The 230,686-nt window shown below is 65.7% G+C and carries 186 protein-coding genes and 8 pseudogenes (1 of these 194 cut by a window edge); 106 read left to right on the forward strand and 88 right to left on the reverse strand.

Going from position 1 to position 230,686, the window contains the following annotated elements; genetic code table 11:
- Positions 1-79: 79 nt before the first annotated feature.
- The 6 genes from ACYVAN_RS11755 (at position 80) to ACYVAN_RS11780 (ending at position 7,533) form a co-directional block, all read left to right on the forward strand.
- Positions 80-1,312 (forward strand): sarcosine oxidase subunit beta family protein, encoded by a 1,233-nt coding sequence (locus ACYVAN_RS11755; RefSeq protein ID WP_460958735.1) that lies wholly within the window; start codon positions 80-82, stop codon positions 1,310-1,312.
- A gap of 40 nt (positions 1,313-1,352) precedes the next feature.
- Entirely contained in the window at positions 1,353-1,631 is a 279-nt protein-coding gene (locus ACYVAN_RS11760; protein ID WP_460958737.1) for a sarcosine oxidase subunit delta, read from the forward strand.
- Entirely contained in the window at positions 1,628-4,480 is a 2,853-nt protein-coding gene (locus ACYVAN_RS11765; protein WP_460958739.1) for a sarcosine oxidase subunit alpha family protein, read from the forward strand. The genes ACYVAN_RS11760 and ACYVAN_RS11765 overlap by 4 nt, the downstream gene beginning before the upstream one ends.
- A complete protein-coding gene (locus tag ACYVAN_RS11770; RefSeq protein WP_460958741.1) occupies positions 4,473-5,075 on the forward strand; it encodes a sarcosine oxidase subunit gamma in 603 nt (200 codons plus the stop codon). Before ACYVAN_RS11765 ends, ACYVAN_RS11770 begins: the two co-directional genes overlap by 8 nt.
- Positions 5,024-6,427 carry an L-serine ammonia-lyase gene (locus ACYVAN_RS11775; RefSeq protein WP_460958743.1) on the forward strand — a complete coding sequence of 468 codons (1,404 nt, stop codon included), beginning with the start codon at positions 5,024-5,026 and terminating at the stop codon, positions 6,425-6,427. Before ACYVAN_RS11770 ends, ACYVAN_RS11775 begins: the two co-directional genes overlap by 52 nt.
- A gap of 434 nt (positions 6,428-6,861) precedes the next feature.
- Complete coding sequence (locus ACYVAN_RS11780; RefSeq protein WP_460958745.1) at positions 6,862-7,533, forward strand: GntR family transcriptional regulator; 672 nt, start codon at positions 6,862-6,864, stop codon at positions 7,531-7,533.
- Between the two features lie 597 nt (positions 7,534-8,130).
- Here the strand turns inward: ACYVAN_RS11780 and ACYVAN_RS11785 are convergent.
- Positions 8,131-9,600: an NAD-binding protein gene (locus ACYVAN_RS11785; RefSeq protein ID WP_460958747.1), complete on the reverse strand. Its 1,470-nt coding sequence runs from the start codon at positions 9,598-9,600 to the stop codon at positions 8,131-8,133.
- Positions 9,601-10,215: 615 nt separating this feature from the next.
- On the opposite strand from ACYVAN_RS11785, the gene ACYVAN_RS11790 reads away from it, so the two are divergent.
- On the forward strand, positions 10,216-11,688 hold the full coding sequence (locus ACYVAN_RS11790; protein WP_460958749.1) for an amino acid permease: 1,473 nt from the start codon (positions 10,216-10,218) through the stop codon (positions 11,686-11,688).
- A 436-nt stretch (positions 11,689-12,124) separates the two neighbouring features.
- A complete protein-coding gene (locus tag ACYVAN_RS11795; RefSeq protein ID WP_460958751.1) occupies positions 12,125-15,253 on the forward strand; it encodes an NAD-glutamate dehydrogenase domain-containing protein in 3,129 nt (1,042 codons plus the stop codon).
- A gap of 270 nt (positions 15,254-15,523) precedes the next feature.
- Here ACYVAN_RS11795 and ACYVAN_RS11800 read toward each other — a convergent pair whose 3' ends face one another.
- Complete coding sequence (locus ACYVAN_RS11800; RefSeq protein ID WP_460958753.1) at positions 15,524-16,462, reverse strand: LysR family transcriptional regulator; 939 nt, start codon at positions 16,460-16,462, stop codon at positions 15,524-15,526.
- A 175-nt stretch (positions 16,463-16,637) separates the two neighbouring features.
- Here ACYVAN_RS11800 and ACYVAN_RS11805 point away from each other — a divergent pair, with 175 nt between their 5' ends.
- The 6 genes from ACYVAN_RS11805 to ACYVAN_RS11830 all read left to right on the forward strand — a co-directional run bounded on the left by ACYVAN_RS11805 (position 16,638) and on the right by ACYVAN_RS11830 (position 26,548).
- A complete protein-coding gene (locus tag ACYVAN_RS11805; protein ID WP_460958755.1) occupies positions 16,638-17,813 on the forward strand; it encodes an NAD(P)/FAD-dependent oxidoreductase in 1,176 nt (391 codons plus the stop codon).
- Between the two features lie 69 nt (positions 17,814-17,882).
- A complete protein-coding gene (gene hglS / locus ACYVAN_RS11810; RefSeq protein WP_460958757.1) occupies positions 17,883-19,280 on the forward strand; it encodes a 2-oxoadipate dioxygenase/decarboxylase in 1,398 nt (465 codons plus the stop codon).
- 27 nt (positions 19,281-19,307) lie between these two features.
- Complete coding sequence (gene amaB, locus ACYVAN_RS11815) at positions 19,308-20,855, forward strand: L-piperidine-6-carboxylate dehydrogenase (protein ID WP_460958759.1); 1,548 nt, start codon at positions 19,308-19,310, stop codon at positions 20,853-20,855.
- Positions 20,852-22,009: a Glu/Leu/Phe/Val family dehydrogenase gene (locus ACYVAN_RS11820; RefSeq protein WP_460958761.1), complete on the forward strand. Its 1,158-nt coding sequence runs from the start codon at positions 20,852-20,854 to the stop codon at positions 22,007-22,009. The genes amaB and ACYVAN_RS11820 overlap by 4 nt, the downstream gene beginning before the upstream one ends.
- Positions 22,006-23,517: a sodium-dependent transporter gene (locus ACYVAN_RS11825; protein ID WP_460958763.1), complete on the forward strand. Its 1,512-nt coding sequence runs from the start codon at positions 22,006-22,008 to the stop codon at positions 23,515-23,517. The genes ACYVAN_RS11820 and ACYVAN_RS11825 overlap by 4 nt, the downstream gene beginning before the upstream one ends.
- Positions 23,518-23,626: 109 nt before the next feature.
- Positions 23,627-26,548, forward strand: coding sequence for an FAD-binding and (Fe-S)-binding domain-containing protein (locus ACYVAN_RS11830; RefSeq protein ID WP_460958765.1), 2,922 nt, complete (start codon positions 23,627-23,629; stop codon positions 26,546-26,548).
- Positions 26,549-26,817: 269 nt separating this feature from the next.
- Here the strand turns inward: ACYVAN_RS11830 and ACYVAN_RS11835 are convergent, their stop codons facing one another.
- Positions 26,818-27,918, reverse strand: a complete 1,101-nt coding sequence (locus tag ACYVAN_RS11835) for a pyridoxal-phosphate-dependent aminotransferase family protein (protein ID WP_460958767.1) — start codon at positions 27,916-27,918, stop codon at positions 26,818-26,820.
- 663 nt (positions 27,919-28,581) lie between these two features.
- The gene (locus ACYVAN_RS11840) at positions 28,582-29,250 is read right to left on the reverse strand and encodes a GntR family transcriptional regulator (protein WP_460958769.1); all 669 of its coding nucleotides are present in this window, start codon (positions 29,248-29,250) and stop codon (positions 28,582-28,584) included.
- Positions 29,251-29,410: 160 nt separating this feature from the next.
- Here ACYVAN_RS11840 and ACYVAN_RS11845 point away from each other — a divergent pair, with 160 nt between their 5' ends.
- The 5 genes from ACYVAN_RS11845 (at position 29,411) to ACYVAN_RS11865 (ending at position 34,519) form a co-directional block, all read left to right on the forward strand.
- On the forward strand, positions 29,411-30,223 hold the full coding sequence (locus ACYVAN_RS11845) for a sugar phosphate isomerase/epimerase family protein (RefSeq protein WP_460958771.1): 813 nt from the start codon (positions 29,411-29,413) through the stop codon (positions 30,221-30,223).
- Between the two features lie 36 nt (positions 30,224-30,259).
- Complete coding sequence (locus ACYVAN_RS11850) at positions 30,260-31,027, forward strand: SDR family NAD(P)-dependent oxidoreductase (protein ID WP_460958773.1); 768 nt, start codon at positions 30,260-30,262, stop codon at positions 31,025-31,027.
- Between the two features lie 123 nt (positions 31,028-31,150).
- Complete coding sequence (locus ACYVAN_RS11855) at positions 31,151-32,566, forward strand: GntP family permease (RefSeq protein WP_460958775.1); 1,416 nt, start codon at positions 31,151-31,153, stop codon at positions 32,564-32,566.
- A 73-nt stretch (positions 32,567-32,639) separates the two neighbouring features.
- The gene (locus ACYVAN_RS11860; protein WP_460958777.1) at positions 32,640-33,539 is read left to right on the forward strand and encodes a transketolase; all 900 of its coding nucleotides are present in this window, start codon (positions 32,640-32,642) and stop codon (positions 33,537-33,539) included.
- Positions 33,536-34,519 (forward strand): transketolase family protein, encoded by a 984-nt coding sequence (locus ACYVAN_RS11865; protein ID WP_460958779.1) that lies wholly within the window; start codon positions 33,536-33,538, stop codon positions 34,517-34,519. The genes ACYVAN_RS11860 and ACYVAN_RS11865 overlap by 4 nt, the downstream gene beginning before the upstream one ends.
- Positions 34,520-34,773: 254 nt before the next feature.
- On the opposite strand, the gene ACYVAN_RS11870 is transcribed toward ACYVAN_RS11865, so the two are convergent.
- From ACYVAN_RS11870 to ACYVAN_RS11890, 5 genes are all read right to left on the reverse strand, one after another.
- Positions 34,774-35,358, reverse strand: coding sequence for an NADPH-dependent FMN reductase (locus tag ACYVAN_RS11870; protein ID WP_460958781.1), 585 nt, complete (start codon positions 35,356-35,358; stop codon positions 34,774-34,776).
- 92 nt (positions 35,359-35,450) lie between these two features.
- Positions 35,451-36,047, reverse strand: a complete 597-nt coding sequence (locus tag ACYVAN_RS11875) for a DsbA family oxidoreductase (RefSeq protein ID WP_460958783.1) — start codon at positions 36,045-36,047, stop codon at positions 35,451-35,453.
- 38 nt (positions 36,048-36,085) lie between these two features.
- A complete protein-coding gene (locus tag ACYVAN_RS11880) occupies positions 36,086-37,315 on the reverse strand; it encodes an MFS transporter (protein WP_460958785.1) in 1,230 nt (409 codons plus the stop codon).
- On the reverse strand, positions 37,312-38,001 hold the full coding sequence (locus ACYVAN_RS11885) for a YczE/YyaS/YitT family protein (RefSeq protein ID WP_460958787.1): 690 nt from the start codon (positions 37,999-38,001) through the stop codon (positions 37,312-37,314). Before ACYVAN_RS11885 ends, ACYVAN_RS11880 begins: the two co-directional genes overlap by 4 nt.
- Before the next feature lie 84 nt (positions 38,002-38,085).
- A complete protein-coding gene (locus tag ACYVAN_RS11890) occupies positions 38,086-38,415 on the reverse strand; it encodes a VOC family protein (RefSeq protein WP_460958789.1) in 330 nt (109 codons plus the stop codon).
- A 172-nt stretch (positions 38,416-38,587) separates the two neighbouring features.
- Here ACYVAN_RS11890 and ACYVAN_RS11895 point away from each other — a divergent pair, with 172 nt between their 5' ends.
- On the forward strand, positions 38,588-39,250 hold the full coding sequence (locus tag ACYVAN_RS11895; RefSeq protein ID WP_460958791.1) for a TetR/AcrR family transcriptional regulator: 663 nt from the start codon (positions 38,588-38,590) through the stop codon (positions 39,248-39,250).
- Between the two features lie 599 nt (positions 39,251-39,849).
- Here ACYVAN_RS11895 and ACYVAN_RS11900 read toward each other — a convergent pair.
- Complete coding sequence (locus ACYVAN_RS11900) at positions 39,850-40,533, reverse strand: GntR family transcriptional regulator (RefSeq protein WP_460958793.1); 684 nt, start codon at positions 40,531-40,533, stop codon at positions 39,850-39,852.
- A gap of 88 nt (positions 40,534-40,621) precedes the next feature.
- On the opposite strand from ACYVAN_RS11900, the gene ACYVAN_RS11905 reads away from it, so the two are divergent.
- Both ACYVAN_RS11905 and ACYVAN_RS11910 read left to right on the forward strand, forming a co-directional pair.
- On the forward strand, positions 40,622-41,542 hold the full coding sequence (locus ACYVAN_RS11905; protein ID WP_460958795.1) for an ornithine cyclodeaminase family protein: 921 nt from the start codon (positions 40,622-40,624) through the stop codon (positions 41,540-41,542).
- A gap of 158 nt (positions 41,543-41,700) precedes the next feature.
- The gene (locus ACYVAN_RS11910) at positions 41,701-41,865 is read left to right on the forward strand and encodes a hypothetical protein (RefSeq protein ID WP_460958797.1); all 165 of its coding nucleotides are present in this window, start codon (positions 41,701-41,703) and stop codon (positions 41,863-41,865) included.
- Between the two features lie 445 nt (positions 41,866-42,310).
- Here ACYVAN_RS11910 and ACYVAN_RS11915 read toward each other — a convergent pair whose 3' ends face one another.
- Together ACYVAN_RS11915 and brnQ are read right to left on the reverse strand one after the other, a co-directional pair.
- Positions 42,311-42,481 (reverse strand): hypothetical protein, encoded by a 171-nt coding sequence (locus tag ACYVAN_RS11915; protein ID WP_460958799.1) that lies wholly within the window; start codon positions 42,479-42,481, stop codon positions 42,311-42,313.
- A gap of 596 nt (positions 42,482-43,077) precedes the next feature.
- On the reverse strand, positions 43,078-44,436 hold the full coding sequence (brnQ, locus tag ACYVAN_RS11920) for a branched-chain amino acid transport system II carrier protein (RefSeq protein WP_460958801.1): 1,359 nt from the start codon (positions 44,434-44,436) through the stop codon (positions 43,078-43,080).
- A 968-nt stretch (positions 44,437-45,404) separates the two neighbouring features.
- Between brnQ and ACYVAN_RS11925 the strand changes: the two genes are divergently transcribed.
- Positions 45,405-46,613, forward strand: coding sequence for an NAD(P)/FAD-dependent oxidoreductase (locus ACYVAN_RS11925; protein WP_460958803.1), 1,209 nt, complete (start codon positions 45,405-45,407; stop codon positions 46,611-46,613).
- Positions 46,614-46,821: 208 nt separating this feature from the next.
- On the opposite strand, the gene ACYVAN_RS11930 is transcribed toward ACYVAN_RS11925, so the two are convergent.
- Both ACYVAN_RS11930 and ACYVAN_RS11935 read right to left on the reverse strand, forming a co-directional pair.
- On the reverse strand, positions 46,822-48,006 hold the full coding sequence (locus ACYVAN_RS11930) for an NAD(P)/FAD-dependent oxidoreductase (protein WP_460958805.1): 1,185 nt from the start codon (positions 48,004-48,006) through the stop codon (positions 46,822-46,824).
- Positions 48,007-48,053: 47 nt separating this feature from the next.
- On the reverse strand, positions 48,054-49,394 hold the full coding sequence (locus ACYVAN_RS11935; protein ID WP_460958807.1) for an MFS transporter: 1,341 nt from the start codon (positions 49,392-49,394) through the stop codon (positions 48,054-48,056).
- Between the two features lie 63 nt (positions 49,395-49,457).
- On the opposite strand from ACYVAN_RS11935, the gene ACYVAN_RS11940 reads away from it, so the two are divergent.
- The gene (locus tag ACYVAN_RS11940) at positions 49,458-50,255 is read left to right on the forward strand and encodes an IclR family transcriptional regulator (RefSeq protein ID WP_460958809.1); all 798 of its coding nucleotides are present in this window, start codon (positions 49,458-49,460) and stop codon (positions 50,253-50,255) included.
- Positions 50,256-50,692: 437 nt separating this feature from the next.
- Here ACYVAN_RS11940 and ACYVAN_RS11945 read toward each other — a convergent pair whose 3' ends face one another.
- Together ACYVAN_RS11945 and ACYVAN_RS11950 are read right to left on the reverse strand one after the other, a co-directional pair.
- Positions 50,693-50,824 carry a hypothetical protein gene (locus tag ACYVAN_RS11945; protein WP_460958811.1) on the reverse strand — a complete coding sequence of 44 codons (132 nt, stop codon included), beginning with the start codon at positions 50,822-50,824 and terminating at the stop codon, positions 50,693-50,695.
- 314 nt (positions 50,825-51,138) lie between these two features.
- Positions 51,139-51,927, reverse strand: a complete 789-nt coding sequence (locus ACYVAN_RS11950) for an IclR family transcriptional regulator (protein ID WP_460958813.1) — start codon at positions 51,925-51,927, stop codon at positions 51,139-51,141.
- A gap of 109 nt (positions 51,928-52,036) precedes the next feature.
- On the opposite strand from ACYVAN_RS11950, the gene ACYVAN_RS11955 reads away from it, so the two are divergent.
- The 4 genes from ACYVAN_RS11955 (at position 52,037) to ACYVAN_RS11970 (ending at position 56,290) form a co-directional block, all read left to right on the forward strand.
- A complete protein-coding gene (locus ACYVAN_RS11955; protein ID WP_460958815.1) occupies positions 52,037-53,371 on the forward strand; it encodes an MFS transporter in 1,335 nt (444 codons plus the stop codon).
- On the forward strand, positions 53,371-54,549 hold the full coding sequence (locus ACYVAN_RS11960; RefSeq protein ID WP_460958817.1) for an NAD(P)/FAD-dependent oxidoreductase: 1,179 nt from the start codon (positions 53,371-53,373) through the stop codon (positions 54,547-54,549). The genes ACYVAN_RS11955 and ACYVAN_RS11960 overlap by 1 nt, the downstream gene beginning before the upstream one ends.
- Positions 54,550-54,822: 273 nt before the next feature.
- The gene (locus tag ACYVAN_RS11965; protein WP_460958819.1) at positions 54,823-55,683 is read left to right on the forward strand and encodes a proline dehydrogenase family protein; all 861 of its coding nucleotides are present in this window, start codon (positions 54,823-54,825) and stop codon (positions 55,681-55,683) included.
- 172 nt (positions 55,684-55,855) lie between these two features.
- Positions 55,856-56,290, forward strand: a complete 435-nt coding sequence (locus tag ACYVAN_RS11970) for a RidA family protein (RefSeq protein WP_460958821.1) — start codon at positions 55,856-55,858, stop codon at positions 56,288-56,290.
- Positions 56,291-56,674: 384 nt separating this feature from the next.
- Here ACYVAN_RS11970 and ACYVAN_RS11975 read toward each other — a convergent pair whose 3' ends face one another.
- Positions 56,675-57,586, reverse strand: coding sequence for a proline dehydrogenase family protein (locus tag ACYVAN_RS11975; RefSeq protein ID WP_460958823.1), 912 nt, complete (start codon positions 57,584-57,586; stop codon positions 56,675-56,677).
- Between the two features lie 454 nt (positions 57,587-58,040).
- On the reverse strand, positions 58,041-59,681 hold the full coding sequence (gene pruA, locus ACYVAN_RS11980) for an L-glutamate gamma-semialdehyde dehydrogenase (RefSeq protein ID WP_460958825.1): 1,641 nt from the start codon (positions 59,679-59,681) through the stop codon (positions 58,041-58,043).
- Positions 59,682-59,769: 88 nt separating this feature from the next.
- Between pruA and ACYVAN_RS11985 the strand changes: the two genes are divergently transcribed.
- The 4 genes from ACYVAN_RS11985 to ACYVAN_RS12000 all read left to right on the forward strand — a co-directional run bounded on the left by ACYVAN_RS11985 (position 59,770) and on the right by ACYVAN_RS12000 (position 64,454).
- Entirely contained in the window at positions 59,770-60,486 is a 717-nt protein-coding gene (locus ACYVAN_RS11985; RefSeq protein WP_460958827.1) for a GntR family transcriptional regulator, read from the forward strand.
- A 365-nt stretch (positions 60,487-60,851) separates the two neighbouring features.
- A complete protein-coding gene (locus ACYVAN_RS11990; protein WP_460958829.1) occupies positions 60,852-61,187 on the forward strand; it encodes a hypothetical protein in 336 nt (111 codons plus the stop codon).
- A gap of 21 nt (positions 61,188-61,208) precedes the next feature.
- Positions 61,209-62,864 (forward strand): alpha-amylase family glycosyl hydrolase, encoded by a 1,656-nt coding sequence (locus ACYVAN_RS11995; RefSeq protein ID WP_460958831.1) that lies wholly within the window; start codon positions 61,209-61,211, stop codon positions 62,862-62,864.
- A 240-nt stretch (positions 62,865-63,104) separates the two neighbouring features.
- Positions 63,105-64,454, forward strand: coding sequence for an MFS transporter (locus ACYVAN_RS12000; protein WP_460958833.1), 1,350 nt, complete (start codon positions 63,105-63,107; stop codon positions 64,452-64,454).
- A gap of 65 nt (positions 64,455-64,519) precedes the next feature.
- Here the strand turns inward: ACYVAN_RS12000 and ACYVAN_RS12005 are convergent, their stop codons facing one another.
- Complete coding sequence (locus tag ACYVAN_RS12005) at positions 64,520-65,539, reverse strand: LacI family DNA-binding transcriptional regulator (protein WP_460958835.1); 1,020 nt, start codon at positions 65,537-65,539, stop codon at positions 64,520-64,522.
- 145 nt (positions 65,540-65,684) lie between these two features.
- Between ACYVAN_RS12005 and ACYVAN_RS12010 the strand changes: the two genes are divergently transcribed.
- From ACYVAN_RS12010 to ACYVAN_RS12030, 5 genes are read left to right on the forward strand one after another with little or no spacing between them, the layout of a single operon-like run.
- Positions 65,685-66,824, forward strand: coding sequence for a cupin domain-containing protein (locus ACYVAN_RS12010; RefSeq protein WP_460958837.1), 1,140 nt, complete (start codon positions 65,685-65,687; stop codon positions 66,822-66,824).
- Entirely contained in the window at positions 66,817-67,581 is a 765-nt protein-coding gene (locus ACYVAN_RS12015) for an alpha/beta fold hydrolase (RefSeq protein WP_460958839.1), read from the forward strand. Before ACYVAN_RS12010 ends, ACYVAN_RS12015 begins: the two co-directional genes overlap by 8 nt.
- Complete coding sequence (hisD, locus tag ACYVAN_RS12020) at positions 67,532-68,839, forward strand: histidinol dehydrogenase (RefSeq protein WP_460958841.1); 1,308 nt, start codon at positions 67,532-67,534, stop codon at positions 68,837-68,839. Before ACYVAN_RS12015 ends, hisD (ACYVAN_RS12020) begins: the two co-directional genes overlap by 50 nt.
- Positions 68,826-69,599 (forward strand): SDR family NAD(P)-dependent oxidoreductase, encoded by a 774-nt coding sequence (locus ACYVAN_RS12025; RefSeq protein ID WP_460958843.1) that lies wholly within the window; start codon positions 68,826-68,828, stop codon positions 69,597-69,599. Before hisD (ACYVAN_RS12020) ends, ACYVAN_RS12025 begins: the two co-directional genes overlap by 14 nt.
- Positions 69,596-70,312 (forward strand): HpcH/HpaI aldolase family protein, encoded by a 717-nt coding sequence (locus tag ACYVAN_RS12030; protein WP_460958845.1) that lies wholly within the window; start codon positions 69,596-69,598, stop codon positions 70,310-70,312. The genes ACYVAN_RS12025 and ACYVAN_RS12030 overlap by 4 nt, the downstream gene beginning before the upstream one ends.
- An 85-nt stretch (positions 70,313-70,397) precedes the next feature.
- Here the strand turns inward: ACYVAN_RS12030 and ACYVAN_RS12035 are convergent, their stop codons facing one another.
- From ACYVAN_RS12035 to hisD (ACYVAN_RS12045), 3 genes are read right to left on the reverse strand one after another with little or no spacing between them, the layout of a single operon-like run.
- Complete coding sequence (locus ACYVAN_RS12035) at positions 70,398-71,201, reverse strand: nitrilase-related carbon-nitrogen hydrolase (protein ID WP_460958847.1); 804 nt, start codon at positions 71,199-71,201, stop codon at positions 70,398-70,400.
- Between the two features lie 55 nt (positions 71,202-71,256).
- On the reverse strand, positions 71,257-72,453 hold the full coding sequence (locus ACYVAN_RS12040; RefSeq protein WP_460958849.1) for an ester cyclase: 1,197 nt from the start codon (positions 72,451-72,453) through the stop codon (positions 71,257-71,259).
- The gene (gene hisD / locus ACYVAN_RS12045; protein WP_460958851.1) at positions 72,454-73,782 is read right to left on the reverse strand and encodes a histidinol dehydrogenase; all 1,329 of its coding nucleotides are present in this window, start codon (positions 73,780-73,782) and stop codon (positions 72,454-72,456) included.
- Between the two features lie 72 nt (positions 73,783-73,854).
- Here hisD (ACYVAN_RS12045) and ACYVAN_RS12050 point away from each other — a divergent pair, with 72 nt between their 5' ends.
- On the forward strand, positions 73,855-74,766 hold the full coding sequence (locus tag ACYVAN_RS12050; RefSeq protein WP_460958853.1) for a LysR family transcriptional regulator: 912 nt from the start codon (positions 73,855-73,857) through the stop codon (positions 74,764-74,766).
- 50 nt (positions 74,767-74,816) lie between these two features.
- On the forward strand, positions 74,817-75,314 hold the full coding sequence (locus tag ACYVAN_RS12055) for a DUF5994 family protein (RefSeq protein ID WP_460958855.1): 498 nt from the start codon (positions 74,817-74,819) through the stop codon (positions 75,312-75,314).
- A gap of 522 nt (positions 75,315-75,836) precedes the next feature.
- Here ACYVAN_RS12055 and ACYVAN_RS12060 read toward each other — a convergent pair.
- The 3 genes from ACYVAN_RS12060 to ACYVAN_RS12070 all read right to left on the reverse strand — a co-directional run bounded on the left by ACYVAN_RS12060 (position 75,837) and on the right by ACYVAN_RS12070 (position 77,816).
- Positions 75,837-76,466 (reverse strand): MBL fold metallo-hydrolase, encoded by a 630-nt coding sequence (locus tag ACYVAN_RS12060; protein ID WP_460958857.1) that lies wholly within the window; start codon positions 76,464-76,466, stop codon positions 75,837-75,839.
- Entirely contained in the window at positions 76,466-77,548 is a 1,083-nt protein-coding gene (locus tag ACYVAN_RS12065) for an S-(hydroxymethyl)mycothiol dehydrogenase (RefSeq protein ID WP_460958859.1), read from the reverse strand. Before ACYVAN_RS12065 ends, ACYVAN_RS12060 begins: the two co-directional genes overlap by 1 nt.
- A 115-nt stretch (positions 77,549-77,663) precedes the next feature.
- Positions 77,664-77,816, reverse strand: a complete 153-nt coding sequence (locus tag ACYVAN_RS12070) for a sarcosine oxidase subunit delta (protein WP_460958861.1) — start codon at positions 77,814-77,816, stop codon at positions 77,664-77,666.
- Between the two features lie 288 nt (positions 77,817-78,104).
- Between ACYVAN_RS12070 and ACYVAN_RS12075 the strand changes: the two genes are divergently transcribed.
- The gene (locus ACYVAN_RS12075) at positions 78,105-78,341 is read left to right on the forward strand and encodes a hypothetical protein (RefSeq protein WP_460958864.1); all 237 of its coding nucleotides are present in this window, start codon (positions 78,105-78,107) and stop codon (positions 78,339-78,341) included.
- A gap of 266 nt (positions 78,342-78,607) precedes the next feature.
- Positions 78,608-79,753, forward strand: a complete 1,146-nt coding sequence (locus tag ACYVAN_RS12080) for an aromatic ring-hydroxylating oxygenase subunit alpha (RefSeq protein WP_460958867.1) — start codon at positions 78,608-78,610, stop codon at positions 79,751-79,753.
- A gap of 81 nt (positions 79,754-79,834) precedes the next feature.
- Here ACYVAN_RS12080 and ACYVAN_RS12085 read toward each other — a convergent pair whose 3' ends face one another.
- Positions 79,835-81,265 (reverse strand): MFS transporter, encoded by a 1,431-nt coding sequence (locus ACYVAN_RS12085; protein ID WP_460958869.1) that lies wholly within the window; start codon positions 81,263-81,265, stop codon positions 79,835-79,837.
- A 360-nt stretch (positions 81,266-81,625) separates the two neighbouring features.
- On the opposite strand from ACYVAN_RS12085, the gene ACYVAN_RS12090 reads away from it, so the two are divergent.
- Both ACYVAN_RS12090 and ACYVAN_RS12095 read left to right on the forward strand, forming a co-directional pair.
- On the forward strand, positions 81,626-81,967 hold the full coding sequence (locus ACYVAN_RS12090) for a bifunctional 3-phenylpropionate/cinnamic acid dioxygenase ferredoxin subunit (RefSeq protein ID WP_460958871.1): 342 nt from the start codon (positions 81,626-81,628) through the stop codon (positions 81,965-81,967).
- The gene (locus ACYVAN_RS12095; protein WP_460958873.1) at positions 81,967-83,130 is read left to right on the forward strand and encodes an NAD(P)/FAD-dependent oxidoreductase; all 1,164 of its coding nucleotides are present in this window, start codon (positions 81,967-81,969) and stop codon (positions 83,128-83,130) included. Before ACYVAN_RS12090 ends, ACYVAN_RS12095 begins: the two co-directional genes overlap by 1 nt.
- Before the next feature lie 63 nt (positions 83,131-83,193).
- On the opposite strand, the gene ACYVAN_RS12100 is transcribed toward ACYVAN_RS12095, so the two are convergent.
- Positions 83,194-83,850: a GntR family transcriptional regulator gene (locus tag ACYVAN_RS12100; protein ID WP_460958875.1), complete on the reverse strand. Its 657-nt coding sequence runs from the start codon at positions 83,848-83,850 to the stop codon at positions 83,194-83,196.
- A gap of 1,143 nt (positions 83,851-84,993) precedes the next feature.
- Here ACYVAN_RS12100 and ACYVAN_RS12105 point away from each other — a divergent pair.
- Positions 84,994-86,286: a serine hydroxymethyltransferase gene (locus ACYVAN_RS12105; protein ID WP_460958877.1), complete on the forward strand. Its 1,293-nt coding sequence runs from the start codon at positions 84,994-84,996 to the stop codon at positions 86,284-86,286.
- A 370-nt stretch (positions 86,287-86,656) separates the two neighbouring features.
- On the opposite strand, the gene ACYVAN_RS12110 is transcribed toward ACYVAN_RS12105, so the two are convergent.
- The 3 genes and pseudogenes from ACYVAN_RS12110 to ACYVAN_RS12120 form a co-directional block, all read right to left on the reverse strand.
- Positions 86,657-87,787: an aromatic ring-hydroxylating oxygenase subunit alpha gene (locus tag ACYVAN_RS12110; RefSeq protein WP_460958879.1), complete on the reverse strand. Its 1,131-nt coding sequence runs from the start codon at positions 87,785-87,787 to the stop codon at positions 86,657-86,659.
- Positions 87,788-87,957: 170 nt separating this feature from the next.
- Positions 87,958-88,299, reverse strand: coding sequence for a hypothetical protein (locus ACYVAN_RS12115; protein ID WP_460959981.1), 342 nt, complete (start codon positions 88,297-88,299; stop codon positions 87,958-87,960).
- Positions 88,300-88,312: 13 nt separating this feature from the next.
- Positions 88,313-88,486: pseudogene (locus ACYVAN_RS12120) on the reverse strand (alcohol dehydrogenase catalytic domain-containing protein); the annotation flags it as partial.
- A gap of 355 nt (positions 88,487-88,841) precedes the next feature.
- Here ACYVAN_RS12120 and ACYVAN_RS12125 point away from each other — a divergent pair.
- From ACYVAN_RS12125 to ACYVAN_RS12135, 3 genes are all read left to right on the forward strand, one after another.
- Positions 88,842-89,210, forward strand: coding sequence for a bifunctional 3-phenylpropionate/cinnamic acid dioxygenase ferredoxin subunit (locus ACYVAN_RS12125; RefSeq protein ID WP_460958881.1), 369 nt, complete (start codon positions 88,842-88,844; stop codon positions 89,208-89,210).
- On the forward strand, positions 89,207-90,391 hold the full coding sequence (locus ACYVAN_RS12130; protein ID WP_460958883.1) for an NAD(P)/FAD-dependent oxidoreductase: 1,185 nt from the start codon (positions 89,207-89,209) through the stop codon (positions 90,389-90,391). The genes ACYVAN_RS12125 and ACYVAN_RS12130 overlap by 4 nt, the downstream gene beginning before the upstream one ends.
- Before the next feature lie 269 nt (positions 90,392-90,660).
- Positions 90,661-92,952, forward strand: a complete 2,292-nt coding sequence (locus tag ACYVAN_RS12135; protein ID WP_460958885.1) for an FdhF/YdeP family oxidoreductase — start codon at positions 90,661-90,663, stop codon at positions 92,950-92,952.
- A gap of 551 nt (positions 92,953-93,503) precedes the next feature.
- On the opposite strand, the gene purU is transcribed toward ACYVAN_RS12135, so the two are convergent.
- Both purU and ACYVAN_RS12145 read right to left on the reverse strand, forming a co-directional pair.
- Complete coding sequence (gene purU / locus ACYVAN_RS12140) at positions 93,504-94,352, reverse strand: formyltetrahydrofolate deformylase (RefSeq protein WP_460958887.1); 849 nt, start codon at positions 94,350-94,352, stop codon at positions 93,504-93,506.
- Between the two features lie 11 nt (positions 94,353-94,363).
- Positions 94,364-95,737 carry an L-serine ammonia-lyase gene (locus ACYVAN_RS12145; RefSeq protein ID WP_460958889.1) on the reverse strand — a complete coding sequence of 458 codons (1,374 nt, stop codon included), beginning with the start codon at positions 95,735-95,737 and terminating at the stop codon, positions 94,364-94,366.
- A gap of 141 nt (positions 95,738-95,878) precedes the next feature.
- On the opposite strand from ACYVAN_RS12145, the gene ACYVAN_RS12150 reads away from it, so the two are divergent.
- Complete coding sequence (locus tag ACYVAN_RS12150; RefSeq protein WP_460958891.1) at positions 95,879-96,544, forward strand: GntR family transcriptional regulator; 666 nt, start codon at positions 95,879-95,881, stop codon at positions 96,542-96,544.
- Between the two features lie 47 nt (positions 96,545-96,591).
- Here ACYVAN_RS12150 and ACYVAN_RS12155 read toward each other — a convergent pair whose 3' ends face one another.
- Genes ACYVAN_RS12155 through ACYVAN_RS12170 form a run of 4 tightly spaced genes read right to left on the reverse strand, consistent with a single transcriptional unit; the run spans position 96,592 to position 101,048 of the window.
- Positions 96,592-96,978: a dihydropteroate synthase gene (locus ACYVAN_RS12155; protein ID WP_460958893.1), complete on the reverse strand. Its 387-nt coding sequence runs from the start codon at positions 96,976-96,978 to the stop codon at positions 96,592-96,594.
- A 44-nt stretch (positions 96,979-97,022) separates the two neighbouring features.
- Positions 97,023-97,913: a bifunctional 5,10-methylenetetrahydrofolate dehydrogenase/5,10-methenyltetrahydrofolate cyclohydrolase gene (locus ACYVAN_RS12160; RefSeq protein ID WP_460958895.1), complete on the reverse strand. Its 891-nt coding sequence runs from the start codon at positions 97,911-97,913 to the stop codon at positions 97,023-97,025.
- Positions 97,910-98,530, reverse strand: a complete 621-nt coding sequence (locus ACYVAN_RS12165; protein ID WP_460958897.1) for a cyclodeaminase/cyclohydrolase family protein — start codon at positions 98,528-98,530, stop codon at positions 97,910-97,912. The genes ACYVAN_RS12160 and ACYVAN_RS12165 overlap by 4 nt, the downstream gene beginning before the upstream one ends.
- A gap of 52 nt (positions 98,531-98,582) precedes the next feature.
- Positions 98,583-101,048 carry a GcvT family protein gene (locus ACYVAN_RS12170; RefSeq protein WP_460958899.1) on the reverse strand — a complete coding sequence of 822 codons (2,466 nt, stop codon included), beginning with the start codon at positions 101,046-101,048 and terminating at the stop codon, positions 98,583-98,585.
- Positions 101,049-101,564: 516 nt separating this feature from the next.
- Here ACYVAN_RS12170 and ACYVAN_RS12175 point away from each other — a divergent pair.
- The 4 genes from ACYVAN_RS12175 to ACYVAN_RS12190 all read left to right on the forward strand — a co-directional run bounded on the left by ACYVAN_RS12175 (position 101,565) and on the right by ACYVAN_RS12190 (position 104,298).
- Positions 101,565-101,963, forward strand: a complete 399-nt coding sequence (locus tag ACYVAN_RS12175) for a hypothetical protein (RefSeq protein ID WP_460958901.1) — start codon at positions 101,565-101,567, stop codon at positions 101,961-101,963.
- 25 nt (positions 101,964-101,988) lie between these two features.
- A complete protein-coding gene (locus ACYVAN_RS12180; RefSeq protein ID WP_460958903.1) occupies positions 101,989-103,074 on the forward strand; it encodes an S-(hydroxymethyl)mycothiol dehydrogenase in 1,086 nt (361 codons plus the stop codon).
- Positions 103,071-103,697, forward strand: a complete 627-nt coding sequence (locus ACYVAN_RS12185; protein WP_460958905.1) for an MBL fold metallo-hydrolase — start codon at positions 103,071-103,073, stop codon at positions 103,695-103,697. Before ACYVAN_RS12180 ends, ACYVAN_RS12185 begins: the two co-directional genes overlap by 4 nt.
- Before the next feature lie 322 nt (positions 103,698-104,019).
- The gene (locus tag ACYVAN_RS12190; RefSeq protein ID WP_460958907.1) at positions 104,020-104,298 is read left to right on the forward strand and encodes a transposase; all 279 of its coding nucleotides are present in this window, start codon (positions 104,020-104,022) and stop codon (positions 104,296-104,298) included.
- Between the two features lie 271 nt (positions 104,299-104,569).
- On the opposite strand, the gene ACYVAN_RS12195 is transcribed toward ACYVAN_RS12190, so the two are convergent.
- Together ACYVAN_RS12195 and ggt are read right to left on the reverse strand one after the other, a co-directional pair.
- Positions 104,570-106,360, reverse strand: coding sequence for a BCCT family transporter (locus ACYVAN_RS12195; RefSeq protein ID WP_460958909.1), 1,791 nt, complete (start codon positions 106,358-106,360; stop codon positions 104,570-104,572).
- A gap of 1,655 nt (positions 106,361-108,015) precedes the next feature.
- Positions 108,016-109,797: a gamma-glutamyltransferase gene (gene ggt, locus ACYVAN_RS12200; protein WP_460958911.1), complete on the reverse strand. Its 1,782-nt coding sequence runs from the start codon at positions 109,795-109,797 to the stop codon at positions 108,016-108,018.
- Positions 109,798-110,148: 351 nt separating this feature from the next.
- Here ggt and ACYVAN_RS12205 point away from each other — a divergent pair, with 351 nt between their 5' ends.
- The 3 genes and pseudogenes from ACYVAN_RS12205 to ACYVAN_RS12215 all read left to right on the forward strand — a co-directional run bounded on the left by ACYVAN_RS12205 (position 110,149) and on the right by ACYVAN_RS12215 (position 112,680).
- On the forward strand, positions 110,149-110,514 hold the full coding sequence (locus ACYVAN_RS12205; protein WP_460958913.1) for a hypothetical protein: 366 nt from the start codon (positions 110,149-110,151) through the stop codon (positions 110,512-110,514).
- A gap of 311 nt (positions 110,515-110,825) precedes the next feature.
- Positions 110,826-111,761: an alpha/beta hydrolase gene (locus ACYVAN_RS12210; RefSeq protein WP_460958915.1), complete on the forward strand. Its 936-nt coding sequence runs from the start codon at positions 110,826-110,828 to the stop codon at positions 111,759-111,761.
- A gap of 75 nt (positions 111,762-111,836) precedes the next feature.
- A pseudogene (locus ACYVAN_RS12215) lies at positions 111,837-112,680 on the forward strand (helix-turn-helix domain-containing protein).
- A gap of 220 nt (positions 112,681-112,900) precedes the next feature.
- On the opposite strand, the gene ACYVAN_RS12220 reads toward ACYVAN_RS12215, so the two are convergent.
- Positions 112,901-114,343, reverse strand: coding sequence for a sodium/glutamate symporter (locus ACYVAN_RS12220; RefSeq protein ID WP_460958917.1), 1,443 nt, complete (start codon positions 114,341-114,343; stop codon positions 112,901-112,903).
- Positions 114,344-114,673: 330 nt separating this feature from the next.
- On the opposite strand from ACYVAN_RS12220, the gene ACYVAN_RS12225 reads away from it, so the two are divergent.
- Positions 114,674-115,375: a response regulator transcription factor gene (locus tag ACYVAN_RS12225; RefSeq protein ID WP_460958919.1), complete on the forward strand. Its 702-nt coding sequence runs from the start codon at positions 114,674-114,676 to the stop codon at positions 115,373-115,375.
- A 100-nt stretch (positions 115,376-115,475) separates the two neighbouring features.
- Complete coding sequence (locus tag ACYVAN_RS12230) at positions 115,476-116,876, forward strand: sensor histidine kinase (RefSeq protein WP_460958921.1); 1,401 nt, start codon at positions 115,476-115,478, stop codon at positions 116,874-116,876.
- A gap of 63 nt (positions 116,877-116,939) precedes the next feature.
- Here ACYVAN_RS12230 and ACYVAN_RS12235 read toward each other — a convergent pair whose 3' ends face one another.
- Both ACYVAN_RS12235 and ACYVAN_RS12240 read right to left on the reverse strand, forming a co-directional pair.
- Entirely contained in the window at positions 116,940-117,884 is a 945-nt protein-coding gene (locus tag ACYVAN_RS12235) for a TAXI family TRAP transporter solute-binding subunit (protein ID WP_460958923.1), read from the reverse strand.
- A gap of 220 nt (positions 117,885-118,104) precedes the next feature.
- Positions 118,105-119,688: an APC family permease gene (locus tag ACYVAN_RS12240; protein WP_460958925.1), complete on the reverse strand. Its 1,584-nt coding sequence runs from the start codon at positions 119,686-119,688 to the stop codon at positions 118,105-118,107.
- Positions 119,689-119,907: 219 nt separating this feature from the next.
- On the opposite strand from ACYVAN_RS12240, the gene ACYVAN_RS12245 reads away from it, so the two are divergent.
- A complete protein-coding gene (locus ACYVAN_RS12245; protein ID WP_460958927.1) occupies positions 119,908-121,341 on the forward strand; it encodes a gamma-aminobutyraldehyde dehydrogenase in 1,434 nt (477 codons plus the stop codon).
- 10 nt (positions 121,342-121,351) lie between these two features.
- Here the strand turns inward: ACYVAN_RS12245 and ACYVAN_RS12250 are convergent, their stop codons facing one another.
- Positions 121,352-121,792: an Lrp/AsnC family transcriptional regulator gene (locus tag ACYVAN_RS12250; protein WP_460958929.1), complete on the reverse strand. Its 441-nt coding sequence runs from the start codon at positions 121,790-121,792 to the stop codon at positions 121,352-121,354.
- Positions 121,793-121,948: 156 nt separating this feature from the next.
- Here ACYVAN_RS12250 and ald point away from each other — a divergent pair, with 156 nt between their 5' ends.
- Both ald and ACYVAN_RS12260 read left to right on the forward strand, forming a co-directional pair.
- Positions 121,949-123,064, forward strand: coding sequence for an alanine dehydrogenase (gene ald, locus ACYVAN_RS12255; RefSeq protein WP_460958931.1), 1,116 nt, complete (start codon positions 121,949-121,951; stop codon positions 123,062-123,064).
- A gap of 139 nt (positions 123,065-123,203) precedes the next feature.
- A complete protein-coding gene (locus ACYVAN_RS12260) occupies positions 123,204-124,607 on the forward strand; it encodes an aspartate aminotransferase family protein (RefSeq protein ID WP_460958933.1) in 1,404 nt (467 codons plus the stop codon).
- A gap of 128 nt (positions 124,608-124,735) precedes the next feature.
- On the opposite strand, the pseudogene ACYVAN_RS12265 reads toward ACYVAN_RS12260, so the two are convergent.
- From ACYVAN_RS12265 to ACYVAN_RS12275, 3 genes and pseudogenes are all read right to left on the reverse strand, one after another.
- Positions 124,736-125,493, reverse strand: a pseudogene (locus ACYVAN_RS12265) (transposase).
- A gap of 420 nt (positions 125,494-125,913) precedes the next feature.
- Positions 125,914-126,783, reverse strand: a complete 870-nt coding sequence (locus tag ACYVAN_RS12270) for a DUF6624 domain-containing protein (RefSeq protein ID WP_460959955.1) — start codon at positions 126,781-126,783, stop codon at positions 125,914-125,916.
- The gene (locus ACYVAN_RS12275; protein ID WP_460958935.1) at positions 126,686-127,840 is read right to left on the reverse strand and encodes a hypothetical protein; all 1,155 of its coding nucleotides are present in this window, start codon (positions 127,838-127,840) and stop codon (positions 126,686-126,688) included. Before ACYVAN_RS12275 ends, ACYVAN_RS12270 begins: the two co-directional genes overlap by 98 nt.
- Positions 127,841-128,105: 265 nt before the next feature.
- Between ACYVAN_RS12275 and ACYVAN_RS12280 the strand changes: the two genes are divergently transcribed.
- Together ACYVAN_RS12280 and ACYVAN_RS12285 are read left to right on the forward strand one after the other, a co-directional pair.
- Complete coding sequence (locus ACYVAN_RS12280) at positions 128,106-128,594, forward strand: DUF5994 family protein (protein WP_460958937.1); 489 nt, start codon at positions 128,106-128,108, stop codon at positions 128,592-128,594.
- Positions 128,595-128,653: 59 nt separating this feature from the next.
- Positions 128,654-128,863 carry a hypothetical protein gene (locus ACYVAN_RS12285; protein ID WP_460958939.1) on the forward strand — a complete coding sequence of 70 codons (210 nt, stop codon included), beginning with the start codon at positions 128,654-128,656 and terminating at the stop codon, positions 128,861-128,863.
- A 143-nt stretch (positions 128,864-129,006) separates the two neighbouring features.
- On the opposite strand, the gene ACYVAN_RS12290 is transcribed toward ACYVAN_RS12285, so the two are convergent.
- From ACYVAN_RS12290 to ACYVAN_RS12315, 6 genes are all read right to left on the reverse strand, one after another.
- Positions 129,007-129,366, reverse strand: coding sequence for an ArsR/SmtB family transcription factor (locus ACYVAN_RS12290; RefSeq protein WP_460958941.1), 360 nt, complete (start codon positions 129,364-129,366; stop codon positions 129,007-129,009).
- 92 nt (positions 129,367-129,458) lie between these two features.
- A complete protein-coding gene (locus tag ACYVAN_RS12295; RefSeq protein ID WP_460958943.1) occupies positions 129,459-129,863 on the reverse strand; it encodes an ArsR/SmtB family transcription factor in 405 nt (134 codons plus the stop codon).
- A 79-nt stretch (positions 129,864-129,942) separates the two neighbouring features.
- The gene (locus tag ACYVAN_RS12300; RefSeq protein ID WP_460958945.1) at positions 129,943-132,465 is read right to left on the reverse strand and encodes a molybdopterin-containing oxidoreductase family protein; all 2,523 of its coding nucleotides are present in this window, start codon (positions 132,463-132,465) and stop codon (positions 129,943-129,945) included.
- 55 nt (positions 132,466-132,520) lie between these two features.
- Positions 132,521-133,651 carry a pyridoxal-phosphate-dependent aminotransferase family protein gene (locus ACYVAN_RS12305; protein WP_460958947.1) on the reverse strand — a complete coding sequence of 377 codons (1,131 nt, stop codon included), beginning with the start codon at positions 133,649-133,651 and terminating at the stop codon, positions 132,521-132,523.
- 9 nt (positions 133,652-133,660) lie between these two features.
- Positions 133,661-134,473 (reverse strand): maleylpyruvate isomerase family mycothiol-dependent enzyme, encoded by an 813-nt coding sequence (locus ACYVAN_RS12310; protein ID WP_460958949.1) that lies wholly within the window; start codon positions 134,471-134,473, stop codon positions 133,661-133,663.
- Between the two features lie 220 nt (positions 134,474-134,693).
- Positions 134,694-137,516, reverse strand: a complete 2,823-nt coding sequence (locus ACYVAN_RS12315) for an ATP-binding protein (RefSeq protein ID WP_460958951.1) — start codon at positions 137,514-137,516, stop codon at positions 134,694-134,696.
- An 813-nt stretch (positions 137,517-138,329) separates the two neighbouring features.
- Between ACYVAN_RS12315 and ACYVAN_RS12320 the strand changes: the two genes are divergently transcribed.
- The 13 genes from ACYVAN_RS12320 (at position 138,330) to phnE (ending at position 158,233) form a co-directional block, all read left to right on the forward strand.
- Positions 138,330-139,076 carry a glutamine amidotransferase-related protein gene (locus tag ACYVAN_RS12320; protein ID WP_460958953.1) on the forward strand — a complete coding sequence of 249 codons (747 nt, stop codon included), beginning with the start codon at positions 138,330-138,332 and terminating at the stop codon, positions 139,074-139,076.
- The gene (locus tag ACYVAN_RS12325) at positions 139,073-139,513 is read left to right on the forward strand and encodes a hypothetical protein (protein WP_460958955.1); all 441 of its coding nucleotides are present in this window, start codon (positions 139,073-139,075) and stop codon (positions 139,511-139,513) included. The genes ACYVAN_RS12320 and ACYVAN_RS12325 overlap by 4 nt, the downstream gene beginning before the upstream one ends.
- Positions 139,514-139,553: 40 nt before the next feature.
- The gene (gene aroA, locus ACYVAN_RS12330; protein ID WP_460958957.1) at positions 139,554-140,873 is read left to right on the forward strand and encodes a 3-phosphoshikimate 1-carboxyvinyltransferase; all 1,320 of its coding nucleotides are present in this window, start codon (positions 139,554-139,556) and stop codon (positions 140,871-140,873) included.
- Complete coding sequence (gpmI, locus tag ACYVAN_RS12335) at positions 140,870-142,441, forward strand: 2,3-bisphosphoglycerate-independent phosphoglycerate mutase (RefSeq protein WP_460958959.1); 1,572 nt, start codon at positions 140,870-140,872, stop codon at positions 142,439-142,441. Before aroA ends, gpmI begins: the two co-directional genes overlap by 4 nt.
- Before the next feature lie 12 nt (positions 142,442-142,453).
- Positions 142,454-148,912, forward strand: a complete 6,459-nt coding sequence (locus ACYVAN_RS12340) for a type I polyketide synthase (RefSeq protein ID WP_460958961.1) — start codon at positions 142,454-142,456, stop codon at positions 148,910-148,912.
- A 37-nt stretch (positions 148,913-148,949) separates the two neighbouring features.
- Positions 148,950-150,056 carry a ketoacyl-ACP synthase III family protein gene (locus ACYVAN_RS12345; RefSeq protein WP_460958963.1) on the forward strand — a complete coding sequence of 369 codons (1,107 nt, stop codon included), beginning with the start codon at positions 148,950-148,952 and terminating at the stop codon, positions 150,054-150,056.
- Between the two features lie 95 nt (positions 150,057-150,151).
- Positions 150,152-151,276, forward strand: coding sequence for a phosphonopyruvate decarboxylase (gene aepY / locus ACYVAN_RS12350; RefSeq protein ID WP_460958965.1), 1,125 nt, complete (start codon positions 150,152-150,154; stop codon positions 151,274-151,276).
- Between the two features lie 66 nt (positions 151,277-151,342).
- Complete coding sequence (locus tag ACYVAN_RS12355) at positions 151,343-152,260, forward strand: phosphate ABC transporter substrate-binding protein (RefSeq protein ID WP_460958967.1); 918 nt, start codon at positions 151,343-151,345, stop codon at positions 152,258-152,260.
- Positions 152,257-154,059, forward strand: coding sequence for a phosphate ABC transporter permease subunit PstC (pstC, locus tag ACYVAN_RS12360; protein ID WP_460958968.1), 1,803 nt, complete (start codon positions 152,257-152,259; stop codon positions 154,057-154,059). The genes ACYVAN_RS12355 and pstC overlap by 4 nt, the downstream gene beginning before the upstream one ends.
- Entirely contained in the window at positions 154,056-154,775 is a 720-nt protein-coding gene (locus tag ACYVAN_RS12365) for an ATP-binding cassette domain-containing protein (RefSeq protein ID WP_460958970.1), read from the forward strand. Before pstC ends, ACYVAN_RS12365 begins: the two co-directional genes overlap by 4 nt.
- A complete protein-coding gene (locus ACYVAN_RS12370) occupies positions 154,772-155,677 on the forward strand; it encodes a phosphate/phosphite/phosphonate ABC transporter substrate-binding protein (RefSeq protein WP_460958972.1) in 906 nt (301 codons plus the stop codon). The genes ACYVAN_RS12365 and ACYVAN_RS12370 overlap by 4 nt, the downstream gene beginning before the upstream one ends.
- Before the next feature lie 50 nt (positions 155,678-155,727).
- A complete protein-coding gene (gene phnC, locus ACYVAN_RS12375; protein WP_460958974.1) occupies positions 155,728-156,519 on the forward strand; it encodes a phosphonate ABC transporter ATP-binding protein in 792 nt (263 codons plus the stop codon).
- 46 nt (positions 156,520-156,565) lie between these two features.
- Positions 156,566-158,233 carry a phosphonate ABC transporter, permease protein PhnE gene (gene phnE / locus ACYVAN_RS12380; protein ID WP_460958975.1) on the forward strand — a complete coding sequence of 556 codons (1,668 nt, stop codon included), beginning with the start codon at positions 156,566-156,568 and terminating at the stop codon, positions 158,231-158,233.
- Positions 158,234-158,236: 3 nt separating this feature from the next.
- Here the strand turns inward: phnE and ACYVAN_RS12385 are convergent, their stop codons facing one another.
- The 7 genes from ACYVAN_RS12385 to ACYVAN_RS12415 form a co-directional block, all read right to left on the reverse strand.
- The gene (locus ACYVAN_RS12385) at positions 158,237-159,394 is read right to left on the reverse strand and encodes an acyl-CoA dehydrogenase family protein (protein WP_460958977.1); all 1,158 of its coding nucleotides are present in this window, start codon (positions 159,392-159,394) and stop codon (positions 158,237-158,239) included.
- A gap of 24 nt (positions 159,395-159,418) precedes the next feature.
- Complete coding sequence (locus ACYVAN_RS12390; protein WP_460958979.1) at positions 159,419-160,861, reverse strand: class I SAM-dependent methyltransferase; 1,443 nt, start codon at positions 160,859-160,861, stop codon at positions 159,419-159,421.
- A 61-nt stretch (positions 160,862-160,922) separates the two neighbouring features.
- On the reverse strand, positions 160,923-162,419 hold the full coding sequence (locus tag ACYVAN_RS12395; RefSeq protein WP_460958981.1) for an MFS transporter: 1,497 nt from the start codon (positions 162,417-162,419) through the stop codon (positions 160,923-160,925).
- A 184-nt stretch (positions 162,420-162,603) separates the two neighbouring features.
- Positions 162,604-163,041: a hypothetical protein gene (locus tag ACYVAN_RS12400; protein ID WP_460958983.1), complete on the reverse strand. Its 438-nt coding sequence runs from the start codon at positions 163,039-163,041 to the stop codon at positions 162,604-162,606.
- 33 nt (positions 163,042-163,074) lie between these two features.
- A complete protein-coding gene (locus tag ACYVAN_RS12405; RefSeq protein ID WP_460958985.1) occupies positions 163,075-163,962 on the reverse strand; it encodes a permease in 888 nt (295 codons plus the stop codon).
- Between the two features lie 276 nt (positions 163,963-164,238).
- Positions 164,239-165,717, reverse strand: coding sequence for an ArsI/CadI family heavy metal resistance metalloenzyme (locus ACYVAN_RS12410; RefSeq protein WP_460958987.1), 1,479 nt, complete (start codon positions 165,715-165,717; stop codon positions 164,239-164,241).
- A 321-nt stretch (positions 165,718-166,038) separates the two neighbouring features.
- The gene (locus ACYVAN_RS12415) at positions 166,039-166,875 is read right to left on the reverse strand and encodes a helix-turn-helix domain-containing GNAT family N-acetyltransferase (protein ID WP_460958989.1); all 837 of its coding nucleotides are present in this window, start codon (positions 166,873-166,875) and stop codon (positions 166,039-166,041) included.
- 177 nt (positions 166,876-167,052) lie between these two features.
- Between ACYVAN_RS12415 and ACYVAN_RS12420 the strand changes: the two genes are divergently transcribed.
- From ACYVAN_RS12420 to ACYVAN_RS12435, 4 genes are all read left to right on the forward strand, one after another.
- A complete protein-coding gene (locus ACYVAN_RS12420; protein WP_460958991.1) occupies positions 167,053-168,261 on the forward strand; it encodes an MFS transporter in 1,209 nt (402 codons plus the stop codon).
- A 151-nt stretch (positions 168,262-168,412) separates the two neighbouring features.
- The gene (locus tag ACYVAN_RS12425) at positions 168,413-169,921 is read left to right on the forward strand and encodes an FAD-dependent oxidoreductase (protein ID WP_460958993.1); all 1,509 of its coding nucleotides are present in this window, start codon (positions 168,413-168,415) and stop codon (positions 169,919-169,921) included.
- 554 nt (positions 169,922-170,475) lie between these two features.
- A complete protein-coding gene (locus ACYVAN_RS12430; protein ID WP_460958995.1) occupies positions 170,476-170,964 on the forward strand; it encodes an STAS domain-containing protein in 489 nt (162 codons plus the stop codon).
- 281 nt (positions 170,965-171,245) lie between these two features.
- Positions 171,246-171,686 (forward strand): tyrosine-type recombinase/integrase, encoded by a 441-nt coding sequence (locus ACYVAN_RS12435; RefSeq protein ID WP_460958997.1) that lies wholly within the window; start codon positions 171,246-171,248, stop codon positions 171,684-171,686.
- Between the two features lie 890 nt (positions 171,687-172,576).
- On the opposite strand, the gene ACYVAN_RS12440 is transcribed toward ACYVAN_RS12435, so the two are convergent.
- Positions 172,577-172,924, reverse strand: coding sequence for a hypothetical protein (locus tag ACYVAN_RS12440; RefSeq protein ID WP_460958999.1), 348 nt, complete (start codon positions 172,922-172,924; stop codon positions 172,577-172,579).
- On the opposite strand from ACYVAN_RS12440, the gene ACYVAN_RS12445 reads away from it, so the two are divergent.
- Both ACYVAN_RS12445 and ACYVAN_RS12450 read left to right on the forward strand, forming a co-directional pair.
- Positions 172,913-173,284, forward strand: coding sequence for a hypothetical protein (locus ACYVAN_RS12445; RefSeq protein WP_460959001.1), 372 nt, complete (start codon positions 172,913-172,915; stop codon positions 173,282-173,284). The genes ACYVAN_RS12440 and ACYVAN_RS12445 overlap by 12 nt on opposite strands.
- Positions 173,285-173,315: 31 nt before the next feature.
- Positions 173,316-173,657, forward strand: a pseudogene (locus ACYVAN_RS12450) (CocE/NonD family hydrolase C-terminal non-catalytic domain-containing protein); the annotation flags it as partial.
- 284 nt (positions 173,658-173,941) lie between these two features.
- On the opposite strand, the gene ACYVAN_RS12455 reads toward ACYVAN_RS12450, so the two are convergent.
- On the reverse strand, positions 173,942-174,679 hold the full coding sequence (locus ACYVAN_RS12455) for a helix-turn-helix domain-containing protein (protein WP_460959003.1): 738 nt from the start codon (positions 174,677-174,679) through the stop codon (positions 173,942-173,944).
- A 56-nt stretch (positions 174,680-174,735) separates the two neighbouring features.
- Here ACYVAN_RS12455 and ACYVAN_RS12460 point away from each other — a divergent pair, with 56 nt between their 5' ends.
- Together ACYVAN_RS12460 and ACYVAN_RS12465 are read left to right on the forward strand one after the other, a co-directional pair.
- Entirely contained in the window at positions 174,736-176,055 is a 1,320-nt protein-coding gene (locus tag ACYVAN_RS12460; RefSeq protein ID WP_460959005.1) for an aspartate aminotransferase family protein, read from the forward strand.
- A 96-nt stretch (positions 176,056-176,151) separates the two neighbouring features.
- A pseudogene (locus tag ACYVAN_RS12465) lies at positions 176,152-176,398 on the forward strand (alanine dehydrogenase); the annotation flags it as partial.
- Positions 176,399-176,457: 59 nt separating this feature from the next.
- Here ACYVAN_RS12465 and ACYVAN_RS12470 read toward each other — a convergent pair.
- The 5 genes and pseudogenes from ACYVAN_RS12470 to ACYVAN_RS12490 form a co-directional block, all read right to left on the reverse strand.
- A pseudogene (locus tag ACYVAN_RS12470) lies at positions 176,458-176,712 on the reverse strand (transposase); the annotation flags it as partial.
- Between the two features lie 1,772 nt (positions 176,713-178,484).
- Entirely contained in the window at positions 178,485-179,681 is a 1,197-nt protein-coding gene (locus ACYVAN_RS12475; RefSeq protein ID WP_460959007.1) for an acetyl-CoA C-acetyltransferase, read from the reverse strand.
- Between the two features lie 77 nt (positions 179,682-179,758).
- Positions 179,759-180,550 (reverse strand): MFS transporter, encoded by a 792-nt coding sequence (locus ACYVAN_RS12480; protein WP_460959009.1) that lies wholly within the window; start codon positions 180,548-180,550, stop codon positions 179,759-179,761.
- A 25-nt stretch (positions 180,551-180,575) separates the two neighbouring features.
- Positions 180,576-180,950: pseudogene (locus ACYVAN_RS12485) on the reverse strand (MFS transporter); the annotation flags it as partial.
- Between the two features lie 180 nt (positions 180,951-181,130).
- Positions 181,131-182,018 (reverse strand): SMP-30/gluconolactonase/LRE family protein, encoded by an 888-nt coding sequence (locus tag ACYVAN_RS12490; protein WP_460959011.1) that lies wholly within the window; start codon positions 182,016-182,018, stop codon positions 181,131-181,133.
- Positions 182,019-182,391: 373 nt separating this feature from the next.
- On the opposite strand from ACYVAN_RS12490, the gene ACYVAN_RS12495 reads away from it, so the two are divergent.
- Entirely contained in the window at positions 182,392-183,489 is a 1,098-nt protein-coding gene (locus ACYVAN_RS12495) for a LacI family DNA-binding transcriptional regulator (protein WP_460959013.1), read from the forward strand.
- A 185-nt stretch (positions 183,490-183,674) separates the two neighbouring features.
- Here the strand turns inward: ACYVAN_RS12495 and ACYVAN_RS12500 are convergent, their stop codons facing one another.
- From ACYVAN_RS12500 to ACYVAN_RS12515, 4 genes are all read right to left on the reverse strand, one after another.
- Positions 183,675-184,853 carry a glycerate kinase gene (locus ACYVAN_RS12500; protein WP_460959015.1) on the reverse strand — a complete coding sequence of 393 codons (1,179 nt, stop codon included), beginning with the start codon at positions 184,851-184,853 and terminating at the stop codon, positions 183,675-183,677.
- Positions 184,850-185,413: a gamma carbonic anhydrase family protein gene (locus ACYVAN_RS12505; RefSeq protein ID WP_460959017.1), complete on the reverse strand. Its 564-nt coding sequence runs from the start codon at positions 185,411-185,413 to the stop codon at positions 184,850-184,852. Before ACYVAN_RS12505 ends, ACYVAN_RS12500 begins: the two co-directional genes overlap by 4 nt.
- Positions 185,397-186,428: a ketopantoate reductase family protein gene (locus ACYVAN_RS12510; RefSeq protein ID WP_460959019.1), complete on the reverse strand. Its 1,032-nt coding sequence runs from the start codon at positions 186,426-186,428 to the stop codon at positions 185,397-185,399. Before ACYVAN_RS12510 ends, ACYVAN_RS12505 begins: the two co-directional genes overlap by 17 nt.
- A 136-nt stretch (positions 186,429-186,564) precedes the next feature.
- Positions 186,565-187,497: a beta-keto acid cleavage family enzyme gene (locus tag ACYVAN_RS12515; RefSeq protein WP_460959021.1), complete on the reverse strand. Its 933-nt coding sequence runs from the start codon at positions 187,495-187,497 to the stop codon at positions 186,565-186,567.
- A 362-nt stretch (positions 187,498-187,859) separates the two neighbouring features.
- Between ACYVAN_RS12515 and ACYVAN_RS12520 the strand changes: the two genes are divergently transcribed.
- Positions 187,860-188,681 (forward strand): CoA transferase subunit A, encoded by an 822-nt coding sequence (locus ACYVAN_RS12520; protein ID WP_460959023.1) that lies wholly within the window; start codon positions 187,860-187,862, stop codon positions 188,679-188,681.
- Position 188,682: 1 nt separating this feature from the next.
- The gene (locus tag ACYVAN_RS12525; protein WP_460959025.1) at positions 188,683-189,342 is read left to right on the forward strand and encodes a 3-oxoacid CoA-transferase subunit B; all 660 of its coding nucleotides are present in this window, start codon (positions 188,683-188,685) and stop codon (positions 189,340-189,342) included.
- A 980-nt stretch (positions 189,343-190,322) separates the two neighbouring features.
- Here the strand turns inward: ACYVAN_RS12525 and ACYVAN_RS12530 are convergent.
- The 7 genes from ACYVAN_RS12530 to ACYVAN_RS12560 all read right to left on the reverse strand — a co-directional run bounded on the left by ACYVAN_RS12530 (position 190,323) and on the right by ACYVAN_RS12560 (position 200,369).
- On the reverse strand, positions 190,323-191,660 hold the full coding sequence (locus tag ACYVAN_RS12530) for an MFS transporter (RefSeq protein WP_460959027.1): 1,338 nt from the start codon (positions 191,658-191,660) through the stop codon (positions 190,323-190,325).
- Between the two features lie 462 nt (positions 191,661-192,122).
- Positions 192,123-192,917 carry an SDR family oxidoreductase gene (locus tag ACYVAN_RS12535; protein ID WP_460959029.1) on the reverse strand — a complete coding sequence of 265 codons (795 nt, stop codon included), beginning with the start codon at positions 192,915-192,917 and terminating at the stop codon, positions 192,123-192,125.
- 3 nt (positions 192,918-192,920) lie between these two features.
- Positions 192,921-194,270, reverse strand: coding sequence for an MFS transporter (locus ACYVAN_RS12540; protein ID WP_460959031.1), 1,350 nt, complete (start codon positions 194,268-194,270; stop codon positions 192,921-192,923).
- A 90-nt stretch (positions 194,271-194,360) separates the two neighbouring features.
- Entirely contained in the window at positions 194,361-195,362 is a 1,002-nt protein-coding gene (locus ACYVAN_RS12545) for a zinc-dependent alcohol dehydrogenase (RefSeq protein WP_460959033.1), read from the reverse strand.
- A gap of 28 nt (positions 195,363-195,390) precedes the next feature.
- Entirely contained in the window at positions 195,391-195,930 is a 540-nt protein-coding gene (locus tag ACYVAN_RS12550) for a 2,4'-dihydroxyacetophenone dioxygenase family protein (protein ID WP_460959035.1), read from the reverse strand.
- A gap of 144 nt (positions 195,931-196,074) precedes the next feature.
- Complete coding sequence (locus ACYVAN_RS12555; protein ID WP_460959037.1) at positions 196,075-196,899, reverse strand: IclR family transcriptional regulator; 825 nt, start codon at positions 196,897-196,899, stop codon at positions 196,075-196,077.
- Positions 196,900-199,373: 2,474 nt separating this feature from the next.
- A complete protein-coding gene (locus tag ACYVAN_RS12560) occupies positions 199,374-200,369 on the reverse strand; it encodes a LacI family DNA-binding transcriptional regulator (protein ID WP_460959039.1) in 996 nt (331 codons plus the stop codon).
- 149 nt (positions 200,370-200,518) lie between these two features.
- Here ACYVAN_RS12560 and ACYVAN_RS12565 point away from each other — a divergent pair, with 149 nt between their 5' ends.
- Genes ACYVAN_RS12565 through ACYVAN_RS12585 form a run of 5 tightly spaced genes read left to right on the forward strand, consistent with a single transcriptional unit; the run spans position 200,519 to position 206,344 of the window.
- Entirely contained in the window at positions 200,519-201,841 is a 1,323-nt protein-coding gene (locus ACYVAN_RS12565; RefSeq protein WP_460959041.1) for an ABC transporter substrate-binding protein, read from the forward strand.
- On the forward strand, positions 201,838-202,827 hold the full coding sequence (locus ACYVAN_RS12570) for a carbohydrate ABC transporter permease (RefSeq protein WP_460959043.1): 990 nt from the start codon (positions 201,838-201,840) through the stop codon (positions 202,825-202,827). The genes ACYVAN_RS12565 and ACYVAN_RS12570 overlap by 4 nt, the downstream gene beginning before the upstream one ends.
- Positions 202,827-203,738 carry a carbohydrate ABC transporter permease gene (locus tag ACYVAN_RS12575; protein WP_460959044.1) on the forward strand — a complete coding sequence of 304 codons (912 nt, stop codon included), beginning with the start codon at positions 202,827-202,829 and terminating at the stop codon, positions 203,736-203,738. Before ACYVAN_RS12570 ends, ACYVAN_RS12575 begins: the two co-directional genes overlap by 1 nt.
- A 6-nt stretch (positions 203,739-203,744) precedes the next feature.
- Positions 203,745-205,145: a class-II fumarase/aspartase family protein gene (locus ACYVAN_RS12580; protein ID WP_460959046.1), complete on the forward strand. Its 1,401-nt coding sequence runs from the start codon at positions 203,745-203,747 to the stop codon at positions 205,143-205,145.
- A gap of 53 nt (positions 205,146-205,198) precedes the next feature.
- Positions 205,199-206,344, forward strand: a complete 1,146-nt coding sequence (locus ACYVAN_RS12585) for an ABC transporter ATP-binding protein (RefSeq protein ID WP_460959048.1) — start codon at positions 205,199-205,201, stop codon at positions 206,342-206,344.
- Positions 206,345-206,393: 49 nt separating this feature from the next.
- On the opposite strand, the gene ACYVAN_RS12590 is transcribed toward ACYVAN_RS12585, so the two are convergent.
- From ACYVAN_RS12590 to ACYVAN_RS12625, 8 genes and pseudogenes are all read right to left on the reverse strand, one after another.
- A complete protein-coding gene (locus ACYVAN_RS12590) occupies positions 206,394-206,540 on the reverse strand; it encodes a hypothetical protein (RefSeq protein ID WP_460959050.1) in 147 nt (48 codons plus the stop codon).
- A gap of 13 nt (positions 206,541-206,553) precedes the next feature.
- Positions 206,554-206,931 (reverse strand): annotated as a pseudogene (locus ACYVAN_RS12595) (TerC family protein); the annotation flags it as partial.
- A 932-nt stretch (positions 206,932-207,863) separates the two neighbouring features.
- The gene (locus ACYVAN_RS12600) at positions 207,864-208,667 is read right to left on the reverse strand and encodes a DUF2637 domain-containing protein (protein ID WP_460959052.1); all 804 of its coding nucleotides are present in this window, start codon (positions 208,665-208,667) and stop codon (positions 207,864-207,866) included.
- Positions 208,664-209,116, reverse strand: coding sequence for a hypothetical protein (locus ACYVAN_RS12605; RefSeq protein ID WP_460959054.1), 453 nt, complete (start codon positions 209,114-209,116; stop codon positions 208,664-208,666). The genes ACYVAN_RS12600 and ACYVAN_RS12605 overlap by 4 nt, the downstream gene beginning before the upstream one ends.
- 797 nt (positions 209,117-209,913) lie before the next feature.
- A complete protein-coding gene (locus ACYVAN_RS12610; RefSeq protein ID WP_460959056.1) occupies positions 209,914-211,461 on the reverse strand; it encodes a peptide deformylase in 1,548 nt (515 codons plus the stop codon).
- Positions 211,462-211,645: 184 nt separating this feature from the next.
- Positions 211,646-211,810 (reverse strand): hypothetical protein, encoded by a 165-nt coding sequence (locus ACYVAN_RS12615; protein ID WP_460959058.1) that lies wholly within the window; start codon positions 211,808-211,810, stop codon positions 211,646-211,648.
- A 182-nt stretch (positions 211,811-211,992) separates the two neighbouring features.
- Positions 211,993-212,208, reverse strand: coding sequence for a DUF397 domain-containing protein (locus tag ACYVAN_RS12620; protein ID WP_460959060.1), 216 nt, complete (start codon positions 212,206-212,208; stop codon positions 211,993-211,995).
- Positions 212,205-213,071 carry a helix-turn-helix domain-containing protein gene (locus ACYVAN_RS12625; RefSeq protein ID WP_460959062.1) on the reverse strand — a complete coding sequence of 289 codons (867 nt, stop codon included), beginning with the start codon at positions 213,069-213,071 and terminating at the stop codon, positions 212,205-212,207. The genes ACYVAN_RS12620 and ACYVAN_RS12625 overlap by 4 nt, the downstream gene beginning before the upstream one ends.
- Before the next feature lie 306 nt (positions 213,072-213,377).
- Here ACYVAN_RS12625 and ACYVAN_RS12630 point away from each other — a divergent pair, with 306 nt between their 5' ends.
- The 10 genes from ACYVAN_RS12630 (at position 213,378) to ACYVAN_RS12675 (ending at position 222,751) form a co-directional block, all read left to right on the forward strand.
- The gene (locus ACYVAN_RS12630) at positions 213,378-213,749 is read left to right on the forward strand and encodes a hypothetical protein (protein WP_460959064.1); all 372 of its coding nucleotides are present in this window, start codon (positions 213,378-213,380) and stop codon (positions 213,747-213,749) included.
- Positions 213,746-213,991: a hypothetical protein gene (locus ACYVAN_RS12635; protein WP_460959066.1), complete on the forward strand. Its 246-nt coding sequence runs from the start codon at positions 213,746-213,748 to the stop codon at positions 213,989-213,991. The genes ACYVAN_RS12630 and ACYVAN_RS12635 overlap by 4 nt, the downstream gene beginning before the upstream one ends.
- A gap of 6 nt (positions 213,992-213,997) precedes the next feature.
- Positions 213,998-214,339 carry a hypothetical protein gene (locus ACYVAN_RS12640; RefSeq protein ID WP_460959068.1) on the forward strand — a complete coding sequence of 114 codons (342 nt, stop codon included), beginning with the start codon at positions 213,998-214,000 and terminating at the stop codon, positions 214,337-214,339.
- Complete coding sequence (locus tag ACYVAN_RS12645; protein ID WP_460959070.1) at positions 214,336-214,767, forward strand: hypothetical protein; 432 nt, start codon at positions 214,336-214,338, stop codon at positions 214,765-214,767. The genes ACYVAN_RS12640 and ACYVAN_RS12645 overlap by 4 nt, the downstream gene beginning before the upstream one ends.
- A gap of 51 nt (positions 214,768-214,818) precedes the next feature.
- Positions 214,819-216,054, forward strand: coding sequence for a methyltransferase, FxLD system (fxlM, locus tag ACYVAN_RS12650; RefSeq protein WP_460959072.1), 1,236 nt, complete (start codon positions 214,819-214,821; stop codon positions 216,052-216,054).
- 55 nt (positions 216,055-216,109) lie between these two features.
- The gene (locus tag ACYVAN_RS12655) at positions 216,110-216,319 is read left to right on the forward strand and encodes an FxLD family lanthipeptide (protein WP_460959074.1); all 210 of its coding nucleotides are present in this window, start codon (positions 216,110-216,112) and stop codon (positions 216,317-216,319) included.
- Between the two features lie 92 nt (positions 216,320-216,411).
- Complete coding sequence (locus ACYVAN_RS12660) at positions 216,412-219,495, forward strand: lantibiotic dehydratase (protein ID WP_460959957.1); 3,084 nt, start codon at positions 216,412-216,414, stop codon at positions 219,493-219,495.
- Positions 219,492-220,712, forward strand: a complete 1,221-nt coding sequence (locus tag ACYVAN_RS12665; protein WP_460959076.1) for a lanthionine synthetase C family protein — start codon at positions 219,492-219,494, stop codon at positions 220,710-220,712. Before ACYVAN_RS12660 ends, ACYVAN_RS12665 begins: the two co-directional genes overlap by 4 nt.
- 16 nt (positions 220,713-220,728) lie before the next feature.
- Positions 220,729-221,574 carry a thiopeptide-type bacteriocin biosynthesis protein gene (locus ACYVAN_RS12670; RefSeq protein WP_460959078.1) on the forward strand — a complete coding sequence of 282 codons (846 nt, stop codon included), beginning with the start codon at positions 220,729-220,731 and terminating at the stop codon, positions 221,572-221,574.
- Between the two features lie 13 nt (positions 221,575-221,587).
- Positions 221,588-222,751: a hypothetical protein gene (locus ACYVAN_RS12675; RefSeq protein ID WP_460959080.1), complete on the forward strand. Its 1,164-nt coding sequence runs from the start codon at positions 221,588-221,590 to the stop codon at positions 222,749-222,751.
- Positions 222,752-222,872: 121 nt separating this feature from the next.
- On the opposite strand, the gene ACYVAN_RS12680 is transcribed toward ACYVAN_RS12675, so the two are convergent.
- The 4 genes from ACYVAN_RS12680 to ACYVAN_RS12695 form a co-directional block, all read right to left on the reverse strand.
- Positions 222,873-224,030, reverse strand: coding sequence for an MAB_1171c family putative transporter (locus tag ACYVAN_RS12680; protein ID WP_460959082.1), 1,158 nt, complete (start codon positions 224,028-224,030; stop codon positions 222,873-222,875).
- Positions 224,030-224,566 carry a hypothetical protein gene (locus ACYVAN_RS12685; protein WP_460959084.1) on the reverse strand — a complete coding sequence of 179 codons (537 nt, stop codon included), beginning with the start codon at positions 224,564-224,566 and terminating at the stop codon, positions 224,030-224,032. The genes ACYVAN_RS12680 and ACYVAN_RS12685 overlap by 1 nt, the downstream gene beginning before the upstream one ends.
- Complete coding sequence (locus tag ACYVAN_RS12690; RefSeq protein WP_460959086.1) at positions 224,563-225,309, reverse strand: alpha/beta fold hydrolase; 747 nt, start codon at positions 225,307-225,309, stop codon at positions 224,563-224,565. Before ACYVAN_RS12690 ends, ACYVAN_RS12685 begins: the two co-directional genes overlap by 4 nt.
- A gap of 198 nt (positions 225,310-225,507) precedes the next feature.
- Positions 225,508-225,906 (reverse strand): helix-turn-helix domain-containing protein, encoded by a 399-nt coding sequence (locus ACYVAN_RS12695; protein WP_460959088.1) that lies wholly within the window; start codon positions 225,904-225,906, stop codon positions 225,508-225,510.
- A 738-nt stretch (positions 225,907-226,644) separates the two neighbouring features.
- Between ACYVAN_RS12695 and ACYVAN_RS12700 the strand changes: the two genes are divergently transcribed.
- The 5 genes in view from ACYVAN_RS12700 to ACYVAN_RS12720 are tightly spaced (at most 3 nt apart) and all read left to right on the forward strand, a layout consistent with a single transcriptional unit that may run on beyond the window.
- Positions 226,645-227,820, forward strand: a complete 1,176-nt coding sequence (locus ACYVAN_RS12700; protein WP_460959090.1) for a hypothetical protein — start codon at positions 226,645-226,647, stop codon at positions 227,818-227,820.
- Entirely contained in the window at positions 227,817-228,116 is a 300-nt protein-coding gene (locus ACYVAN_RS12705; protein ID WP_460959092.1) for a hypothetical protein, read from the forward strand. The genes ACYVAN_RS12700 and ACYVAN_RS12705 overlap by 4 nt, the downstream gene beginning before the upstream one ends.
- 3 nt (positions 228,117-228,119) lie before the next feature.
- A complete protein-coding gene (locus ACYVAN_RS12710) occupies positions 228,120-228,938 on the forward strand; it encodes a hypothetical protein (protein ID WP_460959094.1) in 819 nt (272 codons plus the stop codon).
- Position 228,939: 1 nt separating this feature from the next.
- A complete protein-coding gene (locus tag ACYVAN_RS12715; RefSeq protein ID WP_460959096.1) occupies positions 228,940-230,376 on the forward strand; it encodes a hypothetical protein in 1,437 nt (478 codons plus the stop codon).
- Positions 230,373-230,686: the 5' portion of an SCO6880 family protein gene (locus ACYVAN_RS12720; protein WP_460959098.1), read on the forward strand. It continues 1,198 nt past the right edge of the window; 314 of the gene's 1,512 nt are visible here — the first part of the coding sequence; the start codon lies at positions 230,373-230,375; its stop codon lies off the right edge, out of view. The genes ACYVAN_RS12715 and ACYVAN_RS12720 overlap by 4 nt, the downstream gene beginning before the upstream one ends.

Below are 230,686 nucleotides of genomic sequence, written 5' to 3' on the forward strand. Positions count from 1 at the left end.
CCAGCAAGAAACTGCGCACCCGCGTCGAGGCACTGGCCACCGCCAACCCCCTCTACCCCAACCTGAACGGAGGGCTTTGATGGCACCGCGTACTCCGGGCGCTGAGTTGCCGGAACACCCCGATTGGCTGTGGCGGTCGCCGGACCCGAAGCCGTCCTACGACGTGGTGATCGTGGGAGGTGGTGGGCATGGTCTGGCCACGGCGTACTACCTGGCGGTCAATCACGGCATCACCAATGTGGCGGTGTTGGAGCGTGGGTGGTTGGCGGGCGGGAACATGGCCCGAAACACGACGATCATCCGGTCGAACTACCTGTGGGATGAAAGCGCCGGCCTGTACGAGCACGCGCTGAAGCTCTGGGAAGGGCTGGAGGAAGCGCTCGACTACCCGCTGTTGTTCAGCCAGCGCGGCGTCCTGAATCTGGCGCACTCGTTGCAGGAAGTCCGCGACAGCGTTCGCCGCGTCAACGCCAACAAGCTCAACGGTATCGACGCCGAGTTCCTGGATTCGGGACAGGTCAAGGAGATCTGCCCGATCCTGAACACCTCGGAGGAGCTGCGGTACCCCGTTTTGGGGGCGACATGGCAGCCGCGGGCGGGCATCGCCAAGCACGACCACGTCGCCTGGGGTTTCGCCCGGGCTCTCGACCGGATGGGCGTCGACCTGATCCAGGGTTGCGAGGTGACCGGTTTCGAACGCGTCGGTGATCGGGTGGTCGGGGTCGAGACCAACCGGGGGCCGATCCGCGCAGGGAAGGTCGCCATGGCCGCCGCCGGCCACACGTCGGTACTGGCCGACACCCTCGGTCTACGGCTGCCTCTCCAGAGCCACCCGTTGCAGGCGTTGGTCTCGGAACTGTTGGAACCGGTGCACCCGACCGTGGTCATGTCCAATTCGGTGCACGTCTACGTGAGTCAGGCGCACAAGGGTGAACTGGTTCTCGGGGCCGGTATCGACGCCTACAACTCCTACGGTCAGCGCGGGGCGTTCCGCACCATCGAACGTGAAATGACCGCGGCAGTCGAGTTGTTCCCGATGTTCGCCCGAGCCCACGTTTTGCGGACCTGGGGCGGCGTCGTCGACGTGACACCTGACGCCTCGGCGATCATGGGACTGACCCCCTTCGACAACCTCTACATCAACTGCGGATGGGGAACCGGGGGATTCAAAGCCACCCCCGGTGTGGGCTGGTGCTACGCCCACACCATCGCCCACGACGAACCGCATCCGCTCAACGCGCCTTTCAGCCTCGAACGCTTCACGACCGGTGCCCTGGTCGATGAACACGGCGCTGCCGGCGTTGCCCACTGAACCCCTGAGATGTCCGAACGCATCGAGGAGAAGTTGCGACATGATGCTGATTCCGTGCCCGTGGTGTGGCCCGCGCGACGTTGACGAATTCCACTATGGAGGTCAGGCCGACGTTCGCTACCCGAAGGACCCGAACGCCACCTCCGACGAGGAGTGGGCCCAATTCCTGTTCTTCCGGGACAACCCGAAGGGTCTGTTCGTCGAGCGCTGGTCGCACGCGTCCGGCTGCCGACGGTGGTTCACCGTGCGGCGCGACACCGTCAGCAACCACATCGAGTCCGGCCAGCAGATCGGTGAGCCGCAGGAGGTGGCTTCATGACCAGTACGAGCAGAATGCCGACCGGTGGTCGCATCGATCGTGAACAGTCGGTTCGGTTCCGGTTCAACGGACACGATTTCGACGGATTCCGCGGCGACACCCTCGCATCCGCGTTGCTTGCGAACGGGACGCACCAAGTCGGCACGAGCATCAAGCTCGGCCGCCCGCGCGGCATCATGGCATCCGGCATCGAGGAGTCCAACGCCCTGGTGCAGGTGGAGGCTCCGTTCCCGGAACCGATGCTCACGGCGACCACGACCGAGCTGCGGGAGGGCCTCGAGGTCAGCAGCCTTCCAGGCCAGGGTCGACTGGCCACCGAGGACGATCCCGCGCGTTACGACACGATGCACGCGCACTGCGACGTACTCGTCATCGGTGCGGGGCCGGCAGGGCTGGCTGCGGCGTTGAGCGCAGCGGCCAGCGGTGCACGCGTCATCGTCGCCGACGCCGATACCGAGTTCGGTGGCAGCCTCTTGGGCAGCAGCGAATCTCTCAACCACACCCCGGCCGCCGAGTGGGTACAACGCGCGACCGCGAAGCTGGACTCCTACCCCGAGGTCAGCCTGCTGCCGCGCACGACCGTGTTCGGTTACTACGAGGACAACTACCTCGTGGCCGTGGAACACCGCGGTGACCAGGCGTCGCCCACCGTCTCACGGCAGCGGGTCTGGCGTATCCGGGCTCGCGAGGTCGTGCTGGCCACCGGCGCGCACGAGCGGCCGATGGTGTTCGCCGACAACGATCGGCCCGGCACGATGCTCGCGGGAGCGGCACGGACCTACCTCAACCGGTACGCCGTTCGGCCCGGCAACCGGGCTGTCGTTTTCACCGCCCACGACAGCGCCTATGCCGCGGCGTTCGATCTTGCTGACGCGGGAGTGGACATCGCCGCCATCGTCGATGTGCGGACGCCCGCACCGACGCACTGGGCTTCGCACTGCGCCGAGCGCGGCATCCGTTTGCATGTCGGGCACGCGGTGGTGGGCACCACGGGACAAGAGCGAGTGAGCGGGGCCCTCATCGCCGAACTCCAGCACGACGGCGAAGCGGTCGGGGAGCCGGAACAGGTGGCGTGTGACCTGCTGCTCGTTTCGGGCGGTTGGAACCCTGCCGTGCATTTGCACAGCCAGTCGCGCGGCGCTGTCGCCTTCGACGACGCGCTGGGCGCATTCGTGCCCACCACTGCCACGCAGGCGGTCCGCTCGGTCGGCGCGGCGACGGGTCTCTACACCACCGAACAATGCTTGTCCAGCGGCGCGTCCGCGGGTGCGGAGGCGGTTCGGAAGCTCGGCCTGAAACCCGTTGCTGCCCGCCTTCCTGCTGCCGAACGCACCCCCGTGCCAACAGGGCGGAGCCTGTGGCGGGTGCCGCACCCGGAAGGTACGAGCGCGGAGAGCAGTCAATTCGTCGATCTGGCACGGGATTCCTCGGTTGCCGACATACGCAAAGCCACTGCCGCAGGATTGTCCAATGTGGAGCACGTGAAGCGTTACACCACGATCGGCACCGCACACGATCAAGGTAAGACGTCGGGAACCCTGGCCAGCGGAGTCATCGCCACAATGCTGGGGTGTGAGGTCGCCGAACTGGGCACGACGACATTTCGGGCGCCTTACGCCCCCGTGACCTTCGCCGCGCTGGCCGGTCGCGACCGGGGAGCGCTCTACGATCCGGTCCGCGTGACAGCCATGCACGATTGGCACGTCGACGCAGGTGCACCGTTCGAGAACGTCGGCCAGTGGAAGCGGCCCTGGTACTACCCCCGGAGCGGCGAGGACATGGAATCCGCCGTGCTGCGCGAATGCCGCGCGGCACGAGAAGCAGTCGGGATCCAGGACGTCTCCACGCTCGGCAAGATCGACGTTCAAGGACCGGACGCGGCCGAGTTCCTCGACCTCGTCTACACCAACAAGATGAGCACGCTCAAAGTCGGCCGGATCCGCTACGGCGTGATGTGCACCGCCGACGGAATGGTCTTCGACGACGGCACGGTGATGCGCACCGACGAGCAGCGATACCTGGCCACGACCACCTCCGGCAATGCCGCGGGCGTGTTGGAGTGGCTGGAGGACTGGCTGCAAACCGAATGGCCACATCTTCGTGTCCACCTCACGTCGGTAACCGAGCAGTGGTCGACGATCGCTCTGGTCGGCCCCCGTTCCCGGGAGGTGTTGTCCCGGGTCGCCGCCGACATCGAGTTGGACAACGACAGTTTTCCGTTCATGTCGTGGCGCAGCGGTATGGTGGCTGGACGGCGGGCGCGAGTGTGCCGGATCAGCTTTTCCGGTGAGCTGGCTTTCGAGATCAACATTCCCTGGTGGCACGGGCGCGAGGTGTGGGAAGCGCTGGTCGACGCCGGTTCGCGGTTCGGCATCACCCCGTACGGGACCGAGACGATGCACGTTCTGCGCGCGGAAAAGGGCTTTCCGATCGTCGGCCAGGACACCGACGGCACGATCACCCCGCACGATCTAGGCATGAGCTGGGCGGTGTCGAAGAAGAAGGACGACTTCCTCGGCAAGCGCTCCTTCACCCGGGCCGACACCGCACGCGAAGACCGCAAGCACCTCGTCGGACTGTTGCCGGAGGACACGAACCTGGTACTGCCCGAAGGAGCACAACTCGTGGACACCGCGCACCTCGGTGAGCCCCCCGTGCCGATGCTCGGGCATGTCACGTCCAGCTACCGCAGCGCCGCGCTGGGCCGGGGATTCGCGCTGGCCGTGGTCAAGAACGGCCGCAACCGTCTAGGCGAGACGATCTACAGCCCCGTGGGCGACCGCATCGTCGCGGTCACCATCACCGAACCCGTCTTTTACGACAAGGAAGGAGCGCGCCGCGATGGCTGAGATGTACGCCGAATCCCCGCTCGCCGGTTACACCGAGGTGCTTGCCCGGCACTCGGTCCCGGGATGCATCGACCTCGCCGAAGTGCCGTTCCTCGCGCAGGTAAATGTGCGGGTGGATCCCAAGAGCTCTGCCGCGGAGCGAATCGGTACCGCGCTCGGGGCGACGCTGCCCAACCAACCCGGTGAGGTCGCGGTCGCCGCTGAACTGAGCGTGTTGTGGATGGGCCCGGACGAGTGGCTGATCGTGGGACCAGAGGGAAGCCAGGACAGCATCCAGGACAGGGTGAACGAGGCGCTGTCCGGAGAGCACGGGGCCGTGGTGGACGTCTCGGCGAACCGGACGGTCCTCAGCGTCTCGGGACCGAAGACCCGCGAGGTGCTGAATAAGGGGTGTGCGCTCGACCTGCACCCCCGCAGCTTCGAAGCGGGTCGGTGCGTGCAGACCATGCTGGCCCGCGCGGGCGTCATCCTGGTGTGCCGCGACGTGGCGCCGCCGACCTTTTGGTTGATCGTGCGCTCGTCGTACGCCCGCTACGTCGCCGAATGGCTCGTGGACGCCGTCGTCGAGTACGAGGTGGCAGGGGGCGTGCCGTGACGGTCAGCGTTTTCGATCTGTTCTCGGTGGGGATCGGACCATCGAGTTCGCACACCGTAGGCCCGATGCGGGCGGCGGTCATGTTCGTCGACCTCCTGCGGCGCGATGGCGTTTTGTCCGGGGTGCAGCGGGTGAATGCCGAATTGTTCGGGTCCCTCGGCGCGACCGGGCACGGGCACGGAAGTGACAAGGCGGTGCTCCTGGGCCTGGAGGGGCACCGCCCGGAGTTGGTGGATCCGGCCGAGGTGTCCGACCGGGTCACCGAGATCCGAGAAACCAACCGATTGGTCCTGGGCGGGGAGCGATCGATCGATTTCACCGTCGAAGAGGACCTGGTGATGTACCGGCGCGAGTCGTTGCCGGTACATCCCAACGGGATGCGTTTCACCGCTTACGACAGCGCAAACGGCGAACTGCTCGCGGCCGTCTACTACTCGGTTGGTGGCGGCTTCGTCGTGGATGACGATGCGGCGGGGAGCGATCGCGTCAAGCCGGACGAGACGGAGGTGGCTTACCCGTTCACCACCGGTGTCGCACTGCTGGAGCATGCGGCGTTCGCGGATGTGCCGATCAGCGGCATCATGTTGGCCAATGAACGCGCTTGGCGGGACGGCGAGGCGGTCCGTACCGAACTGCTGCGCATCTGGCAGGTCATGCGCGAATGCGTGGACAACGGTAGTGCCAACACGGGCTCGTTGCCTGGCGGGTTGCAGGTGCGCCGCCGCGCAGCCGAGCTTCGGGCCAAGCTTTCCGAGACCGACGAACCGATGGAATGGGTCACCCTCTACGCGCTCGCGGTCAACGAGGAGAACGCTGCCGGTGGCAGAGTAGTGACGGCGCCGACCAACGGGGCGGCGGGCATCGTCCCCGCCGTGCTGCACTACTACTGGAACTTCGTGCCCGGTGCGGACTCCGACGGGATCGTGCGGTTCCTGCTGACAGCCGGTGCGGTCGGAGTGCTGTTCAAGGAGAACGCCTCGATCTCCGGCGCCGAGGTGGGATGTCAGGGCGAGGTCGGCTCGGCCTGCGCCATGGCTGCGGCGGGGCTCACCGAAGTGCTCGGTGGCGACCCGCATCAGGTCGAGAACGCCGCCGAGATCGCCACCGAGCACAATCTCGGGCTCACCTGCGATCCCATCGGTGGTCTGGTGCAGATCCCGTGCATCGAACGCAACGCGGTGGCCGCGGTCAAGGCGATCACCGCGGCACGGATGGCGCTGCGCGGCGACGGTAAGCACTTCGTGTCTCTGGACAAGGTCATCACCACGATGCGCGAGACCGGTAAGGACATGAAGGACAAGTACAAGGAAACCGCCCGAGGTGGCCTCGCCGTCAACGTCATCGAATGCTGACGGTGTGCACGCGCGACCGCGAAATGGGAGATCGGTGACCGATTTTGGCGGCGTCGTCGGTGTGGCGGCAGTGCGTGGGGATCGAGGACTTGCAAACCGCGGTCGTTGATGAGTAGCTCTTTCTGGCGGGGCTTCCGCAGGGCATGGACGAGCAGGATCGGGCCGTAGGGCGGGGCGACGTTTCCGGCGGGGGAGAGGTGGCCGTCGCCGTTGGGGCGTGTCGACGTTGTCCACGGCGAACCGCATCCTGCGGGCGACCAGGTCCTGGTCAGGGGTGGTGGGGCTAGATCGAGCACGTCGGTTTCTGTGATCTCGAGGGTCACGTGACCCCAGGCGAGTCGCAGTGGTGGCGCTTCCTGGCTTTGTGAAACCTTAAACCTTATATGCGACAATGACCTCTTCCGTGCACGGCAACTGAAAGGAGGCGGGTATCGATGACTGAGGCCGTCTCTGATGGGCAGCTCAGCGTGAGCAGTTTGCGTCAGCAGGCCTACCGGCGAATCCGGACTTCCCTGGTTACTGGCCGCATCAGCCCTGGTCAGATCTATTCAGCCCAGGTTATGGCCGCTGAGCTGGGTGTTTCGGTCACGCCCGTGCGCGAAGCGATGCTCGAGCTGGTCAACGAGGGCATGCTCACTCCGGTTCGCAATCGCGGCTATCGGGTCGTGGAGCTCACCGAGCAGGACATGGACGAGGTCTACGAACTCCGGGAGATGTTGGAGATATCGGCGTTGGCAAAGCTCGCCGCCGACCCTCCGACCGCGGACCATGAGTACTTCAGCGAACGCGTGGGCGACATGCAACGCAGCGCGGATGCCGGGGACGCACACTCCTTCCTGGAGCTTGACCGCGCGTTTCACCTCGGGCTCATCGAACGGGCCGGCAACCGCCGGTTGCTCCACACCGTCGGACAGCTTCGTGATCAGACCCGCCTGTTCGGTACGGAAGGTCTCGCGCATGGCGGGGGCCTGCGCCACTCGGCCGATCAGCACCGCGACCTACTCGAGGCAGTGATGAGCGGAGACGTGCCGCGCACCGAGGCGCTGATGCGTGAACACATCGTCTACACCCGTCGGGTACTAGGAGCCGACCACCCGGAGGCCTGAGTAGGCAGGTTTCCTGCGGAATGCCGGCAGGTAGTGCCCCGGCGAGTCGATCGCCCAATACGTCCGGTCACGGTTGACCGGGTTTCCTCCGCGTCGTGAGAGCGCAGCGATCGTGCAGAACCCAGGTAGTCCCATCTTCCCAACTCGCCGAAGGGCTGCCTGCGTGTTCTTCAGAACGAAGGCTCCGTTGCTCAGTGCCAGGTTCGACGGTGTCGTGGGCAAGGCCGCGCCGTGCTGCCACCGTGCGATTCCGCTCCTCCGCACATCAATGCTGCTTCCCGCTGCCGACCTGGTGCTAGCACAGACTCGTGCGGGGATTCCTGACCACTCGGGTTCCAGGCGTCTCGAAAATGCCTGACCTTTTGCGCAGCCTGGGCTGCCCGTCGCTTCCCCCGCCGGAGGATGAGGTCGTGTAGGGGCTAGTTGTAGCCGCGCACTATGTGGGTTTCGTCTGTTTCGTAGAGCTCGAGGTCCTGTGCTGGTGGGATCGGTCCGTCCTGAATCGAAATGACGTTCTCGGGACCCGGTAAAATGCTCAGGTGCTGCGGTGAGTTCGATGACGGTTGTTCATTCGTGGGTGTTTGCTGTGCCATCTGGTCACGTCCTTTCTCGAGGCGCTGCGGAGTGCGCCTCGGGCGGGTGATCGTCGGAGGTGTCCACGACGTCGGTGGACAGCGGGTCAGCCTGTTGGTGCTCCTGCCCGGAGCCGAGCGTGCTCGGAGTGCGCACGGACCACTGCGCCAGATCAACTATGACGTCATAGGGGAACAGGGCGCAGGTGCGGTGCTCAGCGGTGAACACGCTCAGGGGCTCAATGCCGAGCAGTCGTGCTGCGATGAACGGACCTGCAATGCGGGTGAGGTCGCAGACCGCACCGATGCGGAACAGCGAGCGGGACTCGGCGGTGACCTCGTCGCCACCCGCCCGCAGAACGATTCGCTGTTGGGGCGCGACGGCTCGGGCGGCGACGGCGACGGCGATGTTTTCCAAGCCGTCCGACGAGACGGCTGCCAGCGCTCGTGCCTTCGACAGGGACAAGCGCTGCAGCAGGAACCGGTCTCCGCCGCGTCCGAGCACGACCGGGATGCCCAACTCGCGTGCGAGCGCCAAGCATGGGGCATTGCGGTCGCGCTCGACGGCGACGACCGAGATTCCCAAGGCTTGCAATTCGCAGCACAGCCGCAAGCCCACTTGCCCGAGTCCGACCACGACAACGTGATCGCGACGAGGTACCGCTCGAGTACCGATGATGCCGGTGAGCCTGCGGGAGGTGATCCGATCGACCAAGCCCGCGGTGAACATCGCCGCGAACGCGAGCACGGCGAGCATGGAGATCGCGGACACGAGCTTGTACCAGGTGGGGGCGTGTTCGGCAGCCGGGGCCGAACCCACTGTGGTCAGCGTGCGCGCAGCGTGCCACACCGCGTCCGGCCATCGCTCGTGCAGGACGAACCGGCCCAGCACACTGTCCAGGGCGGTGATGAGTAGCAGCCCGACGAACCCGGTGAGTAGCGCCTGCGATGAGTTCTCCACGGGACGCAACTGACCGAACACCATGGTCCACAGGGCCTTCCAGGGCGCCGACTGCTGTGGCTGCCGACGCACTCGGACACCGTCGTCGGTGTGTTGCACTGCCACCAGCTCGTGACCCGCACGGTGCAGGCTGGCCAAGTCCGGCGAGACGCAGCTGCCGAGCAGCGCAGGAACGATGGCGTTGGTCATGCTCAACACGGTGCAATTAGGCACGGAATTTTCGAGTTGGTCGGCCACCGTCCGGTCGAAGATGGTGACGACCAACCGGACCCCGGGGGCGAGATGTTCGACGAGCAAGGCGTAGCGCAAAGCCACGATGTCGTCACGGGACACCACCGCCACGCCGTCCGCAGAATCCCGCAGCCGCTGGCGTAGTGCTTCGTCCTCCGGCCGATGAAGGCGTTCGACGACGTTTCCCCACTGTTCGGCGTGTTCTGCGACCGCCAGACCGAGGTCTTCGTCATCTCCGATGACGAGCAAGTCGCGTCTCGTCGGCGGGGCGATCGAGCGATCAGCCGGGTTCTCATTGCTCACGATCGCCACCTCGATGGGTGGACAGCAGTGAGCGGGTCAGCATCACCAGGTTCGCCTGGCGTTCCGCGAGCCTGCGGCAGCTTGAGCGAGATCTCCGCGACGAGCCCCTGTGTCACCGCCATAACCTCGTGGCGTTCGGTGCCCGCAATGAACTGCCCCGCGACGGATCGTCCAACCCGACTGCGGGTGACCCCACGTTCCAGTCCGGGACTCATCGCCGCACGCAGCAGCGTCGTTCGCAACATCTCAGGTCTCCTCAGGCCTCATCCGTGGCGCCACCGCGGTGATCACTCAACACAGGCCTCTTGGTCAGGTGTAAGAGGTGAGGTATTACACCCTGAAGTAGAGAGACGACTCAGTCAAGACGAAGCACCGGCCGCTGACTCGAGTCTTGACCGACTGCTTTGTCGGGTCTGAGCGACTGCTTTGTTCAGAACAACGATCAAAGCCAGCGCATTTCGTTCGATACGACAACCTTCTCGGCAAATGGGGGACGTACGTTTCCGTGCTGTGCGGTAGCTCACGCGAGTCCGGACGTCCTGCGCACCGCGAAACGCCCACGAGACGCGGCCCGGCAGCCGCGTCCCAACCAGAAATGATTCCCAGGAGAAGTCCTTGACATTGACGAAGCCACCGGAACTGAGGGGTGGACGCGGAGTATTCCGCCGCAAGCCCATCGAGGACATCGCGGAAGGAGAGGGTGGTGGCCTGCAGCGGTCCCTCGGACTGTGGCAGCTCACTGCGATCGGCCTCGGCGGCATCATCGGCGCAGGGGTCTTCTCCCTCGCAGGCGTTGTGGCCAACGAGAAGGCCGGCCCCGCAGTGCTGCTCTCGTTTCTGATCGCGGGTATCGCCAGCGCGGCGGCCGCGTTCTCGTACGCGGAGTTCGCCGGGATGATTCCCAAGGCGGGGTCGGCCTACACCTACGGCTACGTGGTGTTCGGCGAGGTCGTCGGCTGGCTGATCGGCTGGGACCTGTTGCTGGAGTACACGGCGATCGTCGGGGTGGTCGCCATCAGCATCTCCGGCTACTTCAACGACCTGCTCGGGTTCCTCCACATCGACCTTCCCCTGTGGATGGTGGGCGCTCCGGGAACCGAGCCGGCCGGCGTCCCCGCGGGCAGCTACAAGGTCAACCTGTTCGCGGTGGCACTCTGCCTGTTCATGGCTTTCATGCTCAATCAGGGCATGAAGAGCGCCGCGCGCTTCGGGACGATGCTGGTCTACCTCAAGATCGCCATCGTGCTGCTTGTCGTCGTCGTCGGGGCGTTTCACATTGAGGCCGGCAACTACGATCCGTTCTTTCCGTTCGGGGTCAGCGGCGTCGTCGCCGGTGCCGGAACGGTGTTTTTCGCGGTCTTCGGCTACGACGCCATGAGCACTGCGGCCGAGGAGTCCACCGACTCCCAGAAGCACATGCCGAAGGCGATCATCTACTCCCTGGCCATCGCGATGGTGCTCTACATCCTCGTGTGCCTGGTGCTGACCGGTATGATCCCGTACTCGGAGATCGACAAGGAGAGCGCGTTCTCCACGGCCTTCGCCGATGTCGGTCTCCCGCTGGTCGGTGCCGTGCTCGCGGTCGGCGCGATCCTCGGTGTGCTCACGGTGTTGTTCACCTTCATGTTGGGGGTCACCCGCGTCGGGTTCGCCATGAGCCGCGATGGGCTACTGCCCCGGTGGTTCTCGAAGACCCACCCGGTGCACAAGGTCCCCTCCCGGTTCACGTGGCTTATCGGCATCGCGGCGGCAGGTTTCGCGGGCTTCCTGCCGATCAATGAGGCGGCCGAGCTGACCAACATCGGGATTCTGCTGGCCTTTGTGGTCGTGTGTATCGCGGTGATCGTGCTGCGCTACCGCAAGCCGAACCTGGCACGCGGGTTCAAGTGCCCGGGTATGCCCTTCGTCCCGGCCATTGGCGTGGTGTTCTCGGTGACGCTCATCGCGAGCCTGAGTCCCAGCACGTGGCTGCGCTTCGGCGTGTGGTTCCTGATCGGTCTGGTCATCTACGCCGCCTACGGATACCGCAACTCGCGCATGAACATCTCCGCATCGGATGCCGACAGCAGCTCCGAGCGGACCCGATGACCACGAAAGCCCCGTGAGGTAGGACGAAGGCGCGGGTCTCATGGCCGGCGAGTCACTCGGGGCGAGCTGGACTGCAGCACTGCTGTGCTCCACTCGCCCCGAGTGTCGTCCCGTACTGGACTTGCGACAAAGCGTTCAACTGCAGCGCGATCTCACGGTGGATCGCACGCACCGCTCAACAACGCATTGCGGTCATCGGTCACCCTGATGGCCTGAGCTGCCTGTTCACGCCAGGCATGCGTCTGTCGTTTGTGGACGAGTCCTGCTCTGGACGATTTCTGTTGCGGGCGCCTCGCTCGACGTGCGCTGCCCGTGGTCCGGCAACGACCGAGCAAGGACTCGAACCTGGGTTATTCGGTGTAACATATTACACCTAAGGTTAGGTACCCGTGGACGGGCGGGTTCGACAGCACTAGCCTGAGTCCAGGAGGCGGCTATGGACGCGGACAAGCTCGGCTCATCAGCCAGGAACGCGGCCTCTGAAGGGTTCGTCGGTGGGTCGGCTCGCATGGAGTGGAGTGCCGGCGAGAGCGAGGTGCGCTGCGTGGTGGGCTGGCCGCGAACGCGTCCGCCGCTGGCCGACGTGCTCCCGTTGTTCGAAGACCTCGGCCTGGGGCTCGTCGACCACCGGCCGGAAGGTGAGTCCGACGAATTTACCTTCCGCCACGAGCTGACCGGGGTCGATGACGAGCTCAAGGGCCTGCTGGGCGAGGCGTTCCTGGCAGCCTGGGAGCGGCACTGCGACCGCGACACTTTCGCCCGGCTGACCCCGGCGGCGCGGCTGCGCGCGCGTCAGGTGCAGCTCGTGCGGACTGCCTTTCGGTATCTCCGGCAGGCAGGTCTGCCGATGAGCCACGCCTATGCCAGCGAAATCTTGGTCCGCAACGCCACATTCCTCCGCCGGTGGGTGGAGTTCTTCGAAGCCAGGTTCGACCCAGACGGCTCCGGCGCGGTTCCCGACGATCTGGACGCGCTGATCGAAGCGGCCTCGACGCGCGACGAGGACCGCCTGCTGCGGTGGCTCGCAGCGTTCGGCCGCGCCGCGACGCGCACCAACTACTTCCGGCGCGACGAGGAGGGCCGCGCGAGCGACACCATCGTCGTCAAGCTCGACCCGGCCGCCCTGCCCTTCCTGCCCGTCCCGCGCCCCGCCGTGGAGACCTTCGTCCACCACCCTGACGTCGAGGGCCTGCACCTGCGCTTCGGGCGCACCGCGCGCGGCGGCGTGCGCTGGTCCGATCGCATGGAGGACTACCGGGGCGAGGTGTTGGCGCTGGTCAAGGCGCAGCAGGACGCTCTCATCGTGCCCGCCGGCGCGAAAGGAGCCTTCATCACCCGTTCACCGGTCAAAGGAGCCCCGGCGGCCTCGGCCGAGGAGGTGCGCCGCTGCTACCGGATCTTCGTGCGCGGGCTGCTCGACATCACTGACAACATCCTCGCGGGCGCGGTCCACCGCCCACCGCGAGTGGTGGCCACAGACGGGGACGACCCGTACCTCGTGGTCGCTGCCGACAAGGGAACCGCCGCGTTCTCGGATGTGGCCAACGGAGTGGCCCGCGAAGCGGGTTTCTGGCTGGACGATGCTTTCGCCTCCGGCGGTTCGAGCGGCTACGACCACAAACAACTTGGCGTCACCGCACGTGGTGCGTGGGTCTGCGTTCGACGGCATCTGGCCGAACTCGGCGTGAAGGTCGACACCGAAGAGATCACGGCCGTGGGCATCGGGGACATGTCGGGAGATGTGTTCGGGAACGGGATGCTGCTGTCGCCCAAACTCCGCCTGATCGCCGCGTTCGACCACCGCCACATCTTCGTCGATCCGGATCCCGACGCGGAACGTTCCTACGCCGAGCGGCAGCGCCTGGCCGCCATGGCCCGATCGTCTTGGGCCGACTACGACTCGTCGGTGCTGTCCACCGGTGGCGGTGTGTTCTCCCGGTCGGCGCCGCTGGTGCCGATCACGCCCGAGGTGGCGCGCCGCCTGGACGTCGACGCCGCCGAGCTCACTCCCGACGAGCTGGTGCAGGCGATCCTGCGCGCTCCGGTCGATCTGCTGTGGAACGGCGGCGTCGGTACCTACGTGAAGGCCTCCGGACAGCAGCACGCCGACGTCGGCGACCGTGCGCACGATCGCGTCCGCATCGACGCGTCCGAGCTGCGCTGCCGGGTGATCGGTGAAGGCGGGAACCTGGGCCTCACCCAGCCCGCCCGCATCGAATACGCACGCCGCGGCGGGAAGATCAATGCTGATTTCATCGACAACGCCGCCGGGGTCAACATCTCCGACCGGGAGGTGAACCTGAAGGTTCTGCTGCGGCAGGCGATGGAACGCGGTGAATTGAGTCGCGCCGAAAGGGACCGGCTGCTCGCCGACTGCTCGCCCGAAGTCGTGGGCAACGTCCTCGAAGACAACCGCAGGCAGACCTTGGCCATCAGCCTCGCCGAAGGGGTCGGCTCAACGCTGCTGGACCGGCACGAACGGGTCATGCTCGAGCACCTGTTGGACCGGGCGCAGGAACAGTTACCGGGCGCCGCGGAGATCACCGCCCGTCGCGAACGGGGCGAGGGGATGTGCCGACCGGAGATCGCGGTGCTGCTCTCGCACTCCAAGAACATCATGCAAGCGGAACTGATGGCTTCCGACGAGACAGCCGACCCGGTTTTCCTACCGGTGCTTCGTGGCTACTTCCCGGAACTGGTGCGCCACCGGTTCGCCAACGAGATCGCAACCCATCCGCTGGCCGCCGACATCGTCGCCACCCGCGTAGCCAACGACCTCATCGACCGCATGGGGCCTGGATTCATCTCCCGGCTCGAGGACCGGACGGGGGCGAGCATCACCGAAGCCCTCCGCGCTTACCTGGTCGTGCGGGACGTGCTCCACCTCGACGAACTTTGGGATCAGCTGGACAGCGCGGACCCGACAGTGCCGTTCGAAACGGTGCTGAGCGCACGGCAGCTCCTCGAAGGAGTCCTCGAGCACAACGCGTGCTGGCTGCTACGGCGTCGTGAGAATCGGCTGTCCGTGGGCGAGGAGGTCAGCCGGTTCAGCCCGGGTGTCCAGGCCCTGCTGAGATGGCTCGCAGCCGAGCCCGGCCGGTTCGGGCGGGCGCCGGCCGAACGCGGCCTTCCCGAAACGCTCGCTCGTCGCGTCGCCGCAATCGGACTGCTCGTCCCGGCCCTCGATCTCACCGCTGCCGCAGAGCGCCTGAGCTGCGAAGTGACCACACTGGCCGAGCAGTACTTCCTGGTGGGCGAGCACCTCGAACTCGACTGGATCGCCGAGGGGACCACGATCCAATCTTCCGACACCCACCGGGCGCAGATGGCCCGTGCGGCTCTGCGTGATGAATTGTGCGCACAACAGCGTTTGCTCGCGGTGCAAGCCCTGGAGCAGGGCGGCCTCGACCAGTGGGCCGCCGCCCACCGGCGCGCGATCGAGCGCGCGCGTGTCACACATGCCGACCTGGCTACCGCGGACCGCTATGACATCGCCGTGCTCGCGGTCGCCGTTCAGGCCCTGCGCGATCTCATGCACGCCACGGCCGATTCCGACTGCGGTTGAGGTACATGAGGTTGATGAGTGGCGAGCCTGGGCGGTTGAGAGGGGCGGGTCTGTTGGTAGCGGCATGTGAAGTGCGAAGACATGTGCCACCCCGGTGTGTCTCACGCTAACGCGCCGCTGGCTCCCACCTCCCACCGGCAGACCGCGATCGACCAGCCGAACGGCTGCGGGGCCGCCGATCGCCCACGTAGCCGCCGAGTCCCGCGTCGCCCGGCAAACGTGTGACGTCCAAGCCGGATCACCACCCGATACCGGGACTCAAACCACCCGTCATTGCGCTTGTTCGACGTTATCGAAGCTGCTTTGGCTCCGGGCCTCGTGGACGACTTCGGCGAAAACGTCGGTGATGGCGGTGATGGCAGCGGGTTGTGTGGGATGAGTGCGGCGTACGAGGACTATGTGGCGTTCAATGCGTTCGCTCAGCTCGATCTTGTGTAGACAGTCAGGGCGGAGCAGGTCTGCCATGAGGTCGGTAATGGGTGCGACTCCAAGACCCTGGGCGGCGATTTCCAGCGATGTTCGGGTGTCGGTGACCTCGTGTGCCACTTGCGGTTCGAAGCCGGACAGTCGGCAGGCCGCGTAGAGCGCTCGGGCGTACTGCGTGTCTGCGGGTGGCAGGATCCAGTTCCAGTCTTTCGCGATGTCGAGGGGCACCGTCTCCGGCGTGTACAGATTTCCGGTTACTGCCAAACCAAACCGTTCGGTTTGCAGGCTGACGAATTCGGTCCTGGGTTCTCTGGGGATAGGGGCGTGTGAGTAGTCGAGACCGAGGGCGACATCGACCTCACCGTCCCGCACGGCAGCCGAAATGTCATCCAAGCTGAACTCTCTGCTTGTGATGGTCATAGTCGGGAACCGGCTTGAGGCCTGGGCGATGGCGGGCACGAGCAGTACTGAAGCGGTGGTCGCGAACGTGCCGACGCGAAGTGGCCCTGCTACGTCCTGATTGCCGGCTTCGAGGGCGCCTCGTGCGTCGGCCTCTGCCCGCAGGATCTGTTCGGCGTGTTCGGCCAAGATCACGCCGCTGCGAGTGAGTTGGGCCTTCCGTCCGAGCTTGCTGGTCAACGCGGTCCCGGTTGCTTTCTCCAGGTTGGCGAGCTGCTGCGAGATCGCCCCTGCGGTGTAGCCCAGCGAGTCGGCAGCGGCAGCCATGGTGCCGCGCCGGGAGAGCTCGCGCAGAGCTCGGAGCTGACCCATCGTCATATCCATATAGAGATGCTAAACGAATTGGTCGAATTTCCATCGCTAGTGCTGGCGGATATTGCGCCGTAGCTTCGACGCAACCACCGCCTAGGTGGCCTGGATCACGTACAGCGCACTGGCCGGAGAACCACGTGTCACGACGGTTGGTTCTGCCGTGCGACCCGATGTTGAAGGGTGGCCCATGCGAACTGAAATGAGTGAGGGCAAGCTTCCGTACCATGCGGAGGCCGTCGTGATCGGAGGCGGTGTCGTCGGCGCCAGTATCGCTTACCACCTCGCCGAAGCCGGGGTCACCGACGTCGTGGTGGTCGAGCGCGACCGGGTCGCTTCGGGGTCTTCCGGAAAGCCCATCGGCGGCCTGCGGGCCCAGTTCTCCGACCCGCTCAACATTGCGCTGGGAGCGCGCAGCCTCGAGACCTACGCTCGGTTCGAGTCATCGATGGGTACAGACATCTCGATGGAGCGTGTCGGGTACCTGTTCCTGTTGCGTGAGCAGGAGGACCTGGCTCGGTTCGAGCGCAACGTGGCGATTCAAAACGACCTGGGCGTGGCCAGCCGGATGATCTCGGCTGCCGAAGCGCAGCGCCTGTGTCCCTACGTGACGACTGAGAACGTTCTCGGTGCCGCGTTCTCTCCGGACGATGGACATGCTCGCCCGCCCGCAGCCGCGCACGGTTTCCTTCGCGCGGCCCAGATTCGCGGAGTGCGGGTCTGCGACCAAACGTCGGTGCTCGACATTGAAACCGACGGTTCGCGGAACATCCGGGAAGTGCGGACCAGCAAAGGAAAGGTGCGGACCTCGACGGTCATTGTCGCAGCCGGGGCCTGGTCGAAATCTGTGGGCGCTATGGTCGGTATCGACCTGCCGGTCGAGCCGCTGCGCAGGCAGCTGGCGTTGACCTCGCCATTGGCACCGACGCCACCCCGCGTCCCGTTCACCATCGACTTCTCCACCTCACTGTATTTTCATAACTCCGACGATGGACTCCTGCTCGGCATGTCCGATCCGGCGGAGGAATACGGGTTCAACACCCAGTACTCCGAGGAATGGCTCCCGGCGTTTCACGACGCAGCTCGTACCTGTGTTCCCGAACTGGCTGATCTGCCGATCGAACGGGGCTGGGCAGGTCTGTACGAGATGACCCCGGACTGTAACGCGCTGATCGGGCAGTCCGACGCGGTAGGTCGTGTGTTGTATGCGGCAGGTTTTTCCGGGCATGGATTTCTCCAAGCCCCTGCGGCCGGCGAAGTGATCCGCGATCTATACCTGGGCGTGTCCCCCTTCGTGGATGTGGCGCCACTGACGGCGGAGCGGTTCGACGGAAGTCCGGTCCAGCGCGAGCTCAACGTGGTCTGAGCGAACGCCCGCATGACTCCAGCCTCATCGCGTCAGTGCAAAGCACCGGGATAAGCAAGGAGAGAAAACATGGCCATCCTGCAATGGGAATTGCGCGCAGCGTTCGCTCAGCGGCTCTCGACGATGTACGGCAACGAAGTACCTGCCTATACAAGGCTCGTTGACGTCTGCCAGGAAGTGAACCGAGACGTGTTGGCCAAGGAGCCCGAACAAGCGCAGCGTCTGGGCAACATCGACCGAGTCACCGCAGAACGGCATGGCGCGATCCGCGTGGGCACTCCGGAAGAACTACGGCAGGTAGGGCAGATCTTCGCCGCGCTCGGGATGCACCCGGTCGGTTTCTACGATCTCCGCGATGCTGCCGTAAGCGCGGTTCCCGTGGTCTCCACCGCTTTCCGGCCCATCGACGAGGAAGAGCTCGCCCTCAATCCCTTCCGTGTGTTCACCTCGGTTCTCACCCCTTCGGACCGTCGCTTCTTCGGCTCTGATCTGCAGCATCGTCTCGAGAACTTCCTGTCTTCGCGCAGCCTCTTTCCCGCAGAACTGATCAACTTGGCGCGGCGGTGCGAGCAGGAGGGGTACCTGGGTCAGGTCGACGCCGAACGGTTCCTCGACCTGGCCGTAGCCAGCTTCGAATTGTCCCACGAGCCAGTGGACCGGAGGTGGTATGCCGAATTGGAACGGGTCTCGAGCGTCGCTGCCGACATCGGCGGTGTGAGCACCACCCACATCAACCATCTCACCCCTCGCGTGCTCGACATCGACGAGTTGTACGAGCGGATGCTGGGGCGCGGCATCACGATGATCGACGAGATCCAGGGACCGCCTCGTTGGGAAGGTCCGGACGTGCTGTTGCGCCAGACTTCGTTTCGCGCACTGGCCGAACCACGCCGGTTTCGAGAGGTAGACGGATCCGTGACCGAGGGCGCTCTGCGGGTGCGGTTCGGTGAAGTCGAGGCACGGGGCATCGCGCTGACGCCCCGGGGACGAGCGCGCTACGACGAGCTCGGTACCGAGGTGGACCGTCGTCGCGCTGCAACGGGAGGCAATCGTGCCGAGGTGGCCGCCGAGATGTGGGGACAGCGCTTCCCCCGCACCGAACAAGAACTGGTACACGACGACCTCGCGTATTTCACCTTCACCGTCGACACCGGACGCGATCGCAGCCCGACACCACCGCCACCGACGTTGCCCGAGCTGATCGAACAAAGGTGGGTCAGTGCCGAACCGATCGTCTACGAAGACTTTTTGCCGCGTTCGGCGGCCGGGATCTTCCAATCGAACCTGACGGACGACGGTTCCAAAGACCTCACCCAACAGGCCACCACCCTGGACAGCTCCTGGATGTCCGGCGTGCTGGAACGCACCCTGCACGACCCCTACGACCTCTACGCGCAGCAGTGCGAACGATCGCTGGAGGCCGTGCGCCAAGCACTCGGCACACCGGTTACCGGCACGCACCGATAAGAGAGCTCAACCGAAGGGACAAGATTCATGTCGAGGACTTCCGCAACCACGCTGACCACCACGACCGAACTCACCGGGCGCGCCCGCACAGCTCTCCACGCGTGCGGCGCGATCGGATACGACGACACCGGTGAGTGCACCTTCGCCGCACGCTCGCCGATCACTGGTGAGGACCTGTTCACCGTCGTGGGCTCATCCGAGCCCCAGGTTCGCGAGGCCATCAACTCGGCCAAAGATGCTTTTCCTGCCTGGCGCGACACACCCGCACCCGTGCGCGGCGCACTGATCAAGCGGTTCGGGGAACTACTCACCGAGCACAAGCATCACCTGGCGGACCTGGTGACCATCGAGGTCGGCAAGATCGGCTCGGAGGCGCTCGGTGAGGTCCAGGAGATGATCGACATCTGCGATCTCGCCGTGGGCATGTCACGCCAGCTCGAAGGACGAACACTGGCCTCCGAGCGCCCCGGGCACAAACTGGTGGAGACCTGGCACCCCCTGGGGGTGGTGGGTGTGATCACCGCGTTCAACTTCCCCTGCGCCCCGTGGGCCTGGAACACGGCTGTGGCTCTGGTCTGCGGCGACACCGTCGTGTGGAAACCCTCGCAGCTCACGTCACTGACAGCGCTGGCATCCTCGGCGTTGCTGGACCGCGCGATCGCAGATGTCGAGGCCCCCGCCGGTATTCATCAACTGGTGCTGGCCGGCTCCGTCGAGGCGGCGCCGCTGCTGGACAGCCCCGACGTGCCGCTGGTCAGTGCGACCGGCTCGGAACGGCTGGGGCGCGAGATCGCCCCGCGCATCGCGGAGCGGTTCGGCCGCGCGATTCTCGAACTGGGCGGCAACAACGCGGCCATCGTCGCGCCGTCGGCAGATCTGGACCTCGCCACCCGGGGAATCACGTTTTCGGCTGCGGGTACCGCCGGGCAACGGTGCACGACGATGCGCCGCGCGATCGTGCACGAAGACATCGTTGACGAGCTCGTCGCTCGGCTGACCAAGACTTATTCGAGTCTCAACATCGGTGACCCGTTTTCGACCGAGACCCTGGTCGGTCCGCTGATCAACGAAGGCGCTTACGTGGCGATGTGCGACGCTCTGGAACAGGCCGTGTCCGAAGGGGGAGAGGTTGTCGCCGGTGGCCGGCGGTGCCTGACTGACGAGGCCGCGGGGAGCTACTACGTCGAGCCCGCCATCGTGCGCATGCCCGCACAGACCGCAGTCGTCGAGCAGGAAACGTTCGCCCCGATCCTCTACGTGCTGACCTACCGCACATTTGAGCAAGCCGTCACCCTCCACAACGCCGTGCCGCAAGGCCTGTCGTCAAGCATCTTCACCACCGACCAGCGCGAAGCCGAACGGTTTACAGCTTCGGCCGGGTCCGATTGCGGCATCGCCAACGTCAACATAGGCACCTCAGGTGCCGAGATCGGCGGCGCGTTCGGCGGCGAGAAGACCACCGGCGGCGGCCGTGAGTCGGGCTCGGACGCCTGGCGCGGCTACATGCGTCGAGCCACGAACACCATCAACTACTCCACCGACCTGCCGCTGGCCCAAGGGGTGAACTTCGCATGAACATGGACGATTTCTCCCACGCCGACGAGTGGGGGCCGGAAAAGATCGTGACCGTCGCCGACACCCGCATCGGCATGCGTGGTGTGCTCGTGATCGACAACACCGCACGAGGCATGGGCAAGGGCGGAACCCGCATGAGCTCCAGCCTGACCATCACCGAAGTGGCCCGCCTGGCGCGAGTCATGACCTGGAAATGGGCGGGTGTCGATCTGTTCTTCGGTGGCGCCAAGGCCGGCATCCGGTTCGACCCCACCTCGACGGAAAAAGAAGCGGCGTTGCGCAGCTTCGTGCGAGCCCTGTCCAGCGAGGTGCCCGAAGAGTATGTGTTCGGCCTCGACATGGGACTCACCGAGCACGACGCAGCCATCATCCAGCACGAGCTGGGAGATCGACGTACGGCAGTCGGCAGCCCACGAGAAATCGGGGGCGTGCCCTACGACCAGTGGGGCGTGACCGGTTACGGGGTCGCCGAAGCCACCGAGCAGGCCGCCCAGTGGCGCGGGCTGAAGACCAGTGGTGCTCGCGTCGTGGTGCAGGGCTTCGGAGCCGTGGGTGCCGCAGCAGCCGAACGCCTGCACGCTCTCGGTGCGGCAGTCGTGGCCGTGTCCACATCGGAAGGGGCCATCTATGATCCTGACGGGCTGGATGTGTCTGCGGTATTGCAGGCCAAGCACGAGTGGGGCGATGCTCTGGTCCACCACATCACGGGAGTGAAACACCTCAGCACCGGCGAAGAACTCACTCTGCCCACGGATGTGTTGATCCCCGCCGCGCGACAGGACGTCGTCGATGCCACCACAGCCGGTCAACTCTCGGCATCGGTCGTGGCCGAGGGCGCCAACCTGCCACTGACCGAGCAAGCACAACGCGTGCTCGCCGAGCGCGGCGTGACCGTGGTGCCGGACTTCATCGCCAATGCCGGTGGAGTCGTAGCGGCCGCCTACGCGATGGATGCACGCCACTCGGCCTTTCCTGCCGAGCCCCCTCGGATTCGCGCTGCCGTATCCGAGCGACTGCGTGCCAACACCCTTCACGTGCTCGACGAAAGCGGCCACAGCGAATCCACCACCCACACAGCGGCACGGCGACTCGCCGAACAGCGCGTACGCACTGCCATGGAGCTCAGTGGGCGGACCAGAGGAGGCTTGCGATGAGCACCGAGAAGTTCGGATCGCGACTGGCGTTTCTGGCCGCATCCATAGGAATGGCCGTCGGCGCCGGTAACATCTGGCGGTTCCCTCGGGTGGCCGCGGAATGGGGCGGCGGCACCTTCCTGATCGTCTGCGTCATCGTGATGCTGGTCTGGTCAGTGCCACTTCTCATGGCGGAGTCACTCATGGGATCGCACAGCCAACTCGGAACGATCGGAGCCTTTCGCGACTTCGTCGGCCGAAAATTCGCATGGATGGGCGCCTTCATGGCACTCGTCACCGTCGGGATCGCCTTTTACTACGCGGTCGTCTGCGGTTGGTCACTGAGGTACTTCACTCGCTCGCTCACCGGTTCCTTCGGCAATGCCAACGTCGACACGCAGGCGGTGTGGAGCAGCTTCACCTCCAGTCCGCCGCAGACCATCCTCTTCCACCTGCTCGCGGTCCTGCTGGTTGGGGCGCTCGTCTTCCGTGGGGTCAAAGGTGGCTTCGAGACCGTGTTGAAGATCGCGTTACCCGCACTCTTCGTCATCATGGCCATCCTCGCCATCCGTGCCATGGCTCTGCCCGGTGCCGGCGAAGGATTGCGGCACCTCTTCGCCATCGAGTGGTCCGACTTCGGCAACGTGCGCATCTGGCTGGAAGCATTTACCCAGGTCGCCTTTTCCACCGGGGCGGGTTTCGGGTTGTACCTGACCTACTCCGTCTACACACGTCACCGTGAGAAGGCAACCAGCAACGCTTTCATCGTCGTCGGCGGTAACTTCCTCGTCTCGATCCTCGCCGCGATCGCCGTGCTCGTGCCCCTCTTCGCTCTCGGCTCGGCTGGATTCGCCCAGCAGGCCGTAGAAGGAAGCAACGAAGGCCTGGTCTTCATCTACGTCGCGCAGTTGTTCGCCAAGATGCCCGGTGGCGCGATCTTCGCGGCGCTGTTCTTTCTCGCGCTCACCCTGGCCACCCTCTCGACGCTGGTCGCATTCGTCGAACTCGCCGTGCGGAACGTCGTCGACATGGGACTGCGGCGTCACTATGCCGTCGTCGCCGTGACGGGAGTGATTTTCCTGGGGGGTATCCCCTCGGCGATCAACCTGGACTTCCTGAGCAACCAGGACTTCGTGTGGGGCATCGGTTTGCTGCTCACCGGGTTCCTGGTGTCCATCGCAATGCGGAGTTATGGAATCGCCCGGGCCCGCGCCAAGCTCACCGAAACCGGCCGCGTGGCCACCGCGGTGTGGTGGGCGTGGTCCATCCGTGCGGTCCCGGTCCTGTTCGCCGTTCTCCTGGGCTGGTGGATCTACCAGTCGATATTCCAGTTCGCCCCCGACAGTTGGTGGAACCCCTTCGAGACATCCAGTCTGGCGACCTTGCTCATGCAGTGGGCACTTGCGCTGTGTGTCGTTCTGGCCCTCAACAGTTTCCTCGTTCGCAAGGTCGCGGCCGGCCCAATGTCGATCCCGGGTGGTCGTGGTGCTGGGTCCATGACCCCGAAGGAGCCGGAGATCAACCACTAGAACGGATCGACTGCTATCGGGGTGAATCGGCTGGATCCCTTGAAACGCCCGGCGTGCATAGCAGGAATGCGGGCGGCCGGACGAGAAGCAGGCAGTCAGGAGCGAGTAGATGGTTACCAGCGGCAACCAAAAGAACAACATCGAGCAGTGCGAGCATGACCTGCGCCAAGAACTCGGCCCGGCAGCTGCCGAGATCGTCGATTTCAGCCCGGGTCGGCGCGCCCAGTACTCCGGGGACGCGTCCAACTATCGGGTGGTCCCGGTCGGGGTTGTCACTCCACGCACGGTGGAGGACGTCGTTCGCACGGTTCGGGTGTGCTTCCGCCACGGCGTACCGCTGGTGCCCCGTGGAGGCGGCACCAGCATCGCAGGCAATGCCATCACCGAAGGCCTCGTCCTCGATGTCTCCAAACACCTGAATCGTGTCCTCGAAGTGGACCCTGAAGGTGGCCGGGCGCGGGTGCAGCCGGGGGTGGTGCTCGACGACCTGCGGGCGGCAGCCGCTTCCCACGGTCTGACCTTCGGTCCCGACCCTTCAACGCACAATCGCTGCACGCTCGGCGGCATGATCGGCAACGATGCGTGCGGCTCGCACTCCGTGGCGTGGGGCCGCACCAGCCAGAACGTCTTGGAGCTGGATGTGGTGCTGGCCGATGGCACGCAGATGACCGTCGGCCAGCACACCGCAGGCGACATTGACGACATCGTCGCCCGCGGTGGCGAACGCGGCCGGATCTTCCAACAACTGCGCACCTTGGTGGAGCGGCATCGCGCCGAGATCCGCCTGGAGCTTGACCAGTTCCCCAGGCAGGTCTCCGGGTACCCGCTGCACTACCTCCTGCCCGAGAAGCGCTTCGACCTCGCCAAGGCATTGGTCGGCACCGAAGGCACTTGCGCGATCGTCGTGTCGGCCACGGTCAAGCTTGTGTACACCCCGCCTGAACGCTGCTTGGCCGTGATGGGCTTTTCCAGTGCTGTCGCCGCGGCTCAGGCAGTACCGGAGATCCTGCGCGCACACCCGTTGGCCGTCGAGGGCATGGACAGTGTTCTCGTGGACGCCGCACGGCACCGGAGTACGCAGCATCTGAACGGAATCGAGCAACTGCCACCGGGTAAGAGCTGGCTGTACATCGAGGTCGGCGGCGAGACCGCAGAGGCCGCTGAACGCGCGGCCCGCTCCCTGATGCCCCAGCTTCGGGAGCATTCGACGGACACCACCGTTGTGGCCGACCCTGCTGCACAGCGGCAGCTGTGGCGCATCCGGGAAGACGGAGCCGGACTCGCCACGCGTCTACCGGACGGTGGCGAGGCCTGGCCGGGCTGGGAAGACGCCGCCGTCCCTCCCGAAAACCTGGCATCCTACCTGCGGGATTTCGAAGAACTGATGCAGCGCCATGGTCGACGCGGAATTGTCTACGGGCATTTCGGCGAGGGATGCCTGCACGTGCGCATCGATTTTCCACTCGCTACCGAGGGAGGAGCGCACGAATTCCGGAAGTTCCTGGAGCAAGCCTGCGAACTCGTCGTCACCCATGGAGGCTCGTTCTCAGGGGAACACGGTGACGGCCGGGCCCGCGCCGAGTTCCTGCCGTTGATGTACAGCCCCACGGTCATCGAAGCTTTCCGCGAGTTCAAGGCCATCTTCGACCCCGAAAACCGGTTGAATCCCGGTGTGCTGGTGCAGCCTCGCCCTATCGACGCCGACCTTCGCGTCCGGCCGGGCCGCAGCTTGGACATCTCGCCGGTGTTCTCCTACGACCATGACGGCGGTGATATGGCCGCTGCCGTGCGCCGATGCGTGGGCGTCGGCAAATGCCGAACCCAGCGGTCGGCCGGCGTCATGTGCCCGAGTTATCAGGTCACCGGCGACGAGAAGGACTCCACGCGCGGCCGTGCCCGCGTGCTCAACGAGATGCTCAACGGTGGCGTCATCGAGGACGGCTGGCAATCAACCGAGGTACGTGACGCACTGGACTTGTGCCTGTCCTGCAAGGGCTGTAGCCACGACTGCCCCACCCAAGTGGACATGGCCACCTACAAATCCGAGTTCTTGTATCACCATTACCGCCGCCGATTGCGGCCGGCCTCGCACTATTCGATGGGATGGTTGCCGCTCTGGGCCAGACTGGCCAGCACGGCGCCACGGTTGGTCAACGCCGCAAGCAAGTCGTCACCGGCGGGTGTGCTCAAACGGCTCGGCGGCATCGCCCCCGAACGAGCTATCCCCACCTTCGCCTCCCAATCCTTCAAGAGCTGGTTCCGCACGCGCCGCGCCTCGCCGGACGCAGGCAACCGAGGCACCGTCCTGCTGTGGGCCGACTCGTTCGGCAATGCCCTCAACCCTGGCCCATTGCGTGCGGCTACAGAAGTTCTGGAAGAGATCGGCTTCCGGGTGATCGTGCCTCCCGGAACCCAGTGCTGCGGACTCACGTGGATCACGACCGGCCAACTCGATGTGGCACGGCGAGTTCAGCGCCGCACCTTGAAAGCGATCACGCCGTATCTTGACCACGTATCCGCGGTCGTGGGCATCGAACCGAGCTGCACGGCCACACTGCGCTCTGACCTGCCTGACCTGTTGTCCAGTCACCCGACCGCGAAGCGTCTTGCGCACATGACCAAGACCTTTGCCGAGGCGATCCGCGAGCTCGCCCCGGACTGGCAGCCGCCGAAGCTGCCGACCAGGACGCTGCGGCAGACGCACTGTCACCAACACGCGGTCATGGGAGACCAGGATGATGCTTGGTTGCTGACCCGCATGGGTGTACAGGACACCAAACTCAACTCCGGCTGTTGTGGCCTCGCCGGTAACTTCGGATTCGAGAACGGTCACTACGACGTCTCGATGGCCGCAGCAGAACAGGTGCTCCTACCAGCAGTTCGCGCAGCGGACGACACCGTCCATGTTCTTGCCGACGGTTTCAGCTGCCACACGCAGATCAAACACGGGGCAGATCGGCATGCACAGCACCTGGCCGAACTCGTTCGCCAAGCCCAGCAGGCATCCGCGGAGGGCGGAGCAATTGCGTAGGCCGGGTGCGATGACTGATCACCCAAACGCAGCCAGCCCGCGGACCGGACGGTCGGCGGGGCGTGACCTGGTTGCGCAGTCGTGCCGTACGCCCTTCCCGCGCGTGCGGGCATGATCCGTCCACAGTAGATCCACAGTAGATCCACAGTAGATCCACAGTAGACGGAGTTTCGGTCGGTATTCACCAACCCGTCCGCGACGACTTTTTTGTTAAATGAAACGGCAGTGCGGCCCGGCCACCTGCGTGGTGACCGGGTCGCGGTTCGAGGTCAGCGACCGAGAACCCGGCGCAGGCTACCGAGGATGGCCTCGACTTGCCCAGGGCCGGCGTTGGGGCCCATCAGACCGATGCGCCACACGCTGTTGGCGTAGTCGCCGACACCGCCGCCGATCTCGATGCCGTAGTCGTTGAGCAGCTGCTTGCGCACGTCTGCGGAATCCACGCCTTCCGGCACGACCACACTGGTGAGCTGGTGCAGCCGGTTCCCTTCTGCGGCGAAGAGTTCCATCCCCATCTCCTGCAGGCCGGACTGCAGGGCTTCACCGGCCTCGCGGTGGCGCTTGGTCACCGCGGGCATACCTTCCTCCAGCACGCGTCCGAGCGCATCGTGCAGCGAGGCGACCATCGCGGTGGGCGCCGTGTGGTGGTAGGCCCGACCGCCGGAGCCCCCGCCGGTGACGTAGTTGCCGATGAGCCCGAGATCCAGGTACCAGGTCGTCGGCTTCTCCACCCGACGCTGCCAGGCCCGCTCGGAGACCGTGAACGGGGCGAGGCCGGGCGGCACCCCGAGGCACTTCTGGGTGCCCGCGTAGGCGATGTCGACGTTCCATGCGTCGAGCTCGATCTGCTCCCCTCCGATGGAAGTCACGCAGTCGACGAGCAGCAGGGTGTTCTCGTCGCGCTCGCGCAGTGCGGCACCGAGCTTTGCGATGTCGCTGCGCGCGCCGGTGGAGGTCTCGGCGTGCACGGCGGCGACGATAGTGGGGGACGGATGCGCGGCCAGCACGCGCTCGACGTCCACGGGTCGACCCCAGGTGTGATCCACGCGTACGACCTCGGCGCCGTAGCGGGACGCGACATCGCACATCCGTTCGCCGAACAGGCCGTTCACCGCGATCACGACGACATCGCCTGGCCGCACGAAGTTGACGAAGGACGCTTCCATCCCGATCGAGCCGGTGCCGGAGAGTGGAAGGGTCCGGAGATTGTCCGTGCCCCAGACCGCGCGCAGACGGTTACACGTCTCGTCCAGCATCGCGAGGAACTCGGGATCCAGGTGTCCCAGCATCGGGGCAGCAAGCCCCGCCGTCGCCTCCGGGTACGCGTTCGTGGGGCCTGGACCGAATAGTGAGCGCTCAACCAGTGCCATGCGGCCACTCTAAGCGCCTTGCCGCACGGCACTACGCCGCGGCGGTTGACAACCATCGTGCCTGGACACAGGAGTTTCCAATAGGCGGAACAATGCTTTCATTGGCGTCTTGGTGAGCACGGTGAGTAATATCACAGCGATCATGTCGATCGGACGGAAGTCAGTGCCGACCAGGGTGCTGGCGGTTCTCCGCTGCGGCTTCTCGAGCCGCCACATCCTGGTCGTGCCTGTTCAACGTCGGTCCGGCGTGACATCGGGACCCCAACGCGCGGTCGCGGGGACCCCAGATGCTGGCGTTGGCCATCGCGCGCTGAGCACACTCGGCAGTGCCACTTCGTCCCACGTAGGCCAGGTCGAGGTGCTGCACTGTCGCGATGTTCGCGGTCTCGCCGGCCCGTCGATCTCCGCATCGATGGCAACCCGGGCGACGACCGGTAGGCGGCCCCACGCTCGCTGCTACGAGAAGCCGTTCCCCACGTCCCGGCTACCGGGTAGCAACCGAACCCCTGTGCCATGCGGCCGCCAGTAATCCTGCCGCGAGGCTCCGGGAGAAAAATGGACGAGCATCCCCATTTGCGGGGCGGGGGCGCCCGGGCGAATCCGCGTTCGTGGATACCGGACCATCCCCGCGCTGCGGCCGGATCGCTTTCCGGTCGTTACTGGTTACTCCTCGAGGATGGCGACGATCCGTTCGGTGGTTTCCCGCATATGGGTGCGCACGACATCGCGAGCACGGTCAGCGTCGCCTGCTTCGATGGCATCGACGATCGGCACGTGGCGTTTCCAGTCGATGTTGCGCAGCGCGAGCTCCTGTCCGGATCGGCTGATGGTCGCTCTGGTGAGCCCGGAGATGTGCTGCCACGACTGCACCAGTGTCTCGTTGCCCGTCAGCTCGCATAGCTGTTGGTGAAAGCCAAGGTCGGCTTCGACCAGCTTGGCCAGATCCTGCTCGGTGTTGCGGAGCTTGTCCAGTGATTCCCGTAGTGCCCGCACGGTTTCCGTGCGTTCGGGCAGTTCGCAGAGCGTCTCCACGGCGAGTGTTTCCAACGACCGGCGTACCGCGAAGATGTCGCGCACCTCGGAGGTCGTCAGCGCTCGGACCAGAAGCCGTCCTCGTTCGCCGGCCACGACAAGCCCCTCTTGAACAAGGTGGCGCAAGGCCTCTCGCAACGTGCCGCGGGACACGGAGAGGGCCTCGCTGAGTTCGGTCTCGATGAGCCGGGTGCCAGGAGCGAGCTGACCACTGCTGATGGCCTCCCGCAGTTTGTGCAGGCTCTGCTCGCGCAGCGTGTTGCGGTCTACACCGCCAAGAGCGGGGACGTCTAGGGACAACGGATGCTCGCCTTTCGTCTTGCTCGAACGAGGAGTTTCGCCCCCCAGTCTAGTCGATCCCACGGCCGACTGCTGCCAGTTGACTGTTGACAGTCGACGGGCAACCGGATTCACTGTGCGCTACCTGACGGATGAATCGCCTGTTGCATGGGAGTGCCGGATGAGTGAACTGGGCTGCTCGACGATCTCGTTTCGCCACAGACCGCTATCGGAAGCTCTGGCAGCGATCTCAACGCTCGGAATGAGGGGCATCGACATCGGCGGGATTCCGGGAGTCTGCGAGCACCTCCCGAGCCCGCCGTGCCCGCACCTCGATGGCATCGCGGCAGAGATCCGAGCCTCAGGTCTTGATGTTTGGGCTCTCAACGCGGACCCGGGGTCGTTGAACGATCCTGCTCTGGATGACGAGGTGCTCGTCCGCGAGGGAAAGGGATTGGTGGCACTCGCCGCTCGACTCGAAGCTGCCCTGATCGTGCCGTGTGGCGCTCCCTCGTGGACCCCCTTCGTCGATGAGTCCGTCGATCTCACCCGCCTGGCGCGGAGGCTCCGGACGCTGAGCGCCGTGGCTGCCGATAGCGGTGTTCGCCTGCTCGTGGAAGGGCTGCACCATCATCGGTTCTGCCACAGCGCTGAGCGGCTGCGGGCGCTTCTCGATCTGGTCCCCGCCGATGCAGCCGGGCTCGTCTTCGACGTCAGTCACGTCGCCGCCGGTGAGATCGACGAGACCGCCCTCGCTCGCGAACTTGCCGGTCGAATCGAGCACGTACACCTTCGCGACGCGGTGCCGGGCGACATCAATCTCAGCATCGGTCACGGCCGGGTCGACTTCGCCGGCGTGGTGCACGAGCTGAGCGACCAGGGCTACGCGGGCCATTACGTCCTCGAACTCGAAACCCATGACGTAGACGAGGAAAACCGGGACAGGGCCGCAGGACGGGCACGGGACGTCATCTCGGCCCTGCTTCCCGCGTGACTGAAGACCAACGACAGCGAAAAGGGAGAGACACGCATGCTCGACAACCCGTCACGGACGGCAGTGATCACCGGTGCCGGCTCGGAGCGAGGTATCGGCAGGGAGGCCGCCCAGCATCTGGCCGCGGCCGGTTTCGCCATCGCCATCCTCGATATCGATGAGACCGCGGCCGAGCACGCCGCCGCCGTTGTCGCCAAGGAAAACGAGGTCGAGGCGATGGGCATCAGTACTGATGTCACCGACGCCTCCTCGGTCGATCGGGCGATCGAGGCGATCGAATCCTCGAGCCTGCCGCCGGTCGGCGCGTTGGTGAACAACGCGGGGATCACCCGCCCGAGTCGGTTCCTCGACATCGACCGGGCCGAGTGGGACCTGGTCTTCGAAGTCAACGTCACCGGTACCTACCTCGTGACCCAGCGGGTGCTGCCCGGTCTTGTGGAGCGAGGCTACGGCCGCATCATCAACGTCTCTTCGGTCAGCGCCGAGCGCGGCGGCGGCGTGTTCGGTGGTACGCATTACTCGGCTGCCAAGGCGGCGGTCCTCGGTCTCACCCGCGCGTTGGCCCGAGAAGTCGGTGAACACGGTGTGGTCGTCAACGCGGTCGCGCCGGGACTCATCGATACCGACATCACCGGTGGTTTGCTGACCGGGGAACGCAAGCAGCAGCTCATCGCCGACGTCCCGGTTGGCCGTAACGGGAACACCACCGACGTGGCAGCCATGGTCACATTCCTGGCAGGGGAGAGCGTCGGCTATATCACCGGCGCCACCTTCGACATCAACGGTGGCTCGCACATCCACTGACAGAGACATCGGTGATCGATGTCCCGTTGTGTCCTATCCGCATTTCTACCGCCCTCCGGACCAGGACGGCGGTGCCACTGCTCGCTCCGCCTCAATGTTGAGGCCCACGGAAAGACACGTGGTATGTCAGATTCGCTCATCCTGCTGCACACCGCGATCGCGGTGAGCGGCATCGTGCTGCTGATTGTCGTGGCACGCATCAATCCCGTCATCGTCCTGGTACTGGGCTCGTTGCATCTCGGTCTGGCCACAGGTCTCGGATTCGAGAACACCACTGCTGCCGTCGCTCAAGGCTTCGGCGATCTCATGGCGGAAGTGGGCTTGATCATCGGATTCGGCGTCCTGCTCGGCTCGCTGCTGTCCGTGACAGGAACCCTGCAACGTATCGTCGACGTCCTTCTTCGGGTCTGCGGACGCGAAAAGTCGCCGTATGTGCTCGGACTGTCCTCCGGCATAGTATTCCCGGCGATCTACTTCGACGTGGCGCTGGTGATGCTGGCGCCGATCGCCAAGTCCGTGGTCTCGCGTCCCCGAGTCGGCGCAACGACCGCACTGGCGAAAGATGGTCCCGGAGCCGCCCATTCTCCGACGACGTTGGAGAAAAACGATTGCGCCGGCATCGCCATAGCAGGTGGCGCATTGGCGATCGGTCTCGAAGTCGGTTTGCTCATGGTGCTACCCGGGGCAGCAGCGTTGGCCGGCGCGGGCGCTCTCCGAGTGCCGTTGGGCACGATGCTCTTGTTCGGCATTCCGGTGGGGATTGTGGCCATCATCCTTGGCATCTTTCTGCACAGCGCTCTGATGCGGCGTACGTGGCGGCCGGACAAGGACGAGGCCGATGCCAACGGGGGTGTGGACGGCATGTCCGTCGCGGAGGTCGAACAGCCGGCTCGGCAGCTTCCCCTCCTGGTGATGCTGTTGCCGATCCTTGTTCCACTGGCCCTGATCGTGCTCGGTACGTTCGCCGAGACCACCGGGATGAAAAGCGGCTTGATCGATTTCTTCGCAGATCCGGTCGTGGCCTTGCTGATTGGCCTGTTGATCGCCTGTGCGGTCACGGTGTACGTGCTCTCGCGTGATGCGGTGGAAAGAGCGCTGAGCAAGGGCGCGGCCACCAGCGGCACCATCCTGTTGTTCACGGGTGTGGCCGGCTCGTTGGGTGAAGTGATCAGCCGGACAGGAATCAGCGACATCGTTTCGGGCCTTTTCGAGGCGAGTTCGTTGTCCCCGCTGTTGTTGGCATGGGTCGTGGCAGCTCTGTTGCGGCTCGCGCAGGGGTCCGGTTCGGTTGCTGCGATCACGGCAGCCACGTTGCTCGCTCCGGTCGTGGGAGGGCTGGATACGTCTGCTGTGCTCGTGCTGCTGGCCGCAGCGGCCGGGGCGAGTTTCGGTGGGCATGTCAGCGACAACACATTCTGGATGTTCCGCGCGCTGCTGGGCCTTTCCACGCGAGGAGCTTTCCAGGTCTACACGCTCGCGCAGTCGATCATGTCGGTTGTCGCCCTGGCCGTGGTCCTCGGGCTCAGCGTGTTCGCGTGAACCCCGTTCCGCCGGTTGATCACTCTCTCGGGAACTTCCTCAGTCGGCACTACGATGGATGGAGCACCATCTCATGACTGAAAACAATGTCAGTACGAACCTGCTGGAAGAGCGCGGACACTCGCATGTGGTGCCGCGCCCCGATGAGGTTCGGCGATCCGCATGCGATGCGTTCGCGCATCGCATGCGGCATCACATTCTCGACATGGGCGAAGCCCAGGGGCAGGGCTACGTGGGTCAGGCGCTCGGTGTGGCCGACATCCTCGCCGCTGTGTACGGTGATCAACTCCGGTATCGGCCGGAAGATCCGCACTGGCCCGAGCGGGACCGCTTTCTGCTGTCGATCGGCCATTACGCCATCGCGCTGTACGCGGCACTGGCGGAGGCGGGCGTGCTCGACACCGAAGAACTGACCACCTACGGCACCGACGACAGTCGGCTGCCCATGTCCTCCATGGCCTCGTACACCCCCGGGATGGAGATATCCGGGGGATCCCTCGGCCACGGACTGCCGGTGGCCGTGGGCATGGCACTCGGTCTGCGACAGAGAGGCAGCGAGGCCCTGGTCTACAACTTCCTCTCGGACGGTGAGCTCAACGAGGGATCCACCTGGGAAGCCGCGATGGGCGCAGCCCACCATGGCCTCGGCAATCTGATTGCCCTGGTCGACGTCAATGCGTTGCAGGCCGACGGGCCGACTTCGACGGTGCTCTCCGCCGAGCCATTGGTCGACAAGTGGAAATCCTTCGGCTGGCGCGCTGCCCGCGTCGAGGGCAATGACACTGCCGAGCTGCTGCACGCACTCGACACGCTCCGGGCAAGCGGTGAGGAACGGCCACGGGTCCTGATCTGCGATACGAAGATCGGAAAAGGCGTTCCCCTGCTGGAGAACCGGGACAGGGCGCATTTCATGCGGGTCGACGAGCACGAGTGGCAGATCGCTCGTGAGGAACTGGACGGGAGCGCACGATGACGAGGAAACGACTTACGACTTCGGCGATGATCGCCTCTTTCGCGGAAGAAGGACAGCGCACCACCGCAGCACCGTTCGGGCACGCGCTGTCGCGCCTGGCCACGGAACGCGACGAGATCGTTGGCATGACTGCTGATCTCGGCAAGTACACCGACATGCACATTTTCGCCGAGAACTTCCCCGAGCGCTACTACCAGATGGGAATGGCCGAACAGCTGCTTTTCGGGGCAGCGGCGGGCATGGCAGAAGTGGGTTTGGTGCCCTTCGCGTCGACCTATTCCGTGTTCGCCACGAGACGGGCCTACGATTTCCTGTGCTTGGACATCGCCGAACCTGGGCTCAACGTCAATATCGTCGGTGGATTGCCGGGACTGACCACCGGATACGGGCCGAGCCACCAGGCCACCGAAGACCTTGCGATCCTGCGGGGCGTGCCCGGACTGACTATAGTCGATCCGTGTGATTCGGTGGATCTCGAGCAAGCCGTTCCCGCGCTGGCCGATCTGGACGGCCCTACTTATCTCCGCCTGCTGCGGGGTAAAGTTCCCACGGTCCTCGACGAGTACGACTACCGTTTCGAACTGGGCAAGGCCGCGGAACTGCGCAGTGGTCGCGACGTTGTCCTCGTCTCCAGTGGACTGATGACGATGCGCGCCCTGGCCGCGGCAGAGGCGCTGGCCGAGCACCGGGTCGACACGGCCGTCGTGCATTGCCCGACCATCAAGCCGCTGGATACGCAGACGATCCTTCGGGTCGCCGGTTCCGACCGGATGCTGGCCACGGTGGAAAACCACACCGTCATAGGCGGCCTGGCGGAGTCGGTGGCGAGCACGCTGGTTACCAACGATGCCGCCAGGGGACTGGTACCGATCGGCCTTCCCGACGAGTTCCTCGCTGCCGGTGCATTGCCGACGCTGCACGACCGTTACGGACTGTCCACCGACCGCATCGTGAAACGCGTCCTCGAAGCACTTGGTTGATACCGCGGAATCGGCTGGGACTTCTGTTCTGCCCGGGACGGCTCTTGTAGGAGCGACGGGCCCCTTCGGGCAGTGCTGGCATCGTCCGCGAGCAATGGCGTCCACATGGGACGGCCGTGGTCAGGATTTCGCCTGCCCGGTGGCTGGCCACTAAGTTGTCGTTACGGTTTCTGCTGGGCCGGCCGCTGTTCCGGCTGGAACAGCGGCCGGCCCAGGATGGTCGGCAGTCGGAAGTGGGTACGAGTTAGCGGCCGTCAGGCCGGGTAGGGGTTCTCTGCGCGCGCGGTCCGCAGCGCGCGGGCCCACCAGGACAACTGATCGAGGAGCTTCTTGGCGGCGGCCTCCGCTCCGTCGGGTGCGGACCCGTCGTCGAAGGCGCCCCACGGGTTGTGGAAGCTGATCATGTCCCGGACGGTCATGGCGTGGACCTCGGCGAAGACCTGCCGCAGGTGCTCGGCGGCCCGCAGGCCGCCGCCCATGCCTCCGTAGGAGACGAGGGCGACGGGCTTTGCGGCCCACTCGCTCAGGTGCCAGTCGATGACGTTCTTCAGCGAAGCGGGGAACGAGTGATTGTACTCGGGCGTGATCACGACGAACGCGTCGGCGGCTTCTATGCGGGGCGTGATGCCGTCCTTGATCTCCCGGGTGGCGGGATCGGGTTCCTGCCCGAACCCGGGAATGGCCAGCGGCAAGGGGTGGTCGATGAGATCGATGACGTCGACTTCGACATCGGGGTGTTCGTTGGCCTGACGAGCGAACCAGTCGCAGACCTTGGCGCCCAGGCGGTTCTCGCGGACGCTGCCGATCACGACGGCGAGCTTGAGGGGTGCGGTGTGCATTGCATCTCCATTTCGGGTCGGAGGTTTGTGCTGGTGTGTGAGTACGTTTCCGGTGCCGAGTGGCCGATTGCGGACCGTCGGTGGACGGTTCGTCAGTTCGCGGCGAGGAGGCGTTCGAATGCGGCTCGGCTCTGGTCGCCGACGAGTGGTCCGTCGGTGTCGGTGAGGATGACTGGGACGCCTCGTACGTTCAGTTCGCGAGTGCGGTCGGCACGACGCACCAGCTCGGCCTCGTCCTCGGCATCGGGTGTGCTGTGCAGGCCCGCTTCAGCGGCCAGGTCGGTGAGGGTGCGGGCGTCGGCGATGTCGAGTCCGTCGGTGAAGTGGGCCCGGAAGAGCCGTTCGGCCAGCTCTTCGGCGCGATGGTGGCGCTCGGCGTGCACGAGGTGGAGGTGGGCGGGTCGGGTGTTGGCGTTCAGGGCCCGGTCGTAGTCGAGGACGATCCCCGCTTCCGCGGCCTTCTTCGCCATCTCGGCGGCCGAATCGAGGGCGGCGGGGCCGAACTTGCGGGTCAGCACGGCCTTGAGCGGTTCCGGCTCGGGTGGAGCAGCGGGGTCGAGTTGGAAGGGCAGGAAGTTGACCTCGGCGCTTCCGCCGGCCGCGCGGTGGGTCTGCAGGGCCTGCCGCAGGTGGTGGTAGGCGAGGTAGGAGTGGGAGCAGATAACGTCGATGACCATGGTGATCTTCATCGGAGCCTCCTTGAGGAGTGGAAGAGGGACTAGGGGAGTCAGCGCAGGGTTCCGGTGCGGGAAGGCGCGGGGGCGGAAGTGGTCGGGTTCGGGCTTGCGGCGCCGCTGAGGCTGGTCCGAGCGAACAGGAGGGCAGCCAGGGCGAGCGCGGGCAGGGTGGCGACCAGGAAGAAGCCGGTCCCGGTTCCGGTGCTGGCCAGCAGGGGGCCGACCAGTAAGGGGGAGAGGAACTGCCCGGCGAAGGTAGCGGTCCCGGACAGGGAGGTCGCCTGACCGCGTACCGCCTCGGGAACCCCTTCGCCGACCAGCACGGTCACGACGGGGAAGAAGAGCCCCTGACCCAGGCCGAACAGCACGGGGGCCATAAACAGCAGGACCGGCTGCCCGGTGGTGGCGAGGAGGAGGAACGCCACGGCCCAGAGAGCGACACCGGTGTGCAAGAGGGTGAGTTCGCCCAGCTTTGTGCGCAGGGGGGCGTATGCGAGGCCGACGAGGCTCATCACCGCGGACATGCCCATGGTGTAGAGCGACACGAGCATCGGGCTCTCGACCCCGGCGGCGGCCAGCTGCTGGGGCAGGAAGACGATGAGGGCGTAGAGCAGGAGTGAAGAGAGGAACTGCAGGCCGTACCAGGCCAGGAGGATGCGGTGGCGGCGCAGTAGGGCCAAGGCCCCCATGCGCCGATCCGGGGCGCCACCGGCGGGCTCCGCCCGCGGGAGAACGAAGAAGGTTGCGATGCCGAGCGGGACGCCGATGAGGTAGATCGCGAAGGGCAGGTGCCAGGAGATGCCTCCCACCGCTCCGGCGGCCAGCGGCCACAGGACGCCGCCAAGGCTGGTGGCGGTGGCCCGCCAGCCCATGGCCCGGTCCTTGGCCCGGCCCTGGAAGAGCGTCAGCAGGGCGACGGTGGTGCCGGCGAAGACCAGCGAGGCTCCGGCGCCGAAGACGAGACGCGTGACGAGCAGCAAGGGATAGCTGTTGACCAACCCGCCGATGCCCCCGGCCAGTCCATACACCACGAGGCCTGCCGCGAGCGGGGCGCGGATGCCGGCTCGGTCGAGCAGGCGCCCGGCCAGGGGGCTGGCGACGGCGATCCCGAGGCTGTGGGCGGTGACGATGAGTCCCACTGCCGTTCCGCTGAGGCCGAGGTCTCCGCGAATGAGCTCGACGACGGGAGAGAGGACCGAACCGGCCATCACGCTCAGCGTGGAAGCCAGCAGCAGGAGCGAGAGGATTCCGGCGCGGGACGAGGTGGCGGGCGCGGTCATCGGGCTACTCCGATCGCGAGCGGGGGCACGGTGGCGCGGATGGGCAGTCCGTGGTTGGTCAGGTGCAGGACGCGTGCGTTGAAGGTCATCAGCGGCTGGATGAGACCGTCGACGCAGCAGAGGAAGGCGAGCGTGCCTATGCCGACGGGCCCGCCCAGCAGCCAGCCGGCTGTCAGCAGGACGGTTTCGATGCCGATCTTGGCGCCCCAGAACGGCACGCCCCAGCGCTGGTTCAAGCTGATGACCAGGAGATCCATCGCGCGGATCCCGATGCCACTCATGATGATCAGCGCCGAGCCGTAGGCGCACAGCAGAATCGCGGCCACCAGGGTCGGCATCGGCGCGAGCCTGCTCAGGTCGACAAGACGCAGCAGGTCGATCAGGGAACCGCAGAGCAGGAAGGTCACGAAGGGCATCAGGATCGGGCGGCGGCGGTTCCACAGGGACCAGATCGCGATGCACACGGCGGCGATGGCGGCCTGGGCCAGTCCGATCGTCCCCGGCAGATGTTCGAGAAGTCCGAGGGACAGGACATCGAGCGGGTCCACGCCAAGGTCCGCGTGAATGAAGAGTGTGGCTCCGGCGGCGAAGAGGACCAAGCCGGTGAGGTAGAGCGCGAACCGCGGCAGACGGTTGCGGAGTGCGTGGCCGGTGGTGGGGTGTGTGACGGTGGAGGCGATGGGCACGGCGGTCTCCCGTGGGCGAGTGCGGAGGTCCGTGCGGTCGCCCGCTTCGGGCGGGCGACCGCTTGGCGCGGGCGGCCGGCGCCCTCAGGCGTTGACGAAGACGAGGTTGTTGCCCTGTGGATCGGTGATCTCGAAGCGCTCACCGGTCTTGTGCGGGGCGATGTCGGTGGCTCCCAGATCGGCGAGGGCCTCGTGGGCAGCGGGGATGTCAACTTCGGTGAAGGCGATGGCCATGGGCTGGTCGCCGGTCTTGGCGTTGGTGACGATCAACTCGCCGCCGTGCCCGGTGTCGAAGACGACAGTGGTGCCGGGGTACTCCTGCAGGACCTTGAGTCCCAGCCGGTCGCGGTAGAAGGCGACCATGGGGTCGAGATCGTCGCAGAAGAGTTTGGTGACCGTGAGCTTGCCGAACATTCCGGTGTCCTTTCGGTGTCGTCCGCCGGTCGACTGCGGGCAGTCGGCGGAGACGAGGTGTTAGAGCCTCCTGCGGGCTGCTGGGTTTCCGGCGGGCCCGACAACGAGTAAACTACACCGTGCAGTTTTCAATGTAAACCACACGGTGCAAATTTGAGGAGACCGAACCGTGATGACCTCTCCCGACGCCCCCCGCACTACATCCGGCCACACCGGCCGCCCGGGCAAGCGCGCGGCCATCGACTGCGCAGCCCGCACCGTCTTCGGCAGGGAGGGCTACCAGCGAGCCAGCGTCGACAGCATCGCCGCCGAGGCCGGCGTCTCCAAGCGCACGATCTACAACCACCACCAGGACAAGGAGCAACTCCTCCTTTCTGTCCTGCAACAGAGTTCGCAGGCCGTGGCCGCCCATCAGGAAGAGCTGATCGACCACTACCTTGGTGAGCCGTCCCCCGACCTCGCGTCCGCTCTGACGGCTCTCGGCCACGCGCTGGCCACCCCCCACGAGGACTTCGAAAGCCACTTCGCCCTCGTTCGTGTGATCTTCGCCGAGGCGGCGCACCTGCCGTCAGACGTGCTGGAGGGCTGGCGCGAGACCGGCCCCGGGCGCGTGCGGGCCCGGCTGGCGGGTGGGCTCGGTGCGCTGGCCGACGAGGGTGCGCTGCGTGGTGGCGACGAACCGGAGACGCTGGCCGTCCACTTCACCCAGCTGGTGACTTCGGAGGTGCACGAACGCTCCTTCCACGGCGCACTGCCCCTCTTGGCTGACGAGACGCGGGCGCTGGTCGAATCCGGAGTCACCGCGTTCCTCGAGCTGCACGGACCGACGCCCTGAGGGGCCCGAGGCTGTCCGCGAACGCGGGTCAACGGGCTCCGCTGGCCAGGCGGGTCCTTTGAGGACAGCCACCTGCCGGGGGCTCCGAAATGACAGGACAAGGCGGTTCCGTTCGCTGCCGTCCGTTGTAGTTCGGTGCGATATAGAGCGCTGTCATCCTCCCGAGCTCCCGCTCCAATAGGCGTGTCCTCAGGAAAGATGAGCAAGGCGATCCCTGAACAGCGTTACTTCAAAGACTTCGACGCGCCGCTTCTGCTCCTCCAGCGGGCAACGCACGATCTTCCGCATGCGGAAGGAAAGTCGTATGACGCACCCGGTCTTCGTGGTGGTTTGAGACGGCGCGGGAGTGGCGCACTATTCGCACGCATTGAGCTGCCCGCACCCGAGTAGCGGCGCGGTCGCTGGGTGTACCGGCACTCCCAGCGGCCGCGCAGCGCGGGGCGACCGCCTGGACAGTCGAGCAATGCGTTGTGCTGCGGTATTGCCAATGCCCGAGATTTGGACTCGCGCCCTCGGCCTGCATGAGCAAGCGGCCTCAACGCGCCCGCCTATGGCGTCAGTCGAAGTGGATGATGTCTGAGGGGAGAAAGCCGCTCGGCTCAGGAACCGTCTTCGGTTCGTCCGGCCCAGATGCCGCGGCTGTGGGCGAGGTGTTTGCGCATCAGAGAAGCCGCCTCATCCGCGTCGCCGCGTTCGATCGCGTCCATGATCTCGATATGTTCCTGCCCGGACCGCGTCAGTTCCCCGCGGTCCGCGAGCTTCTGCAGGCCCTGCATGCGGGCTTGGTCGCGCAACTGGCCGACCATCGTCACGAGACGCTGGTTGCCCAGTGCTTCGAGCAAGCCGAGGTGGAACTGCCTGTCACGTTCGAGGAAGGAGGCGAGCTCTCCCTCGCTGGCGGCTTCGGTGATCTGCTCGGCGAGCTGTCGAAAAGCCAGCGCGTCGGTGCTGTCCAAGACCTGGGCAACCTCAGATATGGCTGAGACCTCCAGCATGGTGCGCAACTTGAAGATCTCGTCCAGATCGTGCTCGGTGAGCATGGGCACCCGAAAACCACGGTTGCGGATGATCTCAACCATGCCGAGATGGGCGAGATCCATGACCGCCTCGCGTACCGGAGTCACTGACACGCCGAGATCCGCGGCCACGGTGACCACGCTGACGACCTCACCCGGTTCGATTTTGCCCAGGACGATCTGGTTCCGCACCGCCTCGCGCGCCTGTTCACGCAAACTGACCGACTTGAGCGGTGTGGAAGAGAGCGCGTCGCGCGAGGGAGTCATACCTCATGCATAACACGGTGCCTCCCTATCGTCGACCGACGGTTTAAGGTGTAAGGTATTACATGCAACATCCTATGATGGGAGAACCATGCGCACCATCACGGTCGGTGACCGCGACATTCGGGAAGCAGTGACGATGCCCGAGGCGATTGAGGCCGTGCGGCGCGGCTTCATCGACCTCGCCAACGGCGAATTCGAGATGCCGGTACGCACTGCCCTAAAAGACGGGCAGTTCTTGGTGATGCCTGTACATCACCAAGCCACGGCGTCGGCAATGGTCAAGACCCTGAGTCTGAACTTCGAACGCACGCCCGCCATCTCCGGCACCGTGGTGTGGAGCGAAACGAGCCGCGAGGACCGTCTCGTCGCGGACGCCGGGGCAGTGACAACTTTGCGCACCGGCGCCGTCGTCGGTGTTGCCACCGACTTGCTCGCCGAGCCGGAGGCCGGCCGCTTGGCCATGATTGGCGCTGGGGGCCAAGCAGCGGACCAGATCCGTGCTGTCCACGCAGTTCGACCGCTACGTCATCTGACGGTGGTCGACATCGATCCACAGCGAGCCCAAGCGCTTGTCGAACTTCTGTCTCCGGAACTTGAGGGAACCGAGATGGACATCGCGAGCGACGTGGAAGCCACGGTTCGAGACGCGGAGATCGTCTGCTGTGCCACCACTGCCACCCGATCGTTGTTCTCGGAATCGGCTTTGCCGGCAAAGGTGCATGTCAACGCCATCGGTGCTTTCCGTCCCAGTATGCGCGAGCTGCCTGATGAGCTTCTCGCGGACAGCACTGTCGTGGTCGACGAACTCGACGCGGTACTCGAAGAATCCGGCGAGATCATCCAGGCGCTGGAAGCGGGAGCAATTACCAGGGAGTCGCTGACTGAACTGGGCCCCGCCCTCGCAACCGATCAGAGCAACAACCGCAAGCGAACGGTTTTCAAGACAGTCGGGGTCGCCATCCAAGACTGGGCGATCGCGCACTTGCTCGCTGACAAGTTTCTTTCCTGATTTGACCGACACTCTCGGCCGCCGGCCACGCCGTCAACAGTAGCAACGCTTGGTACTCCGACGTCACTTTGTGATCTTGGCCGGTCGGGTGCTTATCGCAGATGAAGACGGCCACCACCTGATCATGCGGTGTTGCGCTGATACCGCATGATCACGAGGTGACCGACATACCCACAGCACCGGCCCCGCGGAAAGGCCTTCGTGGCTACCGCTGGGTCTGGATCGCGCTGTCCTGTAGCCCACGCCAGTCCATGTTGATCCGTCGCGCCCGCACCACCGGTGAACGCGCCGACGATCGCTACACCGCGCAGTCGTTGCCCTGATCGAGCTGGTGCGCGTAGACCGGGTGGCGCTGGCACGTCGAGGACTCGTTCCGGGGCGGCAACAGCCTCGTCAGTCGAGCGATGCCGTGGCGCTGGTGCTCACTGGCGAAATTGATGGACGAGGTTGCCCATGACCTTGGCGTCTATGGCTCGCCCGCGGAAAACTGCGTCAAGCAGGATCGCATCGATCGCGGCGAGCAGGAGGGGCCCAGCAGCGAGGTGCGCACTCGGCTGTGGGAGTGCGGTCAGGAGCAGCGAAGTTGCATGGGGTGTGACCGCTGAAACGAGCCACTGTCCTCTGGGTGATGGAGTTGACCGGGTGACCCGCTAACACTTCGTCGACCCCCAGGCCGGCCGGACGGATTCCGGCGAGGTGCGCATCTCCCGTCGTGCGGCGTCCAGTGGACGTTCAGCGAGTTAGCCCTACTGTGTATCAAGACTTGGACTACGTCGTTCGCTGCCGCACGGAATCCATGTAGGCAGCAGCGTTGAACAGCATGCGAGCAGTGGTGCGATCGAATGGATCATCCGAGTCCGCGAACCGCTCGTACTCACGCCACAGTTCGCTGACGTGCTCATGCATGTTGGGGGTGGGCTGGGTGAGCGTCTGTGTCATAGTCGTCGTCCGCTTCTACCGACAAAACCAGGGGTGTTATGCCTTGAGTGTAAGGTATTACGTCCTACTGTGATACCGAAGCGATTACTGGTCAAGGCGAAGCGTTGCTGTATCGGTGCAGACCGTAAACAGGTCTGATGAGAGGTTCCGTCGAGGTCCTCATGGCTTGGTCGGAGGGCGCAGGGTCCATGGGTCAGCTGTGAGGGCTCGCGGTAGCACGATCCTCCAGCGTCGAGGAGGGGCAAGTCGTCGGGAGGGCTAGTCACGTAGAAGCCAGCCCCGGGGGCTCCCAGTCCGGACGGACCGGGAAGCTGATGTCGTGGAGCAGGCGATGCGCTGATGTGTGCTCGGCTGCGGTGTCCGAGGCGGTATTCCCCGGTCTCGGCTGCGACGAGTCCTGTGCCCAAGCCGCGGCCACCTCGGTAGCGGTGAGTGGGCCGCTCTACTGCAGCCCACTCACCACGTCGTCGACTCAGAAGCTCGTTCCCGCACGATCGTCAGCTCTGCGCCGTTGTCGTAGGAGTGGAGTCCGAGACGAGAAACAAGGTCGACTCGGCCAGCTCGTGAACGTTCGTCCCGCCAACCCGAGGGTCTCGTCACGAAGTGGCGACCGCATCCTCCGACTCGAACTGCTGCGCCGCATCCTTTCGGAACGTGCCGACGCCGAAACCCGCGACGGCCCCGATCAACGCTGGCAACACCCAGCCGCCACCGTCCGAAAACAACGGAACGAACGCAAGCGCAGAGTTGATCTCGTCAACGTAGATGTCGGCCGCCTTGATGGCATCGAACACAGCGACCACACCCGCTCCGATCATCGCTCCGACGTAGACGGAGCGGTATCCGTGAAAGTAAGTGTTCAACAGTGACAATAGGATCAGGGTGATCGCCAACGGGTACAACAAGGAAAGAATCGGAGCCGCCAACTCCAGAATTGTGTTCAACCCGAAGTTTGTGATCAGAATTCCAATTCCCGCGAACGTGAACACCCAGTTCCGGTATGAGATTCGCGGAGCGGCTCGGCTGAAGTATTCGGCGGAAGAGGAGAGGCAGGCGACATTTGTCGTGACCCCGGTGAGAAAAATGACCGTTCCGATCATGAGTACGCCCGCATACCCGAGAAGGTGGTGTGCGGATTCGGCGAGCACGACGCCACCGTTGTCGCGGTACCCAATCGCTCCGACGCTCGTGGCGCCGATCCAGGCGAGCGAAATATGCAGGACCGAGAGGCCGATTGCTGTGATCACGCCGGCCTTGATGAACACCCTGGAGAGTTCTCGATTCCCACGTACTCCGATAGCCTTGATCGACTGGATGAACACGCCTCCGAAGACGAATGCCGCCAGCGCGTCCATGGTGAAGTAGCCCTCGGTGAATCCTTTCAATAACGCCCCCTCGGTGTACGGCGCGACCGCATTCTGAGGCTCGCTCATGGGGGTGATCACGGACTTGATCACGATCACCGCCAGGAATACGGAGAACACCGGCGTTATCAGCTTGCCCATGCGGTCGACGAACTTGCCGGGGTTCAAGGACAGAAACACCGACAGCAGGGTGAACACCACCGAGAATCCGAACAACACCCAGCGACCGGATTCATCCGGTATTTCCAAGCTCGGGCGAATGGATATCTCGTAGACCACGGATACTGTTCGGGGGATCACGTACAGCGGACCCAGGGTGAGAAAGAGCAAAGCGCCGAATATCGATGTGAATCGCGGATGTACGCGGTCCGTGAGCACCTCGACGCGCCCTCCAGCACGTGCCAGCGCGACGATCGCAAGGAAAACCAGCCCCACGCCCGCCAGGAGAAACCCTGTCATGGGTATCCACGTACGAATACCGGCTTGCTGCCCCACCATGGGGGCAAAGATCGTGTTCCCGGCCCCGAGAAACATCGCCAGGAGCATCAGGCCGATGGCCAACAGCTGGAGCGGATTCAATTTGGCGGTCATGAAACCCTCCCGCTCCGTGGCTCGACGGTTTCGCACTGAGGCGTTGCCGGAGTCCAGCCCCACGCCTTTTCGGCGCCGACGCTCCTCGCGGGAACACCGTCGATAGGTGCGAAACGTCCGGCGTATGCGCCGCGCCTCGCCGCGCCGTGCCTACGAACCATGATCGGCCCTCATTCCGTTCAGGATTGTGCAAGGTGCGCTCGCTTCGGTGTGGCCGCACAAAGGTGAGGCTCCGCAGTTGGGTCACTCGAGCGACCGAACGCGAACGACCTTAGGCATCGTGTGTGACACCTTACACATCGTCAAGGGGTATGGCACGAGTCACATCGACCCTTCCCAGGCTTCGCGCGCCGCCGGTCCTCGTCAACGTCCTTGCTCTGGTCGATGGTCACGTTAGGTGCGTAGCCGGCTGCCTCCTGGGTGGCAGAGTGTGCGGCCCTGTGGAGGTCGGTTCGATGTCTCGGCTGTGCGCGCCGGATGGCCACGCGTGAGTTCCCCTGTGGGTTGCCGCGTTGGGGGGGGCGATCGCATCGCGCGACGGCCTGGTGCGCCTGAGTTCATTCAGTCGGCTGCCTCTGATCCGCGGGTTTTGAGGCTCTTCAAGCGGGCTCGGTCGCGCAACCGCGACAACGCCGGTCACTCCACCTGTGGTGCCGAGTGACCTGAAGATGATTCGCGTTCGCGCGGGCTGTATGCGCCTGTTCATGCAGGTCGGCCGGCTCGTGCGGCGTGCATTTCGCGATGGTCATGTCTCACGGATAACGCGGGACAACGTTTGACCACGGATGCATAAGGTGTAAGGTATAACCTCAGGCTGGAATGGATGAAGGCAAACACGATCGGCGAACAAAACGTGTCGCGCTTCGATCGTCGTCGCTGATCGGCGCCCACCGGCCCCGGCCACACCATTCAGGTGGACCCCACCTGGACGGCGAGCCACTGTTCTCTACACAAGGTTGATCAACGGCATGAGTACTTCGAACGCGGACATCGTCATCGTCGGCGCCGGAATCGTCGGGGCAGGGCTGGCGAGCGCACTGAGTCGACGGGGTGCCGACGTGGTCCTTGTAGACCCACATATCGGCGAAGGGGCGTCGGCCGGCAACGCCGGAATGGTCGTCCCGAGTTATGCCACCCCCATGTCCACCCCTGAGAATCTCAGGACTGCAGTGCGGTCGTTCGGTAGCCGATCGGCGGCCGTGAACTTCGCGTGGCCGCTCGGCGCGCGGACCCTGGGGTGGATGGGTCAGTTCGCATTGGCCTGCCGAACACGCCGGGTGAAGCGGGACACGGCAGTCCTGCACCGTCTCGCGAGTGAGAGCCTCCAGCTTTACAAGCAGATGTGCGATGAGGGACTCGATCTCGGGGTGCGCGAATGCGGTTGGCTGTGGCTGACGACCGACCGAGCCGAAAAGTCCTCGTTGACTCGGACCGTCCATGGACTCCGGGAGGCAGGCGCCGTTTGTGAACAGATGGGCGCCGACGAGGCGCGCGAGGTGCAAGCGGGGCTCGGACCGTCGGTCGCGGGTGGTGTGTGGTTCCCGCACGAGTCGGTGCTGGACCCTGCGAAAGCGACTACCGCCCTGATCGAGGATGCCGTGGAACACGGCGCCCGCGTCATCCGGGAGGAGGTCGTGGGTGTCCACCGCGAGGGCACCGAGGTACGGACTGTTCGAACGAGGTCACATGTCCTGTCTTCCGACCAGTTCGTTATCGCCGCCGGGGCGGCGAGCCGAGATGTGGGTAGGTTGTTCGGCGTTCGCGTCCCGATCGAACCTGGTTACGGATGGAGCGTCACGCTGGACGACCACGCCGGGGTTCTCCGGCACGCGCTGATGTCGGTTGAAGACCATGTCGTGATCAGTCCACTTCCGGGCCGCGTGCGCATCACCGGCGGTATGCAGTTCGGCGGTCGTGGTGGAAGCCGGCCACGGGATAGTGACGTCAGAGCCCTGAGGGTTGCCGCCGAGACCGTCATGCCGCCACTGGGTGATCTCCCCAAGGAATCGGCGTGGCAGGGGGCGCGCCCGATGACCGCGTCCGGTCTGCCGATCGTTCGGCGCGCCGGCGCGACAAACATCGTCATCGCTGCAGGTCACGGACCGTTGGGCATGACTCTTGCACCGTCTACGGTCCGGGCGGCCGCGCGGGAACTGCTGGGCGGATCGATCCGCTAGGGCAACCGAGGCGTTTCTGCTCGTCCGGTCCAACGCCGTAGAGCATCTGAATCTCATACGATCCGGGGTCTCGGTGATACTGACGGATCGATCGCTCTGCGGCATTCAACATTGCCGGGTGCGAGAAGGCATGGTGAATCCGCCGCCGCGAGAAGTGGTGCGCGGAGCATGATCGGACCTCCTGACGGGGCTTATGCCTGCATCGGTCTCAAGATTCGGCTGATACTGATCGGTAAGAGCGGGTCATTTCACGCATGCTGTCGTCGAGGGCCTCGGTGTGCCCATTGGTCGCGCGATCGGCGCGATAGCTCGAGAGAAGATCGGACCCTCCGCTCGAGACGATGTCTTCGGCGACGCTTTCGGCCAGGGCAGGGGCAAGATGGATGCCACTGTGTGTGACGACGTGGTACAAGCGTGGCTCGTTCGGCGTGGCCCCGATGATCGGCAACCCATCAGCAGGGACGGGGCGCACACCCACCTTGGTCTTCAGCGCCGCGGTGGACGCGTGATGAGGTAGTACGGACGCGGCAAGGGTGCGCAGTTCTTCGGTCAGTGCGTCGGGGACGGGCGTGGTGGCGTCAGTGCCCTCGGGCAACTGCGCGTCGAGAGGGTAGGAATGCAGACATAGACCTCCGTTTCGTGTCGGACGGAAATTGATGGTCCAGAGCGTCCAGATGGAATTGATATCCAGCCCCGGGACAGGGTCAAGGTAACCGATCACGCCCGGAAGGAGTTTCAGTGGCAATTCGGCGCCCGTGAGAGTCGTCAGCTGTCCGGCGCCGGCTCCGGCGCAGTTGATGACGAGGTCGCCGGTCCATACCCGCTCGCCCGACCGCACTCCGGCGAGGGTGTTACCACGGTAGTGGAGATCGGTGATCTGAACACCCTCTGTCAGTGTCACACCCTCGCGTTTGGCTTGCGCAAGCAGACTGTCGATGTAGGCGCGTGTGTCATACCAACATGCTTGCGGATAGACTACCGCGGTTGCTTCACCTGCCGGGGGCAGACGCAAGCCTGGGGCCAACTCGGCCAGCTCGGCGATATCGACAACTGTGGACTCGTATCCCCATTCGAGCAATCGCTCGCGGCGGCGTAGCATCACATCGCGATCGTATTCGTTGGTGCCCCATTCGACTGACGGTGCGGGGAAGCGCCACGAGGGTTGGCTGAATTCCTTGTCCAACTGCTCGTGCAATGTCGCGCTGTGCTTGGCCAGTTCGAAGTAACTGTGGGGAGTTTTCCGGGCGGTAATATCGATCGCGAATGTGGTGTCCGTGGTTCCCATTCCCGCGCGGCCACTGTCCAGAATCTGAACGGACAGACCGCGTCGAGCGAGATTAAAGGCCACCGAGACGCCGATGACACCGGCTCCGATAACGACGACGTCGCTCATTACATGCTCTCTTTGGTGGCTGGAACAGTAGATCTTTTCTTGTGTGATTACTGTGGTTGGCTGGCTTCGGAGAGTTCGAGGTTGGTGGTTTCGGGGGCCCACATGATGGAGATGATGAGACCCATGACGAGGACGGCGCTTCCGAGGAGCATGACAGGGCCCGTGCCCCAGGCGTTCATGCCGACGGGTAGGAGGAATGTGCCGATCGCGGCGCCGATACGGCTCATGGCCGCGGCGAATCCGATGCCGGTGGAGCGAATTTCGGTTGGGAAGATTTCGCTGGGGTAGAGCATTTGGAGCACGGCGGAGGCGGCGTTGAACAGGGCGAAGATGATGAAGCAGGACACGACCACGGCGGTGGGGGCTTCGCTCCAAAGGCCGAGGCAGAGCAGGCTGAGGGCGGTGACCGCGAAGGGCCAGATCAGTAGTTTGCGTCTGCCGACCTTGTTGATGAGGGCGGCGCCGATGAAGCTGCCCACGAACAGGAACATGTAGAGCAGGATTTCGCCGAGTTCGGCACCGACGTTGAGTTTGAGCCCGTCCAGCACCTGTGGCAGGAAGGTGTAGATCGCGAAGAACGGGGTGACCTGTGCCATCCAGAACAGGCTGGTCAGAGCGGTCTTTCGCACGTTGGCCGGGGAAAACAGCGCGCTGTAGGCGGTGCGTTTTTGCGGTTCGGCCAGTAGTTCGTCGATGTCGCTCATGCCGAGGTAGCGCTGGGCGATGTCGCGTGCCTTGGCTTGGTGTCCCTTGCTGGCCAGCCACCGGGGTGATTCGGGCACGCCGATCCGGGCGACGAGCATGACCAACGCGGGCAGCGTGCTGCTGGCCAGGATCCAGCGCCACAGGGTGCCGTCGTGGGGAAGTAGTGCGGCGGCGGCGACGCCGGAGCTGGCCGCGACCGAGAATCCCAGGTACCACCACACGATCATCCCGGCGAGCATCGGGCCGCGGCGTTGTTTGTTGGCGAATTCGGCGATCAGGGCCCCGGCGATCGCGTAATCGGCGCCCACGGCCAGCCCCATCAGCAGACGCACGACCAATAGCTGGGCGGCGTCGGTGACGATCAACTGCAGTGCCGAGCACACCAGGAACGTCACGAGGGTGAACAGGAACATCTTCTGCCGGCCGATCTGATCGGTCAGCCGTCCGAAGATCAGTCCGCCGAAGAACAGGCCGATCAGTGACGCGGAGCCGATCAGGCCTTCCCATGAAGCGGTCAGTCCGAGGTTGGTGCTGGCCAGCGGCAGTGCCACCCCGATGACACCGAGGATCCAGCCATCACAGAACTTACCGCCCGAGGCACAAAAACCGATCCGCGACTGAAACCGATGCACCTGTTTCGTGGTCGGCATAGTCTCCGCATCGTCCGCTAACGAGGTTGACATGGTCACACCTTCCCGTAGAATGAGAAGCGTTCATGGTGAGTGATAAGCGGTAAGGTAGGTCACATGGGTGAAGGTGTCAATGGCGCTGCGGAACATCGGCAAGTGCCGAAAGGTGTTGCGGCCCGGGTGGCGATGGTCCTTGCGGCGTTCGTCGAACGCGGAGGAGAGGGGGCGCTGACGGCCAGTCGAATCGCGCGAGACACCGGCTTGTCCGTGCAGACCGTCCATCGGATGCTCGGAGACCTGGCCGGGACCGGACTCACCATGCAGGATCCGCACTCGAAGCGATGGACACTGGGTCCGCTCGCTCTTGGTCTTGGCGGGGCGGCAAGCAAGCAGATTACGCTGCGCGACGTCGCGCGTCCGTACTTGGAGCGAATCACCGAGGCAACCGCGGAAACGTCCGTTCTCGCCTTGCGCGACGGAACTCACGCGACGTATGCCGACTTTGTCGAGAGCCCGCACCGGCTGGCCCTGCGCGAGCACGTGGGCATGCGACTACCGTTGACCACCGGCGCCTCACGGCTGGTCATTCTCGCGTACCTACGCTCGGAAGAGCGACAGTCCATGATCGACGCTCTTCATGAAGCCGGACATGTCACTGATCCCGTCCAGTTGCAAGAAGAATGCGCGCGGGTGCGCCATCACGGTTACGCCGTCTCTCGCGGCGTGATCACAACCGGCGCAGTCGGGCTGGCGGCTCCGATCCTTGTCGCCGACTCTGCGGTCGGAAGCCTCATGCTTGCCGCCCCCGAGGTGCGCTGCGGTGAAGAGGACGAAACACGCATCGCGAAAACCGTCGTTGCCGAAGCCCACAAACTTTCCACCGTGTGTTCCTCCCATCCGGCAGAAACCTCGTGATCATCAAGCGCGTATGCGCGTTGGCTTTTCGATGGTCATCCGTTCTGGAAGGACTTGAAAACCGTTCTGCGGCTATCCGTCGACACCGGCATCGCGTCCGCAGCGAACTGCCGCGATGTCGACAAACTTCCGGGATGGCGATGCCGGGCCCGTTGCGTACCGCCTCGGCGACCCGCGTGACTTCACTGAGAGAGCCGTGCGTCCCGGTGGAAGGCGAGGTTCAGGCCTCGGCCGTATTCATGGCGCCGATCGACCGTTCGCAAAATCGTCGACCACGATTGCGCGCTGCGGGCTGAGCAGTACGAGACAGCGTTCCCAAAGCACGCCACCCCGACGGGCTTGCCGGAGGAGTGCCAGACTTACCCGTCGGAACCGAGAGCTCCCGGCTCAGCGGTAGTGGTGTGCGCGGCGAGAACAGTGGATCTTGGCGTTTGGCATCACGCGCCCACGGCGCTGTCCTCCGCCGACAGCAGCGAGTCGACGTCGCCGGTGTACCAGCCATCGCCCGCGTGCGGAACATGCCCGATCGGCACGGTGATCGGAGTGTGACCTGCGTAGGTGTAAGGCATGGCCTCGGCGTCATAATCGTCTTGCCTGGGCAGCCCCGGCGGGGGTGATGACGCCGAGCGTGGTGAGTCCAACCAGCAGTGCAATGGTGCGCTTGCGCATACCAGTGACTCCTGTTCGTCCCGCGGATTACTGGGGCACGGTCACGTGGCCAGTGTGGTCTCGACACCGGGTACATAACGCAAGAAACCACGGCCTCCCCACCACGACAAACACCTTGATCATGTCGGATGACACCCAACAGCGGCACGGTGTCAACGAGACCGTCTGCCGGAAGCAGACCCGGCCGGTGATCGGGGGAGCAAAACGCATCGAGTCAGTTCTCGGGCTGAGATCGGCAGACGTTCGAAAGCTTCCGTGCTTCCGTCATAAGGGTCGCTGCAAACTCGGGTTCGTCTTCTTCGTGGCAGCGGATTTCGGGTACGGCCAGCATGAGGCTTGCGATGGCGGAGTTGCCGACTAGGACTGGGGCGGCGAGGCCGACTGCACCGGTGGTGATCATGCCGCGAGTTGCGGCGTAGCCCTGTTCACGGACTTGGGTGCATCTGAGTTCGAAGTCGTCCGGATCGTCCAGGTGGCCGGCTTGATGGAGAGCGTCGATGACGGAGTGGCGTTCGTGGTCTGCCAGGAACGCGAGGATTACCAGGCGTGAGGCTCCGGTAGTGAGGGGGAGCCGCATTCCGACGTACTCCCGTAGGGCAAGTCGGTGCGGACTTTCGACCAAGTCGGCGTAGGTCGCGTGGAGGCCGTCCCGAAGGGCGAGGACCGAGGTCTCCTCGGTGTGTTCGGTGATTCGCTCCAGATGGGGCCGTGCGACTTCTCGCAGGGTGATCTGCTTGCTTGCTGCTCCACCGAGGCCGAGTGCGAACGGGCCGAGGGTCCAGCGCTTCGAGTGCGTGTCCTGCATGGTGAATCCGGCCTCGGCCAGGTCTCCAAGCATGCGGTGGGCAGTTTGCACTGACAGGCCCGTGTCTCGTGCGATCTGACTGGCACTCAACGGCGCGGAGCCGCTTTCGATGAAGGTCGCAAGGACGCCAGCGACCCTTCCGACAACACCCTTGGGTGGCGCAGGGCGTGCCTCTGCGCCGTTGACAGCTTCACCCATGTGACCTACTTTACCGGACTAACGCTCAGCGAGAACAGTTCCCATTGTACGGGAAGGTAGTTTTATGTCAACTCCCCTCAGTGCTGCGGGGCCGCCGACTGCGAGACAAGTGCGTCGGTTTGAGACCCGTGTCGGTTTTTGTGCCTCGGGCGGCAAGTTCTGCGATGGCTGGATCCTTGGCGTGATCGGAGTGGCCTTGCCGCTGGCGAGCAGCGGACTCGGCCTGTCGCCCTCCTGGGAGGGCCTGATCGGCGCCGCATCGCTGATCGGTTTGTTCATCGGCGGCCTGATCTTCGGTTGGGTCACGGATCAGGTCGGTCGTCAGAAGATGTTCCTGATCACGCTCCTGACCTTTCTGACCTGCTCACTGCTGCAACTGATCGTCACCGACGCGGTGCAGCTGCTCGTGGTCCGGATCGTGATGGGGCTTGCCGTTGGAGCCGATTACGCGATCGCTGGTGCACTCATCGCGGAATTCGCCTCCAAACAGCGCCGTGGCCCGATGCTGGCCGGCATGATCGTCTGGTGGTACCTGGGCTTTTCCGTTTCTGCGAGTCTCGGGGTGGTGGCGACAGCGGTTCTTCCGGACGATGGATCTCTGTGGCGCTGGATCCTGGCCAGCAGTGCGGCTCCGGCCGTGGTGATGTTGATCAGCCGGATCGGCATCCCCGAATCTCCGCGGTGGCTGGCAAGCAAGGGGCACGTGGCCAAGGCGAGGGATATCGCCGAACGATACCTAGGCGCCGAGGCCGACGACGACATCTTCAAGGAGCAACCGGCGCAGGCCAGCTATGCTTCGCTGTTCTCGGCCCGTCATGTCCGCAAGACCGCGTTGACGAGCCTGTTCTGGATGGCGCAGGTGGCACCGTTCTTCGCGATCTACACCTTCTTGCCCCAGGTGTTGCGAGGGCTCAACATCGACGTCGGCGACACCCTGGGCGAAATCCTGCTCTACGGATTCCTGTTCATCGGTAGCTTCGCCGGTGCCGCGCTCATCAACCGCGTGGGCAGGCGCAGGCTGTTGATCCTGCCGTTCGTTGTCACCGCTCTGACCCTGCTGTGCCTTGGCGTGTGGCCCACGGCTCCCGGCGCGGTGGTCGTGGTTTGCTTCATCACGTTCGCACTGTTCAATTCGGCATCGGGTGTGCTCCAGATGCTGTATCCGAGCGAGATCTTCCCGACCGAGATCCGTTCGACCGGCATCGGTTTCGCCGCGGCCATGAGCCGTATCGGCGCAGCGGTGGGGACCTTCCTGCTGCCGCTCGGTCTTGATGCGTGGGGCGTCGGGCCCGTCATGTTGCTCGGCTGCGCCTTTCTCGTGATGGGACTTGTGGTCTCAGTGGCGTGGGCCCCAGAAACCACAAACCTGGAACTGTCCAAGGCGAGCGCCGATCCGTCCAATTCGGACACGCGCGTGCCTACCGCAAAATCGGAGAGTATGTGATGAGTGACGTTATTGTCGTTGGCGCGGGAGCCATTGGGGTCTCTGTCGCGTTCAGCCTCGCGCAGCGCGGGATGTCCGTGCAGCTCCTGGAAAGTGGTCGAGCCGGCTCGGGTACGACGGGAACGACCTTCGCGATCGACATTACCGCGCGGAAGACCCCCCAGTGCTATTTCGAGCTCGCGTTGCGCAGCGCCGAGTTGCACAGCGAGTGGAACGAACGCTTCGGGAAGCCGGAATGGCGCTTTCCTGCTCCGTCGGTTGAGTGGGGAACCAACGACTATGACCGCAACGTCATGCTCGGCCGCCGTGATCGGTTGATGGAATGGGGCTACAAGTCGGAAGTAGTCGACGTTGCTGATCTGGGGGACCTTGGTTTCGGATTGCGGCTGCCGCCCCGCGGCGAAGGCACTGCGGTGGTCTACCCGCAAGCGAGCTGGTATGACCCGGATGCTTACGTCAGCAGTCTGCTTCTCCAGACCCCACAAGGGGGTGTGACCCTGAACGAAGGCGTGGAGATCACCGGCCTGCATTACCGCGGCGACACTCTCGCGGGCGTGCGCTCGGGCGACCGTGTGTGGGAAGCCGATTATGTCGTCAACTGCGCAGGTTCGTCCGCCGGCCGGATCGCCGAGATGGCCGGAGCGAGCCTGCCGCTGAACCTGATTCCCGGAATTATCGGCTACCTCGAACCTGTGCCCGGACTGTCGCTGGAGTCGATCTGGTCTCTGTGGACGATCAACTTCCGGCCTACGCGCAACGGGGGACTGTGCTTGCACTCGTACCCGCTCGATGCGCAACTTCCCCCCGGTAGCGATGCGAACACGCCGGTGCCACGAGCGCTCGCGGACGAGCTGCGGACGCTGGCCGAGCCGCTGCTGCCCGAGCAAGCAGCTGAGACCGGGCTGGTTGCCGAGGTGGGCGTGCGCCCGGTCCCGGCGGACGGATTGCCCATCGTGGGAGCGGTGCCGGACGAACCTCGATTGTACAACGTGGTGACGCACAGCGGAATCCACCTCGCGCCCGCCCTGGCAGAACTCGTCGCCGCCGATCTGACGTCAGAAGGCCAGTCCCCAGAGCTCGAGGCTTACCGGGCTGACCGTGCGGTCAACGGGCATACCGAAGCACTCGACGACAGCATGCGCGAGATGACTCGGACGTACGAAGCCGGCTCCGCATAAGTGCCTGCTACGGCGAACGAACACGGTGGTTGAAATGAGGAGATCACTCATGGATACCGCTGCTAAGAGCACTCGACCGGATCGGATTCGTGCGCGATCCGAAGCGGTGCTTCTATCCGCACTATCAAGGAAAACCTTGCAGGACCGGCCGACTCGGGCCTGGTTCTCGTTGCATGGCCCGACCGCACCTTGGAGGGTAAAATTATGCTCCGCGCACCACTACTTGCGGCAGCCGACTCACCGCGTGTACGGCGGATCGTTGAGATCACGCCAGTGACCAAACCGCTGATCAATCGCTTCGTCGCGGGTACCAAGATCAACGATGCATGTACCGCGGCTTCCGAGTTGACCAGTTCCGGCCGCACGGTGAGTTTGGATTGTCTCGGCGAGGATGTTCACGACAGCGCCGCAGCCGAGCGCATGGTGGCCGACTACACCGCTCTGCTGCGACAGCTCAGCGCGACCGGACTTGCGGCATCCACTGAGGTGTCGGTGAAACTCACCGCTCTCGGCTTGCTGCTTGGTACCGACGGGGAGCAGGGGGCTCTCGATCGAGCACACCGCATCTGTGCGGAAGCGGCGGAAGTTGGCACCACTGTCACCATCGACACGGAGAACCCGGAACTTGTGGACTCGATCTTCCGGATCGGTCACAAGCTGCGGCAGGATTTCCCCTCGGTGGGAGCTGTAGTGCAGGCGTACCTGCGCGACAGCGAACGGAGGTGCCACGAGCTGGCCGCCGAGAACGCACGAGTGCGGCTGTGCAAGGGTGCCTACTCCGCATCTGCTGATCTGGCGTACCAACGTGGTCCGGAGATTGATCAGTCGTATGTCAGGTGCCTTGAGATCCTCATGCGTGGAGACTCGTACCCGATGATCGCCACGCACGACCCCAAGATGCTCGACGCCGCCGATCGGCAAATCAAGGAGTGCGGGCGGAAATCGGACTCGTACGAGTACCAGATGCTCTATGGCGTCCGGCCGGAAGAACAGAAGAGGCTGGTCTCGCGTGGGCATGCCATGCGCGTCTACGTGCCCTTCGGAACCGAGTGGTACGGATACCTCATGCGTCGGCTCGCGGAACGGCCGGCGAATCTCGCCTTCTTTGTCCGATCGCTTCTGACCAAGTCTTGATCAATACGGGCGAGACGGATTTTTGCAGTGTGATTTAGCGCCTTCTTGTCGGGGGGGCCGAGTGCGCTGCGAAAGACTGCGGTTCCTAGATCGAACGTCGAAGTCGAATGCGCCTTCTGAGGTGCCGCGGGTGCCTTATTCTATTCCGAAGTATGTTTGTGGGGTTGATTTTATGAGTCCAACGCATCTGAACACTGAGGACAAGCGTCGCAACGTCGTGGGTGATGGTGGTGAGGCGGCTCCGCTGATGTCTCCGGCGGTCGTCTACGGAGACTTGGTGTGGACCAGTGGGCAACTGCCCACCGACGCTGAGGGGAATACGCCGGACGAATTTTCGGAGCAGGTCGAGCTGACCTTTGACAATCTGGAGCGGACCCTGCATCAGGCGGGAGCCAGTTTGGCCACGGTCCTCAAGGTGTCGATCTTCCTCGCCGACATCAACGACCTGGGAACGTTGAACGAGGTCTACCGGCGTCGCCTCGGCGGCAGCGCTCCCGCGCGGACCACTGTTCAAGTGGCTGCATTCCGGGGCACGAAAAGGGTTGAACTCGATGTCGTGGCTCACCTGGCGTCCGGAGCGTCACCTGCAGGGGGAAGCGCAGGGTAGGCGGTAATCCGTCGGATGAACCCGGCGCGGGTGGTGGGACACCGCCTGCGCCGGGTTGTCCGGTCGCACCTGGTCTCCGCGCTTGCGGACACCGCCGGGGCGAGCCGCGCGAGCAACAGGATGGGTGCGAGTTGCCCGGACTCGGCCCTGCAATGATCGTGTCGTCCCTTGGGTGATTGCGGGTTTGCCAGGGTCTTCCGCAACCAGCGCTGCGCTCGGGCCGCGGGAGCTGAGATCGAATATCGAACGGCGGTCGCCGCCATCCCGGGTAATCGTTGCTCGAGCTCGGACGCGATCATTGGCGGCGATGGTCGACCTCGTGGGCGGCCAACCCGCTTTGAACTCCGGCTCCACGCCCGCCTGTCGGCGGTCACGAAACGTTGCTCAGCTGCCGATGAGCGAGCGCAGGAAAAACAAGAGGTTGGCGGGACGCTCGGCCATCCTCCGCATGAGGTATGGGTACCACTGGCTGCCGAACGGGACGTAAACACGGATTCGGTAGCCCTCGGCGGCCAGCTTCTCCTGGAGATCACGGCGGACTCCGTAGAGCATCTGGAATTCGAAGTCGCGAGGGTCGATCCCCATCCGGCCGGATATCGCCTTCACATGATTGATGCAGGTGTCATCGTGGGTACCGAACGCAGGGTCCGGCAGGTTGCGGAGTGCCCACTCGGTGAGGTGCCGGTACTGAGCGGTGACCTCACCGCCATCACAGATGGCTCTGTCAATGTTCTCCCGGTAGGCGCCCTTCACCAGCCGGATGCACGGCTTGATGTCGGTGAACGAGTGCAAATCGTCCGGGCAGCGGCGCAAGGCCGCTTGCTGGGCGATCCGGGTGTTGGGAAACGAGGGCAGGAGCGAGCGGTAGGTCTCCAGGATCTGTCGGCCGACGGAGCTGTGCTCCATGTCCACCTCGACCGTGACCCCGAACCGACCAGCGACCTCGAGTAGCCGCTCGAGGTGGTCGGCGCAGGCGCGTTGGTCCAGGCCCACGCCGAGTTGTGTGAGCTTGACCGACACGGTCGCGCCAGGTGCACGGTCGGCGATGGCGTGAATGGTGTCGACGTAGGCGTTCGTGGCGAGCGCGGACTCCTGGAGGTCGCTCACGGTCTCGCCGAGCAAGTCGAGGCTGACGTCGATGCCCTTGGAATTGAGGGTCCGAGCGACGGTGATGGCCTCGTCCAGGGTGGTGCCGGCGACGTACCGGGAGACCAGACCGCGCGTGAGCCGGTTGCGGCCAATCCAGTCTCCGAGGCGCTTGTTCTCCGCGGCACGGAGCAGAAGCCTTCTGAGCATCTCCTCTTCCCCACATGTCGCCGAGCACGGAGGTGCGAGCATGCACTGGTCAGGCGTGGTCGTAGCCTGGCGCGCCGAGTGGTGCACGAGGCGCCGACGCTCTGGTAGAGGCCAAAGTAGCTGCCGCGCTGCTGCTGCGCGAACGCGGTGAACAGTGCGGGACCAACCCGACGGGCCACCGCTTCTGGACGTGCTTTCGAGGGCGCGGGCCCCGGGCTGCCGGTGCCCGGGGCCCGCCCGATTCCGAACCGTTCGAGTGGAGCCCGGTCCTGGGCGGACCCGGATCACGATGAACTCGGCTGGGTTGAGGCCGTCGTTGAGACGCACCCCTCCCCGGTGACGCCAGCCGACGTCACCGGGGAGGGGCCGACGGGTCGTATCGTCGACCAGCACGGTGGCGTGACCCCACACAGGACAGAAATCTCCTCGAGTCCCATGTCGGTGCCTCTTGGCCTCACCCCATGTACGGGTAGGTCCAGTCCTGATCGGGGGCCATGTTCTCCTTGATGAACCGGCCGCTGACCCAGCGCTGCAGGGCGAGCGTCGAGCCGGTCTTGTCGTTGGTGCCCGACCCGCGGCCGCCGCCGAAGGTTTGCTGGCCCATCATGGCGCCGGTGGGCTTGTCGTTGATGTAGGTCATCCCGGCGGTGTCGCGGAGCCGGTCCAGCGCGGTGGTGATCGCGGTGCGGTCGTTGGCGAACACCGAGCAGCTCAGCCCGTACTGGCTGGTGCTGTCGACCAGGTCGAGGGTCCGGTCCCACTCGGCGTCGTCGTAAACGTAGACGCTCAGGAACGGTCCGAACATCTCCTCCGACATGCTGAACGCCGTCGGGTCGTCCGTGCGGACGATTGTCGGGTCAACGAACGAGCCGCGCTCGGTCGATGTGGTACCACCTGCCAGGATCTGGTGCCCGGGGTCGGCGTTGGCCCGGTCGATGGCGTTTTGCAGGCGGTCGACCGCGTTGCGGTCGATGACCGCGCCGACGAAGGTCTTGTGGTCGAGGATGTCGCCGACTTGCAGGCTGGCGGTGGTCTCCAGCAGCGGGGCCTCCAACTCCCTCCACAGGCTGCGCGGGATGTAGGTGCGGCCGGCAGCCGTGCACTTCTGGCCCTGGTACTCGAACGCACCGCGTACCAGGGCGACCAGGAGCGCCTGCGGGTCGGCGCTGGGGTGCGCCACGACTGCGTTCTTGCCGCCGGTCTCGCCGACCAGCCGCGGGTAGCTGCGGTAGTTGTGGATGTTCTGGGCAGTGCTGCGCCAGATGTTGCGGAACACCGTGGTGGAACCGGTGAAGCTGATGCCGGCGAGGTCCTCGTTCGCTTGGGCGGTCGCGGTGACCAGGCCGCCGTCGCCGTGGACGAGGTTGATGACGCCTGGCGGGAGGCCGGCCTCCTCGAAGACCCGCATGACGACCTCGCTGCTCAGCGCGGACTTCTCCGAGGGCTTCCAGACCACCACGTTGCCCATCAGTGCGGGAGTGGCGGGCAGGTTGCCGGCGATCGCGGTGAAGTTGAACGGGGTGAGCGCGAGGACGAAGCCCTCGAGGGGGCGGTGGTCCATCGTGTTGCGGACGCCGGTCACCGAGAACGGCTGGTTCTGGTAGATCTGCGAGGCCAGGTGGACGTTGTACCGAAGGAAGTCCACCAGCTCGTTGACGTCGATCTCGGCCTGGTGGAAGGTCTTGGACTGGCCGAGCATCGTCGTGGCCAGGAGCTCGTCGCGGTACTTGCCGTTGACCAGCTCGGCTGCGCGCTGGAAGACCGCTGCCCGGTCCCACCATGCGGTTCGCGACCAGTCGTGCCGAGCGGCCAGCGCAGCGTCGATCGCGGCGTTGACCTGCTCCTCGCGGACGAGAGGGATCCGGCCGAGGTGCAGGGAGTGGTCGTGCGGCGCGATCACGTCGGCGGTCTTGCCCAGCTCGTGGCGCTCGCCTGCGATCACGTTCGGCAGGTCGCGCACCTGGCTACGGACCCGGTCGACCTCCTTGAGCAGCCGGACGGCCTCGGACGACCCGGGTGCGTAGTCCCGCGGTAGCTCGTTGACCGGCTCCGGTCCGCGGGGATTGCCCGCCACGCTGACACCGTGCGCAGCCATGACGCCTCCTCAAAGCTCTCGTTGGAAGAACAAACCCCAACTGAAGTTGTGTTAAAATTTCAGTATGAAGAATAGGTACCCTGTCCGCGTGGGTCAACACTTCGAAGACAACAACACCGCCACCGCAGCCTCCTCCCGTCCGGCGCGCCCGGAGGGCATCGACCGGCCGGTGCGGATGGTCGACCGCGCCTACGAGCAGCTACGCGACGATCTCGTCACGCTGCGGATCGAACCGGGGGAGCCTCTCGATGAAAAACGCCTGAGCGCGTCGCTGGAGCTCGGCCTCACACCGGTGCGCGACGCGATCAAACGGCTCACGCTCGAGCGGCTCGTGGTGACCTACCCGCGCCGGGGAACCTTCGCCGCCGAGATCTCGGTCAGCGACGAGGTCTGGCTGACCGAGATCCGCGAAGAACTCGAGGGACTGGCCGCGGCCCTGGCGGCGACACGGGCCACCCCCACCGAGAGGGAGAAACTGTCCCACCTGGCGGATCTGGCGAACTCCCACCCGTCAGCGGATCACGGCTCCACTTCGTACATCGAGGTGGACGCCGCGATCCACCGCGCGATCTACGCGGCCGCCCACAACCCGTTCCTCGAGACGAACCTGAACCAATACGCCACTCTCGCCATGCGGATCTGGCACTACGGCCTCCGGCAGGTCGCCCACCAGCCGACTACCCGGTGCGACCAGGCAGGAGTGGTCGCTGCCATCGTGCGGGGAGACGCCGAAGCCGCACGCGCAGGTGCCCAGGCGCACCTGCACGACTTCTCCGACAGCGTCCGCGCGCTGCTCGCCCGCTGAGCCCCGGATGGCCGACGCCCTGCCCGAGCGGGCGCAGCGCCCTTCCTGCGCTCGCCCGCCAACAGGGCAGGAACCCCTGTGGCCGAGAGCCGGTTGGAAGCCCCGCACTGGCCGGTGACCAGCGAACCCTGATGGTCGGCAGGTGAGGAGCGTCCGCGCGAGCGCTACGCGGCCGAGGTCGCGGTCGGCGTCCTGGTTGGACTGCTGGTGCTCGGTCCGCTGTTCGGCACGCACGACGGGTTCGGACTGCCGCTGTTCGCCGGATGGGCGGGCGGGTTCGGCTCGGCGGCGATGGGCACGGTGTTCGGCGAAGGTGGCGGCCTGAAGCGCAGTCGCTGGCCTTCACCTCCGCGACGGTCGGGTTATTGGTCGGCACCGTCGGCGGCACTGTCCAGGCCAAGATCGGAGCCAAGCGCGGGCATGCCAAGGAATTCGAAAACTTGGGCGCGCTTCCCGAAGATCTCCGAACCGGGGTCCTCCGGTCAGCAGGCGAGCGGCCGGCGATCGGCACGCACACCTTCTCGGGCGGGTCGATCGAGTCTTTGAGTTTTCAGGCCGGGATCGTTCTCGTGATCTCTGCGGCGGCGTACGGGGTCAACACTCTCCTGGGCGAGCTCAAGATGCCATGGGAACGGCGGAATGCGACGAACGCATTCCGCTGCGGCCGCCCGATGAGTACATTGACGCACTTGCATACGTAGTCAAGTGCGAGGGATGTATTCATGGCGTTTAGCAGGCGATCGTTCATGCTCGGCACCGGTGTGGCGCTCACGGGAGCGGCGTTCGCGCCCTCCGCGCTGAGCGCATCGGGCGCGTCCGCGGCGGCGGGCACGCACTCCTGGCTGGCCGACACCGTCCTCTACCAGCTCTACCCGCAGAGCTTCGCCGATACCGACGCCACCGGGATCGGCGACCTGCATGGCATCATCGAGCACCTCAACCACCTGCAATGGCTCGGCGTCGGCGCGATCTGGGTCAACCCGGTGTTCCCGTCGCCGCTCACCGACGCCGGGTACGACATTGCCGACTACACCGGGGTGCACCCGCGCTACGGCGACGAGCAGGACGTGGCGCTACTGGTCGAAGAGGCGCGCCGGCGCGGCATGCGGGTGCTGTTCGACCTCGTCGCGGGCCACACCTCCGACCAGCACCCCTGGTTCCTCGGCTCGCTGCAGGACGACACCGACGACCGCTACATCTGGGCCACCCCGGACCAGCTGCCCGACGACGGCACGCTGCCTGAGGAGTTCGTCGTCTCTCCCGGCCCGCGCCCCGGCGCGTTCCGCAAGAACTACTACGACACCCAGCCGGCGATCAACTACGGCTACGCGCGGATGAACCCGGCCGAGCCGTGGCGCCAGCCGGTCGACGCGGAAGGACCGCGGCGCAACCGCGAGGCGATCCTCCCGGTTATGGACCACTGGCTGCGCTTGGGCATCGCCGGGTTCCGCTGCGACCTCGCGGCCACGCTCATCAAGGATGACCCGGGCTGGCTCGAGACCGGCAGGCTGTGGGGCGAAATTCGGCAGTGGGTCGCTCGCCATTACCCCGACGCCGTGCTCATCTCCGAATGGGGCGATCCCGAGACCTCGGTGCCCGCCGGTTTCGATGCCGACTTCTACCTGCCGGTCAACGGGCCGGGAGACGGGGCGCCCTGGAAGTCGCTGTGGCGCGAGAACCCGTACTTCGGCGCCGAGGGCACTGGTACCGCGAAGATCTTCATCGACGCGTGGACGGAGGCGACGGAGAAAATCGGGCGCGGCCGCATCATGCTCCCGACGGCCAACCACGACAGCGCGAACCGGCTCAACGACGGCGTCCGCACCCCGGAGGAACTCCCGGTCGCATTCGCGTTCCTGCTGACCTGGCCGACCGTGCCCGCGCTGTACTACGGCGAGGAGATCGGCATGCGCATGGTCAAGGGGCTTCCCGAGGTCGAGGGCAGTGCCGGGCGCCAGCGCAACCGCACGCCGATGCAATGGAACGACGGCCCGAACGCCGGGTTCTCCAGCGCTCCCTCCGATGAGCTCTACATCCCGATCGACCCGGACCCGAATCGGCCGAACGTCGAGCAGCAGCGGCGCGATCCCGGGTCGCTGCTGCACTTCGTGCGGCGGCTGCTGGCGCTGCGCAAGCAGCATCCGGAACTCGGTACGCAGGCCGACGTGCGGGTGTTCTCCGACGACTACCCGCTGACCTACCTGCGCGGCGGTCGGTTCCTGGTCACTGCCAATCCGCGGCGCGAGCCCGCGACGGTCACCGTGCCCGACGACCGCCTCGCGGGAGCCCGGCCCGTCGAGGACAGCGGCGTGCAGGTGGACAGTGAGGTGCTCACGGTGCCCGGATTCGGCTACGCCATCCTCGACATGCACGGCTGAGCGGTGCGTGGACGGTCCGCGCGGCAGGGGCGTCCACCCCCGGGCGGGGCGGCGCCGGATCCGGTCCGCCCGGGTTGGACGCAACGGCCCACGCTGCCTTCCGCCGCGAACGTGCGGCGCTGCGCGACGCCCTGCCCGCACCGCGTGCTTCTTGACGCCCTGGGGGTCGGAAGCTAGCCTCCGACGACCTTCATACGTATGCATAGACGTACACCGGGGTCGCGACCACTGGAGATGTTCATGTCCATCGGAATGCCGGGAGCACCCGCTCCCACCGCTGCGGCGGAACCGGAGCAGGCGACAAAGAAGAAGATCCGCAGAGCGGTCTACGCCGGCGGTGTCGGGAACTTCGTCGAGCAGTTCGACTACGGGCTCTACGGCTACATGGCGCCGATGCTGGCCTCCTCGTTCTTTCCGGGCGGCAACAGCGCGGCGGCGGTGCTGAGCACGTACGCCGTCTTGGCCGTGGCCTGCGTGTTCCGCCCCCTCGGGGGCACGCTCGTCGGCCGCTGGGGCGACCGGGTCGGCCGCAAGAAAGCCCTGCTGTGGACCATCATCATGATGGGCCTCTCCACGGCGCTGATCGGAGCCCTGCCGACATACCAACAGGTCGGCTTCTTGGCGCCGCTGCTGCTCGTGGTGATCCGGACGTTCCAAGGGATGATCTCCGGCGGGGAGTACGTGGGCGCGGTCGCGTTCATCGTGGAGTGGGCGAAGCCGAACCAGCGCGCCTACTACACCTCCTACGCCTCGAACAGCTGCTTCCTCGGCATCCTCTGCGGCGCGGGTGTCGCGGCGCTGGTGAGCACCGTGTTCGAGCAGCCGCAACTGGAATCCTGGGGTTGGCGGATCCCGTTCCTCGCGGTGCTGCCGCTGTCGCTGGTGGGGCTGTGGCTGCGCAGCCGCATCGAGGAGACCCCGGAATTCATGCGCGAGACCGAAGGTGGCACGAAGATCGTCAAGGCGCCCGTCCGCGAGGCGGTGCGCGAGCAGTGGCGTCCGATCCTGGTGTTCTGCGGCGCCTCGATCATGCTGGCGATCCTGTCCTACACCTGGGTCACCTACTACCCGGAGTACCTGACCAGCGAACTCGGGCTGACCCGGTCGCAGGCGCTGTTGTCGAACCTGATCTCGGTGGCGGTGCTGATGCCGCTGCTGCCGCTGGCGGGCAAGCTCTCGGACCGGATCGGCCGCAAGCCGATGCTGATCAGCGGGGCGGTTGCCTGCATCGCGCTCGTCCCGCTGGCGTTCGCCATCGGCGAGCAGGGCAGCTTCACCTCCGCAGTGTGCAGCCAGCTGGTCTACATCATCCCGGAGTTCTTCCTCACCGGGATCGTGACGACGTGCTCGGCGGAGCTGTTCGCGACCCGCACCCGGTTCAGCGCGAGCGCCATCGCCTACAACAGCTCATTCTCCATCTTCATGGGCGTCACGCCGTTCATCGCCGCACTGCTGGTGAACCGGTTCGACACGATCTACGCCGTCTGGGCCTACCTCGCCGCGGCAGCGGTGCTGGCGCTGGTCGTGATCACGGTGTTCATGAAGGAGACGTACCGCAGTGACCTCGGCGCGGACAAGTTCGCCGAGTAGCTCGACTTCTGCCGCGAGACGGTGGTGGCGCGGGGACCACCTGCGCCACCACCGCGCGTCCGGAGTTACACCCGCCACGCCCGGCGCGAGCGGGGCGGCGCATGGGTGCCGCGGAGCACCAGTTCCGGGGCGAAGGCCACCTGCCGAGCGGATTCGGGCGCCTCGCCGGAGAACCGTTCGACCAGCAGCCGGGCCGCGGTCCGGGCCATCTCCGGGAGGTCGTAGCGGATCGTGGTGAGCGAGAATGCTTCCCACGAGGCCATCGGCAGGTCGTCGAAACCCACCAGCGTCAGGTCGTCGGGGATGCGCAGGCCTTCGCGCAGCGCCGCGTTGTATGCGCCGATGGCCACGACGTCGTTGCCGCAGAACACGGCGGTCAGCTCGGGGTCGGCGTCCAAGAGCTCGGTGAGCCCCTGGTAGCCGGTGTCGAAGTCGTAGGGTCCGCGCCGGATCCTGGTCGCGGGCAGCACGATGCCTGCGTCGGCGAGCCCGGCCACGAAGCCCTGCTCACGATCGCGTCCGGAGCTGGTGTCGGACGAACCTCCCAGCAAGGCGATCTTGCGGTGCCCGAGTTCGGCGAGCTCGTCGGCGGCGATCCGGCCGCCGCGCTCGTTGTCGACCACGGCAGCGTCGGCGCCCTCGCGCCCGTCGACGCGGTTGAGGAACACGAACGGAACCTGCTTGCGCCGCAGCGCTTCCGGCAGCCCGGAACCGCTCGTGGCCGTCGTCAGCACCGCGCCGTCGATGGAGTGGTCGAGCAGCCGCTCGGTGGCCAGGGCGGCGTCGGAGCGCTCGGTCAGCAGCATCATCCGGTAGCCGCGCTGCTCCAACTCGTCGTGCAACGGACCGACCAGGTACGGGTAGAACGGGTTGGCCAGGTCGCTGACCAGTACGCCGATCCGGCGCGTGGTGTGTGTGGACAGGCTGCGGCCCGCCTCGCTCGGCACGTAGTTGAGCGCGTCCGCAGCGTGGCGGACGCGCTCCTGCGTCGTCGCCGACACCCGCGGGTCCCCGCGCAGGGCGCGCGAAACCGTCGCCTGGGACACCCCGGCGAACCTGGCGACATCATGACTCGTGATCGACATTCGACCTCCCAGTATACGCATTCTAATCGGGACCCCACCGGGAGATCTGGACGGATCCAGTGTCGATTCCGCCTAGGAGAGTCATTGACCACCGTGACGGGCGGTGCTGTAATGCATACGTAGTCATTAATGCGGAGGTGTACGAATGCAGCACGGACCGGTACGGGTCAATGAAGAGGAGGTCGCGCGCAGGACCATCCGGCGAAGCGATTTCGTGTCGTGCGACCAGGCGTTCATCGACTGCCGCACGCCGGGATCGGAGCGCAAGGAGAACTACGCGATGATCGGGCCGGGGGTGTCGCAGAACTCCAAGCAGGTCATCAACCTCCGAGAGCCGCACGGCTACAACATCGGCGCGGCCGCGATGCCGCACGGCGTCACCAACAACCTGCACCTGCACTTCACCGCCGAGGTGTTCCTGTGCTTCCGCGGGGAGTACCTGCTGCGCTGGGGTGCAGACGGGGATGAGGGCGAGCTCGTGCTGCGGGAGGGCGACATCGCGTCGATCCCGACCTGGATCTTCCGCGGCTTCACCAACATCGGCCCGGACGACGGCTGGCTTTTCACCTCACTAGGCCACGACAACACCGGCGGCATCATCTGGGGCCCCACCGTGCTGCGGGACGCCGCCGGGTACGGGCTGCACCTGACCGAGGACGGCCGGGTCATCGACACCGTCGCCAGAGATGAACCGCCGGAGGATGTCGAGTTGGTGCGCCCGATGGCGAGCTCCGACATCGCGCGGTTGCGGTCGTTCTCCGCCGAGAAGATGCGGCGGCGCGTGGTGACCCAGGACGACCTGGAGTGGTGCTCGACGCCGTTCCTGGACTCGTTGGTCACCGGTGGCGGCGCGGAACTGGCGCTGGTGGTCGGGTTCGGCATGACCGAGAACCTCGACCAGGAGCCGCGGATCTACAACCCGCACGGGCACAACATCGCCTGGCTGCGCGCCGAGCCGGGCGCCGGGATGCTCGGGCACCGAGTCGAGGAGAAGCAGGTGCTCATGGTCAAGGACGGGTGCTGGGAGGTGACCCTCAACGACCACGAGCCGGTCACGGTGGAGCTCGGCGAGTGGGACATGCTCTCGGTTCCGCCGGGCGCGTGGCGCAGCATCCGCAACGTCGGAGAGAACACCGGCAAGCTCGTGGTGATCAACTCCGGGGACGGGCGGGTGCGAGTCGATTGGGACGAGGAGGTCGTCAAGGCCGCCGCCGACGCCGGGTTCTCGATCGACCACAACGGCTACGTGGCGCCCTACGCGCTGGTGCCGCGCTCCCGTGGCTGAGACGGTGGTGTTGCTGCCGGGCATGCTCTGCGATGCCGGGCTGTGGGCTCACGTCGAGTCCGAGTTGGACCTGCCGGTGGTGCACGCGGTGCTGAGATCCCCGAGCATCACCGGTATGGCCGAGCATGTTCTGTCCGGTGTGGACGGTCCGATCGTGCTCGTCGGGCTCAGCCTCGGGGCGATCGTCGGGTTCGAGGTGGCGCGGCTGGCACCGGAGCGGCTGGCCGGTTTCGCCGCGCTGGCCACGAACGCCGCAGCGCCGCGGGCCGAGCAGCACCAGGGATGGTCGCGGGTGGCCCGTCGGACGGAGGCGGGGGAGTTCGCAGCGGTCGTCGAGGAGATCCTGCCGACCATGTACTCCCGGCCCCAGCCCTCGCCGGACCTGGCACGGGTCTTCCGCGGGATGGCCGAGCGGATCGGCCCGCGGTGGTTCCGCGACCAGCTCGCCGCGCAGGGCACCCGGGCCGACGCCCGCGACGTTCTGCCCTCGATCACCGTCCCCTCCCTGGTGGCCTGCGGGGCCGAGGACGCCTTGTGCCCACCCGAGTTCCACCGCGAGATGGCCGGACGGTTGCCCGATGCCGAACTGCAGCTGGTGCCCGACGCGGGACATCTGCTCCCCCTCGAAGCTCCCGAGAGAACCGCCGAACTGCTCAACCGGCTCATCCGCCGGTGTACTCCCCCCACGAACGAGGAGAACGACGACGTTGCCCGAAGAGTTGAACCGACCGGTACCGAAGCCGACCGACACCGATGACTCCGCCTTGCGCGACCGCGTCCGCACGATCATCGAAGACATCCGGACCCGCGGCGACGCGGCGGTGCACGAGTACTCAGAACGATTCGACGGTTGGAGCCCCGAGTCGTTCCGGCTCACCCCGGACGAGATCGAGCGGATCGTCGCGACCGTGCCCGAGCAGGCGCTCGACGACATCCGGTTCGTGCAGGCCCAAGTGCGCGCTTTCGCCGAGCACCAGCGGGAATCGCTGCGCGACGTCGAGGTCGAGACGCTTCCCGGGGTCCGCTTGGGACACCGGCACGTCCCGATCGACGCGGTGGGTGCGTACGTGCCCGGCGGGCGCTACCCGCTGACCGCCTCGGCGCACATGACGATCGTGACCGCCAAGGTCGCCGGCGTGCCGCGGGTCGCCGCGGCCACCCCGCCGATCCGCGGGGAGATCCCGGCGGTGACGGTCGCCGCGATGCACCTGGCGGGGGCGGACGAGATCCACCTGCTCGGCGGCGTGCAGGCGGTGGCCGCCATGGCCACCGGTACCGAGTCGATGGGTTCGGTGGACCTGCTGGCCGGGCCGGGCAACGCCTACCTCGCCGAGGCGAAGCGGCAGCTGTTCGGCGAGGTAGGCATCGACCTCTTCGCCGGACCGACCGAGATCCTGGTTATCGCCGACGACCACGCCGACCCGTTCGTGGTGGCGGTGGACCTGCTCTCGCAGGCCGAGCACGGCCCGGACTCCCCCGCGGTGCTGATCACCACCTCGCGGACTCTGGCCGCGAAGGTGATCGACCACGTCGATAAGCTGCTGCCCGGCATGCCGACCGCCGACTTCGCCGGTCCCGCCTGGCGCGATCACGGCGAGGTCGTGGTGGTCGACTCGGTGGATGAGGCGTTCGCGTTGGCCGACACCTACGCCAGCGAGCACGTCGAGGTGCTGACCGAGCAGCCGCGGCGCGCGCTGGACCGGATGCGCAACTACGGCGCGCTGTTCCTCGGCGAGGGCACCTGCGTGTCCTACGGCGACAAGGTCATCGGCACCAACCACGTGCTGCCCACCAAGGGCGCCGCGCGATACACCGGCGGGCTCTGGGTCGGGAAGTACCTGAAGACGGTGACCTACCAGGAGGTGACCGACCCGGCGGCGAGCGCGGTCCTCGGCGAGGTGTGCGGTCGAGCGGCGCGGGTCGAGCTGTTCGAGGGGCACGCCCGGTCCGGCGACGTGCGCGCCGCGAAGTACGGCGACGCGACCTTGGAATGGACCGGCCATGCCCCCGCCTGAACCGCAGCTCGCCGGACGCACCGCGCTGGTCTCCGGCGGCGGAAACGGGCTCGGGCAGGCGATGTGCCGGACTTTGTCGGCCGACGGCGCCCGGGTTATCGCCGTCGGCAGAACCCGGGCGCCATTGGACGAGACAGTGGCCGGGCTCCCGGGTGACGGCCTGGCGGTGACCTGCGACGTCTCCGACCCGGATTCGGTAGCGGCGCTCGCCGGACAGCTCGGCGGGGAGCAGGTCTCGATCCTGGTCAACAACGCCGGGATCGCCGGTCCGGTCGCACCGCTGACCGAGATAGAGCCGGGGGAGTGGGACGAGGTGTTCGCCGCCAACGTGCGCGGCACGTACCTGATGTGCCGCGCCTTCCTGCCTGCGATGACCGCGCGCGGCGCAGGGGACGTGGTCAACGTCGCCTCGGTCTCGGGGAAGCGCCCGCTGGCCCGGCGCACCCCGTACTGTGCGTCGAAGATGGCGGTGCTCGGGCTGACCACTACCTTGGCGGCCGAGGTCGGCCCGCTCGGCGTCGCGGTCAACTCGCTGTCGCCCGGGCCGGTCGACGGGCCGCGGATGGCGCGCAACTTCCGGTTGGAGGCCGAGCGGACCGGGACCACGGTCGAGCAAGCGGAGGCGGAGTTCGTCTCGCGCGCCGCGCTGGACCGGATGGTCACCGAGGACGAAGTGGCCGCCGCGCTGGTGGCGATGTTGCGAATGCCGGGGCTGTGCGCCGCCGACATCGATCTCTCCGCGGGGATGGTGGCCCGATGAAGCTGAAGTCGAAGCTGCGCGCGGGCGCTCGGCTGCGCGGGGGCATCCTGCGCCTGCCCGCCGAGATTCTGATGGAGCTGTCCGGGATCGCCGAGCTGGACTACGTGCTCGTCGACTGCGAGCACGGACCGGACGACCTGATCGCGCTGCAGCAGCACATCGCGCTCGCGCAGGCGCACGGCATTCCGGTGCTGGTGCGGGTGGGGCGCGCGGATCCGAACCAGGTGCTTCGGGTGCTCGACCTCGGCGCCGAGGGCATCGTCGTCCCGCACGTGGAGTCCGCGCGGGAGGCCGAGGAGGTGGTGCGCGCGGCGTACTACCCACCACGCGGGGAACGCGGGTTCGCGACGTACAGCAGGGCCGGTCGCTACGGCGCGGTCACCGCGGCGGAGCACCTGCGCAGCGCCGAGGACGTGCTGGTGGTGGCGATGGTGGAGACCGCGCTCGGGGTGGACAACACCGCGAGGATCGTCGCGGTGGACGGGATCGACGCGGTGTGGGTCGGACCGGCCGACCTCGCCGTGTCGCTCGGGGTGCCGCCCGGAGACGCGGCGGTACACCGAGCGATGGGCGAGGTGCACCGGCAGGCCAGGGAGGCGAAGGTGGCGGTGATGAGCATCGTCTCCAGCGCCGAGGCGGGCGCCGCCAGCGACGCGGACTTCGTGGTCTACAACCTCGCGCACATCCTGCTGAACACCTTCCGCTCCCTCTGATCCTCATCGGGGAACCGCCCGAAACGTGAGGTGAGTGCCTCATCAACCCGATCTGATCGGGCGGATGAGGCACTCACCTCTTTCGTCAGTGGGGACCGTACAGCTCCGGGCGGCGGTCGGCGAACAAGTCGGCGTGCTGGGTGAGCCGCTTGTTCCGGGAGGCGCGCAGGTCCAGGTCTGCGGAGGCGGTGCCCGACGCGTCCGTCTCGGCTCGCACCCGGCCTTCCTGGTCGATGAGGGCGGTGCCCTCCGTCCAGTGGGTGCCGCGTTCGGTTCCGGCGCGGTCGCAGCAGGCGATGGCGACGTGGTTCACCCGCGCCGCGGCCATCGCGATGACGACTTCGGGGGAGCGTTCCCCGGCGGGGCGCGGGATCAACGGCCAGTTCGTCGGCACCGCCAGCAGCTCCGTGCCGTCGAGGGCCAGTTTCCGGGTCAGTTCCGGGAATTCGAGGTCGTAGCAGATCAGCACGCCGACCCGACCGCGACTCGTGTCCAGCACCGGCGGCGCCGTCGAGCCAGGGGCGAACAGCAGCTTCTCCTCGTCCCACAGGTGGGTCTTGCGGTAGACCGCGACGAGCTCCCCGCGATCCAGCACCGCCGCGCTGTTGTGGATCAGCCCGCCGGAGCCGAGCTCGCAGAAGCCGCTCACCACGACGGAATCCGGGGCGGCACGCCCCCATTCCGCGAACAGCGGGTCATCTGGGGCCAACGCCACCGACTCGGCCTCCGCCACCGAGCTCAGCCGGTACCCGGAGGTGACGAGTTCCGGCAGCACGATCACCTCGGCACCGCGTGCGGCGGCATCGCGCACGGCCGCCACCGACAACTCGCGGTTGTACGGCAGATCGGCCACGCGCGGTGCCAGCTGGGCGCACAGCACCCGGGTCACGACCGCACCCGCACGCCGCCCGGCGGGGTGGGCTTCGGGTGTCCTGCCACCGGACTCACCCCAGCAGCGCCGGCGGCTCGTCGGCCAGCAGCTGGGCGAGCACGTCGAACTCGTTGAACAGCGACCACTCCTCCACGATGCGCCCACCGGAGAAATACAGCTGGGACATGCCCCACAGGTGCGCCCGACGTCCGGTCGGTGCGCCGTAGAGGCCGTAGCCGCGGTGCGTACCGGCGCCCGACCAGCGGACCGAGACGCTGAAGCCGTCGGCTTCGTTGCCCATCCAGTACACCTCGTCCACGGCGACGCCCAGGTCCGGGAACGTGGCCAGCAGCGACCGCGCCATGCCGCGCACGTCGGAGCGGTTGCGCCCGGTGCGGTTCGTCGTGCCGTGCCAGCGCACCGCGTCCGCGTACACCCGGTCGAAAATGCTCAGGTCCCGGCGGTTGTAGACGTTGTGGAACAGCGCCCGCACCGTCTGCTCCACGTCGAACGCCCCGTTCGGCAGCGGCAGCGGCTCCGGCTTGCGCCCGCCGACGAGCCGTTGCGGCTCGCTGAACTGGCGCGCGGTCAGCGGTGCGATTCCGCCCTCGTTGCCGTAGGTGCGGGCCGCTTCGACGACGTTGATGCCGAGCTGGTGCAACTTAGCCGCGGTGTTGTAGAGGACCCACTCCTCGTAGATCTCGTTCTCCCGCACCACGCAGTTCGCCATCACCCACGTGTCGAGCTTGCGCCCGGTCGGCGGGCCCCAGCGCCACGGCCCGGTGTGGTGGCCGATGTTGATCGCCCGGTGCGAGGTGACGAAGCCCTGGTCCTCGTCGCCCGCCCAGATCACGTCGTCGGCGTAGTGCCGGCAGTCCGGGAAGGCGTTGATCGACTGCATGGTGCCGTCGACGAGCTGCTCCACGCCGTAGGAGTAGCCGTTGTCGCCGTGCAACCGGCACCCGGGGCTGTAGGTGTCGTAGATGTAGCCGACGTCCTGGTCCTCCCAGATGCGGTGGGTGATCCGCACGATGTAGTCGACGATGTCGGTGTAGGTGTCCTCGAAACCGCGCATCGCCTGCCTGCGCTCGCCCGGCACGCGCAGCGGTTCGTCAGCGCCGTGTCCGGAGTCCACGCGGATGCTGTGGTCGGTCGGCATCGTCCGGGCGGGCGGGTGCATGGTGCCCTCAGGCGCCCCGCGGTGGGGCTCCCGCGGCGAGGAGGCCACCGCGGCGGCCCCCAGGTTCGGCTCGTCGGAGTTGCCGCTCATCTAGCGCTTTCCCTTCTGGTAACGGTCGGTGCGGATCGTGGCGGTGGCCCGGTGCGCGGCCATCTGCTCGTACTCGGAGATCACGTCCACGGCGTCGGCCAGCAGCGGCGTAGCCTGCTCGGCGACCCGCTGGTAGGTCAGCGGCTTCAGGAACCGTGACACCGAGAGTCCCGCGCCGTGCTTGGCGCCGCCCGCCGTCGGCAGCACGTGATTGGTGCCCGCCATGCCCTTGTCGGAGTACGCCACCGTGCTCCACGGTCCGAGGAAGATCGAGCCGTAGTTGTGCAGCGCCCGGTGGTAGTGGTCGTCGTCGGCGGTGATCACTTCGAGGTGTTCGGGGGCGAGGTCGTCCATCAGCGCGACGGCGGTCTCGGCGTCCGCGGCCCAGGTCACCGAGCCGTGGTCGCGCCATGCAGGACCGGCGATCTCCTTGGTCGACAGGGTTTCGAGCTGGCGCTCCACCTCGACGATCACGGCGTTGCCGAGCGCTTCCGAGGTGGTGACCAGTGCAGCCGGGGAGTTCACCCCGTGCTCGGCCTGGCCGAGCAGGTCCGCGGCCACCAGTTCCGGGTCGGCGGTCTCGTCGGCGAGCACCGCCACCTCGGACGGCCCGGCGAGCAGGTCGATGCCGACGGTGCCGAACAGCTGCCGCTTCGCCTCGGCGACGAAGGCGTTGCCCGCACCGACCAGCACGTCCACCGGACGTTCGCCGAGCAGTCCGAACGCCATCGCGGCAAGCGCCTGCACGCCGCCGAGCACGTACACCCGGTCGGCGCCGGAGAGGTGCGCGGAGTACAGCACCGCGGGGTCCGGTGTGCCGTCGCGGCCCGGCGGCAGGCAGGCCAGCACCGTCTCCACCCCGGCGATCTTGGGCACCCCGACGGTCATGAACGCGCCCGCGGTCAGTGGGAAGCGCCCGGCGGGCAGGTAGGCCCCGACCCGCTGCACCGGCACGTACTGGTGCCCGGTGACCAGGCCGGGGGCGAGCTCGGTCTCGAAGTCCTTCAGGTGGGCGCGCTGAGCGCGGGCGAAGGCGCTGGTCCGCTCAGCGCCGAGTTCCAGCGCCTCGCGGTGGGCGCGGGTGAGCTGATCACCGCTGCGCTTGATGGCGGAGGCGTCGAGCTCCACCTCGGTGTCGGTCCAGCCGTCGAGCTCGCGGGCGTAGCGCAGCACGGCGTCCATGCCGTCGCGTTCGATCGCGGCGAGCATCTCCGAGACCCGTTGGACCACCGCCGGTTCGCGTTGGGCTGCGGGGCCGTCGTGTGCCGGCGCCTTGAGGAAACGGTGCGAGCTGCCGATCTCTCTGAGCAGGGAAGGTGCGAAGCGCATGGCGCGAACCCTACGAACCGCCAAAGCACAGGACAAGGTGAGAAATTCCTGCACCTGTCATAGGGTTTCCCTGTGACATTGAAGCAGTTGCGGGCGTTCGTGCTCGCCGCGCGGACCGGCTCGTTCACCACGGCCGCGACCACCATGGGGATCGCCCAGGCCTCCGTGTCGGAGTTGATCCGCAAGCTCGAGGACGAGCACGCCACCCGGCTGTTCACCAGAGGTGCGCGACGACTGGTGCTGACGGCGGCGGGCGAGGCGCTGCTGCCGCACGCGGAACAGGCCGCGGTCGCCGCCGACGAAGGTGCGCAGGCGCTGCGCTCGGTCCGGTCGTTGCACGGCGGCGTCGCCACGTTCGGGTTGCTTCGCAACGCCAGGTACTACCTGCTGTCCGATCTGGCGCAGCGGTTCCACGACAGCTACCCCGACGTGCGGATCCGGCTGATCGGGTTGAACTCCGTGGAGGTCGCCGCCGCCGTCGCGGCTGGGACGGTGGAGGCCGGGCTGGTCGTGCTGCCCATCGACGACGAAGGGCTCGAGGTGACCCCGCTGCTGCGGGACGAGGTGCACTACGCCACCGCCGACCCTTCGCGCGCCGCGGAGCCGGTGCCGATCGAAGAGGTCGCACGGTCCCGGCTGATCCTCTACGACGCGCACTACGGCTGGTCGGATCCGACGCGCCGCCAGCTCGCCGACCGCGCCCAGCTCGCCGGACTCAAGCTGGAGCCGCGGATCGAGGTCGAGCATGTCGAATCGGCGCTGTCGCTGGCCGAACGCGGGGTAGGGGACACCATCGTCGCGCGCGCGGTCGCCGACGGTCCCGGTTTCCCTTCGAACCTGCGCACGGTCGGCTTCCACGAACCGCTCTACGACACGGTCGCGCTGGTGCGCAGGCAGGCCAACCCGCTCTCGCCCGCGACCCGGGAACTCGCCAGGCTCGCCCAACACATGCTCCTGCAACACTCGGCCGCTCGCGGCAGATAACCGAGTCCACAAAGGACAACCAGTCGAGGTCGTTGTTCCGGACCGGAGCGGTGTGCGACACGCTGCGGATCGTCGGTGCGTTCGTCGAGTTTCACGTCGTCGGCGTGGATGCCTCGAAGGTCTACTGCGCACCCGACGGTCGCACGCGCGCCGTCCTGGACAACGGAACGGCTTGCTCGAGGGTGGCACGCCAAACGAGCGACATGTGGGCGGCTGTGCCACGGAAGATGTTCATCGAGGGCCGGACGGTGCACTTTGAGGGCTTCCGGTCGATGGATCCGAACACGGTCGCAGTGACCAGTTCGATCGCGGGGCGACTTAGCCTGCTGGTCGTGCCGCTGGATGCTTCCGAAGAGGCGGCTCGTGCGGCGATGGCCGCCGCCGTCAGCAACGATTTTGCCCGCGGTGGCGGGGAAATGGCCCGAAGCACAATGCCGCTCGGAGTTCCGTCTTTTGGTTTCGAGCTCGTTGTCAGCCCCCGCTCGGCGGACCCGGTCTCGGAGGAGCGCTGGGAAACGGAAGGCGGCCAAGTCCGCGTTCCGGCCTGACCTACCGATCACGGGGTTCGACTAGATCAGCAGTGGGTTGGAAGACCTGCGACTGACCAGTGGGGGAGGGATGCCTGGCTGCGTTCGCTACCGGTGGCCCGGTACTGATCACCGACTTGGCGGCGACCGCGCGGTGGCACGCCCCCAGCCTTCGCGGGAGCCGCCAGGGGCGGGCTGGCCGTGCCCGAGTCCGCCGAATACGGCTGGGTTGATCCGACCCCGTTCGATTCATGAACGTTCACCCTTGGCATCGCACAGCGACAGCCCGATGCCAAGGGTGAACGACAGCCACGCCCTCCACTGTGCTGCGACTGTTCTTCCACAGTTCGATGGTGGCCATGGTCAACAATCGCCGACTCCGGAGAGCAGGCGCTGTCGCCAGCGTTTCCCCGGCCGGTTCGGCGGCGTCGCCGCCGACTACAAAGCCGCGAAGGGCGCCTGGCGAGGTCGTCGAGCTTTGCGCGGTCGTGGACGAGCCTGGTGCCAGGTGCGGTGTGTCGCCGTCCTCGCCCAGCCAGCGTTTCAGTAGCCGCGCGCCACCCATTCGTCGAACTGCGGGATGACCTCGCCGATGGTCGTTTCTGGACCGTGTCCCGGGCGGACGTTGGTCGGCCGGGGCAGCAGGAGCAACTGGTCGCGGATCGACGCGGTGATCGTGTCGAAGTCCGAGAAGGACCGTCCGGTCGCGCCCGGCCCGCCCGCGAACAGGGTGTCCCCGGTGAACACCGTTCCCAGGTCCGGGGAGTAGAAGCACACCGAACCTGGCGTGTGCCCCGGGGTATGCATCACCCGGAGGTCCAGGCGCCCGACGGAGAACAGCTGCCGGTCGACCAGCAGCCCGTCGGGAAGCCGCGTCGGGTGAGTCAGTTCCCACACCGGCAGGTCGGCCGGGTGCAGATGCACCGGCGCGCCCACGGCGTCGGCCAGTTGCGGTGCCACCCGCACGTGGTCGTCGTGCGCGTGGGTGGCCAGGATGGCCAGGACCTCCCGGCCCGCGACCAGCTCTCGGACCGCGTTGACGTCGTGTGGTGCGTCTATGACCACGCACCGGTCGTCGTCGCCGACGACCCAGAGGTTGTTGTCAACCGCGTGCACCTCGCCGTCGAGGGAGAATTTCCCCGAGACGGTGGCATGATCGAGCCGGATTCCCATCAGAACGTCACCACCGAACGCAGGACTTCACCGCGGTGCATCTTCTCGAACGCCGCCTCGACGTCGTCGAGAGCGATCTCCTCGGTCACGAACTTCTCCAGAGGCAGCCGCCCCTGTTGGTAGAGCTCGGTGAGCATCGGGAAGTCCCGCTCGGGCAGGCAGTCGCCGTACCAGCTGGACTTCAGCGCGCCGCCGCGCGCGAACACGTCCAGCAGGGGCAGTTCCAGCCGCATCTGCGGATCGGGCACGCCGACGAGCACGACCGTGCCGGCCAGATCGCGGGCGTAGAAGGCCTGCTCGTAGGTCTTCGGGACGCCCACGGCGTCGATGACCACGTCCGCGCCGTGACCGCCGGTTAGGTCGCGGATCGCCTCGACGGTGTCGGTCTCGGAGGCGTTGACGGTGTGCGTGGCGCCGAACTCCCGCGCCCACCCGAGCTTGTCCGGATCGGTGTCCACGGCGATGATCCGCCGCGCACCGGCCATCGCCGCGCCCGCGATGGCCCCGTCCCCGACACCGCCGCAACCGATAACGGCCACGGAGTCCCCGGGCCCGGCCTCGCCGGTGTTGACGGCGGCGCCGATGCCGGCCATCACCCCGCAGCCGAGCAATCCGGCCACGGCCGGGCGCGCGGTCGGGTCCACCTTGGTGCACTGTCCGGAGTGGACCAGCGTCCGCTCGGCGAAACCACCGATGCCCAGCGCGGGCGAGAGCGGGGTGCCGTCGGCCAGGGTCATCGGCTGGGTGGCGTTGTGGGTGGTGAAGCAGTACTGCGGGCGGCCGCGCTTGCAGGCCCGGCAGCTCCCGCACACAGCGCGCCAGTTCAGCACGACGAAATCACCCGGCTCGACGTTGTGCACGCCCTCGCCGACCGAGTCGACGACCCCGGCCACCTCGTGCCCGAGCAAGAACGGGAACTCGTCGTTGATGCCGCCTTCGCGGTAGTGCAAGTCGGTGTGGCAGACACCGCAGGCCTGCACCCGGATCACGGCCTCGCCGGGACCGGGGTCGGGGACGTGGATCGTGGTGACTTCCACCGGCTTTCCCTGGCCGGGAGCCACCACTCCGCGCACTTGGGTCACTGGCTGCTCCAATTCATCGGTTGCGTTCAGTCGCGGTATTCGGCTGCGGCGTCGCTCAGCCAGTCGGTGATTCCGTGCGGGCGCCGGCCGCCTTCGGCAAGCCTGAACTCGTTGCTCACCTCGTCACCGCCCTGTTCGCGTCGTCGTGAAAGATGTCGTTGATGGTCGTGTCCCGGCGGAGGGTGAACCAGCATCGGCAGCCGGCCTGGTGGTTCCACCACTCGGTGAGCGCGCCTTGGGATTGGCGCGGTAGAACAGGAATCGACAACTGAAGTATCAGATGGATCTCACGGTAGCAGCGCGTGCCGCGTGGTCAAGGGGTTGTTTCGCCCGCCGCGGCCCCGGGGGGTGATCGAAGTCCTTAGAGCAACCCAAAAACACCTGGACTGTTGCCCCGGTGCCTCCGCCCCGGAGGAGCGCGACACCCGGTCGCAATGCCGGATTGACTGAGATTTTTCGGCTACGTGTTGACCACGTCACACCTGGCGCTCTATCTTGCCTGGCAGTTGATATATCAGTCCTCGATCAGAGGTGGCCAGCTCTTCCTTCCCCAGCGTTGCCGCATATCCCGCGCGCCAAGCTCGTCGGCGCCACGGCGCACTACGTCACCCCGGACCTCGACGGAGGACCGATCATCGAACAGGAGGTCATCCACATCGACCACACCTACGGCCCGCAAGTGCGCCAGACCGTGGGGCGGGATGCGGAAGTGCTGGCGCTGTCCCCCGCGCTGCGGTGGTACTGCGAGCACCGCGTCCTGCTCAACGGCTACAGCACCGTCGTGTTCCCGTAGCCGCGCCGCAAGAACTCCGAGAACGTTGGCGATTCAAGCGAAATCCACCCGGGGCGCCAGAGCGCGCTCGGCGGTTCCGCCGCCCACGTGTCGCGCTGTGGTTCCGTGCCGCGGACCGCCGCCGGCGGCCGGGGACCCGACCGATTCCGCCTCCAGCGATCAGATATGGCCCGCTGAGCCCTTTTTGCCGCAATGTCGACGTCAAGCCGACACCCGCCGCGGTCGCGCCGCAGCGAGATCCCCCCTTCTCCGATGAGGAGCATGACATGACGACCGGTGAGCTTCCCACCTCCCAGGACCAGGCCCGCCTCCCCGAAAGCCTGCGCGGGACGCTGGCAGGGTACTACTACACCGACCCCGCGATCTTCCGCCGGGAACAGGAGACGATCTTCGAAGCCGGCTGGTTCTGCGCAGTGCTCAGCGCGGACCTCGCCAAGCCCGGCCAGTACGAAACGGTCCAGATCGGACGCGAGAGTGTGCTGGTCACCCGGGGCCGCGACGGCGCCATCAAGGCCTTCCTCAACGTCTGCCGGCACCGCGGCGCGCGGTTGTGCACCGAGGAGAAGGGCGAGGTGCGGCGGTCCTTCCAGTGCCCGTACCACGCCTGGACCTACTCGTTCGACGGCGATCTGACCGCCGCGCCGAACCTCAACGCGATGGACGACATCGATCGCACCGAGTACGGACTGCACAAGGTGCACGTCCGCGAATGGCTCGGCTACGTGTGGCTGTGCCTGGCCGAGGAAGCGCCCTCGTTCGAGGGCAGCGTCATCGGCGACGTCATCAACCGGCTGGGGACCCCGGAAGCGATCGTGGGCTACCAGGTCGCCGACCTCAAGCTCGGGCGGCGCATCGAGTACGACGTCAAGGCCAACTGGAAGCAGATCGTCGAGAACTTCATGGAGTGCTACCACTGCGCCACGATCCACCCCGAACTCACGGAGGTGCTCCCGGAGTTCGCCGACGGGCTGGCCGCGCAGTACTTCGTGGGCCACGGCGCCGAGTTCGGCGAGGACGTCGAGGGCTTCACAGTGGACGGTTCCGCCGGGCTGCAGAAGCTGCCCGGGGTGAACGAGGAGCAGGACCGCCGCTACTACGCCATCACCGTGCGGCCACAGGTTTTCATCAACCTGGTGCCCGACCACGTCGTCTTCCACCGCATGTTCCCGCTCTCGGCGGAGCGGACGCTGGTGCGCTGCGACTGGCTCTACCTGCCGGAGGTGGTCGACTCGGGAACCGACATCGAGCGCTCCGTGGAGCTGTTCCACCGGGTCAACCAGCAGGACTTCGACGCCTGCGAGCGCTGCCAGCTGGCCATGGACTCCCGCGCCTACGTCGACGGCGGGGTGCTGGTCCCCAGCGAGCACCACATCGGTGAGTTCCACGAGTGGGTGCGCGAGCGCATCGGGTGACCCGCGACGAGCCAGTGGCCTCGTGCCGGACAGGATCCGGTGCGAGGCCGCTCTCGTTTCGACCGCGGGGGAGAGCCGGGATTAGCGCGGCTGCTCCAGCGGCACCCCGTCCTCGGACAGGGGTGGGGGTGGGAGCTCGGCGCTGGAGGTGAGTGGAGCGGCGCCTGCGAGGGGCTTCCCGGCGTGCTCGCGCAGGAAATAGGTGGCGAGGATGCCGATGACGCCGGCGCCGATGAGATAGTAGCCCGGCCAGTCCAGGTTGCCGGTCGCGGTCACCGCCGCCTCGATGATGGTTGGCGCGGTCCCGGCGAACAGCGAAACCGACAGGTTGAAGATCACCGCGAGACTGCTGTAGCGGATCATGGTCGGGAACAGCGCGGGCAATGTCGACGGGGAAACCGCCGCGAAGCAGATCAGGCACAGACCGATGATCAGCAGCCCGGCGATCTGGCCCGCCATCCCGGCGCGCAGCAGCCACACCGCCGGTAGGCCGAGCAGCACCAGCGACACGCTTCCGGTCATCAGGACCGGTTTTCGGCCGATGCGGTCGCTGAGCCGTCCGACACCCACGATCGCGCAGAGCATCACGACCATGACCGCGACCTGCAGCCCGGTGGCCACCGCACTGCTGGTCCCGCTCTCGCCATAGCGAGGGAGCGTTCCGGTCAGGTAGGTCGGGATGTAGTTGGTCAGCACGTAGTTGGTCACGTTCCACGCCGCGATGATCCCTGCGGCCACCAGCGCCGCGGTGCGGTAGTGGCGCAGGATGATCTGCACGGCGCGCTTGGTCGACATCGTGGCCAAGGCGGGGGAGCGCTCCATGAGCTGCCGGAATGCCGGGGTGTCCTCCAACCTGATGCGCAGGTAGATCCCGACCAGGCCCAGCGGCAGCGCGAGCATGAACGGCACGCGCCAGCCCCAGGCGACCAGCTCGTCGTCGGGCAGCAGCGCGATCACCGTGCCGCAGGTGGTCGCGCCGAGGGCGTAGCCGGTCAGCGTGCTGAATTCCAACCAGCTGCCGAAGAATCCGCGTCGCCGGTCCGGTGCGTACTCGGCGATCAGCGTCAGCGCACCGGTGTACTCGCCACCGGCGGAGAAGCCCTGCAGCATTCGGATGAGCAGCACCAGCAGCGGGGCCAGCAGGCCGCTGGTGCCGTAGCTGGGAACCAGGCCGAGCAGCACCGTGGCGACGGCCATCAGCAGGATCGTGGCAGACAGGATCTTGGTACGGCCGAACCGGTCGCCGAGGCGGCCGAAGACGAACCCGCCGAGGGGGCGCATGACGAACGCGGCGGCGAACGCGCCCAGTGTGTAGACCGCTGCCCACTTGCCGACGTCCGGAAAGAAAACCCGGTTCAGCACGACAGCCGCGAGGTAGGAGTAGATCCCGAAGTCGTACCACTCCGCGACGTTGCCGACCGAGGCAGCCGCGACTGCGCGGTGGACCGTGCGCTCCTCCTGCACCACCGGGGGTGTGAGGTTCCGCCGCGGCCCTCTGGACTGATCGGTCATGGGACTCCCCGGGATGCGATCTGCAGCGCGTCGAGCGACAGTGTCGCAACTCCGCAGCAACACCGCGGTTGTGACCGCGATCCCCTACTGATATATCTGTTTGCGATAAGCTACTCGGTCAGCACCCTCGAAGCAAGACCTTCTCCCATCGTGGACTTCCCGGCGGGGTCGCCCCATCGCTCGTTGCGACCCCGCGACCCCTGCACGTCCAGCGCCGATACGGGCGCTCCCGTGTTCGGGTGCAACTGAAAAACGTGCATGTTTCAGGCCGAATTTGACCGTTGACTACCGGGGTGTCGAGCCCCATTCTGTCTGTTGCGTAATGCACAGCTTGTTTCGCCATGAGCAACAGGAGGCGTAATGATCTTGGTTGGTGAGTTGGCCGGCCTGCCGCCCGGGGAGTCGGCCCGCGTGCACGGCGAAGTGCCGATCGCGGTGTTCAACGTGGACGGTGAGCTCTACGCGATCGACGACACCTGCTCGCACCAGGACGCGTCGTTGTCCGACGGATGGCTGGAGGGGTGTGCGGTCGAGTGCCCCCTGCACGCCGCATGCTTCGACCTCCGGACCGGTCAGCCCAGCGGCCCGCCCGCCAAGAAGCCGGTGCGCACGCACGCGGTCTCGATCGAGGAAGGACTGATCTACGTGTACGAGTCGACCCGGGTCGCCACCGGTGGCGCGGTTGCGGAGGAGGTCGGTTGATGGAGCACATCACTGTCGTCGGTGCCTCGCTCGCCGGGATGGCGACCGTCCGCGCACTGCGCGCGCAGGAGGTCGAAGGCCGGATCACCCTGGTCGGCGACGAGCGGCACGAGCCCTATGACCGCCCGCCGCTTTCGAAGGAGTTCCTCGCCGGAACCGTCACCGAGGACGACATCCGGCTCACCGACGCCGACGACGCCGAGCTCGACGTCGAGTGGGCCATCGGTCAGGCGGCGAGCTCGCTTGACACCGCCGACCGAGCCGTCGTGCTCGCCGACGGGACCCGGATCAACACCGATGCCGTCGTACTCGCCACCGGCGCACGAGCGCGGCGACTACCCGGCAGCACCCTGCAGGGCGTGCACACCCTCCGCACCCTCGACGACGCCCGGGCGCTGCGGTCCGAACTGGTCGCCGGGGCGAGGCTGGTGGTCATCGGCGCCGGCTTCATCGGAGCCGAGATCGCTTCCACCGCAATAGGTCTCGGCTGCGAAGTGGACATCGTCGAAGCCGCGGCCGTTCCGCTGCAGCGGGCGCTGGGCGACGACATGGGCGCGGTGTGCGGGCGGCTGCACACCCGCTACGGCGCGCGGCTGCACCCGGGCACCGGGCTCGCCGAGCTGATCGGAAAACCTCGGGTCACGGCGGTGCGCCTCACCGACGGGCGCGAACTGCCCGCCGACGTCGTCGTGGTCGGCATCGGGGCACAGCCGAACACCGAATGGCTCGCCGGATCGGGCCTGGAGGTCGACGACGGTGTTCGCACCGACGGGCACGGACGGACGAGCATCCCCGAAATCGTGGCGGTCGGCGACTGCGCCCACTCCTATCGCGACTACACCGCGGGCCCGCTGCGGCTCGAGCACTGGACCAACGCGCTGCAGCAACCGGCGGCCGCGGTCGCGGCGCTGCTCGGCCGGGAGCACTCCGCCCCGGCGCACCACGCGGTTCCCTACTTCTGGTCCGACCAGTACGGTCACAAGATCCAGTTCGCCGGCCACCGCGCCGCCGACTGCGCGGTGCAGATCGAAGAAGGCGACCCGGACTCCGGCGCTTTCCTCGCCCTCTACCTCGCCCCCGACGGCCAGCCGGTCGGCGTGCTCGCGATCGACCGCCCCCGCGCCTTCGGGCAGTGGCGGCGAAAACTCGCCCAGCGCCTCTGATCGGCGCACCTCCGACTTCCCACTCTGCCCGGCCTTCGCATCGCCGATCGGCGCAGAAAGGACTCACACCAACGAGCGCATGGCCTTGTCGAAATTCAGCACGTGCTCTCGCGCGAGCCGTTCGGCCTTGTCCGGCTCGCGCGCGCTGATCGCCCGCAGCAGTGCCGAGTGCTCCATGACATGACTGTCGAAGTCCGGCATGCGGTCCAGGAAGACGCAGAAAATCCGCGTCGCGAGATTGTCGTAGCGAACCAGCGTGTCTTCGAGGTGCGGATTGCCCGCTGCGTGGTAAATCATACGATGCACGTGCAGATCCCAGCGCATCGCCTCGTCGCGTTCGAGGGAACGGAAGTCCATGTCGTCGAGGAAGTCGGCGAGGTCGCCGAGCTCCCCGGGCTCTGAGTTACCGGCGACCTCGGCGGCCCTGCGCGCCGCCAGCGGTTCCAGGTGCACGCGCAGATCGGAGATGTAGGCTAGGTCGGTGATGTCCACGGCCGTGGCGAACGTCCCGCGTCGCGGGTAGGACACGACCAAGCGGTCGATCTCCAGTCGCTTGAGCGCTTCGCGCACCGGAGTCCTGCCGATGTCGAGCGACTGCGCCAGCGCCGCGTCGTCGATCGGCTCCATCGGAGGGATGTCCAGCATGACCAGTCGGTCGCGGATCGCCTGGTACGCCTTGTCGGCCATGGAGGTCGGCTGAACCTCGGTTGTAGTACTCATCGTAGCCCCGACTTCATCACTGAAATCCAACACTCGTCGAAATCTAATACATCATTAGTATAGCAGGAATGCTTTGCGATACCGATGAGTGTTGTTAGTCACCGCGATGCCGACACCTATGTGACCTGCGAAAGCGTTCAAAACTCGGGTCGGACGCGGATCGCGCGTCACGTCGCCGGCAACCCCTCGTCGCAGGCGGTCTGGAGTGCTGAGCGGCGGTGGTGGATTCGATTCTTCGAAATCTTGCTCGGAGTGGTCGTCAGTTTCATTTTCCCGTCCGGCGGCCGGTGATGGCGGCCGAGCGGGCCGGTGGCCGACCCGACCGTGCTCTTGCTGCTCGGCACGCTCACCGTCGGGTGCGCGCCGTTTTGGGTCGTGGCGCCGGTCGGCGCACTTGTGGTGGTAGCGGTTCTAATGTTCGGGGCGGCGGGATCTTCCGTAATCCCGAGTCTGGAGGCGTGGTCACCGAGGTCGGTCGCGGCGTCGCGGACGCTGAGCGGCTGCTCGCCGGGATTTCCAAAGCGAAGTCGCTACTCAGGTGAATGGCTGGGAATCGCCCGGATCTGCGATCTCGTGGCCCGGGTGCCGGATTACCTTCGGGGTGACGGCGCACTGGTACCTCATCGCCGAGAACCTCATGGGGTTGCTGCCACTGCGTCAACGTCCATTCTGAACGGACCGGCGTGCCGCCCGAGTTCACCGATGGTTTTCCGGCGCGGTACTTCGTGGGGCACGAGCAGAATTCCGGCGAGGAGAGCACCGGACATTGCCACCGGCGGCACCAGTCCCTCCCTGAAACAGCGCGTTTCCGGAAAAGCGATAGAGCTCGCCCGGAACCGACACCCTGTCCGAGGCACCCGACCGTAAGGGCTCCGTCCTGCTCCAACTTCGACACGATCACCGCTTGATCAGCCACGTTGCTCGTGTGGGGCGAAATTACCGTCCATATCAGACAAATCGGTTTGATCGCCATCGGCGCCGAGTCGTCTCGTCTGGAAGAGCGGATGGCACGGGGGTACCAAACTGCCGGGAAATCCACGAGAAGTTGTCCTTGGGATGTTGACCGGAACCACCATGCGGCCTAGATTGACGTCTGATTGATATATCAGTCACGAAATACAGATGCATCTGGAGGTCGGCCGCATGTCCGTAACGGTTGATCGTCAAGGGGTGCCGAGCGCCGAGAGTGAGCTCAGCCTGCCACTTGCGGAGACGGACCCGGAGGTCCATGCGGCCGTCAACCGAGAACTGGCCCGGCAGCGCAACACACTGGAGATGCTCGCGAGCGAGAATTTCGCGCCGCTGAGCGTGATGCAGGCCCAGGGCTCGGTGTTGACCAACAAGTACGCAGAAGGGTATCCGGGGCGCCGCTACTACGGCGGCTGCGAGAACGTCGATGAGATCGAGCAGCTGGCGATCGACAGGGTCAAAGCGCTGTTCGGGGCTGACTACGCAAACGTGCAGCCGCACTCCGGTGCTCAGGCGAACTCGGCGGTCATGGCCGCGTTGCTGGAGCCTGGCGACACGTTCCTCGGTCCAAATCTCGTGCCCGGCGGGCATCTGACGCATGAAATGCGCCTTCGGAAGTACTTCGACGCTGTGGCGTACCACGTGCGTGAAGACGATCACCTCGTCGACATGGCCGAGGTGGAGCGGCTGGCGAAGGAACGGCGACCGAGGTTGATCGTGGCGGGGTGGTCGGCCTACCCGCGACATCTGGACTTCGCCGAGTTCCGCCGGATCGCCGACGAGGTCGGCGCATACTTGATGGTGGACATGGCGCACTTCGCCGGGCTGGTGGCCGCCGGGCTGCACCCGTCCCCGGTACCGCATGCGCATGTGGTCACCTCCACCACGCACAAGACGCTCGGTGGCCCACGCGGCGGGATCGTGCTCGCTCAGGGAGACCTGGCGAACAAGCTCAACTCCAGCGTCTTCCCCGGCCTGCAGGGCGGCCCGCTCGAGCACGTGATCGCGGGCAAGGCGGTGGCGTTCAAGCTCGCCGCGGAGCCTGCCTTCCGCGAGCGGCAGGAGCGGACCCTCGCCGGCGCGCAGATCCTCGCGGACCGGTTGTTGCCGGAGCAGAATGTCGGCGTGGTTTCCGGTGGTACCGACGTGCACCTCGTGCTGGTGGATCTTCGCAACTCCGAGATGGACGGGAAGCAGGCTGAGGACCGGCTGAACCGGGTCGGCATCACCGTGAACCGCAGGGCCGTTCCGTTCCACCCGCGCCCGCCGATGGTTTCCTCCGGGATTCACATCGGTACTCCGGCGCTGGCTGCGCGCGGCTTCGGAGATGAGGAGTTCTTCGAGGTCTCGGACATCGTCGCGCTGGCTCTGCGTCCCGAGACCCCGGAAGTTGGCCTTGAGGCCCTCGCCGACCGCGTCACGGACCTCGCGGAAAGTTGTCCTCTCTACCCGGAGCTACCGGTGTGAGCACGAACCCACACCTGCTGGCGCGAATCTTCCGGAGCAGCCGCCTGGGGCAAGGTGATGAACCTCGACCGGTACGACCTCGCCAGGTTCTGACGGACGCCGGCCGTCATGGTTCGGATGTGAGTGTCTCGCGCTGCAGTACGGCTTTGGTGGCCTTGGTGGTGGGAGCGTCGTCCCAGGTGGCGTGAGAGTCGTGACCTGTTCGTCGGGAGAGCCGGTGCTGTGGACGAAGCCCAGTAGCGCGGGGGAGTACTGCGCGGGACGAAACCGGAGCGCTAACAGCGGGTCCGGCTTGGTTCTCTCGCGAGACGGCCCCACGAGAGAACCCAAGCCCGTTTCGAAGTGGCTTCCCGCCCCGAAACTCCTGTGATCAGTGGTCGTGGTCGTCGAGTTCGTGCTGTACCCACTCGTGGAATGCCCCGATGTGGTGCTCGCTCGGGACGAAGAATCCGCCCTGGATGTAGGAGCGTGAGTCCATGGACAGCTGGCAGCGTTCGCAGGCGTCGAAGTCCTGCCGGTTGACCCGGTCGAACAGCTCCACCGAGCGTGTCAGGTCGCGGCCGGACTCGATGACCTCGGGCAGGTAGAGCCAGTCGCACTCGACGAGCGTGCGGTCGGCGGCGACGGGGAACATCCGGTGGAAGATCACGTGGTCCGGCACAAGGTTGATGAACACCTGCGGTCGGACCGTGATCGCGTAGTACCGGCGGTCCTGGTGCTCGCTGACACCGGGGAGTTGGTCGAGGCCCTCGCTGCCGTCGACGGTGAAGCCCTGGACCTCCTCACCGAACTTGGCGCCGTGGCCGACGTAGTACTGCGCGGCGAACCCGTCGGCGAATTCAGGGAGCACCTCGGTGAGCTCAGGGTGGATGGTCGCGCAGTGGTAGCACTCCATGAAGTTCTCGATGATCTGCTTCCAGTTCGCCTTGACGGCGTAGTTGATCCGCTTGCCCAGGCGCAGCGAAGCGATGTCGTAGGCGTTGATCGCTTCCGCGTCGCCGAGGCGCTCGGTGACGTCGGAGATCACGACCTCGTCGAAGGACGGCGGTTGCTCGGCCAGGCACACCCAGGCGTAGCCCAGCCATTCGCGCACGTGCAGGCGGTTGAGCCCGAATTCGGTGCGGTCGATCTCGGGCATGTCGTTGAGGTTCGGCGCGGCGATCAGCTTTCCGTCGAGGTCGTAGGTCCAGGCGTGGTAAGGGCACTGGAAGGAGCGGCGGACCTCGCCCTGTTCCTCGGTGCATAGCCGGGCACCCCGGTGGCGGCACACGTTGAGGAAGGCGTTGACCGCGCCGTCCCGGCCGCGGGTGACGAGCACGCTCTCGCGGCCGATCTGCACTGTCCGGAACGCGCCCGGCTTGTCCAGGTCCTCGCAGCGCACCGCGCAGAACCACTGCGATTCGAAGATCCGGGACTGCTCCAACGAGAAGATGGCCGGATCGGTGTAGTAATGACCCGGCAGCGTCGCCAGCAGGCTCTCCGTCGGTCCGGTCGTGGTCATCTCAAACCTCACTCGGGTAGTAGTTCAACTCGTCTTGTCCGGACTTGCTACAGGCATGGCGGGCAACTTCGGCCCGACCTCGACAAGGGGGAGACGCGCCCCGGGGCCACCGCGACCCCGGAGGGGCAGGAGCGCAAGCACTCACTGTCGCGATGCGCTCGTGGCTCACGTCAGCACGCGTCCGCGACGTCGACCGGCTCGCTTCTCCTGGAAGTTCCGATCAATTCGGGGAGTTGCTTGCGCTTCCGCCAGCTGGGGTCACAGCACCACCGCGGAGCACAGCACCTCGCCGCTGCGCATCCGTCGAAGACCGCCTCGACCTCGTCCAGCGCGATCCGTTCAGTGACGAATGCGTCCAGATCGATTCGTCCTGGCTGGTTCAGTTCGACCAGCACGGTGGAATCGCGGTCGGGCAGGCAGTTGCCGTACCACGAGGACTCGACGGCCCCGCCGCGGGAGAACGCGTCGATCGAAAACAGGCCGAATTCCATCTCCGGGCTCGGAGCACCCACCAGTACCGGGGCGCACGTCCGTAACGCCGGGCCTTACGACTTCGACGATTCGGGCTGCTTCATGCCCGAGCAGGTACGGGAACTCGGCCCCAATCCCGCCTTCGCGGTAGAACAGGTCGGTGGGGCAGACCCCGCACGCCTGCACTTCGACGAGTGCCTTGCCGGGGCCGGGGTTCGGTACGAGCATGTCGACTACCTCGACGGGAGAACCCTTCTTGGGCGCCACGACGCCTCGGACCTTGTTTTGCACGGCAGATCTCCTCTGAGCGCGAGGACCGGAAGTGAAGGTGAAGCAAAGCGAAGCCACGGAGGCGTGGGCGCATGGAGCACTGAGTTGCTCGACGCGAGCAAAACGATGCAGCCAGGGGATGCTTCTGTCAAGGGGTGCGCCACTGGCTACCTCGCGGTAGCCAGTGGCGGGTGGTTACTGGCCAAAACCCCTGCGAGAGGCGGGAAAATTCTCTGGAGAGCCGTCGGCTGCTCTCTTGACGCGGTCTGACCGATCGGCGATTCTTGTTGCGTAATAAGATTCCGGTTTCACTATGCGCAACAATGGAGAGCTGATGATCGCCGTGTGCCGTGCCGGGGAGCTGCCGCCCGGGGAGGCGACCCGGATTTTCGCGGATGTGGCCGTGGCGGTGTTCAACGCCGACGGTGAGTTCTACGCAGTCGACGACTCCTGCACGCATCAGGACGCGTCATTGTCCGACGGGTTCCTGGAGGAATGCTTCGTCGAGTGCCCGTTGCACGCCGCATTCTTCGATCTGCGCACCGGGATGCCGACATGCCTGCCCGCCAAGCGGCCGGTACGGACGCACCCGGTCACCGTCGAGGACGGTGTGATCTATGTGCACGTGGCCGGGCACGTCGTGCAGCCCGCGCACGAACAGGGCCAGGAGGTCGTCGCGTGAGGTCCATCGCCGTCATTGGCACCTCCCTCGCCGGCTTCTCGGCAGCGGAACAACTCCGCCACCAAGGCTTCGACGGCCAGCTCGTCCTCGTCGGGGAAGAAGTGCACCCTCCGTACGACCGCCCGCCGCTGTCAAAGGACTTCCTCCAGGGCAAGATCGACCGGGACGCCCTCGCGCTCGGCGACCAGTCCGACCTCGACGAACTCGAAGCCCGATGGCACATCGGCGACCCCGCCGTGCGGTTGCATTCTGCCGACGCGTCGGTGGAGTTGCTCAGCGGTGAACGGATCGGGGTGGACGGCGTCGTCGTCGCCACCGGGGCCACCCCCCGATGCCTGCCCGGCACGGACGGAATCGCCGGCATCCACACGCTGCGCACGCTCGACGACGCCGCAGCATTGCACGAGGAGTTGACAAGCGCCTCCCGGGTCGTGGTGATCGGAGCCGGCTTCGTCGGGGCTGAGGTGGCATCCTCGTGCTCGCACCTCGGCGCCGAGGTGACCGTGGTCGAAGCCGCTGAGCTTCCCCTCGCCCACGCATTGGGCCAGGACATGGCTGCGGCATGCGCCGAACTGCACAGTGATCATGGAGTGCGGACGCGGTTCGGCGTCGGCGTCGGCGACATCCGCTCGGCTGCCGGCCGCGTGACCGGGATTCGCCTCGTCACAGGAGAGGAGCTGCCAGCAGACATCGTGGTGGTCGGCATCGGCGTCCGCCCCAACATCGGGTGGCTGGCCGACTCTGGCCTGGGGCTCGACGACGGTGTCCGCTGCGACGCGGGCGGCATCACCGACCTACCCAACATCGCTGCCGTCGGCGACGTTGCCCACGTCCACCGCCCTCATCTCGGCTACGCCACTCGCGCTGAGCACTGGACAGCGGCCACCAACCAGCCACGCGCAGCGATGCGAAATCTGCTGGCGGGCAACACCGTCGAACACCACAACGAAACTCCCTACTTCTGGTCCGATCAGTACGGCGTCCGCATCCAGTTCGCCGGATCGGTCCCTCCTGGAGCCGAGGTCCGCGTCGTCGGCGGCGACATCGACGCCCGCAGCTTCCTCGTGCACTACGAACATGACGGCCAACTCGTCGCCGTGCTCGCCTTCAACCAACCCAAAGCCTTCGCAAGAACTCGACGGCAAATCGCCCAACCCGGTCTCATCGCCCCATCCGGCTGAAGCCGTCCCAATACCGCAGTCGGCCATCGCGAACCGGCTGACTGCCGAACCCGCAACGCTCACCGCGTTCGACGATGAGCTTCTGCGCGGAGCCGTACGGCGGAGTCGTGAGGTGGATGAATGCTGTTCCGGCAGCTCGGCTCGTCCGATGAGTGCACGTGCTGCCTTCGACGGGTGAGTCCGTTCGAGGGCGGTAGTCGGGCTGTCCCGGACGTCCTGGGCATCGCGCGGGGGAACAACAAGCGGACGCCGAAGAAACAGAGGCGAGGATGAGCTCCATCGAAGACCCGAGTGACGAACTTTCGGTCACCTCCCCCAAGACTTGGGCGACTGGTGTCCCCGGGGTGGCCCACGCCCTTCAGTACTCGCTGAGCCAGACCTCGGTGCGCCGGACCGCCCTGACCTTGCTCAACGTGAACCAGGACAAGGGGATCGACTGCCCCGGCTGCGCGTGGCCGGAAGGCGACCCGAAGCATCGGCACCTCAATGAGTACTGCGAGAACGGCGCCAAGCACATCAACGACGAGGCGACCACGCGCCGGGTCAGCGCCGATTTCTTCGCCCAGCACGGCATTTCCGAGCTGGCCGGCAAGTCCGACTACTGGCTCAACCAACAGGGCAGGCTGACCGAACCGATGGTCAAACGATCCGGCTCGGACCACTACGAGCCGATCAGCTGGGACGAAGCGTTCGGCCTGCTCGCTGAGGAGCTGCGGGGCCTCGGTACTCCCGATGAGGCGTTGTTCTACACCTCGGGGCGGCTCAACAACGAGGCCGCGTTCCTGCTGCAGCTGTTCGCCCGCGCGTTCGGCACGAACAACCTGCCCGACTGCAGCAACATGTGCCACGAGTCCAGCGGCTCGGCGATGCAGGAGACTCTCGGTGTCGGCAAGGGCACGGTGAGCCTCGACGACCTTCACCACGCCGACCTGGTCTTCGTCGTGGGGCAGAACCCGGGCACCAATCACCCGCGGATGCTCTCGGCGCTGGAAGAGACCAAGCGCAACGGTGGTCAGGTCGTCGCCGTGAACCCGCTGCCCGAAGCCGGATTGATGCGGTTCAAGCATCCGCAGAAGATCCGAGGCGTGATCGGCCGGGGTACCGCGATCGCCGACCAGTTCCTACAGATCCGCCCCGGCGGTGATCTCGCGTTGTTCCAAGCGTTGAACTCGCTGTTGCTGGAGGCGGAGGACGCCTCGTTGGGTACCGTGCTCGACAGCGCGTTCATCGCCGAGCACACCAGCGGGTTCCAGGAGTTCGCCGAGCACGTCCGCGCGGTTGGCTGGGACGACGTCCTGGCCACCACCGGACTGGGCCAGGAGGAGATTGAGGAGGTCCGCGACCGCGTCCTCCGCAGCGAGCGGATCATCGTCTGCTGGGCCATGGGCCTGACCCAACACAAGCACGGTGTCCCCACCATCCGCGAGGTCGTCAACTTCCTGCTGCTGCGCGGGAACATTGGCAAAACCGGTACAGGCGCCTGCCCGGTACGCGGCCACAGCAACGTGCAGGGCGACCGCACGATGGGCATCTGGGAACGGATGCCGCAGGAGTTCCTCGATGCGCTGGAAAGCGAGTTCGGCTTCACTCCGCCAGCCGAGCACGGTTTGGACTCGGTGGATGCCATCCGGGCGATGCGCGACGGCCGCGCCAAGTTCTTCCTCGGTGTCGCCGGCAACTTCGTGCGCGCGACGCCCGACAGCGAGGTCACAGAGGAGGCCATGCGCAATTGCCGGCTCACCGCGCACATCTCCACCAAGCTCAACCGCTCGCACGCGGTATGCGGGGAGATCGCGCTGATCCTGCCCACACTGGGCCGCAGTGACCGCGACGTGCAGGCCACCGGCGAGCAATTCGTGACGGTCGAGGACTCGATGAGCGAAGTGCACGCCTCTCGAGGGCGGCTGGAACCAGCTTCGGACGTGCTGCTCAGCGAGGTGGCGATCATCAGCAGGATAGCTCGCCGGACTCTGGGTGGGAATCCCGCCATTCCGTGGGAGGAATTCGAGGCGGACTACGGTACGATCCGAGATCGGATCTCCCGCGTGGTCCCGGAGTTCGAGGACTTCAACGCCCGCGTGGCCGAACCGGGTGGATTCCGGCTGCCCAATCCGGCCAACCACGGGCTGTTCCGCACCGCGACCGGGAAAGCGACCTTCACGTGCAACGAGTTCGAGATGCTGGCTGCACCGGCCGGGCACCTCGTGCTCCAGACTCTGCGTTCGCACGACCAGTGGAACACCATCCCCTACGCGATGAACGACCGATACCGAGGCATCCACGGCGCTCGGCGGGTGGTCCTGGTCAACCCTTCGGACCTAGCGACCCTCGGGATCGCCGACCGCAGTGAGGTTGACCTGGTCAGCGTGTGGCGCGGGGGAGAGGAGCGCCGCGCCGCGGGCTTCCGCGTCGTCGGCTACCCGACGACGCCTGGATCCGCCGCCGCGTACTACCCGGAGACCAACGTCCTGGTCCCCCTGGACAGCGTGGCCGACATCAGCAACACGCCGACGTCCAAGGGAATCGTGGTCCGGCTGGAGCCTGTCGGCGACCCCGGTTGATCCGAGGGAGAACGAAGTCGGGGGCTGGGCAACGGTGCGCCGGGGGGTGCTGCGCATCCGGAACTCGGTGCACCGAAACAGCCTGACACGCTGGCGGCCGAGGAGCAGATGGGGTCCGCGTCGGTGGGACCGCTCACCGTGGCCGGACGGGCACGCGACGTCGTGTCCTGGGCGTGGGCTACCGGCCGGTATTCGAGGTCAAGCACCGCGTGTGGTGGGCCGGTCAAGCCGAACCAGGCCAGCGGAGGCCCGTGGGAGTCCGGGGGGGGGCACTCCAGGTCGGGATCCAGCCCGGCGGCGGCTTCGTGGGCGAGGTAGCCAAGCCCACCTGCCGTTCTCAGTGGCTTGTTGCACGGTGGCAAGGACCTCATGACGTCCTCCTGCCGGTGCGGGGTGAGCGCCTTCTCTGGCGCTGAGAAGCCGGTGCTGGTGCCGGCGCGCAGGTCGTCGAACCGTGCGCCGCTGGAGAGCTCCGGACTGCTCTCCAGCGGCGTATTCGGAGTCGTTGAGTCGTCGGCACCCATGGACTGTCCCGAGCGCAAGAGCGGTGCTCAGTCGAACACTACGGTGCTCTGCCCGCTGAGCAGCACGCGGCGCTCGCAGTGCCAGCGCACCGCACGGGACAGTGCCAGGGCTTCTGCATCGCGACCGACCGTCTGCAAGGCCTTGGGATCGTAGGTGTGGTCGATCCGGATCACTTCCTGCTCGATGATCGGGCCTTCGTCGAGGTCCGGAGTGACGTAGTGTGCCGTGGCGCCGACGAGTTTGACCCCGCGGTCGTACGCCTGGTGGTAGGGTTTGGCGCCCTTGAACCCGGGAAGGAATGAGTGGTGGATGTTGATCGCCCGGCCGTGCAGGGCCTTGCAGGTTTGGTCGGATAGCACCTGCATGTAGCGGGCGAGGACCACCAGTTCCGCGTCGTACTCCTCGACCAGTTGCAGCAACCGGGCTTCGCCCTCGGACTTGGTTTCGGGAGTGACCGGCACGTGGACGAAGGGCAGGCCGTTGCCTTCGGCCATGGGCCGGAGGTCCTCGTGGTTGGACACCACGGCGACGATGTCGGCACCGAGATTGCCCGCCCGCCAGCGGAAAATCAGGTCGTTGAGGCAGTGCCCGAGCTTGGAGACCATCACCAGCATCCGGGCGTTGCGGTTGTCGGAGAAGGTGTAAGTCATCTCGAAGTCCGCGGCGATGGGCTCGAATCCGCGTGCGATCTCGTCGAGGTCGATCTCACTTTCCGCGTTGACCTGCGTGCGCAGGAACAGCCGGTCGCGTACCGCGTCGTCGAACTGCTGGTACTCGCCGATGTCACAGCCGTGCTCGAAGAGATAGGCGCTGACCGCGCGGACGATGCCGGTCCGGTTCGGGCAGCTCAAGGTGAGGATGAACGAAAGCGTCATGGGGATTTTCCTCAGCATTCCACGATGTTGAGAGCCAGCCCTCCGCGGGCAGTCTCCTTGTACTTGTCCTTCATGTCGGCTCCCGTCTCGCGCATCGTCTTGATGGCCTTGTCCAGCGAGACGTGGTGCTTGCCATCACCGCGCACGGCCATCCGGGCCGCGGTGATCGCTTTGACCGAGGCGACGGCATTGCGTTCGATGCAGGGGATCTGCACGAGTCCGCCCACCGGGTCGCAGGTCAGGCCGAGGTTGTGCTCGATGCCGATCTCGGCGGCGTTCTCCACCTGTTCCGGAGTGCCACCGATGATCTCGGCCAGTCCGGCCGCCGCCATGGAACAGGCCGAGCCGACCTCGCCCTGACAGCCGACCTCAGCGCCCGAGATCGAGGCGTTCTCCTTGAACAACACCCCGATCGCAGCTGCGGTGAGCAGGAATCGCACGGTGGCGTCGTCGGAGAACTCCGGCAGGAACTTCTGGCTGTAGTGCAGCACTGCAGGAACGATTCCTGCAGCGCCGTTGGTGGGGGCGGTCACCACCCGACCGCCTGCTGCGTTCTCCTCGTTGACGGCAAGCGCATAAAGCGTGACCCACTCCATGGCGTGCAGAGCGTCGGGCTGGTTGGCGTCGGACTCCAGTCGCTTGTGCAACTCGTTGGCCCGGCGCCGGACTTTGAGTCCACCGGGAAGAACGCCAGTGGTGTTGGTCCCCTGCTGGACGCATTCCTGCATCACCGACCAGATGTGCAGCAAGCCCTCGCGAATGTCTTCCTCGCTGCGCCACTTGAGTTCGTTGGCCAGCACGATGTCGCTGATCCGCAAACCCGTCTCATGAGCGTGGGCGAGCAGTTGGTCCCCGGTGCTGAACGGATAGGGCACGGGGGAGTCGTCTTCGACGAGCACCGGTTGGCCCGTCTCATCCTCGTCGAGGACGAAGCCGCCACCGACCGAGTAGTACTCGCGGTGCTCGAGCACGGTGCCCTCGGCGTCGACGGCCTCGAACACCATGCCGTTGCTGTGGAAGTCCAAGCGCTTGTTGCGGTGAAGGACGATGTCCTCGTCGGTGGAGAACGCGATCTTGTGATCACCGCCGAGCAGGATCCATCCCTCGTCGCCTACCGCGCGGGCCGTTGGTTCGGCCGCGATCGGGTCCACGAGGTGGGGCTGTTCACCCGCCAACCCGAGGACAACGGCCTTGACGCTGCCGTGGCCGTGCCCGGTCGCGCCGAGGGATCCGAACAGCTCGCACCGCACGGTGGCGGTTCGGCGCAGGGCCCCCGACTCGCCCAGCCTCGTTGCGAAGAGGTAGGCCGCCCGCATCGGACCGACCGTGTGCGAGCTGGATGGTCCGATGCCTACCTTGAACAGGTCGAACACCGAGATGGTCATACGCACCCCCGAGGTGGGTGTTGGCTGGGTCACCGGAGCGGGGACCGCAGAAAAACAATTAAAATATCAGTCACATGTAAGTGGCATAGCTCTGCTGGGCCCTTGTGTTGGAATTCTGCTTTCAGGCCCTAAAATGAAACCGTGACCACTACCTCGCAGGAGCTCGAGCCGACCCCCACCTCACTGGCCGACCGTGCCTACGTCGCGATCCAGGATCTGTTGATCATGCTGGACCTTCCGCCGTTGGCGCCGATCGACGACGCGGCCCTGAGTGAATCCCTGGGGATCGGTCGCACCCCGGTCCGAGAGGCGCTCAAGCGTCTGCAAGGGGAGCGGCTGGTGGTTTCCTACCCGCGCCGTGGCACCTTCGCGACCGGAGTGGACATCACCGACCTTGCCTACATCTCCGAGATCCGCGTGCAGCTGGAGCCGTTGGCGGCGCGCCGGGCCGCGCAGACCGCCGGACGCGAGATCAAGATCCAACTCGCCGAACTCGCCGACAAGATCGAGGCGCTCGATGTGGCGACCCTCGAACGTTCCGACCTGATGCGGTGGGACCTGCGCGTGCACCGAGGGATCTACCGTGCCGCCGGTAATCCGCATCTGGAGGACACGCTGATCCGTTACAACAACCTCGCCACGCGGATCTTCTGCCTGTTCCTCGACCGGATGCAGCGCTTCGACCGGCATGTGGGAGAACACGTCGCGCTGCTTCGCGGGATCACCGAAGGCGAAGTGGACAAGGTCGGGGAACTCGCCCACGAGCACGTCATCGGTTTTGAGAAGGCGATCAGGTCGGCCACCTGAGCCGCCCCGACAATGCCCTGGACGGCGGGGTCGTGCGACTGCCGCGTTCATCGTGGTGCCTTCGCCGAAGTGTGTGCGTCGAGCCGTGTCAGTGCGTCGCCGGTTGCCGCGACATCGTGGACCCGCCGGATCTTCGCTCCGCGCTGAGTCGCCAGCACAGCTGCGGTGACCGAGGACGGCTGACGGTGACGCACCGGGCCTCCGACGTCGAGGAGGTCGGCGCCATCGACGGCCAGGAGCAGGCCGTGCTCGACTGCCGCTTCGCAGTCGAGGTAGGAACCCCCCTCGGAGAAGGAGTCCGGGGTGGCGTTGACGATCCCGCACAGGAGCGGCCGCGGATCGCGCAGCTTTCGCAACAGCGTCGCCATGCCGGCAGGTTGTGCACTGGGAGGCGGGTTCGGCTCGCTGGTGACGTGTTCTGATGTAGTCGTCATGGAGCTCCTAGGGATACTGAGGCCACATGGCGCAGGCGCCGTAGTCAGGCGTGCAACGATGCGCTCTGGATCGTGTGGTGGAGCAGCAATGCGGTGGTGACAGGTCCGACCCCGCCGGGTACTGGAGTCAGCCCGCGGACCAGATCGCTGACTGCGGTCTTGTCCACGTCGCCGACAAGGCCACCGTCAGTGGTGGGGTTCGTGCCGACGTCGATGACAATCGCGTGTTCGCTGACGTGCTGGGCCGTGATGAGTTCCGGACGTCCGACCGCTACCACGAGGACATCCGCGGTCTGGGTGTACCGAGCGAGGTTCTCGGTGTAGCGGTGGCAGACCGTCACGGTGGCGTCGCGCTGCAGCAGCAGTTGAGCCGCGGGTTTGCCGACCACGTTGGAGCGCCCGACCACGACACAGGTGCGGCCGGCCAGCGGCACCCCGTGGTGATCGAGCAGGGCCAGCACCGCTGCGGCGGTGGCCGGCGCGAAGGCCGGCAGTCCCGCGGCGAGGTGGCCCAGTGACAGGGGATTGGCTCCGTCGACGTCCTTATCCGGGGTGATCGAGGCGGTCAGGTCCTCGAAATTCGCGCCCGTGGGCAACGGTGTCTGGAGAATGATCCCATGCACGGACGTGTCGGCGCTGAGCGTCTCCAGGGTGGAGCGGATGCTGTGCGGACTCGCGTCCGCGCCGAGGTCGACGATGTCACACAGAATGCCGGCTTTTGCTGCTGTCCTGGCGATCGAGCGGACGTACCAGGAACTGGATTCGTCGTCGGTTGCGACCACCACGGCCAAGCGCGGGGTGACGTCGGCCAGGGTGAGCTCGGCGGCTTCGGCGGAAACCTGGGCGCGGATCTCGCGGGCGAGTTCCATTCCACTGAGGACATTCGTGGTCTCGGTGGCGAATCCGGCCGATATCGACGGTTGGATGGTAGTCATCTGAGAATCTGCTCCCGAACGGCGGCGGTGACTTCGTCGGCGTGGTGGAGAATGTCGTCGGTTTTGGCGATAGCGTCGGCCAGCTCGGCTCGATGTCCTGGCTCGGTGAGGCTGGCGAGGTTGGTCTCAACGTTGACCCGCGCGGTGGAGATCGCGGCACGGGCGGCGTCCGCGGCAGCCGCGATATCGCTGACCACGTTGGGATTTCCCAGCGGACGCAGCTCCTTGGCCAGGGACACGATCTGTTCGGCGATCGCGATGACGCGGGCGGAAACTTGCCCGGCCTCCGCCAGGGCCGTGATGATGGCCTGGGATCGGGCGGCCTTCTCCTCGGGTGTCGCCTTGGGTAGCCCGTAGGCATTGCCGACGGCGGTGAACACCGAGACGTCTTCCTCGGCCAGGGTCAGCGAGTGCGTGTACAGGTCGTCTGCGGTCTCCCGCACTTTCTCGATGGTCGCAGCGTGCTCGGAGTATTTCGGGCCATCGCTGTAGCGGGCGACCATTGCGACCAGCGCTGCTGCCTGCGCCGCGTGCAACGCCGCGGTGGCGCCTCCACCCGGAGCCGGGACTCGAGCGGCGAGGTTGTGCAGGAAGGTATCGATGGTGTCTGAACGCATGCGGGTCCTTTGCAGTCGGGCTTGCCGATGTGGGAGAGGAGAGCCGTTTCGATCATCGCCGGATGCGGTGCATGTCCGGGTCGACCAGGGGCTCGGCCGCGACGGTCGCGGCGACCATGCGGTCGAAGTACTGGATGCGTATCTGGGTGCCCTCGACCGCCTCGGCCGGCAGCCAGGCGTAAGCGATGGGGGTGCCGAGGGTGTGCGAGAACGCGGCGGAGGTGACGTAGCCGGAGGGCACCCCGTCGACGAATACCGGCTCGGCGCCGAGCACGACGCTGCGCTCGTCGTCGATCGTCAGGCAAGTCAGCCGTCGGGCGACCGCGTCGGGCTCGATCCGGGCGAGGGCGTCGCGGCCGACGAAATCGCCCTTCTGCATCCGCACCGCGAAGCCGACGCCGGCCTCGTAGGGGTTGTGCTCTGTGGTCATGTCCGCGCCCCAGGCGCGGTAGCCCTTCTCCAGCCGCAGACTGTTGAACGCGGCCCGCCCTGCGGCCACCACGCCGTGCTCGCGGCCCGCTTCGTAGAGCGCGTCCCAGAGCTTCTGGCCGTACTCGGCGTTGGTGTAGAGCTCCCAGCCCAGCTCGCCGACGTAGGACACCCGCATCGCGGTGACCGGGATGCCGGCGATGCGGACCTGCTTGCAGCGGAAGAACTTCAGGCCCTCATGCGAGAGGTCCTCGCGGCTCAGCGGCTGCACCAGGTCGCGCGCCCGCGGACCCCACACGCCGATACAGCAGGTGCCGCCGGTAATGTCGCGCAGCTGCACGCTGCCGTCCTCGGGCAGTTCCCGGCGGAGGCGGTCGAAGTCCAGGTTGCCGTTGGCACCGATCTGGAACAGCTGCTCACCCAGGCGCGCCACTGTGAGGTCGCTGCGGACGCCACCGGCCTCGTCGAGCATCAGCGTGTAGGTCACCGAGCCGACGGACTTGTTGAGCTTGTTGGTGGTGAGCCGGTCCAGGAACGCCAGCGCCCCGGGCCCGCTGACCTCGAGCCGCTTGAGCGAGGTCATGTCGAACATGGCCACGTCGGTGCGGGTCTTCCACGCCTCGGCCGCGGCGATCGGGCTGTGGTACATCGCCGCCCAGGCGTCCCGCCCCGGCGGCTGCCACTCCAACGGCAGGTCCTTGACCAGTGGTGCGTTCGCCTCGTACCAGTGCGGGCGCTCCCAGCCGTGGGCTTCCAGGAACACCGCGCCGAGTTCCTTCTGACGCGCGTGGAACGGGCTCACCCGCAGATCGCGCGGTGAGAACTTGGGTTGCAGCGGGTGCTTGACGTCGTAGACCTCCACGAAGTTGCGCGCAGCGGTCTCCTCGACGTAGTCCGGCGTGGTCTCGATCTCGTCGAAGCGGTGCACGTCGCAACCGTGCAGATCGAGCTCACTGCGCCCGTCGACCAGCAGCTGGGCCACCGAGCGCCCCACTCCCGCGGAATGGGTTACCCACACCGCCTCGGCGATCCAGAATCCCGCCACGTCCGGGGACTCGCCGACCAGCGGGCCACCATCGGGCGTGAAGGACATGACCCCGTTGAAGCCCGTCTCGACCGTGGCCGACTCCAGAGCGGGCAGCAGCCGCTTGGTGTCCTCCCAGGAAGGCGCGAAGTCCTCCTGGGTGAACGGCAGCACCGAGGGCATGGCCCGTTCGGAGGGGTCGTCGAGCTCGGGCAGATCGCCCAGGCGCACCGGCATCGGGCGGTGGGCGTAGGTGCCGATGCCCAGCCGATCGACGTGCTCGCGGTAGTAGAGGTCCCGGTCCTGGTGGCGCAGGATCGGCAGGTTGGCCTCGGTGTGCTCGTCGTTGCGCCCGGCGAGCTCGGGCAGCTGGTCGGTTTTGGCGTACTGGTGGGCCATCGGCAGCAGCGGCACGTTCATGCCGGCCATCTCGCCGATCCGCTGACCCCAGAAACCGGCGCAGGAAACCACGATGTCGGCGGGGACCTCACCCTGGTCGGTCTCCACGCCGGTGACCCGTCCGCCCTGCTGGTTGATCCCCAGCACGTGGATCGCGCCGCGGAACCGGGCGCCGCGCCCCACGGCGCGACGTGCGAGGGCGAGCACGGCCCGGGGTGCCTTGGCCAGGCCGTCCGTCGGTGTGTGGAACCCGCCGAGAATCCGGTCGGGATCGAGCAACGGGTGCAGCTTCGCGCACTCCTCGGGCTCGATGACCTCGCCGGGCACTCCCCAGGAGGTGGCCCAGCCCTGCTTGCGGTGCAGGTCGGCGAGCCGTTCCGGGGTGGTGGCGACCTCGAGCCCGCCGACCTGGTTGAAGCACCAGCCCTCGTCGGCGTACAGGCTCTTGAACTTCTCGACGGTGTAGGTGGCGAACTCGGTCATCGTTCTCGATTGGCCCGTCTGGTAGACGAGGCCGGGCGCGTGCGAGGTCGAGCCGCCGGTGAGTGGCAGCGGCCCTTGGTCGAGGACGGTGACCTGGTTCCACCCGCGGCCGGTGAGCTCGTCAGCCAGGTTCGCACCGACGATCCCGGCTCCGATGATGACGACGCGAGGTGTCGTGCTCATGCTGGTCTCCTAACTGGTTGTCCTCGACGAACACGCGCTGCGAGGACGAAGGCGGGGTATGACGTGGCTCGTGGGGACGACCGGTCCGACAGGGCAGGGCAGGGACAGGGCGTGAGTACTGGCTCATGCCGAGGGAAGGGCTTCGGCATGCTGCTGCTTGGCTTCGAGGTCCCGCGTCGGAGGCGACAACCGGGCCATGCTCGGTGAATGCCGACGCAAAAACCGTTCAGGTGTACCTATATCGCTGATCTGATATATCAACTAGACATCAGAGTATGTGCAGCCGAGGGGCGAGGTCAACACGCAGGCGGAAACTCATGTGACCGCGAGCTCCTCTCGCGGGTGAACGGTCTGTTGGGGCGGTCGACGTTCCTGGTTCGACCCGCCGGGGCCTGTGGTCCCTTGTCGTTCAAGGTGACCACTGACGCGTTCGTGGTCACTTGCTACCTGGCTTCTCGGCTCGGTCTTGACCCTGCGTCACCCGCTCCTTAGGCTAAGCGACAATTGATATGTCAGGTGCGTGAGTGCGACCCGGTGCGCTCCGAAATGGGCATGCAGGACGCCTCCACCCTCGGCGAAGTCGATGTGCAGGGACCGGACGCGGCCGAATTCCTCGACCCCGGCTACACGAGGCGGAGGAACTGCTGGATCGAGGGCTGCGCCCTCGAGCTGCACCCCGCAGCTTCGAGGCAGGGCGGGGCGCGCGGACGATGCTCGCACGTGTCGAGGTCATCTTGGTGCGCCGTTCCGTGGAACTCCCGGGTTCGGGTCTTCGTGCGCTCCTCGTTCTCCCGCTACCTCGCGGACTGGTTGGTCGATGCCGCTTCCGAGTACGGGCACGGCATAGCGGTCGTCGAGCATGACCTTCCCGATTCAGCCGCGCGGCGAGGGTTTTCCCGTTGCGCGGCGGTGTGACAACGAAACCGAACAGGAGTATGTCGTGACTGAAGTGCGTGGGATCGTGGCCGCCGGAAAAGGAAAGCCGGTCGAAGTGGCGACGATCCATGTCCCGGATCCCGGGCCGGGTGAGGCAGTGGTGCGGGTGCAGGCATGCGGTGTCTGCCATACCGATCTGCACTACCGCGAGGGTGGAATCAGCGACGAATATCCGTTCCTGCTCGGCCATGAGGCTGCGGGAGTGGTCGATTCCGTCGGCGACGGGGTGCACGATCTCGAACCGGGCGATTTCGTAGTGCTGAACTGGCGCGCGGTCTGCGGCGTGTGCCGCGCGTGCAAGCGCGGTAGGTCGCAGTACTGCTTCGACACCCACAACGCCGCTCAGCCCATGACACTCGACGACGGAACGCCGTTGTCGCCGGCGTTGGGAATCGGTGCATTTGCGGAGAAGACGCTCGTACACTCCGGGCAGTGCACGAAGGTGGACCCTTCCGCCCGGCCCGCGGTGGTCGGTCTCCTGGGATGTGGCGTGATGGCGGGGATCGGTGCGGCGGTCAACACCGGACATGCCGGTCCTGGCGACTCGGTGGCGGTGATCGGCTGCGGTGGCGTCGGCAGTGGCTCGGTCGCCGGTGCGCATCTGGCCGGGGCCCGGCGGATCATCGCCGTGGACACCGATCCGGTGAAGTTGGAGTGGGCGCGCCAGTTCGGTGCCACGCACACGGTCAACGCCACCGAGAGCGACACGGTGGAGGCCATCCGGGAGCTCACCGGCGGTCATGGCGCCGACCTGGTGGTGGACGCGGTCGGAGTCCCGAATACCTACACTGAGTCGTTCTACGCCCGGGATCTGGCGGGCACGGTGGTGCTCGTCGGGGTTCCTTCCCCGGAGATGCGACTGGAGTTGCCATTGATCGATGTTTTCGCTCGTGGTGGCGCGCTCAAGTCGAGCTGGTACGGCGACTGCCTGCCCGGCAGGGACTTCCCGATGTTGGTCGAGATGTATCAGCAGGGTCGCTTGCCGCTGGAGAAGTTCGTCACCGAGGAGATCGCATTGGAGCAGGTGGAGCAGGCGTTCGAGAAGATGCACCGCGGCGAGGTGCTGCGTTCGGTGGTGGTGTTCGGATGACCGCGCGAATCGACCACACCGTCACGTCGGGCACGTTCTCGTTGGACGGGGGAACGTTCGACGTGGACAACAACGTGTGGGTGGTGGGTGATGATCACGAATGCGTGGTCATCGATGCGCCGCACGACGTCGCCGCGATCTGCGAACTCGTCGGCGACCGCCGCGTGCGGGCGGTGCTATGCACCCATGCCCATGATGACCACGTGCGCAAAGCACCGGAGCTGGCAGAGGAAGTCGGCGCACCGGTGCTACTGCACCCGGACGACCGGGTGTTGTGGGACCTCACCCACCCGGGCCGCGAGCCTGACGGCGAGCTCGCCGACGGCCAGGTCTTCCACGTGGCCGGTAGCGAGCTGCGCGTGCTGCACACACCGGGACACGCACCGGGCGCGGTCTGCCTGCACGTTCCGAGCCTTGCCACGGTTTTCACCGGCGACACGCTCTTCGCGGGCGGCCCCGGAGCAACCGGCCGCTCCTATTCGGACTACGACGTGATCGTGGCGTCTATCCGCGACCAGCTGTTGCCGTTGCCGACGGAGACCGAAGTGCACACCGGGCATGGTGAGTCGACCACCATCGGGGTGGCCCGGCTCAAGTTCGACGAGTGGATTACATGCGATTGACCAGCGTGGGCACCTCGACGCGCTGAGAAGAAAACCCATTGTTGAGGGCGGCTCCCCTGGCCGATCTGGCCGGGGGAGCCGCTGTCGTTTCAAGCCCTCAATAGCGGGAGCAATGCGTAACGGAACATCAGCTGCTTGAGCTCCGCGCGACACGAGTGCGTTCGCGAACGGGGCGCTGAGTGGTTTCTCGCTCTTGTGTGCTGGTGGGTGATCATGTGATGTGTGCGCGTGTGCTCGGCATGAACGGACCTGATCGAGACGCAGTGGGCGGGTGTTGGCGCCGTTGATGCCGGCCGCGCCAGGCCGATGACACCGGGATCGGGTGCACGAGGCCCTGCGGGACCAGGAGCGCGCTGCGAAGGGGCGTGAGCGGCAACCGGGTGCGGGCATCATCGACGCGCAGGCCGTGCTGACCGCCGAAGGCAGTACCCAACGCGGCTATGACGTGGCCAAACGCCCCGGAGGGCGCAAACGGCACCTGCTGGACAGTCGGGGTCTGCGCCTGACGGTGATGGTGACCTCGGCCTCGGTGCAGGATCGGCTGAGCACCCGGCAGGTGCTCGAGCAGGCACGTCGCCGGTCTCCCGTCCTCGGGCCATGATCAAGGTGGCCATTGATCCGGTTGATGACCGCATGCCGAAGCAGCACGCCGACTCGACCACGACCACCCTGAACACACCCAAAAAACGAGAGACCCACTCAGAAAGACTGCCCGCAAGCCAGATGGTGGGCTGCTGAACCAGCCTACGGGGCTGCGACCGTAGTTCTCCGGGGCGCGCAACGGAATAGGGTTGGGTATCGGCATTCACCGAGCGCCGAAAGCTGCACGAAGGCTTGGACATCGACTACTTCGGCGTGGTTGCGCTCCGGGCCTATGTCCGAGGAGTTTCGAACATGTTTTGAGCGTTGTCGGGGCCAACATCGTTCATGCCAGCCAGGAAGGTGCTGCTGGCCTGCGGGGTCTCCCGGTCCGCCTCCGTCGGATCAGAGCTGCTGGAATCGTTGGTGCTCGCGACCTGGAGCTGGAAGTCGCCGTCATATCGGTCATCGCCGTCGAGGACTGCCGCTTCGATGACCTCGGCGCCCTTGTCCGCGCGAAGGATCAGAGGGTCACTGCGCAAGTCTCTCGAGAGTGCCACGCAGAGCAGGACTATGACCACGGTAAAAGGCGCTGCCACGATGATCGTCAGGTTCTGCAGACCAGTGAGCGCATTATCGGTACCACCCCCCACCATCAGCATCACCGCGGCGACCGCTCCGGTGGCTACGCCCCAGAAGATGACCACCGAACCCCGCGGATTGATCGAGCCGCGCTGCGACAGCGTGCCCATCACCATGGACGCAGCGTCGGCGCCTGATACGAAGAAGATCGCCACGAGGCTCATGACGAGCACACCGGTGACCGCGCCCAACGGGAAGTGCACCAGCACATCGAACAGCTGCGCCTCCGGCGGGCCTGCGGCGGCCAGGTCGGTGCCGTGGCGCTGCACGTCGATCGCAGTGCCGCCGAAGATGGCGAACCAGACCACGCTCACCGCGGCAGGCACGAGCATCGCACCGCACACGAACTGGCGGATGGTGCGGCCGCGGCTGATGCGCGCGATGAACATCCCCACGAACGGGGTCCACGAGATCCACCACGCCCAGTAAAAGATCGTCCAGGACGACAACCACTGCTGCATGGTCGCGCCGCCGGTCGCGCCGGTCCGCGCGGTCATCTCGCCTATGTGGCTGAAGTAGTTTCCGATCGCTGCCGGCACGAGGTCGAGAATAAACACGGTCGGCCCCACCACGAGCAGAAACACCGCGAGAACCGCGGCGAGCACCATGTTGATGTTGGACAGCCACTGGATCCCCTTGGCCACACCCGACACTGCCGAGGCGATGAATGCGACGGTCAGCACCGCGATCACAGCGACCAGCAAGCCAACGGCGGGGGAGCCGGACAACCAGCCGCTGGCCTGAAGACCGCTGCCGATCTGCAACGTGCCGAGTCCCAATGATGCGGCGGAACCAAACAATGTCGCGAAGATGGCCAGTACGTCGATCAGCTTGCCAAGGGGACCATTGGCGGTCCGCCGGCCGAGTAGTGGCGCGAACACCGAACTGATCAACTGGCGACGCCCGCGGCGGAAGCTGCTGTAGGCGATGGCCAGTCCTACCACTGCGTAGATCGCCCACGGGTGCAGCGTCCAGTGGAACAGCGAGGTGGCCATCGCAGTCTCGATGGCCGCGTCGCTACCGGGAGGGATGGTTCCGGGCGGTGGGGCAGCGAAGTGCGCGAGGGGTTCGCTGACGCCGTAGAACATCAACCCGATGCCCATGCCGGCGCTGAACATCATCGCTATCCAGGACACCGTATTGAACTCGGCGGGCTCGCCGTCCGTGCCAAGCGGGATCCGCCCGTAGCGGCTAGCGGCCAGCCACACTGCGAAAACCACCAAGCCGCTGGCGACGAGAACGAACGCCCAGCCCCCGTTCGTGATCAACCAGTCGAGCATCCTTGAGGACAGTGTGCTGAGCGAGTCGGTGCGCCACCAGCCCCAGATGACGAAAGCCAGGGCGAGGGCGGCTGAGATTCCGAAGACGGTGCGGTCGATCCGAGCCGGTCTGTCGGCTTCGGGGCAGGTATCAGGGAGAGGGGTGGGATTGTGCGGAGCCATACCGTTTGACGTCCGGTGGACGTCGCCTCCTCACGTTTCGTTAAAGAGAACAGGGGTTTGGGGGTCCGACCGTGCGGACGGATTCGGAGCAAACCGGATATTTCGGCACATCTCGACGTTGCGTGGCGATCAGAAGCCCTGTCAATTCTTGAAAAGTGGGCGATATGCCGAGTGCGTGTAAACAATGCCGTGTATCGGGTGCGGTGTCAAGAATCTAGGCCGATTCAAAAAAGTTACCGAAAGGTGCGAAATAAAGAATGCTGCGACGATATCCCGCTCTGCCGTGGCAGCGGGATATCGTCGCAGCGAGGTCCAGTTTTCAGGACGAGGTGGGGTCTGGTGAGGTGGCGGCGGACTCCTGAGAACGCTTCTGGTTAACCGTCGTGTTCGCCGTACGTGAGTACGAGGTGGCCCTGGAAGCCTTGGTGGCGTAGCTGTTGTGCTGCCGGGAAGCCGGCGAGCGAGGTACCGATGACCGCGATGGTTCTCACGCGACGGCCTCCTGTTGCAGTGTTGCGTATAGCAGAACGCGTATCGTAATAGGCAACAAGGATCGCTGACTGGTGGATGGCCGTCAAGGGTTTCGTCGAGGCGTCTCGGGTGGGTCCGTCTGCTTGTGGCAGCTGGTTCGCCACGCTCTGTACGCTGCATTTTGCTACCTGGCGGTAGCTCTGTGGTCGACCTCCCCTTCCTCTTGACAGCAAGCGGATGCGCCTCCACTGGACGCTCCCACAGCAACGTGTCGTTGTATTGCGCAACATCATTATGGCTCGGCTCTGCCACAGAGGGTGTTTCCCGTGGTAGATGACTGATTCGGTCTTGAGATCGATGTCGTCGAGAGTCAATCCGGCTACCTCGGACAGGCGCGCACCGGTGTTGGCAAACAGTCCGACGATTCATCGCAGGAGGGTGACGTCGATTGTTTGGTAAAAATGGGTAGGGTAGGGCGGTGGTCAAGTAGATCGCCGAACTGCTTGCGCAGTCGGGACGCCTCCACCCGCACTGTGATCACGCGAGTGCGGTCTGAGAACAACTTCACGGCGAGCTCCGCGGGAGTTCTCACCGCCTGGTTCTCGGCGAGATCCAGCAAGATGTCCGTATGGCGTCGGCTGAGAGGATACGTCCAGCTTCCTGAGGAGCGATGCGTTGTCAGGGCAGGGCGCCGGAAATCACGAACGTCCAGTACTACCTGCGTTGTTCGGTGTGGCTCTCGCCGTGAGGACGGCGGAGAACACCTTCTGGCACTGGTTCCAGGGTGCAGTTGCCGAACGCTGGCACCCACAGACCCACAGATGGTCGGTGTCGAGCCGGTCGGTAAGCGGAATGCGATCGATCGATGGAGACCCGACTGAGGCGGCGACCCAGCCGCACCGGTCGGTCACGATTCCTTGACTCTCCACCTTGGCCAAGAGAGGGGCCGCAATTGCGCGGAGGCGGCCCAACTAGGTTCGGTGGGCGTCGCGCCGACGGGCTTCCGCCGGACCGGCCACGGCTTGTACCAGGTGGTGGCTGGTTGATCTTGTGTGTGGGGTGTGGGGGTCCTGCAAGATCGTCGGTGTGATCGGACAGACCCTAGGTCGTCGCCGATTTGCCCGGCCGCTGAGGACGCGGGTCGCGCGTTCTCAGCGGCCGGGGCAGGAGGAACCGGCGGGCTGTCACCTCGCGGGTGTCACCACCATCGCGGAGCCGCCGCCGCGCCGTCTCGGCTCCGCCGCGGCTTGGATCGCACCGCCCGGCAGGAACTCCAGGCCGGTGGCCGCGCCGATTTCGGGTGTGGGGGTGAAGGTCGTCGATGCGAACTCGAAGCGCTGACCGAGCTTTTCCAGCTCCGACCGCTCCGGCGAGTCCATGAACGCCGGTTCTGCCTCGCTCTTCTCCCTGTCGCGTTGTGAGGCGCGGGGCGCGGCAATGGCGTCCGGCAGGCTCATGCCCAGATCAAGCCGGTTCATCAGGGTTTGCAACACAGTGGTGATGATCGTCGCGCCGCCGGGCGTACCAACGGCGAGGACCGGCTTGCCGTCGCGCAGCAGGATCGTCGGCGACATGCTGCTGCGGGGGCGCTTGCCGCCTTCTGGCAAGTTCGGGTCCGGCACGCCCGGCGTGGTCGGCTCGAAGTTGAAGTCGGTCAGCTCGTTGTTGAGCAGGAAACCCCGGTCCGGCACGGTAAGCGCCGAGCCGCCGGTCTGTTCGATGGTCAGCGTGTAGGAGACCACGTTGCCCCACCGGTCGGCGGTGACCAGGTGCGTGGTGGAACGGCCTTCGTGGGAGTTCCCGCTTTCCTGAGCTCGGGTACTGCATCCACTACCCGAGTTGTTGGGGTCGCCGGGCGCGACCGGGCTCCGCAACGTGGACGTCGGGCTGATCAGGCAGGCGCGCTCTTTTGCGAATTCCTCCGACAGCAGGCCGGAAGTCGGCACGGAGGAGAACGCCGGGTCACCCGCCCACCGGTTGCGATCGGCGTATGCGATGCGGCTGGCCTCCAGGTAGTGGTGTAGTGCCTGCACCCGGTCGGCACTTGAGAGCTGGAAGTTGTTCAGGACGTTCAGTGCCTCGCCGACGGTGGTGCCGCCAGACGAGGATGGTGCCATGCCGTAGACGTCCAATCCGCGGTAGTGGGAGCGCGTGGGCTCCTGGTCGAGCGCCCGGTACTGCGCCAAATCGTTGGTCTGCATCAACCCCGGTCTGAACACGCGGTCGGCGTCTGGTGCTGTCGGCGGGTGTTGCACTGTCTGCACGATGTCGCGACCCAGTTCGCCGCGGTACAGCGCGCCCACGCCTTCCCGCGACAACAGCCGGTAAGTGTCGGCGAGGTCGGGGTTGCGGAACCGCGAGCCGACCTCCGGCAGCTGCCCGCCGGGCAGGAACAGTCGCGCGGTCGGGGTGATGTCTCGAAACCGCTCCTCGTTCATCTCGGTCTGGGCCCGGAACTCCTCGTTGACCACGAAACCCTTGTCCGCGATCCGCGTCGCCGGGCGCAGAGCCGCCCCGAGTGAGCGGGTGCCCCACTTCGAAAGCGCCCGCTGCCACGTCGCCGGAGTGCCGGGCACGCCGACGGAAAGCCCGGAGTTGATCGCCTGGTCTCTGGGGGTCGGTTCGCCGGTCGCGGGGTCGACGAAGGAGTCCGATCGCATGGCTGCGGGCGCTGTTTCGCGGCCGTCGATGGTGTGCACCTGGCGCGTGCGGGCGTCGTAGTAGGTGAAGTAGCCACCGCCGCCGACGCCCGCCGAGTACGGTTCCACCACACCCAGAGCCGCCGCGGCAGCCACCGCAGCGTCCACCGCGTTGCCGCCCTGGTTCAGCACATCGATTCCGGCCTGCGAGGCGTAGGGGTTCACGGTGGACACCGCACCGTCGTTGCCGACCGCGACCGGCGCCTTCGCCGGCGGTGTCAGCCCCGGCGCCGGTCCCGCGAACGCCGGCCCTGTCACGAGCGTCATGCAACAGGCTGTCGCGATCAGAGTCGTGCGAACTTTCACGACTACCTCTTTCATTCGGACTTTCAAGCAGGTGGTATCGCACCTGATGAGAACTGGCCACGCCGTGATTTCGGGCCGAAACGCGGCAGCGAAGTCCGCCGAGCTGGGGCGTTGTCGCCGCGATGTGCGGCCGACCGTAGCGCACCCACAGGGGTGGCGGTGTGCCGGCTCGCGGTGCGTAGTCGTTGAGCAGGGCCGCTGATCACCAATCGCATTGAATGCGACGTACTCGCACCGAATGCGACCAGTGGAAGGCAGTGTGGGTGAGCAAGGACGAGCGCCCACCGGGAGCGGCGCGGCTGTATCTGGCCGATGGGTGCCGTTGCTGCACCCGAGGAACAGGTCTGGCAAGCCATGCTGGAGGGCTACGGGTGGGCCGAGCAGTGCGAGCAGCGGTTCGGCACGCACCCGGGGCAGGTGATCAACGAGGTCAACGGTGCGGCGCACGTCGCCGATGTCGGAGCCGAACCGGACAAGCGGGCTTTCACCCGCGAGGAGTTGCAGGCCCTGTTCGACTACGCCGACGCGGAGATTGCCCGCAAACGGGAACTGGGGCGCAAGGGCTGGCTGCCGGCGGTTCGGGACGTGACCATCTTCAAGGCCGCGTGCGGCTGCCGAACCTCGACGGCCGCACCGCGGCCATCCGCCAGCGCCTGCTCCAGGCCCCGGCACCCGTAGTCGCCGGAATGCTCGGCTACCACCCCAACACCACCGAGACCCTGGCCGCCCAATCCGGGGCCACCTGGCAGCGCTACGCAGCCGGTGAACACAGCGCACAGTGAAGGATTCCTCGTCCTCGCCTCCGCCGAGAATGGGTTCTGAGCTTGGACGGTTCGGCGCGCGTTCCGCCCGGGGCACGGTGCTTCCTGGGAAGGAACTATCCCTGCCACACGGGGCCGCGCCGCTCCACAGTGAGGGGTGTACGGCATCGAATCCGCTGGTCAACGGCCCTGACGTCGGGCCCGCGGCAAACACGAGGAGTGCAGACCATGTCTTCCGACAACGTCGAACGCGTGAATATCACGGCGTTGGCCTGGGATCTCGCGGCGGACATCTACTTCCCGCCGGACTTCGATCGCGACCGGATCTACGCCACGGTGATCAGCGCCCATCCCACTGGCAGCTGCAAGGAGCAGACTGCCGGCAACGTCTACGCCGCGGAGCTGGCCCGGCAGGGGTTCGTCGCGATCGCCTTCGATGCGAGCTTCCAGGGTGAAAGCGGTGGCCAGCCGCGGTTCACCGAGGACCCGGCCTTCCGGGTGCAGGACTTCAGCTACGTGATCGACTACCTGGTCACCCAGCCCTACGTCGACGAGAACCGCATCGGGGTACTGGGCATCTGCGGTGGAGGTGGCTACGCGATCAACGCGGCGATGACCGAGCGGCGGATCAAGGCGCTGGGCGCCGTCACTGCGGCCAACGTCGGCCGGATGATGCGCGAGGGGTTCGTGAACTACGACCCGCTGGGTGCGCTGGAGGCCATTGCCGCGCAGCGCACCGCCGAGGCGCGCGGGCAGGAAGCGGTGGTCAACGACCTGCTGCCGCCGTCGCCGCAGGCCGCCGAGGAGGCGGGAGTCACGGACATCGACGTGCGCGAGGCCACCGAGTACTACAAGACCGATCGCGGCCGTGCGGACAACGGTGCGACCAGCTTCCTGTTCTCCCGGCAGGCGGCGTTGGCCGGTTGGGATGCCTTCGACCGGGCCGAGGTGCTGCTCACCCAGCCGATGTGCGTCGTGGTCGGTGATCGGCCGGGCGGCTTCGGCGCCTATCGGGCCGGCTTCGAGATCTACGGGCGCGCGGCCTCGAAGGACAAGGAGCTCGTAGTCGTCGACGGCGCGTCGCACTACGACCTCTACGACCGGCCCGAGGCCACGGGCAAGGCGCTGGAGCACTTGATCCCGTTTTACCGCAAGCACCTCTGAACCGATCCGCCGCACCCCATCCGGAATCGCACGGGCGGGGTGCGGCGCCGATCGCACGAGACGAGGATGGGTGTCATGAGCAGTAGCAGAGCTCACCGCGCTGAGCTCGGGGAGTTCCTCAAGGCGCGACGTGCCGAGCTGAGCCCGCACCACGAGGGACTGCCCGATACCGGCAGCCAGCGGCGCGTGCCGGGGCTGCGCCGCGAGGAGGTCGCTCAGCTGGCCGCGATCAGCACCGACTACTACACGCGACTGGAGCAGGGCCGCATGCCCGCCTCCGCACCGGTGCTCGATGCGCTGGCCCGGGTGCTGCACCTCGACGACGCCCAGCGCGAGTATCTTTCCGAACTCGCGGGCAAGGACGCCACGCGGCTGCGTCGACGCGCGCGCCAAGCAGTGCGGTCGTCCCTGCAGCGCGTGCTCGATGACCTGCGATTCACCCCCGCGTTCGTGCTGGGGCGGCGCATGGATGTGCTGGCCTGGAACCCCCTGGCGGCCGCCCTGCTCACCGGAGCAGCACATGCGCACCCTCTACGCCGATTGGGAATCCGTGGCCCGCACCAGCGTGGCCCTGTTGCGCCGAGAAGCCGCTCGCTACCCCGCCGACCAGCGTCTGACCGAGCTGGTCGGCGAACTGTCAGTGCGCGACACGGACTTCCGCCAGTGGTGGGCCGAGCACCACGTCGCCAACCAGCGCATCGGCACCAAAACCCTGCACCACCCCGTCGTCGGCGAGCTCACCCTCGACTGGGACACGCTGACCTGCACCAGCGACCCCGACCAGCACCTCGTCACCTGGACCGCCGAGCCCGGCACCCCCACCCACGACAGGCTGCGCATCCTCGCCTCCTGGGCCACCCAGCACCAGGCCGAACCCACCGACAGCGGACACCACCAGCGAGCCAGCGGCCACGGCTAGCTCCAGGTAGGAGCATCCTGGACCGCTACTACTCAGTCCCCAGAATTGGCCACAGTCGAATACGCAACGATCCCGCTGACGTCATTTGAACGGGAGCGAGAAGCCTGAAGCGCGTGAGCGCCAACGGGACGGGCAAGTCCTGGTCACGACGCGATCGCAAGAGGTGTCGCTCGGAGCTCGCAAATGCGGCGTCACGGCAGGGGCAGGGGCAGGGGGAACGCTACGTCTGCTGAGTGCGCGCTGCTTCCGGCGCTGACGGCGCCGGGCGGCGACCGAAGTACAGCAGTCCCGCCAACAACGCGGTCACCAACAATGCTGTCATGGCGATCAGTAGCGGGATCGGGCCGAACTGTGCGATCAGGGGGATCGCCGAGGCGGTGATGAGTCCGCCGCCGAAGAACGGTTCGATGAGCAGCTGCTTGTACCCGAAAGCCGGATAGGCCGGGGTACGCAGTTCCGGATCGACGATGCGCATGAGGATCAAGCCGGTGGCCGTCACACCCATCGACTGGCCGACGTCGGCGATGCCCCGCTCGAACCAGTAGTCTGGCAGCATCCGCGGCGCCAGCAGCAGGAAAGCGCCGACGCTCCAGGCCAGTCCGCACCCTGCCAGCAGCAGGAACGGGACGATGTTCTCGGCGATGACCTCCAAGGACAGCGTGCCCAGCGCCGCGAGGATCAACGTGTCCAGAGCGAATCCCTGGATCCGGGCGATCATCAACCTGTCGACGATCTGCTCCCGATCGAAACGGTCGATGACGACTTGGAGCAGGATGCCTCCGAGCATCGCCAGCGGAAAGAGGGGAACGTAGCCGAAGATCTCGATGGTCTCGACCCACAGCATGTTCTCCAGCGCCTGCAGTCCCCACAGCAGGACTTGGCCGATGATGATGGCCACCCCCAGGAAACCGAAGTGCAACGCGAGCGGTTCGATGGAGGAGGGGTGCACGGTTAGGGTGGCGGCGGCCCGGCGGTTCTTCTTTTCCACCAGGCCCATCCGCTCGGTCGCCGATGGTGCGGCATCCGCGCGCAGTTCCGCAGTGTGGCCGCTGCGGGCTCCCCAGTTGATCAGCACGATACCGAGGACGATGCCCGATAGCAGACCGATGGTGGCCATGCCGAGCGCGAGGTCCTGACCTTCGGAGAACCCGGCCTCGGCGAACGTGTTGCCCAGGCCGGCGGCGGTGCCGTGCCCGCCCTCGAAACCGATCTCGATAAGCGCGCCCGACAAGGGGGGTAGCCCGAACACCGGAGACAACAGCAGCAGAGCCAGCAGCAGCCCCACGACGTACTGGCCGCTGCTGAGCACTACTCCGAACGCGACCTGGGGGCCCGCGAGTCGCCCGGCGTCGCGTGCCCGGGGCATCTTCTGTCCGAGGAACAGGCCCGCGAAGACTACCGAGATGAGCAGGCCGGGCAGTTCGGACCAGACTTGTTGGATCTCCGTTCCGAAAATCCCTCCCTCGGCGAACCGGTCGGTGCCCAGGGCCGAGGCGATGTTGCCCAACACATCGGGACCGAGCAGTAGGGCGATCCCGCCGCCGATGATCGAGCCCGGCAGGAACAGTCTTTGCGCCAATCGCCACCTCACTCGGATGAGCTTGGCCACGAGCAGCAGCACGCCCAACAGCAGGAGCGCGAAGCCGATGGTTTCGGCAGACATAATCACCCTTCGACAATTAAAGGTTGCGGCAACATCGTCACGGACACACCCGACGGCCTCCGGACCGGAGCCGAGCTGTGTTCGAGCGGCGGAACAGGTCAGCTGTGGCGGCCCCGGCCGAGGCGAGGGTTGTCACGACTGCCAACACCCATGCCCGAACACCGTCACTGGGCGTTAAGCACATCTTGAGGAAGCAGCCATCCGTACGATGTTGCAGGGAACCTAAGCGGGCCCTGTGAGGACAGTCCAGAAGACTTGATGAAGGCTTAAGGTAGAACCTGCCCGCGGAGGACGAACATGTAGATTTCTCTCGCGGACAAGCTGGGAGACGTGAAAGATTCTCAGACACGGGTGGGGCGGAGGTTGAAGGTGCGCGTGCTGCTGGTGGAAGACGACGACCGCGTTGCCGCAGCCTTGAAACCCGCCTTGGGCAGGCACGGCATGAACCTCGACCGGGCGGCCACTGGACGGGAAGCCCTGGCGAGGCTGCCCGGTTCCGAGGTCGTTCTCCTCGACCTGGGACTGCCCGACGTCGACGGTTTCGACCTGTGCCGGACCATGCGGCAGCGAAGCGATGCGGTAATCATCGTGGTTTCGGCGCGAGGCATGGTCGACGATCGCATCTTGGGACTGCGGACCGGTGCGGACGACTACCTGGCCAAGCCCTACGACGTGGGGGAACTCGTGGCCCGGATCCATGCTGTTCTGCGGCGGCGACCGGAGTCGCCGGCTCGGCCCGAAACAATCCGGGTGGGGGACGTCGAGATCAACCTCGCCCGCTTCGAATTGTCCGTGTCCGGAACGCCGATCTCGTTGTCCCGCAAGGAGTTCCAGTTGTTGTCGGCGATCGCGGCGGCCGGTGGCGATGTGTGCACGCGGGAGACGCTGATCGCCGAAGTGTGGGGTGAAACCTGGTCAGGAGCCAACCGGACGCTGGACGTCCACGTCGCCACCCTGCGCACCAAAATCGATCGCCCTGGCTTGATCGAGACGGTGCGTGGCGTGGGCTACCGCCTGGCCACCGGCACCTGAGGTGGGATTCAGAGCCTGCGTGGGTGGTTGCTGATCATCTGAGCCCATACCCTCCCGAGACAAGACTGTCCAGAGACGACGACTGACGGAGGCTTGCGCGGTGCGATCCCGGTTGCTGGCCATCGTCCTGTTCCTGGTCGTGCTCGTGGTGCTCGGCCTGGGTATCCCGCTGACATTCAGCGTGGCCAGCAGTGAGCACCAGCGGCTGTTCCTGGACCGGCTGACGGTGACCGAGCGGTTGGCCTCGCTGGCCCAGCGTCCCCTGCTGGAAAGCCAGCTGGATGGATTGAACCAGGTGTTGGGGCGATACCAGAAAGTGCACGGCATCGGCGCAGCGGTGGTGGATCAGGACGGCAGGCTCGGCGCCTGGACCGCCACCGAATCACAGCTCGGCGACGCGGATGTGCGGTCGAAGATCAACACCGCACTGGCTGGCCGGCGTCCCGAGTCGGTCGGGTGGCTTTCGCCCTGGGAGGACAAACCTCTGGTGCTGGCGGTACCAGTGTTGGCCGACGGCGAGGTACGTGGTGCGGTGGTGACGATCTCGCCGACCATCCAGTTCCGGCAACGCGTGCTCGTCTGGTGGTCGGTGATCCTGGCCGGTGGCGTTCTTGCTTTGGGACTGGCGATTCTGCTCGCCCTGCCGGTGTCGCGCTGGATTTTGCGTCCGATCCGGCGGCTGGACGAGGCGACCGGTCGGGTGGCGGCGACGGTGTCCGGCGGGGCACCGTTCACCCCAGTCGCGGCGGACACCGGGCCAGCCGAGTTGCGCAAGCTGGTGCGCTCCTTCGATTACATGGCCGCCAGTGTCAGCGATGTTCTCGCGGCACAACGAGCATTTATCGCCGATGCCTCGCACCAATTGCGCAACCCGCTGACCGCACTCCAAATTCGTCTGTCCAATTTGGAGCACGGTATCGAACCGGCTGCTGCGGACGACTACACGGCGGCGGTCGCCGAAACCCAGCGCCTGAACCAGATTCTGGAGGAGTTGTTGGCCATCGCGCGCGCCGAGTCAGCATCCTCGGAGCCTGTCGTGACCGATGCAGGCGCGATCGTCCGTGAACGGGTGGACACCTGGAGGGCAGCGGCTGCCGCACGGGATGTCCAGTTGAGCCTGGACGCCCCGTCGGGGGAGCTGTTGGTGTCCGCCGTTTCGCGTGCCGTGGACGGGGTTCTGGACGCGTTGATCGACAACGCGTTGAAGTTCAGCGCCGAATCCCCAGGAGTCGGCCAGAACGTAGTGGAGGTGGCCGCGCGCCAGCAGTGGAATACTGTCGTCATCTCGGTTCGCGACCACGGGCCGGGTCTGGAACCCGCCGAGGTGGCCAGGGCCGCCGACCGGTTCTGGCGAAGCCCCAGCCACCAGAACGTGTCCGGATCGGGTCTCGGGCTCGCAATCGTCCAGCGCATCGTCGAGCGTTCCAGTGGGACGCTTCGCCTGGAACTTCCGGACGACGGCGGACTGCGGGTGCTGATCGAGCTTCCGCGAGCCGGATGACGCTCAGGGTCCCCGGGGATCAATCGCGATGACCACCGACGCAACCGCAATCAGAGCGGCTCGTCAAATCGAGACGGAGCGGTAGTAGTCCAGTGCACCGGGGTGGAGGGGAATCGGCATCGTTTCGATGCCCGAGCGAACGCCGATCGACCGAGCCGCGCCGTTCGCGGCGGCCAGCGCAGGCTGGGCTTCGAAGACGCCGCGGGTGAGTGCTTCCGCCACTTCGCGGGGCATCCGGTCGGTCACCAGCAGGAAATTGGGCACCAGCAGGGTCGTGACAGGCGCGGGCAAGTTATACGCTGACGCGGGGATGGTCGCCGTGCCGTATTCCTCGTACTCGGCCCGCATGGCAGGGAGGATGTCCGAGAGGTCGACCAGTCGGATCGACATCCGCTCGGCGAGCTTGCTGATGTCCTCTGTCCGGACTCCGCCGGACCAGAAGAACGCGTCGATGTCACCGCGGTACAGCGCCTCTGCGGACTCATCTAGGGGCAGTTCCTCGCGGCGAAGGTCGGTGGCTGACAGCCCCGCCTTCGCGAGTACGCGGTCGGCGACGAACTGGACTCCGGAGTGGGTCGGGCCGACGGACACTCGCAGCCCCCGAAGGTCGGCAAGCCTGTGCAAGGGTGCCTCCCTCGGCACCACGACCTGCAGGTAGTCGTCGTGCATACGGGCGAGAGCGCAGAGGCGCTCGCCGCCGGGGCGGACCATCCGGCTCGCGGCGGCATCCGCGGCGGAAAACCCGAGGTCGGCCTGGCCGGTAAGCAGGCGGTTCACGTTCTGGCCCGACCCTGCGCTGGTCATGAGCGCGGGCGGCGTCATGCCGAGCTCGGAGGCCCACGCGGGGGCCAGCACCTCACCGAGCTGGTGATAGACCGCTGATGAACTCCCGGTCGTTAGGCTGAGCTTGGGGCCGTCGAACCGCTGCTGGCAACCGCCGAGCACGACGGCAAGCAACGAGAAGATGACCACGGCCACGGCCGGTACTGGGGCTGGTTTCCGTCGCACTGGTCCATGATGCATCGCGACTGCGATTCCCAGAACCGTCCTCCCGGACTTGGTCGTGGTCATTCCATCCCCGCCCCGAAAATCGCGGAGTTGAAGAAGGAGTGTCCGTTGCCCCTGAGCCCAGGGCAACGGGACCGTTTTGCCTGTTCTTCGATCGCGATGCGACGCTGCGGCTCCGGGATCACCTCGACGACCTGGATGTCGCTCTGCCTGGGTGGGCTCATGGCGAGCCGACGCGGTCCTGCACGGGCGTCGTGGTGTCGCTGGCACATGATTCTGAGCGCGACGTGGCGGTACGGAGCGTGTGGCCGCGGAAGAATTCGGGACGGAGTATGCGCATCACGAGCATGAGCACCACGCCGAGGACGAGGATTCCGAAGGCGAGGTAGAACACCAACCCGATCTCGGCGATGGCCGCGCCGCTGCCGTAGTCGGGGCTCATGCTCTCGCGCACCGAGATCGCGAACACGGCGAGCAGCATGGTGCCGCCGACCACCGGAAAGGTGATCCGGAACACGAAGCTGCGCACGCTGGCCAGGGCCTCGTGCCGGAAGTACCAGGCGCAGGCGAAGGCGGTGATGCCGTAGTACCAGCAGATCATGATGCCCAGCGCGGCGATTGTGTCGTACAGCGTCTGCTCGCTGAAGATCGTGGTGAAGACGTAGAAGAGCGAGGTCGCGACGCCGGCGGCGACGGCGTTGTATGAGGGCACCTGGTGGCGCGGGTGCACGCTGGCGAACCGGCGGGGGAAGGCGCCGTAGCTTCCCATCGCGAGCATCGTCCTGGCCGCAGGCAGGAACGTGGTCTGCAGGCTGGCCGCGCTGGAGGCAAGCACGGCCAGGAACAGCAGCAGTCCAGCCCAGCGGCCCATGATCGGTCCGGCCAGCGCGCCGAAGACGTTGTCGGCGGTGTCCGGGTTACCGAGCCCGAGCCCGGTCTGCCCGATGCCGGCGTACATCATCGCGGCGAGGGCGACGAGGAGGTAGGTGGCCAGGATTGTGGCGATGCTCAGCAGGCCAGCTCGTCCGGGGGTCTTGGCGGGGTTCTTGCACTCCTCGCCCAGGGTCAAGCAGGTGTCCCAGCCCCAGAATGCGAAGATAGAGCCGGTGACCCCGGCGACGAACGCGGCGGCGGACAAGCCGGTGAACGGGTTGAACCAGCCGAGGCTGAACGTCAGGTCGACGGGTGCGTTGCCGCTGGCCACGTGGGTGAACGCGAGGACGACGAAGACCCCCAGCACCAGCATCTGAAAGCCGACGAGCACGGTTTGGACGCGCTCGGTCATGGTGATGCCGCGATAGGCGACGGCGGTCGCGATCGCGATGAACGCCAGTGTCGTGACGATGTTGATGATCTTGTTGTCCGGTAGCGCGGCGAGGGCTGGGTTGCCGAGCAGCCGCGCCAAGAACAGGTACGAGAACTCCACCGCCACGGCGGCGAGGTTGGACAGGACGATGATGGTCGCGATGACCATGCCCCAGCCGCACATCCACCCGACGTAGGGGCCGAAGGCCTTGGTCGACCACGTGAACGAGGCTCCGCAGTCCGGCGCAACGCTGTTGAGTTCCCGGTAGGCGTAGGCGATCAGGAACATCGGGATGAACCCGGCGAGGAAGATGGCGGGCATCTTCAGGCCGACCGACGCGACGATCAGCCCGATACTGGCAGTGAGCACATAGCCGGGCGCGACACAGGAGACGCCGAGTATCGCGCCGGAAATCGTCCCGATCGTGCCGCGTGCGAGGCCTTTGTCCGACGGTGCGGCCTCGACCTGACCGGGTGGGTCATCCTTGTTGGTCTGCACGGGGCTTACCTCGTCTTTCTCACACAGGCTGGAACCACTCGAAGGGAACCCCGGACGTGGCGGGGCTCACGTATGGCGCTTCATTGAAGACACCGACACTGTGGTCCGTCAAGGCATGCACAACGGAAAGATTCGCATTATGGCTGTCTTGCCATCGATAGCGTTGTCGTGCACGATGACGGCAACGTATTCAGTGGTCGTGATGAAAGAGGTGTGGGCGTGTCGACCGAGCAGGTGTTTGACAACGTCATCGACGGCACGAGGGTCCCGGCCAGCGACGGGCGCACCCTGGAGGTAGTCGACCCGGCGACCGGCCGGGTGTATGCCGAGCAGGCCCTGTCCGGGCCCGCCGACGTGGATCGTGCTACGGCCGTGGCGGCCAAGGCGTTCCGCGACTGGCGCCGAACCACCCCGGCGCAACGGCAGAACGCACTGCAGCGCATCGCCGACGCCATCGAGCAGCGAGCCGACGAGATCGTCGCCGTGGAAAGCCGCAACACCGGCAAGCCGATCGGGCTCACACACGCCGAGGAAATGACCATGGTGCTCGATCACCTGCGGTTCTTCTCCGGAGCGTGCCGGACCCTGGAAGGTCGCTCCGCGGGCGAGTACATGGACGGTCACACCTCGTTCGTGCGCCGCGAGCCCGTCGGCGTCTGCGCGCAGGTCACCCCCTGGAACTACCCGCTGCTGATGGCGATCTGGAAGATCGCGCCGGCCTTGGCCGCAGGCAACACGGTGGTGCTCAAGCCGTCGGAAACCACGCCGGCGAGCACTGTGCTGCTGGCTGAGATCGCCGCCGAGTTCCTACCGCCCGGCGTTTTCAACGTGCTCACCGGTGACCGCGACACCGGCCGGCACCTCGTCGAGCACCCGACCCCGGCCATGGCCTCCATCACCGGCTCGGTCCGCGCCGGGACGGAAGTCGCCGCGACGGCTGCCCAGGACGTCAAGCGCGTCCACCTCGAACTCGGCGGTAAGGCGCCAGCGCTGGTCTTCGACGACGCCGACCTCGGCATCGCTGCGGAAGGGATCGCCACCGCCGGGTTCTTCAACGCCGGGCAGGACTGCACCGCCGCCACCCGAGTGCTCGTACACGAATCGGTTCACGACGAGTTCGTCGCGGCGCTGACCGGGCAAGCCCGCTCCACTCGGACCGGGCCGCCTAGCGATACAGACGCCTTCTACGGCCCGCTCAACAGTGCCGCACAACTGGACAAGGTCTCTGAATTCGTCAACCGCCTGCCCGACCACGCCACCATCCACAACGGCGGCGAGCGAATAGGCGACGAGGGGTACTTCTACGCCCCCACAGTGGTATCCGGCCTGCGCCAGGATGACGAGATCGTGCAGAACGAGCTGTTCGGTCCCGTGCTCACGGTGCAGTCCTTCACCGACGAGCAGGAAGCCTTCGACAAGGCCAACGACGTCCGCTACGGACTGGCCTCATCGGTATGGACCCGCGACCACGCCCGCGCCATGCGCGCGAGTGCCGAACTCGAGTTCGGCACCGTCTGGATCAACACCCACATCCCGCTGGTCGCCGAGATGCCGCACGGCGGGTTCAAAGAGTCCGGCTACGGCAAGGACCTGTCCCTGTACGGGCTCGAGGACTACACACGGGTCAAGCACGTCATGACCAGCCTGTCCTGAGCGAGCGCGGTCACCGGGTTCCCCACGCGTAGGTCTGCTTGCGCAGCTTGAGGTAGACGAACGTCTCGGTCCGCGTGACCGCGTCGAGCTCGCGGATCCGCTGATTGATCACGTCCAGCAGCTGGTCGTCGTCCCGGCACACCACCTCGACGAGTATGTCGAAGGACCCGGCCGTGAGTACCACATACTCGATCTCGGGGATCTCGGCCAGGCGGTCGGCGACCCGCTGGGCGTCACCCGACACGATCACCCCGATCATGGCCTGGCGGAGGAACCCGAGCTGCAACGGGTCGGTGACGGCCACGATCTGCACCATGCCGGAATCCAGCAAGCGCTGCACCCGCTGGCGCACCGCCGCTTCCGACAACCCCACGGCCTTCCCGATCGCCGCGTACGAACGCCGCCCGTCCTGCTGCAGCTGTTCGATGATGAGCTTGGAGATCTCATCCACACTGCTCGCAGCAACCGGTGCGGATTCCGATGTATCGGACTGACGGGAAGACGGATTCCGTAACACAACCCGATCATCCCGGTTGCTCACCGGCGATGCAACACGCCCCTGCCTCAACAGTTCCTCCCTGCCAACACCCCTCAGAAAGGACCCGTCGTGAAGATCGCCGTACCGCGCGAGATCAAGAACAACGAGTACCGCGTGGCCCTGACACCAGCAGGTGTGCACGAGTTCGCCGGCCGAGGCCACGACGTCTTCGTCGAGGCAGGAGCAGGCGCGGGCTCGTCCATCCCGGACGAGGACTACCTCGCGGCGGGCGCCAAGATCCTGGCAACCGCCGACGAGGTGTGGGCTGAGGGTCAGCTGGTCCTCAAGGTCAAGGAGCCCATCGAGGAGGAGTACCCGCGGCTGCGGCGGGACCAGGTGGTGTTCACCTACCTGCACCTGGCGGCGTCGTCGCGGCTGACCAGCGCCCTGATGGACTCCGGGGTGACCGCAATCGCCTACGAGACCGTCCAGACCCCGTCCGGCGGCCTGCCGCTGCTGGCGCCGATGAGCGAGGTCGCCGGTCGGATCGCACCCCAGGTCGGGGCCTACTCGCTGATGCGCCCGAGCGGTGGTCGCGGTGTCCTGCCCGGCGGGGTCCCGGGCGTGCACCCGGCACGTGTCGTGGTCATCGGCGGTGGTGTGGCCGGGCTCAACGCGGCCAGCGTCGCCCTCGGCATGGGCTGCGACGTCGAGCTGCTGGACACCAACGTCGACAAGCTCCGCGACATCGACCGTGACTACCGGGGTCAGCTCCGCACGGTGACGTCGAACCGCTACACCGTGGAGCAAGCCGTGAAGGCGGCCGACCTGGTGATCGGGGCCGTGCTCATCCCGGGCGCGAAGGCGCCGAAGCTGGTGTCCAACCAGCTCGTTGCGCAGATGAAGCCGGGCAGCGTGCTGGTGGACATCGCCATCGACCAGGGCGGGTGCTTCGCCGACTCGCACCCCACCACGCACGACGACCCGACCTATCGGGTGCACGACTCGGTGTTCTACTGCGTCGCGAACATGCCGGGCGCGGTGCCGAACACGTCCACGCAGGCGCTGACGAACGTGACGCTGCCGTACGCGCTGCGTATCGCCGATCACGGGTGGCAGCAGGCGTGCCGGGACGACGAGGCGCTGTCGCTCGGGCTCAACACGCACGACGGCACGCTGCTCAACGCCCCGGTCGCCGAGGTGCACGGGCTGACCAGCAGCCCACTGGAGGACGTGCTGCAGTAAACGCGTACCGGTGGGGGCGAAGGTGTGCCGCTGATTAGCCACTATATCTCCACCTTGTATCGCCATAATGCAACGCTTTTCATTGTAAATATGCTTAGATACAATGAAATCCGCAATCAATGAGAACATGAGGTTGATCATGACCGCAACGGAGACCCCCGCTGCCCAGACCGCGACCGCCGGTCAGCGCTCGCTCGGTGACCGAGCTCGCGACCACCTTTGGCTGCACTTCGCGCACCACGCCACCTACGCCGATACCCCGATGCCCGTGATCACGAGCGGTGAGGGCGTCTACATTTACGACGAGCACGGCAAGCGCTACTTCGACGGTCTCGCCGGGCTCTTCGCGGTGCAGGTCGGGCACGGCCGCGAGGAGCTGGCCGAGGCGGCAGCCCGCCAGACCCGGCAGCTCGCCTATTTCCCGTTGTGGTCCCACGCCCACCCCAGCGCCGTGGAGCTCGCCGAACGCCTCGCCACCCAGGCCCCCGGGGATCTCAACCGGGTGTTCTTCACCGGGGGCGGCGGCGAGTCCGTCGAGAGCGCGTGGAAGCTGGCCAAGCAGTACTTCAAGAAGACCGGCAAGCCGACCAAGCACAAGGTCATCAGCAGGTCGTTGGCCTATCACGGCACCTCCCAGGGCGCGCTCTCGATCACCGGTATCCCGGCGGCCCGGCAGGACTTCGAACCGCTCGTGCCCAGCGCCGTCAAGGTCCCCAACACCAACTTCTACCGCGCTCCCGAGCACGCCGACGACTACGAGGCCTTCGGCCGCTGGGCCGCCGACCAGATCGCCACCGCCATCGAGATGGAGGGGCCCGAGACCGTCGCCGCGGTGTTCCTGGAGCCGCTGCAGAACACCGGAGGCTGCTTCCCGCCCCCGCCCGGGTACTGGCAACGCGTGCGCGAAATCTGCGACCGCTACGACGTGTTGCTGGTCTCCGACGAGGTCATCTGCGCGTTCGGGCGACTCGGCCAAGACTTCGGTGCCCGACGGTACGGCTACCAGCCCGACATCATCACCGTCGCCAAGGGACTGACGTCCGGTTACGCTCCGCTGGGCGCGATGATCGCCGACGAACGCCTCATGCAGCCGTTCCTGGCCGACGGCAGCAGCTTCACCCACGGCTCCACCTACGGCGGGCACCCCGTCTCGTGCGCTGTCGCGCTGGCCAACCTCGACCTTCTGGAGTCGGCGGGGATCTACGCCCACGTCCGTGACAACGAGGCCGGTTTCCGGGCCACGCTGGACCGGCTGCGTGACCTGCCGATCGTCGGAGACGTGCGCGGCGCCGGGTTCTTCCATGGCATCGAGCTGGTCAAGGACCAGGCCAGCAAGGAGACCTTCACCGCCGACGACGCCGAACGGGTGCTGCGCGGTTTCGTCTCTCCCGCCCTGTTCGAGGCCGGCCTGTACTGCCGCGCCGACGATCGCGCCGAGCCCGTCATCCAGCTGTCGCCACCACTGATCGCCACGCAACAGCACTTCGACGAGATCGAACAGATCCTGCGCGCGGTGCTCACCGAAGCCTGGAAGAAACTCTGAAACTCGTGTCCCGGCCACAGGAAGCGCCGATGGCCAACGGTGCAAACGCCCGGCCAAAGCCTGTCCCGTAGTGATCAAGTATTGGTGGTGTGTAGTGGGAAATGCAGTCCGGGTGGTGGCGGTGGCGTTCAGTGGGGCACGGCGAGGTTGCGCATGAGGGCTGCTCCGCTGGCGGCGTAGTAGACGCCGTCGTGTTTGCGTCGGCAGTTGCGCGGGATGTCCCAGGACTTCAGATGTGCCAGGGCAGGTTCGACGCGGGCTCGGACGCGCTTGTGAACCGTGTTGAGTTCCTCCTTCCAGGCGGGAAGTTTCGGTGCCGTCGCCGGGCTTGCGGTACAACTGTGAGCACCTCACGGCTGCCCTGGTAGCCACCGTCAGCCATCACGTGCGCTCCTACGCAGCCCTGGTCGACACCGGATTCGGTGTAGGCCGGGCAGTCGTTCCGATTGCCCGGCAACGGTCTGCCGATCGCGACGGTCAGGCGGGTGTCGGCGTCGATGACAACCTGCAGGTCGATCGAGTACCGGTAGTTCTTCGACGACGTACTCATGCTGCGGTCATGGTGGGGAACCAGAGTGCCGTCCACGATCAACACCGTTTCGGTGCTGTGCCTGCGCTTGGTTGACGACAACGCTAGAGAGGGGCCCAGGTGCTCCACGACCCGCCCGGCCGCGGACTTGAAGTCATCGACAGCAACGCGACCTGCCGAAGAGCCAGTTGGGTCCGGGAGTACACCGTCACCAGCAACACCCGGTCGTCCAACGAGTAATCCCACCGACGACCGGCACCGGTCTGCTCAGCGCCACGACCTCGCACGATGCCCACCAGCTTGCCGAGCCACCCGCACCGACAACCCCGTGAACGTTGGTTGGTAACCCTCGATCACTGCACCCGCACATGATCCACTACCCGATCAGTCCCCGATTACGGGACGTCTTTAGGTCCAAGATCAATCTAAATCAGCCGTACCTGCCCCAGGCGTCCCGGCTACAACAAGCGCCTCCGGGCGGCGTTACCGTTGATCAAACGCATCATCCGGGAACTGGTCCACGACAGCGATTTCTGGTTCGACAATCACTGGGTCGTCGATTCGACTCCGGTTCCGGGTGGCATGTCCCGGCCCACGATGCAGCGTTCGGATCTGACCACTGTGGACGCCGCCACGTCCTTCCTGCCCGTGGCATGGCGGCTGGTCCTGATGGGCCTCGGCGTGGGGGGCGGTGGTGACGCCCATGACCGCGACCGCGGTCAGCTCCGTGCCGCACCACCTGGCCGGGATAGCCGCGGCGGGCAACAACGCGTTCCGTCAGGTGGGTGCGGAGACGTTTCTACTGATGTAGCCAGGTGAAAGGCGTTCCACGACTCGGTGCACCGCACTGAGGCCCGATTTCGTGACCGGTGTTCTTGCGAGCGAGTCGTGGAACGAGTCCCCGATCTCGCAAGGCTTGTCGATGGTGGTCGTAGTCGTATCCGCGGTCGCCGTAGAGACAGCGAGGCCGCTGCCACGGTCGCTCGCGGTTGCCTTGATCGTGGGCCGATCTAGCTGGCCAGGCTCGGGTGATGTCGTCGTCGGTGAGCACGGGCAGTCCAGGGCTTTGCGCAGCTCGTTGAGGCGGTTCGGGTCTTCCAGCGGGAACAGGCGCTGCTGGCCGTCGCGCACCTGCCATTGGGTCCCGTGTCGTTGCGGAAGCTGCTGCCGGATTCGGACCCGGTCTTCGAGGTAGGCGAGGTCGACTGCTGCGGCATCTCCGGCCTTGACGGACTGGATCAAGAGCGGCAGCCATAGTTGTTGGAGTTCCAGCGGGGCGTGCTGGGCGAGCAACCAGGCCGCGTGTCCGCCGTCGTTGCCGCCCAGCTGGATGCCGAGCCAGCCATGGTCGGAGATGACCTCGGCCAGCCACGGGGTGTTTTCGGCGTCCACTGCCTTGACGATGTCCCATTGCTCGGGAGTGGGTGGAGCGCCCAGCGCCCAGCGCCCAGCGCCTTGCGGACGTGCTGATCGCGTTCGGCTCTGCGGAGCAGTTCCCCGCGAAGCTCGGGGAGTTGCGGTTCGACGTTCATGTCGTGGCTTCTTGTAGTCAACTGTCCGGTCGGTCGGGGGAGCGGTGGATCCAGTTCTTCCCTTCCGAGGCGATTCCTTCGAGGATGTGCAAGGTGTGGGTGAATCCGGAAGTATCCAGGTTCATCCGGGACAAGGAGCGGGGATGGGCCTCGGAGGTCGGCTGCTGCTCGTCGGGGTTCCCCTTGACGTGGAGCTCTCTGCTGGGGCCGTTGGTCAAGGTCAGTTCCAAGGTGTACTTGAGTTCGTTGGTTTCTGTGACGTGGACCGAGGAAAACGCATCGAAGCGGTAGTCGTGGCGTTCGTGACCGTGGAACGACGCGTGCTCGAAGTCGAGCTCGGTGTTGACTTCGCGCACTCCGTTGTAAGTGATCAGGAAAAGATGGATGCGGTACGTGGAGTAACGCCAGGGGCCCCTATCCACTCGAGCTCGCTTGGCTTTGTTGCCCGGGGTCTGCAAGAAGGCATGGGCGATGATGTCTCGCCAGGCCAGTTTGTACCGCTGCAACGCGTGGTCGAGGAATAGCGTCTTGTCGTGGTTCAGCCACGTTTCCATCTCGTGCTCGGACGGGCGCGTGGAATCCAACTTGTTCTTCCAGCGCTGGTGTTCCTCTTGTTGAGCTCGCTCGCGTTGTTCGTACTCCTGCCAGTCTTCGGCCACGCGTCGCCGTTCGCTGATGATGTGGAACCACCTCAACGTGGCAGCACGTCCACTGGCCAGTGCGACGGCCGTGAGGAGCACGGTGCGCAGCGGAACGGTCTGCATCGCGGTGATCATTGCGATTGTCGCGGTGATGACGAGGACGACGAGCGCGAGCGAGCACTGGACCTTCACCGCCAGCGCAGTGCGGTACTGCTCTCGGTAGTCGAGGAGAGTGCTGGTCAGCCAGCGTGTGCGGATGTCCCGGATGTGATATCGGATCAGCCAGTTGACTAAGTAAAAGGGTCTGCGAAACAGGGCTTCGAGGAGGCGCTTTTGCGCGAAGATAGACCCGGCGGACACGGTGCGGGCACTGACGGCGTCGCCGTTGTGCCCGTGATCTCCGTAGCCTGGTGGGTTCACCCGTCTCGATGCCGGACAAGTTTGGGTCCGCAACTCTTCCGCCAGCGTCTCCCGCACGGACGGGGCCGCCGTGCCCGCCCCGAGCAAACTGACGGCACGTACACAGATCATCGGCGCGAGGCCAGTGCTCCGCCTGACTCGCCGGTTCTGGAAAGGAAGGCGTCGCACTGTCCGTCTCCGAGCGGGCAGGCAGGGTAGGGTGGGTTTACCGGAGGTGATCGAGTATCCACGGTTTCGCGGGTGCCGCCTTGGGTGAACGAAATATCCCCGGTCCGGACGATGGGCCGGAGGCGGGAGCGCCGAGATGATCTCAGGCGATCTGAGTTCGGCACGTACAGCAGACGGAGATCAGGCTCGAGCACGGCCGAGGTTGATGATGAAATCGACCGATGCGGTGCGTGGCCAGGTGGATGGTGGCTGGTGGCCCTGGTCGCGGGACCCCGAGGTGGAATTTCCCGAGCTGGTGATGGCGCTGCGTCCGCGGATCGGGTGGGCCAACCGGGTTTCCTACCACCTCGACATGTGGGCGGCTGTGCCACGGAAGATGTTCATCGAGGGCCGGACGGTGCACTTTGAGGGTTTCCGGTCGATGGATCCGCACACGGTCGCAGTGACCAGTTCGATCGCGGGGCGCCTTAGCCTGCTGGTCGTGCCGCTGGATGCTTCCGAAGAGGCGGCTCGTGCGGCGATGACCGCCGCCGTCAGCAACGATTTTGCCCGCGGCGGCGGGGAAATGGCCCGAAACACAATGCCGCTCGGAGTTCCGTCTTTTGGTTTCGAGCTCGTTGTCAGCCCCCGCTCGGCGGACCCGGTCTCGGAGGAGCGCTGGGAAACGGAAGGCGGCCAAGTCCGCGTTCCGGCCTGACCTACCGATCACGGGGTCCGACTAGATCAGCAGTGGGTTGGAAGACCTGCGACTGACCAGTGGGGGAGGGATGCCTGGCTGCGTTCGCTACCGGTGGCCCGGTACTGATCACCGACTTGGCGGCGACCGCGCGGTGGCCCGGTTTCGGGCCTGCCGCGCTGGAGTTGGGCGCGGCGGCGCTGTTCTCGTTCCCGCATGAGGTCGGCGTGGTGCGGCTGGGGTCGTTGTACCTCTACCGTGACGTGCTTGGGCGTCCGCGGTCTGGTTAAACCTCTCCTTCGCGATTGGGATGGCGTCGTGCCCGCTGAGAAAGTCTGGTCGCGGGCGAGCCGAAATCTCGTACTCGGTTCTGAGCCGCGCCCGGCCGTGGCCGCTGCTCCTTGGTTTGCCTGACGGTGCCTTGGACTACAGATCACACCGCTGTTGCGGCGCCGACCGGTTCGTCGGCCGGGGTCAGGGTGAGGGCGAGTTGGCGGAGCATTGCCGGTCGAGCTCGGTAATAGATCCAGGTTCCGCGGCGTTCGCCTTCGATGAGTTCGGCTTCGCGGAGTACCTTCAGGTGGTGGGAGATCGTTGGTCCCGACAGGTCGAATGTGTCGGTGAGGTCGCAGACGCAGGCTTCGCCGTTCTCGTGCGAGGCGATCAAGGAGAACAGCCGGAGGCGGACGGGGTCCGCCATGGCTTTGAAGGCCCTGGCGAGGTGTTCGGCTCCCTCGCGTCTTAGTGGGTGTGCTGTCAGCGGGTTGCTGTAGCAGTCCGGGCTGACAGACACATTGCGTGATCGATTAGACACATGGCGACCTTGGCGGAATCGCTGGCTTCCGGGCAAGCGATTTCATGAACATCGGCGTATTTCGGACGTGGTTACTCGACGGGAATCGCGTCGCTCGGAACGTGCTCGTTGGCGGCCGCAGGGGCGGATGAGCAGTCTCCGGCGTCCGGGTCGGTGGCGGCGAGCGAGGCAAGCAGGCGTACCGGTTCGACCAGGCCGTTGCAGCAGAGCGAGTAGACGTTGCTGCGGCCCTTGGGCGACGCGATGATCAACTGCTGTTCTCGCAGTGGAGTGAGGTGATGGCTGACCAGGGTCTGACTCATCCCGGTGGCTTCGGTGAGCTCTCGGACCGTACGTGGCCGCTCGGCGAGCAGCAGCATCAACGTCAGTCGGCTCTCATCGGCCACCGCCTTCAACAGGGGTGCGAGACGGCGTGCCTTCTCCGCCACAGTCGGCGTCGTCACGTCCCACAGCTCGATGTCCAGCTCGCGTCCCATGGTTTCATTGAACCACAGACCAAACGCTAATAACAACATCCGCTGGTATTAAGCTTGACCGCTGATGGTGTTTTGTCGTTTAAGCCTGGTAGATGCGGCACGCGAAGCATTTGTACGCCTGCTGCCCGGACAGGTTGTCGAAGTAGCGGTCGTCGACCAGGGTGTTGGCGGCATCGTAGCGCGGATTGTTGAACAGGTCGCCGACTTTCTGAGCGGGCCCGAAGCCGTTGGGTACGAAGATCGTGTCTTCCCGGATCCCTTCCCACAGCAGGGCTGTTCCGGTGACACTGCCCCGCGGGCTCTCGACCACGACCTGGTCGTGGTGGGCGATGCCGTTGCGCTTCGCGGTGCGGGGGTGGAGCTGGATAAACCGGATGCCGTTCAGTTGCTTGCCGGTGTGGGCCCAGTGCGTGATCGACGCGAAGTGGACCACGCTAGGGCGTCCGGTCATGCCCATCAGCGGGTAATGCCGGTGGACATCGTCCGTGGGCGATGCATCCAGGCGAACGACCGGGGTGAGCGCCTTCGGGTTCACCGGGTTCGGCACGAACTGGTCGGAGTAGGCGACCGTCGGGTGAGCGCCGGTTACTTCGGGATGTGTGTAGAAAGTCGGTAATGCTGGATGACCTGCGACGGTCAGAGCTCGTTCGAGTTCGGGCGTGTAGATCTCGATCTTCCCACTGGGCGTCAAGAACCGCTTTCCCCGGTGGCCCAGGGACGCCGTGGCTTCGTACCACGCCGGGTGATTGAGGAAGAGAGTGCTTGTGCCGGGATGCTCTGGCGCTGGGCACGGCCATCTCAACGGCTCGGTTCGGGATTCGAGCCGCTCTGCGCTCATCCCCTTCATAGCGGGTGTGTGCTCGACGAACGCGGACCACAGGGACCGGTAGTCGGTCCAGGCTTTAGGGAAGGCATGGGTCCAGTAGGACGGAGGGTTCTTGCGATCGTGACGCGCGAGCGCATGGGCGAGCTCGATCCAGATGTGCCAGTCCGGCTTGGACTCACCGACGGGATCCACGACGGCGCTTTGCCACCGAATGGCCCTGTCGTCGCGGCGCATGTAGACGCCTTCGTATTCCAGCGGACTGCACACCGGGAGGATCACATCGGCGTAGTAGGCGGCCTCTTCCATGAAAAGGCCCGTGTACACGAAGAAGTCGAGCGTCCGGAAGGCTTCCTTCACCCGTTCGGTGTTGGCGGAGGAAACCAGCGGGTTGCCTTGGGTGATGACCGTGCTGAGGCGGTAGGGCTCACCGGTGAGGATCGATTCGACGAAATAGTCCGGGCCGACCGGGAGAGCGGGACCCGGTTCAGGAGTCTGGACCTGAAGCGGTGGTAGTTCGAGCGCACCGGGCCAGGTGTTGTGCATGAAGTTGCAGCCCCCGCCGAGGATTCCGATGTTGCCGGTGACGGCTGCGAGAAAGGTTAGGACGCGGTAGGTGTCGAAGGCCCCCAGCTGGTGGGAGATTCCCGCGTTGCAGAAGATCGCTGCTGGTTTCGCCGAGGAATACTCCTCGGCGATCCGCATGATCGCGAAAGCGGGTACGCCAGTGACACCGGCGGCCCATTCGGGGGTGTAGCCGCTGTTGGCCAGGTGTGTTCGCAACTCGTCGAAGCCGACCACCCAACGTTGGACGAACGCCTGGTCGTGCAGGTCGTTGAGCACGATGTGGTGCAGCATCCCCAGTGCAAGGGCGAGGTCGGTATGGGGTTTGGGTGCGATCCATTCGTCCGCGAGTTCACCGGTGGCGGTGCGACGCGGGTCTACGACGACGAGCCTCGCCTGCGTCTGTGCTCGGCTGCGCAGGAGGTACTCGAAGGTGACCGGGTGCGTTTCGGCCTGGTTGGTGCCGAGAAGGAGCAGGTACTTCGCCGCCCCCAGATCTTCCTTGCCGGTCGCCTGGTCGGTTCCGTAACCGTTGGTGAAGTTGCCGAGGCCGAACGTCGCGTTGAGCGCGTTGGCGCCTGCGTCGTTGCACACCGGTCCAACGTCGGTGTTATTCGGGCTGCCGAGCATAGCGAACAGCCTGGCGACTAGGGCGTCGACGCCGCGTGGGAGCCTGCCGGTCGTCCGGTTGGCGATCGCACGGGCTTCGCCGGCATCGCGGAGTTTCAACAGGCGGTGCGAGACGATGTCAAGTGCCTCGTCCCAAGAGATGGGCTCGAACTTCGTGTCCGGCGATCCCTTGTCTCCGGAAACACGCCGCAGTGGCCTGGTGAGGCGGTGTTCGTTGTAGACGAGTTCGGTCATCATCGGCGCTTTGACGCAGAGATTTCCCTGCTGGACTGGGTCGTCGGGTTCTCCCTTGACGTCGATGATCCGGTCTGCTTTAAGACTGACGTGCATTCGGCAGTTCGCGTTGCAGAACTGGCAGGCGGTCGCTACCACCGCGTCCGGTTCGAGCGCCGCCGCGCCGCGGGTGAAGTCGTACGATCGCCCGGCCAGGAGGGGGAGGCTGTGCGTGGAGTCGGCGAGCAGCGGGGTTTCGGTCGCCTGCGCCGCCGGTACGGTGCCAGACGAGTTCCAGAACGCGAGGCTCGCGCTGCCGAGAAGCGTGCCTCCGAGGAAGTGGCGTCGTGACTGGTCCGTGTTGTTCCCCACGAGTGAATACCTCCGCGTGCGTGTCGAGTGCGAGTTCCGCTGACCAAACCCGTCGTCAGGGCCGAACTGAGGCCTTGATCGACTGAGCCAGGGCATCTTCGAGCTGTTCGAGGCGGTTCCAGGGGATGTCGCCCATCGTGCAGATGCGGAAGTATTCGGCGGAGAGCCCGCCTTGCCCGGCGTAGATCACGTAGCCTCGCGATTTCAATTCGTCGTGGAGGCTTCGGTACGACACTCCGTCGGGGAGCCGCAGGGTGGTGACCGAATTCCCCCGGTGCGGTTCGTCGACGAGAATCTGCAACCCCAAGCGGTCGAAGCCGGCCCGCGCGAGGGCGGCGCGGTCGCGGTACAGCCGGGTTCGGGCGGCGAATCCACCCGCGGCTTCATACTCCTTGAGCGCCTCGTCGAGCGCGTAGCAGACCTGGACGGCAGGTGTGAAGGGGACTTCCCCCTTTCGCTGGGCGCCGAGGTAACCAGCCGCGTTGAGGTAGAGGCTGCGCGCGGGGACCTCGGGCAGTCGGCCGAGCCCCTTGCCGGAGCACAGCAAGAAGGAGAGGCCGGGCAAGCCGTGAAGTCCCTTGTTCGCGCTGCCGCAGATGATGTCGCCGTGCGCCTCGGCGAGATCCTGGTCCTCGTTCCCACTCCCGCTAATCGAGTCGATGACAAGGACGGCGTCGGTCTGCGCGACGATCTCACCGATCGCCTTGATCGGGTTGATCAGGCCGGTCGTCGTCTCATGGTGAACCACGGCGACCGCGTCGACATCAGGATGTTCGTGGAGCGCTGTTCGGACCGCTTCGGGATCAATCGGCGTCGTCCACTGGGCGAGGCCCTCGCCGTTCGGCGACACCTCGTGCGCGGTGACGCCGTTGGCGCGGGCGATCTTGGCGAGTCGATCGCCGTAGACACCGTTGTTGACGACCAGGATCGCCTTGTCCTGGCGAACGGAGCTGATCACTGCCGCCTCCATGGCGGCGGTACCCGATCCGCTGATCAGGATGCTTTCGTGGGTTTCTCCGAGGTTCACGGCGCGGGCCAGGGCAATGCGTACTGAGCTCAGAAGGTCCGCGAACTCAGGTTCACGGTGGCAGAGGTCACCGCGCAGTAGTGCGTTCTTGACGGTCTGGGAGGTGCGGGCCGGACCAGGGTTCAGCAGAATCAGTTCGTCGTCCATTGTGGTCGTCATCCCCGTTCGTCAGACGCTGAAGAAGAGGTTGCGGAAGCGGTCGAGTACCTGCCGGTCGCCTCGGTAGGTGCCGCCGTTGATGCGGCCGTTCGCGGTGAGGACGAGGCCGGCGGGATCGAACTCGATGATGTCTTCGACGTCGTCGAGGTCATCTGGGTTGAACTCAACCCCCTCGCTGCTGACTGTTGCGCGGGTGCCGCCTGCGTTGTGGCCTGCGGTGACGCGGATACCGATGTTGAACGGCTCGACGCCGTCGGTGTCGTTCGTGTTGCTCCACAACAGGAAGCAGGCCGGAACCAGCAGATCCGCAGCGTCACCGTCTACCGCGTGTCCGCTCCCGATCCCCTGCCGGATGTCCCAGGAATGGACTGCGTAGTCGAGGACCTGGCAGATCGGGTAGAAGCACGCGGGTGACGGTCCGAGGTAGTCATGCGGCAGCATCAACCCGGCCCACTCGTCGTCGCTGAGGTCTGCGACGACCTCCAGGAGCCGGTCGAGGTCCGCGCGTAGCCGATCGAGCAGTTCGTCGCGTTCGACGGAACGCAGCGCGAGTGCACCGTCATTCATCATCGACGCCATGTCACGCAGGTCGATCGGTTTCTTCGCCTCCGTTTGGTCTCTCGTTGCGGCGAAGGCGCGCAGGTAGCCCTCGGTGTTGTGGACAAGATGGGCGGCGATGTCGCGCACCTGCCAGTGGCCGGCAGCGGTCGGGGCTTCCCAGATCGATGGATCGGAGAAAAGCTCCAGAGTCTCGGCGGCTTCTTGACGCCAGACTCGGTCGATGTTCTCGCGACTTGGCGCTTCCATGAAGTTCCAGCTCATGACCGCAACCTGCCGATCCTTTGTAGTGTCTTCAACCATCGCGAGCGGGTCTGCACACTGGCGCGCAGCACGGGCGGGCCGAATGAGCAGTGTTGGCGACGGGCTGCGGTACAGCCGCAGGACGGCGTCGACACTATGAGGCTGGATCAGCGTCCGGGTACCCGTAATACGCCCCCTATTCGCCGGTGCTTGATAGCGGCCAGTAAGGGGGACGTGTTGATCAGGGTGTTGCCGAGTCCTCGGACGCTAGGTCAGCTGGGTCCAGCTGGATGACCGACAGCAGTTCGCTGCGATGATCCACTGCGAGTTTGCGGTAGATCCTGGTCAGGTGCTGTTCGACAGTGCTGACCGTGACGTAGAGCCGCCTGGCTATCTCAATGTTGGTGCGGCCCGCGGCGGCCAGTGACGCAACACGTCCTTCGGCTTCGCTCAGCTCCCCACTCTTTTCCGGAGCCGCGGGCTTCGCTGACTCGTCTGGTGCCAGGCCGCTGGGGAAGATTGAACGGGCGAGCGGGGCGGCGCCGCACTGCTCCGCGAGCTGATGGGCTCGGCGGGCGAACTTCCGCGCGAGGCTGCGGTTGCTCAGAGCATGGTGCGCTTTGCTGGCTTCAGCGAGGACCCGGGCGGTTTCGAGTCGGTCGTCGCACAGTTGGAGAGCGGCTTGGGCGTCCTGGAGCAATCGGAGTCGGGAGCGGAGGCTACTCGCCGCGGCTAGGACTCGAAGTGCGAGTCCGCGAGCGCGGTGGTATTCATCACTGGCAAGTTCGAGCTGTTCTTCGGCGAGGTGTTTGGCTGTTCTCTCATCTCCGAGCCGCAGGTGTGCGACTGCGGCATCGGTACGCCAGGGGATTAATGCGGGGAAATCCATGTTCCATCGGTTCATCAGCTTTCCGCACAGCTGGAAGTCGCTGAGTGCGGCGTGGATTCGTTCGGCGGCGAGATGGTATTGCCCTCTGGCGTGGAGATAGAAGAGCCCGACCGGCGTTAAGAACATCCGTTCCGGCACCGATGTTTTTAGAAGAGCGTCGGCTTTCGCGTGGTCGCCTCCGGCAACGCACGCCAGGAGCATGCTCGCCAGTGGTATGCCGATGGCGATGCCCCAGCTCTTCGGGGAGATGAGGTCGAGTGCGTTTCCTGCGTGCTCCTTGGCGGCGTTGAGATCGCCTTGGCGGACGCTCATGATGCTGTGAAGCGCGGCGAAGACCGCTTGCCACGTGGTCGCGTTTCGCTTCTCGGAGTCGTTCAGCAGGGCGTCGCACCACTTCGTGGCGATGTCCAGCCGGTCGACGCAGATCAGCGAGATGAGGGCGGCCGTGATCGGAGCGAGCGTCTGGTCGTTGAGGTGCGCGCTCTGCAGGATCCGTTCGGCGATGTCGAGGGTGTCCTTGCCGTTCCTCCCGGAAAGTGCCTTCGACAGTGCTGCCGCTTCCTGCAGCTGTGATGTCACGGTGGTGGGCTCGACCGCGTGCTTGTCCGCGGAATCGTCGCCGGTCGCGATCTGCGCGAGCAGGTCCGGGTAGAGGTGGAACAGCCACTGCAGCGACGTGTCGGCAGCGGACGGAACACCGTCCTCGAAGGTCATCGCGCCGTAGTAGTTCTGCGTGATGCCGTTCAGGACTTCCATAGCGGCGTCCGTACGTCCGTGCCACAGCAGCTGGATGAGTACCATCGTGGAGTGTCGGCCTTCGAGCTGTCCGGAACGAGCGGCCGGTTCGAGCGTGGGAAGATGCCGAAGCGCCGCCGAGGGGTCACGACGCCATTCGGCTCGGGCGAGTACCGAGGTCAGCGTGGCGCGATCGGAAATGTCGCAGTTCATGCCCAAGCAGATCTGCTGAGCCAGCTGCAGGTATTGGATCGCCAGGCTGGTGTCGTCATCGTTCAGAGCATCCTCCGCCGCGTCCTGGAGGGTGGTGATCATCCAGCGATCGCATAAGCTCCCGGATGCGACGATGTTTCGGGCGATGATCGAGGGCTGGGCTCCTTCAATGTGGAGTAGCTCCGCAGCCTTGTGATGCATGGCCATGCGTTCCTGCGGTGGAATGCTGCCGATGATGGCGTTCCGCACCTCCGCCTGCCGGAAGCCGTGTTTGCCAACGGTTCCTTTGGCGGTGAATGCGGACAACGCTTGGGAGGCGAACGCCGTGTCGAGCCCGAGCATCTTGGCAAGCCGTTCCGCGGACACCGATTCGTCGAGAATCGCGATCGTGCGGGCCAGCTTCTTGATCAACGGTCCGCTGCGTTCCACGCAGCGTACGACGGCCTGGCCGAATGCTCCGCCGTCAACCTGAATGAGGTTGGTGGAGATTGTTGCGCAGTTGTCTTCGATCATCGCGTGGATGAGTGTCGGGCAGCCGGCTCCGATCTGCCTTACGGATTCGGCCATTTCCCGCGCCCTTTCCGCCCCGAACCTGTCGCGCAACAGCTCTTCTACGGCGTCCCGGGGCAAGGGATTGAGCCGAATCACGTGGGTGTAGGGCTGCTCTGGAAGGTCTGCCGGCAGGACCGAGTCCAGCTGTGGTGGGTGGATGCGTTCGGTCAGAATCACGAGAAGCTGGGTGGAGCGAAGCCGGGATAAGAGGTACAGCAGGATCTTCAACGAGTAGCCGTCGGCGTAGTGCACATCGTCGACGCTCACGATCACGGGACGATGGCTGGTCAGTTCGTGGAGAAGTTTCCAGAGTTCGCGCAGCACCGGTGTGAGGGTTGCGCTGATCTCCTGACAGGCAGGATTCTCGATCATCCAGTCGAGCGACACCTGGTCAAGCAGCTGGGCAGCGCGATCGGCCTGTTCGGGTCCGAGTTCGGGGCAGCGGATGATCTGGTCGAGTACGGCCAGCGGCATGGACTGCTCGGCTGGTGACGCCGTCGCGCTCAGCCACAGCGCGCCGGCTTGGGTCGCTCCCTCTGCGAACGCGTGTAGCAATGCCGTCTTGCCGATGCCGGAGTCTCCGCTGATCACCGCGATCCTCGCCCTGGAATGCTGACAGTCGATCAGCAGCTCTTCCAATGCCGCGAACTCCCGGTCGCGGTCGACCAAGGTCATAGAACGCTCCCGTTGTCGTTTCTCCGTCTACCAGAGATCGTCTGGTAAGCGGATTCCGTGCAGCAACTGGCACTTTTGCCACTGTTTATCTGGCGAGTAAGTTCATGCTATGGATAGTTCCAAGAATTCCGCAACTGGAATTCTTTCTTGTGAGTTAGCGTGCTTTTCTGTGAGTGCGAAATATTTCTGGATGCTCGTGCGTACTGTCCGGTGCACCCACGTTTCTTCCCTTTTCGGCGGTTTCGCCTCAGTTGCTCAGCGCCTTCGATTTCATTGAACGATACTGAAAGGCGCGAGCGCAATCCGCTCTTCGGGGAGGCTGTCTCGGGCGGGGCTCGTCGGTCCGGTCCCTCTTTGTTCGTCCGTCCGCAGTAGAGATGCTGTGGTCCGGTTGGCTGGCCCTGGTCGGGGAGTCCGCGGTTCGTCGCTTACCTGTGGACGTTTTCGCAGGCCTAGACAACCGAAGTCGGCGAACGCGCCAGGTGGATTGCGAATTTTGGTGGAATGCGGGATAGCCCCAGGGTTGGTGTTCGGAGCGGCTGGGTGCATCATGCCGCGGGTGGAGCGATCCCGTCCCCTTTCACATTTTCCCAGTCAGGATCAAGTGGGGTTTCGGTCTTCTCAGGTAGGGGCTCGTGTAGGGGTTGCCGGATAGGGGAACGCTTTTAGTCTTGTTCGTGGTCCCGATAGAACGTCCCCGTGTGGCGATGTTTTTGCGGGATTCTGCTTCAGCCGGCCGACGTGCATAGCGAACTCAGTGCGCCGGATTAGGGACGCTAGTTCGGTTCGGGTATTCGACTGGTGGGAGGATTTGTGTCTGCAGCGGTGAAACCCAGGTTGGCGTTGGTCGGTGATCAGTACAACCACGAGGAGCCTTCGCACCCCAGGATCGAGAAGCTCATGCCGGAACTCGGCGTTGCCGCGGAGTGGGTGCCGACCACCGACATCACCGGCGCCACCGACTTCAGCGTCTTTGATGGGGTCTGGGTGGTTCCAGGTGGGCCCTACCGAGCGCAGCAGGGAGTGCATCGTGCGATTCGATTCGCGCGGGAGTCCGGAACACCATTCCTCGGTACCTGCGGTGGGTTCTTCAGCACGGTTCTTGAACAGGCGCAGAACGTGCTCGAGCTGCCCGAGGTGGCGGACTTAGGGGACGATCTGAGGCCGATCGAGCACGTGATCCTGCCCAGCGCCTGTTCTACCGACACCGGCCACCGGGTTCGTCTGCGTGTCCGGCCGGACTCTCGCCTGTCGACCGTCTATGGCCAGGCGGAGGAGGTCGAGGAGCTCCTCCAATGCCAGGACGGGATCGTCCAGGAGTTCATGGACCGCGCGACCCAGGGCGGTCGCGTTCGGTTCTGCGCATGGGACCCCACAGGCTCCCCTCGGGCATCGGAAATCAGTGACCACCCGTTCTTCGTCGGATGCCTGTTTCAGCCCGAGCTGTCCAGCACGGCTGACGCCGTGCACCCGATCCTCGCCGCGTTCCTCGACGAAGTCCGCGGTGTCGCCCGGACACGGGAAACCGGATCTGCCTGGAACCGAGGAGTGCCGCGATGAGTACTGGCGAGCTGACAGTGGAATCAGCCAGCACGCCTGCCGGTGATGCGCGCATATTCCGACTCGCGAAACGGCTGAACCTCGCGCTCAGCGGCTCGGTGGACGCGGTCGAGCCCCCACTCCTTCAATGCGGGCAGCCGCCTGCTTTCGCCGCAGCCTTCAGACTGGGCTCGGAGGGCGAGGTGGTCGACGTCGGTAGCGGGCTGTGGTCCGTGAAACGTGTCAGCTCGGATGGCGACCACCAGGTGCTGTGCGTTTTCAACCTCACCGGTGTGCCGCGGAGCTTCACACCGGGGGATCACCTGTGTTCCGCACCGCTGCAGTTCGTCAGCGGCGACGTCGACACCTACCGCAATCCGGAGTACCGGCTGGTGTGCCGTCTGCGGCCGTTCCGCGATGTCTGGCTGGGCGCAGTTACCGGCGTTGCACGTGCTTGAACTCTCCGCGGCCAAAGACCCCGAGCTAAGGAATCCGAAGATGACGACTCCCGACAAAACCCAGGTCCTCGACCTCGATGAGGTCGCCATCGCGCCCGTCGACACCGTCGACGCCACTATCGAGGTCCTCGGCTCCAAGAGCTACACCAACCGCTACCTGGCCATCGCCGGCCTGTGTTCCGAACCAACGACGCTGCACAACGCGTTGCTTTCCCAGGACACCGTTCTCCTTGCCAACGCCCTTCGCGCATTCGGCCACGTCGACGTCGTCATCGACGAGGCCGCGAACACCGTGGTTATCACACCCAGCGGCCGCGAGATGCGCGCGCCGGACGAAGAGATCCACATGGGTAACGCGGGCACGCCGATTCGTCTGCTGATCACGATGGCAGGCCTGGCCCGCGGCGCGACGACCCTTACCGGAAACGAGCGCATGCAGGAGAGGCCCATGGAGCACCTGCTGGAAGCGTTGGCCCCGCTTGGCGTTCCCGCGATGGCATTGCGTGGGAACGGGTCACCGCCGATCAAGATCGAAGCTCAGAGCTTCGACGGCGGTACCACCAGCATCCAAGGTAGCGTGAGCAGCCAGTTCACGACGAGCCTGCTCATCAGCGCCCCGTACGCGCGGCACGATGTGGACATCACCCTGCTCGATGACCTGATCTCAAAGCCGTACGTCGACATGACGGTCGCCGCCATGCGGCGAACCGGGATCGCGGTCAGCCGACGTGGCTACGAGCACTTCTCGGTCCAGGCCGGTCAGCGTTACCAGGGCGGGGACATCGTGGTCGAGCCGGACGCGTCGGGGATGTCGTATTTCCTCGCCGCGGCAGCGATCACGGGTGGTCGTGTGCACATTCCCGGGATCAACGACGAGTCCGCGCAAGGCGACGTCGGCCTGATCGGTTCCTTGGTGCAGATGGGCTGCCGTGCCGAGGTAGCGGACGACGGCATCACCCTCGAAGGCGGCGCGCTGACCGGGATCGACATCGACATGTCGAGCATGCCCGATGTTGTCCCCACCCTGGCCGTCGTCGCGGCTTACTCCCGGGGCCGCACGCACATCGCCGGAATCGGGAACCTGCGCTTCAAGGAATGCGACCGCATCGATGCGGTGAGCACAGAGCTCAGCAAGATGGGTGTGCGGGTGGACACCACGGTGGACACGATGACGATCCACGGAGGTACCGACCCCAAAGGAGTGGTGGTCGACACCTACGACGACCACCGCATCGCGATGGCCTTCGCGATCGCGGGCTTGCGGACGCCGGGAATCGTCATCCGAGACCCCGGCTGCGTTCGGAAATCCTTCCCGACCTTCTGGCACCGTCTCGACGACCTCCGAGGCAAGACCGCATGAAACGCGGGGGAGTGCTGCTGGTCCTTGACGGCTGGGGTCAGGCACCGCCAGGACCCGACAACGCCATCGCGGCAGCCGACACGCCGTTCCTGAACGAGTTACGGGAAACCCATCCCGTCCTGTCGCTCGACGCGTCCGGCGCGGCCGTCGGCCTGCCCGACGGGGTTGTCGGCAACTCGGAGATCGGCCACCTGGTAATGGGCGCCGGTCGTCCGCTGACGTACGACAGCCTGCTGGTGCAGCGCCAGGCAGAATCCGGTGAACTCCGCACCAACTCGCTGCTCCGCGAGGTATGTACGCGGCTGGCGGAGATCGGTTCCGCACTGCACCTGGTCGGACTGTGTTCGGACGGACGGATTCACTCGGACATCGCCCACTTCGCCGAGCTGTTGCACGCTGCCGCGGAGGCCGGTCTCGGTGAAGTGTGGTTGCACCCCATCACCGACGGCCGGGACGTCGCCGATCATTCGGCGGGCGGTTACCTGGCACGGCTGGCGGAGATGGCCGAGTCGGCGGGAGTCGGCACCTTCGCCACCGTGATCGGGCGCAACTACGCGATGGACAAGAGCGGCAACGCCACGTTGACCGAGGCCGCATGCCGTCTACTGCTGGATGCCGATGCACCGGGGGCGGCTCCGGACGTCATCACCGCTGCCGGCGCCGGTGCGGGTGATGCGGCGCTGCCGCCGACCGTGATCTCGAAAAGCGGCGGCACGGGAGTCCGGGACGGTGACGCGGTTCTGTTCGCCAACTTCCGCAGTGACAGGACGGCGCCGCTCGTCGAAGCGGTCGCCGATCGGTTGGTCACCGGACGCGAGAACGTGCGCCTGCTCAGCCTGGCGCAGTACGACACCCGAGCGACGGTTCCTGCCCTGGTTCCGCGTGCCGATGCCTCGGGCGGGCTGGCGGATGCGCTGGAAGGTGCCGGGATCCGTTCCGTGCGCATCGCCGAGCGGGAGAAGTTCGAGCACGTGACGTTCTTCGTCAACGGACGGGACGCGCGCGCCAGGCCAGGCGAGGAGCACCAGTGCGTTGCGTCGGTAACCGGCGACGATTACGTCGCTCGGCCCGAGATGAACGTTGACGGTGTCGCACAGCACGTCATCGACGCCGTGGCTCGGGACGATGTGGCGTTGGTGATGGCCAACCTGGCGAACATTGACGTCGTTGGGCACACCGGGGACTACGCCGCGACCGTTCGCGGAACCGAGGCGGTCGATCGGGCGGTCGGGCGAATCTGCCGGAATGCTCGCGCGGCCGGGCGCTGGGTGCTGCTCGTCGGCGACCACGGCAATGGCGAGCAAATGTCGCAACGCTCTGCCGACGGGGTGACTCGGCCGTACGGGGGACACACCCACAACAAGGTCCCGTGCATCCTGCTGCCTGCAAAGAACGACGAGCCCGTGCTGGCAGACAACGGTGCTCCGCTGCGGTTGGCGTCCGTGGCCCCGACCGTCCTGGAGCTGCTCGGCGTTCCGAAGCCCGCGGGGATGTCAGAGCCGTCCCTGCTGGACATTCCCAAACCGGCCCGCAGCCAGCCCTCCGCGTCGGCGGCGATCGAGAGCTAGGGGATTTCGGACATGCACAGCAACAGCAGCGAGCCGGTGAGTCACCCGGCGGACACCTCCGCGCACGACCTAGAACCGATCGCGGTCATCGGTATGGCCGGGCGGTTACCCGGTGCTGCCAACGTCGAAGAGTTCTGGCAGCAACTGTGCGCAGGCGAGGACGCGATCACCGAGGTCCCTAAGGACCGCTACGACGTTGACGCGATCTACGAAATGGCTCCGTCCTCACCCGGCCGAACCAGCAGCCGGTGGGGTGGTTTTCTGAGCCGGATCGACGAATTCGATGCCACCTTCTTCGGCATCTCGCCTCGCGAGGCCAAACAGGTCGATCCACAGCAACGGCTCCTGCTCGAGGCGGCCTACGAGGCGTTCGAAGATGCCGGGGTACCGCTCGATCGGCTGGTCGGGTCCGACACCGGGGTGTTCGTCGGACAGCAGGGTGGCGAGTACTGGCACATGCAGTACCAGAACCGGGAATCGCTGGAGTTCTACGGTCTGATCGGGGCAGCCGCTCGTGCGATGACCTCGGGCAGGTTGGCCTTCAGCTTCGACTTCCGCGGCCCTACACTCACCGTCGACACGGCCTGTTCGTCATCGCTAACCGCGGTTCACCTCGCAGCTCAGTCCATTCGCTCGGGCGAGTGCGAGATGGCACTTGCCGGAGCGGTGAACATGGTTCTGCTTCCGGAGGAAGGAACGGTCTACTCGGGCGCCGGCATGCTCGCCGGTGACGGGCGGTGCAAGTTCGGGGACGAAGACGCGGACGGGTTCGTCCGCAGCGACGGCATCGGCGCGGTCATCCTCAAGCCGCTTTCTCGCGCCCGCGAGGATGGCGACCGCATCCGGGCCGTCATTCTCGGCAGTGCCGTCGGCAGCGACGGGCGAAGCAATGGCTACCTGGTCACCCCTAGTGAGGAAGGGCAACAAGGTGTCCTGAATCGTGCCTACCGGCAGGCCGGTGTGAACCCCGCAGACGTCGATTACGTCGAGGCTCACGGCACCGGCACGGCCGTCGGCGATGTCGTGGAGCTCCAGGCGTTGGGTACGGTACTCGGCGAGGGACGACCGGCAGACCGCGAATGCCTCGTTGGTTCGGTCAAGACCAATATCGGTCACGCTGAAGGGGCGGCCGGGATCGCCGGCCTAATCAAGGCGGTACTGTGCCTGGAAAACGGCGAGGTCCCGCCCAACCTCCATCAAAGCACCCCGAACCCCGCGGTTCCATGGGCCGACCTGCCCTTCCGGCTTCCCCACACCCGGACCCCGCTGTCGGGTCGGGCTGGCCGAACGGTAGCCGGTGTCAGCAGCTTCGGGCTCACCGGAGTCAATGCGCACCTCGTCCTCTCCACCCCCGAGCCGTCGGCGGCGCGTGGGCAGGACCATGTGGCACCGGAGCACCGTGCCGAATTATTGCCGATCTCGGCCGCAACACCGGAGGCGTTGCGGCAACTCGCCGGTCGCTACGCCGACTTCCTGACATCCGGCGCGCAGTCACGAGTGGACTGGCCTGATACCTGCCACAGCGCAGCGGTCCGTCGCCAACACCAGGACAGTCGGCTCGCCGTCACCGCCGAATCGGCAGCAGAGGCGGCTGCCGTGCTCTACGAGTTTGCCGAACACGGCGACGTTCCCGGACTGCCACACACCGAGTACGTCGGCGAGAAGCGTCCCACCATCGCCTTTGTGTTCCCGGGGCAGGGATCCCAGTGGATCGGCATGGGGCGCGAGCTCCTGGAATCCGAGCCGGTTTTCCGCGCGGCACTGTTCCAATGCGACGAAGTGATCAACGAGGAGGCGGGTTGGTCGGTCATCGAGCTGCTCCGCGACGGTGACGCCGAGCGATTCGCCGAACTGGACGTCATCCAGCCCGCGTTGTGGGCTATGGAGGTCGGGCTCGCCGCGCTGTGGCGATCCTGGGGCGTCGAACCGGATGTCGTGATCGGTCACAGCATGGGAGAGGCGGCCGCAGGGCATGTCGCGGGTGCACTCAGCCTCGCAGACGCAGGTGCGGTGATCTGCCGGCGGAGCAGGATCGCCAAGCGGCTGAGTGGGCGGGGAACGATGGCGTGGGTCGAATTGTCGGCCGCGGCGACCGCCGAGGCCATAGTCGGGTACGAACAGAAGGTCTCCATCGCCGCCGCTAACAGCCCCACGTCCACGCTGCTCTCGGGCGATCGGCAGGCGCTTTCCGAGATCCTCGCCGCGCTCGACGAGCAGGATGTGTTCAATCGCTGGATCAACGTGGATTTCGCATCCCACGGGCCGCAGATGGACCTTATTCGCGAGGAGCTCCTGACCACGCTCGCCGATCTGGAGCCGAAGCCGGGCTCTGTCCCGATCCATTCCACGTTGCTGAACGAAGTCATCGATGGCGCGGGTCTCGATGCGGAGTATTGGGCACGTAACATTCGCGAACCGGTCGACTTCGTCGGTGCGGTGCTGGGAGAGCTCGAACGCGACGACACCGTGTTCATCGAGATCAGCCCGCACCCGGTATTGGTCAGTGCCATCGACGCGACCGCGTCGGCGCAGGCCGGTATCGGTTCGCTGCGTCGCGAGGAACCGGAGCGGGCAACTATGCTCTCGGCTCTGGGCAAGCTGTACGCCAGAGGTGTGCCGGTTGACTGGGAGCGGCTGACCGTAGGTGGACGGTTCGTGCCACTGCCGCGTTACGCCTGGCAACGCGACTCGTACTGGGTGGACAGCGCGTCGACTGTGAGGACGTCGGTAACGCCCGCTAAGGACGTTCAGCATCCCCTGCTCGGCGACGAAGTGGTGGCCGAGCCCGGTTGTCGTTCCTGGGAAGGTCCCATCGATCTGGAACGTAATGCCTATCTTCGCGACCACAAGGTCGAGGAGACGGTGATCCTTCCAGGGGCGGCTTACCTTGAGATGGCCACGGCCGCCGCCCACGAGATGCTCGGTCCGGTACCGATCGCCGTGCGCGACGTGCGATTCCGTCAGGCCGTCTTCTTGTCCGATGATGCCGTGACCACTGTTCGGGTGACCCTTGCCGAAGAAGGCGACGAGCTCGCCTTCGAGCTGCACAGCCGCACCGATATGGTCGAGGACTGGACGCTGCACGCAGAAGCGCGGGTGCGCGCCATCCCGGAACCACCGAGTGAACCGGGGGAGTCGTTCACCGACATCGGTGCCCGATGCCCGGAGTACCAGACACGGGCGGATTTCTACCCGTGGCACGCTGACCTGGGAAACCAGTGGGAAGGCGCGTTCCAAGCGATCGAGGACGTGCGGCGCACAAATGGCGAAGCGCTGACGCGCTTGCGGTGCCGCGACTCCATCCGGTCCACGCTCGAGCACCACGAATTCCACCCGGCGATCCTGGATGCCGTGGCGCACTCCTTGATCGCGGCTCGGCCCGAAGTCGCCCCAGGCCAGGATGCGCCGTTCGTTCTCGGAAGTATCGAGGAAGTGCGGTTCTACCGAGCCCCGGAACCGGATCTGTGGGTCCACGTCCACCTCGGCCATACGGATCGATCCGATTCCTTCCAGGGCGACATTCGCGTGTTGAACGGAGAGCGACAGCTCATCGCGGAACTGCGCGGGCTCCGGCTTCAGTATTTGGCAGGCCACGCCCCCGAACCGCTCAAAGAGGTAACGATGTCCCCCGAGAAGCCGGTGACCAACGACGCCCCTACATCCGTTACGCACCCGCCAGACGAAGCGGCCGTCCGGTCCGATGACTGGCTCTACAACCTCCGATGGGTCCCCAACGAAGCGTCAGGCGATTCGCCGGCCCCCGCCCGCGACGGGGTGTGGCTGGTGCTCGCCGACAGCGGCTCGACCGGTCGTCACGTGATCCAAGACATGCAAGAACGCGGGCATCGGGTGTTCGCGGCTACGACCGCGGCCCGGACCGGGAAGACAAGTACCGATCGCTACCGGATCAATCCGGACTCGCCCGATGATCTCGCGGAGGTCATCAACGAGATCTCCGAGGAAGGCCCGCTGCGGGGCATCGTGCACATGTGGGGGCTCGACGCCACGCCACCCATCGATGCCACACCCGCTGAGATCCGGCGTGCGCAGACCTTCGCCTGCCACAGCGTTGTGCACGTTGTGCAGGCGCTGGCGCGCGCCGATGTCGCCGGCACGCCTCGTCTGTGGTTGGTGAGCCGGTCGAGCCAGCAGGTCGGCGAGGACGATGTCGTCGCAGCGCCGCTCCAAGGCGCATTGTGGGGGCTCGGACGAACCATCTCCGCCGAACAGCCGGAGCTGAGGCCGACCCTGGTCGACATTGACCAGGCCGCTGGCAGTATCCAGACCTTGGTCGAGCAGGTGCTTCAACCGGATGGTGAAGACCAGCTTGCAATCCGCGGCGGACGACGTTTCACCGCCCGGTTGGCCCGGAGCACGGCAAACGAGTACCTGTTTCCGGCTCCGGGGGCCCCCGAGATCGTCATCCGCACGGTCCACGCTGCGTACGGCGAACCGGGGAGGCCCAGCGAGGTCACCGGCGTCATCGAGGCCATCGGCGATGGCGTGGCCGGTTTCGCCATCGGTGACGAGGTCGCGACCGTGACGGACGAGCCGACATCGCCGTACGTGATGGTCCCTGTTACCCAGGTGGCACCCAAGCCACGTCACCTGAGCCCCACCGAGGTCGCTTCCGTCCCGTACGCGCCGCTGGCGGTCACCGCAGGACGGACCGACGGGGTCGGTGACGCCATCGAGGGAATCTTCGACCTGGTGGAACGAGGTGCCCTGCAGCCGTTGCCTTGTGTGGAGGTCCCGGCAGTGGGGTCGCCGGAAGAGCTTCGGGATCAGGTGCGGCGAACCGCCAGCGGCCGAGTGCTGCTGACATTCCCGGAGACACCGAACCGGTCGTCGGCCTCCCAGACCGACGTCGTCCGCCCCGACGGGACCTACCTGGTCACCGGAGGACTCGGTGGCATCGGCGGTCAGCTGGCAGGTTGGCTGGTCGACCAGGGAGCCCAGCACCTCCTGTTGACCGGGCGCACGTCACTGCCTGATCCGGGAACCTGGGACGCCATCGGACCGAACGATCCCGTCGCGCCGAAGATCGAGGTGCTCCGCAACCTCGCGAAGCGGGGTGTCGATGTGGAGTACGTCGCCGTCGACACCGCGGACGCCCACACCATGCGCGAGGTCCTCGACGAGCGGCGTCACGCCGGGGATCCGCCTCTGCGAGGTGTGGTCCACGCAGCCGGAGCCATCGAGTATGTCCAGGTCAGGGAGCTGGATCGTGCACAACTCGACGAGCTCTTGCACGCCAAGGTCACGGGCGGGTGGAGCCTGCACCGCGTCGTCCAGGATGAACAGCTCGATTTCTTCGCGCTGTTCTCCTCGGGAGCCACGATGCTCGGCTCTCCGTTCCTTGGTGGTTATGCCGCGGGCAACGCGTTCCTCGATTCGCTCGCCCATCACCGGCGAGCACAGGGACAGCCCGCCCTGGTGATCAACTGGGGGTTCTGGGCAGAAGTCGGAATGATGGCTCGGAAGGAACTCGCCGACGGGCAGAGCATCTTGCCGCGCGGAATGTCGCAGTTCAGCCCGGATGAGGGGATGTCCGTTCTGAACAGCCTCCTGCGCGGGGGGCGGACACAGGTGGCGGTCCTGCGCGTCGACTGGGACAGCTGGGCTGCTGCCTATCCGATCGCAGCAGCGGCACCCCATCTACAGGGCCTCATCGGAGGCGGCTCGCGTCGGGCGCAGCCCGAGGCCGCGCCCATGCCTGGCGTGCGCTCGGTCCGGCTGCGTGCCGTTTCCGAGCCGACCAACGGTGCACCCGCTTTGACATCCGTGCCGCAAGCGCCGGTGGACCAGCCTCGGTCTGAGTCCGGGAGCGCGCCTGCACCCGAGGCGGTGCCCGCGGCCCCGGATCAGCTTGAGGTGAGGTTGGTTGATCTGGCTGCGTCGGTGTTGGGGATGCGTGCGGACCGGATCAATGTCGGGTTGCCGTTGAAGAAGATGGGGATGGACTCGTTGATGTTCATGGAGTTCCGCAATCGAGTGGAGCGGGAGTTCGAGGTGAAGCTTCCTGCGATGAAGCTGCTCAACGATGGGTCCATCACCACCGTCGCGGAAAGTGTTCGCGCTGCCCGCCCTGAATTCCCGCCAGACGCGGAAGAATACGAAACTTCGGTGATGCCAAGCACTTCGGAAGAGTCCGCATCGGACAGTTCCGAGAGCGCGACCGCACCGGACACCGAAATTGCGCAGGAGTCCGTAGAAACGAACCAGGGTTCTCCGGATCAGCTTGAGGTGAGGTTGGTTGATCTGGCTGCGTCGGTGTTGGGGATGCGTGCGGACCGGATCAATGTCGGGTTGCCGTTGAAGAAGATGGGGATGGACTCGTTGATGTTCATGGAGTTCCGCAATCGAGTGGAGCGGGAGTTCGAGGTGAAGCTTCCTGCGATGAAGCTGCTCAACGACGGGTCCATCACCACCGTCGCCGACAACGTCCGCACAGCTGTACCGACTCGCTGACTCGACGCCTCGCTGGACGACGGGAAGGGCTGGATAAGTGAAAACGCCTCTGTACATCTCCGGCATGGGCAGTTATCTGCCGGAGGTCATGAGCGCCGAGCGCGCGGTCGAGCTCGGGCTCTACTCCCAGGACGACTACGAATGGTACGGCTGGACCGGCGCCACGGTCGCCGGCGACCTGTCGGCACCCGATATGGCGATCCGTGCGGCTCGCACAGCCATCGAGCGCTCCGGTCGAGCACCGCGCGACATCGACCTCCACATGCATGCGGGCAGCTGGAAGCAGGGCCCGGTGGGGTGGTCGGCTCACCAGTACGTGCTGCGCAACCTCTCCGACCAGGACATCCCGTCCTACAACGTCTGGCAAGCGTGCAACGGGACGATGAGCGGGATGGAGCTGGCCGCATCCTACCTGATGGCGGTGCCGGAGAGGACCGAGGCACTGCTCACCGGTGCTGACAACCTCGGCACCCCGGACTTCAACCGATGGTCATTCGGACTGCAGAACGGTGTCCTCGGTGACGGTGCGACCGCTGTCCTGCTGTCCAAGCACGTGGGGTTCGCCCGGCTGATGGCCATCAAGACGGTGTCCACCTCGGACCTCGAATACCTCTACCGCGGTGACGAACCGCTCGTCCCCACGGCAATGGACAATCGCACCAAGGTCGACTTCCGGGAGCGGATGGCCGCGGTCGGAGAAGGCGCAGCCGTTGAATGGATGGTCACGCGTCAGGGCGACCTCCGGGCGGAGACCGCGCTGGCGACGTTGGCCGAGGCGGGTATCGGGCCGGAGGACGTCACTCGCGTGACGCACGTGTTCACCGCCCGGGACGCTTACCTGAAGGTCATCCTGGACCCGATCGGCATTGACCCCGACAAAGGGCTGGGGGACTTCGGCCACGGCTGGGGACACCTCACGGTCAACGACCAGATCATGGGGCTGGAGCACCTGGTCGAGACGGGCGAGGTGGGTCCCGGCGACCACGTGCTCATGGTCGGACACGGGGGCGGTACGACGATCACGATCATCGTCGTGCGGATCGAATACAACCCCGCCTGGTCGCCGCAACCGACCCCGGCGAACGGGGCGACTGCCGAGCCCGTGCCGGGAACAGGCGCCTTCCAGCGGATCCGCCTCTCCTGACGAGATCTCGCTCCGGCGGATCACGCCGGGCGGCGCGGGTTAGCAGCGATTTCGCATTTCTGTGAACGCAGTTAAGTACCTTCGGAGGTTGATCCGTGATTCCAGCCGAGCTGTTCTGCGATGAACTGGCCAAGCGCGGGTTCAATGTCGCCAGTGGCGTTCCGTGTTCGTTCTTCGGCGGTCCGATCGCACTGCTCAGCCGAACGCCGGGCAGCTACATACCCGCGGCCAACGAAGGAGCTGCGCTGGCCGCGGCCGCCGGCGTGGCGCTGGCCGGTGGGCGCGCCTACGCCATGTTGCAGAACTCCGGGCTGGGAAACCTGGTCAACCCGCTCACCTCCCTCGTGATGACCTACCGGATCCCGGTCCTCACCTTCGTGAGCCTGCGCGGCTGGCCCGATCCGGCAGATGATGAGCCCCAGCACGAGGTCATGGGCGCGATCACCCAGCCCTTGCTGGAGTTGCTCGGCCTTCCGCACTGGAGATGCGGTGCCGATGACGGCCCGGGTCGCTTCGCCGAGATCCTCGGAGCAGCCGAGGCGGCGTTGGACGAGGGGCAGGCGCCGTTCGTGCTCGTGGAGAAAGGGGCCGTGGGTAAGGTCGGTTCCTCGGCGGAGGTGGTGGACGAACGACGTCTGGACAGCGCCGAGGTCGTTCGGTTGATCTCGAAACTCGCCGACGGAGATCCGGTGGTCGCCACGACCGGATACACCGGGCGCGAACTGTTCGGTGTTGACGACCGGCCCCGGAACTTCTACATGCAAGGCTCGATGGGCCACGCCTCGTCGGTCGCGCTGGGCGTGGCGCTGACCCAACCCGACCACACCGTTGTCGCACTCGACGGCGACGGCGCTGTTTTGATGCACATGGGAACACTGTCGGCCATCGGCGATCAGAGTCCGGCCAATCTGGTGCACGTCGTGCTGGACAACGGGGTTCACGAGTCAACGGGAGGGCAACGAACCACCTCGGTCGGCACGCGGATCGAGGAGGTCGCCGCGGCAGCGGGCTATCGGACGGTGTTCCGGTGCCACAGCCTGGACGAGATCCGGACGCGGTTCGACCAAGCCCGGAGCGCCCCCGGTCCGCATCTGATGTTGGTTCCAACCAAGCGGCGCACCGGGACGATCCCGCCCCGCGCGACCGACACGCACGCCCCGGAAAACATCCGGGATCGCTTTAGTGCCGCGTTGAAGACAGGCGAACCGAAGCCGACGTGATCGCGGAACGAACCCACAACGAACCGTGCCAGACAAGAATCCGACATCTTTGGTTTGGAGCGACTTGTGAGCAGAGCCGCCTTGGACGTTCATCCCGCCGCATTCTTCGACCGGCCATGGCAACGGAGGTCAGTGCTTCGCCTGGCCGCCGTCGGAGCCGTGACCGCGGTCGCGTCGTCCGCCGGATGCGCTGGGGAGCGCGGAACCCTTCGGGTCAGTGGCTCCACGACGGTCAACCCGGTGGTGGCAGATGCGGCGAAGGTCCTCCGCAGCCGCGGATTGACGATCACGCTGGACACGCAGGGCGGCTCGGCCGGTGGCATCGCGCAACTGGCCAGTGGTCAGATCGACGTGGCGATGAGTTCCAAACCGGTCGGGGATGCCGAGCGGGAGCGATATTCGAACGTCGATCTGACCGCGACGGAGATCGGACGCGACGCCGTCGCGATCGTGATCCGTCGTGACGTGTACGACGCAGGCGTGACTTCGCTGACGCGGGAGCAGGCACGGCGGCTGTTCGAGGGCAAGGTCGCGAACTGGAGTGAACTCGGCGGCCCGAACCTTCCCGTGTACGTGTACAACAAGGAGCCCGGGCGCGGCACTCGCGAAGTCCTCGACAAGTTCCTGTACGGAGAGGACGGCGAAGCACCACCGGACCCGGTGGGCGGGAACTACTCGATCGTCGGTGGCAACGAGGAGACGCGCACCAAGGTGGCCAGTACACCCGGTGCGGTCACCCCGCTGTCGGTCGCGTTCACCGAGGGCAGGCAGGACTTGGCAGTGGTGGAGGTCGAAGGCGCCCTCCCTACTGGCGAGGACGTCCGAACCGGGAAATACCCATTGGCCCGCCCGCTGCTGCTGATCACGGACGGCCAGCCCGAGGGAAGTGAACGAACCCTCATCGACTTCGTGCTGTCCTCGGAAGGGCAACAACTCGTCACCGAACACGGCTACCTCGACCTCGCGAAGCTGGGCGTGCAGTGACCGCCGTTACTTCCGATGCGGCTCGGGCCGATCTCGGCGAAGCCCGCGCGCGCCCGCGGAGATCACGTTGGCTCGTGGTGGCCGTCTGTGTCGGAGCCGCAAGCGTCGGCGCTGCTGTGCTCCTGCCGACCGTGTTCATCATCCTCGGGGTGATCTCCGGGCCGGTTGACTGGTGGGAACTGATCACCGGCGCGGTGTGGAGCCCGCAGCGCGGCGACTTCGGTGCGTTATCGATGTTGTGGGGCACGGCGGTGGTCAGCGTGCTGGCGCTGCTCATCGCTTTGCCGATCGGCTGGTCTGCGGCCCTGGCCTTGCATGAACTGACTCCGTTCCGTTGGCGCCGCCCGTTGCGCACCGGTGTCGAGGTTCTCGCGGCCGTTCCCTCGATTGTCTACGGGTTGCTCGGGGTCGTGATGCTTCGACCCTTGGTCAGCGGGTTGTTCGGCATACCCGGTGGGGACAGCCTGCTGGCGGCCGGTTTCTTGCTCGGCGTGATGGTCATCCCGACGGTGGTCTCGATTTCGGTCGATGCGCTTGCCGATGTACCCAACGAGGCGCGAGAGGCCGCGGCTGCCCTCGGACTGACCAGGACTGAAGTGATCCGCTCCGCGGTGCTGCCGTTGGCGCGCGGCGGAATGCTGGCCGGAGGTGTGCTCGGGCTGGCCCGCGCTCTGGGCGAAACGATCGCCATTTTCCTGGTCATCGGACGTGTCGATGGTCAGGTGCCCGGGTTCGGAAATCTTTTCGAATCCTTGATCAGCCCGGGACAGACGATCACCACGAAGCTGGGTGGTCCGGAACCGATGCTCGCCGGTACTGCGGGCGAGCATTGGGCCGCGCTGTGCGCACTCGGAGGCGTGTTGCTCGTCGTCGTCGCGGGGCTGACCTTGCTGGCGCAGTCGAAGAAGCTGAACCGGCCGAGCCGCTCCCGGCACGGACGTTCCCCCGCGCCCAAGCACCGCTTCACCCGAGATCGGTTGATGGTCTTCGCATTGCGCGCTTTGCTCGCGGTACCGATCCTGCTCGCGGTCGGCGTTGCCATCGCGATCGCCAGTCGCGGCCTGCACGCCTTGAACCCCGCCTTTTGGATCACCCCGGCGGTCGGGGCGAGCGGGGGCGGTGTGCGCAACCAAATTCTCGGAACGCTGCTGCTAGTCGGCACGGCCGGAATCATCGCCGCATTCCTCGGGCTTGCTCTCGGGATCGTCATGGCGGAGTTCGCGTCGCCACGGTCCGAGCGGTGGCTTCGAACGATGGCGGTCACGCTCGGTGGTGTTCCCACCATTCTGCTCGGTCTCGCCGGCTACTGGTTTTTCAGCACGACGCTGGGCTGGGCGAAGAGCTGGCTGGCAGGTGCGGTACTTCTGGCGATCATCGCCGTGCCGGTGGTGGCGCTCGCGGTGGCGACGCAGCTGGTCTCGCTGCCTGCGGGGCGGAGGGAGACCGCGCAGGCGCTCGGTCTGAGCCGGGCGCAGGTCGTCCGTTCGGTCCTGATGCCACACGCGCGGCCGGCGTTGATCACGGGATTGCTCCTCGGGCTCGCTCGCGCCGCGGGGGAGACGGCGCCACTGCTGTTCACCGCGACGGTGTTTGCAGGCGCGGGCGCTCTCCCCGCGGGTTTTGCCGATTCGCCGGTTGTCAGCCTCCCGACGCATGTGTTCGCCCTTGCCCAGGACGCCGCCGACCCAGCGGCTCTGGAGGCCGCGTGGGGAGGGGCGACCGTGCTCGTCGTGATCGTGGTGGTGCTGCTGGCCGCAGTGATCCCTGCTCGTCGTCGACTGGAAGGGGAGCGGTTGTGAAGGCTGTCGAAGTACGAGACCTCACCGTGTACAAGGACAAGAGTCCACTGGTCGGGCCCGTGACGTTCTCCGTCCCGAGCGATGGCGCGGTAGGACTCTGTGGGCCCTCGGGCATCGGGAAGTCGACGGTGCTCAGGGCACTGGTCGGGCTGCTTCCCGGCACGCTACGGGGGGACGGCAGCGCGCGCGTGCTCGATACCGAGACCGTCGGCCAGAAGTCTGCAGTGCTCGCCGATATCCGGGCGCGGGCGGTGCTCGTTCCCCAAGTCCCCGTTGTCTTCCCGGACAGCATCGTGGCCAACGCCCTGTTCGGAATCAGGCACGTGGTCCGTGCCCCGCGTAGTCGGCTCCGCGAGCGTGCCGAGGCCGCGCTGGTCGAAGCCGGTCTCTGGGACGAAGTAGCGGACCGACTGGATTCCCCTGCGGCCGAACTGTCGGTGGGACAGCGGCAACGTTTGGCGTTGGCGCGCGCGTTGGCTCTGGATCCCGAGGTCATCCTGCTCGATGAACCGACGAGTGCCCTCGACGAGATATCGGCCGCCGAGGTCGAGAAGACCCTGCAACGCCTGGTCGGGCAGCGGGCGCTCCTAGTGGTCTCGCACGACCTCGGTCAGCTGACCCGGCTGTGCACGAAGACGGTGTCGCTGGGAGAGCAAGACGCCTGGGGCGTGGCGCCCTTGGAAACCGCATCGGCTACTGATCGAGGAGCGTCATGACCGTGCTGCAAACGATGAGAAATCGGATCCTGCCTGCCCTCGGGGCGGCGATCGCCTTGTTCGGGGTCGCCGCATGCGGGCCCAGCGCCACGGACAGCGGAGACGACGCCCTCGTGTTCGGCATCATCCCGTATGAAAACTCCAGTTCCGTGGGACAGGACTACCAACCGATCGTTGACCTCATCAGTCGGGAGACTGGTAGGAAAGTGCAGGTCGAGACGGTCACCGACTACGCGGCGCTGATCGAAGGCCAACGGGCCGGAACCATTGACCTCGCCTTCTACGGCGGGATCTCGTATGTCCTGGCCAAGGATTCCGAAGCCGGGATTCGGCCGATCGCAGTCCCCGTGATCGAGCGAGGGGCTCCCCCTGGCTACCACTCGTACGTGATCGTCAAAGCGGGAAGCGGCATCAACACGCTCGCCGACCTCAAAGGCAAACGCGTGTGCTTTGTCGACCCCAACTCGACTTCGGGATACCTGTACCCGCTCGGGGGTCTGATGCAGGCGGGATTGCGGGAAGGCGACTACGCCACGCAGTACGCAGGCGGTCATGATGCGTCGGTCCTCGCCGTCCGCGACGGCGACTGCGACGCGGGTGCGGTCAACGACGTCATGCTGGACAAGATCCTGCCCGAACAAGGCGAAATCGATCCTACTGCGTTCAAAAAGATCTGGACTTCCGAGTCGATCGCCAACCCGCCGCTTGCGATCTCCGAACAAGTGGATCCGCGACTGCGGGAAACTATCACCAAGGCCGTGGTGGAGAAGGGCAATACCGATGCCTTGCCAGTCGAGGACATCGCCGGGTTCTGGGGATTCGTACCGATCGACGACCAGGCGTTCAACCCGATTCGGGATGTTTGTCGCGTGACCAACGCCGAGATCTGCAAAACCGGCTGATGAGGGCCGGGCGACTTCAGCGTTCAGCGACCGAGGCGGATTGAGGCGAGATGGGAACCGATCAGCGGCCAGCGGTCCGGCTCACGGACGTGACCAAACGGTTCGCGCCGGATGTGACGGCGCTGCGCGACGTGACACTCGAGGTGCATCCCGCGGAGATCGTCGTGTTCTTGGGACTGTCCGGTTCGGGAAAGTCCACCCTGCTGCGGCACGTCAACGGCCTGCACCGGCCAACGTCTGGCAGCGTCACCGTGCTGGGGACGGACGTGGGTGCGACCGGTGAACGAACGCTGCGGCGAGTGCGTCGGCGGGTCGGGTTCGTATTCCAACAGTTCCAGCTGGTTGGCAGGCTCAGCGTGCTGGAGAACGTGTGCAGCGGCGCTCTCGGGCGCCTGCGTGGACCCCGAATCGGGCTGTTCAGCTATTCCAAGAAGCTTCGCGAGGAGGCGCTGGAGCAATTGGACCGAGTGGGACTCGCGGATCAGGTGTTCCAACGAACGGACACATTGTCCGGTGGCCAGCAACAGCGGGTCGCGGTCGCTCGGGCTTTGATGCAGCGTCCGGAGATCCTGCTCGCCGACGAACCGGTGGCGTCGCTGGACCCCGACTCCGCGCAGACCGTGATGCGCCTGATCTGGGACATCGCGATCGAGGATGGATTGACGGTGCTCTGCAGCCTGCACCAAGTCGAGCTGGCGCTGTCCTGGGCGAATCGCATCGTCGGTCTCCGCGATGGGGAGATCGTCCTCCAAGGGCCGGCTGACGATCTCGACGCCGACGCCGCGATGCTCGTTTACGACCGGGTCCGGGCGACGCCGGTGGCACAGCGTGGGACGGCATGAACACCACAACCGCAGACCCTGATGCGGCGCGGGAACCGGGGTGCCGATGAGTGCGGCGCGACTCCGGCCTCCCGTTCCCCGGACCGTTCTCGTCGTCGCCACGTTGCTGGCACTGGTTGGGTTCGGGATCTGGTCGCTGGTCGACCTGCGTATCAACATCGCGACCGTTGTCGACAGCTACGGCAATGCGGCCGGATTCGTGCGTCGGGTCTGGCCGCTGGAGTTCCCGCCATTGGCCGAAGTGACAAGGCAAGTCGGGATGACGCTGTCCGTGGTGCTGCTGGCCACCCTGCTCGCGGTGGTGCTGAGCATCCCGCTGGCGGTGGCGGCCGCCGCGAGCACGAAGCGGACCGAGTTCGGTCGGTTGGGCTCCCGAACGGTGGTTGTCATCGCGCGAGTTGTGCCGGACGTTGTGCTGGCGATCGTGTTCGTGCGCTTTTTCGGGCTCGGGGTGCTACCCGGTGTGCTGGCGATGGGCCTGCATTCCGTCGGCATGGTCGCAAAACTCTACTCCGACGCGATCGAGCAGGTCGATCCCGGCCCGCGCGAGGCGCTGCGCGCAGCGGGCGCGAGCAGAGCGCAGCAACTGGTTTCCGGGGTATTCCCGCTCGTATTGCCCTCGTTTGTTGCCGTCGGCTTGCATCGGTTCGACATCAACCTGCGGGTTTCGGCGATCCTGGGTTTCGTGGGGGTGGCCGGCGTCGGCATGGAGATGTCGGAGGCGTTCGCCCGGCTGGACTTCGCACTGGGTATCGTATGGGCTCTGATCCTGCTGGTGCTGTGCGTCGTCGTGGAATGGCTGTCCGCAACACTGCGCCGGGCGCTGCTCCGGGACGCCCCTGGCCACGAGCGGGCCAAGGCGAGGATGGTGACCGTCCGGCTGGCCTCGCGCGGTGAACCGAGTCCGAAACGTCGGTCCGCGCCGCGGTCGCGACGTGTGTCGCCACCGTGGTCGCTAAGGCGTATTGGCAGGTACTGCTACGGATCGCTGTGCGCGCTCGCCGTGGTGTGGGCGCTCGTCGGCAGTGGTGTGCTGGACAGTGAACCCAGCGGTGGCCTGACCGGGCTGCTGACCACTCTCGGGCACTTCTGGCCGCCTGGTGCGGCAGGTGCGTTCGACGAGCTGATGGACGCGCTTCGGATCACCATCCAGATCGGGTTCGCCGCAACCGTGCTCGGGGCGCTATTGGCGATCCCGGCCGGATCGCTCGCCGCTCGCAACGTAGCTCCCAACCGCTGGGTGTACCTGGTTTTCCGCGGTGGCATCCTGGTGGTCCGCGCCATGCCCGAGCTCGTGTTGGCGATCGTGCTCGTGATCATCGTTGGCCTCGGTTCCGTCGCAGGCACCCTCGCTTTGGCCCTCGGCGCGACCGGCCTGCTGGGCAAACTCGTAGCCGACTCCTTGGAAGAGATCGATCCCGGGCCAGCGGAGGCACTGCGAGCGACCGGTGCTTCATGCCTGCAGATCTACTTCACCGCTACGCTGCCGCAAGCCCTGGCCGCGATCGTGGGCAGCACTCTCTACCAGCTCGACGTCAACATCCGTGCTGCCACGCTGCTCGGCATCGTCGGCGGTGGCGGCATCGGGTTCTTCCTGCTGCAGTCCACGCGGACACGGGAGTATGAGGTCGTCACCCTCATCATGCTGATGACGTTCGCCGTGGTCCTTGTCCTGGAGCTGATCGCGATGTGGCTGCGGCGCCTGCTGCGGTGATTGTCAGGTCCGCTTGGGAACGGGGACCACGTATCGGTCGAACATGAGCTCCCGCAGCACGTCGTCGCCGCCCTCGACGATCGACACGTAGCGGATGTCGCGCAGCAGCTTGCCGATGACGTGTTCGTGGGTGTATCCCACGCCGCCGAACATCTCCGACCCGGTGCTCGCGATCGACCAGCCCTGCTGTCCGCAGAACATCTTCGACGCGAGTGCGGACTTGAGGGTGCCGCGGCGCAAGAACTCCGCGGCCGCATCAGGTCCGGTCATCACGGCGTCGTACTCGCGCGCGGCCGACAGGCACTGGTTGCGCATGACGTCGATGAGCATCTCCATCTGGCCGACCTTCGCCGCGAAAACGCCGTTATCGACCAGATACGACTCACCCAGCGGTTTCGCCTCCGCGTAGTCCATGCAGAGATCCCGGATCCTGCGTGCGGCGCCGAGCGCGGTGGTGGCGATGAGGATACGGCTGGCGTTGAGCCCCACCTCCAGCAAGCGCAGTCCGGGGCCGGGCAGCATGTTGTCCGCCGGAACGCGGCACTCGCGTAGCGATACCTCGTAGGTCGCGGAGGAGCGCAGGCCGTTCATCTCCCACCGCTTGGTGACGTGGATGCCCGGGTTGTCCCGCGGTATCACGACGGCGACATGATCGGTGAGCTCGTCATTGGTACGGGCTAGCACCACGAGGAAATCGGCGAAGTCGGTGTTCGTGGAGAAGTACTTGTCGCCGTTGAGGACGAGGTCGTCCCCTGACCGGGTGGCCGTCGTGGTGATCTTGGCGAGCTCGCTTCCCGCGGACTGTTCGCTGCCGAGGGTCGCGCAGAACCCGCCTTCTGCGGCCATCGGCGCGAGGTAGCGTTTGCGGAGGTCGTCGCTTCCGTAGAGCGAGACCATGCTCGTGCCGAGGATCGAGATGAACAGCGTGAATGCGGTGCCAGCGTCGCCGTAGGCGAGTTCGGAGACGATGTCGACGCTGTCCTCAAGCGAACACCCGAGTCCGCCGAGTTCCTCCGGTAACCACCAGTTCATCAGCCCGGTCTCGTGGAACCGCTGATACTGCGGGTGCGGGGCGTTGGTGAAGGAGTCGAACAGTGATTGCCGGTCCAGGAGCTCCGCAGCGGCGAAGTCCCGAACCTGCTGGACAAGTTGGTCGTGCATCGGAGCTCCTCCACGGTGCTCGGGTTATGCCTTGTCAACCCAGGGAGAGGGCAAGGCGCGTTCATCGATGAGGCCGCCGGCCCGGCGTGGGATCCGCTCCAGCGGCACGATGTGGAAGGCCACGTCCGGATCGGGCAGCAGCGAGGCCAGGTCGCGCCGCAGTGCGGCTTGTTCGGTGACCGGCTTTCCGTTGGGCGACCGTTCGGCCACGATGACGTGCTCGGCCAGCTCGGTTGCCGCAGCCACCCCGTGCGGAAAGGTGGCGATCCGGTGGAAGCCACCCTCCTGCAGAGCCGTCACCCATCCTTCTGAGGAGAGGAGAGGCAGGTTGAATTCCTTACGCTGGTCCTCGTAGTAGCTGAACCCTTCGAGGAACCCCACTGTCACCATCTGCACCGGCGTATTCGTGGTCCGCTCGACGGCGACCAACAAGCCGGAAGGGGCGAGCAGTGGGCGTAGCCGGTCAAGCGCGTGATCGATGCGTTTGGCGGTGTGGATGACGTTGGCGCCGATGATGACGTCGAACGACTCCGGCTCGAATCCTTGATCCGCAGGATCGCGGTTGAGGTCGAGAACCGCGTAGTCCATGAACGAAATTTCGGCGAAGCGTTGCTCGGCGTGATCGGTGAAGTACTGCGAAACATCGGTGAAGCAATATCGGGTGTGTTCCGCGGGGAGACGTTCGAGGACGGTCGCTGAGGTGGCACCGGTACCTGCGCCGATTTCCAGAATGCGCACTGGGCGGTCAACCCGGCCCTGAGAGGCGCTCTCGCGCACGGTCTCAGCGAGTACCTCGTTGAGGACGATCGAGATCGGGTTGCGTGCGTAGAAGGTCTCGGCGAGTGTCGGGTCGCCATCGGGGAACAGGAGGGGGAGCGGGTTCGCCTCGCCGCGCAGCAGGGAAGCCTGTTGTGCCACCGAACTGGCGAAGTAGTCGGTGAAGACTCGCTCGACGCCGTCCACGACCAACGCTGTCAGCCGCTTTTGGACTCGCTCATCGAGTTCGAGAGCCGAAAGAGGTTCCGGGCAGACGTACTCGTCAGGATCAGGACCACATAGCAAGATCCCGTTGTCGGCCAGCACCCGGAGCCACTGCCGAAACAGCGGATCGTGATCCGGTGCGACCGCACAACGCTGCATCAATTCCTGGGCGGAAACAATGTCGTTCGGGCCCCGGAAGGCCTCGAGCTCGACGAGGGTCCTCGCCATGACGAGTACGCTGATTTCGTCGAGCGTGTCCCAGAACTCGCGCCATACCCGGAGTTCTGTGTGGTGGCGCTCCATTCCGTCGACCAACGTTTCGGTCGCGGTCTCGACGAGGCGCCCCCAGCGCTGCGCCGACGTGCTGGGCACGGCGTAGACGACGATTTCTTGGTCGCCGCTGTGCGGGCTGACGGCGGTGGTGACGAGTGCGTCGTCGATGTCCGGGTGCTGCCGCACCGTCGTGGTGATCTCTGTCAGGTCCACGGGTCGCCCTCCAATCACGAGAAGTTCGCCTCCAGCCCGCTAGGAGCGTCTACTTGTCGGCCTACTCGGATTCCTGTGATGGGGCAGACGGTGCGGGTGCACCCTGCCGGGTTTTGATCCGGTCGGCCAGCATTCGCCCCAGGATCACGATGAGGCCGCAGGCGGCGACGGCCGCGCAGAACATCAGACCCGGGCGGAAGGCACTGAGCATCTCTTCGGGCGATACCGGCGCGCCGGGAGTGTTCGGTCCCTGTCCGGCGGAGATGATCGCGGTGGTGACCGCCAGCACCACGGCGCCTCCGATTTGCGCCGAGGAGTTCAGGATGCCTGCGGCGAGACCTTGTTCCTGAGCGTCAACGCCGGCGACGGCCTGCACGTTGGCGGAGGGGAAGGTGAGTGCGAAACCGACACCGACCAGGACCGCTGTGGGGAAGATGTCGGTGAGGTACGACGGGTCGGTGCCCAGCCTGAGCAGCAATAGAAAGCCCACGGCTTCGGAGAGCAGGCCCAGGAGGATCAGCGGTGGTGTTCCGACGCGGCCGATCCAGCGACCTGCGAGCGGAGCGCCGAACGCCACGATCAACCCGACCGGCAACAGGGCCAGAGCAAGCTCGAGCGGTGCCCATTTGAGGGTGTCCTGTAGGTACAGGGTGATGACGAACTGGAAGCTGAAGTAGGACCCGAGCAGTGCGACGAAGGACAGGTTCGCGCGCACCAGCGCACCGCTGCGGAAGATTCCCAGCCGAACCAGCGGGTCGTGAACCCGCTTCTCGATCAGGACGAATGCCACGAGCAGCGCGATCGCGACGCCGAGCAGGGCAAGGGTCCGGGTGCTGAACCACCCGGCATCCGGGGCGGTGACGACCGTGTAGACGAGCAGCAGCAACGACACCGTCAAAGCGATGGCTCCGAAGATGTCGTAGCGGCCGGTGGCCGCGGGACGGTCCTTCGGGATGACCAGCATGCCGACGAGGATGATGGCCAGCGTCAGCGGAACGGGGAACAGGAAGATCCAGCGCCAGCTGATCGACGTGATCAAACCACCCACGATCAGGCCCGACGAGAAACCACTCGCACCAATCGCGCCGTAGATGGCCACCGCCCGGTTGCGGGCCTTCCCTTCGGGGAAGGTGGTGGTCACGATCGACAGCGTCGTCGGCACGGTGAAGCCTGCCGCGATGCCCTTGACGAGGCGGGACAGGATGAGCAGCAGACCATCGTTGACGAGCCCGCCGGCCAGTGAGGCGAGGCCGAAGACGGCCACGGAGAGCAGGAACACCTTGCGGCGCCCGAACAGGTCGGCGCTGCGGCCACCAAGGAGCAAGAATCCACCGGAACCAAGCAGGTATCCGTTGACGATCCACTGCAGTTCGGCGGTGGTCATGCCGAGTTCGTTTCCGATGGACGGCAGGCTGACACCGATGAGGGTGATGTCCAGGCCGTCCAGGAAGAAGGCGAGGCACAAGACGGTGAGCAGCACCCATAGGCGGGCCGGCCAGCGGTCCGTGGACTCCGTCTCGGTGGCCGAAGACGACGTGCTTGCGTTGACTTCTGACATGGGTCCTTTGTTCCCCAAGCTGAGTTGGACGCTCGATGGACCGTTCCATCGAGATCGGTGGGAATCCGATGGAACCTCTGGGCGCGATCCGTCGAGCGGCGAGCGCTACGGAGTTCTCGCCGCTTCTTGCGCAGAGCGAGTTCGGCGGGGAGGTGATCCAGCCAGGACGGGCTGGATCACCTCTTCAACTGGACATGTTGGCGGTGCCGGTGAGACCGGCGACCACGTCCTTGTGATCGACGCCGTTGCCCGTGGCGATGCGCCCGTCGACCAGGACCACCGGGGGCTCGAGCGTCCCCTGCGCGATCCGGTTCTGGATCTCGGTGACGATGTCGGACGGCATCGCGCCCGCAATGGCGTCCGTGGCCGACACGGAACGGACCTCCGCCTCGACGCCGGTTTCAGCGATGGCCTCGTCGATCACCCGGAACGCGCGCTCCTCGAGTGGTTTGTCAGCCGGATTGCAGCAGCTGTTGGTCACGACGACGACGTCGAGTCCGGAACCCTGTTTGTCGGCGGGAGCGTCGTCTTCCGGGATAATGGTGATACCGCCACCGCAGCAGCCACCACCATCCGACTGGCCGCGACCGAAGAGGCGCCCGAGAATCCCTTTCGATGCCATGATCTTCCTCCTCCGTTTTCCTTGATCACTGGGTCAGGCGATGAGCGGAATGACCAGTCCACCGGTGATGGCGACCGTGAGGATCGAGCCCACGAATGCCGCCACGAGCGGTGGTTTGAAGATCCCGGTGAGCATGCTTACCTCGGGGAGACTGGCCCCGGCGCCGCCGATGAGCAGGGCGAAGATCGGCCCGACACCCATGCCGGCGGAGGTGAGTGCGAGCCCGACGGGAAGCGCTGATTCCAGTCGGATGTAGAGCGGAATTCCGATCACCGCGGCGAGCGGTACAGCGAGCGCGACACCGGGTCCGGCAACGCTGGTGAGAAATGATTCGGGAACCGCGCCGTAGATGACCGCGCCCACGCTGATGCCGATGAACATCGGCAGGATCATCGGTCGGAAGGCCGATACCGTTTGCTGCCAGGCGGGCCCGGACTCGGTGCGCAATCCCGCCCACGGGGTGTCCGGGTTCCAGTTGCCCTGCACTCGCACCTTCTTGACGTAGCGCTCGAGGCCGAGACGTTCCCAGACGATCGAGAGGATCACCGTGAGGACGAAGGTGACGATGCCGTAGCCGATCATGATCTGCCAGCCGAAGAGCAGCCAGACGATGCCGAGGGTGATCGGGTTGAGCAGTGGTGAGGCGATGAGGAATGCCGAGCAGGCGGAGAATGCCGTGCCCGCCCGGACCAGGCCCACGAGGACGGGGATGGTCGAACAGGAGCAAAACGGGGTGATCGCCCCGAGCGCGACGCCCTTCAGTGGGGCGGCCAGACGTCCGCCGCCAAGCCACGCCTGGAGACGCTGGTCGCCCACCCGTCGGTTGATCAAGGTGGCGACGAAGCCGACGATCAAGAACAGCGCCACCAGCTCGACGAAGAGTGCGCCGAAGATGAACAGCGTCTCGCTCCAGCTACGCATCGCCGCGTCCTCCGGTTGAGTTCTGTGCTGTGCGGTGGCGGTTACTGAGCCGTGCCACCGGTGGCGAATGCGAGGCGAGTCGGGATTGTGACATACTAATACTCATATCAGCAGTAAATGCTGTTGTCAATGACGGTACTAGGTGTTTGGGGCTGATGCGCTGCTGACCGCGGCGGTCTCGCTCGCGTGGTCGAGTGGCGAGCGCTCAACGCGCGTCGAGGCGCTGGGTGGGGAGCAAGGCCCCGCCCAGCGCCGCATGACACGTCCGAGGATTCGTCAGCCTGCGGAGGTGATTTCGACTTCGTGCGTTCCCGCTTCCGCGGCGACGGCGTCGAGCAGCCGTGCTCCCTCTTCACGGAGGGCGGCGCTGTCCTCATCGGACAATGGCTTGAACGGATGAACTTTGAGGGTCGTGGTGTTGTTCTTGTGCTCTACGTTCCAAGTTCCGCCCACATGGCCGTCGATCAGGACGGTTGACCGGGAGCCGTTGTCGGTGAACACCTTGCCGGTGTGGTCGTCGCTGATGATCCGGTGCTGGTCGGCGTGCGAGAGAAGGATGTTGTCCGATTCGGGCAGGAAACGCACCGGCGCCGGTGTATCCGCACCCGGCCGCGGGGCGTTGGGTAGGTCGAACAGTTCCTTGCCGCGTTCGTCGCGGAAGGTCTTCAGCTGCGGACGCAATCGCTCGAAGACCTCTTTCAGATCCTTGATGCCGGACCAGTATTCGGCGTCCCGGATCGCAGCCGGGCCGAACACCGAGAGGTAGCGAAGAATGATCTTGTCGGGTTCGGCGTAGTCGTCGACCGGGCGGCCGAACCATGCCTCGACGGTGCTGTTCATGGCGGCCTCGTTCGATCCCCGGATGTTGGTTAGGGGGACCTGGACCAGTGGCAGCACGTGTTCGGCTGCCTGCGCCAGGGCCGTGGAATCGTGCTGCGGCCACCGGTCGGCGAGCGCCTTGCCGAGTTCCTCATGGGAGAGGGGCTTATCGGTCAGTAGGGCCTTGGCGGCTTCGGCGACCTCGGGTAGATCAACGCCGTCCAGTGCCTGGCCGTGCGTCTTCTTCAGCCGGCTCTCGAGTAGTGGCTGTACCCACGGGCGCAGTGCCATGATGTCGGCTGCACTGGTCACATGCATCGCGCCGCGCATCTGTCGGCTGCTGCCCGCCTCCCGCTCGCCGATGAGGTCGGAGAGGGCGCTGAAGTGGAAGTCTTCGAGGCGGCTCCACAGGCCGATGTACGGCGAGTTTGGGTTTTCGGCGTTGAGCCCGACCAGATGCTCCAACACGTTGGTGAGGCGCAGTTTCCGGCGTTCGAGTAGCAGCTGCCTGGCCAGCAGGGCCCGGTTGAGCTCGCGCATGTTGAGCGACCCGCCGTCGCCGGTGGTGTTGGCCTCGCCCTTGACGACGTAGACCTCCCACGGCTCCTTACCAGGGCCGTACACCCACACTCGGTCCATGGACGCGTAGCAGCAGGCGACCTCTTCCTCTGTCGTGGTCTCGAGTCCTTCATCGGACAAGCGGTGAGTAGCACCTTCCACCTGTTCCGTGGAGTCCACCTCCACGCCGAGGTGGTCGAAGACCGTCGCCCGGTCCGGCTCTCCTTCGAGCAGCACCAGCTTCAACGGGGGCTCGGCAACGGCGAAGTTGGCGTAGCCGGGGCGGAGCTTGGTCGGTTCGGTGTTGAAAAGTTTCGAATAGAAGTCGATCGATGCTTCGAGGTCGGAGACCTTCAGAGCCAGCTGGACACGCGCCATCGGAACTCTCCCTCAGTCGAACTGATCGCGAGGAGCTTCACGCACACAGCTACTATTGTCATTAGCGAATGTTGTTGTCAATGATGAACGCTGAATGGCATAAGTCGTGATACGTAATGAACGGCGGGTGGCCGCGCAGGCGTGACGCCTGCGTGTGTGCTTGCGTCCGGGGTGGACGTTGCGAGGAGGCCCGGGGTCGGCCGGGTCGAGGAGGGGCGGCGGTTGAACGTCGTGGTCCAAAGAGGTGCCGCATGAGCTGCTGCGTCACGACCCCGGCCGGGCTGCTGGGGGCGGGCTGAACGCCGACTTCAGGCTCGTGCGTCAGTCGGCAGGGCGACGGCGCTCGAGAAATACCGTGTCGCGCCAGGTTCCGTGGTGCTGGGCGATCTTCTCGCGTACGCCGACAGTGCGGAAGCCGGCGGAGTGGTGCAGCGCGAGGCTGGCTTGGTTATCGGGGAAGATCGACGTCTGCAGTGTCCAGAGCCCGGCCTTGTCGGCTTCGGTGACTAGCTTGTGCAGCAGGGCTTTCCCGGCTCCGCGCTCGCGGGAGGAGCTGTCCACGTAGACGGAGGTTTCGGCGACGCCTGCATAGCAGTCGCGGTTCGAGACGGCGCCGGCCGCGGCCCACCCGGCGATCCGGCCGTCGAGCTCGGCGACCCAGCGGTGGTCGGGCAACCATTTCGATTCCAGGGTCTTGCGCGCGGGAACCTCGGTTTCGAACGTAGCGTGTCCGGTGTCGATGCCCTCGGAATAGATCCGCCGAACGGTCGGCCAGTCACCGGCTTCGAGTGGCCGGACCGTCACGTCACACGGAACGTTCTCGGGGCAACAAGGACGCGGGGCGAGTGCGCCCATGACGGCATCGGCGGCGTGCGGGAGACCGGTGCAGCAACCGGGATTGACCGACACGAGGGTGGAGGTTCCCCTTTTGAGCATCAGCACGAAACCGACATCGGCCAACTTGCGCACGTGGTGGGAGCAGGTCGACTGGCTGATGCCCAGCAACTCGGTCAGTTCACCGACCGTTTTCGTCCCGGCGGCCGCGACTGCGTGCAGGAGGCGGACGCGAGTGGGCTCGGCCAGGCATGCGAACCACTCGGCGTAGGTGGAAGCGTCCTCGGCGGGAAGTAACTCGGGGCTGGAGCGGGTCGAGGTCATGTGCTGAGTATCGATGCGTTTCGATGGTTGCGTCAATCGACTCTGGTCGATACATTGCGCTCGCTTCATCGAATCATGTCGATGCAAAAAGGGGGCGCTGTGAACGGGACCGTCGAATCGGTGGCATCGCGTACGTCGAAGATCTGACCTCGTAGCATGCGAAACCCGAACGCATTCGTGACTGACACCATCGTTCCGACTCGTAATGACTTGCGTCGGCGTCGGGCCTTGATCGCCTTGTGCATCACCGAGATCACCAGCTGGGGAGTGCTCTACTACGCCTTTCCCGTGCTCTTGCCGTCGATCACCGAACGGACGGGCTGGTCGATTCCTGCGGTGACGTGGGCGTTCACCCTCAGTCAGATCGTCTCCGGTCTGGCGGGCATCGCGGTGGGGCGCTGGCTGGACCGCCGTGGCCCGCGCGCGGTGATGACCGGGGGGTCGGTTCTGGCAGTGCCAACGTTGATCGGCATTGCCTACGCTCCGACCTACGAGCTGTTCATGGTGGGGTGGGCGGTAGCGGGGCTGTCGATGGCCGCCACGTTCTACCCGCCCGCTTTCGCGGCGCTGACCCGCTGGTACGGACCGGACCGGGTGCGCGCGCTCACCGTGCTCACCTTGGTCGCTGGCCTCGCCAGCACGGTCTTCGCCCCGTTGACCGCAGCTTTGAACGAGAGCCTGAACTGGCGCGGCACCTATCTCGTCCTCGCCATGATCGTCGGCGTTATCACGATCCCGCTGCACGCCGGACTCACCTTGCCGTGGCCGAGACAGGAGCCCGCAGCGCAAGCCATGACCAACGGGAACGCCGCGGCCGTCGCGCGCAGCCGCCCTTTCCTGGCGCTGCTGCTGGCCATGTCCTGTGGTGGTTTCGGGGTCTATGCCGTTGTCATTAACCAAGTTCCGTTGCTGGCCGAGCGGGGTCTCGATGCACAACTCGCCGCCTGGGTTCTTGGTCTCAGTGGCGTCGGGCAAGTTCTGGGACGCCTGGGGTACGGTCGGCTGGTCCGCTGGACTAACGCACGGTCGCGCGCCGTGCTGATCTTCCTCGCCTGCGCCGCAACCACGTTGCTGTTCGGGCTGGTGCCGGGGCCGTTCGCGGTGCTGGTTGCCGTTGCGATGCTGGTCGGCATGACGCGTGGCGTCTTCACCTTGCTGCAGGCGACCGCGATCAGCGACCGCTGGGGCACCGAGGCTTACGGAACTCTGAACGGCCTGTTGTCGGCGCCGCTCATGCTGGCCATCGCCTTGGCGCCGTGGGGCGGGTCGGCCATCGCCGTAGCACTGGGTGGGTACCCGGCCTTGTTCGTTGTGCTCGGTGGCATGTCGGCGCTCGGTGCCGTGTTCGCGCTGGCGGCCCAAGCCGAGGGTCGGTCGAATTCGTGATGGTGGCCCGGTTGTCGGGGATCCTCGACAGCTCCGAGTGGCATCCCTCGGTCGTGTTTTGTTCGGCCGGGGAGGTCGCCCATCTCGATTCAACAGTGTACCTTGTTGATAGTTGTTCATGCTGTTGAAATGTCTATCGAGGAGTTTTCCCGTGGTTGAGCGGAACGAGACCTCTGTTGACACGTTGCCGGTGGTGGTGATCGGTGCAGGCCCGGTGGGATTGGCGGCCGCGGCGCATCTCTCGCGGCGTGACCTGCCCTTCGTGGTGCTCGAGGAGGGGGCGAGTGCGGGCGCGGCTGTATCCGAATGGGGCCATGTCCGACTGTTCAGCCCGTGGCGCTATAACACGGATACCGAGGCGAGGCGGCTTCTGGAAGAGTCCGGATGGCGCCTGCCGGACTCCGACCACCTGCCCACCGGCGCTGAGCTCGTCGAGAACTACCTGCGGCCGCTGGCGAATCATCCGGTGATTGAGCCGCACATCCGATACGGGAGTCGGGTCGTGGCGCTGTCACGCGAGGGCTTCGACCGGGTGAAGACCGCTGGGCGTCAAGCGGTTCCGTTCGTGGTGCGGCTTTCCGGCGGTGATGAGCTGCGCGCGCGGGCCGTGATCGATGCGTCCGGCACCTGGGAATATCCGAACGTGCTCGGGGCCAATGGGCTTCCGGCCGTCGGCGAGACGGCGTTGGCGGAGTTCGTTGAGCCCGCCTTGCCCGATGTCCTCGGCGTGGACCTGGATCGGTTCGCCGGCAAGCACATCCTCGTGGTCGGTGCAGGTCACTCGGCGGCCAACACAATGCTCGCACTCGCCGAACTCGTGAAGATGGAACCGGGCACCAAGGTGACCTGGGCGGTCCGCGGGGCAAGCCCAGATGGTGCCTTCGGTGGGGGTGACGGTGACGCGCTTCCCGGTCGCGGCGCACTGGGCACCGGACTTCGCAACCTCGTCGATTCCGGAAGCATCGAGCTGCTGACTGGGTTCGGTGTGCGTGCACTGGAACTCACCGACGACAAGCGAGTCGAGGTGACCGCCGGTGGTCCGGACGGAAAGCAGACGGTGGTCGTCGACCGGATTATCGCGGCAACCGGATTCCGCCCCGACCATTCGATTGCCGACGAGTTGCGTCTCGAGCTCGACCCGGTGCTGGGGTGCACCCGAGAACTCGCCCCGCTGATCGATCCGAATCTGCACTCCTGCGGCTCGGTGCGGCCGCACGGGGTGGACGAGCTGTCGCATCCCGAGCCGAACTACTTCGCGGTCGGCATGAAATCCTACGGTCGCGCTCCCACGTTCCTGATGGCGACCGGCTACGAGCAGGTCCGCTCGATCTCGGCGGCACTGGCCGGCGATTGGGAGGCGGCCCGGGACGTGCAACTCGAGCTGCCTGAGACCGGAGTGTGTTCGGCGACCACCGGAGCACGGGCGATCGCGACCGACGTAGCCACTCGCCTCGGTCTTCCGGCGGATATCCCCGCGAAGCTGATCTCGGGCACGGTCGGCCATATTTCCAGCACGCCGGACTTGCGGTCTGCGGTGCACGCGGCAGCCACCGACCTTGGGATCCGCCAAGAAGCGACCACGCAGCTGGCGGAGCTGGTCTCCGATGAGTTGGAAGCAATGATGGCGGGCGACGATGGAGCTGCGACCGCGGAGTGCTAGTCGTAGTCCCCGTGGGAGCCGGTGTTGTCGGTTCCCACGGAGACTGCCTGTGCCGCGCATATGCGTTGATTGTCGTCCTGCGCCCGACTACGAGCCGCCGCGTGTTCCGGTGGCAGCCGTGCCCGCACCACACGGTGCAGTTCTCCGGGACGGCGCAAATTACAGGTGCACAGGTTGCCGGGTTTGGCGGTCGGTTTTCCTTGGCACGGTCGGTCTTTTACAGTCAGATTCGCTTATGAAGCGAAGCACTTTCTCTAAATCGCGGCAGCAGCTACGAGCAGATTGTCGTCGATCAGTTCAGCGAGGGGCGTGCGTGTCCGTCAATGCCGTCCCCGGTACAGTTTCCGCGTAGAATCTACTGTCACGTCAGGGTAGAGTATACGTATCGACCTTGTAATGGCCGGTGCGCGGACAGAAGCCAGCAGTCAGCAACGCCGTGTCCCGTCAACGCGCTTCTTGCGGCCGCACCGCGCCACCCGAGATCCGATCCCCCGGCTTGCATACCGCAGGGTATGGGACTCCGCCGCGCAGGTGCGCTGCGACGGATTTTCAGTATGGTGGCCTTCGGCACGTTCGACTGGCACAGCATCGCCCCGAACACGCTCAAGCGGATGCCGACCGGGGAAACCACCGTCATGCTCGTGACCGTGGGCATCGTCGTGGCCACCGACAATCTCGCCATCGGCGTCGTGGTGGGCAGCATCACCGCGATGGTCATCTTCGCCCGGCGGGTGGCCCACCTCGTCGACGTCACCGCGATCACCGACCCGGACGGCACCCAGGTCGTCTACGCGGTCACCGGCGAACTGTTCTTCGCCTCCAGCAACGACCTCGTCTACCAGTTCGACTACTCCGGCGACCCCGATTCGGTGATCATCGACCTCACCGACGCGCACATCTGGGACGCCTCCACGGTGGCAGCGCTCGACGCCATCACCACCAAGTACCAGGACCGCGGCAAGTCGGTGGAGATCATCGGCCTGAACGAGGGCAGCGCCACCATGCACGGACGACTCACCGGCGAGCTCGTCGGCGGCCACTAGGGCTGACGTCCGGAGACGTTGGTTAGTCGGCTGATCGGTGGTTTGCCGCACAGTGTTGGATGGCGGTGCGGTCGAATCTCAGTTGGACAACCGCGGTTCGGCCGCGTTGATGCCGGTTGACCTGCTGATTCGGTTCAGTGACATTCGGTGCGGCGCGGTTGGAGTAGCGCTTGTCCGTGAAATCCGGTTGAGCCTGGTTGCGTGGGTCGGGACCCGGCTGCCTGAATCTGATTTGGTCGATGCCCCGGGTGAGCATGGTGCAGTCGTTGACGTTGCGGCCGATGAGCATAACCGAATTTGGTTGTGTCGAGGAGCTGATCGTTCCCGACTCGTCCACATTGGATGAGGTCGTGGACCGCGTCTCGCGCGAGACGTGCGGCAGCAAGCTCGGAGGAAAGCGGAGGGGGAGGGGCGATCAGACCCTCGTCTTTCCCTTAGCCGTCGGCACGCAGCTGGACTCGCACAATGTGCGTCGCGCGTTCCGGAAGGTGATCGGGTCGGCGGGCCTGGTGCCGGGGGAGTGGACTCCGCGGGAGATGCGGCACAGCTTCGTCTCGTTGCTGTCGGACTCCGGTATGCCGGTGGAGGACATCGCCCGGATGGTCGGCCACAGCGGCACGGCGGTCACCGAGACCGTCTACCGGAAGCAGATCCGGCCCGTGACCATCGGGGGCGCAACGGCGATGGATCAACTCTTCCCGAGCGCCACTCCGGAGCCGTAGTCACGCAGATAGTCACGCACAACAGAAACGGGGCTAGTGCTCGATCAAGCACTAGCCCCGTAACCTGCTACTTCAGCCGTCGGGACGGCGGGATTCGAACCCACGACCCCTTGACCCCCAGTATTCGGGAGCCCCAGCGGCGTGCTCACGCCCGTTTTCCCAGGTCGCCATCAAGTGTAACTGGCGAAGTAAAAGGGTCTACGAAAGAGGCTTCGAGGAGGCTCTCGTATACGGAGGATAGACGAGGCATCGCGGTTCATCGTCGTCCTTCCGCATGGCATGTATGGCGATCGTGCCCTATGCGGGGGAGCAATGATCGGACCGTAGGTGATCGCGAGGGGATGTGTCCTTGTGGTGATCTTGAAGGTCTGAGCAAGATCGGCGTTGCAATGTCGCTGAACGGATATGTCGCTGCACGCGGCGTGGGCAGGGAGCATGCTCGGTATCGGCGGCGAGGCGATCCACACAATAGAGATCTCCAGCGGCGTGCTCATCCCTGTTTCCCCAGGTCGCCGCTAAACCCAGTGGTGAAGTAAAGGGGTCTATGAAGCAGTCGGGGAGGGTTTCTGCGCGAAGGATAGGCCGGGCATCGTTTCGCCCTCTGGCGAACAGGCTGCACCGGCTGTCTCGCCAGCATGAATCGTTGGAGGCGATCGGTACGCGGAAGGCGTGACTTATCGAGGACTGGTTTCAGAAGTCATTCGACGGTGTAGACGAACCAGTCGAACCACTCGATCATGTTGCCGATGATCCGGCGATCAGTGATCTGATGTAGTGGCCGCGCGTGCGGCCGCGGTCGCTGGTGGACGGGCCTGATGTCATGGCGGGGTCTCCATGCCTGAGCAGAGCTCTGCCCGACGCGTGGGCGGGCGTGTGCACGTGCGAACGGCTTATGCGGTGATGCGAGTCCACAGATCCGCAGGATCGGCGGCGAGGGCGGCGGTGGTGAGCTTGTCGTCCCAGTGGTGGACTGAGCCGAACTCCGAACGCCAGGCGAGTGCGGGTTTGGTGAACTCGTGCAAGCGGTGTTCGCGGGTGGTTCCGATGGCGCCGTGGACCTGGTGGGTGTTGCGCACCACGACCGAGGCGGCGTGGCCGGCGCAGGGGCGGGCGGCGGCGATGAGGAAGTCGAGGTTCGTGCCGGACCAGTCGGTGCGGACGGCTTTGCCGGACGATCGAGCCAGACATGGCTGCTGATGGGGCCGGGGCAGCACATACCGGCTCACGTGGAGCCGCATGCCCCGGTCCCGCTCGGTGCGGTGCTCGCCTGGTGGGATCACTGGCTGATGCAGTCGCCGAGCGCCCCGCTTCCCTCCGTCCGCGTCACCAGTTTCGAGCTGCCGGTGGCCGGCGGTGATAGGTGGAAAGAAATTTCGGCGTGGCCGCCGTCGGATGTTCGGCCCAGGCGCATGTATTTGGGTGCGGACCGGACCTTGTCTGAGCGCCCTGGTCCCGAGGGCGACACCAGTTATCACGTCAATCCGGTCGACGGCCCAGCCCGTTCCTGGCTGGGGAACAACAACGTCTATCCGGAGGATCCAGCTGCGGATCAGAGTATCGCCGACCGACAGCGGCTGACGTTCACCACGGCCCGCTGACCAACGGCGCCGTGGTGGCGGGACCCCGCGCGTACACCTGCGGGCGGCACTGAGCGCACCCGACGGCTACTTCGTGGTCAAGGTCGAGGACGTCGCCCCTGACGGGAAGGTCGTCGCCGCCACCGACGGGTACCTCAAGGCAAGGCACCGCGAAGGCGATGATCGCGAGGTCGCAACCGCCCCAGGCGAATTCAACGACTACACGGTGGCGATCAGCCCCAACCACTGGCGCTTCGCCAAGGGGCATCAGATCCGCATCGCGGTCACGAGTGGAGATCCTCCGCTAATCCCTCCGGATGCGCCGACCTGCACCGTCACGATCGCCAACGGCCCTGAAGATTCGTGGTCGACCTCCCTGCGGAGACACGGGTGAAGCTTATCGCGGAGCCAGCCCCGGTGACTCTATCGCTGAGATCACCTATCTCGTAAGGGCTTTGAAAGCGCCCTCGCTGGCCGAGGCCGTCGAGTGCCTGGGTGAACGGGCCCGTGCTGAGGATCGGTCACACGAGGAATTCCTTGGCCGCCTGCCTGCAACTCTGGAGCGACTGACGAGCAGCTCGTTGGTGCGAAGACGGCCTGGTCGTTGATTCGAGTGCGGCGGGATCGGAGGCTCTCGGCGACACGCGTTGAGGCGTGCGATCCGATTACTGCAGGTGCTCAAAAGCTAGGCGGAGTGAGCGCCCAGACGCTGACGGCCTCTTCGTCGCCGGGGTTCTCGTATCGGTGCGGCCTGGTTGATTCGAAGTTGATCGCGTCCCCGGCTTGCAGGTCGTAGGAAGTTTCATCGACCCAGTAGCGGAGTTGGCCACTGACCATGAAGCCGACCTCTTCGCCGGCGTGCGTGTGCGCCAGCGGTCCGGAGGAGGCGCCCGGCGCCACTTTCATGATCAGCATTTCGAGGCGGCCCTGTGGGTTCGGGTTGAGCAGCTCGTAGCGGATGGTGGCGTTGCCGGTGCGGGCGATCTCGACGCGGTCGGCAGGGCGCACGACGGCGTGGCGCTCGGCCTCGACGGTGCGGAAGAGCTGGGTCAGGGAGACGCCGACGGCGTCCAGGATGGTGCGCAGTGACCCGATCGTCGGGCTGTTGACGTTGCGCTCGACGTTGCTGAGGTAGCTGCGCGACAGGCCCGTCCGCTTGGCGAGCTGCTCGAGCGTCAGGCTGCGGCTGAGGCGTGCGTCGCGAATGTGCCGCCCCAGCTCTTCTTCGGTGGACGAGGCATTCTGCCCGGATCCGGTGGCGCTCGCGGTCACGTCTCCGTCCCTTCTCGTGTACTTCGGGTCCAGTTTAGTGGACGAAGCGTCGGCGAAGCTCAAGCAGGCGAGGGCCACTTTCCTATGCGCGGCATACAGTATGGTTGACGATCTGTCGTCTATCCAGCATGCTGCATCCAGCATAGTGCATGTGGTGGTCGTCTTGGGCGAGTACCGATGCCCGGGATGAGGAGCGCAAGATGCAGGACGAGCGTGAGCGGTTCTTGATCCGCTACGCGGGGGACTTTGCCCCGTTCGTGGTGGACACCGCGGAGGGCGCGTGGATCACGACCAAGGAGGGGGAGCGGATCCTTGACTTCACCTCCGGCCAGATCAGTTCGACGCTGGGGCACAACCACCCGAAGATCGTGGAGGCGATCCAGCGCTCGTTGCGCGAGGTGATCCACCTGAATTCGTGGATGGTCAACGACGACGTGCTGGAGCTGGCCAGTCGCCTGGCGGCGCTGCTGCCGGACCCCTTGGTGCGGTCGATGTTGCTCAACGTCGGTTCGGAGACAAACGAGGTCGCTTTCCGTCTGGCCAAGGCCTACACCGGCAAGTTCGAGATGGTGGGTCTCACCCGCAGCTACCACGGCCTGCTGGCCGGTACGAACTCGGTGACCTTCTCGATGGGGCACAAGGGCTACGGACCGCTCGTGCCGGGGAGTTTTGCCATTCCGGCTCCGTACGAGTACCGATGCCCAATCCGGCACTGCCAGAACGCGTGCGACAAGCTCTGCCTGGACGTCGGGTTCGAGACCGTGGACCAAGCCTCCGTCGGGGCCCTCGCTGGGATGGTCGTCGAGCCGGTGCTGTCCACCGGCGGCATCATCCCGCTGCCGGACGGTTATCTTGAAGCGGCGAAGCAGAAGTGCGAGGAGCGGGACATGCTCCTGATCGTCGACGAAGCCCAGACGGGGTTCGGCCGCACCGGCACGATGTTCGCCTTCGAGCAGGACGGCGTGACGCCGGACATCCTGACGGTTTCGAAAACGCTCGGTGGCGGCGTCCCGCTGGGCGCGACCATCACCAGTGCCGAGATCGAGGACCGCTGCGCCGACAACGGGTTCATGCACCTGACCACGCACGTGTCCGACCCGATGCCCGCCGCGGCCGGGGTGGCCGTGCTGGAGGTCATCGAGGAGGAAAACCTCGTCGAGCGCTCGGCGCAGATGGGCGAGTACCTCACGGCCCAACTGCACAAGCTGCAGGATCTGCACGAGGAGATCGGGGACGTCCGCGGTCGAGGCCTCTTGGTCGGCGTGGAACTGGTCGTCGACCGCGATACCAAGGAACCCGCAAGCGAGCTCGGGGCGGCGGTGACCGAGGAGTGTCTGCGGCTCGGGTTGTCGATGAACATCGTCAAGGGCGATGGGTCACAGACGAACTGCCTGCGCATGGCTCCTCCGCTTTCGATCACGCACGAGGAGATCGACACCGCGATCAGCATCCTCGATCAAGCCATCACGACCTGTAAGCGCAGGAAGAACCAGCGCGCCGGGACCGCCGTAGCGGAATGACGAAGGCCTCCATGAAGACGGTGTTCCGACCGAGAGCAAACCCGACGAGCAGCGAGCGGCGATCACGCCGGAAGGCGTGCGCGCCCACAACGGCACTTGATCTCCCGCGAGCAGCTCGCGCTTCTGCCGGACCGAGCCGCGTCTGTCGACGTGGCGATCGACCAGGGCGGGTGCTTCGAGACCTCGCGGCCAACCGCCCGCCGACCTCACATTCACCGTCGATGGAGCTGTGCACCACTGCGCCGCGAACATGCCCGGCGCACCACTTGCGACCTCGACCCGTGCCTTGGAGGACGGGACCTTGCCCTACCTCATGCAGCTGGCCGCTGGTAGGCGGCATGCGCTGAAGCAGAACCCTCACCTGCTCGCTGGCCTCAACGTGGCGGCTGGGCAGGTCACCAACCACGCCGCGACCTGCTCGTCGAGCTCCGCAGCCATCGCACTGACCTGCGAGCGTGACAGTCGTGTGATGCCCAGGGAGTCGACGAGTTTCTCCATCCGCCGGGTCGAGACCCCGAGCAGGTAGCAGGTCGCCACCACCGAGGTCAGGGCGGCCTCGGCGCGGCGGCGGCGTTCGAGTGGCCAGTCCGGGAAGTAGGAACCCGAGGGCAGCTTGAGGATCGCCACGTCCAGGGTGCCGGTGCGGGTGTCGAGGTCGTGGTACTCGTGCAGAAATCGGGCAGGGTCGATACTGGGATGCGCGGTCATCGCGTGGATCTCCTCGGTCATGAGCGGGAACTCACTACTGAGGATCACGCGGTGGCCGCCCCACACATCGACGCCACGCCCATCAGGGCCGGACGTACACCACTCTGCCGGACACCACTTGGAGTGGTCTGGGTCGGGGACGGGTGTTGCGGGGTATCCCGACGGGTACAGGTTCCAGTGCTCGGCATTGAGTCGATACGCCTGTTCACGCAGCGGGTCGCTGCACTCGCCGTGCGGCGGCTCGGGGACGGCGTCCGACCTCTGACCTGGTGCGTTGTTCATCGCCGTGCGCGGCGATGGCACGTCCTCGGCCTCCTTGTGTGCCACGGGTGACGGGCTGGCCTCGCGAGAGCTCGTCGAGTGCGATTGTGTTGATGTGCTCTCGTCAGACCTTTGGACGGTCTCTCGGCTTGCCGTCTCCAAGCGGCGGCGTTTAAGTGCCTGGTTGAGGAGTTCGACTGATAGCAGCAGCGCTAGCGGTGGGCTGGCGGCCACGGTGATGGCGAAGGCGTTCAGCTGGGGTGCGGAGGCGATGTTGGCGCACAGCGTCCTGTTGACAACCCGATGCAGAGGGAGAACGACAGCCACGCCTTCCACTGACCGATAGCGCAGACGGCGGTGGTCGGCCGTCCATAGCTCGATGGTGGCAGTCATCAACAGGCCATCAATGATGAATGGGCAGAGGGTGGCGGTGGTTTCGTCGGTGCCGAATTGCAAGGCGAATGAGGCATCACCCACCCGAGGCTGTCTCTGGGTGTCCCGCATCGTCACGCCGCGCTCGTGCAGGCGTTGGCGGACGGTGCCGGCGACGACGTCCATGCGTGCGGCGATCCGGGCCAGCGACCATCCGTGGTTGTAGAGCCGGACGGCGTCGTCGATCTGCTCCTCGGACAAGCCGCGCCGACGCATCGGGACACCGTGGCGATGCAGGATCGCGGACACGGTGCGGCGCTCGATGCCGAACTGATCACCCAGCTCGTAGACGGTAGAGCCGGGACTTGTAGTCCTCGATCAGTTGCTGTACCTGGTCGTCGGGTAGGCGCCAGGTGCGGCTGGGATTTGCTCGTTTTGGTGTCGGTTGGGGCGGAGCATACAGCTCCGGCAGGCTCTGCCGCAGTGCTTCTAGCGCACTGACCTGGTCTTTTGTGTTCGAGTGAGCTCCCGCAACCTCCACCGGAGATTCGAACTGTGCCCCTGACCAGGGATTTTGTGGCTGCTGTTGCTGCTTGGGCTGTCATCGCAAATTCCCTGGTCAGGGGCTATTCTCGTGTTGTATTCCCCCAAGGTGTCTTGGCGTCTCGCCTGGCCTTAAACGGAGCAAGACCGCCCGGCGGTGTGCTACTTCCGAACCCGGCCAGCCAGCCGAGCTGGCCAAGGTGTCCAGGCTCCTGGTCGCCGCATGTCGTGGAGTTCGGGTTTTGAGCACAGCGTCGAATGCCAGGTCAAGTTCTACGCCATGAGCGCTGTGCCAGCGCTGGAACGAGACCCGCTACATGGAACTCACCGTGTGTGCACCGAGAATCGGGTGCGCACACGGCGGTACCTCGCTGATTGTTTTCGCAGAGCGATCACCGTGGAGGAAAGCATCGACGATCGTTATAGTGCGCTCGAGTTGCTCCACCTGGGAATGTGGCCGCAGTTGTCGATCGCGGCCGCCCCCGGCTATTTGGTGAAGAGCTGGGGGACTCGTCTGCGAGTAAGCAGCACCGGCGCCAAATGCCTCAGCGTGCATGGACGATCAGGGCGTCTCCCTGGCCGCCGCCCCCGCACAGGGCTGCCGCGCCAGTGCCCCCACCGCGACGTTGGAGCTCCAGCGCGAGATGCAACACTAGCCGTGCACCCGACATCCCTATCGGATGCCCTAACGCGATCGCCCCGCCGTTGACGTTGACCTTGGTCTCGTCGATGCCGAGAGCGCGGGTCGAGGCGATGCCCACCGCTGCGAACGCCTCGTTGATCTCCACTAGGTCCAGCCCGGACACCGCGAGGTTCTCTTTGGCACACGCGGTCTTGATCGCATTCGACGGCTGCTCGTGCAGGCTCGCATCCGGCCCGGCGACCACGCCGTGCGCGCCGACCTCCGCCCACCACGACAGCCCGAGTTCTTCGGCCTTGGCCTTGCTCATCACCACCACCGCCGCCGCGCCATCGGAGATCTGCGACGCGCTGCCCGCCGTGATCGTCCCATCCGCGGCGAATGCCGGAGGCAACTTCGCTAGCCCGTCGGCCGTGGTCTCCGGCCGCACACCTTCATCCCTGTCCACGACCAGCGGTTCACCCCGACGCCGGGGAACGGTGGCCGGGGCGATCTCCTCGGCGAAGATTTCCTCGACGGCCGCGGCGGCGCGCTGGTGCGACCGCGCCGCGAAGGCGTCCTGCTCGGCTCGGGTCAGGCCGTAGCGGGCGTTGTACTTCTCCGTGGCCGCCCCCATGGCCGTCTGGTCGAAGGCACAGAACAGGCCGTCGTGGGCCACGTGATCGAGCATGGGCATGTCGCCGTACTTAACGCCCTGCCGGGAGGCGGTGAGCAGGTGCGGGGCTTGGGACATCGATTCCTGGCCGCCGGCCACGACGATGTCGAACTCGCCGGCACGGATGAGCTGATCGGCCAGCGCGATCGCGTCTAGGCCGGACAGGCACACCTTGTTGATGGTCAGCGCTGGCACGTCCATGGGGATGCCGGCCGCGACCGCGGCTTGGCGGGCCGGGATCTGCCCTGCGCCTGCGGTGAGTACCTGTCCCATGATCGTGTACTCGACCTGTTCCGGGGAGACGCTGGCCCGCTTTAGCGCAGCGGCGATGGCGATCGCGCCCAGCTGGGCGCCCGAGAAGTCCTTTAACGAACCTAACAGCCGACCCATCGGGGTCCGCGCCCCCGCAACGATCACCGAAGTTGCTTCAGTGCCAGTCCGATTCATCGAGCCTTACCTTTCTGTCTGGGCCCGTTCAGGCCAGTCGTCGCCGCGTCTGCAACGGTGTCCGAGCCGTTGCCTTACTACTGGCGAGATGAGTTGCCCGCTGGGGCCGTGACTGAAGTTCGACTGCGCCGGTCGCGTCCTTGTCCTACGAAGAGCTGCAGGAGCACACCGAGTACGGCGCAGGCGGCCATGACGAAGAAGCAGATGGCATACCCGCTGGAAGCATTCCAGCCGCCGCCAAGGGAGATGAGGCTCCCCAAGAAAAGCGGTGCTAGGCCGCCGCCGAGGAACATCGCTGTCGTGACCATACCGTTCGCGGTGGAAGTCGCGCCGGGAGGAGCTGTGTCGGAGACCGCTGCGTAGTAGATGGGCCACACGGCATTGGCGACGAGACCGAATGCGAGTTGGACGATCACCACGAGCAGTGATGAGGTGGCGAAGTAGAAGCATGCCACCGACAGCGCCATCCACAGCCCGCAGATCACAATGGTCACCCGGCGCCCGATGATGTCGGACAGGGTTGGCCAGAGCACCTGGCCCAGAATCCCGGTGAACGTGAAAACCACGCTCAGACCGGCTGATTCGGACAAGGACAGTCCGATCACGTTGTAGAGGTAGGCTGGCAAGACCACGTTGATTCCCATGTAGACGACCTGTGTGAGCAGCGTGGTCCCGGCGGTCAAGGTGATGTTGCGGTCGCGGAAGCATTTGGCCAGTAGTTTCTTCTGCGACCGGCCGGGTTTGGTGTGAGCAGAAGTGCTGTCGGGAGGCGTCAGCCCTTGAGCCGCGATGTCGTCGTACAGTACTTCGATCTTGTCCGCGGTCGAGTACTTGCCCCAGAACAACATCAGCGGGACCGCGAACACCACCCCGAGGAAGACTGTAGGACCAGTTGTCTGGGCCGAGCAGGGTGAGAACGCCCGAGGTGACGATGCCGGTGAGCAGTGATCCAACGGGGTAGCCGGTGTGGTGGGCGCCTAAGGCGAAGCCGCGGCGTTCCTGGGGCCACCATTCGGCCGTGTTGCTGATGCCGACGGGCTCGCCCCATCCGGTACCGAGATTCACCCCGACCCGCAGAGCCACGAATGTGATCAGGTGGGAGCTGAGGAACTTCAACCCCGAAATGAACGACAGCGCGGTGTAGCCGATCACCAGTGGTACCTGGAAGCGGGCGCGCCGGTGACCGCCGCCGTACTTGTCGCTGAGAACCGAGCCGGGTATGGGTAGCACGGCCAAGGCCAGCATGACCAGCGAGGCGATCTGCCCCATGTATTGGGCGCAGGTGAAAATGGTCTGAAATCGTCGGACCGAGCCGCAGGATGATTTCGCGGTCGTATCAGCCAGCAGACCCCGAGCGATATCCACGAATACTTGTGCGTTTTTCTGAGCAGCGCAAGGCGCGATGGGTTATTCATGTGGGCTCCTAGTGACGTGGAGTTGCGGGCTGGGCTAGGCGCCGAATCGGTTCTCGGGAATACCCGTTACGCCCAGGCCGTGGATCGCGAACAGCGATCCACGCAACTGTCCGTCGCCGGGGAAACGGGGCAGGGGTGGTTTGGCCATCGATGTGATGTAGAGGGTTTTCAGATCCGGCCCGCCGAACATCACGCTCGTCGCCTTGAGCACGGGAAGGTCGATCGTGCGGTCGACGGTTCCGTCCGGCGCATAGCGGATGATCTGCCCGCCGTAGACCAGTGCCTGCCACAGATAACCCTCGGCATCGACGGTCGCTCCGTCCGCAGCGCCTCCTGAGCTGGTGTCGACCTTGACAAATGTCCTGCGGTTGGTAGCGGCGCCTGTTGCCAGGTCGTAGTCGTAGGCCCATATTTCGCCGGTCCAGGTGTCGGCGAAGTAGAAGGTGCGCGCGTCCGGACTCCAGCAAGGCCCGTTGGAAACGGTGATGTTCTGATCGAGAACGGTGAGCGAACCCCCGGCCTCGTAGCTGTAGAGCCGACCGCTCGGTGCGCCTTCCAAGGTGTCCATCGATCCGAAGACGAATCGCCCCGCCTTGTCGACCTTGCCGTCGTTGAGCCTGTTGTTCAGCAGTCCCGGCTCCGGAGCGACCAAGTGCTCCTGCTGTCCGGTTCGCAGGTCGAGCAGCGAAAGTCCGCTTTGCAGCCCGACAATCGCACTATTGCCGTCGCGGCACAGCGCCATCGAGCCGATCTTCTCGCCGACTTCCCACGCGCGGATGCGTGCTCCGTCCGCGGTCGAGCGGAAGATCCGCCCGTCGGCGCTGTCGATCCAGTAGAGGAGCTCCTGCTCGGCATCCCAGAGCGGGCCTTCCCCCAGGGTGGTCTTCACATCGGCGATCACGTCGATCGTGTAGTCGGACATTGACCGGACCTCATCTTCCTCGGTGCCGTGAAAACGGCGGTGCATCGTTGCTGTCGAGGGATCGCCTCTGTGCGTGGGCGGCCTGAGGAGGCGCCGCCGAACGTGGCTTCAGAAGCTAGGTAGGCTGGGCCTGTTAAGCAACGTTAAGTTGACCTGGAGTCACCGTTGCTGGACAAAGCAGGTTTCGCCCGACGTAACCGCAGCACGAAAACGATGTTCGACGCTAATTTTCTTCGGCCGGATTGACGTGATCGTCGGTCTTAATGCCGGTGTGATCGCCCGCATAGCTTAACGTTGCTTAACGGTTGGGTTGCTTCTAGCGTGACCTCGTCCGCAGTTCGAGCCCGATGATGGCGTGGGGAGGTGACTCTCGATGTCAAGCAGTGGTGCTGCCGGCGTCCGAGACCGCACGCGGGCCACGAGGGTTTCGGCGGCCGCGGTCGCCCGTGCGGCAGGGGTATCTCCGGCCGCCGTGTCCTATGTGATGAACGGCCGTCCCGGAGTGTCGAGCGAGACGCGCGCCTGGATACTCGAGGTGGCCGAGAAACTCGGTCACACCTCAAGTGAGCGGGCGTCCCAGCTTCGCTCCCAGCGGACCCGGGTGATCGGGCTGGTCCTCACCGATCTGGCGAACCCCTTCTACACCGAAATCGCGGCGGGAGCGATCGACGCCGCCCGGGATCGCGGGTACGAGGTCTTCCTCGCCCACACCCAGGAAGATCCCGACACACTTCGTTCGGTCGCCGAGGCGATGGCCGCCCGCCAGGTCGACGGGATGATCCTGACGGTGCTGCACCCCGACGACGGGGACGTCATCCGCACACTGCGCAGTGCACACATCCCGTTCATCCAGCTCTCACGCCGGATCGACCAGGTGGATGCCGACTTCGTGGGGATCGACGATCAGGCGGCAGCAAGCGACATGATGCGGCACGTGCTTTCTCACGGCTATCGGGATGTCGTCACCATCGTCGGTCCCCGGACCTCTAGCGCTTCTGCCGCCCGCGAGAAGGGCTTCATCGCGTCGGCCCGGGAACACGGAATCCGTACCGTCCACTCCGGACGGATCAGCACCTACTTGAGTGAGGAGGGAGGAGTCCGCGCCGTCGAGCAGGTGCTCGCCGGCAAAGCGCTTCCGCAGGCCTTAGTGTGCGGCAGTGACGTGATCGCGTTGGGTGCCATCGCTGCACTCCGTGCCCATTCCATCGCCGTGCCAGACGATGTCGCAGTGACCGGATTCGACGGCTTGTTCCCCAGGGCATCGGCTCTCGCCGAGCTCACGACCGTCGAACAGCCCCGCCGCGAGATGGCCGCACAGGCCCTGGATCTGCTGGTGAACCGAGTCGACGGCGTCGGCGGCTCGTACCAACACGTAGTCCGGGCCCACCGCATCCGCATCGGCACCACATGTGGATGCGGAGGAACGTCCGTGTCCACTTCACCGGGCACTGCGCTCACCGGCTCGGCGTGATCGACCACCTCGTCCAGTGGCGACCCACCGCCAGGCGCGATTCATCACGCCCACAGAACGGCAGGCCTTGGCTGCTTGTCCCCTCGCGGCTTCCGCAGCCGCACTCGAGTGAGCTCCAGCTGGCTCGGGTGCGGCTGTTTGCCCCACGCGTACCGGCAGCAACAAGCACAAACCACCGTGGATCTTTATGTATCTCCTGAAGGCAAGTGGTCATGTGCAATGCGTTCGGCGAGCTGATGCAGCAGCGGGACGGCATTGGTCATACACCGCGACGCGTCGTTCTCGATGTCGAGTAGCGCGTAGCCGGCAGAGATGCCCATCGTGTGCAACTGCTCGTCGGTCAGCTTGCGGCGCCCACAGACGGCGACCACCGGGATTCCGGTTGCCGCTGCGGCGGCTGCGACGCCTGCGGGAGCCTTTCCGGCCATGGTCTGCTCGTCCAGTGACCCTTCACCAGTGACTACCAGGTCGGCTCTGCTGAGATGCTCGTCGAACTTCACGAGCTCCAGAACGAGGTCAATTCCCGGTCGGATCTCGGCGCCGAGGGCGGCGAGGGCGGCAAAACCGACGCCGCCGGCGGCGCCGGCTCCGGCAGCGTCGCGGTGGTCCACACCTGTTGCAGCCGCCATCGCGTCCCCCCAGGCCGTCAGATTTGCGTCGAACCGCAGGAGGTCGTCTGGGGTCACGCCCTTCTGCGGTCCGTAGATCGCAGCAGCGCCGTATGGTCCGGTAAGAGGGTTGTCGACGTCACAGGCCAACACGATCTCGGCCTCGTCGAGGGCGGGGTGCATCGCGGTGAGGTCCACTCGGGCAACCGCGTCGAGGTGAGCACCGGGGTCAGGAACTGGAGCATCTGCCGCGTCGAAGAGACGTGCTCCCAGGGCTGCCAGCATCCCGGCGCCGCCGTCGGTACTGGCGCTGCCTCCTAAGCCGAGGAAGATGTACCGGCAGCCGGCGTCCAGGGCAGCCGCGATCACCTCGCCCGTGCCTCGGGATGTCGCAGTCCACGGTGCGAGCGTTCTACCGGGTAACCGCGCCAGCCCAGACACATGCGCGAGTTCGACAACGGCCCGGCTGCCGAGCCGGGCGTATGCGGTGAGGACGGGCTGTCCAGTGGGGCCGGACGCCGATACCGGCACTAGCTCGTAGCCGGCCGCCGCCGCGGCCGCGAGCGTGCCGTCGCCCCCATCAGCGACAGGTACGATAGCAACATCAAACCTCGGGTGGACGGTACACAGACCTAGCCGCACCGCTTCGCCGACTTCCTCGGCCGAGAGTGAGCCTTTGAACTTGTCTGAGGCGACGAGGACGCGTGCGACGCTGGCACCGACGCGAGCCGGGTTTCCCGGCAGAACGGGGGTCATCGGACACTCACCGGACCTCCGGTCGGAGGGTGCCTGACGTTCTCTTCGCCGAACTCGCTGGAAGCGTAGCGTTCCGATAGCTCCACGTAGACCGTGCTGTTGTGCACGATTCCCGCTACCTCCTCGTCGGTGAGCTCACGGCGCACCCGGCCGGGGATGCCTGCAACGAGCGACCTGGGTGGAACGTCTGTGCCTTCGAGGACCACCGCCCCGGCTGCCACCAACGATGCGGCTCCGACCCTGGTGCCATTGAGCACCGTGGCGCGCATGCCGATCAGCACGTCGTTGCTGATCTCGCATCCATGCAGGATTGCTCCGTGGCCGACGGACACCCGGTCGCCCACCAGCAGCGGGACCCCAGGGTCCGCGTGCATGACGGTGCCGTCCTGGATGTTGGTCCGGTCGCCGACACTGATGCGGTCCTGGTCCGCCCGGAGTATCGTCCCGTACCACACGCTGGCATAACGTCCTATGTGGACGTCGCCGACAAGTGTCGCGCCAGGTGCGACCCATGCGTCTGCTGCGATCACCGGTCGTGGTGCGTTACCTGGCGATGACATGGGTGCTCACTGCGGCAAGGCGCCTGAACGCGTCAGGGCTAGCGCGGAACTCGCCCTGCTCGATCTCGTGGACGATCCGGGTCACTTCGGCGTTCAGCGGCGCCTCGCGGCCGATGCTGCGGGCCGCAGCGGCGACGCCGCCGTTGATGACGTCGACCTCGGTTCGCCGGGAGCGCTGCAGGTCCTGCAGCATCGATGCCTTGGTGGGCCCGGCCCGCACCATCAGTTGTTCCAGGGCACTCTCCGCGGCGGCACGGTCAGCTTCCTCGCGGGCGACCAGATGGCTGGCGGGCACTGCGAATACCTCCCCTGGCGTCATACCGAGGGCGAGGGCCGTTTCGTAGCCTTCCCGCCAGAGCTGCAGGGCCATGTCTCGGCCTACGGGGTCAGCCACGGCTTCCCGATAGAGACATCCACCGACCGCACCCAGCCCGGAGAAGGTGCTGTTGAGCAGGAGCTTGGTCCAGACCTGGTCGGTGATTGTCGGCGTGGTTTTCGCCTCCGCGATGCTCGCGAGGATTCGCTGCAGCTTGGCAAGCCGTTCTGTGTGGCTGCCGTCGAGCTCGCCCACGACCGTGGGCGCGTCCGTGGTCTGTCGCAGGTGACCGGGGCCGAGGTTGGTCGCTCCCCACTCCACCAGACCGACGATCAGCCGATCCCGGCCGACCAATGATTCCACCAGTTCGTGGACGAGGCCGTTGCCGAGCGAAACATAGGTGTCGACGCGGCCTCCTTCGATGAGGGGTGTCACGGCGGCCCGCAGCGCCAGTGACTTGACGGTGAGCAAGGCGAAGTCGAAGTGCCCAGTAAGCTCGGCGGGGTCCGAGACGGCCTGCAGGCAGCGGCGGGAGACTTGCCCGTCAACTTCTTCGAACAAGAGTCCCGGATCGCGAAGTGCTGCGGTGTGCGCGCGGTCGGCGTCGAGGACGGTGACGTCGTGTCCCGCGTGTGTCATCTGCGCGGCTGCGACACCGCCGATTGCGCCGCCGCCGACCACGATGATGCGTTCTGTCATGTTCGCCTCCAGAGTTTCGAGTGGTAACTGCCGGCAGGCCGCCGGTTCGGCGCGGCGCGCGTTCGCAGGTGGTGCCGGTCGGACTGGGTGGGGCCGGATGGGATCCCGGGCGGATCCGGCCGAGATGTCGAGTGGGTCAGAACCCGACAGCGGAGCGGCCTTTGAGCTGCAGGATCTTGCGCGCTTCGTCAGGGGTGGCGACCTCAAGGTTCAGTGCCTCAAGGATGGTGCGGATTCGCGTGACCTGCTGGGCATTGCTTTCTGCCAGCTGGCCGGGGCCGATCCAGAGCGAGTCCTCCAGGCCGACGCGCACGTGAGAACCGATCGCGGTCCCGATGCTCGCCAGCGGCATCTGGTTGCGACCGGCCCCGAGCACCGACCACTCGTAGTCCTCCCCGAAGAGCCGGTCGGCCGTGCGGCGCATGTGCATGAGGTCTTCTGGATCCGCACCAATACCACCCAGCAATCCGAAGACCGACTGGACGAACAGAGGACCGTCGGTCAGGCCACGGTCCCGGAAATGCGCGAGGTTGTTCAGGTGCGCGATGTCGTAGCACTCGAACTCGAAGCGTGTCCCGTTCGCACGCCCGAGCTCGAGGATGGTCTGGATGTCAGCGAAGGTGTTCTTGAAGACCAGGTCGCGGCTGTTCTCCAGGTTCTCCCGTTCCCACTCGTGTTCGAACTCCTTGAAACGCGCCAGCATCGGGTAGAGCCCGAAGTTCATCGAGCCCATGTTCAACGAGGCCAGCTCCGGCTTGAACTCCACGGCGGGCCGCATCCGGTCCGCCACAGGCATGTGCGGAGACCCGCCCGTTGTAAGATTGATAATCCCGTCGGTGTTCCTCTTGAGCGAGTCCAGGATCGGCGCAAAGTGCTCAGGATCCTGCGACGGTCGACCGTCCTTCGGGTCCCGGGCGTGCAGGTGCACGATCGCCGCCCCGGCCTCGACAGCACCCAGCGCTGCATCCGTGATCTCTTGGGCGGACACCGGCAAGTACTTCGACATCGACGGGGTGTGAATTGCCCCGGTGACGGCGCTGGTGATGATGACTTTCCTGGGCGACGGCATGGGTATCTCTCGCTTCGAGTGGAGTTGTCAGGCATGGTCGGCGCCCACGACTGTCCCGGGTCGCGGGGATTGTGGCGGCTAGCGGCGCAGTGACCCGCCGATAATCCGGTCCTCCTGCCGCTGTGCTGCCTCACGCAGCGCCTACAAGAGTGAGAGCCTCCAGAAGGGTTAAGCAACGTTAAGTGTTTCGAAGCAGTGGGTTCCTGTGATCGGCTCTAGGGCTCCTTTACGTTCGGACGCGTTTTGACTCACAGCCTGTGCGGTTCGGGGCTTTCGCGCCCACTTATCGTTGCTTAAGCGCTCCTGAGCTGCACAGGCTTGCTGCGCTCCTATGAGAGAGCGCAGCAGCAGGAGGCAAAGTAGTGGACAAAGTGGTCGCAAGCGCCACGGACGCCGTGGCGGATATTGGAACCGGCGCGACGCTCGCCGTCGGTGGATTCGGACTTTGCGGGATCCCTTCGGCGCTGATCGAGACAGTGCTGGATACGGGAATCGACGACCTCGAGGTGTTCGCGAACAACTGCGGAATTGATGATTGGGGGCTTGGCCGACTTCTAGCCGCCCGGCGGTTGCGCAGGATCGTGGCGTCCTACGTGGGAGAAAACAAGGAGTTCGCTCGCCAGTTCTTGACCGGTGAGCTGGAGGTAGAGCTGAATCCACAGGGCACGTTGGCTGAGCGGATGCGGGCGGGCGGCTCCGGAATTCCTGCGTTCTTCACCGCGGGCGGCAGCGGGACCCAGATTGCCGAGGGCGGCCTGCCCTGGCGCTACGCCGCCGACGGCAGCGTCGCCGTGGTTTCTCCTGCCAAGGAGACGAGGCAGTTCCGCGACGCTGTCGGGACGCTACGCGAGTTCGTCCTGGAACAGGCCTTGGTTGCTGACTTCGGCTTGGTTCGCGCCTGGCGCGGCGATCGACACGGAAACCTCGTGTATCGCGACTCCGCACGCAACTTCAACCCGCTGGCGGCAATGTGCGGGCGGGTAACGATTGCCGAGGTCGAGGAGCTCGTGGAGCCGGGGACGTTGGACCCCAATGAAGTACACACCCCGGGCGTATTCGTGCAGCGTGTGGTAGCACTCACCCACGAGCAGAGCACGGACAAGCGCATCGAGCGCCGCACCGTTCGACCGCGGCCGCAGGCATGGTCCGGGGCGTCTAGCAACGACGAGGAGGCTCGGAGCTGACATGGCATGGACTCGTGAGGAAATGGCGGCACGCGCGGCTGCCGAGCTCTCAGACGGCTCGTACGTCAATCTCGGCATCGGGTTGCCGACGCTCGTGCCCAATTACGTCCCTGACGACGTCGAGCTCGTGCTTCAGAGCGAGAATGGGATCCTCGGCGTTGGTGCCTACCCGTTCGACGGCGACGACGACCCGGACCTGATCAACGCAGGCAAGGAGACCGTGACGGTCCGGCGAGGCGCCTCATTCTTCGACTCCGCGACGTCGTTCGGGATGATCCGCAGTGGCAAGATTGATGCGGCCATGTTGGGCGCGATGCAGGTCTCGTCGGCCGGGGACATCGCCAACTGGATGATCCCTGGGAAGATGGTCAAGGGCATGGGCGGTGCGATGGACCTCGTCCACGGCGCCAAGCGGGTGATCGTACTGATGGAGCACGTGGCCCGCGACGGTTCGTACAAGATCGTGCACGAGTGTTCCCTGCCTTACACCGGCAAAGGCGTGGTACAGCGGGTCATCACCGACTTGGCAGTCATCGACATCACTCCCGAGGGCCTGTTGTTGACGGAGCTCGCGCCCGGTGTGCGGGAGGACGAGGTCCGCGCCAAGACCGAACCGTCGCTGATGGTGGGGCCCGGAGCAAGCCTGGAACGCGTCTCGTGACGATGTTCTGAGGTAACTCGTCACCGACATTTGTCGCGGCCCTGGGGCAGGGATGTCGTCGTTGTCTGGTCCGGCAGTCCCGGGAGATGCGCATCGTGGTGATGCGCATCTCCCGGTCGACGCGGAACCGGCCCGCATGGTTCATTGATCCGACCGCCCTGGCTGCGAATCGCATCGTTGGCAGCGCCCGTCTCGGCTATCGCTTCACGATTTCAAGGCCGTCTCTAATACAGGCAGTCTGGGCCAGCGTAGGTGCATGGAGCTCAGCTTGACCACGAGCTATCGTCATCGCGAGAGGTCGATGACCCGGCGCAGGCCGTAAGGAGGCGGTAAATCGCTGCCACGCCACTGAAATCGAACACCGATCTTGACCCGCGCGGCACCAACGCCTCGTACGGGTCGAGTAGTGCTTCTTGGCCAATGAGAAGACCGGTCCCCCGGCCGATCTTGTGGTGAACGGTCTTCGTGCTGTCGACCCGTGATGTGTGTTCTGCGTAGACCACGGCGATGCGCGGTGCTACCCAGACACGCAGCAGCCAGGGTGCGGGCGGGAATCAGTGGTTGGACGTCGTGGGATGGTGAGGATGCGGTCGGCGAGGCTGTTCTCGGGGTGATGTGTCTTGTGCCACACCGACGGTGGCGGTCGTGCTGGCTGCAGCTACGGTCGGATGCGGGCTTCGCGTTACTCAGCACAGCGCGGGACGCAGTTACGCGAGAGTGGCCGCTCTTTTCCGGGGTTGCTGGAACGGAGTCGGGTGCGGTGGGGTCGTCTGCGGACTCGTGGTCGCTTGGGTCGGAGTCGTTTCGGCCACGGCTACTCCATGCTGGTGGTCGGTCTTTGGGGCAAACGGTGCGGAGAAATGATTGCGCGACGGGCCGAGCTTGCACAGGAGTGCCAGAACAACCCGTCGCGCATACTTCAGGACCTGCGGTACCCATGCAAGCGACCGTGTCGCCGTATGATACCCAACCCCCTGTGGTTACTTAGCGGATCTCGCCGCATGAGGACGAATGGCCGCGTCGTGCTTGGGAAATCCAAGGCCGATCAGGGCGCCGATCAACACGAGTCCGGCGACGAACCACAGTCCAGACAACGCGCTGCCTGTCGCATCCTCCAGCAGGCCCATCACGTATGGGCCGACGAAGCCACCAAGAATGCCGAGGGTGTTCATCAGCGCAATTCCTCCAGCCAATGTCGCGCCCGACAAGCGAGTGGAGGGAACTGCGAACATGATCGGCTGCACGACGAAGAAGCACCCAGCGGTCAGGCAGAATCCCAGGAGTGCGACTACGGGAGGCGCTACTGCGGCGATTACCAAACCAACTGTCATCGCCGACAGTCCGGCGACCAGAATGCTGCGAGCACGTGAGGCGTTGGTCGCGAATCGAGGTAGCAGGAGAGCGCCGATCGCCGCGGCCACCCACGGAAGAGCGGTGATGAGACCGACGGTGAAGCTGCTCATCTCGCCCCACGAATCGATGATCGTGGGCAGAAAGTAGGTGAGGCTGTAGACGGCGATCTGATGGCAGAAGTAGACTGCGATAGCCATCACGATCAACTTGTCCTTCAGGACGCCGGCAAAAGAGTGCGTGCCGGACTCAGCCGCACCGGCCTCCTGCTCGGCCCTGAGGCGTGCCTCGAGCTGCACGGCCTGCTCCGGGCTCAGCCACTTCGCGTCGCGTGGGCCGTTCGGCAGTACGTTCCAGACGACCACTGCAAGGACGACGGCCGGCAATCCCTCGATGATGAACATCCACTGCCAGCCATGTAGGCCCCCGGCACCGTCGAGCCCCAAAAGCGCTCCGCCCAGCGGTGCGCCAATGATGTTGGCGACGGGAACGGCAGCGAGGAACATGCCCATGGCTGCAGCACGCTGGCGATGGGTGAACCAGTAAGTCAGATACAGCATGACCCCCGGGAAGAAGCCGGCCTCCGCGATTCCCAGGAGCACCCGCATCACATAGAACGACGTTTCACCCTGGACAAAGGCTGTACCTGCCGAGAGGAGACCCCATGTGATCATGATCCGGGTGATCCAGAAGCGCGCTCCGAACCGGTGCATCATGAGATTGCTGGGCACCTCGCACAACGAATACGCGAGGAAAAACAGACCGGCGCCCAGGCCGAATGCAGCTGCCGATATTCCGAGATCGACCTCGAGGTGCGTTTTGGCCAATCCAATGTTCGTGCGGTCGACGAATGAGATGATGTAGGCGATCATCAGCAGTGGCATCAGCTTGCGGGTGATCATTCTCGTCAGCTGCGGGTCTTCAGTAGTGGGCACGTCAGGCGCGCTGTCGGAAGTCGAGGACATCATCGTCCCTTTCCTCGCTTGTTTTGTGAGCGTGTACTCCGCGCCGAAGCGCCCGCTTGGACTCCTTGTCCGCTTGGATATCGGCGACGATCAAGCGGACACAATCAGCCATTTGCGGTTCGAACGGCGACGTGTGACGCACGCTAGGTTCGACCTCACCATTAAGCAACGTTAATCTTTCCACTTGGCGCGTCCGCTTGCCTTCAACGCGGTCACCGTCGACGGGACCGAGGAGACCGCGATAGGCCAGCGCCGAGTTGCTTCTGCTTCCTGACGTTCGCTTCGGCCTGGGTGCGATCTAGGTCGGCTCAACCACTACGACGACCTCGAACGCCCTCGTCGGCAGCAGCCCCGACTTTCAACTGCAACCTTGGATTGACCACTGCGTACCTCCGTGAGTGGGCCCGCTGTCCACGCGGTGATGGCGGGCAGGGCGTGCCGGCGAGGGTCGTTCTTTGGCTGGATCTAGCGTGCTAGCCATCCGCCGTCGACGGTCAGGACGCTGCCGGTGACGTAGCTGGAGGCGGATGAGGCCAGGTAGACGACGGCTCCGGCGAGGTCGTTGGCTTCGCCCCAGCGGTTGGCTGGCATCCTGTCCTGCATCGCCTCGTACTTGGTCGAGTCCTGCCGGTGTGCTGCGGTGAAGTCGGTGAGCATGTAGCCCGGCGCGATGGCGTTGACGCGCACGCCGTGCGCTGTCCAATCGTTGGCCAGTGCTCGGGTGAGGCCCAGCAGTCCGTGCTTGGAGGCCGCGTACGCCGGAACCTCGACCCCGCCCTGGAAGCTGTTGATCGACGCTATGTTGATCACGCTTCCCTGTGTGCCGGTGTTCGTGAGTGCTTGTGCGAAGGCCTGGGCCAGTATGAACGGTGTGGTCAGGTTCAGGTCGATCACCGCGTGCCAGTCTTCGGCGCTGGTGTGCATCGCCGGACCGCGCCGGATCGTGCCTGCGTTGTTGACGAGCACGCTGGTGTCCGGCGCCGCGCTCAGCGCCCGGCTGATCAGCTCCTGTGCAGTCGCGGGGCTCAGTGATCGCAGGTCGGCCTGGTGCGCGTGGCACAGCACTCCGCGCGACTCGACTTCCCTCGCCAGTTCGGCGAGCGGTGCGGCGTCGAGGGCGACGATGTCGGCACCGGCTTCCGCGAGCGCAAGTGCCATCGCCCTGCCCAGCCCTCTGGCCGCACCCGTCACGATGGCGGTGCGCCCGTGCAGGTGGAAGAGGTCCAACGAGCTGGTCGGTTGGTGTTCGGCTGTATGCATCGGTCAGTTGCTCCCGGCCTTGTCGAGCGTCCGGTCGTGGCGCAGGGAGGATCCCGCTGTCTCCTTGGCGGCAACGACGGCTACCAGCGTGATCAGTGTCGCGATCGCGAGGTAGATGCTGACCGCGGTGGTGTTGCGCTCATCGACGGTACCGAGCAGGGCGACGGAGATCATCGGTGCGAGACCACCGGCAAACACCGATGCCAGCTGGTAGCCCAGCGAGGCGCCGCTGTAGCGGACGGTCGTGCCGAACAGCTCGGAGAACAGGGCCGCTTGGGGTGCGTACATGAAGGTCGTGAAGCTCAGGCCGATCACGATGGCCAGCGTGATCACCACCTGGTCGCCGGTGTCGACCATCGGGAAGAACACGAAACCCCAGATCCCGGTGCCGATCGCGCCGAAGAGGTAGAGCGGGCGGCGCCCTACCCGGTCGGAGAGTGCGCCGATGAGGGGGGTCAGGACGAGCTGGGCCGCCGAGCCTGCCAGGACGCCGACGATGGCCACGGATTTCGGCATGTGCAGGTAGGTCACCAGGTAGGTGAGCACCACGATCGAGAAGATGTAGTAGGCGATGTTCTCGGTCATCCGCAGCCCCATCGCGATCAGCACCTCACGCGGGTAGCTGCGGAGGACCTGCAGCAGCGGAGCGCGCTTGTCGGGCTCGGATTCGCGAACGGCCTTGGCATCGGCGAAGACCGGGGATTCCTCGATGCTCAGCCGCACCCACATGCCAACGAGCACCAGCAATGCGCTGAGCAGGAACGGGATCCTCCAACCCCACGCCTGGAAGTCCTGGTCGGTCTGGACCGCGGCGAGCACCCACAGCACCGCCGCCGAAAGCAGGTTGCCCGCCGGAACGCCGGCTTGGGGCCAGGAGGACCAGAACCCGCGCCGGCTGTCGTCGCCGTGCTCGGCGGCCATGAGCACCGCTCCGCCCCATTCACCGCCGACGGCGAATCCTTGCAGCATGCGGCAGGTCAGCAGTAGCAGGGGAGCGGCTATGCCGACGGTGGCGTAGGTGGGCAGGAGTCCGATGGCGAAGGTCGCGGTGCCCATCAGCAGTAGGCTGACGACCAGCATGGTCTTGCGGCCGAGCTTGTCGCCGAAGTGCCCGAAGATGATGCCGCCCAGCGGGCGGGCGACGAATCCGATGGCGTAGGTGCCGAAAGCAAGCATGGTCGCCGCCGCTGGTTCGGATTCGGGGAAGAACAGTGGTCCGAACACAAGCGCGGCGGCGGATCCGTAGAGGAAGAAGTCGTACCACTCGATCGCGGTGCCGATCAGGCTCGCGAACACGACCTTGCCGATCGATGCGCGCGGTGAATTCCGCGTGGTGGTCTCGGTTCTGGCCATGGTGTCTCCTCCTTGAAACGCCGGCCAATGTATGGAAATAAATTTGGGATGCAGGGTCTTTCGCGGCAGTACTGGTGTCCGCGTGCCTGGTTAGGGGATTACAGCGGCTTTGAAGACCTCGGCCGCTGCGGCCGTTTGCAGCGCTTGGCCGGCATCAGCCAGCGGGTAGGTCGTGACCAGGGAAGACCATGTCTCCGGGGCGGACGCCAGGATGCTCATGGCATCGCGGTAGTCAGCCGCCAGCGAGCCGTAGCTGCCCTGCATCCGAATCTCGTTGCGGGTTAGCACGTTCACGTCCGGGTCGGTGGCGCCGCCGAACAGTGCCGGAACCACGACTGTGCCGCCCGTCTTGATCCGGTGCAGGGACGCTTGGAGTGCCTGGGACGATCCCGATGCCTCGACCCACCCGCCGGGACGTGTTCCTATGTCCTCACCGGCGATGCCGGTCTCCAGTCCCAGCGAGGCCGCGACCTCGAGGCGGCGGTGTCGATCTCGTTCGGCCCCCACGAGCACGACGCGGTGGCCGCGTTGCCGCAGCAGCAGGGCGATCATCAGACCGATCGGGCCGGGTCCGCTGACCACCGCGTCATGTGCGGCGTCGGCGCGCTCGAGGTGCTTGACCGCCCGGCGGGCCACCGAGAGCGGCTCGGTGAGCACCAGGGTGCTGCCGGGTAGGTCGACGTCGACGGGAACGAGCCGCCGTTGGTCGATGGTGAAGAACTCCGCCGCCGCACCGTCGAACGACAACCCGAGCACCGTCCGGTCCCGGCAGCTCTGCCGGAGACCTTCGTGGCAGGTCGGGCAGTCTCCGCAGCCGTCGATGGACACGGGCACGACTCGGCGCCCTACCCACTGCTGGTCAGCCCCGAGGCCGACGGCGACGACTTCGCCGATCGCCTCGTGCCCCAGCGTCACCGGTGTCCGCACCCAGTCGTAGCCCGCGTCCTGGCGCCACGCGTGGACGTCGCTACCGCACAGCCCGCAGGCCTCGGTGCGCACCAGAACGTGCCCTGCAGGCGGGCGGGGGATTTCCCGCCCGCCGACGCCCGCGTCGCCGGGAGCGGCGCTGCGCTTGACCAGTGCGCTCATCATCCCGTTCGAGGTGGGCGTCGGCGTAGCCTCAGCGGATGAACTGGTCGACATAGTCCGCGCCGAGACCGACGGCCGCGTAGTGCTTGCGCGCGGCTTCGAGCTTGGTGAACACGTCCTCGACAGCGACTGGGTTGCCGTCGGGGTCGACGTAGATGTAGGCGCCGGTGACGTGGAACAGGGTGACCATCTCCTGCACGCCATCGGGAACCTCGAGGGTGTGGATGTCGCCCGGCGGCTCGAAGGCGTAGCTGCCTTCCTCGGCCCACCAGTCGTGCTCCAGGTAGTGCCAGCGGCCCTTGAGCGTCGTGGCGTGCACCGGTCCCGCGTGCCGGTGGCGGGACAGGATGCCCGTCTTGCGGACCCGGAGGATGTTGACGAAGTAGCCCTGGCTCACCGACAGCAGAAGCGGCCGGAAGCTCACGTCTGGTGCCTGCGGAACCCACAGCCGCTCATCGCAGTCCAGATCGAGGACCTGCGGGATCACCAGGTCCTCGAGCATGCCGTAGGGCTGCTCGCCGCGGTACGGAACGGCGGCGTCCTCCTGAGGCCGTTCTGACGTCGTGCTCATTCACGCCTCCTCGAAACGTCCGGTGCGAACCGGCGTTGGTGTGTTGCGGAGAAGTGATACGCCCGTCGACGACGATGTGGCGGAAAAGCGCCCGAACGTCCCGCGAGGCGGTTCAAAAGTGCCCGCATCGTGGTAACAAGCAGGTCAGAAACTGCTTCCGGGGGGCTCCTGCGACCGCGCGCGGCCCGATCGCGGGGCGCTGAGCTCGCCGATCTGCTGCGCCGCTCGCCGGATCACCTCCACGAGGCCCGGCTGGCGGTCCTTGTTGAGGATCTCCTCGGGCGAGCCCGCGATCGACACGGCTGCCAAGCATCGATCGTCGGGTGCCCAGATTGGTGCGCCGATCGCGGCAATGCCGATGGTGTTGTCCTCGGAGCTGACCGCGAATCCGTTTGTCCGCACCTTCTGCACCAGCGCCTCGATGTCGGCCAGGCGCCGGGGTGTCCGCTGCGTGAAGGCCTCGGCTACGCCGCCGCGCTCCTTCACGGTTTCGCGCCAGCGCTGGTAGAGCGCCTCGCCGCCAAAGGCGAGCAGCACCCGCGCTCCGGCTCCGGCGTGCAGCGGCAGCGAGCCGCCGAACTGGAGCCCGAAGCTGAGCAGCTCGCGACCGTCGATGCGCTCCACGCACACGGCCCGCAGCCCGCGCAGGACGTGGAGGTAAACCGTCAAACCGGTCTCGGTCCGCAACGCCCGAAGGACAGGCGCCGCGAGCCGGTGCTCGATGCCGTGCTCGACCGCCGCCCGCCCGAGCTGCATGAGCGTGAGCCCTAGCGCATAACGACCACGCTTGCTGGTCTCCTCGACCCACCCCATCTCCTGCAGGGTGGCCAACAAGCGGTAGATCGTGGTGCGCGGCTCACCGGTTGCCTCGGCCAACTGAACCACGGTCTGCGGGCCCCGATACGCCAGCGCTTCCATGAGCGCACCAGCCTTCTCAATAACCCTGACACCGCCGGTTGACGACCCCATGCTTGTGTCCCTCCTGGCTGAGACGGACAAGCAATTTACCATGATGCGGACATCGAATCGGAGGGCTCTTGGAACAGGTTCCCGGCGGTTCCGTATCCGCGGCTGGTCGACGAGCTGCACGGAAGCGATGGATCGGCCTTTACTGCAGTCCGAGGCGTCGGGTGACGGCGGCGACGGCCTTGTGGTGGGCTGGCGCACACGGGCCCATGATCCACAGGTTGTCGGTCAAGGGTTCGAAGCCGAGCGAGGCCCAGGTCCGACGGACCAGCTGCAAGGTGGGGGGTGGGGGTAAGGACCTGGTGGTCTTGTATTTGGTTGGTGCCGAGGTCGATGGGGAAGGGGTGTAAGGCGACGAGCCGGGGTCCGTCGCAGATCCATCGCAGCAGGCGAGCGGTGAGGAGTCGTGCGACGCCGTCGAGTCCGCGCCACGCGGGTGCGAGTCCTACGCGGTCGGGGATCACAACTTGGTTGCCGCCGGGGTCGAGTCTGTCTACGAGCTCGTCGGTGGGCCAGGAGGTATTTGCGGAGGGTGTATTCGTAGCCTTGGCGGGTGTTGGTTTCCATGACGTGGCCGGGTAGCCAGGCTTCGGTGACGTAGCGGTCCGCCCGCTGGTGAGGTCGAGGAATCGTCCTTCGGTGACGCCTACTCCGGCTCGGCGCCTGGTGCGGTCTGCGTCGCGTTTGCGGTTGAAGATGCCGCTGAGCGGGCCGGCCGCGCAAGTCCCAGTAGTAAGCGGTGTAGCCGCGCGCGGCCCTGCTTGTTGCGACGCAACCTGGAGTACCCCACCAAGTGCTCCTTTCGCTGCATGAGCTGTCTCACTCGCTGCGGCCCTATGGATCAACCAAGGATCAGTCCGGTCTGGGTTGAAGAGCTTCGTCTTCGGAGCGGGCCCTGATCACTGGGTGGTGGCGGCTGACGGGATGCCCAGTTGGTGGTGTTGGCGGATGTGGTGGGTGAGTGCGGGGGCGCGGCGTGAGCCGGCGCCGAGTTCTCGACGGAGGCTGTCGGCTGAGATCGGGCGCTGGTGCAGGGTCCGGTGCTGGGTATCGAGCCTGTATGCCTTGGCACGGAGTGGGTCATTTTGTGCGGGGCACCGCGCTTGTTCTTGCTGGTCAATATAGGGTTCTGGTTTTGTCCTGATCCCAGTCGCTGCTGATCTTGAGCTGGCGTTATTAATCTGACGGTCGGCGAGTGCGCGCGACGAGCCCGCGAGGTTCGCGCTCGGGGCTCGATGGGTGCCGCGGACCGCCCAGGTTTTGGTAGCTCGCCGAGTTCGCGGTGGGTCACCCAGGCTCATTAGCCCACTGCGGACCCGACATTCAATCCATCGTCGGCAATGCCGCCTCGGTCCGATTGTGCTGCCGGATGCGGCGTGTGAAGGGGCGGCGTTGACGCCCACGCTGAGGCTCCGGCGTAGCGCGTCGGCCGAGGCGTACCAGCCTGCCTCATCGGTTGACCGGATCGACCCATTTCATCCTGCGGTCTGCTGTCGAAGCCGTAATGTGCTGGCGCCGCCGCGGTGGACTGTCCGAGGTTCGGGTGCTGCCGCGGTACCTGGTATTCATTCCGCCGTTGTCAGCACCGTTGCTGGTTGGTGGTGTTGTCGAATGTGGCGGGTGAGGGTGCGGGCTCGGGTTGAGCCGATGCTGAGTTTCCGGCGGAGTGTGTTGGCTGAGATTGGGCGTTGGTACTGGTTCCAGTGTTCGGCGTCGAGGTGGTATGCCTCCTCGCGTAGCGGATCATCGTCCTCGTCGTGAGGTGCTTCTGGGGCAGCGTCCGCCTTGTCGGTGCTGTGACCAGCCATGTTGTTCACCACCGTGCGCAGCGCTGGCACATCCTCTGGTGCCTTTGTTGCCTCTGACGACGGGTTCGTCTCCTCGGACTCCGTCGAGTTCCGGGCCGCGATTTCGGCCTCGGTAACCTCGCGATCAGCCGCTGTGCGGCCTCCGCGCGGCGCCGCTTGAGTGCCTGGTTGAGTAGTTCGACTGACTGCAGCAGTGCCAGGGGCGGGCAGGCGGCGACGGCGATGGCGAAGGCGTTGAGCTCGGGGGCGGAGGCGATGTTGGCGCACAGCGACAGCCCGATTCCGAGGATGAATGACAACCATGCCTTCCACTGCCCACTGGTTTGGTCGACGCGTAGGACTGGAATACCATCGCGCTGCCCCGCGATTTCGGCGGACCGTGGGCGGCGTCGTTGGCGCCACTGGTGAAGCCGCCCTCGTTGTGGTCTTCCAGCCCGGCTAACATCCCGGCGCCGTCGATTCTTCCGAACTCGACGACCTGCCCAGCACCGGGGATTTCCGTGGACGGTGTCCAATGCAGCTAGTCGATGGCTCGGTGGGCGGGGACCTCATTACCTTCTTCGTCGTTCCTGATTAAGGAGCTGTGGTCGCAGGGCTATCGACCTCGAACTCGGCGAAGGCGACCGGGCCCGTAGGGTCGGCCGGGTCGTAGACGGGCCGTGTATAGCGTTATGCGGGGCAGCCGCAGGATTCGCGGACGACGAGGGTGGGTTGGGTGGTCGTGACCACGGGGTGGTCGGCGGGCGTGCTGATGTGGGTGAGCAGAGTTTGGGCGGCGCGTTGGCCGAGTTCGGTGCTGCGGGTGGACACGCTGGTCAGGGGTGGTTCCCATAGGGCGGCTGTGGCGATGTCGTCGTAGCCGATCACGCGTGTTTCCCCGCTTCGTCCATGCTGCCGGAGGGCCCGGTAGATGCCGAAGGCAACATGGTCACTGTGGCACAGGATGGCTTCTGGCAGCCGGTCCTGTGCCAGTAGTTGTTTAGCGATTGCCAGACCACCCCGCCCGCTGGTTTCCCCGGGGTAGTCCGCCAGCGCGGATGCGGTCAGACCGTGGTCCTGCAGGGCTTGGGTGGCGCCGGTGATGCGGTCCCAGCGGGACAGTACCGATTCGGGGCCGCCGGCGTAGGCGAACGTGGTGCGTCCGTGTTCGAGGAGATGCTCGGCGGCGAGTCTGCCGCCAAGCACGTCGTCGGCTCCGACGTAGTGGGTCTCGACGTCGCGCAAGTAGCGGGTCATGAAGATGTGCTCCATGCCCCATGCGTTGAGCATGTCGACGAAGTCGCCGGTGGTACCGCTGGCGGGAACGATGGCCAGGCTGGCGACTTGGCGTTCGCGGAGTTCGGTGACGGCCCTGTATTGGGCGTCGACGTCGTTGTTCGTATCGACCAGCAGGCAGGTGTATCCGGCCTGGTTGAGTTCGTGTTCGAGCCCCTTTAGCAACTCGCCGAAGAACGGGTTGGCGAGGTTGGTGACGACGACGCCGATCGTGTCTCCGTGGCGGCTCCGCAGGGAGGCCGCACCGCGGTTGTAGACGTAACCGAGGGTGTGCATCGACTGCTGCACTCGGTTGCGGGTGGCTTCCGAGACGCGCCCGGTGCCACGGATGACTAGCGAGGCGGTAGCCCGCGAGACCCCGGCGTGCTCGGCGACCTCATTGAGCGTCACGCTCGTTCCCACTCGTGTGCCTCCGTCAGGTTCTGTTCGACCCTTGCCTGGCGATGATAGATCGGTCTACCATCCGATGCCACACAGGTGGAACGATCTACCAATGGAGGTGAGATCGGGTGAGTAGAATCCGAGCGGTCCTCGCGGTCGTGGTCCTCACGGCTGCTGTGGTGACTGGCTGCGGGACTCAAGGTGCCGACGAAAAGCTGACCGTCTGGTCGCTGGAGAGCCAACCGGCGCGCGTGGCGACATTGCAGAAGCTGGGAAGGGCCTTCACCCAACAAAGCGGAACTCCCGTCGAGGTGGTGCCGGTCGACGAGGATCAGTACAACCAGCTGGTGGTCTCCTCGGCTGCAGCGGGCGAACTGCCCGATGTGATCGCCGGGCTCGACCTGACTATGGCCGCCAAGCTGGCCACCAATGGGCTACTGGATACCAAGGCCGCCAACAATGTGATCAACCGGCTCGGTCCAGACACGTTCATGCCTCGCACGTTGCAGCGTGCGACCTTTGACGGTCGGCTCGCGGCCGTGCCGAGTGACTCGTGGACCTCGGTGTTGGTTTACCGCAAGGACCTGTTCCGGGCAGCAGGACTCAAGCCGCCCACCGACTACGAGTCCATCCGGGCGGCCGCAGCCAAGCTGGATGGTCACGGACGGGTGGGCTTCGCCGGCCTGACCGAAACGCGCGAGACCTTCGAGCACCTCGCCTTGGCCAATGGGTGCCAGCTTGTTGGTAACCAGGGCGAGGTCACCATCGACACTCCGCAGTGCAAGCGGGCCTTCACGTTCTACAACACCCTGATCAGCAAGTACTCCGCGGCTGGTCTGCAGGATTCGGACAGCGTGCGTTCGATGTACTTGTCCGGCCGTGCCGCGATGGCCGTCTACTCCTCGTACCTGCTCGACGAGCTCGCTGGTCTGCAACCGGATCTCGTCCCGAGCTGCGACGAGTGTGTCTCTGACCCGGCCTACCTGGCTAAAAACAGTGGTGTGGTAACGACCATCACGGGACCTGATGGCGCAAAGAGCCAGTTCGGCAAGCAAGCGAACTGGGCCATCACGGCCGATGCCTCAGCGCCTGCGGACGATTTCGTCGCCTACATGATGAGCGAGGGCTACGAGGAATGGATCGCGATGTCGCCGGAAGGCAAGGTCCCCAACCGGCAGGGCACCAGAACAGATCCCACTGCCTACGTCGATGCCTGGCGCAGCATGCGCTCTGGGGAGCAGCCGCGGGCACCGTTGAGCAACTTTTACGCACCGCCCGTGATCAACGACATCGCGAAGTCACCGGCCTCGACCAACGAATGGGCAATCGAGCAGGACCAGGCTGATTTGCTGGGCGCCATCCTCGGAGAGCAGCCGATCGTGCAGGCACTCTCGCAGATGTTCAACGAGTCACTCTCGCCGACCGAGGCTGCCGAGCAAGCGCGCCGTGACGTCGAGTCCATTCAGGAGTCACTGCGATGAAGATGCAAACACCAAGACGGACAAGCACAAGCCTGGTACGCAAGCTCACTGCGCAGAAGGGGCCGCTCGCCCGGGCCAACGCTCGCGCCGGCCTGCAGCTGGTGTCACCGAGCGTACTGATCGTCCTGGCACTCGTCGTCGTGCCCATCGTGTGGACCATCGTGCTGGCCTTCCAGGACGTTCCGCTGATGCAGCTGCGCCACACTGGGCTGTTCGGCAACTACACGCTGGACAACTTCCTTGCTGTGTTCACCTCGCCAGGACTGTGGCACAGCCTGTTGACCACCGTGATCTATTCGGTGCTCGGCACCGGCGGGGCAATCCTGATTGGTCTGGTCGCCGCGCTCGCGCTCCGTAAACCCTTCCGGGGGCGCACCTTCGTGCGCGCGGCAATCCTGTTGCCCTTTGTCGCTCCGGTCGTTGCGGTGACGTTTGCCTGGAAGACCATGCTCAACCCCGAGTACGGCATCCTCAACGCGTGGGGCGCGAAGTTTCTCGGGTGGGACGAGCCGATCGCATTTCTGTCCCAACGCAGTCTGGAAACCAACATCCTGGGTGTCACGCTCGACATCCCGATCGCCCTGGCCAGTGTCATCGCTTTCGAGATGTGGCGGACTTTCCCGTTCGCTTTCCTGTTCCTGACCGCCCGACTGCAAGCACTACCGGACAGCATTGAGGAAGCCGCCCGGGTCGATGGAGCCACGCCTCTGCAGACCTTCCGGCACATTGTCCTGCCGCAACTGACCGCCACCATCGCGGTGCTGACCGTGTTGCGGTTCATCTGGACTTTCAACGCCTTCGACGAGGTGTATCTGCTCACCAACGGACAGGCTGGCACTGAAGTGGTCAGTGTCCGGGTGTTCAACTTGCTCATCAATCGCGGTGACGTCGGTGCGGCAGCGGCCCAAGCACTGTTCCTCGCGGCCGTTCTTGCGATCTTCATCCTGCTTTACGGACGACTTATCGGCACGAAACGAGACGTCTAATGTTGGTTCCCAAGCGTCTGACTCATTCTTCCGCGCAAAGCAGATACTCCCGTGATCGAACCGAACGCGCCCTGCTGCGCGTCGCAAGGCCATTGGTGATCGCCGGGCTGCTGATCACCACGATCTTCCCCTTCTACTACATTTTCATGCTCTCGATGCGCGACCTGGCCTCGATCATGACTGACCCCGGCAGGCTGTGGCTTGCACTCGGCGAATGGTCGCTGGCCGCCTACAAGAACGTGTTGCTGCCGGTCGAGCAAGACGGACAGGGCTTCCTGGACCTCATGGTCAACAGCGCCGTCATCGCCATGGCCACCGTCGGCGTGACGCTGCTGCTAGCCGTGCCGGGCGCTTATGCGGTCTCTCGGCTGGAGTTCTTCGGCCGGCGCAAGATCAGTGCCCTGTTCCTGACGGTCTACCTCTTCCCAACGATCCTGCTTGCTGTTCCCTTGTTCGTGTTCTTCACCCGGATGGGGGTGCGCGGGGCGCTGCCGGTGCTGGTGATCGTCTACGTGTCCCAAACTATCGCTGTCGCGATCTTTATGCTGCGCAACTACTTCGACACCGTCCCCGAGAGCATCGAGGAGGCGGCTGCCCTGGATGGACTGGGGCGCATCGCGACATTGAGACGCATCGTCGTCCCGCTGGCCCTGCCGTCGATGATGTCGACCGCGTTGTTTGTGTTCATGGTCGCTTGGAACGAGTTCCTCTTCGCCCTGCTTTTCCTCGTCGAAGACCGCGACCGCTGGACTGTTTCACTGGGCCTGGCCCAGCTCACCGAAAACCTCGAAATTCCACCCACTGCGTTGATGGCCGGATCAGTCGTGCTCACCCTGCCCATCATCGTGATCTTCTTCGCTGCCGAACGCCTGTTGCAGGGCGGGCTGGTGGCGGGCGCCGAGAAAGGATAACCAAACGTGCCCACCGACTCCGCTTGCGAAGCGGACATTCCCGCAGGCCGGTTCACCGATTATCGGGTCCCGACCCCTGGGCTCCGAGGCATCTTCGCGACCGAAAACAAGTGGCAGAAACGACTCGACGTCGAGGCGGCGCTTGCCGCGGCCCAGGCCGAGGCCCACGTGATCCCGCGGGCCGCCGCGGACGAGATCGTCACAGTCGCGGCTAAACTCGACAACCTCGACCTGGCCCGGGTGGTGGCTGGGATGGCCGAAACCAGCCACCCACTGATGTCGCTCGTCGAAGAACTCAGCCGGGCGGTGGGCGAGGAGCATGGTGGGTGGGTTCACTGGGGCGCGACCACCCAGAACATCATTCAAACCGCCGACGTGCTGGTCCTACGCGAAGCACACCAGATCCTGCTCAGCCTGATGGGGCGCATCCTGCATGCAGCCGGTGAGCTCGCGGAACGGACAGCCGAGACCGTGATGCCGGGTCGCACCCACGGGCAGCACGCGGTGCCGATCACCTTCGGGTACAAGGTTGCTGTCTGGATCGACGAGCTGCTCCGCCACGCACGGCGGCTCGAACGCCTGGAGGGTGACGTCTTCACCGCCATGGCAGGGGGAGCGGTAGGCACCTTCGCCGCCGTCGGCGCCGAAGGACCAGACGTTCAAAACCGCGTGGCCACGAGACTCGGCTTGGTGTCCATGCCTGTTGCCTCCCGGTCGATCGCCGATCCGTTCGCAGAGTATGTCGCGGTTCTAGGACTGCTGGCCGGCACAGTCGGCAAGATCGCCCGAGAGGTGACCGAGCTGATGAAACCTGAGTTCGCCGAGGCCCGGGAACCGATCCCCGACGGGGTCGTCGGAAGTTCCACGATGCCGCACAAACGCAACCCACAACTCTCACAGGACATCCTGACCATCTCAGCGCAGATCCGTAATCTGGTCCCACTGAGCCTGGAAGCGATGCTGCACGACCACGAAGTCGACGGCTCCGCCACCGCGATGATGGAACACGCCGTGGAATCCAGTGTGATCCTGTCCGGGGACCTGCTCATCCGGTTAGCCGTCATTCTTGAAGGTCTCACGGTAGACGAGGCGCGGATGCGCCAGAATTTGGCACTGACCCACGGGTTGATCAACTCCGAGGCCATTATGATGGCCCTGGCCCCAAGTCTGGGACGGCAACTCGCCCACGACATCGTCTATGAGGCAGCCCAGCACGCTGCGAAAACCGGCGAGGACTTCCTGAGTGTCCTTCGTGCCGATGAACGACTGACTCGCCACGTCAGCGACCACCAGCTCGCTGAGGTGCTCGATCCGCGCTCCCACGTCGGGTTGAGCGCCGACATTGCACGCCGCCAAGCCGGGGACGCCGTCACGGCCTCCGCGCGATGGGCTGACTCCATGACGTAATGCCGAGGCTCAGAGAAGTTGTCAACCCCCTATTCCAGCGAGAGGAGCCTCAAATGGCCTCCGTCATCTACGACAACGCCCAACGGCACTACCCCGGAACCGTGCATCCGGCCGTCAAAGATCTCGACCTCGAAATCGGCGACGGCGAATTTCTCGTCCTCGTCGGCCCGTCGGGATGCGGCAAATCCACGTCGCTACGGATGCTCGCAGGGCTCGAGGAAGTGACCTCAGGCCGGATCTCCATCGACGACCGCGACGTCACCGCGCTGTCACCCAAAGACCGCGATATCGCGATGGTCTTTCAGAACTACGCGCTCTACCCGCACATGTCCGTCGCCGCGAACATGGCCTTTGCCCTGAAACTTGCCAAGATCGGTAAGGAGGAGCGCGATCGCCGGGTTCGTGAAGCCGCCCGATTGCTCGATCTTGAGTACTGCCTGGACCGCAAACCCAAGGCGCTATCCGGTGGGCAGCGACAACGCGTTGCCATGGGCCGTGCGATCGTTCGCCAGCCGCAGGTCTTTTGCATGGACGAACCCCTGTCGAATCTCGACGCCAAGCTTCGCGTTGCCACACGTGCCCAGATCGCCGCACTTCAGCAGCGTCTGGGCACCACGACCGTTTACGTCACCCATGACCAAGTCGAGGCGATGACCATGGGCGATCGGGTCGCGGTCATGAAGGACGGGATCCTGCAACAGGTCGACACCCCTCTGGAACTCTACGACCGCCCGGCCAACCTATTCGTCGCCGGATTTGTCGGCTCACCCGCAATGAACCTACTACCGGCCACAGCAACCGACGGCCGCGCTCAGATCGGTGAGTACACGCTGCCCATCGACCGTGCCGCCACGTCGCAGGTCCGCGACATCACCGTCGGCGTACGACCCGAGGCATGGCGCATCATCGGCGAGCATGACGGCGGCCTACCCGTCCAAATCACCATGCTCGAGGAACTCGGCGCCGACGCCTATCTGCACGGCACCACCAACGTCCAGGGCGGCTCGATCAGCATCGTCGTTCGTGTCGGAACCCGGCGCCACCTAGCCGCGGGCGAGACCATCCACGTCACCACAGACCCCCAGCACGTCCACATCTTCGATACCGCAACGGGCACACGTCTCGCGACCAGTGCATCGCCCACATCGATGGCGACTGGCCGCAACCCACACCAGCCTCCGACGCAGGACCCGCGCTGAAACACGCTCATGAGCACAATCCTGGAACCAATCTCGGCGAGAACCAGCGTCACAATTCGACACCTGGAACGGTCCAGATGAACCCGAGAATGATCGCCAGCCCGTAGTTGAGATGGGCGAGCTTAGTCAGCGCGGTGTGCAACACGAAGTACAGGGCACGCAGACCCAGCAGGGCAAAGGCGTTGGTGGTGAACACCAGGTACGGGTTCTCAGTGATCCCGAAATACAGCGGGAACGGAATCGACGGCGAACACCACGTCAGTGGCGAAAACCGCCACGACCACGACCGTCAGCGGAGTCAAGCCGCGCCGACCGCCCTCACGGACCGTCAGCCGGGTGCCGCGATAGTCGTCGGTGACGGGCATGAGCCGGCGCAAGAACCGAACCGAGCGCAGCTGCGACACGTCGCGGTCGAAGGCCGACGCGGTGAGCGCTTCGTGCAGGATCGTGACGGCGGTGACGACCAAGATCGCCCCGAACACGAGGAACGCCCACGTGCCCGCCTGCCGGAGGGCGGCACTGGCTGCGATGAAGATGCCGCGCAGCACCAACGCTCCGACGATGCCGTACAGCAGCACGCGCTGCTTGCAGCTCGGCGGGTACGGAAAAGCCGGCCAGCAGAATCATGAACACGAACAGGTTGTCCACCGACAGGGACTTCTCGACCACGAATCCCGTGATGAACTCCAGCGCCTGAGCACCCCCGAACGCCGCCCACAGGTAGAGGCCGAACACAAACGGCAAGGCGAGATAGAACACCGACACCCCACGGCCTCGCGCATCGAGACCTCGTGAGGGCGGCGGATCACCAGAAAGTCCATGATCAGCAACACGAGCAGTACGGCGATGCTGATGGCCCACAACTACGGCGAACCGACCGATTCCGACGAAGCAGCGACAACAGAACTATGACGAAGCACGGGAGACTCCTCGAACACCATCGCGTTCGGGGTCTCCTTCGCCCACACGGGGCGGCCTCCCGGGGACAACATTTGGACAACATGGGGAGTCCGTACTGACCGGGCAGACCTTGAGAAGTACTCCCCCCAACAAGTATTGAGCAGCACGCGGCACCCAGCCACTCGCGACCTACCAGGGAGGAACCCGCATGTGTCATCATGCGGACTCGCCAGCTACGCAGTGGCCGGTGCAGTGCTCACCGCGGATCCGGGCGCTGGCTGCCGTTGACAGCGAGATGCCGGCAGATATGGGAAGTACGCCCCCACCCAACCAAGTCGGTAACTGAGACTGGGTGTACTCGATTTGGATCCCAATTCCGAAATTATCTTCAGTAGGCGCACGCGAACCGGGATAAAAGAGCAAATCGAATCGCCGAAGGCGAGAAGTAGTAACTTCATCTTTCAGATTCAGCATCCCGTCTTATTGAGTCGCCAAGTCAAGCGGCGGTGCCTTCGAGTATCGCTGCCGTGCGAACCTATGGTCCGTAAGTTGATCTCAGGGAGCACGAGGCGGGTGGCTAGTGCACCCCCTCCGCATCGAACCCCACATCTGCTCGATGTCACCGGTTCGCGGACTCCACCGCGGCGAGCATCGTTCCGGGTTGGCGGTGTTGTCGGATGTGGCGGGTGAGGGCGCGGGCTCGGGTCGAGCCGATGCTGAGCTTTCGGCGGAGCGTGTCGGCTGAGATCGGACGCTGGTGCAGGTTCCAGTGTTCGGCGTCGAGCCGGTACGCCTCCTCGCGCAGCGGAGCATCATCCTCATCGTGCGGTGGCTCTGAGACAGCGTCGGCACTGTTGGCGTTGTGGCCAGGCGTGTTGTTCACCACCGTGCGCAGCGCTGGCACATCCTCAGCTTCCTCGGGCACCTCTGGTGACGTGCTGGCGTCGCCCGAGTCCGTCGAGCGCGGCTGCGCTGATGCGCTCTCGTCGGACTCATGAACGGTCTTGCTTGCCGTCTCCGCGCGGCGCCGCTTGAGTGCCTGGTTGAGCAGTTCGACCGACAGCAGCAGCGCCAGGGGCGGGCAGGCGGCCACGGCGATGGAGAAGGCGTTTAGCTCGGGGGCGGAGGCGATGTTGGCGCACAGCGACAACCCGATCCCGAGGGCGAACGACAACCATGCTTTCCACTGCCCGGTCGCCCGGTGACGGTGACCGGCCTTCCACAGCTCGATGGTCGCCATCGTCAACAAGCCGTCGACGATGAGAGGCCAGAGGGTGGCGGTGGTCTCGTCGGCGCCGAACCGCAAGGCGAATTCGCGGCCGTGCCGGTAGGAGACGTAGGCCGCGCCCAGGAGGGTGCAGGCGCACTGCAGGTGCAGCGATCGATCGGGAGGGAGGCTGGTTGTGGGTGGTGTGCTGGTCATCGGGCGTCACCCGCCGGGGGCTGTCCGTGGGTGTCGCGCATGGTGACGCCGCGCTCGTGCAGGCGTTGGCGGACGGTGCCGGCGGCGACGTCCATGCGTGCGGCGATCCGGGCCAGCGACCACCCCTGGTTGTAGAGCCGGATTGCGTCGTCGATTTGCTCTTCGGGCAGGCCGCGGCGGCGCATCGGGACACCGTGGCGATGCAGGATCGCGCTGACAGTGCGGCGCTCGATGCCGAACTGATCACCCAGCTCGTAGACGGTCGCACCGGACTTGTAGCCCTCGATCAGTTGCTGCACCTGGTCGTCGGTGAGTCGCCGGGTGCGTCCGGGCTTTGTCCGCTTGGGTGTCGGTTGGGGCGGTTCAGGCAGGTCTGGCAGCTTCGTCCGCAGTGTTTCCAGTGCGCTGACCTGGTCTTTTGTGTTCGAGTAAGTTCCCCCAACCTCCACCTTGACGATACTGTTCGAACACTGATCTGTTTGACCGACGTCGGGCATGACAGTGGCATCAGAAGGCGGTGATGCGACAGGCACTCGGTGGCGCGGGTGACGGGACCGCTGGATCAACAAGTTGAAGTACGTCCCGGTGATCGCCAGATCATATGGCGATTTCCTGGCGACGGGAACGCGCGGCAACGCGTCGGGATTCGTCGCAACGAGGAGGAACAAGAGCCGCTGACCTGCACGGATGCGTGAAACTCCTGGTCGGCTCCAGCGGCTCACTACCTTGACACGGCAGAGGTCATGAGGCTGTGGAACGCTGTTTTTGCTGCGAATCGGCACGGCGTGCCGTCCGGGCGGATGGGTCGGCGCCAGTACATTGCTGCATGGCCTGATTCGCGCTCGTCGCCGTGGGTGATAACGCCGGTGGGCTCTTCGAAGTCCTTGGGGCGAAGGCGGAGATGGTCGAGGTAGGTCGGCTCCGCTGTGGGAGACCAGCGAGATGGCCCGGTTATTACCGGGGAGCGCAACCGCGCATCAGTTTTCTTATCGATTTTGGCGGGTGGGAGGGCGCCAGATTCGTTGTCGATGGCTGCGGCCTGGTCGTTTCCAGCGACGAGGATCGCTACTTGGTCGGCCCCAGCCCGAAATGGCGATCGCCGCCGCGCGATGTTCGAGAACACGGACCGGCTTGATGATCTGATGAGTGCGGTCACTGAGCCTCAGCTGTTGATTTCTACGATTGCATCAGTGCTGAATGAAACCAACGGCGGCGCGCGTGTCATAGTTACTGCTCGAACGTCTGTTTATCTTTCCGCCGTGTTGGTGTGGGGAGTGGTCGTGGGGTAGTGCCAGTCGTTGCCGGTGCCGCGGTACTGCTCGACGGGAACTGGGTGGCTTCCGGCTGGGAGGTGGTCTCGGCACAGGACGCCGTGCAGGTGGTCGATCTCGTGGGCCACGAGTCGGGCGATGCCGTGGTCGAAGACGGTGATGCGCCAAGTGCCATCGAGGACCTGGTGCTCGACGTGAATTTTCAGCGGTCGTGGGATGCGACAGCGGACATCGAAAAAGCTCAGGCATCCCTCGTACTGCTGATCGTGCTCGGTGCTGGTTTCGATGATGCGGGGATTGAAGAGCACGATGGGCTCGGTGGTGCCGGGTGGGCGCACGACGGCGGCAGCACGGTCGATGCCGATCTGCGGTGCAGCCAGGCCCATGCCCTTGCCGAAGGTATGCGCGGTGGTGACTCGCTCGGCCGCGGCGTGTAGATCTGCCAGTACCCGTTCAGCGTCGGAGCCGTCGCTGGGCAGGTCGAAACGTGTAGCGGTGCGCCGCAGGACTGGCTCGCCCTCTTGGACAATGCCCAGCGCGCTCATTGTTTCGCTCGGGAGCCGGTCGACGGGCGGCGCGGTGTGGGGATCGTGGTGCAAATGCCATTCCAGCGTGTAGCGCGCGTGCAGTGGCGGGTTGTGAGTGGACCACGAATACTGCGTGCGGTTGCCCTCCTGACAGGTGTCGATGGGGGTCGGAAACGGCAGAGATTCCGCGGTCAGCGAGGTGTGCAGGCCCCACACGGTCGGCCCGAGTGTGGTGGGAAAGTCTAGGGACACCGAGAGGTTCCGGGTCGGTAGCCGCACAGCGCGGCGGAACCAATTGCCCCACTTGATCACCGGCACGGTGTAGGTGTATTCGATCCAGGCGGCCTGGCCAGGATATAGCGGGAAGTGGCCGGCCCGACCGGACAGGAGCAGCCAGACCTCTTTGAACGCGTCTCGGTCGTGCTGGACGCTCCAAGTCAATTCCGCATCGCGGTCTGGCCCTAGCCACGCGCGTAGATCGAGTTCGTCCCAGGTCAGCGGTGAATCCCGGTAGAGCTGGTTGGACCGTTCGGGATCACCGGGAAAGCGGTCGACCGAGATCCGGATCAGGTATCGGGTGACCGGCTGCTCGCCGTGATTGATCAGACGACGGCGCATAGTGGAGCGGTAGACGCCGGCGTCATAGGTCAGCTCAGCGTGATCATGGTCGACTACCAGCTCGGCCGGGGGCTCTACCGCAACCGGCTGCGGTGCTCGCGGCATGTCCTTGGCCAGGGCGGGTGCGGGGTACGCGGCGCGCCAGGTGCGGAGCAGCGCGCCACCTGCGTGTAGGACGGTGTCCGCGGTTCGCACGAACTCCGCCGACCCCGGCTCGTCACCGCTTTCCACTTTGGACACATATGAGCGGCTGTAGTCCATCAGTTTCGCCAGCGCGGTGCGCGACAAGCCGCGGACTTCGCGCCATCGCCGAAACTCCGCGACGAAAGCGTGCGGTCCAGCTTCGTGGTTCTGGGCCTCGTTGCTGGACTCGTTCATCGCCGCCTTTCCCGCCGTGCGTGTGCGTGAGTACACCGTGCGTGATGATTCACTCTAACCGCACACCCGGGCCGGGTGGTGAGCTTCGTTGCACACCGAGTTCGCCACTACGACACGGAGCGTCCATGTCCATACCCGCCACTCCCTATTCAGCGGCCAAACCGAGGACATCCGTCTCACCGGATCACGCCAGCTTGCCCTGCTCACCGCGGAATGCCAGTGTCGCGGAAACGTGGTCGGGCTGGAGAGCCAGTACCGCGCCGAGCAACCACACTGATGGCCGCCCCGCCTGGTCCAGCTCGTGGCCGTCTGCTGCGACAGCGATCCCGACCCGTTGGAGGCAGTCCACACCGGGTACGCGGTGTCGGAATTCCGGAGCCGCTTCAGGGCGTGTTTCGAGTACACAATGTGCCCGAATACGGCATCATCTGCTGTGGGCCCCGCATGGAGCTCACATAAAGAAGCCCTCCCGACCAACTGGTCTGGCCGGGAGGGCTTCCTCCTGTTCATGCACCTAACAGGCTTCCGTGCTTAGTCGTCGAACTCGCCAGCTTTGGCGCCAGCGATGAATGCCTGCCATTCGATCGGCGTGAAGTAGTGCGCTGGCCTTGAGCGGTCCTTGGTGTCCCGCAGCCAGCGGCCACCATCGGCCGCAGGGGCGACTTCCACGCAGCCCTGATGATCGTTGCTGTAGCTCGACTTACGGAATTGGGTGTCCGGCGGCTGGTCGATCGGGTAGTCCTTCACTTTTGTACCTCCTGTACGGCTTGGCGCAAGATCGTTCGCGAGTCTTCCGGTGTCGCGGCTTGCACCTGTAGTCGGGTCATTGCCCGCTCGTAGAGTGCAACCTCTTCAGGCTTTTCGTAGTAGCGGCCTTCGACGAGCCCTTCCAAGTAAACGACGCCAGGGTCCCCTGTCATTTCACTGAGAAACTTCAGGATTTGAAAGCTGCCGGACTGAGCCAGGTGCGCCCCTGCCGTTCGTGGAAGGATTTGCACGTCGACACCGGGACGTTCGCTCATCTTGATGAGGTGGTCGAGTTGTTCGGTCATGACCTCGGTGCGGCCACGTAGACGCGTGAGCACCGCTTCGTCGATGACAGTCCAGAGCCGGACGGGGTCGTCCTCCCGGTCGAAAATCCGCTGACGCCCCACGCGCAGCTCGACGCGTTGCTGGACCTGTTCGTCGGTGAGCTCCGGGTCAGCCCTGATAACCGCCTCGGCATAGGCCGGAGTTTGCAGAAGACCTGGCATGACATAGGCATCGAAGCTCAGGACATCGGCCGCACCGGCCTCCAGCCCAAGGAACAGATCGAACCACGGAGGAACGGCATCACTGAGCTTGTCCCACCAGTTTTTGCCCTTGCGTGCTGCTTCGACGATCCGCAGGAAGTCCGGCAGTCGTTCGCGTTTGCCGTAGAAGTCGAGCAGGATCTCCAGTACCGGCTTAGATGGCAGGCGCTCGGCGGTTTCAAGATGCCCCACCTGAGCGCGTGACAAGCCGAGACGCTGCATAACCTCGGTACGTTCTTTGCCAGCTTCCTTCCGGAGCTGGCGCAGGTTGAGGCCGATCCAACGCTTCAACAGCGCAGGGCTCGAAGTGTCAACCACCGTGATCTCCTTCGCCTGTTGGGCATACCTGCCCTTGGCATACAGGGCTCAGCCGTCAGTCAAGAACAACATCACTCGAATGGCGGCATGAGCAACTCTTGGCGCTGTAGCCGCTACGCTGTAGCGTCCCCTGTAGCTGCTACAGAAGCGAGGCTACAGCAGGCCAGGCCGGGTGGAGCGCTCCGGTGCCAGACACCGCCAGTCCGTCGAGCGCCCTTACCGGTCACCGAAACGGGCAGTGGGCCCGGTGTGACCCCCGACCATGCCGGGTCCACTGCCTTCCGAACCGATCATGGGGAAATCGACATGGACGATCCGACGGCTCAGCTCCAGCGCCTGGTCACGAGTGGATTCGTCGGGGCTCCAGTGCCAAATGATCAGGGTGACGGCTACATCGCTCTGGTCTACATGCGCTGGTGGTCATCAGGTGTTCTCGACGTTGTCACGGTCTATGGCGAACGCGATGCTTCCGCCTACCGTGCCGGTGGTCTGGATCCGAGCTACCTGGAAAACATCGGCGCGGCCGTCGTGCGGTGGCGCACTGCCGGTTCCGTCGTCGATGTCACGACCGAACTGTTGGAGCTTCCCGCGCCGTCTGCCGGAAGCGTACTGATCTCGGAGCGGCCCGCCGATCAGCACTTGATGTCCCACAGCGCGGGGAAGTTGTGGGCGCCATGACCGAGCCCTCCAACTCCGCGCCGGGAGAGCTGCCACGCCGGTTGGCAGGTGAGCTCGACATTCCCGCGCCGGATCCGAACAAGCCGTTGTACTTCGAGACCCGCGACGAGGTGTTGACGCGGGTGCGCGACGGGCTGGAGGGCTACGACCCGCCCGAGGGCAAGGAGCGTCCGTCCGCGGACTTCTGCTGGATGCAGCCGACAGAGCGGGCCGATCACTCCCAACCGATCCCGAGGAAGTGATGCCGCATGACCACGAAACTGTCCGACGTGGACACGCCGCTTTTGACGTTGACCTACAGCGACCGGCCGGAACGCCCAGCGCACCTGCCACCAGTCGACGAGCACGGGTTTTTGCTGCTGGTGCGGGAGGCCCACCCGGATCTGGAACATGCCAGTCAGACCCACCGCAACCACGGTGAAGTGGTGCACGTGTTCCGTGATCGGATCAATCATGAGTACGCGGTGCTGTTCCAGCGCGCCAACGGCTGTCACACCGTCAAGGAATCCGGTTTTCCCTGGTTGGACAAACTGAATCAACTGGCCGGAATGTGGCAGGGGGCCCAGGCGCCGCTGCGGGATGCCGCATGATGCCGCCGCACCTGGACTTCGCCGCTCTTGATGCCAAGCCGCTGACGCCTGCGGTGACGCTGCCCGGACTGGAACACCCCGCTTTTCCCACGGTTTTGGCCGCGGCCATGCCGGGTGTAGGGCACTCCCGTAGCTGTTGGCCCGACGAACAGGATGAACACTCGCTGGTCGACCCGGCGACGGGCTCGGCCGTGCGGATCATCATCGCCTGGGACCGACACCGTGGCCGAGCGCGTACCTGTGTTGCCGAGATCGGTCCCCGCGAGCTGTGGGACGAGCTCGTTACCTACGTGTGGGAATGGGAACGCCACGGCCGCACCATCCCCGAACACTGGCTCACTCCTCCACCGTTTCGAGACGGCATTTCTCCTCTCAAGCGGTTACGCCGCTCCCATAGATTTCCTGCTGAGATCACCAACGAACAGTGATCGTTGGGGGACCGGTGGGCCCGCAAAACACAACAACCAGAAAGGTGTTTCGTGACAACAGCAGGCGAAGCCGGCAGCAACACTGCTGACGAGGCGACCGCTCGATGCGAGGCGATGGTCAGCGAACTCTGCGAGTGGGGAGACCTCCGCAGCGAAACGGTCGCGCAGGCGGTCCGGACGGTGCCGCGGCACCTGTTCGCTCCGGAAGGATCGATAGTGGCCGCGTACGCGGCGAACCAGGCGCTGGTGACCAAACGGGACGAGCAGGGATTGGCGACCAGTTCGCTGAGCGCCACGCACATTCAGGTGACGATGCTTGAGCAGGCGCAGCTGGAACCTGGGATGCGGGTGCTGGAAGTGGGCAGCGGTGGTTACAACGCCGCCCTGATCGCCGAACTGGTGGGGGAGTCCGGGGCAGTTGTCTCCCTGGACATCGACTCGGACATCGTCGAGCGTGCGCGCGACTGCCTGGATGCGGCTGGGTACGAGCGTGTCACTGTGGCGCTGGGCGATGCCGAGAACGGGTACGCGGCTGGGGCGCCGTTTGACCGGATCATCGTCACGGCCGGGGCATGGGACATCCCTCCGGCTTGGTGGGAGCAGCTTGCCCCTGGCGGTCGCATCGTGGTTCCGCTGCGGATGCGGGGATTGACCCGGTCGGTGGTGTTCGAACGCGACGGTGAGCACCTGGCCAGTACGGGATATCGACTGTGCGGATTTGTCCCGATGCAGGGCTCCAGCGCCCGCGAGGAACGCCTGATCCCGCTCGATGGGTCCGAAGTCGCGCTGCGAGTCGAGGAGGAGCAGCTCCTTGATGTTCGCGGAATGCAGAAGTCCTTGCAGGAACCCCGCCTGGAGCGTTGGTCCGGTATTGAATTCGATCGTCCCGACGAAACGCACTTCTGGATCGCCACCGCAGCGCCCGTGTTCGGCCTGCTCGCAGCACGGAAAGGCGCGATTGAACGCGGTCTGGTCGCTCGTTCTGCGACGCAGGGCGTTCCGACCCTGATCCGCGGGGCATCGTTCGCCTACCGCACGAAACGGCCCATCGACGGCACCGACTCGTTCGAAAACGGCGTGTACGCACACGGCCCCGAGGCCGAGGCGGTCGCCGACGAATACGTCGAGCTGCTGCGGCGCTTCGACCGCGATCTGCGCGGCGGTCCCGGCGCGCACATCGACGTCTTCCCTGCTGCGACGCCCACCAGTGAACTCCCCAGGGGACGCGCCATCGAGAAGAGGCACACGCGTGTCGTCGTCTCCTGGCCGGGAGCGCGGGAACTCTGACCACTCAGGGCTCTCGCGAACAACAACACATGATCAGCGAATCAAGGAGGGTCCGTTGACCGTTTCCACCAAGTCCGAGCTCGCTTCACCGGAGGAGCTGCACGACACCGCCGCCGACATGGTGGCCGAGTCGCCTGCTCCCGAGGACTTCGACCTCGACATCCGTTTCGCCGAGTCCGGTCCGGTCATCGAAGAGCTCATGCGGCCGACCGATGACGGCTGCGGCCACACCTGCGAGTCGGCCTGTACTCCGACCTGCCCGTGACCGCATCGCTTCGGCACTGACGTGAGAAGCCAGTGATACCGGGTGGCGGGGCGTTGTTCCTGCCCGCCACCCGGCATCCTTCTTTCTTGGGGGTGAAGTTGTACAAGGTGATCGACGCCGCCATCGTCCGGGCGGCACCTCTTCCCTGCACTGTGGACAGCGTCGAGTGGCCCGATTTGTCCGGTGGCCCGGACGAGCACGTGACGCAGTGGCGTGCGTGGTTGCAGCAGGTGTGGGCAATCGAGGAATTCGCGGCGGCCGTGGAGACGGCCAGTCCGGTGCTGGCTCGCCACGTCCGCACGATATGCCGGGAACCGCACCGGCCGGCGGCTGAGGTTCGCCGTGCGGCAGTGTCGGTCGCGCGCTACCTGGTTCGGGCGACCGGTCGGGCGACCCCGTTCGGAATGTTCTCGGGCGTGGCCGCCACCCGCTTCGACCGCTCCACGACGGTGCGCTGGGGCCGGCAGCACCGTGCGGTGGCACGGGTCGACGCGGAATGGCTGGACAGAGTCCTGGTACAGCTGGAATCGGATCCTGAGCTGCGTTCCCAGCTGCTGGTCGTCGCGAACGCGGCCGCGGCCGTCCGCGACGGCAGGCTGGTACTGGGCTGGCAACGCCGACCCGCCGCGACGAGTGCGGGCGGGCTGGGGGAGGTGTCGGTCCGCCACACCAAGGTCGTGCAGGCCATCATGCGGGTCGCGGCCGCGCCGATCCGTCTGCGGGATGCGGCCGACAAGGTCGCGACCGAGCTCAACGCACCAGCATCCGCCCTGGACCCGATGCTGGCAGGACTCGTTGAGCAGGGCTTACTGATCACCCAGTTGCGTCCTCCCATGACGGCAACCGACCCACTCGACCACGTTGTCGCGGCCCTGGACGAGGTGGAAGCCAACACCGTGGCCGGCGTGGCAGCACAGGCCGAGCAAATCCGTGCGCTGCGCCGGCACCTGGACGAACACAACACGTCCAACTCACCGCCCCAAGCACGCGAGCGACGCACCAGGCTCTCCCGAGCGATGACGGACATAGCACCGAGCGAGCGGCCAGTCGGGATGGACCTGCGACTGGACTGCGACCTGGCGCTGCCGGAGGAGGTGGCGCGAGAAGCCGAAGCCGCCACGGCGGCGCTGGTGCGCCTGGCGCCGCAGCCGTCCGGGAACCCGGAATGGCAGCAGTACCACGGCCGCTTCATCGAATGGTACGGCCCGCGGGCTGTGGTGCCGGTGACCGAGCTGGTGGCCGATACCGGGCTCGGGTTCCCGGCCGGGTACCGCGACACGCCCTGGAACACGCTGGCCGAACGCTCGATGTCGGAGCGGGACGCGACCCTGATGGCGTGGGCCCAGCGGGCAGCGTGGCAGCAGAGCAATGAAGTCCTCCTGGACGACGACATGCTTGCCGAGCTCGACGCCGCCGGTGGCGCCGACGTTACGGTGCAGCCGCACACCGAGCTTCGCGTCCGCGTGCAGGCCCCCACCCGCGCGGCACTGGATCGCGGTGAGTTCGAGCTCGTCGTCGCCGGGGTCTCGCGGACTGCGGGCGCCACGACCGGACGATTCCTCGACCTGCTCGACACCGAGGACCAACGGCGGATGGCCACGGCCTACGCCGACCTGCCGACGGTTTGCGACACCTCGTTCCCGGTCCAAGTCTCAGCACCGGCCCTGTACGCGCGCACGGACAACGTCGCCCGCAGCCCCCAGGTGCTACCCACGGTGTTCTCGCTGGGCGAGCCCCGAGAACCGACCAATACGGTGTCGCTGGATGATCTCGCGGTGACCGCCGACGCCGAACGGCTGGTCCTGATCTCGCTGTCGCAGCGTCGCCCGGTCGAACCGGTGGCCTTCAGCGCGGTGGAGATGGTCCACCACGCGCATCCCCTCGTGCGGTTCCTCACCGAGATCAGCACGACTCGCGCGGCACCGTGCGCGCCGTTTTCCTGGGGGCACGCCGGTCGACTGCCGTTTCTGCCCCGGATTCGCTACCGCCGCACGATTCTGGCACCAGCCCGGTGGCGGCTGGAGGCCACCGACCTGCCCGGAACGACGGCCTCGTGGCGTGACTGGGTGGAGAGCTTCCAGGCGTGGCGCCAACGATTCGGTGTCCCGGACACGATCTACGTCGGCGACAGCGACCGCAGGATGCGACTGCACCTGCACACGTCGGCACACCTGTACTTGCTGCGCGCCGAACTAGAACGCACCAGCGGCGTCGCGTTACGCGAAGCACCGTCCGATGAGGCGTTCGGCTGGTTCGACGGGCACGCCCACGAAGCGGTGATCCCACTGGCGGCCACCACATCGAGTCCGGCACCGCGGTGGTCGCCGCCCCCCGTCGGCCGCGAGCACGGGCATCTACCCGGCAGCGCGCCCTGGGCCTACGTCAAGCTCTACGGGCACCCCGACCGGCACAACGCCGTGCTCACCGGCCATCTGCCCGAGCTGCTGTCCACCTGGGACAGCGAGCCGGAGTGGTGGTTCCTGCGCTACTACGATCCCGACCCGCACCTGCGCCTGCGGTTCCGGCTACGCGACCGCGACGAGGCCGCCCGCGCCGCGGCTGGGATCAACGCGTGGGTCGCAAGGCTCCGCGAGCACGGGCTCGTCGGTCGCGCGCAGTTCGATACCTACTACCCCGAAACCGGTCGTTTCGGGACAGGCGCGGTGATGGAGGCCGCGGAGTCAGTGTTCGCCGCCGACTCCCGCGCAGTGCTCGCCCAGCTGCACACGGTCGACCACCGCGACGGTGTCCCTGCCCGGGCCCTGGCCGCGGCGAGCATGGTCAACCTCGCCTGCTCATTCCACGACGCTCCTGCGGAGGGAATGCGGTGGCTGATCGAGACCGCCCGCACCCCGTCGGGCCCGGCACCCGAGCGAGCGCTGCGCGATACCGCGCTTCGTCTGGCTGATCCGCGCGACGACTGGGCCACGGTTCGTGCCCTGCCTGGCGGTGGTGACCTCGCGGCCGCGTGGCAGGAACGCCGAAGGGCACTGGTCGCCTATCGCAGCGCCCTCGAGGACTCGGGCCGGCACGATCCGGCCACCATGCTGGCCGACCTGCTGCACCTGCACCACGTCCGCATGACCGGGGTTTCCCTCGATGCCGAACGGGTCTGCCTGCGCCTGGCCCGCGCCGCCGCCCTGAGCTGGACTGCCCGCACCCCAGGAGCCCCGTGAATACCCCGAAAGCCCTCGCCGCGGTCGACGAGCTCGCCGACCGCCTGGCCGACCCGCAGACGATCTACCCGCACGGCGGCGTGGGCCGCACCCGGCCCCAATCGCTGCTCGGCGGCGCGGCGGGCATCGCACTGCTGCACCTCGAACGGGCCCGCTGCGGCCACGGAACCTGGGACACCGCCCGCGCCTGGCTGTCCGCGGCCGCGCGCGACGAACTCAGCACCGGCCACAACGCGACCCTCTTCTACGGCGCGGCAGCCCTGGGATTCCTCACCCGCTCGATCGCCGGCGATGCCCGCCGGTGTCCGCCAGTGCTGGCCACACTGGATGAGAAAACCATCGAGGTGACCCGGGCTCGTCTAACCCTGGCGCACGCGCGCCTCGACCGGGGCGAGCGCCCCGCTCTGGCCGAATACGACCTGTTCCGCGGGCTGGCCGGATTCGGCGCCTACCACCTCCGACACCACCCCGACCACAACATCACCCGCGCAGTGCTGCGCTATCTCGTCCGATTGACCGAACCTCTGACGGGTTCGCGCGAGCACATGCCCGGCTGGTGGACCGAGGTGTCCCCCAACGGCGAAGTAACCGCCGAGTTCCCTGGTGGTCACGGCAATATCGGCATGTCCCACGGCATCGCCGCACCCTTGGCGTTGTTGTCGCTGGCCCTGCTGCGCGGAGTGGTCGTCGACGGCCACCGGGATGCCATCACCCGGATCTGCACTTGGCTGGATGGATGGCAACAGACTGGCCCGTGGTGGCCAGGTGTGATCACCCGAGACAACGTCGACGCAGGACACGTCGCGGCATCCCAGCGGCAAGCGCCGCGCTGGTGCTACGGCACCGTGGGCTTAGCCCGCGCGCAGCAACTCGCCGGCCTGGCCCTGCACGATCCCGGCCGCACGCACCTCGCCGAAGCCGCGATGCTGAGCCTCCTGCGAGACTCCACCCAGCTCGACCGCGTCACCGACACCGGGCTGTGCCACGGGCTGGCTGGAATCCTCCAGACCGCCTGGCGCGTGGCCGCCGACGCCGACACCGGCGAGCTGGCCGCCGCACTGCCTCTCCTGTGCCAGCGGCTGCTCGATCAGCTGTTACCGCCCCCGAACGACCCCGAATTCCTCGACGGCATGGCGGGCATCGCACTGGCACTGCACACCCTCGGCACCGACGCACCCCCGCACAGCGGCTGGGATTCCTGCCTGCTCATGGCCTGATCGGAAGGAACGTCGCGTGAACCCGTCATGGCGTCAGATCAATATCCAGTTTGACGACTGGGACACTGTCGAATACACCGCGTTCACCCGTCTCGGGCCCGCCATCACCGAGGTCGAACACGCCGGGCTGATCGACACCTGGTTCTTCATGCGCAAAGCCGAACCACCGAGACCCCGTGCCCGCAACGGCCTCACATCGCAGGAAGCCGTGCGGTCGCAGCCCTGCTGGCGCGTGCGCATCCTCTCGCCCGACGAGTCCACCGCTTCCGACGCGCTCGCCTTCCTCCACCAACACCTCCTCCCGACAACACCGGTCATCTACGAACCCGAGATCCACGCCTTCGGCGGCGAAGCCGGAATGGCGCTGGCTCACACCCTGTTCCACCAGGACAGCCGCCACGTTCTGACCTACCTCGGCCTCCTCAGTGCCGACGGCCCGGCCGTCGTGGGACGCCGGGAGCTCGCGATTCTGCTGTGCAGCCGCCTTTTCCGAGCAGCCGGCCAGGACTGGTACGAGCAAGGAGACATCTGGGCCCGGATCGCCCAGCACCGTCGGCCAACCCGCGAGCTTCCGCCGGAGCAGGTGCGGTCGCGCCAATCCTCCGTGCGTCGGCTGATGACCGTCGACACCGCTCACCTGGTCCGCGACACCAGCAGCGGCCTGGCCTTCGCCGCGGACTGGTTCACGGCCTTCGACAACGCGGGGAAGCACTTGGCGCAGCTGGCGCGCGACGGCCAGCTCCAGCGAGGCATTCGCGCCGTTCTCGCTCACCACGTTCTGTTCGCGCTTAACCGCTTGGGCCTCAGCCCCAACACCCAGACCCTGCTCGCCCACACAGCGACCACGCTCGTCTTCGACTGATCGGACCACTGCCGTGCGCAGCGCCAGCAACGAACACCTCCGCCGCAGGCTCACCGAATGGTTCCCGCTCCTACCGCGGCCGCGGCCCACATGTCGAGCGCTCCCACTCCGTGTCGAGGAGGTCGCTCAACTTGCACACGCCGCAGCCCACGGACCGGATGAGCAACGGCTCGTCTCCGCCGCCGAAGCACACAACAAGGCCGCACTCCTGCTCAGCGACTGCGGCCTGGCTGACCGTGCACACCAGCTGTGCTGGCGGCAGTTCGACCTCTTCCATGCCCACGCACCGCTGGGACCGAAGACGGCCAAGCTCGCCCTGCAACCCCTCGTCAACTTCGGGCGTCTCCACATCCGCAATGGGCAAGGAACCCGCGCGCACCAACTGTTCACCAACGCCTACCAGGCACTCAGGACAAAGACCGCTACCAGGACCGACAACCGGAACATCGACCTCAACGAGCTCGTCGACGGCCAGGACGGACGACGGGAACTACTCCGGTTCCTCTGGACGGTGCTGCTCTCCGACGGCACACGCGCACTCACCCGCGCCGGACGCTGGGACGAAGCGCTCGAACACATCAAGAACCACAAGGGCATCGGCGAACGGATGCTCGATGGCAGACAGGTCGCCATCATCACCCGCATCGTCAGCGGCGACTACGACCAGGCCCTCGACCTGCTAGAGCACAGCTCCACACCAGAACTGTGGGAACAAGCCGTCGCGGCCTGCCTGAGCACGTTGTGCCTCACCATCGCCGGGCGCAACATGCGACCGTCTGGAACAACGATGGTCGACCGCTACCTCGAACTCACCAAACAGCCGACGCCGCCGGTCTTCCAATGCCGCCTCGGCCTCTGCGCGCTCGACCTCACCGACCATGCGCCGATCGTCACCGAGATCACGCGACACGCGATCACGTCCGCGGACGCCTATGCCGCCCACGACGTGCTCGCTCATCCAGCCTGCGCTCAGGGCATCTCCGAAGCCGACCGACAAGCGTTGGCCAACATCCTTTCTACCGCCGGCCTCCACCACGGAACAGAGACACCGACCGGCCTTCTCAACGAACTCATGGATGCGGTAGCAATAAGCGAAGCCAACTTGACCCACGAACTCACGCAAAGAACCGAGGTAAGTGAGCACCATGTCGGCGGCGAGAAAGCGATAAGCGGGTGACCGCGATCGGCATCTTCGTCGTGCGGCGTAGGGGAAGCAACCCGGTCACCGAAGCGAGGCCTGCACTAAGCCGGGGCTTCCCGCGCGGCGCTCCGGCCCGACTTCCAGGCTGTGGCCCAGGTCAGATCGTAGAACTGGTCGTGTCGGGAACGGATCGTGCGTCGGTGCCGGTGATACGGCCGAATGCCCGCGATAGCGCCAGAAGCTGCTGGGTATCGGCTTCCATGCCCGCGGCTTCTGGCTCGGCGATTACCGAGGTCACTGAGACTTCTTCGCGGGCCGTAGCGCGTCCGAGTGCGTCGCGTACGAGCGCGGCTTGTTGTTCGTGAGTCTTGGTGGAGTCGACGGGTTCGGTGACGTAGGGGCTTAGGCACACCAACCCGTCTCGGCACTCAATGACTCGCCGGTAGTAGCGAAGCCGCATTTGGCGGACCTGGAACGCTTCGCGGAGCGGTGATACAGGCGGAAACAGCGCAATGTTGGAGAACTGCCCGCACAGCGCTGCCCACAGAGGACGCAGTTGGCGGTAATGGTGACGCACTTCGATCCACATGCGTGCTTTGACAAGACCCGTGCGAGCTCCGGGGTAGCCGATTCCGAGGAAGAAGGCGACGATCCCGATCGCCAAGATGGGGGTCGTCCATGTTGCAGTGCCCGGGAGCAGTTCTTTGTCAAAGAGAAGTCGCCCCGATGTGGATACGACTCGGGGCGTGTGGGTTCCGATGCAGTTCACGGCCAGGCCGGCGGCGGCCACGCGAAGGCTCAGGCGGGCGCGCGATTGAGTGTGGTCGGCAGTGGTCCATGCGAGATGGGCGCCGCGCGCCGTCGCATAGCTCATGTAGAGGTTGCCGAGCAGGTAGAAGCCCAGCGCTGCTGGCGTTTCACCGGCGTGTTCATAGCTGGCGCCGCGGTCGGCGGGGTTGGTCGCGGCAAAGGTTGCCACCAGGCCACCACTGGCCAGCAGCGCGAGCCCGATCTCGAGCCACCCGCGCGACCCGACGGCCGAGGGCGCCACACTGGATTGCAGAAGGACGATCAACAACGCGAAGAAGAAGGTCAGGATGACGTTCTGAATGAGCTTCGGCGACTGGCTCGGGAAGAATTCGGCCATCGCCGGAATACTGACGGCGAGCTGGGCCGAGAGAGCGATAAAGACCAGCACGGTGCAGATCGTGACGACACGGAGCCCCTTGTCGTGTGGCGCCCGGATGAGCTGCGAGAGCTTCCATACCGCCGCGATGGTGGCGGCCGCCCACATCAAGAAGTTGGGTATCGCCATCAGAGCCAACCTTGGTGGTCGTCGAATGCTCCCCGCAGTCGTCGGGCGGCATCGGTTTTCCGGTCAGGCGAGAATTGCAAGCGGTCCAGCAGGGTCGCCCACTCCTTGATGACCGTCGCCACCATCTCGGCCTCGCGCTCGAACTCCGGTCCGTAACCGTCCCGGCGGAGCGCGCGAAGCACAGTTTCGGGCGGAATATCGGGGAGAATCTGCTGCCAGATGTCGTCGTCGTTTTCGTCGCTGCCGTGGCCGCTGATGATGTGGCCGATCTCGTGCAGAATGATGTGCTCTTGGTGAGCGACCGTGGTGTCCTTTTGGTACAGGATGTAGTCGGCGTCCGCTGTGCCGATCCACAGTCCGAACACACCGGGCGCGGGCAGCGGGTAGGGACGGAGTTTGATCGCGCGGTCGCGGCGCTTGGCTAGGCGTTCGCACAGCACGTGCACATCGAGTGGCGCATCGAGGTCGAGCTCCCGTAGGAGGTGTTTCACTCCGCGGCGCAGTTGCAGGTCGTTACGCCAGTATCGGGCTTTCATGCGACCGGCTCCGTGAACAGGCGGCCGAGCACGGCGGCAGTGGCCCGCGGATGGTTGACCAGGCCGTTGTGGCCGCCGGGCATCTCGATGAACTTGCGGTCGAGCTCGTAGGCGAGCTGCACGGCGCAACGGTGTTCCCACTGCCCGCGCGACTCTTCACCGCCGGTGGGAACGATCATCGGTGGTCGCGGAGCCGCCTCGATCCGATCGAGTTCAAGTCTGGCGGCGCGGACCGCGGGGAAGTCGCGGGAGAAGAAGCGTCGCAAGTTCGCTTCGACGTCACCGACGGACGGAGCCGGGCCAGCTCCCGGTTCCTGGGAGTCTTCCCGGTTGCCGCCCAGTGCGACGAAACGCCGGATCGCGGCACCGACGTCCTCGCGTGCGAGCTCGGCGACCTCATCGAGCCCGGTTTCCTGCTCCGGGTCCCGGACCAGCGACGTCATCGGCGGTTCGTGGGCTATCAGCATCGCCACCTGGTCGGGGTGTCGAGCGGTGAGGTACAAGCCGATCACCGCGCCGATGCTGGGCCCGACCACGCGGGCCGGCTCGGTGGTCACCGCGGCTAGCAATGCGGCCGCGTCGTCGGCGTGGGTGGCCATCGTGACCGGCTCCGGATCCCGGGACACCGTACTTCGGGACAGGCCGCGCCGGTCGTAGCTGATGACCTGGTAGTGCTGGGCCAGCTGCTCGGCGAGCTGTCGCGTCGCGCCGGCCTCACTGAGGCCGCCTTGGATGATCAACACCGGAGGGCCGTCTCCACACGTTTCGTAATGGAGTTTTGCCCCGTCGGTCCCGACTGTCCCCTGATCTACGTGCACAGCCACCCCCGGCTCAGATGTCGTTCACGTTCACCTTTACGTTCTGTCGTTCATTCACGCACCTCGCCTGACTGGGCGAGGACGTTCTGCGCAGAGCAGATCCGGATGGCAGTGGCGCACACTTCACCCGGACGAGTTGTCGTCCTTGCCCGCTTGGAAGTCGATGTACTCCATCACGCTGCGGAGCTTGTCCGGCGAGAGCTCGCTGGCGCGGGTGGCCAATTGACGGACGTTCTGTTCCCCGAGGCGAGCCAGAAGTTCGTACTGGCGGTTGAGCTCGCGCCCCTTCTCGGTGTTGGAGAAGTATTCGATCTCTACGCCGAAGAACTGTGCAAGGGCCACGACCGTGTCATGGCTGGGTTTGTTCTTGCTCTTGAGCAGATCGTAAAGGTACCCGCGCGACACTCCGGCGGCCTCGGCGACTTCTGGCTTGCTGTATTCCGAGCCGTCTTCGCGTTTCACGCTTTCAAACAGTCGGCGGAGCTTGACCGCGAAGCCCTCGCCTCGCTCTCCCTCGGCCACTGTCCCCACCTCCTCACTCGACGGTGTCATGTATTACTGACACCAATATCAACTGTCCGGAAAAGTTGACAGCTAATCCGGGCCGCCTTACGTTCGAAGTACCTTGTCAAGAATACCGGACAGGGTTCGCCGGGGCATCGGTCACTCGGGGAGTTGATCGACTCATACGGCGCAACGGCGGGGCGCGAGCCCGTCGAGGCAGGGGAGGCCGACCATGGGGCCGACCTCCAACAAGGGGAGCCGGCTGTGTGGGCCGGCCGAACAACGTGGGAGCCGATCAAGCTTTTCCGTGGGAGGCCGCATGAGTAACCAGTCGCGCACGTACGCCTGACGTAGTGCCACTTGGCGGCGCTGGAGCCGCCTTTTCAGCAAGCACTGCCCACAAGTTCCATACGGCAGGCCGCCCGGTGGAAGCGATTCTGGCGAATCCGCCTCGCCCGGGAACCATCCCTTCACCGGCACACGCGTCGGATTGATCACCGTCGTGATTTCGCAGCTCAGTAGCCCTTCGGGTGCTGAGTGAGGGACCGCGCGTCTTCGAGCTCTGGCCTGCCTAGGTGCTCATAGCGCGCCATATCGCACCTCGGCCCGATGCATGACGCACCCCGAGGCCGTGGATCAACGCGCCTTCCTGACCAACCTGGCCCCGCGCAAGGGGTCCGAGGAAAGCGAGAAGTCATGGTCGCTTCAGAACAAAGCCCCTTGGGGCACAACAGATATGGTGCAGCCGCCACGTCGGTGCCCCTGCACGGCAGTGCGCAGGGCCACGGTCTGCATCCACCGCCCGCGCCCGACTCGTTCGCACATCCGACCGCGTCGCCCTCAGACACCGCCAGCACCGAACCGCGAGCGGGCTCGGCATCAGCAGAACCCCCCGGGCTCGACGAACGCGACCGGCAACTGTTCCGTGCCGCCTGCCAGGCGTGGGGCGACCTGCCGGCAGCGGACGTGATCGCCGCAGTGGAAGCCGGAGAGCTGGCCACGGCCGCCCGCTCCACTGCTCAGACCGAGGGAGCCGCTGAGGAGGCGGGCCTACGCACAGCCGAGCGGACCGGGCAGGCCGCCGCATCCGTGCAGCGACAGGGTCTAGCGCCGGTCAGCACTGCGCCTGCGGACTGGGCCGGCTTTGGCGCCGTGCTACCGGTTCTGGCGGCTTCGCCCGGCGCCGGAGCGTCGCTGGTGGCCACGGTGCTCGCCGACGCGTTGCAGATCGCCGACCGTCGAGTACTCATGGTTGATACCGCCGACCCCGCCCGCTCCGGGTTGGCTGCAGCTGCCCACACGGACGGGCCCATTCTGGCCGGGCCGCATCACTCCGTGCACATCCGAGTCTCCTGGCGCGACCAGGCGCTGCTGGCGCGGGTGGAAACGGACCTGCCGGTGATCACACCGGGCATGGTGCCGCCGCCGCGATTCTTCAAACCCGCCAGTCAGTCTGTGCAGGCCACCGTGGTCGACCTCGGCCATGATGCTTGGCGCATCGGCGCGCATCCCTTGGTCGGGGCCGGGGCCTGGCTGCGCAACGGCACTCCGTGCCCGCGACCGGTGCTGGTCTGCCGGGCCACCCTGCCCTCGTTGTTACACGCCGAACAGGTCCTGGCTCGCCTGGATTTCTGGAACGGCACCGGCGTGACGACCCCACCGGCCCAGCTCGTGGTGGTCGGAGCCAAACGCTGGCCCGCCGGAGTGCCTGGCGGCGCCGGACGCCGCGTGTCAGCGCTGCTCGATGACGCACTGTTCCTGCCTCACGACCCGGTTGTGGCCACCGCCGGGATCACCGCGGAAGTCACGCCGAAACGGTTGCGGGAGGCGATCACTCCACTACTGCGTCGCTGGGAGCTGCTTTCCCAACCGGCGTCCTCGGCCGGGCGACTGCCCGGCCTGTCACGGAACACGAAGGGAACCGGCAAATGATCCAGCATGCCGCAGACACGATCCTGCCCGTTCTGGTCCAGATCCCCAACCCGGAGCCAGTTCAACCCCCTGGAGCCGAGAAGGTCCTGGAAGCCGTCGGCAACGTGAAGTGGGGCGCCGGCGTCGCGCTCATGGTCGGGTTCTTCATCGGCCTGCTGGTTTGGGCCGGGGGACGGTGGGTCGATCACCACCGTGCCGGCAAAGTCGGCGTGGTCATGATGCTCTGCGCCCTCGGTGGCGGCATCTTGTACGGGATCGGCTACCAGCTGATCAGCCACTTCGCGGCTGGGGCCTGAGTCATGGCCGCGCCCCCGACCCAACAGCAGCAGCGCAGGCGGCATGCCGGACTGGGCCTGTCGGTGATCGCGCTGGGGATCCTCGCGGTCCTAGCGCTGGCCGGAACGCTGGTGGTCTCGCACTACAGCACCCGTGAGAACACCGCGCCGGTAACGGCTCCACCCCGACCGGAGCCGACGCCACAGGACGGTGACTGGGATCTGGCCGCCGAGCACGCCCTGGCGAGCAGGCCGATGGCCACCCTGCCCCCACAGGCTGCGCAGCCCCAACCGATGACCACCGAGCAGGCGGGAGAACCGATCCCGCTCCCACTACCTGGCCAGACCACCGGACGGTGGATCCCCGGCGGGCTTCCCGCCACCCCGGAAGGTGCCCTGGGACAGCTCAAAGCCCTGGACAAAGCCGCGCTGCGCGGTGGGGATCCCGACATTTACGCCCGCGGCTACCGCGAGCTCTCGCTGTCTGGCGCCCCGCAGCCGGAGACCACCGGGCTGTACTCGCTACTGCGCTCCATGCGCAGTAGCGCGGGGATCAACCCCATAGGACCCGTCCCAGACCTGTCTGTGAATTACCAGGTCACACACGGGCAGATCAAAGGCGTCACCGACGGCGGCCGCTACGTCGTGGCCTGCGTACTCGGCCAGCTCGACGTCGATTACCAGGGCCAGACCATCACCGCCGGCGTCGGTGACTGCCAGGCACTGCGTTACGTCGGCGGCGACTGGTGGATCTCACCCGGCCCGCTGGCTGCTCCGGCCCCGAGTGCTTGGCCGGGAAGCGCGGATGCGGTCCATGCCGGCTACCGGAACTTGAGGAGCTGACATGTGGCCTTTCGACGACATCGGCAGCTCGATCGGCGGCAAGCTCAAAGAACTCGTCGCCAGCGCCTTCGAATCCGCGATGCAAGCGCTGTGGGACGCCAGCCTGTTCATCCTGCGGGAGGCGTTCAAGGTCGCCGACCAATTCAGCGTGTTTACCGTGGACACACGCACGGGGCCGATTTCAGTGCTGTGGCCCATGATGCTGTGGGTATCCGGAGTCTTGGCACTTGGGCTGTTCTTCTGGCAGCTCACAATGACCAGCCTGCGCGGCGGTCGCGGGTTTATGCGGCTGGTCGGCGGCCCAATCCAGTACGGCATCGCCCTGGCGGTCACCGTCAGCCTCGTCGGCAGTTTCCTTGTCGCAGCCGACGGGCTCACCGATGGCATCCTCGAATACGGTCTCCAGTCCTCGAACTTCCAGGACGCGCTCCAGCACACGGCCTTCGCCGACGGCGCGGTGGACGGAGTCAAGGCCGTCGTGCTCGGCATCTGCGCGTTTGTCGGCGTTATTCCCGCCGGCATCGGCTATGTGCTGGAAATGCTGTTCAGGGAAGCGGCCATCTACGTACTGGTCGCAACCATTCCGATCACAGCAGCCGGGCTGTTGGCCAACGTCAGTAAGCCCTGGTTTTGGAAAGCCGTGCGCTGGATCTTGGCGTGCATCGCCATGAAACCCGTGTTGGCACTGACGCTCGTGCTGGGAGTGGCCATCGCCGGTGGCTCGAAGGGCCTCTCCGGGCTACTGGCCGGGGTTGGGGTCCTGATCATCTCCCTTCTTATCCCGTTCGTCCTCTTCAGGCTCTTTGCGTTCGTGGACCCGAACTCCGACGCCGGGGCGGCCTTCCGTGACGCCCTCTCCTCGGCAGGAGTCGACTCCTATGGCCCGAACAACCCGGCTATGCAGGCGGCTTCTGCAACCTCCGGCGGCGGTGGCGGCGACAGGGATGGTGGTAACTCCGGCGGAGGCGATGCACAGGAAACCGCCAACACGGGTCGATACGACGAAGTGATGGCCGACTACGGCGCCGGCGACAGCTCCGGCAGCGCAGGCGGCGACTCCGGCGCCGGTTCGCAGTCGTCGAGTGCGTCTTCGGAAGACACGGAATCCAGCGGCGACGAAGACGACGCGAGCGGCGAGGACAGCGAAAGCGGTTCCGCTTCTTCGCCAGTGTCCAATCGCGACCAGGTCACCTCCTCTGGCGGCGTGGGTCCTCAGGTATCCGGCGGTGCTTCCGGCGGAATCGGCGATGGCAGTAATGGGGGCAGCGACGAGCCGCCCCCGCTTGACCCCCCTGATCACGGCGACCACGGCCCCTCCGGTGACGACAACGGCGGCGGGGGAGGCGGCAGTCCCCGCGGTGGCGGGAGCGGTGGCCCCAGTAGCGGTGGCGGTGGCGCCGCCTCCGGTGAAGCAGCAGAAGCGGCGGTGATCGTGTGAGTACCAACAACGTGCGGATTTATCGCGGCCTGGCACGGCGTGAGCATGCGGGATGGATCATGGGGCTGACCCCACCCCAGGCCCTGACCTGCATACTCCTGGCCGTTCCGGTGCTGTGGACCATCTCGGCCGGGCAGTTCTTCGACGCGCTGATTCTCGCCACGATCTGCGGATTGCTGGCTTGCCTCGTGGTCGTGCCGGTACGTGGTCGGCCCGCGCTCCGGTGGCTGGGGCACCTGGTGCGCTACCAGCTCGGAGTGGTCACCGGGTGGTCGCGCTGGCAGTCCAAAGCCGCGGCCGGAGATGCCGT

This window comes from Parasphingorhabdus pacifica, assembly GCF_054779195.1.

Coding starts and splice junctions, on each gene's coding strand:
- ACYVAN_RS11995 (WP_460958831.1), top strand. CDS start 61,209: ATGGCGTTTAGCAGGCGATCGTTCATGCTCGGCACCGGTGTGGCGCTC.
- ACYVAN_RS12535 (WP_460959029.1), bottom strand. CDS start 192,917: ATGCATACAGCCGAACACCAACCGACCAGCTCGTTGGACCTCTTCCAC.
- ACYVAN_RS12260 (WP_460958933.1), top strand. CDS start 123,204: ATGACCGCAACGGAGACCCCCGCTGCCCAGACCGCGACCGCCGGTCAG.
- ACYVAN_RS12540 (WP_460959031.1), bottom strand. CDS start 194,270: ATGGCCAGAACCGAGACCACCACGCGGAATTCACCGCGCGCATCGATC.
- ACYVAN_RS11870 (WP_460958781.1), bottom strand. CDS start 35,358: ATGCACACCGCACCCCTCAAGCTCGCCGTCGTGATCGGCAGCGTCCGC.
- ACYVAN_RS12515 (WP_460959021.1), bottom strand. CDS start 187,497: ATGCCGTCGCCCAGGAAAGTCATCATCACCAGCGCCGTCACCGGGGCA.
- ACYVAN_RS11905 (WP_460958795.1), top strand. CDS start 40,622: ATGCGCACCATCACGGTCGGTGACCGCGACATTCGGGAAGCAGTGACG.
- ACYVAN_RS11825 (WP_460958763.1), top strand. CDS start 22,006: ATGAGCACCGAGAAGTTCGGATCGCGACTGGCGTTTCTGGCCGCATCC.
- pruA (WP_460958825.1), bottom strand. CDS start 59,681: ATGGCTGCGCACGGTGTCAGCGTGGCGGGCAATCCCCGCGGACCGGAG.
- ACYVAN_RS11930 (WP_460958805.1), bottom strand. CDS start 48,006: ATGAGCGACGTCGTCGTTATCGGAGCCGGTGTCATCGGCGTCTCGGTG.
- ACYVAN_RS12640 (WP_460959068.1), top strand. CDS start 213,998: ATGACCACGAAACTGTCCGACGTGGACACGCCGCTTTTGACGTTGACC.
- ACYVAN_RS12680 (WP_460959082.1), bottom strand. CDS start 224,030: ATGGCGATACCCAACTTCTTGATGTGGGCGGCCGCCACCATCGCGGCG.
- ACYVAN_RS12715 (WP_460959096.1), top strand. CDS start 228,940: ATGTGGCCTTTCGACGACATCGGCAGCTCGATCGGCGGCAAGCTCAAA.
- ACYVAN_RS11850 (WP_460958773.1), top strand. CDS start 30,260: ATGCTCGACAACCCGTCACGGACGGCAGTGATCACCGGTGCCGGCTCG.
- ACYVAN_RS11975 (WP_460958823.1), bottom strand. CDS start 57,586: ATGCTCAGAAGGCTTCTGCTCCGTGCCGCGGAGAACAAGCGCCTCGGA.
- ACYVAN_RS12490 (WP_460959011.1), bottom strand. CDS start 182,018: ATGTCCGACTACACGATCGACGTGATCGCCGATGTGAAGACCACCCTG.
- ACYVAN_RS11925 (WP_460958803.1), top strand. CDS start 45,405: ATGAGTACTTCGAACGCGGACATCGTCATCGTCGGCGCCGGAATCGTC.
- ggt (WP_460958911.1), bottom strand. CDS start 109,797: ATGACGCTCGTGACAGGGCCGGCGTTCGCGGGACCGGCGCCGGGGCTG.
- ACYVAN_RS12505 (WP_460959017.1), bottom strand. CDS start 185,413: ATGTCATCGCCAGGTAACGCACCACGACCGGTGATCGCAGCAGACGCA.
- ACYVAN_RS12080 (WP_460958867.1), top strand. CDS start 78,608: ATGACGACCGGTGAGCTTCCCACCTCCCAGGACCAGGCCCGCCTCCCC.
- ACYVAN_RS12010 (WP_460958837.1), top strand. CDS start 65,685: ATGCAGCACGGACCGGTACGGGTCAATGAAGAGGAGGTCGCGCGCAGG.
- ACYVAN_RS12085 (WP_460958869.1), bottom strand. CDS start 81,265: ATGACCGATCAGTCCAGAGGGCCGCGGCGGAACCTCACACCCCCGGTG.
- ACYVAN_RS11755 (WP_460958735.1), top strand. CDS start 80: ATGGCACCGCGTACTCCGGGCGCTGAGTTGCCGGAACACCCCGATTGG.
- ACYVAN_RS11970 (WP_460958821.1), top strand. CDS start 55,856: ATGAGTCCAACGCATCTGAACACTGAGGACAAGCGTCGCAACGTCGTG.
- ACYVAN_RS12410 (WP_460958987.1), bottom strand. CDS start 165,717: ATGGCGCGTGTCCAGCTGGCTCTGAAGGTCTCCGACCTCGAAGCATCG.
- ACYVAN_RS12280 (WP_460958937.1), top strand. CDS start 128,106: ATGAAATCGACCGATGCGGTGCGTGGCCAGGTGGATGGTGGCTGGTGG.
- ACYVAN_RS12210 (WP_460958915.1), top strand. CDS start 110,826: ATGTCTTCCGACAACGTCGAACGCGTGAATATCACGGCGTTGGCCTGG.
- ACYVAN_RS11960 (WP_460958817.1), top strand. CDS start 53,371: ATGAGTGACGTTATTGTCGTTGGCGCGGGAGCCATTGGGGTCTCTGTC.
- purU (WP_460958887.1), bottom strand. CDS start 94,352: ATGACGCTTTCGTTCATCCTCACCTTGAGCTGCCCGAACCGGACCGGC.
- ACYVAN_RS12400 (WP_460958983.1), bottom strand. CDS start 163,041: ATGGCATCGAAAGGGATTCTCGGGCGCCTCTTCGGTCGCGGCCAGTCG.
- ACYVAN_RS11845 (WP_460958771.1), top strand. CDS start 29,411: ATGAGTGAACTGGGCTGCTCGACGATCTCGTTTCGCCACAGACCGCTA.
- ACYVAN_RS12000 (WP_460958833.1), top strand. CDS start 63,105: ATGTCCATCGGAATGCCGGGAGCACCCGCTCCCACCGCTGCGGCGGAA.
- ACYVAN_RS12430 (WP_460958995.1), top strand. CDS start 170,476: ATGGTGGCCTTCGGCACGTTCGACTGGCACAGCATCGCCCCGAACACG.
- ACYVAN_RS12305 (WP_460958947.1), bottom strand. CDS start 133,651: ATGACGACCACAATGGACGACGAACTGATTCTGCTGAACCCTGGTCCG.
- ACYVAN_RS12145 (WP_460958889.1), bottom strand. CDS start 95,737: ATGACCATCTCGGTGTTCGACCTGTTCAAGGTAGGCATCGGACCATCC.
- amaB (WP_460958759.1), top strand. CDS start 19,308: ATGTCGAGGACTTCCGCAACCACGCTGACCACCACGACCGAACTCACC.
- ACYVAN_RS12295 (WP_460958943.1), bottom strand. CDS start 129,863: ATGGGACGCGAGCTGGACATCGAGCTGTGGGACGTGACGACGCCGACT.
- ACYVAN_RS12575 (WP_460959044.1), top strand. CDS start 202,827: ATGTTGGTTCCCAAGCGTCTGACTCATTCTTCCGCGCAAAGCAGATAC.
- ACYVAN_RS11935 (WP_460958807.1), bottom strand. CDS start 49,394: ATGTCAACCTCGTTAGCGGACGATGCGGAGACTATGCCGACCACGAAA.
- ACYVAN_RS12310 (WP_460958949.1), bottom strand. CDS start 134,473: ATGAGCTGGAACTTCATGGAAGCGCCAAGTCGCGAGAACATCGACCGA.
- ACYVAN_RS12570 (WP_460959043.1), top strand. CDS start 201,838: ATGAAGATGCAAACACCAAGACGGACAAGCACAAGCCTGGTACGCAAG.
- ACYVAN_RS11835 (WP_460958767.1), bottom strand. CDS start 27,918: ATGGCACTGGTTGAGCGCTCACTATTCGGTCCAGGCCCCACGAACGCG.
- ACYVAN_RS12510 (WP_460959019.1), bottom strand. CDS start 186,428: ATGACAGAACGCATCATCGTGGTCGGCGGCGGCGCAATCGGCGGTGTC.
- ACYVAN_RS12610 (WP_460959056.1), bottom strand. CDS start 211,461: ATGAACGAGTCCAGCAACGAGGCCCAGAACCACGAAGCTGGACCGCAC.
- ACYVAN_RS11950 (WP_460958813.1), bottom strand. CDS start 51,927: ATGGGTGAAGCTGTCAACGGCGCAGAGGCACGCCCTGCGCCACCCAAG.
- ACYVAN_RS11915 (WP_460958799.1), bottom strand. CDS start 42,481: ATGACACAGACGCTCACCCAGCCCACCCCCAACATGCATGAGCACGTC.
- ACYVAN_RS12275 (WP_460958935.1), bottom strand. CDS start 127,840: ATGATCTGTGTACGTGCCGTCAGTTTGCTCGGGGCGGGCACGGCGGCC.
- ACYVAN_RS12170 (WP_460958899.1), bottom strand. CDS start 101,048: ATGAGCACGACACCTCGCGTCGTCATCATCGGAGCCGGGATCGTCGGT.
- ACYVAN_RS11795 (WP_460958751.1), top strand. CDS start 12,125: ATGGACGCGGACAAGCTCGGCTCATCAGCCAGGAACGCGGCCTCTGAA.
- ACYVAN_RS11865 (WP_460958779.1), top strand. CDS start 33,536: ATGACGAGGAAACGACTTACGACTTCGGCGATGATCGCCTCTTTCGCG.
- ACYVAN_RS12435 (WP_460958997.1), top strand. CDS start 171,246: ATGAGCATAACCGAATTTGGTTGTGTCGAGGAGCTGATCGTTCCCGAC.
- ACYVAN_RS12645 (WP_460959070.1), top strand. CDS start 214,336: ATGATGCCGCCGCACCTGGACTTCGCCGCTCTTGATGCCAAGCCGCTG.
- ACYVAN_RS12135 (WP_460958885.1), top strand. CDS start 90,661: ATGAGCTCCATCGAAGACCCGAGTGACGAACTTTCGGTCACCTCCCCC.
- ACYVAN_RS12585 (WP_460959048.1), top strand. CDS start 205,199: ATGGCCTCCGTCATCTACGACAACGCCCAACGGCACTACCCCGGAACC.
- phnE (WP_460958975.1), top strand. CDS start 156,566: ATGAGTGCGGCGCGACTCCGGCCTCCCGTTCCCCGGACCGTTCTCGTC.
- ACYVAN_RS12440 (WP_460958999.1), bottom strand. CDS start 172,924: ATGCGGCTCCACGTGAGCCGGTATGTGCTGCCCCGGCCCCATCAGCAG.
- hisD (WP_460958851.1), bottom strand. CDS start 73,782: ATGCGCTTCGCACCTTCCCTGCTCAGAGAGATCGGCAGCTCGCACCGT.
- ACYVAN_RS12160 (WP_460958895.1), bottom strand. CDS start 97,913: ATGACTACCATCCAACCGTCGATATCGGCCGGATTCGCCACCGAGACC.
- ACYVAN_RS12545 (WP_460959033.1), bottom strand. CDS start 195,362: ATGATGAGCGCACTGGTCAAGCGCAGCGCCGCTCCCGGCGACGCGGGC.
- ACYVAN_RS11805 (WP_460958755.1), top strand. CDS start 16,638: ATGCGAACTGAAATGAGTGAGGGCAAGCTTCCGTACCATGCGGAGGCC.
- ACYVAN_RS11765 (WP_460958739.1), top strand. CDS start 1,628: ATGACCAGTACGAGCAGAATGCCGACCGGTGGTCGCATCGATCGTGAA.
- ACYVAN_RS12455 (WP_460959003.1), bottom strand. CDS start 174,679: ATGCTGGATGCAGCATGCTGGATAGACGACAGATCGTCAACCATACTG.
- ACYVAN_RS12195 (WP_460958909.1), bottom strand. CDS start 106,360: ATGGCTCCGCACAATCCCACCCCTCTCCCTGATACCTGCCCCGAAGCC.
- ACYVAN_RS12030 (WP_460958845.1), top strand. CDS start 69,596: ATGAAGCTGAAGTCGAAGCTGCGCGCGGGCGCTCGGCTGCGCGGGGGC.
- ACYVAN_RS11860 (WP_460958777.1), top strand. CDS start 32,640: ATGACTGAAAACAATGTCAGTACGAACCTGCTGGAAGAGCGCGGACAC.
- ACYVAN_RS12385 (WP_460958977.1), bottom strand. CDS start 159,394: ATGCACGACCAACTTGTCCAGCAGGTTCGGGACTTCGCCGCTGCGGAG.
- ACYVAN_RS11820 (WP_460958761.1), top strand. CDS start 20,852: ATGAACATGGACGATTTCTCCCACGCCGACGAGTGGGGGCCGGAAAAG.
- ACYVAN_RS12060 (WP_460958857.1), bottom strand. CDS start 76,466: ATGGGAATCCGGCTCGATCATGCCACCGTCTCGGGGAAATTCTCCCTC.
- ACYVAN_RS12090 (WP_460958871.1), top strand. CDS start 81,626: ATGATCTTGGTTGGTGAGTTGGCCGGCCTGCCGCCCGGGGAGTCGGCC.
- ACYVAN_RS12100 (WP_460958875.1), bottom strand. CDS start 83,850: ATGAGTACTACAACCGAGGTTCAGCCGACCTCCATGGCCGACAAGGCG.
- ACYVAN_RS11895 (WP_460958791.1), top strand. CDS start 38,588: ATGACCTCTCCCGACGCCCCCCGCACTACATCCGGCCACACCGGCCGC.
- ACYVAN_RS12185 (WP_460958905.1), top strand. CDS start 103,071: ATGACCGCGCGAATCGACCACACCGTCACGTCGGGCACGTTCTCGTTG.
- ACYVAN_RS12005 (WP_460958835.1), bottom strand. CDS start 65,539: ATGTCGATCACGAGTCATGATGTCGCCAGGTTCGCCGGGGTGTCCCAG.
- ACYVAN_RS11880 (WP_460958785.1), bottom strand. CDS start 37,315: ATGACCGCGCCCGCCACCTCGTCCCGCGCCGGAATCCTCTCGCTCCTG.
- ACYVAN_RS12370 (WP_460958972.1), top strand. CDS start 154,772: ATGACCGTGCTGCAAACGATGAGAAATCGGATCCTGCCTGCCCTCGGG.
- aroA (WP_460958957.1), top strand. CDS start 139,554: ATGACGACTCCCGACAAAACCCAGGTCCTCGACCTCGATGAGGTCGCC.
- ACYVAN_RS11855 (WP_460958775.1), top strand. CDS start 31,151: ATGTCAGATTCGCTCATCCTGCTGCACACCGCGATCGCGGTGAGCGGC.
- ACYVAN_RS11875 (WP_460958783.1), bottom strand. CDS start 36,047: ATGAAGATCACCATGGTCATCGACGTTATCTGCTCCCACTCCTACCTC.
- ACYVAN_RS11890 (WP_460958789.1), bottom strand. CDS start 38,415: ATGTTCGGCAAGCTCACGGTCACCAAACTCTTCTGCGACGATCTCGAC.
- ACYVAN_RS12530 (WP_460959027.1), bottom strand. CDS start 191,660: ATGATGTCCTCGACTTCCGACAGCGCGCCTGACGTGCCCACTACTGAA.
- ACYVAN_RS12040 (WP_460958849.1), bottom strand. CDS start 72,453: ATGAGCGGCAACTCCGACGAGCCGAACCTGGGGGCCGCCGCGGTGGCC.
- ACYVAN_RS11760 (WP_460958737.1), top strand. CDS start 1,353: ATGATGCTGATTCCGTGCCCGTGGTGTGGCCCGCGCGACGTTGACGAA.
- ACYVAN_RS11945 (WP_460958811.1), bottom strand. CDS start 50,824: ATGCCTTACACCTACGCAGGTCACACTCCGATCACCGTGCCGATCGGG.
- ACYVAN_RS12460 (WP_460959005.1), top strand. CDS start 174,736: ATGCAGGACGAGCGTGAGCGGTTCTTGATCCGCTACGCGGGGGACTTT.
- phnC (WP_460958974.1), top strand. CDS start 155,728: ATGGGAACCGATCAGCGGCCAGCGGTCCGGCTCACGGACGTGACCAAA.
- ACYVAN_RS12415 (WP_460958989.1), bottom strand. CDS start 166,875: ATGACCTCGACCCGCTCCAGCCCCGAGTTACTTCCCGCCGAGGACGCT.
- ACYVAN_RS12025 (WP_460958843.1), top strand. CDS start 68,826: ATGCCCCCGCCTGAACCGCAGCTCGCCGGACGCACCGCGCTGGTCTCC.
- ACYVAN_RS12710 (WP_460959094.1), top strand. CDS start 228,120: ATGGCCGCGCCCCCGACCCAACAGCAGCAGCGCAGGCGGCATGCCGGA.
- ACYVAN_RS12600 (WP_460959052.1), bottom strand. CDS start 208,667: ATGACCAGCACACCACCCACAACCAGCCTCCCTCCCGATCGATCGCTG.
- ACYVAN_RS12155 (WP_460958893.1), bottom strand. CDS start 96,978: ATGACGACTACATCAGAACACGTCACCAGCGAGCCGAACCCGCCTCCC.
- ACYVAN_RS11900 (WP_460958793.1), bottom strand. CDS start 40,533: ATGACTCCCTCGCGCGACGCGCTCTCTTCCACACCGCTCAAGTCGGTC.
- ACYVAN_RS11830 (WP_460958765.1), top strand. CDS start 23,627: ATGGTTACCAGCGGCAACCAAAAGAACAACATCGAGCAGTGCGAGCAT.
- ACYVAN_RS12125 (WP_460958881.1), top strand. CDS start 88,842: ATGCGCAACAATGGAGAGCTGATGATCGCCGTGTGCCGTGCCGGGGAG.
- ACYVAN_RS12395 (WP_460958981.1), bottom strand. CDS start 162,419: ATGTCAGAAGTCAACGCAAGCACGTCGTCTTCGGCCACCGAGACGGAG.
- ACYVAN_RS11775 (WP_460958743.1), top strand. CDS start 5,024: ATGGCTCGTGGACGCCGTCGTCGAGTACGAGGTGGCAGGGGGCGTGCC.
- ACYVAN_RS12685 (WP_460959084.1), bottom strand. CDS start 224,566: ATGAAAGCCCGATACTGGCGTAACGACCTGCAACTGCGCCGCGGAGTG.
- gpmI (WP_460958959.1), top strand. CDS start 140,870: ATGAAACGCGGGGGAGTGCTGCTGGTCCTTGACGGCTGGGGTCAGGCA.
- ACYVAN_RS12525 (WP_460959025.1), top strand. CDS start 188,683: ATGGCATGGACTCGTGAGGAAATGGCGGCACGCGCGGCTGCCGAGCTC.
- ACYVAN_RS11770 (WP_460958741.1), top strand. CDS start 4,473: ATGGCTGAGATGTACGCCGAATCCCCGCTCGCCGGTTACACCGAGGTG.
- ACYVAN_RS11800 (WP_460958753.1), bottom strand. CDS start 16,462: ATGGATATGACGATGGGTCAGCTCCGAGCTCTGCGCGAGCTCTCCCGG.
- ACYVAN_RS11780 (WP_460958745.1), top strand. CDS start 6,862: ATGACTGAGGCCGTCTCTGATGGGCAGCTCAGCGTGAGCAGTTTGCGT.
- ACYVAN_RS12550 (WP_460959035.1), bottom strand. CDS start 195,930: ATGAGCACGACGTCAGAACGGCCTCAGGAGGACGCCGCCGTTCCGTAC.
- ACYVAN_RS12220 (WP_460958917.1), bottom strand. CDS start 114,343: ATGTCTGCCGAAACCATCGGCTTCGCGCTCCTGCTGTTGGGCGTGCTG.
- ACYVAN_RS12630 (WP_460959064.1), top strand. CDS start 213,378: ATGGACGATCCGACGGCTCAGCTCCAGCGCCTGGTCACGAGTGGATTC.
- ACYVAN_RS11940 (WP_460958809.1), top strand. CDS start 49,458: ATGGGTGAAGGTGTCAATGGCGCTGCGGAACATCGGCAAGTGCCGAAA.
- ACYVAN_RS12405 (WP_460958985.1), bottom strand. CDS start 163,962: ATGCGTAGCTGGAGCGAGACGCTGTTCATCTTCGGCGCACTCTTCGTC.
- ACYVAN_RS12165 (WP_460958897.1), bottom strand. CDS start 98,530: ATGCGTTCAGACACCATCGATACCTTCCTGCACAACCTCGCCGCTCGA.
- brnQ (WP_460958801.1), bottom strand. CDS start 44,436: ATGACCGCCAAATTGAATCCGCTCCAGCTGTTGGCCATCGGCCTGATG.
- ACYVAN_RS12705 (WP_460959092.1), top strand. CDS start 227,817: ATGATCCAGCATGCCGCAGACACGATCCTGCCCGTTCTGGTCCAGATC.
- ACYVAN_RS12500 (WP_460959015.1), bottom strand. CDS start 184,853: ATGACCCCCGTTCTGCCGGGAAACCCGGCTCGCGTCGGTGCCAGCGTC.
- ACYVAN_RS12555 (WP_460959037.1), bottom strand. CDS start 196,899: ATGGGGTCGTCAACCGGCGGTGTCAGGGTTATTGAGAAGGCTGGTGCG.
- ACYVAN_RS12340 (WP_460958961.1), top strand. CDS start 142,454: ATGCACAGCAACAGCAGCGAGCCGGTGAGTCACCCGGCGGACACCTCC.
- ACYVAN_RS12315 (WP_460958951.1), bottom strand. CDS start 137,516: ATGACCTTGGTCGACCGCGACCGGGAGTTCGCGGCATTGGAAGAGCTG.
- ACYVAN_RS12495 (WP_460959013.1), top strand. CDS start 182,392: ATGTCAAGCAGTGGTGCTGCCGGCGTCCGAGACCGCACGCGGGCCACG.
- ACYVAN_RS12635 (WP_460959066.1), top strand. CDS start 213,746: ATGACCGAGCCCTCCAACTCCGCGCCGGGAGAGCTGCCACGCCGGTTG.
- ACYVAN_RS12325 (WP_460958955.1), top strand. CDS start 139,073: ATGAGTACTGGCGAGCTGACAGTGGAATCAGCCAGCACGCCTGCCGGT.
- ACYVAN_RS12095 (WP_460958873.1), top strand. CDS start 81,967: ATGGAGCACATCACTGTCGTCGGTGCCTCGCTCGCCGGGATGGCGACC.
- ACYVAN_RS12205 (WP_460958913.1), top strand. CDS start 110,149: ATGGGTGCCGTTGCTGCACCCGAGGAACAGGTCTGGCAAGCCATGCTG.
- ACYVAN_RS12105 (WP_460958877.1), top strand. CDS start 84,994: ATGTCCGTAACGGTTGATCGTCAAGGGGTGCCGAGCGCCGAGAGTGAG.
- ACYVAN_RS12475 (WP_460959007.1), bottom strand. CDS start 179,681: ATGAATCGGACTGGCACTGAAGCAACTTCGGTGATCGTTGCGGGGGCG.
- ACYVAN_RS12110 (WP_460958879.1), bottom strand. CDS start 87,787: ATGACCACGACCGGACCGACGGAGAGCCTGCTGGCGACGCTGCCGGGT.
- hglS (WP_460958757.1), top strand. CDS start 17,883: ATGGCCATCCTGCAATGGGAATTGCGCGCAGCGTTCGCTCAGCGGCTC.